General features: G+C 66.7%; 217 protein-coding genes and 1 tRNA gene (2 of these 218 only partly in view). 132 read left to right on the top strand and 86 right to left on the bottom strand.

Annotated features, from left to right (window positions below; all coding sequences use genetic code 11):
* The 6 genes from CRO50_RS03255 to CRO50_RS03230 all read right to left on the bottom strand — a co-directional run.
* Window positions 1-56 carry the 5' end (the start) of a DUF1217 domain-containing protein gene (locus tag CRO50_RS03255; RefSeq protein WP_097144424.1) on the bottom strand. Its footprint begins 760 nt before the window's first position, so the window shows 56 of its 816 coding nt (coding positions 1-56); it begins with the start codon at window positions 54-56; its stop codon lies off the left edge, out of view.
* A complete protein-coding gene (gene flbT, locus CRO50_RS03250; RefSeq protein WP_097144423.1) occupies window positions 56-460 on the bottom strand; it encodes a flagellar biosynthesis repressor FlbT in 405 nt (134 codons plus the stop codon). Before flbT ends, CRO50_RS03255 begins: the two co-directional genes overlap by 1 nt.
* The gene (gene flaF / locus CRO50_RS03245) at window positions 457-837 is read right to left on the bottom strand and encodes a flagellar biosynthesis regulator FlaF (RefSeq protein ID WP_097144422.1); all 381 of its coding nucleotides are present in this window, start codon (window positions 835-837) and stop codon (window positions 457-459) included. The genes flbT and flaF overlap by 4 nt, the downstream gene beginning before the upstream one ends.
* Before the next feature lie 81 nt (window positions 838-918).
* Window positions 919-2202, bottom strand: a complete 1284-nt coding sequence (locus CRO50_RS03240) for a flagellin N-terminal helical domain-containing protein (protein WP_097144421.1) — start codon at window positions 2200-2202, stop codon at window positions 919-921.
* A gap of 242 nt (window positions 2203-2444) precedes the next feature.
* A complete protein-coding gene (locus tag CRO50_RS03235) occupies window positions 2445-2804 on the bottom strand; it encodes a flagellar protein FlgN (protein WP_097144420.1) in 360 nt (119 codons plus the stop codon).
* Window positions 2801-3073: a rod-binding protein gene (locus CRO50_RS03230; protein WP_097144698.1), complete on the bottom strand. Its 273-nt coding sequence runs from the start codon at window positions 3071-3073 to the stop codon at window positions 2801-2803. Before CRO50_RS03230 ends, CRO50_RS03235 begins: the two co-directional genes overlap by 4 nt.
* Window positions 3074-4357: 1284 nt before the next feature.
* Here CRO50_RS03230 and CRO50_RS20055 point away from each other — a divergent pair.
* The 3 genes from CRO50_RS20055 (at window position 4358) to CRO50_RS03215 (ending at window position 7183) form a co-directional block, all read left to right on the top strand.
* Window positions 4358-5497 (top strand): flagellar hook-length control protein FliK, encoded by a 1140-nt coding sequence (locus CRO50_RS20055; protein WP_157791742.1) that lies wholly within the window; start codon window positions 4358-4360, stop codon window positions 5495-5497.
* A gap of 20 nt (window positions 5498-5517) precedes the next feature.
* Window positions 5518-6186 (top strand): flagellar hook capping FlgD N-terminal domain-containing protein, encoded by a 669-nt coding sequence (locus CRO50_RS03220; RefSeq protein WP_097144418.1) that lies wholly within the window; start codon window positions 5518-5520, stop codon window positions 6184-6186.
* A 79-nt stretch (window positions 6187-6265) separates the two neighbouring features.
* Window positions 6266-7183 (top strand): phosphotransferase family protein, encoded by a 918-nt coding sequence (locus CRO50_RS03215; RefSeq protein WP_097144417.1) that lies wholly within the window; start codon window positions 6266-6268, stop codon window positions 7181-7183.
* Between the two features lie 101 nt (window positions 7184-7284).
* On the opposite strand, the gene ubiB is transcribed toward CRO50_RS03215, so the two are convergent.
* A complete protein-coding gene (ubiB, locus tag CRO50_RS03210; protein WP_097144416.1) occupies window positions 7285-8817 on the bottom strand; it encodes a 2-polyprenylphenol 6-hydroxylase in 1533 nt (510 codons plus the stop codon).
* Window positions 8818-8820: 3 nt separating this feature from the next.
* Window positions 8821-9564 carry a bifunctional demethylmenaquinone methyltransferase/2-methoxy-6-polyprenyl-1,4-benzoquinol methylase UbiE gene (gene ubiE, locus CRO50_RS03205; RefSeq protein WP_097144697.1) on the bottom strand — a complete coding sequence of 248 codons (744 nt, stop codon included), beginning with the start codon at window positions 9562-9564 and terminating at the stop codon, window positions 8821-8823.
* A 130-nt stretch (window positions 9565-9694) separates the two neighbouring features.
* Between ubiE and mutM the strand changes: the two genes are divergently transcribed.
* Window positions 9695-10546 (top strand): bifunctional DNA-formamidopyrimidine glycosylase/DNA-(apurinic or apyrimidinic site) lyase, encoded by an 852-nt coding sequence (mutM, locus tag CRO50_RS03200; RefSeq protein ID WP_097144415.1) that lies wholly within the window; start codon window positions 9695-9697, stop codon window positions 10544-10546.
* Between the two features lie 66 nt (window positions 10547-10612).
* Window positions 10613-11389 carry an enoyl-CoA hydratase gene (locus tag CRO50_RS03195; protein WP_097144414.1) on the top strand — a complete coding sequence of 259 codons (777 nt, stop codon included), beginning with the start codon at window positions 10613-10615 and terminating at the stop codon, window positions 11387-11389.
* Between the two features lie 70 nt (window positions 11390-11459).
* Here CRO50_RS03195 and CRO50_RS03190 read toward each other — a convergent pair whose 3' ends face one another.
* On the bottom strand, window positions 11460-12590 hold the full coding sequence (locus CRO50_RS03190; RefSeq protein ID WP_097144413.1) for an NAD(P)/FAD-dependent oxidoreductase: 1131 nt from the start codon (window positions 12588-12590) through the stop codon (window positions 11460-11462).
* Between the two features lie 358 nt (window positions 12591-12948).
* Here CRO50_RS03190 and rpsT point away from each other — a divergent pair, with 358 nt between their 5' ends.
* Together rpsT and dnaA are read left to right on the top strand one after the other, a co-directional pair.
* The gene (gene rpsT / locus CRO50_RS03185; RefSeq protein WP_097144412.1) at window positions 12949-13212 is read left to right on the top strand and encodes a 30S ribosomal protein S20; all 264 of its coding nucleotides are present in this window, start codon (window positions 12949-12951) and stop codon (window positions 13210-13212) included.
* 547 nt (window positions 13213-13759) lie between these two features.
* On the top strand, window positions 13760-15184 hold the full coding sequence (gene dnaA / locus CRO50_RS03180; RefSeq protein ID WP_097144411.1) for a chromosomal replication initiator protein DnaA: 1425 nt from the start codon (window positions 13760-13762) through the stop codon (window positions 15182-15184).
* A gap of 102 nt (window positions 15185-15286) precedes the next feature.
* Here dnaA and CRO50_RS03175 read toward each other — a convergent pair whose 3' ends face one another.
* Window positions 15287-16243 carry a glycosyltransferase family protein gene (locus tag CRO50_RS03175; protein WP_143516842.1) on the bottom strand — a complete coding sequence of 319 codons (957 nt, stop codon included), beginning with the start codon at window positions 16241-16243 and terminating at the stop codon, window positions 15287-15289.
* A gap of 447 nt (window positions 16244-16690) precedes the next feature.
* Here CRO50_RS03175 and dnaN point away from each other — a divergent pair, with 447 nt between their 5' ends.
* The 13 genes from dnaN (at window position 16691) to CRO50_RS03110 (ending at window position 29507) form a co-directional block, all read left to right on the top strand.
* On the top strand, window positions 16691-17809 hold the full coding sequence (dnaN, locus tag CRO50_RS03170; RefSeq protein ID WP_097144409.1) for a DNA polymerase III subunit beta: 1119 nt from the start codon (window positions 16691-16693) through the stop codon (window positions 17807-17809).
* Between the two features lie 67 nt (window positions 17810-17876).
* Window positions 17877-18989: a DNA replication/repair protein RecF gene (gene recF, locus CRO50_RS03165; RefSeq protein ID WP_097144408.1), complete on the top strand. Its 1113-nt coding sequence runs from the start codon at window positions 17877-17879 to the stop codon at window positions 18987-18989.
* Window positions 18990-19003: 14 nt separating this feature from the next.
* A complete protein-coding gene (locus CRO50_RS03160; protein WP_097144696.1) occupies window positions 19004-19432 on the top strand; it encodes a VOC family protein in 429 nt (142 codons plus the stop codon).
* A 225-nt stretch (window positions 19433-19657) separates the two neighbouring features.
* A complete protein-coding gene (gyrB, locus tag CRO50_RS03155) occupies window positions 19658-22075 on the top strand; it encodes a DNA topoisomerase (ATP-hydrolyzing) subunit B (protein ID WP_097144407.1) in 2418 nt (805 codons plus the stop codon).
* Window positions 22076-22309: 234 nt separating this feature from the next.
* Window positions 22310-23020, top strand: a complete 711-nt coding sequence (gene phnF, locus CRO50_RS03150) for a phosphonate metabolism transcriptional regulator PhnF (protein ID WP_097144406.1) — start codon at window positions 22310-22312, stop codon at window positions 23018-23020.
* A 3-nt stretch (window positions 23021-23023) separates the two neighbouring features.
* Window positions 23024-23461, top strand: a complete 438-nt coding sequence (gene phnG, locus CRO50_RS03145) for a phosphonate C-P lyase system protein PhnG (protein WP_097144405.1) — start codon at window positions 23024-23026, stop codon at window positions 23459-23461.
* Window positions 23461-24003: a phosphonate C-P lyase system protein PhnH gene (gene phnH, locus CRO50_RS03140; protein ID WP_097144404.1), complete on the top strand. Its 543-nt coding sequence runs from the start codon at window positions 23461-23463 to the stop codon at window positions 24001-24003. The genes phnG and phnH overlap by 1 nt, the downstream gene beginning before the upstream one ends.
* A 3-nt stretch (window positions 24004-24006) precedes the next feature.
* Entirely contained in the window at window positions 24007-25083 is a 1077-nt protein-coding gene (locus CRO50_RS03135; RefSeq protein WP_097144403.1) for a carbon-phosphorus lyase complex subunit PhnI, read from the top strand.
* Window positions 25080-25991 carry an alpha-D-ribose 1-methylphosphonate 5-phosphate C-P-lyase PhnJ gene (locus CRO50_RS03130; protein ID WP_097144402.1) on the top strand — a complete coding sequence of 304 codons (912 nt, stop codon included), beginning with the start codon at window positions 25080-25082 and terminating at the stop codon, window positions 25989-25991. Before CRO50_RS03135 ends, CRO50_RS03130 begins: the two co-directional genes overlap by 4 nt.
* The gene (locus CRO50_RS03125; protein ID WP_097144401.1) at window positions 25988-26788 is read left to right on the top strand and encodes an ATP-binding cassette domain-containing protein; all 801 of its coding nucleotides are present in this window, start codon (window positions 25988-25990) and stop codon (window positions 26786-26788) included. The genes CRO50_RS03130 and CRO50_RS03125 overlap by 4 nt, the downstream gene beginning before the upstream one ends.
* 8 nt (window positions 26789-26796) lie before the next feature.
* Window positions 26797-27513, top strand: coding sequence for a phosphonate C-P lyase system protein PhnL (locus CRO50_RS03120; protein WP_097144400.1), 717 nt, complete (start codon window positions 26797-26799; stop codon window positions 27511-27513).
* Window positions 27500-28678 carry an alpha-D-ribose 1-methylphosphonate 5-triphosphate diphosphatase gene (locus CRO50_RS03115; RefSeq protein ID WP_097144399.1) on the top strand — a complete coding sequence of 393 codons (1179 nt, stop codon included), beginning with the start codon at window positions 27500-27502 and terminating at the stop codon, window positions 28676-28678. The genes CRO50_RS03120 and CRO50_RS03115 overlap by 14 nt, the downstream gene beginning before the upstream one ends.
* A 10-nt stretch (window positions 28679-28688) precedes the next feature.
* A complete protein-coding gene (locus CRO50_RS03110) occupies window positions 28689-29507 on the top strand; it encodes a sugar phosphate isomerase/epimerase family protein (RefSeq protein ID WP_097144398.1) in 819 nt (272 codons plus the stop codon).
* A 20-nt stretch (window positions 29508-29527) separates the two neighbouring features.
* Here the strand turns inward: CRO50_RS03110 and CRO50_RS03105 are convergent, their stop codons facing one another.
* Window positions 29528-30307, bottom strand: coding sequence for a class I SAM-dependent methyltransferase (locus CRO50_RS03105; protein ID WP_157791743.1), 780 nt, complete (start codon window positions 30305-30307; stop codon window positions 29528-29530).
* 284 nt (window positions 30308-30591) lie between these two features.
* On the opposite strand from CRO50_RS03105, the gene phnC reads away from it, so the two are divergent.
* The 8 genes from phnC (at window position 30592) to CRO50_RS03065 (ending at window position 36718) form a co-directional block, all read left to right on the top strand.
* The gene (gene phnC, locus CRO50_RS03100) at window positions 30592-31410 is read left to right on the top strand and encodes a phosphonate ABC transporter ATP-binding protein (protein WP_097144396.1); all 819 of its coding nucleotides are present in this window, start codon (window positions 30592-30594) and stop codon (window positions 31408-31410) included.
* A gap of 32 nt (window positions 31411-31442) precedes the next feature.
* Complete coding sequence (gene phnD / locus CRO50_RS03095) at window positions 31443-32360, top strand: phosphonate ABC transporter substrate-binding protein (RefSeq protein WP_097144395.1); 918 nt, start codon at window positions 31443-31445, stop codon at window positions 32358-32360.
* A gap of 70 nt (window positions 32361-32430) precedes the next feature.
* On the top strand, window positions 32431-33378 hold the full coding sequence (gene phnE / locus CRO50_RS03090) for a phosphonate ABC transporter, permease protein PhnE (RefSeq protein WP_097144394.1): 948 nt from the start codon (window positions 32431-32433) through the stop codon (window positions 33376-33378).
* Window positions 33375-34241, top strand: coding sequence for a phosphonate ABC transporter, permease protein PhnE (gene phnE / locus CRO50_RS03085; protein WP_097144393.1), 867 nt, complete (start codon window positions 33375-33377; stop codon window positions 34239-34241). The genes phnE (CRO50_RS03090) and phnE (CRO50_RS03085) overlap by 4 nt, the downstream gene beginning before the upstream one ends.
* A complete protein-coding gene (locus CRO50_RS03080; protein ID WP_097144392.1) occupies window positions 34238-35083 on the top strand; it encodes a transglutaminase-like domain-containing protein in 846 nt (281 codons plus the stop codon). The genes phnE (CRO50_RS03085) and CRO50_RS03080 overlap by 4 nt, the downstream gene beginning before the upstream one ends.
* Window positions 35080-35688, top strand: coding sequence for a DapH/DapD/GlmU-related protein (locus tag CRO50_RS03075; protein ID WP_097144391.1), 609 nt, complete (start codon window positions 35080-35082; stop codon window positions 35686-35688). Before CRO50_RS03080 ends, CRO50_RS03075 begins: the two co-directional genes overlap by 4 nt.
* Window positions 35685-36230, top strand: a complete 546-nt coding sequence (locus CRO50_RS03070; RefSeq protein WP_143516841.1) for a hypothetical protein — start codon at window positions 35685-35687, stop codon at window positions 36228-36230. Before CRO50_RS03075 ends, CRO50_RS03070 begins: the two co-directional genes overlap by 4 nt.
* Window positions 36227-36718: a permease gene (locus tag CRO50_RS03065; protein WP_097144389.1), complete on the top strand. Its 492-nt coding sequence runs from the start codon at window positions 36227-36229 to the stop codon at window positions 36716-36718. Before CRO50_RS03070 ends, CRO50_RS03065 begins: the two co-directional genes overlap by 4 nt.
* Before the next feature lie 171 nt (window positions 36719-36889).
* On the opposite strand, the gene CRO50_RS03060 is transcribed toward CRO50_RS03065, so the two are convergent.
* The 6 genes from CRO50_RS03060 to CRO50_RS03035 all read right to left on the bottom strand — a co-directional run bounded on the left by CRO50_RS03060 (window position 36890) and on the right by CRO50_RS03035 (window position 43279).
* Window positions 36890-37804, bottom strand: coding sequence for a methylenetetrahydrofolate reductase (locus tag CRO50_RS03060; protein WP_097144695.1), 915 nt, complete (start codon window positions 37802-37804; stop codon window positions 36890-36892).
* Window positions 37805-37982: 178 nt separating this feature from the next.
* The gene (locus tag CRO50_RS03055; RefSeq protein ID WP_097144388.1) at window positions 37983-39287 is read right to left on the bottom strand and encodes a TRAP transporter large permease; all 1305 of its coding nucleotides are present in this window, start codon (window positions 39285-39287) and stop codon (window positions 37983-37985) included.
* A complete protein-coding gene (locus CRO50_RS03050) occupies window positions 39284-39796 on the bottom strand; it encodes a TRAP transporter small permease (RefSeq protein WP_097144387.1) in 513 nt (170 codons plus the stop codon). Before CRO50_RS03050 ends, CRO50_RS03055 begins: the two co-directional genes overlap by 4 nt.
* Window positions 39797-39805: 9 nt before the next feature.
* Window positions 39806-40786 (bottom strand): TRAP transporter substrate-binding protein, encoded by a 981-nt coding sequence (locus CRO50_RS03045; protein WP_097144386.1) that lies wholly within the window; start codon window positions 40784-40786, stop codon window positions 39806-39808.
* 196 nt (window positions 40787-40982) lie between these two features.
* Window positions 40983-42389: a vanillate/3-O-methylgallate O-demethylase gene (gene ligM, locus CRO50_RS03040; RefSeq protein WP_097144385.1), complete on the bottom strand. Its 1407-nt coding sequence runs from the start codon at window positions 42387-42389 to the stop codon at window positions 40983-40985.
* Between the two features lie 143 nt (window positions 42390-42532).
* Window positions 42533-43279: a GntR family transcriptional regulator gene (locus CRO50_RS03035; protein WP_097144384.1), complete on the bottom strand. Its 747-nt coding sequence runs from the start codon at window positions 43277-43279 to the stop codon at window positions 42533-42535.
* Window positions 43280-43460: 181 nt separating this feature from the next.
* Here CRO50_RS03035 and CRO50_RS03030 point away from each other — a divergent pair, with 181 nt between their 5' ends.
* The 5 genes from CRO50_RS03030 to CRO50_RS03010 all read left to right on the top strand — a co-directional run bounded on the left by CRO50_RS03030 (window position 43461) and on the right by CRO50_RS03010 (window position 47401).
* The gene (locus CRO50_RS03030) at window positions 43461-44171 is read left to right on the top strand and encodes an alpha/beta fold hydrolase (RefSeq protein ID WP_097144383.1); all 711 of its coding nucleotides are present in this window, start codon (window positions 43461-43463) and stop codon (window positions 44169-44171) included.
* Window positions 44171-44509, top strand: a complete 339-nt coding sequence (locus tag CRO50_RS03025) for an extradiol ring-cleavage dioxygenase (protein ID WP_097144382.1) — start codon at window positions 44171-44173, stop codon at window positions 44507-44509. The genes CRO50_RS03030 and CRO50_RS03025 overlap by 1 nt, the downstream gene beginning before the upstream one ends.
* Window positions 44509-45348, top strand: coding sequence for a class III extradiol dioxygenase family protein (locus CRO50_RS03020; protein WP_097144381.1), 840 nt, complete (start codon window positions 44509-44511; stop codon window positions 45346-45348). Before CRO50_RS03025 ends, CRO50_RS03020 begins: the two co-directional genes overlap by 1 nt.
* The gene (locus tag CRO50_RS03015; protein ID WP_097144380.1) at window positions 45348-45677 is read left to right on the top strand and encodes a YciI family protein; all 330 of its coding nucleotides are present in this window, start codon (window positions 45348-45350) and stop codon (window positions 45675-45677) included. The genes CRO50_RS03020 and CRO50_RS03015 overlap by 1 nt, the downstream gene beginning before the upstream one ends.
* Window positions 45678-45967: 290 nt before the next feature.
* Window positions 45968-47401 carry an NAD-dependent succinate-semialdehyde dehydrogenase gene (locus CRO50_RS03010; protein WP_097144379.1) on the top strand — a complete coding sequence of 478 codons (1434 nt, stop codon included), beginning with the start codon at window positions 45968-45970 and terminating at the stop codon, window positions 47399-47401.
* A 114-nt stretch (window positions 47402-47515) separates the two neighbouring features.
* Here the strand turns inward: CRO50_RS03010 and CRO50_RS03005 are convergent, their stop codons facing one another.
* Together CRO50_RS03005 and CRO50_RS03000 are read right to left on the bottom strand one after the other, a co-directional pair.
* Window positions 47516-47986, bottom strand: a complete 471-nt coding sequence (locus CRO50_RS03005; RefSeq protein WP_157791744.1) for a MarR family winged helix-turn-helix transcriptional regulator — start codon at window positions 47984-47986, stop codon at window positions 47516-47518.
* A gap of 143 nt (window positions 47987-48129) precedes the next feature.
* The gene (locus CRO50_RS03000; protein WP_097144377.1) at window positions 48130-49302 is read right to left on the bottom strand and encodes a LysR family transcriptional regulator; all 1173 of its coding nucleotides are present in this window, start codon (window positions 49300-49302) and stop codon (window positions 48130-48132) included.
* Between the two features lie 240 nt (window positions 49303-49542).
* On the opposite strand from CRO50_RS03000, the gene CRO50_RS02995 reads away from it, so the two are divergent.
* The 5 genes from CRO50_RS02995 (at window position 49543) to CRO50_RS02975 (ending at window position 53929) form a co-directional block, all read left to right on the top strand.
* Window positions 49543-50274, top strand: a complete 732-nt coding sequence (locus tag CRO50_RS02995) for a PIG-L deacetylase family protein (RefSeq protein ID WP_097144376.1) — start codon at window positions 49543-49545, stop codon at window positions 50272-50274.
* Window positions 50275-50288: 14 nt separating this feature from the next.
* Window positions 50289-51263: a VOC family protein gene (locus tag CRO50_RS02990; RefSeq protein WP_097144375.1), complete on the top strand. Its 975-nt coding sequence runs from the start codon at window positions 50289-50291 to the stop codon at window positions 51261-51263.
* A 3-nt stretch (window positions 51264-51266) separates the two neighbouring features.
* Window positions 51267-51938 carry a 4-carboxy-4-hydroxy-2-oxoadipate aldolase/oxaloacetate decarboxylase gene (locus CRO50_RS02985; RefSeq protein ID WP_097144374.1) on the top strand — a complete coding sequence of 224 codons (672 nt, stop codon included), beginning with the start codon at window positions 51267-51269 and terminating at the stop codon, window positions 51936-51938.
* Window positions 51939-52064: 126 nt separating this feature from the next.
* On the top strand, window positions 52065-53126 hold the full coding sequence (locus tag CRO50_RS02980) for a 4-oxalomesaconate tautomerase (protein WP_097144373.1): 1062 nt from the start codon (window positions 52065-52067) through the stop codon (window positions 53124-53126).
* A gap of 35 nt (window positions 53127-53161) precedes the next feature.
* Window positions 53162-53929, top strand: a complete 768-nt coding sequence (locus CRO50_RS02975; protein ID WP_097144372.1) for a sulfite exporter TauE/SafE family protein — start codon at window positions 53162-53164, stop codon at window positions 53927-53929.
* Here the strand turns inward: CRO50_RS02975 and CRO50_RS02970 are convergent.
* Window positions 53926-54927, bottom strand: a complete 1002-nt coding sequence (locus CRO50_RS02970) for an Ldh family oxidoreductase (protein WP_097144371.1) — start codon at window positions 54925-54927, stop codon at window positions 53926-53928. The genes CRO50_RS02975 and CRO50_RS02970 overlap by 4 nt on opposite strands.
* Window positions 54928-55139: 212 nt before the next feature.
* Here CRO50_RS02970 and CRO50_RS02965 point away from each other — a divergent pair, with 212 nt between their 5' ends.
* The 8 genes from CRO50_RS02965 to glnT all read left to right on the top strand — a co-directional run bounded on the left by CRO50_RS02965 (window position 55140) and on the right by glnT (window position 64254).
* On the top strand, window positions 55140-56291 hold the full coding sequence (locus CRO50_RS02965) for a CaiB/BaiF CoA transferase family protein (protein WP_097144370.1): 1152 nt from the start codon (window positions 55140-55142) through the stop codon (window positions 56289-56291).
* Window positions 56292-56751: 460 nt separating this feature from the next.
* Window positions 56752-57654: a bifunctional methylenetetrahydrofolate dehydrogenase/methenyltetrahydrofolate cyclohydrolase FolD gene (folD, locus tag CRO50_RS02960; protein ID WP_097144369.1), complete on the top strand. Its 903-nt coding sequence runs from the start codon at window positions 56752-56754 to the stop codon at window positions 57652-57654.
* Window positions 57655-57702: 48 nt separating this feature from the next.
* On the top strand, window positions 57703-58587 hold the full coding sequence (gene purU / locus CRO50_RS02955; protein WP_097144368.1) for a formyltetrahydrofolate deformylase: 885 nt from the start codon (window positions 57703-57705) through the stop codon (window positions 58585-58587).
* Between the two features lie 487 nt (window positions 58588-59074).
* A complete protein-coding gene (locus tag CRO50_RS02950) occupies window positions 59075-59719 on the top strand; it encodes a helix-turn-helix domain-containing protein (protein WP_097144367.1) in 645 nt (214 codons plus the stop codon).
* A 164-nt stretch (window positions 59720-59883) separates the two neighbouring features.
* Window positions 59884-60768 carry a class II glutamine amidotransferase gene (locus tag CRO50_RS02945; protein WP_097144366.1) on the top strand — a complete coding sequence of 295 codons (885 nt, stop codon included), beginning with the start codon at window positions 59884-59886 and terminating at the stop codon, window positions 60766-60768.
* Window positions 60769-60770: 2 nt separating this feature from the next.
* Complete coding sequence (locus tag CRO50_RS02940) at window positions 60771-61454, top strand: GltB/FmdC/FwdC-like GXGXG domain-containing protein (RefSeq protein ID WP_097144365.1); 684 nt, start codon at window positions 60771-60773, stop codon at window positions 61452-61454.
* Between the two features lie 11 nt (window positions 61455-61465).
* Window positions 61466-62788, top strand: a complete 1323-nt coding sequence (locus CRO50_RS02935) for an FMN-binding glutamate synthase family protein (protein ID WP_097144364.1) — start codon at window positions 61466-61468, stop codon at window positions 62786-62788.
* Window positions 62789-62937: 149 nt separating this feature from the next.
* The gene (glnT, locus tag CRO50_RS02930; RefSeq protein ID WP_097144363.1) at window positions 62938-64254 is read left to right on the top strand and encodes a type III glutamate--ammonia ligase; all 1317 of its coding nucleotides are present in this window, start codon (window positions 62938-62940) and stop codon (window positions 64252-64254) included.
* A gap of 71 nt (window positions 64255-64325) precedes the next feature.
* Here the strand turns inward: glnT and CRO50_RS02925 are convergent, their stop codons facing one another.
* Genes CRO50_RS02925 through CRO50_RS02915 form a run of 3 tightly spaced genes read right to left on the bottom strand, consistent with a single transcriptional unit; the run spans window position 64326 to window position 66415 of the window.
* Window positions 64326-65018 (bottom strand): RES family NAD+ phosphorylase, encoded by a 693-nt coding sequence (locus tag CRO50_RS02925; RefSeq protein ID WP_198431798.1) that lies wholly within the window; start codon window positions 65016-65018, stop codon window positions 64326-64328.
* Window positions 65015-65428, bottom strand: coding sequence for an MbcA/ParS/Xre antitoxin family protein (locus CRO50_RS02920; protein WP_097144694.1), 414 nt, complete (start codon window positions 65426-65428; stop codon window positions 65015-65017). Before CRO50_RS02920 ends, CRO50_RS02925 begins: the two co-directional genes overlap by 4 nt.
* A gap of 54 nt (window positions 65429-65482) precedes the next feature.
* Window positions 65483-66415 carry a GlxA family transcriptional regulator gene (locus CRO50_RS02915; RefSeq protein WP_232617769.1) on the bottom strand — a complete coding sequence of 311 codons (933 nt, stop codon included), beginning with the start codon at window positions 66413-66415 and terminating at the stop codon, window positions 65483-65485.
* A gap of 90 nt (window positions 66416-66505) precedes the next feature.
* On the opposite strand from CRO50_RS02915, the gene CRO50_RS02910 reads away from it, so the two are divergent.
* The 5 genes from CRO50_RS02910 to CRO50_RS02890 all read left to right on the top strand — a co-directional run bounded on the left by CRO50_RS02910 (window position 66506) and on the right by CRO50_RS02890 (window position 72657).
* Window positions 66506-67756, top strand: coding sequence for a sarcosine oxidase subunit beta family protein (locus tag CRO50_RS02910; RefSeq protein ID WP_097144360.1), 1251 nt, complete (start codon window positions 66506-66508; stop codon window positions 67754-67756).
* 7 nt (window positions 67757-67763) lie between these two features.
* Complete coding sequence (locus tag CRO50_RS02905) at window positions 67764-68039, top strand: sarcosine oxidase subunit delta (RefSeq protein ID WP_097144359.1); 276 nt, start codon at window positions 67764-67766, stop codon at window positions 68037-68039.
* Window positions 68036-70963, top strand: a complete 2928-nt coding sequence (locus CRO50_RS02900; protein ID WP_097144358.1) for a sarcosine oxidase subunit alpha family protein — start codon at window positions 68036-68038, stop codon at window positions 70961-70963. Before CRO50_RS02905 ends, CRO50_RS02900 begins: the two co-directional genes overlap by 4 nt.
* Window positions 70956-71510 carry an aminomethyltransferase family protein gene (locus tag CRO50_RS02895; RefSeq protein WP_097144357.1) on the top strand — a complete coding sequence of 185 codons (555 nt, stop codon included), beginning with the start codon at window positions 70956-70958 and terminating at the stop codon, window positions 71508-71510. Before CRO50_RS02900 ends, CRO50_RS02895 begins: the two co-directional genes overlap by 8 nt.
* Window positions 71511-71592: 82 nt before the next feature.
* Window positions 71593-72657, top strand: a complete 1065-nt coding sequence (locus CRO50_RS02890; RefSeq protein WP_097144356.1) for a dipeptidase — start codon at window positions 71593-71595, stop codon at window positions 72655-72657.
* A gap of 3 nt (window positions 72658-72660) precedes the next feature.
* On the opposite strand, the gene CRO50_RS02885 is transcribed toward CRO50_RS02890, so the two are convergent.
* The 4 genes from CRO50_RS02885 to CRO50_RS02870 all read right to left on the bottom strand — a co-directional run bounded on the left by CRO50_RS02885 (window position 72661) and on the right by CRO50_RS02870 (window position 76686).
* Complete coding sequence (locus CRO50_RS02885) at window positions 72661-73215, bottom strand: invasion associated locus B family protein (protein WP_157791745.1); 555 nt, start codon at window positions 73213-73215, stop codon at window positions 72661-72663.
* Window positions 73216-73361: 146 nt separating this feature from the next.
* Window positions 73362-75266 carry a polysaccharide biosynthesis protein gene (locus CRO50_RS02880; protein ID WP_097144354.1) on the bottom strand — a complete coding sequence of 635 codons (1905 nt, stop codon included), beginning with the start codon at window positions 75264-75266 and terminating at the stop codon, window positions 73362-73364.
* Window positions 75267-75268: 2 nt separating this feature from the next.
* Window positions 75269-75874 (bottom strand): sugar transferase, encoded by a 606-nt coding sequence (locus CRO50_RS02875; protein WP_097144353.1) that lies wholly within the window; start codon window positions 75872-75874, stop codon window positions 75269-75271.
* On the bottom strand, window positions 75871-76686 hold the full coding sequence (locus tag CRO50_RS02870; protein WP_232617792.1) for an NAD-dependent epimerase/dehydratase family protein: 816 nt from the start codon (window positions 76684-76686) through the stop codon (window positions 75871-75873). The genes CRO50_RS02875 and CRO50_RS02870 overlap by 4 nt, the downstream gene beginning before the upstream one ends.
* Before the next feature lie 221 nt (window positions 76687-76907).
* Between CRO50_RS02870 and CRO50_RS02865 the strand changes: the two genes are divergently transcribed.
* The 5 genes from CRO50_RS02865 (at window position 76908) to CRO50_RS02845 (ending at window position 82792) form a co-directional block, all read left to right on the top strand.
* Window positions 76908-77741: an OmpA/MotB family protein gene (locus CRO50_RS02865; protein ID WP_097144351.1), complete on the top strand. Its 834-nt coding sequence runs from the start codon at window positions 76908-76910 to the stop codon at window positions 77739-77741.
* A 111-nt stretch (window positions 77742-77852) separates the two neighbouring features.
* Window positions 77853-79154 (top strand): flagellar hook protein FlgE, encoded by a 1302-nt coding sequence (locus CRO50_RS02860; RefSeq protein ID WP_097144350.1) that lies wholly within the window; start codon window positions 77853-77855, stop codon window positions 79152-79154.
* A gap of 69 nt (window positions 79155-79223) precedes the next feature.
* The gene (flgK, locus tag CRO50_RS02855) at window positions 79224-80681 is read left to right on the top strand and encodes a flagellar hook-associated protein FlgK (RefSeq protein ID WP_097144349.1); all 1458 of its coding nucleotides are present in this window, start codon (window positions 79224-79226) and stop codon (window positions 80679-80681) included.
* Window positions 80682-80684: 3 nt separating this feature from the next.
* Window positions 80685-81689 (top strand): flagellin, encoded by a 1005-nt coding sequence (locus CRO50_RS02850; protein WP_097144348.1) that lies wholly within the window; start codon window positions 80685-80687, stop codon window positions 81687-81689.
* Window positions 81689-82792: a flagellar basal body P-ring protein FlgI gene (locus CRO50_RS02845; protein WP_097144347.1), complete on the top strand. Its 1104-nt coding sequence runs from the start codon at window positions 81689-81691 to the stop codon at window positions 82790-82792. Before CRO50_RS02850 ends, CRO50_RS02845 begins: the two co-directional genes overlap by 1 nt.
* Before the next feature lie 293 nt (window positions 82793-83085).
* Here CRO50_RS02845 and CRO50_RS02840 read toward each other — a convergent pair whose 3' ends face one another.
* Complete coding sequence (locus CRO50_RS02840) at window positions 83086-84582, bottom strand: phosphomannomutase/phosphoglucomutase (RefSeq protein WP_097144346.1); 1497 nt, start codon at window positions 84580-84582, stop codon at window positions 83086-83088.
* 272 nt (window positions 84583-84854) lie between these two features.
* On the opposite strand from CRO50_RS02840, the gene glmM reads away from it, so the two are divergent.
* Window positions 84855-86198, top strand: coding sequence for a phosphoglucosamine mutase (gene glmM, locus CRO50_RS02835; RefSeq protein ID WP_097144345.1), 1344 nt, complete (start codon window positions 84855-84857; stop codon window positions 86196-86198).
* Here glmM and CRO50_RS02830 read toward each other — a convergent pair.
* The 10 genes from CRO50_RS02830 to CRO50_RS02785 form a co-directional block, all read right to left on the bottom strand.
* On the bottom strand, window positions 86195-87166 hold the full coding sequence (locus CRO50_RS02830) for a glycosyl transferase family protein (RefSeq protein WP_097144344.1): 972 nt from the start codon (window positions 87164-87166) through the stop codon (window positions 86195-86197). The two genes, glmM and CRO50_RS02830, sit on opposite strands and share 4 nt — an antisense overlap.
* Window positions 87163-89796 (bottom strand): nitrate reductase, encoded by a 2634-nt coding sequence (locus tag CRO50_RS02825; RefSeq protein ID WP_097144343.1) that lies wholly within the window; start codon window positions 89794-89796, stop codon window positions 87163-87165. The genes CRO50_RS02830 and CRO50_RS02825 overlap by 4 nt, the downstream gene beginning before the upstream one ends.
* Window positions 89796-90128 (bottom strand): nitrite reductase small subunit NirD, encoded by a 333-nt coding sequence (nirD, locus tag CRO50_RS02820; RefSeq protein WP_097144342.1) that lies wholly within the window; start codon window positions 90126-90128, stop codon window positions 89796-89798. Before nirD ends, CRO50_RS02825 begins: the two co-directional genes overlap by 1 nt.
* Entirely contained in the window at window positions 90125-92563 is a 2439-nt protein-coding gene (gene nirB / locus CRO50_RS02815) for a nitrite reductase large subunit NirB (RefSeq protein WP_097144341.1), read from the bottom strand. The genes nirD and nirB overlap by 4 nt, the downstream gene beginning before the upstream one ends.
* Before the next feature lie 22 nt (window positions 92564-92585).
* Entirely contained in the window at window positions 92586-93026 is a 441-nt protein-coding gene (locus CRO50_RS02810; RefSeq protein WP_097144340.1) for a globin family protein, read from the bottom strand.
* Window positions 93027-93031: 5 nt separating this feature from the next.
* On the bottom strand, window positions 93032-94723 hold the full coding sequence (locus tag CRO50_RS02805; RefSeq protein WP_097144339.1) for an ABC transporter ATP-binding protein: 1692 nt from the start codon (window positions 94721-94723) through the stop codon (window positions 93032-93034).
* 5 nt (window positions 94724-94728) lie between these two features.
* Window positions 94729-95811, bottom strand: a complete 1083-nt coding sequence (locus CRO50_RS02800; protein ID WP_097144338.1) for an ABC transporter permease — start codon at window positions 95809-95811, stop codon at window positions 94729-94731.
* A gap of 237 nt (window positions 95812-96048) precedes the next feature.
* Window positions 96049-97416, bottom strand: coding sequence for a CmpA/NrtA family ABC transporter substrate-binding protein (locus tag CRO50_RS02795; RefSeq protein ID WP_097144337.1), 1368 nt, complete (start codon window positions 97414-97416; stop codon window positions 96049-96051).
* A gap of 279 nt (window positions 97417-97695) precedes the next feature.
* Complete coding sequence (locus CRO50_RS02790) at window positions 97696-98880, bottom strand: CmpA/NrtA family ABC transporter substrate-binding protein (protein WP_097144336.1); 1185 nt, start codon at window positions 98878-98880, stop codon at window positions 97696-97698.
* Window positions 98877-99461, bottom strand: a complete 585-nt coding sequence (locus CRO50_RS02785) for an ANTAR domain-containing response regulator (protein WP_097144335.1) — start codon at window positions 99459-99461, stop codon at window positions 98877-98879. Before CRO50_RS02785 ends, CRO50_RS02790 begins: the two co-directional genes overlap by 4 nt.
* 276 nt (window positions 99462-99737) lie before the next feature.
* Here CRO50_RS02785 and CRO50_RS02780 point away from each other — a divergent pair, with 276 nt between their 5' ends.
* From CRO50_RS02780 to CRO50_RS02770, 3 genes are all read left to right on the top strand, one after another.
* Window positions 99738-100658 (top strand): class I SAM-dependent methyltransferase, encoded by a 921-nt coding sequence (locus CRO50_RS02780; RefSeq protein WP_157791747.1) that lies wholly within the window; start codon window positions 99738-99740, stop codon window positions 100656-100658.
* A gap of 90 nt (window positions 100659-100748) precedes the next feature.
* Window positions 100749-101738, top strand: a complete 990-nt coding sequence (locus tag CRO50_RS02775; protein ID WP_097144333.1) for a pirin family protein — start codon at window positions 100749-100751, stop codon at window positions 101736-101738.
* Window positions 101739-101788: 50 nt separating this feature from the next.
* Window positions 101789-102850 carry a bifunctional transcriptional activator/DNA repair enzyme AdaA gene (locus CRO50_RS02770; RefSeq protein ID WP_097144332.1) on the top strand — a complete coding sequence of 354 codons (1062 nt, stop codon included), beginning with the start codon at window positions 101789-101791 and terminating at the stop codon, window positions 102848-102850.
* On the opposite strand, the gene CRO50_RS02765 is transcribed toward CRO50_RS02770, so the two are convergent.
* The 13 genes from CRO50_RS02765 to CRO50_RS02705 form a co-directional block, all read right to left on the bottom strand.
* On the bottom strand, window positions 102847-103983 hold the full coding sequence (locus CRO50_RS02765; protein WP_097144331.1) for a hypothetical protein: 1137 nt from the start codon (window positions 103981-103983) through the stop codon (window positions 102847-102849). The genes CRO50_RS02770 and CRO50_RS02765 overlap by 4 nt on opposite strands.
* 144 nt (window positions 103984-104127) lie before the next feature.
* The gene (locus tag CRO50_RS02760; RefSeq protein WP_097144693.1) at window positions 104128-105459 is read right to left on the bottom strand and encodes an amidase; all 1332 of its coding nucleotides are present in this window, start codon (window positions 105457-105459) and stop codon (window positions 104128-104130) included.
* A gap of 4 nt (window positions 105460-105463) precedes the next feature.
* Window positions 105464-106522, bottom strand: coding sequence for a cyanuric acid amidohydrolase (gene atzD, locus CRO50_RS02755; RefSeq protein WP_097144330.1), 1059 nt, complete (start codon window positions 106520-106522; stop codon window positions 105464-105466).
* Between the two features lie 5 nt (window positions 106523-106527).
* Window positions 106528-107307, bottom strand: a complete 780-nt coding sequence (locus CRO50_RS02750; RefSeq protein WP_198431801.1) for an ABC transporter permease — start codon at window positions 107305-107307, stop codon at window positions 106528-106530.
* Window positions 107304-108188, bottom strand: a complete 885-nt coding sequence (locus tag CRO50_RS02745; RefSeq protein ID WP_218844974.1) for an ABC transporter ATP-binding protein — start codon at window positions 108186-108188, stop codon at window positions 107304-107306. Before CRO50_RS02745 ends, CRO50_RS02750 begins: the two co-directional genes overlap by 4 nt.
* A gap of 2 nt (window positions 108189-108190) precedes the next feature.
* The gene (locus CRO50_RS02740; RefSeq protein ID WP_097144329.1) at window positions 108191-109174 is read right to left on the bottom strand and encodes an ABC transporter substrate-binding protein; all 984 of its coding nucleotides are present in this window, start codon (window positions 109172-109174) and stop codon (window positions 108191-108193) included.
* Between the two features lie 59 nt (window positions 109175-109233).
* On the bottom strand, window positions 109234-110445 hold the full coding sequence (locus CRO50_RS02735; RefSeq protein WP_097144328.1) for an FAD-dependent oxidoreductase: 1212 nt from the start codon (window positions 110443-110445) through the stop codon (window positions 109234-109236).
* Window positions 110442-111563, bottom strand: coding sequence for a cyanuric acid amidohydrolase (gene atzD / locus CRO50_RS02730; RefSeq protein WP_232617770.1), 1122 nt, complete (start codon window positions 111561-111563; stop codon window positions 110442-110444). Before atzD (CRO50_RS02730) ends, CRO50_RS02735 begins: the two co-directional genes overlap by 4 nt.
* Window positions 111564-111690: 127 nt before the next feature.
* Complete coding sequence (locus CRO50_RS02725) at window positions 111691-112590, bottom strand: LysR family transcriptional regulator (RefSeq protein ID WP_097144327.1); 900 nt, start codon at window positions 112588-112590, stop codon at window positions 111691-111693.
* Between the two features lie 122 nt (window positions 112591-112712).
* Window positions 112713-112788, bottom strand: a tRNA-Thr gene (locus CRO50_RS02720).
* 99 nt (window positions 112789-112887) lie between these two features.
* Complete coding sequence (locus CRO50_RS02715) at window positions 112888-114420, bottom strand: heme biosynthesis protein HemY (protein WP_097144326.1); 1533 nt, start codon at window positions 114418-114420, stop codon at window positions 112888-112890.
* Window positions 114421-114429: 9 nt separating this feature from the next.
* The gene (locus CRO50_RS02710; protein WP_097144325.1) at window positions 114430-115740 is read right to left on the bottom strand and encodes a COG4223 family protein; all 1311 of its coding nucleotides are present in this window, start codon (window positions 115738-115740) and stop codon (window positions 114430-114432) included.
* A 48-nt stretch (window positions 115741-115788) separates the two neighbouring features.
* Window positions 115789-116502, bottom strand: a complete 714-nt coding sequence (locus CRO50_RS02705) for a uroporphyrinogen-III synthase (protein ID WP_157791748.1) — start codon at window positions 116500-116502, stop codon at window positions 115789-115791.
* Window positions 116503-116583: 81 nt separating this feature from the next.
* Between CRO50_RS02705 and tsaD the strand changes: the two genes are divergently transcribed.
* From tsaD to CRO50_RS20445, 5 genes are read left to right on the top strand one after another with little or no spacing between them, the layout of a single operon-like run.
* On the top strand, window positions 116584-117675 hold the full coding sequence (gene tsaD / locus CRO50_RS02700) for a tRNA (adenosine(37)-N6)-threonylcarbamoyltransferase complex transferase subunit TsaD (RefSeq protein WP_097144323.1): 1092 nt from the start codon (window positions 116584-116586) through the stop codon (window positions 117673-117675).
* Window positions 117672-118634, top strand: coding sequence for an NAD(P)H-dependent glycerol-3-phosphate dehydrogenase (locus tag CRO50_RS02695; protein WP_097144322.1), 963 nt, complete (start codon window positions 117672-117674; stop codon window positions 118632-118634). The genes tsaD and CRO50_RS02695 overlap by 4 nt, the downstream gene beginning before the upstream one ends.
* Window positions 118631-118906: a YciI family protein gene (locus tag CRO50_RS02690; RefSeq protein ID WP_097144321.1), complete on the top strand. Its 276-nt coding sequence runs from the start codon at window positions 118631-118633 to the stop codon at window positions 118904-118906. Before CRO50_RS02695 ends, CRO50_RS02690 begins: the two co-directional genes overlap by 4 nt.
* A complete protein-coding gene (locus CRO50_RS02685) occupies window positions 118906-119328 on the top strand; it encodes an EVE domain-containing protein (RefSeq protein WP_097144320.1) in 423 nt (140 codons plus the stop codon). The genes CRO50_RS02690 and CRO50_RS02685 overlap by 1 nt, the downstream gene beginning before the upstream one ends.
* A complete protein-coding gene (locus CRO50_RS20445) occupies window positions 119286-119750 on the top strand; it encodes a DUF1761 domain-containing protein (protein WP_097144319.1) in 465 nt (154 codons plus the stop codon). Before CRO50_RS02685 ends, CRO50_RS20445 begins: the two co-directional genes overlap by 43 nt.
* 231 nt (window positions 119751-119981) lie before the next feature.
* Here CRO50_RS20445 and CRO50_RS02675 read toward each other — a convergent pair whose 3' ends face one another.
* Window positions 119982-120323, bottom strand: coding sequence for a DUF2853 family protein (locus tag CRO50_RS02675; protein ID WP_097144318.1), 342 nt, complete (start codon window positions 120321-120323; stop codon window positions 119982-119984).
* Between the two features lie 253 nt (window positions 120324-120576).
* On the opposite strand from CRO50_RS02675, the gene CRO50_RS02670 reads away from it, so the two are divergent.
* A complete protein-coding gene (locus CRO50_RS02670; RefSeq protein ID WP_097144317.1) occupies window positions 120577-121014 on the top strand; it encodes a universal stress protein in 438 nt (145 codons plus the stop codon).
* A 10-nt stretch (window positions 121015-121024) separates the two neighbouring features.
* Complete coding sequence (locus tag CRO50_RS02665) at window positions 121025-122566, top strand: alanine/glycine:cation symporter family protein (RefSeq protein ID WP_097144316.1); 1542 nt, start codon at window positions 121025-121027, stop codon at window positions 122564-122566.
* Window positions 122567-122784: 218 nt separating this feature from the next.
* Here CRO50_RS02665 and ahcY read toward each other — a convergent pair whose 3' ends face one another.
* Window positions 122785-124173, bottom strand: coding sequence for an adenosylhomocysteinase (gene ahcY, locus CRO50_RS02660; RefSeq protein WP_097144315.1), 1389 nt, complete (start codon window positions 124171-124173; stop codon window positions 122785-122787).
* Between the two features lie 311 nt (window positions 124174-124484).
* Here ahcY and CRO50_RS02655 point away from each other — a divergent pair, with 311 nt between their 5' ends.
* The 4 genes from CRO50_RS02655 to CRO50_RS02640 are packed head-to-tail and all read left to right on the top strand — an operon-like array spanning window position 124485 to window position 126683.
* Window positions 124485-125078 (top strand): HD domain-containing protein, encoded by a 594-nt coding sequence (locus CRO50_RS02655; RefSeq protein WP_097144314.1) that lies wholly within the window; start codon window positions 124485-124487, stop codon window positions 125076-125078.
* Window positions 125075-125563, top strand: a complete 489-nt coding sequence (locus tag CRO50_RS02650) for a GNAT family N-acetyltransferase (RefSeq protein WP_097144313.1) — start codon at window positions 125075-125077, stop codon at window positions 125561-125563. The genes CRO50_RS02655 and CRO50_RS02650 overlap by 4 nt, the downstream gene beginning before the upstream one ends.
* 53 nt (window positions 125564-125616) lie before the next feature.
* Entirely contained in the window at window positions 125617-126060 is a 444-nt protein-coding gene (locus CRO50_RS02645) for an Lrp/AsnC family transcriptional regulator (RefSeq protein WP_097144312.1), read from the top strand.
* Entirely contained in the window at window positions 126057-126683 is a 627-nt protein-coding gene (locus tag CRO50_RS02640) for a LysE family translocator (RefSeq protein ID WP_097144311.1), read from the top strand. Before CRO50_RS02645 ends, CRO50_RS02640 begins: the two co-directional genes overlap by 4 nt.
* A 52-nt stretch (window positions 126684-126735) precedes the next feature.
* Here CRO50_RS02640 and putA read toward each other — a convergent pair whose 3' ends face one another.
* Entirely contained in the window at window positions 126736-130164 is a 3429-nt protein-coding gene (gene putA / locus CRO50_RS02635; protein WP_097144310.1) for a bifunctional proline dehydrogenase/L-glutamate gamma-semialdehyde dehydrogenase PutA, read from the bottom strand.
* 110 nt (window positions 130165-130274) lie between these two features.
* On the opposite strand from putA, the gene CRO50_RS02630 reads away from it, so the two are divergent.
* Window positions 130275-130742: an Lrp/AsnC family transcriptional regulator gene (locus CRO50_RS02630; RefSeq protein ID WP_097144309.1), complete on the top strand. Its 468-nt coding sequence runs from the start codon at window positions 130275-130277 to the stop codon at window positions 130740-130742.
* Window positions 130743-131075: 333 nt separating this feature from the next.
* On the opposite strand, the gene CRO50_RS02625 is transcribed toward CRO50_RS02630, so the two are convergent.
* Window positions 131076-131816, bottom strand: a complete 741-nt coding sequence (locus CRO50_RS02625) for an IclR family transcriptional regulator domain-containing protein (RefSeq protein ID WP_097144308.1) — start codon at window positions 131814-131816, stop codon at window positions 131076-131078.
* A 145-nt stretch (window positions 131817-131961) separates the two neighbouring features.
* On the opposite strand from CRO50_RS02625, the gene CRO50_RS02620 reads away from it, so the two are divergent.
* From CRO50_RS02620 to fghA, 5 genes are all read left to right on the top strand, one after another.
* Window positions 131962-132675 (top strand): 3-oxoacid CoA-transferase subunit A, encoded by a 714-nt coding sequence (locus CRO50_RS02620; protein WP_097144307.1) that lies wholly within the window; start codon window positions 131962-131964, stop codon window positions 132673-132675.
* On the top strand, window positions 132662-133336 hold the full coding sequence (locus CRO50_RS02615) for a 3-oxoacid CoA-transferase subunit B (RefSeq protein WP_097144306.1): 675 nt from the start codon (window positions 132662-132664) through the stop codon (window positions 133334-133336). Before CRO50_RS02620 ends, CRO50_RS02615 begins: the two co-directional genes overlap by 14 nt.
* Window positions 133337-133477: 141 nt before the next feature.
* Complete coding sequence (gene pcaF / locus CRO50_RS02610) at window positions 133478-134674, top strand: 3-oxoadipyl-CoA thiolase (RefSeq protein WP_097144305.1); 1197 nt, start codon at window positions 133478-133480, stop codon at window positions 134672-134674.
* A 399-nt stretch (window positions 134675-135073) separates the two neighbouring features.
* A complete protein-coding gene (locus tag CRO50_RS02605; protein WP_097144304.1) occupies window positions 135074-136183 on the top strand; it encodes an S-(hydroxymethyl)glutathione dehydrogenase/class III alcohol dehydrogenase in 1110 nt (369 codons plus the stop codon).
* The gene (gene fghA / locus CRO50_RS02600) at window positions 136183-137022 is read left to right on the top strand and encodes an S-formylglutathione hydrolase (RefSeq protein ID WP_097144303.1); all 840 of its coding nucleotides are present in this window, start codon (window positions 136183-136185) and stop codon (window positions 137020-137022) included. Before CRO50_RS02605 ends, fghA begins: the two co-directional genes overlap by 1 nt.
* A 4-nt stretch (window positions 137023-137026) precedes the next feature.
* On the opposite strand, the gene CRO50_RS02595 is transcribed toward fghA, so the two are convergent.
* Together CRO50_RS02595 and CRO50_RS02590 are read right to left on the bottom strand one after the other, a co-directional pair.
* Window positions 137027-137689, bottom strand: a complete 663-nt coding sequence (locus CRO50_RS02595; protein WP_097144302.1) for a TetR/AcrR family transcriptional regulator — start codon at window positions 137687-137689, stop codon at window positions 137027-137029.
* A 78-nt stretch (window positions 137690-137767) separates the two neighbouring features.
* Window positions 137768-138316 carry an ActR/PrrA/RegA family redox response regulator transcription factor gene (locus CRO50_RS02590; RefSeq protein WP_097144301.1) on the bottom strand — a complete coding sequence of 183 codons (549 nt, stop codon included), beginning with the start codon at window positions 138314-138316 and terminating at the stop codon, window positions 137768-137770.
* Between the two features lie 212 nt (window positions 138317-138528).
* Here CRO50_RS02590 and regB point away from each other — a divergent pair, with 212 nt between their 5' ends.
* The 7 genes from regB (at window position 138529) to trxA (ending at window position 149633) form a co-directional block, all read left to right on the top strand.
* A complete protein-coding gene (gene regB / locus CRO50_RS02585) occupies window positions 138529-139953 on the top strand; it encodes a sensor histidine kinase RegB (RefSeq protein WP_097144300.1) in 1425 nt (474 codons plus the stop codon).
* Between the two features lie 111 nt (window positions 139954-140064).
* The gene (locus tag CRO50_RS02580) at window positions 140065-141681 is read left to right on the top strand and encodes a PAS-domain containing protein (protein ID WP_232617772.1); all 1617 of its coding nucleotides are present in this window, start codon (window positions 140065-140067) and stop codon (window positions 141679-141681) included.
* Window positions 141682-141754: 73 nt separating this feature from the next.
* Complete coding sequence (gene tsaE / locus CRO50_RS02575; RefSeq protein WP_097144299.1) at window positions 141755-142228, top strand: tRNA (adenosine(37)-N6)-threonylcarbamoyltransferase complex ATPase subunit type 1 TsaE; 474 nt, start codon at window positions 141755-141757, stop codon at window positions 142226-142228.
* Complete coding sequence (locus CRO50_RS02570; protein ID WP_097144298.1) at window positions 142225-142938, top strand: nucleotidyltransferase family protein; 714 nt, start codon at window positions 142225-142227, stop codon at window positions 142936-142938. Before tsaE ends, CRO50_RS02570 begins: the two co-directional genes overlap by 4 nt.
* Window positions 142931-145885 carry a double-strand break repair protein AddB gene (gene addB, locus CRO50_RS02565; protein ID WP_097144297.1) on the top strand — a complete coding sequence of 985 codons (2955 nt, stop codon included), beginning with the start codon at window positions 142931-142933 and terminating at the stop codon, window positions 145883-145885. Before CRO50_RS02570 ends, addB begins: the two co-directional genes overlap by 8 nt.
* Entirely contained in the window at window positions 145875-149255 is a 3381-nt protein-coding gene (addA, locus tag CRO50_RS02560) for a double-strand break repair helicase AddA (protein WP_097144296.1), read from the top strand. Before addB ends, addA begins: the two co-directional genes overlap by 11 nt.
* A gap of 57 nt (window positions 149256-149312) precedes the next feature.
* A complete protein-coding gene (gene trxA, locus CRO50_RS02555) occupies window positions 149313-149633 on the top strand; it encodes a thioredoxin (protein ID WP_097144295.1) in 321 nt (106 codons plus the stop codon).
* 19 nt (window positions 149634-149652) lie between these two features.
* On the opposite strand, the gene CRO50_RS02550 is transcribed toward trxA, so the two are convergent.
* Window positions 149653-150606: a hypothetical protein gene (locus CRO50_RS02550; protein WP_179747190.1), complete on the bottom strand. Its 954-nt coding sequence runs from the start codon at window positions 150604-150606 to the stop codon at window positions 149653-149655.
* 102 nt (window positions 150607-150708) lie between these two features.
* Between CRO50_RS02550 and hslV the strand changes: the two genes are divergently transcribed.
* From hslV to rpiB, 4 genes are all read left to right on the top strand, one after another.
* Window positions 150709-151266: an ATP-dependent protease subunit HslV gene (gene hslV / locus CRO50_RS02545; RefSeq protein ID WP_097144294.1), complete on the top strand. Its 558-nt coding sequence runs from the start codon at window positions 150709-150711 to the stop codon at window positions 151264-151266.
* The gene (locus CRO50_RS02540; protein ID WP_097144293.1) at window positions 151259-152353 is read left to right on the top strand and encodes a hypothetical protein; all 1095 of its coding nucleotides are present in this window, start codon (window positions 151259-151261) and stop codon (window positions 152351-152353) included. Before hslV ends, CRO50_RS02540 begins: the two co-directional genes overlap by 8 nt.
* Window positions 152354-152392: 39 nt before the next feature.
* Window positions 152393-153694 (top strand): ATP-dependent protease ATPase subunit HslU, encoded by a 1302-nt coding sequence (gene hslU / locus CRO50_RS02535; protein ID WP_097144292.1) that lies wholly within the window; start codon window positions 152393-152395, stop codon window positions 153692-153694.
* A gap of 141 nt (window positions 153695-153835) precedes the next feature.
* On the top strand, window positions 153836-154282 hold the full coding sequence (gene rpiB / locus CRO50_RS02530) for a ribose 5-phosphate isomerase B (RefSeq protein WP_097144291.1): 447 nt from the start codon (window positions 153836-153838) through the stop codon (window positions 154280-154282).
* 18 nt (window positions 154283-154300) lie between these two features.
* Here rpiB and CRO50_RS02525 read toward each other — a convergent pair whose 3' ends face one another.
* Window positions 154301-155014, bottom strand: a complete 714-nt coding sequence (locus tag CRO50_RS02525; RefSeq protein WP_232617773.1) for a VIT1/CCC1 transporter family protein — start codon at window positions 155012-155014, stop codon at window positions 154301-154303.
* A gap of 357 nt (window positions 155015-155371) precedes the next feature.
* Here CRO50_RS02525 and CRO50_RS02520 point away from each other — a divergent pair, with 357 nt between their 5' ends.
* Window positions 155372-156850 (top strand): MDR family MFS transporter, encoded by a 1479-nt coding sequence (locus tag CRO50_RS02520; RefSeq protein ID WP_097144290.1) that lies wholly within the window; start codon window positions 155372-155374, stop codon window positions 156848-156850.
* A gap of 3 nt (window positions 156851-156853) precedes the next feature.
* Here the strand turns inward: CRO50_RS02520 and CRO50_RS02515 are convergent, their stop codons facing one another.
* Genes CRO50_RS02515 through CRO50_RS02505 form a run of 3 tightly spaced genes read right to left on the bottom strand, consistent with a single transcriptional unit; the run spans window position 156854 to window position 159185 of the window.
* The gene (locus CRO50_RS02515; RefSeq protein WP_097144289.1) at window positions 156854-157459 is read right to left on the bottom strand and encodes a Smr/MutS family protein; all 606 of its coding nucleotides are present in this window, start codon (window positions 157457-157459) and stop codon (window positions 156854-156856) included.
* Window positions 157456-158520, bottom strand: a complete 1065-nt coding sequence (mltA, locus tag CRO50_RS02510) for a murein transglycosylase A (protein WP_097144288.1) — start codon at window positions 158518-158520, stop codon at window positions 157456-157458. The genes CRO50_RS02515 and mltA overlap by 4 nt, the downstream gene beginning before the upstream one ends.
* A gap of 8 nt (window positions 158521-158528) precedes the next feature.
* The gene (locus CRO50_RS02505) at window positions 158529-159185 is read right to left on the bottom strand and encodes a Tim44/TimA family putative adaptor protein (protein WP_097144287.1); all 657 of its coding nucleotides are present in this window, start codon (window positions 159183-159185) and stop codon (window positions 158529-158531) included.
* A gap of 107 nt (window positions 159186-159292) precedes the next feature.
* On the opposite strand from CRO50_RS02505, the gene CRO50_RS02500 reads away from it, so the two are divergent.
* Window positions 159293-159799 (top strand): FxsA family protein, encoded by a 507-nt coding sequence (locus CRO50_RS02500; protein WP_097144286.1) that lies wholly within the window; start codon window positions 159293-159295, stop codon window positions 159797-159799.
* 78 nt (window positions 159800-159877) lie between these two features.
* A complete protein-coding gene (gene secB / locus CRO50_RS02495) occupies window positions 159878-160381 on the top strand; it encodes a protein-export chaperone SecB (RefSeq protein WP_097144285.1) in 504 nt (167 codons plus the stop codon).
* Window positions 160382-160459: 78 nt separating this feature from the next.
* On the opposite strand, the gene dnaQ is transcribed toward secB, so the two are convergent.
* Genes dnaQ through CRO50_RS02475 form a run of 4 tightly spaced genes read right to left on the bottom strand, consistent with a single transcriptional unit; the run spans window position 160460 to window position 163158 of the window.
* Entirely contained in the window at window positions 160460-161149 is a 690-nt protein-coding gene (gene dnaQ / locus CRO50_RS02490) for a DNA polymerase III subunit epsilon (protein WP_097144284.1), read from the bottom strand.
* The gene (gene coaE, locus CRO50_RS02485; protein ID WP_097144283.1) at window positions 161142-161732 is read right to left on the bottom strand and encodes a dephospho-CoA kinase; all 591 of its coding nucleotides are present in this window, start codon (window positions 161730-161732) and stop codon (window positions 161142-161144) included. Before coaE ends, dnaQ begins: the two co-directional genes overlap by 8 nt.
* Window positions 161729-162562 (bottom strand): shikimate dehydrogenase, encoded by an 834-nt coding sequence (locus tag CRO50_RS02480; protein WP_097144282.1) that lies wholly within the window; start codon window positions 162560-162562, stop codon window positions 161729-161731. The genes coaE and CRO50_RS02480 overlap by 4 nt, the downstream gene beginning before the upstream one ends.
* Window positions 162559-163158 (bottom strand): Maf family protein, encoded by a 600-nt coding sequence (locus CRO50_RS02475; protein WP_097144281.1) that lies wholly within the window; start codon window positions 163156-163158, stop codon window positions 162559-162561. Before CRO50_RS02475 ends, CRO50_RS02480 begins: the two co-directional genes overlap by 4 nt.
* A 434-nt stretch (window positions 163159-163592) precedes the next feature.
* On the opposite strand from CRO50_RS02475, the gene hemJ reads away from it, so the two are divergent.
* The 7 genes from hemJ (at window position 163593) to CRO50_RS02440 (ending at window position 170977) form a co-directional block, all read left to right on the top strand.
* Window positions 163593-164039, top strand: a complete 447-nt coding sequence (gene hemJ / locus CRO50_RS02470) for a protoporphyrinogen oxidase HemJ (RefSeq protein WP_097144280.1) — start codon at window positions 163593-163595, stop codon at window positions 164037-164039.
* Between the two features lie 161 nt (window positions 164040-164200).
* Window positions 164201-165472, top strand: coding sequence for a transcription termination factor Rho (rho, locus tag CRO50_RS02465; RefSeq protein WP_097144279.1), 1272 nt, complete (start codon window positions 164201-164203; stop codon window positions 165470-165472).
* A gap of 7 nt (window positions 165473-165479) precedes the next feature.
* Window positions 165480-166763 carry a tRNA uridine-5-carboxymethylaminomethyl(34) synthesis GTPase MnmE gene (gene mnmE, locus CRO50_RS02460; RefSeq protein WP_097144278.1) on the top strand — a complete coding sequence of 428 codons (1284 nt, stop codon included), beginning with the start codon at window positions 165480-165482 and terminating at the stop codon, window positions 166761-166763.
* Window positions 166764-166766: 3 nt separating this feature from the next.
* Window positions 166767-168644 (top strand): tRNA uridine-5-carboxymethylaminomethyl(34) synthesis enzyme MnmG, encoded by a 1878-nt coding sequence (gene mnmG, locus CRO50_RS02455; RefSeq protein WP_097144277.1) that lies wholly within the window; start codon window positions 166767-166769, stop codon window positions 168642-168644.
* Window positions 168641-169252, top strand: a complete 612-nt coding sequence (gene rsmG, locus CRO50_RS02450) for a 16S rRNA (guanine(527)-N(7))-methyltransferase RsmG (RefSeq protein WP_097144276.1) — start codon at window positions 168641-168643, stop codon at window positions 169250-169252. The genes mnmG and rsmG overlap by 4 nt, the downstream gene beginning before the upstream one ends.
* Window positions 169245-170054 carry a ParA family protein gene (locus tag CRO50_RS02445; protein WP_097144275.1) on the top strand — a complete coding sequence of 270 codons (810 nt, stop codon included), beginning with the start codon at window positions 169245-169247 and terminating at the stop codon, window positions 170052-170054. Before rsmG ends, CRO50_RS02445 begins: the two co-directional genes overlap by 8 nt.
* Before the next feature lie 17 nt (window positions 170055-170071).
* Entirely contained in the window at window positions 170072-170977 is a 906-nt protein-coding gene (locus CRO50_RS02440; RefSeq protein WP_097144274.1) for a ParB/RepB/Spo0J family partition protein, read from the top strand.
* On the opposite strand, the gene CRO50_RS02435 is transcribed toward CRO50_RS02440, so the two are convergent.
* Genes CRO50_RS02435 through rph form a run of 4 tightly spaced genes read right to left on the bottom strand, consistent with a single transcriptional unit; the run spans window position 170974 to window position 173801 of the window.
* Window positions 170974-171324 carry a YbaN family protein gene (locus CRO50_RS02435; RefSeq protein WP_097144273.1) on the bottom strand — a complete coding sequence of 117 codons (351 nt, stop codon included), beginning with the start codon at window positions 171322-171324 and terminating at the stop codon, window positions 170974-170976. The two genes, CRO50_RS02440 and CRO50_RS02435, sit on opposite strands and share 4 nt — an antisense overlap.
* A gap of 3 nt (window positions 171325-171327) precedes the next feature.
* Window positions 171328-172521 carry a radical SAM family heme chaperone HemW gene (gene hemW / locus CRO50_RS02430; protein ID WP_097144272.1) on the bottom strand — a complete coding sequence of 398 codons (1194 nt, stop codon included), beginning with the start codon at window positions 172519-172521 and terminating at the stop codon, window positions 171328-171330.
* On the bottom strand, window positions 172487-173092 hold the full coding sequence (gene rdgB, locus CRO50_RS02425; RefSeq protein WP_097144271.1) for an RdgB/HAM1 family non-canonical purine NTP pyrophosphatase: 606 nt from the start codon (window positions 173090-173092) through the stop codon (window positions 172487-172489). The genes hemW and rdgB overlap by 35 nt, the downstream gene beginning before the upstream one ends.
* Entirely contained in the window at window positions 173085-173801 is a 717-nt protein-coding gene (rph, locus tag CRO50_RS02420; protein ID WP_097144270.1) for a ribonuclease PH, read from the bottom strand. The genes rdgB and rph overlap by 8 nt, the downstream gene beginning before the upstream one ends.
* Window positions 173802-173910: 109 nt before the next feature.
* Between rph and hrcA the strand changes: the two genes are divergently transcribed.
* Window positions 173911-174969 (top strand): heat-inducible transcriptional repressor HrcA, encoded by a 1059-nt coding sequence (gene hrcA, locus CRO50_RS02415; protein WP_097144269.1) that lies wholly within the window; start codon window positions 173911-173913, stop codon window positions 174967-174969.
* Between the two features lie 18 nt (window positions 174970-174987).
* Window positions 174988-175545: a nucleotide exchange factor GrpE gene (locus CRO50_RS02410; protein WP_097144268.1), complete on the top strand. Its 558-nt coding sequence runs from the start codon at window positions 174988-174990 to the stop codon at window positions 175543-175545.
* A 181-nt stretch (window positions 175546-175726) separates the two neighbouring features.
* Here the strand turns inward: CRO50_RS02410 and CRO50_RS02405 are convergent, their stop codons facing one another.
* Both CRO50_RS02405 and mutS read right to left on the bottom strand, forming a co-directional pair.
* A complete protein-coding gene (locus CRO50_RS02405; RefSeq protein WP_097144267.1) occupies window positions 175727-176929 on the bottom strand; it encodes a M20/M25/M40 family metallo-hydrolase in 1203 nt (400 codons plus the stop codon).
* A 19-nt stretch (window positions 176930-176948) separates the two neighbouring features.
* The gene (gene mutS, locus CRO50_RS02400) at window positions 176949-179603 is read right to left on the bottom strand and encodes a DNA mismatch repair protein MutS (RefSeq protein WP_097144266.1); all 2655 of its coding nucleotides are present in this window, start codon (window positions 179601-179603) and stop codon (window positions 176949-176951) included.
* Window positions 179604-179727: 124 nt separating this feature from the next.
* Between mutS and CRO50_RS02395 the strand changes: the two genes are divergently transcribed.
* The 5 genes from CRO50_RS02395 (at window position 179728) to CRO50_RS02375 (ending at window position 185162) form a co-directional block, all read left to right on the top strand.
* Window positions 179728-181983: an NADP-dependent malic enzyme gene (locus tag CRO50_RS02395; RefSeq protein WP_097144265.1), complete on the top strand. Its 2256-nt coding sequence runs from the start codon at window positions 179728-179730 to the stop codon at window positions 181981-181983.
* Complete coding sequence (locus tag CRO50_RS02390; RefSeq protein WP_097144264.1) at window positions 181984-182835, top strand: ribokinase; 852 nt, start codon at window positions 181984-181986, stop codon at window positions 182833-182835.
* Window positions 182836-182964: 129 nt separating this feature from the next.
* Window positions 182965-183375, top strand: coding sequence for a DUF7282 domain-containing protein (locus CRO50_RS02385; RefSeq protein ID WP_097144263.1), 411 nt, complete (start codon window positions 182965-182967; stop codon window positions 183373-183375).
* Between the two features lie 159 nt (window positions 183376-183534).
* Window positions 183535-184452 (top strand): D-amino acid aminotransferase, encoded by a 918-nt coding sequence (locus tag CRO50_RS02380; RefSeq protein WP_097144262.1) that lies wholly within the window; start codon window positions 183535-183537, stop codon window positions 184450-184452.
* Entirely contained in the window at window positions 184449-185162 is a 714-nt protein-coding gene (locus CRO50_RS02375; protein ID WP_097144261.1) for a sulfotransferase-like domain-containing protein, read from the top strand. Before CRO50_RS02380 ends, CRO50_RS02375 begins: the two co-directional genes overlap by 4 nt.
* Before the next feature lie 81 nt (window positions 185163-185243).
* Here CRO50_RS02375 and CRO50_RS02370 read toward each other — a convergent pair whose 3' ends face one another.
* Window positions 185244-185450 carry a cold-shock protein gene (locus CRO50_RS02370; protein ID WP_097144260.1) on the bottom strand — a complete coding sequence of 69 codons (207 nt, stop codon included), beginning with the start codon at window positions 185448-185450 and terminating at the stop codon, window positions 185244-185246.
* A 610-nt stretch (window positions 185451-186060) separates the two neighbouring features.
* A complete protein-coding gene (locus tag CRO50_RS02365) occupies window positions 186061-186345 on the bottom strand; it encodes an SCP2 sterol-binding domain-containing protein (RefSeq protein ID WP_097144259.1) in 285 nt (94 codons plus the stop codon).
* A 167-nt stretch (window positions 186346-186512) separates the two neighbouring features.
* Here CRO50_RS02365 and CRO50_RS20045 point away from each other — a divergent pair, with 167 nt between their 5' ends.
* Window positions 186513-186674 (top strand): hypothetical protein, encoded by a 162-nt coding sequence (locus tag CRO50_RS20045; protein ID WP_179747189.1) that lies wholly within the window; start codon window positions 186513-186515, stop codon window positions 186672-186674.
* 57 nt (window positions 186675-186731) lie between these two features.
* On the opposite strand, the gene CRO50_RS02360 is transcribed toward CRO50_RS20045, so the two are convergent.
* Window positions 186732-187958 (bottom strand): argininosuccinate synthase, encoded by a 1227-nt coding sequence (locus CRO50_RS02360; protein WP_097144258.1) that lies wholly within the window; start codon window positions 187956-187958, stop codon window positions 186732-186734.
* Window positions 187959-188113: 155 nt separating this feature from the next.
* Between CRO50_RS02360 and CRO50_RS02355 the strand changes: the two genes are divergently transcribed.
* From CRO50_RS02355 to ilvA, 3 genes are all read left to right on the top strand, one after another.
* Window positions 188114-188863 carry a hypothetical protein gene (locus tag CRO50_RS02355; RefSeq protein ID WP_143516840.1) on the top strand — a complete coding sequence of 250 codons (750 nt, stop codon included), beginning with the start codon at window positions 188114-188116 and terminating at the stop codon, window positions 188861-188863.
* A 96-nt stretch (window positions 188864-188959) separates the two neighbouring features.
* Window positions 188960-189742 carry a hypothetical protein gene (locus CRO50_RS02350; RefSeq protein WP_100128045.1) on the top strand — a complete coding sequence of 261 codons (783 nt, stop codon included), beginning with the start codon at window positions 188960-188962 and terminating at the stop codon, window positions 189740-189742.
* 38 nt (window positions 189743-189780) lie between these two features.
* Window positions 189781-191016 (top strand): threonine ammonia-lyase IlvA, encoded by a 1236-nt coding sequence (gene ilvA, locus CRO50_RS02345; protein WP_097144255.1) that lies wholly within the window; start codon window positions 189781-189783, stop codon window positions 191014-191016.
* Here the strand turns inward: ilvA and CRO50_RS02340 are convergent.
* Window positions 191013-191336, bottom strand: a complete 324-nt coding sequence (locus CRO50_RS02340; RefSeq protein ID WP_097144687.1) for an Hpt domain-containing protein — start codon at window positions 191334-191336, stop codon at window positions 191013-191015. The genes ilvA and CRO50_RS02340 overlap by 4 nt on opposite strands.
* A gap of 178 nt (window positions 191337-191514) precedes the next feature.
* On the opposite strand from CRO50_RS02340, the gene CRO50_RS02335 reads away from it, so the two are divergent.
* Window positions 191515-192825: a PP2C family protein-serine/threonine phosphatase gene (locus CRO50_RS02335; protein ID WP_332835700.1), complete on the top strand. Its 1311-nt coding sequence runs from the start codon at window positions 191515-191517 to the stop codon at window positions 192823-192825.
* A 135-nt stretch (window positions 192826-192960) separates the two neighbouring features.
* On the opposite strand, the gene CRO50_RS02330 is transcribed toward CRO50_RS02335, so the two are convergent.
* Window positions 192961-193392: an NUDIX hydrolase gene (locus tag CRO50_RS02330; protein ID WP_097144253.1), complete on the bottom strand. Its 432-nt coding sequence runs from the start codon at window positions 193390-193392 to the stop codon at window positions 192961-192963.
* Window positions 193393-193470: 78 nt separating this feature from the next.
* Here CRO50_RS02330 and hslO point away from each other — a divergent pair, with 78 nt between their 5' ends.
* The 6 genes from hslO (at window position 193471) to CRO50_RS02300 (ending at window position 200006) form a co-directional block, all read left to right on the top strand.
* Window positions 193471-194478, top strand: coding sequence for an Hsp33 family molecular chaperone HslO (hslO, locus tag CRO50_RS02325; RefSeq protein ID WP_097144252.1), 1008 nt, complete (start codon window positions 193471-193473; stop codon window positions 194476-194478).
* Window positions 194468-195073 (top strand): CoA pyrophosphatase, encoded by a 606-nt coding sequence (locus CRO50_RS02320; protein ID WP_097144686.1) that lies wholly within the window; start codon window positions 194468-194470, stop codon window positions 195071-195073. Before hslO ends, CRO50_RS02320 begins: the two co-directional genes overlap by 11 nt.
* Complete coding sequence (locus tag CRO50_RS02315) at window positions 195070-196230, top strand: CCA tRNA nucleotidyltransferase (RefSeq protein WP_097144251.1); 1161 nt, start codon at window positions 195070-195072, stop codon at window positions 196228-196230. Before CRO50_RS02320 ends, CRO50_RS02315 begins: the two co-directional genes overlap by 4 nt.
* Window positions 196231-196319: 89 nt before the next feature.
* Window positions 196320-198173, top strand: a complete 1854-nt coding sequence (locus CRO50_RS02310) for an ABC transporter ATP-binding protein (protein ID WP_097144250.1) — start codon at window positions 196320-196322, stop codon at window positions 198171-198173.
* Between the two features lie 38 nt (window positions 198174-198211).
* Window positions 198212-199444: a class I SAM-dependent RNA methyltransferase gene (locus CRO50_RS02305; RefSeq protein WP_097144249.1), complete on the top strand. Its 1233-nt coding sequence runs from the start codon at window positions 198212-198214 to the stop codon at window positions 199442-199444.
* Between the two features lie 73 nt (window positions 199445-199517).
* A complete protein-coding gene (locus CRO50_RS02300; RefSeq protein ID WP_097144248.1) occupies window positions 199518-200006 on the top strand; it encodes a L,D-transpeptidase family protein in 489 nt (162 codons plus the stop codon).
* A 65-nt stretch (window positions 200007-200071) separates the two neighbouring features.
* Here CRO50_RS02300 and dalA read toward each other — a convergent pair whose 3' ends face one another.
* Window positions 200072-200629 carry a divisome-associated lipoprotein DalA gene (gene dalA, locus CRO50_RS02295; RefSeq protein ID WP_097144247.1) on the bottom strand — a complete coding sequence of 186 codons (558 nt, stop codon included), beginning with the start codon at window positions 200627-200629 and terminating at the stop codon, window positions 200072-200074.
* 178 nt (window positions 200630-200807) lie between these two features.
* Between dalA and CRO50_RS02290 the strand changes: the two genes are divergently transcribed.
* The 3 genes from CRO50_RS02290 (at window position 200808) to CRO50_RS02280 (ending at window position 202332) form a co-directional block, all read left to right on the top strand.
* Window positions 200808-201437 carry a L,D-transpeptidase gene (locus tag CRO50_RS02290; protein ID WP_097144246.1) on the top strand — a complete coding sequence of 210 codons (630 nt, stop codon included), beginning with the start codon at window positions 200808-200810 and terminating at the stop codon, window positions 201435-201437.
* 145 nt (window positions 201438-201582) lie between these two features.
* Window positions 201583-201762 (top strand): hypothetical protein, encoded by a 180-nt coding sequence (locus CRO50_RS02285; RefSeq protein WP_097144245.1) that lies wholly within the window; start codon window positions 201583-201585, stop codon window positions 201760-201762.
* 99 nt (window positions 201763-201861) lie between these two features.
* Complete coding sequence (locus CRO50_RS02280; protein ID WP_097144244.1) at window positions 201862-202332, top strand: GNAT family N-acetyltransferase; 471 nt, start codon at window positions 201862-201864, stop codon at window positions 202330-202332.
* Between the two features lie 10 nt (window positions 202333-202342).
* Here CRO50_RS02280 and hemH read toward each other — a convergent pair whose 3' ends face one another.
* The gene (hemH, locus tag CRO50_RS02275; RefSeq protein WP_097144243.1) at window positions 202343-203395 is read right to left on the bottom strand and encodes a ferrochelatase; all 1053 of its coding nucleotides are present in this window, start codon (window positions 203393-203395) and stop codon (window positions 202343-202345) included.
* Between the two features lie 85 nt (window positions 203396-203480).
* Window positions 203481-204320 (bottom strand): methyltransferase domain-containing protein, encoded by an 840-nt coding sequence (locus tag CRO50_RS02270; protein WP_097144242.1) that lies wholly within the window; start codon window positions 204318-204320, stop codon window positions 203481-203483.
* Between CRO50_RS02270 and CRO50_RS02265 the strand changes: the two genes are divergently transcribed.
* Genes CRO50_RS02265 through CRO50_RS02250 form a run of 4 tightly spaced genes read left to right on the top strand, consistent with a single transcriptional unit; the run spans window position 204319 to window position 206676 of the window.
* Window positions 204319-205077: a ComF family protein gene (locus CRO50_RS02265; protein WP_097144241.1), complete on the top strand. Its 759-nt coding sequence runs from the start codon at window positions 204319-204321 to the stop codon at window positions 205075-205077. The two genes, CRO50_RS02270 and CRO50_RS02265, sit on opposite strands and share 2 nt — an antisense overlap.
* A 31-nt stretch (window positions 205078-205108) precedes the next feature.
* Complete coding sequence (gene grxC / locus CRO50_RS02260; RefSeq protein ID WP_097144240.1) at window positions 205109-205369, top strand: glutaredoxin 3; 261 nt, start codon at window positions 205109-205111, stop codon at window positions 205367-205369.
* Window positions 205370-205374: 5 nt separating this feature from the next.
* A complete protein-coding gene (locus CRO50_RS02255) occupies window positions 205375-206229 on the top strand; it encodes a carbon-nitrogen hydrolase family protein (RefSeq protein WP_097144685.1) in 855 nt (284 codons plus the stop codon).
* Between the two features lie 3 nt (window positions 206230-206232).
* Window positions 206233-206676, top strand: a complete 444-nt coding sequence (locus CRO50_RS02250) for a MarR family winged helix-turn-helix transcriptional regulator (protein WP_097144239.1) — start codon at window positions 206233-206235, stop codon at window positions 206674-206676.
* On the opposite strand, the gene CRO50_RS02245 is transcribed toward CRO50_RS02250, so the two are convergent.
* Both CRO50_RS02245 and ubiG read right to left on the bottom strand, forming a co-directional pair.
* On the bottom strand, window positions 206673-207710 hold the full coding sequence (locus tag CRO50_RS02245) for a sodium:calcium antiporter (protein ID WP_097144238.1): 1038 nt from the start codon (window positions 207708-207710) through the stop codon (window positions 206673-206675). The genes CRO50_RS02250 and CRO50_RS02245 overlap by 4 nt on opposite strands.
* A gap of 68 nt (window positions 207711-207778) precedes the next feature.
* Entirely contained in the window at window positions 207779-208525 is a 747-nt protein-coding gene (gene ubiG / locus CRO50_RS02240; RefSeq protein ID WP_097144237.1) for a bifunctional 2-polyprenyl-6-hydroxyphenol methylase/3-demethylubiquinol 3-O-methyltransferase UbiG, read from the bottom strand.
* A gap of 51 nt (window positions 208526-208576) precedes the next feature.
* Between ubiG and pip the strand changes: the two genes are divergently transcribed.
* The 5 genes from pip (at window position 208577) to infB (ending at window position 215194) form a co-directional block, all read left to right on the top strand.
* Window positions 208577-209545 carry a prolyl aminopeptidase gene (gene pip / locus CRO50_RS02235; protein ID WP_097144236.1) on the top strand — a complete coding sequence of 323 codons (969 nt, stop codon included), beginning with the start codon at window positions 208577-208579 and terminating at the stop codon, window positions 209543-209545.
* A gap of 278 nt (window positions 209546-209823) precedes the next feature.
* The gene (gene rimP / locus CRO50_RS02230) at window positions 209824-210408 is read left to right on the top strand and encodes a ribosome maturation factor RimP (RefSeq protein ID WP_097144235.1); all 585 of its coding nucleotides are present in this window, start codon (window positions 209824-209826) and stop codon (window positions 210406-210408) included.
* Between the two features lie 2 nt (window positions 210409-210410).
* The gene (gene nusA / locus CRO50_RS02225) at window positions 210411-212042 is read left to right on the top strand and encodes a transcription termination factor NusA (RefSeq protein WP_097144234.1); all 1632 of its coding nucleotides are present in this window, start codon (window positions 210411-210413) and stop codon (window positions 212040-212042) included.
* A gap of 22 nt (window positions 212043-212064) precedes the next feature.
* Entirely contained in the window at window positions 212065-212655 is a 591-nt protein-coding gene (locus CRO50_RS02220; RefSeq protein ID WP_097144233.1) for an RNA-binding protein, read from the top strand.
* 43 nt (window positions 212656-212698) lie between these two features.
* Window positions 212699-215194, top strand: coding sequence for a translation initiation factor IF-2 (infB, locus tag CRO50_RS02215; RefSeq protein WP_097144232.1), 2496 nt, complete (start codon window positions 212699-212701; stop codon window positions 215192-215194).
* A 177-nt stretch (window positions 215195-215371) separates the two neighbouring features.
* Here the strand turns inward: infB and CRO50_RS20040 are convergent, their stop codons facing one another.
* The 4 genes from CRO50_RS20040 to CRO50_RS02195 form a co-directional block, all read right to left on the bottom strand.
* Window positions 215372-215512: a hypothetical protein gene (locus tag CRO50_RS20040; protein ID WP_010142302.1), complete on the bottom strand. Its 141-nt coding sequence runs from the start codon at window positions 215510-215512 to the stop codon at window positions 215372-215374.
* 294 nt (window positions 215513-215806) lie between these two features.
* Window positions 215807-216211 (bottom strand): 8-oxo-dGTP diphosphatase MutT, encoded by a 405-nt coding sequence (gene mutT, locus CRO50_RS02205; protein WP_097144231.1) that lies wholly within the window; start codon window positions 216209-216211, stop codon window positions 215807-215809.
* On the bottom strand, window positions 216208-217434 hold the full coding sequence (gene argJ / locus CRO50_RS02200; protein WP_097144230.1) for a bifunctional glutamate N-acetyltransferase/amino-acid acetyltransferase ArgJ: 1227 nt from the start codon (window positions 217432-217434) through the stop codon (window positions 216208-216210). Before argJ ends, mutT begins: the two co-directional genes overlap by 4 nt.
* 6 nt (window positions 217435-217440) lie before the next feature.
* Window positions 217441-218346 carry a peptidylprolyl isomerase gene (locus CRO50_RS02195; protein ID WP_157791751.1) on the bottom strand — a complete coding sequence of 302 codons (906 nt, stop codon included), beginning with the start codon at window positions 218344-218346 and terminating at the stop codon, window positions 217441-217443.
* A 174-nt stretch (window positions 218347-218520) separates the two neighbouring features.
* On the opposite strand from CRO50_RS02195, the gene secA reads away from it, so the two are divergent.
* From secA to CRO50_RS02175, 4 genes are all read left to right on the top strand, one after another.
* Window positions 218521-221259: a preprotein translocase subunit SecA gene (gene secA / locus CRO50_RS02190; protein WP_097144228.1), complete on the top strand. Its 2739-nt coding sequence runs from the start codon at window positions 218521-218523 to the stop codon at window positions 221257-221259.
* 130 nt (window positions 221260-221389) lie between these two features.
* On the top strand, window positions 221390-222481 hold the full coding sequence (locus CRO50_RS02185; protein ID WP_097144227.1) for a translocase: 1092 nt from the start codon (window positions 221390-221392) through the stop codon (window positions 222479-222481).
* Between the two features lie 22 nt (window positions 222482-222503).
* Window positions 222504-224063, top strand: coding sequence for a phosphate ABC transporter substrate-binding/OmpA family protein (locus CRO50_RS02180; protein WP_097144226.1), 1560 nt, complete (start codon window positions 222504-222506; stop codon window positions 224061-224063).
* A 118-nt stretch (window positions 224064-224181) separates the two neighbouring features.
* Window positions 224182-224560, top strand: the 5' portion of a protein-coding gene (locus tag CRO50_RS02175; protein WP_097144225.1) for a malate synthase G. Its footprint extends 1781 nt past the window's final position; only the first 379 of its 2160 coding nucleotides appear in the window; the start codon lies at window positions 224182-224184; the stop codon falls past the right edge of the window.

The raw sequence follows: 224560 nt of genomic DNA, 5'->3' as shown, positions 1-224560 counted from the left end.
CGTTCCAGGAAGGCCCAACCGGCATAGCCGGTATAGGGCAGGACGGGGGTGAACATCAGTGCGGCCTCGCGTTCAGCAGGCGTTCCTCGCGCGGCAGAAGGCCGCGCAGCGCCTTGAGACATTGGTAATACTGGTCGTTCAGCACAGCCTCCGTCGCCTGCGAGAGCAACTTGCGACTGTCCGGATCGGTCAGGATCTGGCTCAGCTCCTCGATCCGGCGCAGCAGGGGAAGGCGGGTCTCTTCCGCCGAGGCATCGCCGGTCAGCACCAGCTGGGCGGCGTAGCAGACCCGGCGCACCGGCGTGGTCGCTTCTTCCGGGTGGATCGCGTCGCGCAGACGCAGGATATTGACGTTGGGCGTGACGATGGAGAGGCGCGACCGGCGGTCGCCGTTCTCGATCACCGCGCCGTTGATCAGCACGCGCTCCTTCGGGGAGAGCTTCAGGACAAGACCGCTCATTTCGGGGGCCCTCCGGCGCGCAAGCCGCGCATGATCGCGGTATTGACCTCGATCAGAGGGGTCAGCGCCGCCTTGTCGTTCAACACCTTGCGACTGTGAGAGAAGGTGAATTCCGCAAGATAGAAGATCTGGGCCCGCAGCTGCTGCGGCAGCGTATTGCCCTCTCCGGCGACATCGGCGGCGAGGATGGTCCAGAGTTGGCGGTTGTCATGCACCGCGCGTACGATCTCGGGGAATTGCAGTTTCGGGTCCTTGCGCGCGGCGGCGACTAGCCGGTGCGTGATGCGCGCGAAGACTTCGTACTCGACCCCGCGTGGGGTTCTGGTCGAGGAGGAGGCCTGCCCGTAGGCGCGCAGAGCTTGGGAATGAGCAGTCACTTCGTAACCTTCCAGTCAGAGGGATTTCTTCCGGCGAAGTTGCCCAGGGGCGCGTCAACGCGCCCCTGAACTCGCGTTCCCTTAACGGAAGAGCGACAGCAGGGTCTGCGGTGCCTGGTTGGCGATGGACATCGCCTGAACCGCCAGCTGCTGCTGGACCTGAAGCGCCTGCAGGCGGGCAGACGCCTCTTCCATGTTGGCGTCGACCAGGGTGCCGATACCGGACTTCAGGCTGTCGACCAGGGTCGAGATGAACTCCGACTGGGTTTCGATCCGGCCCTGGACAGAGCCGAAGGAGGCCGCGGCGTCGATCGAGGTCTGGATCAGGTCCTCGATATCCGAAAGCGCGTTCTCGACACCGGTGTCGGTGGTCACGTCGATGTTGGCGACTTCTTCAAGGCCACCACCGATGGTGGTGTCGGCGGCCGCGTATTCGGAAACCGCGACCGAGAAGTTGTTGCCGGTGGTCGTGTCACCGGTGAAGGTGATCGTGCCCGCGGTGGCGTCGAAGGTCGCCGCAACGGTGCCGACATCATCACCCATGGCTTCGGCGACGTACTTGTTGAACGCCTTCGCCAGGCCTTTGACCACGTCACCTTCGGTGTCACCATCGCGTGCGACGTACTTGATGTCGGTGATGGCCGCGGTGTTGACGCCCGTGGCATAGGCTCCGGCACCGGCAGAGACCGCGATGCTGAAGCCTGCGCCCGCCTCGACCGCATCGACGGTCACGGTGGTGGTCGGCGCGGTCGCGGCGCCGGTCAGGGCCGTCGCGGTCGAGTCGGCGGTACCCGTAAGGTTGTTGGACGCCGCAGCGATGGCAGTGCCCGTGATGTCCGAGGCATCGGTGCCGAGGTCCTGCTTGCCGACAGCGATCTGGCTGACGGTCACGCCGGTCGAGGAGCGGTCAAGCGAGGCCAGCACGTTGACGGTGCCGGAGCCCGCTTCGGCTTCCTTGTTCGACAGCAGGTTCAGACCGTTGAACTGCGCGGCGGAAACCGTGGCGCCGATCTGGTCGGAGAGCGCGTCGATATCCGTCTGGATCTTCTCGCGGTCGACGTTCTCTTCCTGGGCCGCGACGATCTTCTGCTTCATCTGGGTCAGCAGGTCGTTCACGGTTTCGGAGGCCGAACGCGCCACGGCGACGGTGGATTCCCCCAGGCCCAGGGATTCCGAGATCCCCTTGAAGCCCGCGACGTCCGATTCCATCACTTTCGAGATGGCCCAGACGGCGGAGTTGTCCTTGGCGCTGGCGACCTTCTTGCCGGTCGAGATATTGCCCTGAACGTCGGTCAGATCCTTGTTGACCATGCTCAGGGTCTGCAGGGCGACCATCGCGCTGGTATTCGTCAGAATGCTGGACATGCATTGTTCCTTTGGTCGTTGGGCGCTTTACGCCCGTTAAACATCCCGCCCCCCACGGGACGGATCGAATGTCGTTCTGACGCGTACAGGCCGCGGGCTTTTCCCGATCCTGTGCCATCCATGCGGATGCGAGGGGAACATTGACCTCCAGGTGCTAATGGAATGCTAAATGACGGGTATCCATTCCCCGGCATTTGAGGCAAATCCGGATGCATGCCGTCCTTGCCCAGATGCGCGAGGGCTCAGGCGCGTTTCTCCAGCTTGTTGTCATGCTGGCGGACCAGCGCGGACTTGCGCCCCTGGCTGTCGTAGGTCTCCAGCGTGCGGCGGATCTTGCGCAGGGTCGAGAAGCGGTTGGCCACGGTCCGGATGCCCCGCAGGGCGCCATCCAGCAGGGCCTGGTTGCGCTGCGCCTTGCCGCGCAGGGGCTGCAGCTCGGCCGTCTCCAGCCCTTCCAGCCCGTTCAGCCGGTCGATCAGCCCCTCCTTCTGCTCGAGCAGTTCCGGCAGCGTCTGCAGCTGCCCGGCCAGCAGCGCATCGCGCTCTTTCTCCAGCAGAAGATCAAGCTCGTCGATCAGCTTCTGATGCGGGTCCTTGGTCATTTCCGTCTCTCCAGTAGTGAGTTGTACAGTGATTCCGCCAAGCCGATTCCCCCCGCATCCACCAAGGCTTCGGCCTGTTCCTGGCGCAGGAACGAGGCAAACTGGTCCTCGCCCGGACCGCCTCCGAACCCCTCCGGCGTCGCCCCCAATCCGGCGGATTTCAGCATTTCCGCCAGGAAGTTGGCCTCCAGCGCGCGGGCAGCGTCCCAGAGCTGGGCATCGCGTTGCGGCGGGGCAGGCAGGGGATGGGAGGGAATCGGATCGGCCATCCGGACAGTCTCCAATTTGAACCAGTTTCCGGAAAAATGGCCGCAGCGGGTAAAGATGCGGTAACCGGCCTTGAGTCAGGATGCGGGCAACGGAAGAAGTCCGGAGAGATTGACATGATCCCGCAGCTGCCCATGGCCAAGCCGCCTGTCCCGACCACCGCCTCCGCGCCGCGCGGGGCAGCGGGAGTGCTGACCCGCACCGCCGAATTGCCCGTCACCGGCAAGCGCGGCGAAGAGCGCGGTCAGCCTGGGTCAGAGGGCTTCGACACGATCTTTGCGCGCCTAGCGACGCCGCGCGGTGGCGGCAATGCGGGTGACGAAGGAAAGACGCCGGGGGCGCAGGCTGCATCGGCGGAGGCAGACCCCGAGGGCGCCATGGAAGCTGGCGAAGGGTCTGGCGACGGCAATGCTCCCGCCGGGCCTGAGGCGGATGCAGAGGCCATGGTGGGCCCCGTGGAAAAGCTGCTACCGGATGAGGCTTCTCTGCCAGAGGATGCCCTGTCGGAGGTTCACCGCCCGGCGGAGCCCCGCACGGTCGAGCCCCGTCCCCGCAGGCCAGTTTCCAGGGCGCCGGAAACTCAGGCCCCGGTGCAGCTCGGGGGTCAACCGATGGCGTCGCAGAGTGCCGATCGACCGCCGCGGGAGGGCAGCGGCAAGGTGCAGGACACCGCCTCTCGAGTGCTTTCAGAGCCAGCTGCGGTCACGCTGCGGGCCGAGAAGGCTCCCGAAGCGCCCACGCCGGTTGCGCCGCCTCTGGCAGGGCGCATGGCGGTGCCAGCCGACAAGCCGCAGGTCATGGCGGCCCCGCGCGATGCGCGGGCGTCGTCGGGGCAGGAGGGGGTGGAACCGATCCCCAAGGAACAGGGTAGACCCGCCTTGCCAGAGGCTGTGTCTGCCCCAGCCGCGCCCAAAGCGGGTCGGAAGGCCGAAGCAGGACCTCTGGACCGGCCCGCCGCGCCGCCGCAAGGCGAAATGGCCAAGGCAGAGACGCCTCCAGCCTCCCCCCGCGTGGTGCAACAGGCCGACAAAGGCGAGCCCGCAGCGCGTATTGGGCGGCAGGGAGCAGAGCCCTCCCAGCAGCCGAAACCTCTCGTGCCCCAGGTGACCGAGCGGCCTCTTGGTGAGCGTGGAATGCCGGTCAGGACACAGCCGGAAGGCAGTCCCGCGCCCCGTGCGCCGGCTGAGCCGAAGCAGCCCTCGGTCGTCCCTGCCGCCACAGCGTCAACGCAGAGGCCCGACGGGGGCGCGCAACCCGTTCCGATGCCGATTCGCAGAAAGGGTTCCTTGGCAGAGACCCGGCCCGAAACCCCGGTCCTCGACAAGGCGGTGCCCGCCAGCAGGGGGGCCGCACCGACGGCTGCCTCGGCGGCGATCTCTCAGGCCAGACCCGCCGGGCAAGAGGCCCCGCCGCGCCCCCTGACAGAGCCCCGTTCTGTCGTGGTCAAAGAGACCACCCGGCAGGTGGCGCCTCCGACCACGACGCAGCCTCAGAAGCCCGCTGCCGCACCGCGCACGGAAGGGCAGCAGATCAGCCCAGCGCCGCGCTCCGACACCGGAATTCCCCAGGCCCAGGACCGCAGCGCGGGGGCCGCGCAGGTCAAGCCGGTCGAGGCACCGCCGCCGCCCGTGCAGGGACCGCCCGCCGCTCTCGATACGCGCACCGAGCCCCGGCTGCGCGACAGGCCCCGCGCCCGCATCGAACTGCCCCGCCGTAGCGAGGGCCCTCCGCGACCGCGCGTCCCTTCCACACCCACCTCTGCCGAACCGCCAAATAGGCCACCCGCCGCGCCCAAACCCGCCGAGACGCCAGCCCTGCTCACCCCCGACAACGGCACAGAGCCGAAAGGCGATGCACCGCTGCCCCCCGCCGGCGACAGCCAGCCTTTCAGCGAGACCTTGCGCAGCAGCGCGCCCCGGACCGAACTGGCGCGCCACGTGGCGACCCAGATCAGCCAGCAGGCCCTGCGCACCGGCGAGGGGGGGACGGAGCTGCAGCTCGACCCGAAGGAGCTGGGCCGTGTCACCCTGCGCATGGCGACCGAGGAACATGGGGTCATGCTTCAGATCACCGCCGAGCGCTCCGAGACCGGAGAGCTGATGCGCCGCCATATCTCTCTGCTGCAAGACAGCTTCCGTGCCCTGGGCTTCGAGCGGGTCGAGATCACCATCAACGGGCGGCAGATCGGCGCGGGCTTCGGCAGCGCGGGCCAGGGGGCGGCCCATTCCGGCGGCCAGGCCCATGGTCAGGCGCAGGACCAGCCGCAAGGTCAATCGCAGGGCCACCCCCAGGAACAAACGTCCGGCCAGCCATCGGGACCGGGCGCCGAGACCCGAACCCCGTACGGGGCCGCCCCTGCCCGACGGGGAACCGCGGGGGGGCCACCTGGCCCGGACCGCCGCGACACCATCGACATCCGTATCTGAGCAAGCGAACAGGACCCGCCATGGACAGCGTCACCTCTGCCACCGCCACAGCCACAGCCACGGCCAATTCCGTCAATGCCTCGGGCCAGCAGATGATCAGCTCGGACTTCGAGACCTTCCTGCAGATGCTCTCGACCCAGTTGCGGAACCAGGACCCGCTGAACCCCGTCGAATCGGCTGATTTCGCCGTGCAACTGGCCACCTTCTCGTCGGTGGAGCAGCAGGTGCTGACCAACAACCTGCTGGAATCGCTGACCGGACAGATGGTCTCGTCCTCGATGTCGGATCTGGCGTCCTGGGTCGGGATGCAGGCGCGCTCGGCCAATGCCGCCAGCTGGCAGGGCGAGGCGATCAGCGTCTCGGCCAACGTGGCCGAAGGGGCGGATACCGCGATCCTCGTGGTGCGCAATGCCGCCGGAAACCCGGTCTTTGAAGGCCAGGTGGCGCTGGACAGCGATACGCTGGACTGGCCCGGCATCGACAGCAATGGTGCCACTCTGCCCCACGGACGATACAGCTTCGAGATGCAGAGCTACGCCGAGGGCGAGCTGATCGCCTCCGAGGCGCTGGAAAGCTATGCCCCGATCACCGAGGCGCGGATCAGCAACGGCGAGGTGCTGCTGGTCACCGCATCAGGAGAGCTGATCGCCAGCGGCGATGTCACGGGCCTGCGCCTGCCGCCCGGCTGAGGGCGGCGGCGAGGCCAAGCTTGCCCCACCTCCGCCCCGCCCCTAGGAAGGGGGACGATCTGGACGGAGGGCGCGACACATGGCGGTTGAGCAGGCAGAGCCCCTGGCGCTGACCCACAGGCTGGCCCGCGAAATCTCCGCCGCGCTGGCCCGACAGGCCCTGGCCTGCGCCCCCGATCCCGCGCCCCCGGCCCTCTGGCAGGCGCTTGGCGGCGGGCGCAGCAATCTCTGCTGGCGCATCCCCGCGCCGGATGGCGACCTGGTGCTGAAGCTCTACCGTGTGCAGAACGCCGGGCCGGTCTTTCCCAACGACCCCGAGGCCGAGGCCGCCTGCCTGCTGCATCTGCAGGATCAGGCGCTGGCGCCGCAGCTGCTGGCCCATTGGCAAGGTGCCGAGGGGCCCTGCCTGCTCTACCGTCATCTGCCCGGCCCGCTCTGGCAAAGCGATGTGACACAGGTGGCAAGGCTGCTGCGGCGGCTACACCGGGTTCCGGTGCCCAAGGCGCTGCACGGGCTGCGGCGCGGGCCCGATGGCTCTGCCGCCTTGCGTCAGGAGATCCGCGCCCAGGCTCGGGGCGTGGCCGGCGAAGAGGCTGACGACTGGCCCGAGAAGCTGATGCAGGAGCTGCCGGCGGCCGAGATCCCGCCGTTGCAGAAAACCTGCCTGATCCATGGTGACCCGGTGCCCGGAAACCTGGTGGCGGGGCCGGAGGGGCTGCGCCTGATCGACTGGCAATGCCCGGCCCTGGGCGATCCCTGCGTCGACCTGGCCACCTTCCTGTCGCCCGCCATGCAGTATCTCTACCGCGGAGAGCCGCTCTCGGCCCCCGAGCGCACCGAATTCCTCGCCGCCTATGACGATCCCCTTGTCACCCGAAGGCTGGAGGCACTGTGGCCCTTCCTATCGGCCCGGATCATCGCCCATTGCCAAAGTCGTGCGGCGCGGGGCTCGGCCGCGGATGCCAGGGCGGCGGAACTGGAACGACACGGGGGGTAACACCCCCCGGTCGCGGTCCGATCATCCGGGACCTCGGGCGGGCCACGCAGGCGCGGGGCCGGCCAGACGCGCGGACCCCGGCCATGTGTGGCTTCAGGCGATCAGGACAGGCCGACGCCAAGGGCAACAAGCCCGCCGCCCATGAGCAGGCCGATCACCCCCGCGAGCAGCAGCATCCGCCGCGAGGTGCGGGGCTTCGGCGCGGGCGCCGTCAGCTGCCGCGACAAGGCCTTGTCGACCAGCTCGGGCAGGCGCGGGCCATAGCGGCTGATCACCTTCATCGTATCGGCCATGTCCGAGAGCACGGCGCGCGGGCCGATGCTCTTTTCGATGTAATCCTGCACGATGGGCTTGGCGATGTCCCAGATGTTGATCTGCGGGTTGAGCGAGCGCGACACCCCTTCGACCACCACCATGGTGCGTTGCAGCAGGATCAGCTCGGTGCGGGTTTCCATGCCGAAACGCTCGGTCACCTCGAAGAGATAGGCCAGCAGGCGGCCCATCGAGATCCGGGTGGCATCCATGCCGAAGATCGGCTCTCCGACGGCGCGCAGGGCGCGGGCGAACTCGTCCACGTCGCGGTCGGCGGGCACATAGCCCGCTTCGAAATGCACCTGGGCCACGCGCTTGTAGTCGCGCTTGATGAAACCGTAGAGGATCTCGGCGTAGACCCGGCGGGTATAGACATCGAGATGCCCCATGATGCCGAAGTCATAGGCCAGCAGCGTGCCGTCCGGAGCGACCTTCAGGTTGCCGTGGTGCATGTCGCCGTGGAAGTAGCCATCGCGCAGCGCGTGGTTGAGGAACAGCGACAGCACCCGTTCTCCGAGCGCCGCGCGGTCGATCCCGGCGGCGTCGATGGCCTCGATATCGCCCAGGGGGATGCCCTCGACCCAGCCCATGGTCATCACCCGGCGGGAGGAATGAAACCAGTCGACCTTGGGCAGGCGGAAGCCCGCGTCACCCTCGGTATTGGCGGCGTACTCGCTGGCGGCAGCGGCCTCCAGGCGCAGGTCGAGCTCGGCCCGGACCACGCCGTCGAAATGCTCGATCACGTCCTTGGGACGCAGCCGGCGCGAGAAGGGCGCCAGCGTGTCGATCAGCCAGGCGGCAAGGTAGAAGGCGTCGACATCCTTGCGGAAGGCCTTCTCGATACCGGGGCGCAGGATCTTTACCGCGACCTCCTCTCCGGTCTCGGCAAGGCGGGCGTGGTGGACCTGGGCGATGGAGGCCGCGGCAATGGGCTCCGAGAACTCGGTGAAGAGCTCTTCTGCCGGATGGCCCAGCTCGACCTCGATGGATTTCATCGCCACGTCGCGCGAGAAGGGCGGCAGCTTGTCCTGCAGCACCCGCAGCTCGGCGGCCAGGTCGGGGCCCACCACGTCGGGCCGGGTCGAGAGGATCTGGCCGAACTTGATATAGGCCGGCCCGAGCGCGGTCAGCGCGCGGGGCAGCGGCGGGGCGGCGGGATCTCCGCGCAGGCCCAGCCACTGGAAGGGCCAGCCCAGCACCCGCGCCGCGACACGCAGCAGCGGCGGCGCGTCATAGGCATCCAACAGCAATTTCATAGCGCCCGAGCGCTCGAAGGTGGCGCCGGTACGGATCAGGCGCCAGATGTTATGGGGACCGCGCATCGCTTAAAGCTTCCAGCCGGAGTGCAGGCAGGCGATGCCCAGGCTCAGGTTGCGGTACTTGGCATTGCCGAAACCGGCCTGGCGGACCATGCCCAGGAAGGTCTCCTGGTCGGGGAACTTGCGGATCGATTCCACCAGGTACTGGTAGCTTTCGCTGTCATTGGCGATCAGCTTGCCCATGGGCGGGATCAGGTTGAAGCTGTAGCGGTCATAGGCCCATTGCAGCGCCGGCGTCGGGATCTGGCTGAACTCCAGCACCATCAGGCGGCCACCGGGTTTCAGCACCCGGTAGGCCTCGTTCAGGGCTTCCTGCGGCCGGGTGACGTTCCGGATGCCGAAGGAGATCGTGTAGGTATCGAAGGTGTTGTCGTCGAAGGGCAGCGCCATGGCGTCGCCCACCACCCAGTCCAGCTGGTCGGCCATGCTGGCCGCCTCGGCGCGTTGGCGACCTGCGACCAGCATCGGCTCTGTCAGGTCCAGCACCGTGGCATGGCCCGAGCCCGCGCGCTTGAGGAACCGGAACGAGATATCCCCGGTGCCGCCCGCCACATCCAGCAGCCGCTGGCCGGGACGCGGCGCCAGCCAGTCCATCATCGCATCCTTCCAGATGCGGTGGATGCCGAGGCTCATGGCATCGTTCATCACGTCGTACTTCGAGGCGACCGATCCGAAGACCCCCTGCACGCGGGTGGCCTTTTCGGATTCCGGGATCTCGGTAAAGCCGAAATGGGTGGTCTTTTCGTTCATCAGCACATGCCTTATTCCTGTCCTTCTCCTTATAGGGCGATGTCGGGGCGCTGCAATGCGACCGAGGCGCATCTGGCGGCAGCCGGCCTGCCGGGGGAGGCCATGAAACAGGAAAGAGGCAGAGTTCGTCATGCCGGAATTGCCAGAGGTCGAAACCGTCCTGCGCGGGCTGGCCCCCTCGATGGAGGGTGCGGTGATCACCCGCGCCGCGGTGAACCGTCCCGATCTGCGCTGGCCCTTCCCCGAGGGCATGGCCGGGCGGCTGACCGGCAAGCGGGTGCTGCAGATGCGGCGGCGCTCGAAATACATCCTGGCCGATCTGGACAGCGGCGAGACCCTGCTGATCCATCTCGGGATGTCCGGGCGGATGACCGTCTCGGGCGATCCGCTGGGCCGTTTCGTCCACAGCCACCCCGCCGCCGAGAAACACGACCACGTGGTGCTGGACATCGACAACGGCGCCCGCGTCACCTTCAACGACCCGCGCCGCTTCGGGGCCATGGACCTGCTGCCCACCGAGGGCGCCGAGGCACACCCGCTGCTGGCGCAGATCGGGCCCGAGCCCCTGGGCAACAGCTTTGACGGTCCTTACCTGGCGGACAGGCTGAAGACGCGCCGGTCACCGATCAAGACGGCGCTGCTGGATCAGCACGTGGTGGCGGGGCTGGGCAACATCTACGTCTGCGAAACCCTGTACCGGGCGCGTATTTCCCCGGCACGTCGCTGTGACCGGATTGCCACATCACGGCTGGTAGCGCTCGCGCCGATCATCCGCCAGGTGCTGCTGGATGCGATTGAGGCCGGGGGCTCCAGCCTGAAGGATTTCCGGCAGGCCAGCGGCGAATTGGGCTATTTCCAGCACTCTTTCGACGTCTATGGCCGCGAGGGCGAACCCTGCCGGAGCGAGGGCTGCGACGCCACGATTCGCCGTCTCGTGCAGTCGGGACGATCCAGCTTCTACTGTCCGCAATGCCAAAGATAACTTGATCCCAGAGGGCAAAATGCTAGGGAATCGGCCCTACATCTCAGCAACAGGGACACTCACCCCATGGCTTACGAGACGATCATCGTCGAGATCGAAGACCACATCGCGCTGGTGAAACTGAACCGGCCGGATGCGATGAACGCCCTCAACGACGTGCTGCTCTCAGAGCTGGCCCAGGCGCTGAAAGCGGCCCAGAAGGACCCCAAGGTGCGCTGCATCGTGGTCACCGGCACCGAGAAGTTCTTCGCCGCCGGCGCCGACATCAAGATGATGGCCGAGAAGGGCTTCGTCGATGTCTACTCCGAGGACCTGTTCAGCGACGCGACCGGCACCATCGCCCGCATCCGCAAGCCGATCATCGCCGCCGTCTCGGGCTACGCGCTTGGCGGTGGCTGCGAGCTGGCGATGATGTGCGATTTCATCATCGCGGGCGACAACGCCAAGTTCGGCCAGCCCGAGATCAACCTGGGCGTCATGGCCGGGATGGGCGGCAGCCAGCGGCTGACCCGCGCCATCGGCAAGGCCAAGGCCATGGACATGAACCTGACCGGGCGCTTCATGGATGCCGAGGAAGCCGAGCGCGCAGGCCTCGTCAGCCGTGTCGTACCCTGCAAGAAGCTGATGGAAAACGCCATGCAGGCCGCCGCCAAGATCGCCGAGAAGAGCATGATCTCGGTCATGGCGGTGAAGGAGGCGGTGAACCGCGCCGAAGAGACCACTCTCACCGAGGGTCTGCTGTATGAAAAGCGCCTCTTCTTCTCTCTCTTCGCCACCGAAGACCAGAAAGAGGGCATGACCGCCTTCCTCGAGAAGCGCGAACCGCAGTTCCGCGACCGCTGAAGCCGGGCGCATCCGACAAGAAGGGCCGGCCCGAGGGGCTGGCCCTTTTGCCTTCCGGGCAGGCGGTCTTTCAAAGGGCGGCTTCGGCGAAGCGGGCCGGAGAGACCCGCCGTTCCAGCTGCTGCAGGTCGGCACCGGGAAGGACCGCCGCGCTGCCGGTGATCTGGGCGGCGGCGAAACGGGCCACCGCCGGGGCGGTCTGGATACCGGAAGAGCCCTGCGCCGCCAGCCAGTAGAATCCCGGCCGCCCGGCATCGAATCCCAGCACCGGCATGCGGTCCGGCGCGTAGCTGCGCAGCCCGGCCCAGATCCGCTTCACGTCCAGGATCTCGAGATCGAAACAGGCCCTGATCCGGTCGAGGCAGAGGGTAACGTCTAGATCCTCATGAACCACGTCTCCGGGCTTGGCGCTGGTCTCGTCCGCCGGAGAGAGCAGCACCATCCCGCCCTCGGGCTTCAGGTAGAAATGCATGTCCATGTCGACGATCATCGGCAATTCGGCCAGGCGCTCTGCCTCGCGCACCTCGACCTCGAGCACGGTGCGGCGCATGGCGTCGATCCCGATGGGGGCCACCCCGGCCATCCGGGCCAGGCCATCGGCCCAGGCCCCGGCGGCATTGACCACCACCGGCGCGGAAAAGGGCCCGGCGGCGCTCTGCACCCGCCACAGCCCGTCCTGTCGCCACATGTCAGAGACCTCGGCGCTGCAATAAAGGTCGCCACCATGGGCCGCGAAACGGCGCCGGAAGACCTCCATCAGGCGCGGCACGTCGATATCGCGGGCCCCCTCCTCGATCAGCGCGCCGCCCGCATAGCCATAGCGCAGCTGCGGCACCAGGGTCAGCAGGTCCTGCCGATCGAGCCGGCGCAGCAACCCGCGGGCGCGGGTCTCGACATGGGACATCAGCGGCAGCTGGTCCTCGCGCGCCAGCAGCAGCAGGCCACGCGATTTCAGCAGGGGCGCACCGTCGATCTCGGGATGGCGATCCATCAGGAAGGGCAGAGAGGCCTCGGTCAGGCCGCGCAGCTCGTCATGGCTGTGCAGCAACCGCAGCAGCGCCGCCGCGCGCCCCGAGGCATGACGGCCGGGGCCGGCCTCGCGCTCGAGCACGGCGACGCGGGCGGTCTCGGACAGGGCAGCAGCCAGCGACAGCCCCGCGATTCCCGCCCCAACGACGAGAACGTCGTATGACTTCTGCATGTCCAAGAGCCGCTGCCCCTTCCCGCATTGGCCAACGTCTGAAGCAGAGCCTAGAGCCACCCTTCCCCTACGTAAACACTACAGAGGTCGCCCCCCCCAGGGGCCTGCCTGCAGGTGATCTGTTGACTCTCTTGCCCACAGGGCTTAGAGCGCGGGCAGAAATTCAACGTACCTCTTCGAGGTCGTACAGTGTCGTGAGGCCGCATTGCGCCGGAGAACGTGGAAGAGAACGCTTCCACAACCTGCCACGGGACTGTTTCTGCCTTGGCAGTTTTTTCGTTTAGGGCCCCGGTTCCGAACGAAGCTGTGGCGGCGGCATCGAAGCGAAACCTGAACCGTAGATCGGAAAGACAGAACCATGGCAAATACGGCACAGTCCAAGAAGCGCGCCCGTCAGATCGAAACCCGCACCGCCGTCAACAAGGCACGTCGCTCGCGCATCCGTACCCACCTGCGCAAGGTCGAGGAAGCCATCGCTTCCGGCGACAAGGCCGCCGCGGCAGCAGCCCTGAAGGCCGCCCAGCCCGAGCTGATGCGTGGTGTGACCAAGGGCGTTTACCACAAGAACACCGCCTCGCGCAAAATCTCGCGCCTGGCTGCACGGGTCAAGGCAATCGCCTGATCGCTGCACGGGAACGGGCCCCTGGCCCGGCCCGACCAGCCCCGAAGCTGGTAACTATTTGATGCAAAAGGGCGCGGTTTCGACCGCGCCTTTTTCTTGTCTGACGGGCGCCGCAGGGGAAGCCGGTCAGCAGATTGGCAGCTTTGTCACGCTGGCTCGATTCCTTTCGGATTCGATCTGAGTCAAGCGCGTTGTGCTGTTGCGGCGGTCGCGCGGAAGTTGCTAGCTTGAGCCTGCGAGTCATCGCCTTGGGGGGGACTAATAGTCCCGGTAACAGGGGCTAATGGCTGACAAAGGTTTGAAACGGCTGCCGTTTTCACCCAACAGATTGTCAGCCTTGTCCATGTCATAGAACCTGAATTGCCTTTCGCGGCGGGAATCATTTCTGTCGCCTGGGTGTCTTTTGGTTTTCGCCGGTCCATCCGGAGCCGTTTCGTACAGGCCACGAAACGTGCGGATGGGTTTTCCTCCTACGATCCGCTGACGCGCCAAATCCGGTCAAATCCGGGTGTGTAGAGAAGTATGTTGATTGGGGAAGAAGGATAAAATGGTGAACACGAGCTGGGGCGAGCTTAAGGAAACTCTTCGGACATCCGTCAGCGAGCATAACTACACGAACTGGATTGCGCCGCTGGAGCTGGTCTCGCTGAGCGAAGGGGTTGCGACCATGGCAGCGCCGTCCGGCTATGCCGGCACCTATGTGCAACGCCACTTTGAAGACGACATCCTGCGTGCCCTGACCGCGATCGACCCGGCCGTCCGCCGCATCGACTTCACCGTCGCCGCCGCCCGCGAAGCCGCCGCCCGTGCCGCCGCCTCGGTCACCGCCCGCGCCAGCGCCGCGGCCTCCGGTGGTCCGGTCATCGCTCAACCCAAGGTTGCCACGCGATCCGCCTCCGCCGGCGGCTCCCACTCCATGCAGGACCGCATGTTGCAGCCGGCGCCGCTGGACCCCCATTCCACCTTCGACAGCTTCGTCGTCGGCAAGCCCAACGAGCTGGCCCATGCCGCCGCGCGCCGTGTCGCCTCGGGTGGCGAGGTCGAGTTCAACCCGCTCTTCCTTTATGGTGGCGTCGGCCTCGGCAAGACCCACCTCATGCATGCCATCGCCCACGAGCTGAAGGCCAGCCAGCCGCATCTGAACGTGGTCTATCTTTCCGCCGAGCAGTTCATGTACCGCTTCGTCCAGGCGCTGCGCGACAAGAAGATGATGGATTTCAAATCCCTCTTCCGTACCGTCGACGTGCTGATGGTCGATGACGTGCAGTTCATCGCCGGCAAGGATTCGACCCAGGAAGAGTTCTTCCACACCTTCAACGCGCTGGTGGATCACAACAAGCAGATCATCATCTCGGGCGATTGCGCCCCGAACGAGATCAAGAACCTGCCGGTCCGCATCTCCTCCCGTCTGAGCTCGGGCCTGGTCGTCGACCTGCACCCGACGGACTACGAGCTGCGCCTGGGCATCCTGCAATCCAAGGTCGCCAGCTTCCGTCTGAAGCACCCCGACCTGCAGGTCGCCGACGGCGTTATGGAATTCCTCGCGCATCGGATCTCGACCAACGTGCGGGTGCTGGAAGGCGCGCTGACCCGGCTCTTCGCCTTTGCCTCGCTGGTCGGCCGCGAGATCACGCTGGAGCTGACACAGGATTGTCTGTCGGACGTGCTGCGCGCCTCTGATCGCAAGATCACCATCGAAGAGATCCAGCGCCGCGTGGCCGAGCATTACAACATCCGCCTCAGCGACATGATCGGGCCGAAGCGCGTGCGCTCCTTCGCCCGTCCGCGCCAGATCGCCATGTATCTGTGCAAGAAGCTGACCTCGCGCTCGCTGCCCGAGATCGGCCGCCGCTTCGGAGGCCGCGACCACACCACCGTGATGCACGGCGTGAAGCGGATCGAAGAGCTGATGATCCAGGACGCCCAGATCGCCGACGACCTGGAAATGCTGCGCCGCTCGCTGGAAGCGTAAGCCACGCCCCCTTTCAACGAAAAGAGCCCGGCCAGGTGCCGGGCTTTTTCACGTCTGAAGGGCCTGGCCCGAGGGCGTGGGTTGCCGGCCACCCCACCTTCCCTAGTCAGACCCGGAGAGTACCGGCTTTGAACGCCGCCCCTGCAACAGCGACATGTAGACCGCCTCGAAGTCGCTGACGCCGGTCGTGGCCATGTCGGCCATCTCCCGCAGCGCCTGGCTGGCCATGGTTGCCGACACCGCATCGTAGCTGCGCAGGCGGCGCACCAGAACGCCCAGTTTCAGGGGCGCATCGAAAGTGCTCTGAGAGAAATTGCCGCTCCGGTAGCGCTCCAGGTTCTCCGGCGTCACCAGCTCTCCCAGCCCCTTGGGATCGCCGGGCAGCAGCGCACAGCCCGCCGCAAGGCATTCCAGCGCGGACCGCCCCGAGGCGATGGCGATGTCGAAGTCCCGCGCCACGGCGGGCAGGTTCTCGACCCGCCGGAAGTAGCGCGGCCCGACGGCGGTCAGCTTCAGGCCCAGGATGCGCGCCGCGAGGGTCGCCAGGACCAGCAGCCTGCGACCGCGTTTCTGCTGCCCCACCAGCAACAGACGCCGCGGGCGGTCGGGCAGGGGCGCGGACCGCGGGGCAAAGCGCGACAGATCGACGTAATTGCCCAGCACCTGCTCGGGCTCGACACCCAGGCGCCGGGCTATCTTGCGGTTCATCCGCGGGGTCACCCCGCAGGTCCGGGCAATCTGCGGCACCGGCAATGCGAAGTCTTCGGGCACGAACCGATGCCATTGCAGCAGCATGGGCACATCTGGAAAGCGCGCGGCAAGGTCCTGCGCGAGGCACAGATCGTTCAGGTGAATCACATCCGGGCGCGGCCCCAGTTGGTCCGGTTCCACCACCTGCAACCCTTCGTCCAGACGCAATTCCTCTGCCAGCGGGCCAAGGCTGGGCGCGGTCAGGATGACATCGTGTCCCCGCGCCTTCAGCGCGCGCCCCAGGTCCCTGGCGGCCAGCTCGGTGCCGGTTCGCTTTGCCAACCTCTCGTTGGCAATGACAATTCTCATGGATGGTGGTCTCCGGGTACTTGCGGCCAGAGTATGGGCCGTTCAGGTCTGAAAAAAATGAATGGAGCAAATCACTTCTGTTTCCGCAGCCAGCCACCGCAAGCGGCGCCTGCATACAGGCACGGCCGCCAGGCCTTCAAGATCCAGTTCGCCTTTCGCTGCCGCTCTGCCCGGCCTGCGCTGATTCGCGGCAGGGCTCCCTTCATCTGTCCGCACCTCTGCAGGGCGCGGGCACGGCCTTGGCCGACCTGCGGGTGCACAGCGGCAAGTGATGACGATTGTCCGCAGGTGACACGCGCAGGCCGCACCGCTGCCTTTCTCCACCGCTGCCTGCTTGACCTCCCGTTCCGCAGCACCGAAAACGTGGAAAACCGTTGTACTGCCGGTAGAAACGGGTAGCTTATCGGTCCCGGAGGGGCTCCGGTACCAGCACAGGGAATGAGGGCCATGAAATTCAGCATCGAACGTGCCGCGCTTCTGAAGGCCGTCGCCCAGGCGCAATCCGTCGTCGAGCGGCGCAACACGATCCCGATCCTTGCCAACGTGCTGATCGAGGCCGAAGGCAGCGACGTCCACTTCCGCGCCACCGACCTTGATATCGAGGTCGTCGACAAGGCGCCCTGCATGGTCGAGCGCGCCGGGTCCACCACGGTTTCCGCCGTCACCCTGCACGAGATCGTCCGCAAGCTGCCCGACGGTGCCATGGTCACCCTGTCGGATGACGGCGCAGCGGGCCGCCTGACGGTTCAAGCCGGCCGGTCGAACTTCAACCTGGCGACCCTGCCCAAGGAAGACTTCCCGGTCATGGCCTCGTCGGAATATGCCTCGAACTTCTCGGCCCCCGCGCCGGTGCTGCGGCGGCTCTTCGACAAGTCGAAGTTCGCCATCTCGACCGAGGAAACCCGCTATTACCTGACCGGCGTCTACATGCATGTGGCCGAAGGCGACGAGGGTCGTGCCCTGCGCTGCGTGGCCACCGATGGCCACCGCCTGGCCCGTATCGACGCCGCCCTGCCAGAGGGCGCCGAAGAGATGCCCGGCGTCATCGTGCCCCGCAAGACCGTGGGCGAGCTGCGCAAGCTGCTGGACGACGACGAGATGCAGATCGCCGTTTCGGTCTCCGAGACCAAGATCCGCTTCGCCACCCCGCAGATCACCCTGACCTCCAAGGTCATCGACGGCACCTTCCCGGATTACTCGCGCGTGATTCCCGCCGGCAACACCCGCCGCCTGGAAGTGGACGCCGCCGAATTCGCCAAGGCCGTGGACCGTGTGGCCACCGTCAGCTCCGAGCGCTCGCGTGCCGTGAAGCTGTCGCTGGACGAGGACCGCCTGATCCTGTCGGTCAACGCACCTGACAGCGGCGCCGCCGAGGAAGAGCTGGCCGTGGCCTATGCCGACGAGCGTCTGGAAATCGGCTTCAACGCCAAGTACCTGCTCGAGATCGCCTCTCAGGTCGACCGCGAGAACGCCGTCTTCATGTTCAACTCTTCCGGTGACCCGACCCTGATGCGCGAAGGCAATGACCTGAGCGCGGTCTATGTCGTCATGCCGATGCGCGTCTAAGCGCGATCGCTGCCGCGATTGCCTTCGGCGAGAGTATTTTTAGCCATCGAATAGAGGGGTTCGGCCAATGGGACGGCTCTGTCTGACCCGGCTGGACCTGTCGCATTTCCGCTCCTGGCGGCGCGGCAGCCTGTCCACCGACGGGCGGCCCGTGGCCATCTGGGGGCCGAACGGCGCCGGCAAGACCAACATCCTTGAAGCGGTGTCCATGTTCTCTCCCGGGCGCGGTCTGCGCCGGGCGGCGGCAGAGGACATGGTGCGCCGTCCCGAGGCCATCGGCTGGAAGCTCTCTGGCGTGCTGCGCAGCCTGCACCAGGTCCACGAGGTCGAGATGCAGCTGGAGCCGGGCCAGTCCCGCGCCCTGCGAATCGACGACAAGGCGGCGGCACAGCTGGCGCTTGGCCGGATCGCGCGGGTGCTCTGGCTGGTGCCCTCGATGGACCGGCTCTGGACCGAGGGTGCCGAGGGGCGGCGGCGGTTCCTGGACCGCATGGTGCTGTCCTTCTTCCCCACCCATGCCGATGCCAGCCTCGCCTACGAGAAGGCCATGCGAGAGCGCAACCGCCTGCTGAAGGACATGGTGCGCGACGCCCATTGGTACACCGCCCTGGAGCGCCAGATGGCCGAGGCGGGGGAAGAGATCACCCTGAACCGCCTGAAGGCGCTGCACCTGGTCGCCCAGGCCACCGAGGAGGCCGAGACCGCCTTCCCCGCGCCGCAGCTGTCGCTGTCGCACCCCGAAGGGCCGATGCCCCAGAGCGCGGCGGAACTGCAGTCGGGCTTCGAGGAAAGCCGCCGCCGCGATATGGCTGCCGGGCGCACCCTGCTGGGGCCGCACCGGGTCGACATGGAGGCCTTCTGGGCGGTGAAGGGCATTCCCGCGCGGGATGCCTCGACCGGCGAACAGAAGGCGCTGCTGGTCAGCCTGATCCTGGCCAATGCACGCGGCCTGGCGCGGGATTTCGGCGCCCCGCCGATCCTGCTGCTGGACGAGGTTGCCGCCCACCTCGACGCCAACCGCCGCGCCGCCCTCTACGACGAGATCTGCGCGCTTGGGGCGCAGGCCTGGATGACCGGCACCGGGCCGGAACTGTTTGAAGGGCTGGGCGAAAGGGCGCAGTATCTGGAGGTGACGGAGGAGGCCGGCGAAAGCCGCGCCGAAGAAAGGACAGCCCCATGACCGAGACACCCGCCCTGCCCGTGCAACGGGTCACCCTGATCACCCTCGGCGTCGAGGATCTGGGCCGCGCCCGCGCCTTCTATGCCGCCCTGGGCTGGCAGCCCGCCGAGGAACAGGAGGGCGTCTCGTTCTACCAGATGGACGGGTTGCTGCTGGGTCTCTTCGGACGCGAGGCCCTGGCCAAGGACCAGGGCCGCCCCGGAGCGCCCCTTGGCACCGGCGCCATGACCCTGGCGCAGAATTTCCACGACCGGGCCGGAGTGGACGCCGCCTATGCTCAGGCCCTCGCCGCGGGTGCCGAGGCGCTGAAGGCCCCCGAGGAAGTCTTCTGGGGCGGCTACTCTGGCTATTACGCCGACCCCGACGGCCATGTGTGGGAACTGGCGCACAACCCCTTCTGGCCGCTTGGCGAGACGGGCCGGCTGGACCTGCCCAAGACCTGATCCGGGGCCCGATCCTGTACCTGATCGGGGGCCCCGTCGCCCCAGCGGCGCCACATCGGAACCGGGCAATCCCCACCCCCGAGAGCCGGCCCGCGCCGGGCGCCGATCCGCCGCCGCGACGGAGCGGCGGATAGCCCCGCGCAGGCCCTTTAATGCATGTCATCCGCGTGACATTCCCCCTCGCTCCGGCTATAAAATCGGGACAGAGAAGAGGACGCCAGACGCATGTCGGACACCCCCGAGCAAACTCCCAGTTACGACGCCGGATCTATCAAGGTTCTCAAAGGCTTGGACGCGGTGCGCAAACGTCCCGGCATGTATATCGGTGATACCGATGACGGCTCGGGTCTGCACCACATGATCTACGAGGCCGTGGACAACGGCATCGACGAGGCGCTTGGCGGATATGCCGACTTCGTGAAGGTCGTGATCCACGCTGACAACTCGGTCTCCGTGCGCGACAACGGGCGCGGCATTCCGGTCTCGATCCACCCCGAGGAGGGCGTCTCGGCGGCCGAGGTCATCATGACCCAGCTGCACGCGGGCGGTAAGTTCGACCAGAACTCCTACAAGGTCTCGGGCGGTCTGCACGGCGTCGGCATCTCGGTGGTGAACGCGCTGTCCGACTGGCTCGAGCTGCGCATCTGGCGCGACGGCAAGGAACACTACGTCCGCTTCGAGAACTCCGAGACGGTGAAGCCGCTGGAGGTCGTCGGCGACGCGAACGGCGAGAAGGGCACCGAGGTGCGCTTCCTCAGCTCGACGCAGACCTTCTCGAACCTGGAATACAATTACGCCACGCTGGAGAAGCGCCTGCGCGAGCTGGCCTTCCTGAACTCCGGCGTGCGCATCGTGCTGGAAGACCACCGCCCCGCCGAGGCCCTGAAGACAGAGCTCTTCTACGAAGGCGGCGTGAAGGAATTCGTCAAGTATCTCGACCGCTCGAAGCAGTCGATGATGACCGATCCGATCTTCATCACCGGCGAGCGCGACGGCATCGGCGTCGAGGTGGCGATGTGGTGGAACGACAGCTACCACGAGACCGTGCTGCCCTTCACCAACAACATCCCGCAGCGCGACGGCGGCACCCACATGGCGGGCTTCCGCGGCGCGCTGACCCGGACCCTGACCCGCTACGCGCAGGAAAGCGGCGTGGCCAAGCGCGAGAAGGTCACCTTCTCGGGCGATGACGCGCGCGAGGGCCTGACCTGCGTGCTCTCGGTCAAGGTGCCGGACCCTAAGTTCAGCTCCCAGACCAAGGACAAGCTGGTCTCCTCCGAGGTGCGGCCGGTGGTCGAGAACCTGGTGGGCGAGAAGCTGTCGGAGTGGTTCGAGGAGAACCCCAACGAAGCCAAGATGATCGTCGGCAAGATCGTCGAGGCGGCGCTGGCCCGTGAAGCTGCCCGCAAGGCGCGCGAGCTGACCCGGCGCAAGACGGCGATGGATGTGAACTTCCTTGCCGGCAAGCTGAAGGATTGCTCCTCCAAGGATGCGACCGAGACCGAAATCTTCATCGTCGAGGGTGACTCGGCCGGTGGTTCCGCCCAAACGGGCCGCGACCGGCGGACCCAGGCGATCCTGCCGCTGAAGGGCAAGATCCTGAACGTCGAGCGGGCGCGTTTCGACCGCATGCTGGGCAGCCAGGAGATCGGCAACCTCGTCATGGCGCTCGGCACCGGGATCGGCCGCGACGAGTTCAACATCGACAAGCTGCGCTATCACAAGATCGTCCTGATGACCGACGCCGACGTCGACGGCGCGCACATCCGCACCCTGCTGCTGACCTTCTTCTATCGCCAGATGCCCGAGCTGATCGAGAAGGGCTATCTCTACATCGCGCAGCCGCCGCTTTACAAAGCCAGCCGTGGCAAGTCCGAGGTCTACCTGAAGGACCAGGCGGCGATGGACGATTACCTGATCGAACAGGGCACCGACGCCGCGCTGCTGCGTCTCGGCGACGGCACCGAGCTGGCCGCCGAAGACCTGAAGCGCGTTGTGCAGGAAGCCCGACAGCTGAAGCGCGTGCTGGATGCCTTCCCCACCCATTACCCGCGCCACATCCTGGAACAGGCCGCCATCGCCGGGGCCTTCGTGCCCGGCGCGGTGGATGCCGACCTGCAGGGCGTGGCCGACAAGGTGGCGACCCGTCTCGACCTGATCGCGCTGGAATACGAGCGCGGCTGGCAGGGCCGGATCACCCAGGATCACGGCATCCGCCTGGCCCGTATCCTGCGCGGCGTGGAAGAGGTGCGCACCCTGGACGGCCCGATGCTGCGCTCGGGCGAGGCCCGCAAGACCGGCAGCTTCACCCTTTCGCTGCAAGAGATCTACAACGTCCCGGCCCAGCTGGTGCGCAAGGACCGCAGCCAGATGATCTATGGCCCCCTGGGCCTGCTCTCGGCCATCCTGACCGAGGGCGAGAAGGGCCTGGCGATCCAGCGCTACAAGGGCCTGGGCGAGATGAACCCCGACCAGCTGTGGGAAACCACGCTGGACCCGGATGCGCGCACCCTGCTGCGGGTCACCGTGGACGACATGGCCGAGGCCGATGATCTCTTCACCAAGCTCATGGGCGACGTGGTCGAGCCGCGCCGCGAGTTCATCCAGAAGAACGCCCTGAGCGTCGAGAACCTCGACTTCTGATCCCCTCCGCCCGGAGGGACAGCAACGACGGCCCGGACCACGCCTGAGAGATCGGCGGTCCGGGCTTTTTCATGCCCGGCATCCGTGGCATGGTCCGCGACATCGCCGCTGCCATCGCCCCCGCCAGCGTCCCGGCGCGGCATGTCGCATTTGTTTTACAGCCGCGTCATTGCGATGAGATCATCGCCCCCTATCCCCAAAACATCCGAATGAATGTGACGATGGGGAAGCGGAATGAGCGGCAACTGGCAGATCGCCCGCGACTGGATCATGGACAGTATCGCCACGCGCGATCTGGCCCAGGGCGACAAGCTGCCGACCGAGCAGGAGCTCTCGCGGCAGATCGGCGTCGGGCGGCACTCGCTGCGCCGCGCCGTGGCCTCTCTGGCCGCCGAGGGGGTGCTTTCGGTCGAACAGGGGCGGGGCACCTTCGTGCGTGGCCAGCCCCGGATCAACTACCGCATCGGCCGCCGCACCCGCTTCCGCGAGAACCTGGAAAGCCAGGGCGTGAAGCCGGGCGGAGAGACGATCACCGCCGATATCACCCCCGCCGAACCCGACGTGGCGCAAGAGCTCTCGCTGCCGCCCGGCACGCCGGTGCACCGCATCCTCGGCCGCTCGCGCGCCGATGACCATCCGCTTGGCCTGAACCGCAGCTTCCACCCCGCCGAGCGTTTCCCCGACCTCGGCGTGAAGCGCCGCAGCCGCATGTCGGTCACCGACATCTACGCCAGCTACGGCGTGACGGACTACCGCCGCCGCACCACCACCATCTACGCCCGCCTGCCCGAGAAATGGGAAGCCAAGCTGCTGGAGCAGCCCGCCGACCAGCCCGTCATCGTCATGTGCAAGACCGACGAAGACCTCTCGGGTCAACCCATCGGCTGGTCCGAGGCGATCTACGCCGCGGGCCGCATCCGTTTCACCCTCGATTTCCCGGAATAAGCCATGTTCGACAGACACGGGGGCGAGATGCCCTCTGACGACCTGACCACCCTGGCCCGCGCCGATGCCGCGCGCCTCAAGCACCTGGCCGAAGAGATCCTGCCCCGGCTCGGGGACATGCAGGTGCTGAAAAGCGGCACCGGCCTCGTGATGCTGCCCATGCGCGACACGGTGCAGGGGGTGGAGTTCCACCTCGGCGAAGTGCTGGTGGCCGAAGCCCATGTCCGCCTGCCCTCGGGCACCGAGGGCTACGGCATGGTCACGGGCCGCGACATCGAACGCGCCATGGCCATGGCCCTGCTGGATGCCGCGCTCAGCGACGGCACCGCCGCCGACCGCATCCGCGCCTTCATCGAGGCAGAGGCCCAGGCGCAGCAGGCCGCGGACACCGAAACCCTGCGCCGGATCGAAGCCACCCGCGTCGACATGGAGACCTTCTGATGCTTGCCACCCCCCTGCCCGACGCCGAGGAAATCCGCGACAACGCGACATTCGAGGCCGTCCTTGGCGCCCTCTCGCGCCCCGGCACTGTCCGCGACCTGCCAGACCCCGGCCCCCTCTGCATCGCGCTGGCGCTGCTGGACCGCGAATGCAAGGTGCATAGCCAGGACGAGACGCTCTTGGCCCGGATCCCCGCCACCGGCGCGGCCCTGGTGCCCGCGCATGAGGCCGATCACGTCTTCATGGCCGCCGACAGCGCCGAGGCGCTGGAGGTGATCGCCGGGCTCGACACCGGCTCTCACCTCTACCCCGACGAGGGCGCGACCCTGATCGTGCCGGCAAGGATCGGCGCAGGCCAGGCGCTGCAACTCACCGGCCCCGGCATCAAGTCGGTCGAGCGCATCTGCCTTGATGGCATCCACCCCGTCTTCTGGGACCTGCGCGCCCGGCTCTGCGCCTACCCGCGCGGCCTCGAGGTGCTGATCCACGACGGGGCCCGCCTGCTGGCCCTGCCCCGCTCTTCCCAAGTGACGGAGGTCTGAGACATGGCATATGTGGCAACCCGCGGTGGCGAACGCGCCATCGAACAGAGCGAAAGGCTCTACCGTGCCCAGATGGGCCAGATCGACGCCGCCCGCGTGGCCGAGATCGAAAAGGCCCTGCCGGCCCTTGTCGACCGGGTGATGGGCGAGGCCTCTCTCTACGCCCCCGACCTTGCGGCGCTGGCCCTGGCCCAATCGGGCGGGGACCTCTACGAGGCGCTGCTGCTGCTGCGCGCCTGGCGCACCACCCAGCCCCGGTTGCAGATCGCCGAGGTGGTCGCCCCGGACGCCGGTTTCACCCATCGCCGCATCTCTGCCGCCTTCAAGGACATCCCCGGCGGCCAGATCCTGGGACCGACGCTGGACTACGCGCACCGCCTGCTGGCGACCGAGGTGCTTGAGGACCAGCCCTATGCCCCGCCCGCAGTCGAGCCCGCTGCGAAACCCGCCCCCGCCACGCATCCCTCGCTGGCCGAATGGCAGCGCGCGCAGGGTCTGGTGACCACGCCCGAGGCCGCCCCGGTGCCGCGCGACGAGATCCCCGACCTGACCCGCGAGCCGCTGCTCTTCCCCGCCAAGCGCGCCCATACGCTGCAAAGCCTGGCCCGAGCCGATACTGGCGGCACGCTGGCGCTCGGCTACTCGGCCATGCGCGGCTACGGCAACAGCCACCCGACAGTGAACGAGCTGCGCCTTTCGGAGGTCGAGGTCATGGTCGCCCACCCAGACGGGCGGCGCTTCTCGGCAGGTCGGGTCAAGACATCCCAGGCCGAGGTGGTGACCACCAAGGGCAAGGGGGAACTGCGCCTCGGCTTCACCGCCACGCTGGGCTGGAACGAGGTCAAATGCATCTCTGCCGCCACGCTGGACCTGAACGCGCCGGGGGCCGAGAAGAACTCGCCCGTCGAAGAGGAATTCTTCCTCTACCATACCGAGCCCGTCGAAAGCTCGGGCTTCTGCATTCACTTCAAGCTGCCCCACTACGTCACCTTCCAGTCCTCGCTGGACAACCTGCGCGCGGCGAAGACCGCCAAGGCGGAACAGGCGCAACCCACTGACAAGAAAGAGGAAACCGCATGAGCCTTTCAGATCTCACAGGCCGCTGGAAGGCGTTTTCCTATGGCTTCCTCGATCCTTCCGCCAAGCGCGAGCTGCGCCGCAAGATGATCAAGGCCGTCTCGGTGCCCGGCTGCCAGATGCCCTATGCCTCGCGCGAGGTGCCGATTGCACGGGGCTGGGGCACCGGCGGGCTTCAGGTGACCCTGACGCTGGTCAAGCCGTCCTCCACCGTGAAGGTGATCGACCAGGGCGCTGATGACAGCGTCAACGCCGCCTCGATCCGCCGCTTCCTGTCGCGCGTCTCGGGTGCCTCGGAAACCTGGGACACGCTGGACGCCACGCTGATCCAGTCGCGCCACCGCATCCCGGAAGAGAAACTGAGCCGCGACCAGATCCTGATCCTGCAGGTCCCCAACCCCGAACCCCTGCGCGGGGTCGAGCCCAACATGTCCACCGCCCGCCAGATGCATGCGGATGCCGACTACGGGCGGATGTGGCTGCAGCTTTACGAGCAGATGGTCCGCTCGGGCCGGGTGATGCTGGGGGCCTCCTACCCGGCGATGGTGAATGGTCGCCACGTGATGACCCCCTCCCCGATCCCCCGCTGGGACGTGAAGAAGCTGCACATGGCCGAACACCTGACGATCCTGTCGGCCGGCCGCGAAAAGCGCATCTTCGCCGTGCCGCCCTACACGCGGGTCGAGCCGCTGGTCTTCGACGACGTGCCTTACAAGGTCGAGGACCACGCCCATCTGACCTGCGCCCGCTCCGGCGTCACCGGCTACTTCATGAACGAGATCCCGCAAGAGGACGGCTCTGCGGGCTATGAGGTCTCGGACAGCCACTTCGGCATCAAGGCCATCGACGCCCGCGACGGCGGCACACCGACCGTCGGACAGACCTGGTACAGAAACGGAGAGCTGGCATGAGCGCCCTGATGAAAGAGGCCCCGCGCCTCGTCCGCACCCAGCCGCTGATGGAGCTGTCGGGCCTGTCGAAGACCTATGGCAACGTCCGCGCGCTGGATGACGTTTCCGCCCGCGTCTACCCGGGCGAAGTGCTTGGCATCGTGGGGGAATCCGGCTCCGGTAAGTCGACGCTGCTGCGCATGATGAACCTCGAGGAAAGCCCGGACGCTGGCCGCTACCGGCTGGACCTGCCCGAGCTGCCCGAGGACCTGTTTACGCTCGACCGTTTCGAACGGCGGATGCTGCGCGCCCGCCGTATTGGCATCGTCTACCAGAACCCGCACCTTGGGCTGCTGATGAAGCATTCGTCCTCCGGCAACGTCGCCGAGCGGCTGCTGGTCGCGGGCGAACGCCGTTTCGCCGTGCTGCGCGAGAAGGCGCAGGTGGCGCTTGAGGCCTCCGAATTCCCGATCCCCCGCATGGATGCCCCGCCGATCGAACTGTCGGGCGGGATGCAGCAGCGGGTGCAGCTGGCCAAGGCCATCGCGCTGGAACCCGCCGTTCTGCTGCTGGACGAACCGACCACGGGGCTGGATGTCTCCGTTCAGGCGCTGGTGCTGGATACGCTGAAGCGGCTGCAACAGGAACGTCGCATCACCATGGTACTGGTCAGCCACGATCTGGGCGTGATCCGCACCATGGCCGACCGGGTGATGGTGATGCGCCATGGCCGGGTGGTTGAGGAAGGGCTTGCCGACCAGGTCTTCCAGGACCCGCAGCACGCCTACACCCAGCAACTTGTCCACGCGAAACTCTGAGGCACCTCATGACAACGATCCTGGATGTTCAAGGTCTGACCAAGACCTTCGAGATGCACCACCTGGGCCAGTCCCTTCCGGCCTTCGAGGACCTCTCCTTCACCCTGCACGCGGGCGAATTCCTGCTGCTGTCGGGACCGAACGGCGTCGGCAAGTCCACCCTTCTTCGCACCCTCTACCGCAGCTACCTGCCCGTCGCCGGGCACCTTTGGTTCCATTCCCGCGAGGGGGTGATCGACATGGCCAATGCCGCCGATATCGACGTGGCGCACCTGCGCCGGACCGAGATCGGCTTCGTCACCCAGTTCCTCAACGCCCGCCCCCGTGTCGCGGCCGAGGATATCGTCGCCGAGCCGATGCGCCTTGCGGGATACGGCAGGGACGAGGCGCTGGAGCAGGCGCGGCACTGGCTGGCGGCCTTCGGCGTGAAACCCGACCTCTGGCGCGCCTACCCGACGACCTTCTCGGGCGGTGAGCAGCAGAAGGTGAACTTGGCCCGCGCGCTGATCCTGCCGCAGCGGATGCTGCTGCTGGACGAACCGACGGCCTCTCTCGACAAGGGCGCCCGCGCGGCGCTGGTCGCCCGCCTGGCCGAGCTGAAAGCGCAGGGCGTCGCCATGATCGGCGTCTTCCACCATCCGGGCGACGTGGCGGCGCTGATCGACCGCGAGATCCCCCTGAAACCCAAGACCCCTATCGAGGAGACTGCCGATGTGGCTCTCTGACTTCCGCGTCGTCCTGTCCGACACCGTGCTGCCCCAGGGCTCTGTCCGTGTCGAAGACGGCAAGATCGCCGAGGTGCGCGACACCCCCGTCCCCCATGCCGAGATCGACGGGCGCGGGTTGCTGCTGATGCCCGGCTTCATCGACATGCATGGCGACATGATCGAGCGCGAGATCGAGCCGCGCCCCAATGTGACCATGCCGCTCGAGCTGGGCCTGCGCGACCTGGACCGCCGCCTGAAGGTCGCCGGGATAACCACGGGCTATGCCGCAGTCTCGTTCACGCCTAAGTCGGTGCATGGGCACATGCGCAGCCATGCGCATTCCTCGCAGATGCTGCGGGCGCTGAAGACCATGCGCGGCGCGCTGAAGGTCGACCACCGCGTCCACACCCGCTTCGAGGTCAACTTCCCCGACGCGCTGGAGGTGATCGAAGAGCTGATCGCCAATGGCACCGCAGACCTCGTGTCCCTGATGGATCACACGCCGGGGCAGGGGCAGTACCGGAATCTCGAGAAGATCCGCGCCAATGCGATCCGCGCCGGGGCCACACCCGAAGAGGCGGACGAGAACATCCAGCGCCGCATCGACTTGCGGCTGGAAGCCCAGGGCGACGTGGGTGCGACGCTCGAGGCGATCTCGAAGACCTGTGCGGCGCATGGCATCGCCGTCGCCTCTCATGACGACGACACGGTCGAGAAGGTCGCGCTGATGGATGCGCTCGGGGCCACGATCTCGGAGTTCCCGGTCACGCTGGAAGCCGCCGCCGAGGCCAAGGCGCGGGGGTTGCTCACCGCCATGGGCGCGCCCAATGCGCTGCGCGGCGAGAGCTACTCGGGCAACCTTTCCGCCCGCGAGGCCTACGCCAACGGCCTGCTGGATATCCTGGCGGCCGACTACCACCCCTCGGCCATCCTGCCCGCCATCCTTGCCCTTGCGCCGATGCGGCCCGGCGGGCTGGCCGAGTCGACCCGTCTGGCGACCCTGACCCCAGCCCGCGCGCTGCACCTGGAGGATCGCGGAGAGATCGCGCCGGGCAAGCTGGCCGACCTGGTCATCGCCGACGACGAGGGCGTCGGCCATGTCCGCGCCACCCTGCGCCACGGTGCCTTCATCTTCTCGGACGGCAGCGTCAACCAACGCCTGACCGCCGTCGCCGCCCAGTAAGGAATATCCCATGACCCTTCCCGTGATCGGCGCCGCCCTCGGCGTCTCTGAACTGGCCAGCTACCGCGACTGGCTTTTCGACAAGGACCGCGATCTGGAAATCCAGAGCTTCTCGAACCCCGCGCTGCTGGTCTCGGGCGACTGGCAGGCTCTGGTGGACGAGGCGAAGACGCAGCTGGACGGTTTCGGCGGGCGCTACGGCATCCACGGGCCCTTCTGGGGGCTGAACTTCGCCAACCCCGACCCCGAGATCCGCGCCCTGGTGGCCCGCCGCATGGCGCAGGGGCTGGAGATCTGCGAGGCGCTTGGCGCGACGCATATGGTCATCCATTCGCCCTTCACTACCTGGGACCACCACAACCTGGCCACCTATCCCGGCGCCATGGAGCGGCTGACGGATTGGGTCCACGAAAGCCTGGGCGATGCGGTGAAACGGGCCGAAAGTGCCGGCGTCACGCTGATGCTCGAGAACATCGAGGACATCGACCCCGCCTGGCGCAAGGTGCTGGCCGAAAGCTTCGGCTCCGAGGCGATCAAGCTGTCGATCGACACCGGGCATGCGCATTACGCCCATGGCTCGACCGGCGCGCAGCCGGTGGACTTCTTCGTCCGCTCGGCAGGCGAGATGCTGGGCCATGTCCACCTGCAGGACGCTGACGGCTATGCCGACCGGCACTGGCAGATCGGCCACGGCTCGATCCGCTGGCACGAGGTCTTCAAGGCGCTCGGAGAGCTGGAAGCCAAGCCCCGCCTGATCCTCGAGTTGCGCGACAAGGCCGGTATCCTGCCCTCGATGGACTGGCTGGAACGCGAGGGGCTGGGCCAGTAGTCGCGGCCAGACGCCGGAACCTAGCGCCGCTGAGTCCATTTCACCGTCGTCTCCCACTCCAGGGGGGCGGCGGTGTCCTTTTCGATATGCCGGGCGCAGATTTCTTCCAGGTCGCGCATCACCGGCCCCAGCCCGACCCGGCGCACCAGCGACCAGACCGAAGAGCGCGTCAGGTAGAAGTCCACCACCCCGCGCCGGTCGCGGGTCTCGGACCAGCGGTAGGTGCGCGACCGGGCGGTCTTGAAGCCCTCGACGGAAGAGAGCTCGCGCACCGTCGGCTCCCGGTGGCCCGAGATGTCCCAGAGCGCCCCGGCCTGGCGCGCCGCACGGGTGACATGGGCCATGATCTCTTCGCTGAGCGGGGTCGGCACCATGCGGTTGCGCAGAAGCGCCAGTACGCCGCCCGGTGCCGTCACCCGCCGCGCCTCGGCAAAGAAGCCCTGCGCGTCGAAGCAGTGGAAGGCGGAACAGGCGACCACCAGCCCGGCGGACCCCCTGGGCAGCGGCAGCGCCTCGGCCGTGCCATCTGTGACCTGCACCCGAGGGTCCTCGCGGAAGCTGCGCGCCAGCACCCGGCGCATGTCGCGGCCGGGTTCCACTGCCGTGACCAGCCAGCTTGCGGGCAGGGCCGCGCGCATGGGCCGGGTCGAGGTGCCGGGGCCGGCCCCCACGTCCACCGCCAGCGCCCGGTCCGAGGTCGAGAGCGGCAGCAGCTCACGGAAGGCACGAGCCGGGTAATCCGGGCGATAGAGGGCATAGGCCTCGGCCAGGCCTTCAAAGCGTTCCGCGTGTTCCTGCATCATCCCGTCCTGTTCCCGGAAAGCGCCAGTTGTCCGAATGAATCAGTAAACCGCCCGCGTAACGGTTCCGCTGCGGTTTGATGACCGCTCCTTGACGGTGGGATTCGGGGTCATCCGGACAAATTCCTGCGCCCCGCGCGGGCCCTGCGACAGGGCGCGCCCCGGCAAGTCACTGGAATCCCGAGAGATACATGGGCGCCTTTCACAAAACTGCAGCATCCCCTCAGTGCAATATTCATTCGGACGATGCCGGGACGTCACGGAACTGGGCGACGGTCCGGCTCATGGAAAACGCAACCCTGACCCTCTCTTCCGTCACCCGCCGCTTCGGGGAAACCCGCGCCGTGGACAATGTGACCCTGCAAGTCGAGCCCGGCCAGTTCGTCGGTGTCATCGGCCGCTCGGGCGCCGGCAAGTCGACGCTGCTGCGCCTGATCAACCGCCTGATCGATCCCAGCGAGGGGCAGATCACCTTCGGAAACCGCGAGATCACCGCCATGAAGGGCCGCGAGCTGCGCGCCTGGCGCCGCGACTGCGCGATGATCTTCCAACAGTTCAACCTGGTCGACCGGCTGGACGTGCTGACCAACGTGCTGGTCGGCCAGCTGGCGGGCCACGGGTTCCTCAACTCGATGACCCTGCGCTTCTCGGATGCCGAGCGCACCCGAGCCATCCAGGCGCTGGACCGGCTGGACATGGCGCCCAAGGCGCTGCAACGGGCCGGCACGCTTTCGGGCGGCCAGCAACAGCGCGTCGCCATCGCCCGTGCCCTGGTGCAGGACCCGCGCATCATGCTGGCCGATGAACCCATCGCCTCGCTCGATCCGGGCAATGCCACCCGCGTCATGGAAGCCCTGCGCAGCATCAACCGCGAGGACGGCCTGACCGTGCTGGTCAACCTGCACACCCTCGACACCGCCCGCGCCTATTGCGACCGCATCATCGCCATGCGCGAAGGCCGGGTCTTCTTCGACGGCACCGCCGCCCAACTCACCGATGACGTCGTCCGCGACATCTACGGTTCGGAAGGGCTGGCCGAGTTCAACGAGGCCGTCACCTCCACCTCCGTTTCCACCGGTCACGTCGCCAAGATCCCGGCCTGACCCTCACCCGCTGAAACTCCAGGGAGATCCCCATGAAACTGCTCAGCACTGCTGCCCTCGTCGCACTGATCGCCGCCCCCGCCATGGCCGACGGCTGGAAGGACGACTACCAGGTCGTCAAATTCGGCATCCTCTCTGGCGAGAACGAGAAAGACCGCCTGATGCGCAACGAACCGCTGCGCGCCTACCTGGAAAAGACGCTTGGCGTCGAGGTCGAGATGTTCACTGCCGGTAACTACGACGGCGTGATCCAGGCCATGGCCGCCGACCAGATCGAGGTCGCCTCCTTCGGCTCGTCGTCCTATGCCGCGGCCTACACCCTGACCGAGGGCGGCGTGCGCCCGACCCTGACCACCATCAAGAAGGACGGCAACACCGGCTACCGCTCCATCGTCGTCACCCGTTGCGACAGCGGCATCAAGAGCCTGGAAGACGCCAAGGGCAAGGTCCATGCCTTCGCCGATCCCGACAGCACCTCGGGCTTCGCCGTGCCCTACTTCAACATGAAGGAACGTCTGGGCATCGACCCGGCCACCTACTTCTCGGCCATCCCCTTCGGCGGCAGCCACGAAGCCGACGTCCAGGGTGTCGTCAACGGCACCTTCGACACCGCCTCGACCTACGAGAACAACGAAACGCAGGGCATCTACCAGCGCATGGAAGACAAGGGCATGATCGAGGCCGGCGTCATCTGCAAGATCTGGGAAAGCCCCGAGATCACCTCCGGCCCCGTCACCTTCCGCACCAACCTGCCCGACGAGATGGTGGAAGACATCACCGAGGCCTATCTTTCCTTCCCCGAGGAAGATCCCGAGGGCTATGCGCTCTATTCCTCCTTCGATCCCGAGAACCCCAACCCCTCGGTTGGCTGGACCCGCGTCGATCACGACCGCTACCAGTGGATCGTCGACATGCGCAACTGGCTGAAGCGCGAGCGTCGCGGCTCCTGATCGCCTGACATCGGGGCGGGTCCATTTGGGCCCGCCCCTTTCCTTTCCGCCCCTTTCGACGGATCTTTCCATGACAGCCACCGCCGGGTTCACCGCCGCCCCACCCCTGTCGGGGCCCTCCGCCATCGCCGCCTTCGAGCGCGACTTCGCGCTGAAACGCCGCCGCGCGCGGGTGAACTGGGCCATCGGCGCCGTTCTCTTCTTCGCCGCCTTCCTGCTGACCGCCTGGCTTGGAGACTTCTTCAAGGTCACCCAGGTCACCCTGCGCGACGGCTCGCGGGAATGGCGCTGGATCATCGGCGCGGGCCTGCCGCGCCTCGGTGAATTCATCACCAAGACCTTCCCCGTCCTGCGATGGGACAGCCTGGGCGCCGACCTGGCCGAATGGTTCTGGCGCTGGCAGACCTGGCTGCGGCTGCTGGTCGAGACCATCCTGATCGCCTTCATGGCCACGGTCTTCGGCGTCATCGGCGGCTTCCTGATCTCGTTCCCCGCCTCGCGGAACCTGTCGCCCAATCGCTACGTGCTGTGGGCCGCCCGCCGCTTCCTCGAGTTCGCCCGCACGGTGCCCGAGCTCGTCTGGGCGTTGATCTTCGTCTTCTGCTTCTCGGTCGGTCCCATGGCAGGCGTCATGGCCGTCGGGCTGCATGCCTGCGGCGCGCTCGGCAAGCTCTACTCGGAAGTGAATGAAAACATCGACATGCGCCCGCTCGAGGGCGTGAAGGCCGCCGGTGGCACCTGGTTCGACCAGATCCGCTACGCCGTGGTGCCGCAGGTGCTGCCGAACATCATCAGCTACACGCTGCTGCGCTTCGAGATCAACGTTCGGTCCTCGTCGATCATCGGCTACGTCGGTGCAGGCGGCCTGGGGCAGGAGATCCGCACCGCCATGTCCTTCCAGGAATACACCGACCTCTCGGCGCTCTTCCTGATCATCCTTGTCACCGTGGTCGTCATCGACTTCGGCTCGGAAAAACTCCGCCATCGCATCATCGGCCTGGGAGAGCGTGACGCATGACCCCCGACATGACACCCGAACAGATCGCCGCCGCCAAGGCCGCCTATCCGACCGCCTTCCGCGCGCCCCTGTCCATCCGCCTGCGCCGCGCGGCGCTCTGGGCCGGCTTCACCCTGCTCTTCTGCTACTGCCTCTGGGCCTTCGACTTCTCGCCCGCCCGCATCTGGACCGGCCTTCAGCGCTTCGGCGACGTGCTGGGCTTCATGCTGCCGCCCTACATCTGGAAGAGCTGGGCCGAGTTCCTGCCCATCCTCGAAGGGCTGGGAGAGACCCTGTCGATGGCCTTCATGGGCACGCTCATCGGCGCGGTCTTCGCCTTCCCGCTCTCGTTCCTGGGCGCCAAGAACATCACCCGCTTCTGGCCCCTGCGCATGGGCGTGCGGCGCGGTTACGACGTGATCCGCGCGTTTGAAACCCTGGTGCTGGCCCTGATCTTCATCCGCGCTTTCGGCCTCGGCCCTCTGGCCGGTATCCTGGCCATCGCGGTTTCCGAGATCGGCACCTTCGCCAAGCTCTTCTCAGAGGCCATCGAGAACACATCGGAAAAGCCGGTCGAGGGCATCAGGGCCTCGGGCGGGGCGCGGTTGCAGCAGATCCGCTTCGCCGTGATGCCGCAGGTGATGCCGGTGATCTGGTCGATCCTGCTCTACAATTTCGAATCCAACGTCCGTTCCGGCACCATCCTGGGCATCGTCGGCGCGGGCGGCATCGGCTTCCTGCTGTCGGACCGCATCGCCGCCTACAAGTGGGACGAGGCCTGGTCGATCATCTTCCTGATCATCGCCATGGTCTATGTCATCGACTACCTCTCGGGCCTGATCCGCTCCCGGATCATCGGCCTCAACGAAGGCGCGGCGAAATGAGCGCCTACCACGTCGAGATTGCGCTTGGCACGGATGCTCCGCTGCTGCTGGCCCCAGCCGGGGTCGGCACGCCCCATGCCAGCTGCCAGGGCTGCGAGGTCACGGGCGGCAAGGTCGAGGTCCTGACCGAGGCCAATAGCGGCCAGCAGGTGCTGGCGATCACCCCCGAGGCACCGCGCCTGACCCTGCGCTACAGCTACAGCGATACGCCGGGGCTTTATCCCGAGGCGCTCTACCGCCCGGCCTCCTCGCGGTTCACCCGCGCCGCCGAGGCGCTGGTGGCCGAGGTGGCCGATATCGCGGGGGAGGGCAGCCAGGCCGAGAAATGCCTGCGCATCGCCCGCCACACCGCCGAGCGGTTCACCTATGGCCATCCCGAAGAACGCTTCAACGACGGGCTCGACCATGTGCCCGCGCTTGGTTGCGGACTGGCCGAGGGCTCCTGCGTCGACATCAACACCTATTTCATCGCCGCCCTGCGCAGCCAGGGTATCGAGGCTGGCTACCTGGTGGGCTACTTCTTCCCCGCCGAGAAGGGCGATTGGTGCGAGGATGCCCATTGCTGGGTCGTCACCCGGACCGAGGCCGGGGTGCAGGAATGGGACATCGCCCATCACCTGAAGCTGGGCACCCGCAAGATCGCGCCGGGGCTGAACCCCAAGCCGGGCTTCCGCGCCGCCGTGGGACATTCCATGGGGCTCAGCCTGCCGGGGCTGGGCCTTCACGACCAGAAGCTGCTGTCCGAACCCGTTGCCGTGATCGGCGGCCGGATGGCCCGCCTGGAAGACCGCAGCTTCCGCCTGCACCACCCCTCCCTTCTCCTGACCGAAGACACCGCATGAAAACCCTGACCGAAGCCCCGAACGTCCATGAAACCGCCACCGTCGTGAACTGCGAGCTTGGCCGCTGGACCGAGATCCACGCCAATGTCACGATGAAGGAGGTCGACTTCGGCGATTACTCCTACATCGTGAAGGACAGCTCTGCCGTCTGGTCCTCCATCGGCAAGTTCTGCTCGATCGCCCAGGGGGCCCGGATCAACCCCGGCAACCACGCGACCTGGCGGGCCTCGCAGCATCATTTCACCTACCGGGCCGAGATGTTCGGACTGGGCGAGGACGACCATGAATTCTTCCAGTGGCGCAAGGATCACTGGGTGACCATCGGCCATGATGTCTGGATCGGCCACGGGGTGACCGTGCTGGCGGGGGTCACCATCGGCACCGGCGCGGTGATCGGCGCGGGGGCCGTGGTCTCTAAGGATGTCGCCCCCTACGAGATCGTCGGCGGCGTGCCCGCGAAACATATCAAGCGCCGGTTTACACCGGAGCAGGCAGAGGCGATGATGGCCATAGCCTGGTGGGACTGGAGCCACGATCAGCTTCGGGACCGCCTGCCCGACATCCGGGCGCTCTCTATCGACGACTTCATCGAGAAATATACGTGACACCTCCCGGCCAGCCTTCGCACCGAAAGATGATCGACGGCGGCCTGATCACTCTTTTCATCATCCTGCTGCTCAGTGGCGGCGCGGTCTGGATCAAGTTCGGGCCCGATGTCTTCTGGCAGACCCTGCTGGCCGATCTGGGCTTCGTCGCCGTGCTGCTGCCCAAGGTGGCCGGCGGCGTGGTGCTGGCGGTGGCGCTTGGCTACGTCCTGCCGCGAGAGCGGATCATGGCGCTGGCCGGACCCGAGAGCGGCGTCACCGGGCTGGCCGTCGCCATGCTGGCCGGGGCGATCTTTCCGGGCGGGCCGGCGGTGACCTTCTCGCTGACCGCGGGGCTGCTGGCCTCCGGGGCGGACCTGGCGGCGGGGGTGGCGATGGTCTCGGGCTGGGTGCTGCTTTCCGCCAATCGCACCCTGATCTGGGAGCTGTCGTTCCTGCCGGCGCATTTCGTGCTGGTCCGGGTGCTGCTGACCCTGCCCATCCCGATCCTGCTGGGGCTGGCGGTGCGCCACCTGGCGCGGCGCGGGGTGGCGGCGGAATGAACATCCTCATCGGCACGATCCTGATCTGGGCCGGCGCCGTTTGGGCCCTGGCGCGGGTGAACCGCGACCACCGCTCCGAGCTGCGCACGATCTGGCAGATCAGCCTGGATACCTTCCTCTTCATGCTGCCGCGTCTCTTGCTGGGGATGCTGTCGGCCGGCTTCCTGGCCCTGCTGCTGCCCGAAGACTACGTGCAGCGCTTCCTTGGCGAAAGCTCGGGTCTGACGGGGCTGCTGATCGCCTCGCTCTTCGGTGCGCTGACGCCGGGCGGGCCCTTCGTAGCCTTCGCCATCGGCGCCTCTGCGATCAAGGCGGGCGCCACCCTGGGGGCGATCACCGCCTATGTCACCGCCTGGTGCATCTATTCGATCCTGCGCATCATCAGCTACGAGCTGCCCATGCTGGGGGCCGCCTTCACCCGCACCCGTCTGCTGGTCTCCCTGCCGGTGCCGATCCTGCTGGGGCTGCTGGCCCCCGTGGTGATGTAGGAAGACCTGGCGATGTAAAAAGACCCCGCCTCCGTTGCCGGAAGGCGGGGCCGGAAGACCCGTCAGTGGAGGAAGTCTTGTGGTGTCGCCTCGGGGCGTATCGCGCCGCGAGGGACCTTGGCGCAGGGTGGGAGAGATCCCACCTTGCGCCCTCTTGGATCATCTCTGGCGTCAGACCGCCGCGCGCTGCGGCGTCGCGCCGTGCTCGGCCGCCCAGTTGGCGCAGGCCTTGATGCCGCCGAGCGGGAAGAAGTGGATCTGCTCGGGCACCGCGTTGGCGGTCACCGCCGCTTCGGCGAAATCGGTCAGCACTTCGGTGGGCTCGTAGGGCATCATCAGCTTGGTCACATCCTTGGCGCGCTTCTGCAGCACGCGGATGGAGGGGCCGACACCGCAGGCCACGGCGAACTTGATCATCGTCTGCAGCTTGGCGGGACCGGCGATGCCCACATGCACCGGCAGCTCGACGCCTTCGGCGCGCAGGCGGGCGATCCAGTCCAGCACCGGCTGGGCCTCGAAGGCGAACTGCGTGGCGATGGCCATCTGCGCATCGGTCCGCTCGGAGAAGGCCTGCTTCCAGCGCATCGCCTCGTCGACCATCTTGGTCGAGCCATCGGGGTCGATGTCCTTGTTGCCCTCGGGGTGACCGCCCACGTGCAGCCGCTTGAAGCCATGGGCGTCGAAAAGCCCGGTCTCCATCAGCTGCATCGAGGAATGGAAATCGCCATGGGGCTTGTCCACGCCACCGGCCAACAGCAGCGCCTGGTCGACGCCGGCTTCGTTCTGGTAGCGCTTGATCCAGTCTTCCAGCGTCGCGCGATCCTTGATGATCCGCGCCGGGAAGTGCGGCATGACCGGGAAGCCATCCTCGGAGAGGCGCTTGGCGGTCGCCACCATGTCCTCGATCGGGGTGCCCTCTATATGGGCGATGTATACGCGGGTGCCTTCGGGCAGGAGGCTGCGGAAGTCTTCCACCTTGGCGGCGGTGCGGGGCATGACCTCGATGGAATAGCCCTGCAGCAGCTCATGCAGACCGGCACCCGAGGGGGCGCTCCCTTTGTCACGACGACCGATGAAAGAAATCATGTTCTGCATCCTCCTCCAAAACACTGAGGTCAATGTATACATTGATCGGGGCTCCTTTCAAGGGTGATGCGTGTTTGTAAGGTAATTCGGCGGAGGCCCGCAGGAAACCCCTATCGGATGTATTCACGAAAACGGGGGCCCAGAGGCCCCCGTTTGCCACTCAGAGGTTTCCCAATCCCTATTGCATCATCGTATTCGGCAGAATCAGCGAAATCTGCGGGAAGGCCACCAGCAGTGCCAGGGTCACGAACATGGCCAGCCAGAAGGGCGTGACGCCGGCGAAGATACGGCCAAGCGGCACGTCGCGGGCCACCGACTTCACGATGAAGACGTTGACGCCCACGGGCGGAGAGATCAGGCCCATCTCGAGCGTCAGCACCACCAGCACGCCGAACCAGATCGGATCCATGCCCAGCTGGGTGATCACCGGGAAGTAGATCGGCATGGTCAGCACCAGCATGGCGAAGCCTTCCAGGAAGCAGCCCAGAACCAGGTAGGTCAGCAGGATCAGACCCAGGATCACCAGCGGGCCCACGTCGAGCGCGGCCAGGAAGTCGCCGACCATCGTGGGGATATGGGTCAGCGCCAGGAAGGGGTTGATCATATGCGCCGCGATCAGGATCAGCATCACCGTGGCGGTGGTCACCACCGAATCCTTGGCCGCCTCCCAGAACCGCGCGAAGGTCAGCTTGCGTTGCAGCAGGCCGATCAGCACCACCAGCCCGGCACCGACGGCCGAGGCCTCGGTGGGAGAGAAGATGCCGGTGTAGATGCCGCCGATGGTCAGCACCACCACGCCCAGCACCGGCAGGGCGCCGACCATGGCCTGAGCCTTTTCGGACAGCGTGGTGCGCGGGCCTTCGGGGCCGAACTTCGGCCAGATCCAGCACATCAGCGAAATGGTGGCGACGAACATCGTCAGCAGCAGCAGACCCGGCAGCACGCCCGCAAGGAAGAGGCGCCCGATGCTCTGCTGCGTCAGGATGGCGTAGATCACGAAGCCGGTCGAGGGCGGGATCAGGATGCCCAGGGTGCCCCCCGCCGCGACGACGCCCGTCGACAGCCGGTTGTCGTAGCCGAAGCGGTCCATCTGGTCGAGCGACACCTTGCCCATGGTCAGGGCAGAGGCCACCGAGCTGCCCGAGAGCGCGGCGAAGCCCGCGCAGCCCAGCACCGTGGCCGAGGCCAGGCCGCCGCGCAGCCGCCCGATGATGGCGTAGGCCGCATCATAGAGCCGTGCCGACATGCCGGTGACCGAGGCCACGTTGCCCATCAGGATGAACAGCGGCACCACGACCAGCTCGGCCGAGGAGGCGAGGGTGAAGCTTTCCGAGGCCATGAGGCTCATGGCCGAGTTGAGGTCCCGCAGGGCCCAGATGCCCACGAAACCCACGGCGAACATCGCAAGGGCGACGGGGATGCGCAGCACCAGCAGCACCAGCAGGATCAGCATCCCGACAAGGCCGATCATTTCTCCGCTCATTCACGGATCTCCTTTGCCGCGCGCGCCGAGGACCCCGAAAGTGTGAGGTCGATCCCGCGCAGCACCATGCCGAGGGCGGTGATCAGCGCCAGCACCGAGAGGGCCCACTGGAAGTACCACTTCGGCAGGTTGACGATATTTGTGGTCAGGTTGAGCATCTGGGACAGTTTCGAGCTGTCATAGACCGTGTAGGCGATCCCCACGAAGATCACCGCGCCCAGCAGGGCGGCCAGGATGTCCATCAGGTGGTTCAGCCAATCGGGGAAGCTGCGCTCGAAGATGTCGACCGAGACATGTCCGCCCAGCTTGTCGCAAAGCGCCATGCCGCCGAAGACGATGATGACCATGCCCATCTGGGTGAAGTCCTGTCCGCCATTGAGCGGCGTACCGAAGCTGCGGCCGATCACATCGACCAGCACCACCAGCACCACGAAGACGAGGCCAAGCGTTCCAACGAAAGCGGACAGGCCAATGAGCCCGTCCGCAATCTTCCTGAGATATCCCAGCATTCCGGGGCCTTATTCGCCGCTCATCGCGGCAAAGACATCCTCGGCACCGAGGTCTGCCACCAGCTTGGCGGTCAGCGGCTCGGTCACCGCGCCGAAGGCTGCGACTTCCTCGTCGGAGAGGTTGATCACGGTCTTCGCCGGGTCGGCTTCCAGCATGGCGATGGTCTTGTCCGCCAGGGCGTTCCATGCCTTCTCGGCGCTTTCCGACAGGGGCGCACCGGCAACGGCGTCGATGGCGGCCTTCTGCTCGTCGGTCAGACCGTCATAGCGACCCTGGTTCATCACCACGTAGAAGGTCAGACGGCCGAGCGGCGCGCCGATGGTGTAGGAGTTTGCGACTTCGTTCAGCTTGAAGTCGGCAATCGCGGAAGAGCCGGTGACCACGCCGTCGATCAGGCCGGTCTGCAGCGCGTTGTAGATCTCGCCCGCGGGCATCTGCACCGGGGTCGCGCCCAGGGCTTCGATCATCAGCGCCGAGGTGGAACCCGCAACACGCATCTTCAGGCCGGCCAGGTCTTCCGGCGAGCGGATTTCCTTGTCCTTCATGATGAAGACGTTGGGTTCCGAGGTCCAGACGGCCAGCGGCTTGGTGGCCGGGAACTCGCTCTCGATCAGCTCCATGGCGTTCCAGATGGCCGGATAGCCCGGCTCGCCATCGGCGATGACACCCGGCATTTCGGCGATCATGGTCTTCTGGAACTGCGACGAGGTGTAGCCCGGCAGGCCCCAGACGATGTCGGCCACGCCCTGCACCACGCGGACGTACTGCTCGAGCGGGCCCTTGCCCAGCTCGCCGCCCGGATAGACTCGGATGGTCAGGTCGGAGGATTCACCGACGCTCTCGGCCAGGGGCTCGATCACGGCTGCGGTCAGCGTGTGGCCCGGCGGCACGAAGTGGGCGAAGGACAGCTCTTCGGCCTGGGCGGAAAGGCCGCCGGCCAGAGAAAGGGCGCCGGCAAAGGCCAGCGAGGCGAATTTGGTACGGATCATGGTCTACCTCCCAGTGTCTACCGTCGGCGGCTGCTTCACTCCCAAGCAGGCGGCCACGGTCCATGTGTACACAGAATATTCAATTCAGTGCGGAACGCGAATGAAATCAGCGCGAGCACCTAGATTCAAGGGCAGATCCGCGCCGGGCCGAACCCGGCGCGGATACACGCCCCCGGAAAACCGGGGGCGCTGGCGATTAGCCCTTGGTGCGCCAGCTGTCCGCGTAGTTTTCGCGGGCTTCGCGGGCGTAGGGGGTGTCGGAGACACGCACCCGGATGTCCGCCTGGCGGTGCTTCTCGGTCGAGGTCTTCTGGGTCTCGTCCGACTCGCCCCACTTCAGGGTCAGCACGTCGCCGACCTGCACGTCCTGGGAAACCACACCCAGCGAGAGCACGCGGCGCTCGTTGTAGGAGTAGCCGTTGAACATGGACATACCGACCATCTTGTCGCCGTTCATGACCATGTCGGCCGAGGACGAGGCGTAGTTCGGCTGCGGGAAGTCGATCCACTTGTAGGGAACGCCATCCTCGAAGTTGGACTGGATGACCTTCATCACGTCTTCCGGGTTCCACTCGAAGGTGACCTTCTTGCGGTTGGAGGGCGCGTCCTTCAGCTTGGTCAGGGCGTCCTTGCCGATGAAGTCGTCCTTCTTCCAGCCGATGTAGAAGCCGTAGCCCAGTTCGAACGGGTTGGTGTAGTAGTCCTCGATGTTCGGGGACACGTAGGAACCACCGATCGAGCCGACGGCTTCGTAGGCGTCAGCGCCCAGCCAGTCACGGTACTCGGCCATCATGCCGTCGCCGGTGTAGATGCCGGGCAGCGGCGAGGGGATCCAGCCGGATTCCAGGGTGTTGGTGGAATAGGCACGCGAACCGACGCGACGCAGGTCGACGCCGACCTTCTCGGCGGCTTCCAGGATGGTGGACAGGATGTAGTCCTTGTCCTTGTAGGGACCCCAGATTTCCAGGCCCGGTGCGCCGGCCATGCCGTGACGCAGCGCCTGCACCTTGCGGGAGCCGATGTTGATCCAGTCGACGCAGAAGAACTTGATCTCGGGAACCGGGCCGCCGTTCAGCTCGGTGAAGATCTTGTCGGCGTCGGGGCCCTGGATCTGGAAGCGGTAGTGGGTGCGCAGCACGCGCTCGCCTTCGGGGCGCGAATCAGAGCGCGGATCGTGGTGCAGGCGGACGTTCCACTTGCCGATCGAGGCCTGGAACTTGGTCCAGTTGGCGGTCGGCTGGCGGCCGACGAGGACGAATTTGTCCTCACGCTCGCGGAAGATGATCATGTCGCCGATGACGTGGCCGGCCGGGGTGACGGGCACGAAGTGCTTGGCGCGGTTCAGGTCGAAGTTCTTGAAGCCGTTGATGCCGACATAGGCCAGGAAGGCTTCGGCGTCAGGGCCTTCGACGATCAGCTCGTCCATGTGGTGCGACTGGTCGAAGAGCACGGCGGTGTCGCGCCAGGCCTTCTGTTCGCTGCGCCAGTTGGAGAATTCCGGAGCAACGACCGGATAGACATAGATGCCGCTACGGGAATTGCGCAGCAGGTCGACAGCATTGCCGGCGCCCGCGATTGCCGAGGTGAGATTCTGGTTTGCCATGTGAGGCTCCTCCCAAAACACATGTGAATGTATACATGGGATCGCCAGTTGCGCGGCAAAAAGCAAGAGAAAATTCTTCGCGCCCCCACCTTCGGTCGCGGATTTCTGCGCATTTTCGCCTTTTTTAAAGGGTCAGCCCCAAGTCACTTTTCTGCAGGGGCGACCAGCTCGAGGCCGGGAACCGTGGTGACTTCGCTGTGCTCGGTCGAGAAAATGTATTCAAGATTGCGCCGGGCCGCGAGCGCGTGTTCGCGCGCCAGGGCCTCGGCCCGCGCGCCCTCTCGGGCGGCGATGGCGGCGACCAGCTCCCGGTGCTGTTCCTGGCCGATGGCCAGCGAGCGGCGGAAGGCCGACAGGCGCCCCTCGTTGGGCAGGAACGCCGAGGGAGAGGCGAAGGGCAGGCTTTTGACCCGCGCCAGCTCGCGCTCGAAGGTGGCGGAACCGGGCAGCGCGGCCAGGGCATCGTGGAACTGGCCGTTGAGGTCGGAATAGGCTTCAAAATCAACCTCGCCGGGCTCGTCGCCAAAGACCTCGTCCAGCTTGCGCACGATCTCGGTGATCTCGCGCAGCTTGGCGTCCGACACGCCGCGCTCGGCGGCCAGACGCGCCACGGTGCCTTCCAGCAGCCCGCGCAGCTCCAGCGTATCCAGCACATCCGCATAGGCGAAGCTGCGGACCATGAAGCCACCATTGGGCGCGCGCTCCAGCAGACCTTCCTCGGCCAGCCGCGACATGGCCTCGCGCACGGGGGTACGAGAGATCTGCAGATCCTCGGCCATGGCAACCTCGAAGAGGCGCGTGCCGCCGGGCAGCTCACCCTTGGTGATCCGCTGCCGCAGCTCCATCAGCGCGCGCATGGTATGGGTTTTTGCACTTGTCCGCGATGCCATGAGCCTCTCCTGTCGGTTGAACTTTCTGTATACACGGCCTTCCGCGCAGGCCAACCCCCCGCGCGAATCCGCGCTGCGGCCCAGCCCAATGTATACATTATCAGTGATCATCCCTTGTCCGGAGCCGAATTTCGGGCTATCTTGGCCGCCAATGTATGCGCAAGGGCAGGGGAGGGCCTCCATGACGACATTGCTTCTGATACCTGGACTGGTGTCCGATGCCCGCGTCTGGCGTGCGCTCGCCGAAGCCTCGCCCTTTCCCGTCGCCAATGCCGATGTCTCCCGCGATACGCGGATCGAGTCGATGGCCGCGCGCCTGCTCTCCGAACATCCCGGAGAATTGCTGCTGGCCGGCCACTCCATGGGCGGTCGCGTGGCGATGGAGATGGCGCGCCAGGCACCCGGCCGCGTCCGCGGCATGATCCTTGCCAACACCGGCCACGATGGCCGCAAGCCGGGCGAAGAGCCCAAGCGGCTGGCGAAGATCGCCCTTGGCCACGAGGACATGGAAGGCCTGGCTGCCGAATGGCTGCCGCCGATGCTGGACCCGGCCCGCGTGAACGACGCGGCGCTGGTCGCCGACCTGACCGACATGGTGCTGAAGATGGGCGCCGATGTGCACGAGCGCCAGATCATGGCCCTGCTGCACCGCCCCGACGCCAAGCCCGGCCTGATGCAGGTGCGCTGCCCCGTGCTGCTGATCACCGGCGCGCAGGACGGCTGGTCCCCGGCACCGCAACACCACGAAATCGCGGCCCTGCTGCCGCATGCAGAGGTTCACGTCATTGACGGCGCGGGCCATTTCCTGCCCGTCGAACGCCCCGAGAAGATGATGCAGGTCATCAAGGGCTGGTTCGACGCGCAGTTCACCGCAGGACAGGAGGACGCCTGATGACTGGCTCAGCCATTCCCGAAACGCCGCTCTATGATCGTCAGGGTTCGATCCGCGGCTACAAGCTGAACAAGATGGCCATGTCCCTTGGCCGTCCCGAGAACCGCGAAGCCTTCAAGGCCGACGAGGAAGCCTTCCTCGACAGCTACGGGCTGAGCGCGGAAGAAAAGGCCGCCGTGATGTCGCGCAACTGGCACGACATGGTGGCGCTTGGCGGCAACCTCTTCTTCATCCTGAAGATCGCCGCCATCGACCCTGCCGTGATGACCGAGATCGGCGCCGCCCAGGCGCAGATGGATCACGCCGACTTCCTGAAACAACGACTGGGGAAAGAATAATGGCCGAGATCATTGGCGGCGTGGGCACCAGCCACGTACCCTCCATCGGGATTGCGATCGACAAGGGTCTGACCGAGACCCCCGACTGGAAACCCTTCTTCGACGGATACATCCCCGGCAAGCAGTGGATGGCCGACAAGAAGCCCGACATCGCCGTGGTGGTCTTCAACGACCACGGCAACACCTTCTTCCTGGACCGCGTGCCGACCTTCGCCGTCGGCGTGGCCGAGAGCTACAAGCCCGTCGACGAAGGCTGGGGCCCGCGCGCCGTGCCCGATTTCCAGGGTGCCACCGACCTCTCCTGGCATTTCGTCGACAAGCTGGTCGAGAACCACTTCGACCCGCTGGTCTGCCGCGAGATCGAGGTCGACCACGGGCTGCAGGTGCCGATGGAGCTGTTCTTCGGCCGCCCCGAGGACTGGCCGGTGAAAGTCGTGCCGATCTGGGTCAACACCATCCAGTATCCGATCCCCACCCCGCAGCGCTGCTGGGAAATGGGCAAGGTGCTGCGCGAAGCCATCGAGAGCTTCCCCACCGACGAGAAAGTCGTCGTCATGGGCACCGGCGGCCTGTCGCACCAGCTGCAGGGCAGCCGCGCGGGCTTCCTCAACCGCGAGGCCGACGAGGCCTGGCTGGACGGTATCGCCAATGACTTCGAGAAGTACCGCGACATGTCCCGCGAGGACTACGTCGAGCAGTTCGGCTCGGAAGGCGCAGAGCTGATCATGTGGCTGGTCATGCGTGCCGCGATGAACCCGAAGGTCGAGCTCAAGCATCGCCATTACTATGCCCCCGCCTCGATGACCGGCGCCGGCATGGTGGTGCTGGAGAACGCCTGATGGCCTATTTCCTGATGCGCTGCCTGCATCACCCCGGCGTGGATGCCAAGCGGGACGAACATCGTCCCGCGCACCGCGCCTGGGTGCAATCTGGCGGAGAGGGCCTGGCCCGCGTCCTGATCGGCTCGGCCATCCTCGGTGACGAAGGCGGGATCGGCAATTTCGGCGTGCTGGAGGCCGCAAGCCTCGCCGATGCCCGCGCCTTTGCCGAAGGCGACCCCTTCAACCGCGAAGGCCTGGTGTCAAAGATCGAGATGACCCCCCTGCCCGACACCTTCCAGGCGCATCGGATCTCTGATCCGATGACCCCGCTCCGGGGAGAGGGCTGAGCACCAACGCACGGCCGGGGCCCGCGATTGCGCAGGCCCCGGCCCTCTCCGGCTCGAAGATTCGAGCCTTCGGGGCGTCGAAACCCGGCAAAATCTTCCCCGTTTGATGCCAAAGACGCTCAGTATTCGCCGCAGATGTCACCCGTGCACCGGCGTCAATCGTCAAGAAAGCTTCATAATCACGCGAAACCCTCTGGGTGGCCCCGGTGGGCGCGGATCTCTGCCTTGCAACTGTGCTCAAAATATTTGACAGATTGGCCAAGTCTTGGCGCACAGGAAAGGACAGGGCCATGAGCTATCCAGACACGCTTCTTCTGATCGACGGCGAATGGTGCCCCGCCGCCTCCGGCCGGACGCTGCCGGTGGTGAACCCGGCGACGGGGACCGAGATCGGCACCGTCGCCCATGCGGGCATCGAGGACCTGGACCGGGCGCTCGCCGCCGTCGACCGCACCTTCCAGGACTGGAAGCGCACAGGCCCCTTCGAGCGCTCGAAGATCATGCGCCGCGCCGCCGACATCCTGCGGGGCCGCGCCGATGAGGTTGCCGCGATCATGACCGCCGAACAGGGCAAGCCGCTGGCCGAGGCCCGGGTCGAGGTCATGGGCGCCTGCGACACCATCGACTGGTTCGCCGAGGAAGCCCGCCGCGCCTATGGCCAGGTCATCCCGGCCCGCAAGCCCGGCGTCACCCAGATCACGGTGAAAGAGGCCGTCGGACCCGTCGCCGCCTTCACGCCCTGGAACTTCCCGATCAACCAGGTGGTGCGCAAGGTCAGTGCCGCGCTGGCCACCGGCTGCACGATCATCGTCAAGGCGCCCGAGGAAACCCCCGCCTCGCCCGCCGAGCTGATCCGCGCCTTCGTCGAGGCCGGTGTGCCCGCCGGCGTGCTGAACCTGGTCTACGGCGATCCGGCAGAAATCTCGGGCTACCTGATCCCGCATCCGTTGATCAAGAAGGTCTCGTTCACCGGCTCCACGCCCGTGGGCAAGATGCTGATGGGTCTGGCCGGCCAGCACATGAAGCGCGCCACGATGGAGCTGGGCGGCCATGCGCCGGTGCTAATCTTCGATGACGCCGATGTGGATGCGGCGATCGAGGGCATGTTGGGCGCCAAGCAGCGCAACGCCGGGCAGGTCTGCGTCTCTCCGACCCGCTTCCTGGTGCAGGAAGGCGTGGCCGATGCCTTCACCGAGGGCTTCGCGCAGGCCTATTCCCAGCTGAAGGTCGGCGATCCGACCGCCGAGGGCACCCAGATGGGCCCTCTGGCCAATGACCGGCGCATCCCGGCGATCACCGCGATGATCGAGGACGCCGTGGCCAAGGGTGCCAAGCTGAAGTGCGGCGGCAAGCGGATCGGCAATGCCGGCAACTTCTTCGAGCCCACGGTTATCACCGATGTGCCCACCGATGCGCTGATGATGAACGACGAGCCCTTCGGCCCGCTGGCCATCGTCAACCGCTACGAGACCGAGGACGAGATCTTCGCCGAAGCCAACCGCCTGCCCTTCGGCCTGGCCTCCTACGCATGGTCCGGCTCCTCGCGCCGCGTGCAGCGGCTGCAGGACGAGGTGCGCGCGGGCATGCTGACCATCAACCACCTGGGCCTGTCGATGCCCGAGCTGCCCTTCGGCGGCATCGGTGACAGCGGCATGGGAACCGAGGGCGGATCGGAAGCCATCGAAAGCTACCTGGAAACGCGGCTGGTCACCCGGATGGGCTGAGGGACAAGGGTGGGATGTCTCCTACCCTGCGCCGCTTCACCCCCTACAAAAAGACCCACCCTGCGCCACTGGCGTAGGGTGGGTGCCAACCCGGCTCTCGCGGCGGGTCGGAGTTCAGAGAGAGATGTTCATCATCTTGCGCAGCAGATCCTTCAACTGCTGCTCCTCCCCGGCATCAAGGTTGCTCACCACGCGCCGCTCCAGGCGCTGCAGGTCCTCGTCCGCGCCTTCCAGCAGCTGGAACCCCTTGCTGGTCAGCGAAACACAGATCGACCGCGCATCGGTCAGCGAGGCGGCGCGGCGCACTAGCCCCTTGCGCTCCATCCGGCGCAGGGTATCGCTGACGGTATTCACATCCAGCGCCACCATTTCCCCGATCGCCTTCTGGGACGAATTGGGCCGTTGCCCGATCACCAGCAGCAGCGCCAGCTGCCGCGAGGTAATGTCGTAATCCGAAAAGACCTCCGGGAATTGGCTTTCGCAATTGAAATGCGCCCGCCGCAGGAGATGCACGAGAACATCCAGAAGCATGTACTTCTGCGCTACGCTGGAGGTCCCCAGCTCGATATCCGCTCTTTCATTCACCGTTCTGATCCACTCATACATGCGGGCGACCAACGCGCCGGTTCATGGGAAACTGGCTGCAAGAGGCAGGACGCTGCCTATTTGCTTTGGTTTCCCCAATAGACAATGATCAGGCTCAATTATCTATTCTCGCTTGCAAAAATCTAATAGGACCTTTGTCGTACCGCCTTTTCCAATTCACCAATCATGGCCTGCTGAGCAGCGGTCGGAATCCAGCCAACCCTTGATGTCAGACCAATTAATCGCTGACCGTCGGGTGGCTGAAATGGAAGCGGCACCAATAGACCAAGGTCTATTTCCGAGGCGACCTGCAACCCAGAGACAATGCCGATGTGATCCGATTCCCTCAGCAGTTGTCTCATCAGGATAAGGGACCCGGTTTCAACCACGCTTTCGGGCCGGTCACGCCCCTCGAAAAGCTGGTCGAAGATCTGCCGGGTGGGGGTCGCGCGCCGCGCCACGACCCAGGGCAGGGCCGCCAGTTCCCCGAGCGTCAGGTCCTCCCGGTCCAGCATCGGATGGTCGGGTCCGACGACCAGGATGACCTCGTCCTCGAAGAGCGCCTGCTGCACCACGTCGCCGATCGGCAGCGGGTCCCGCAGCGCGCCAAGCAGGAAGTCGATGTCCCCCATCCGCAGCCCGCGCAACAGGTCGTCGTAGCGCCCCTCGGCGATGCGTATCGAGATCCGGGGCCGGGTCCGGCGGAAGGCGATGATCGCCCGCGCCAGGATCGAGCTGCGTGACAGCGGCAGGGCGCCGATGACGATCTCGCCGGCCTCGCGCCCCTCCAGTTCGGCCAATTCCATCACCGCCTGGTCGAGTTCGGCGAAGGCCAGCCGCGCCGCATCCGCCAGGGCGCGGGCCGCACGGCTGCTTCGCAGGCCCATGGCGCTGCGCTCGAAGAGCGGGCGCCGGGCCTCGGATTCCAGGGCGCTGACGGCGCGGTGAACGGTGGGCTGCGCCAGCCCCAGCTGCCGCGCCGCCAGGGTGAAGTTCTCGAGCTCGCGCAGGGCGATCAGCGCCTCCAGCTGGGCCCGCGTCGCGGTCTGGCTGAGGCGCGGAGAGATCGGCGCCGCGGCCTCGTCGATCCGATCCAGCGCCCGCCTGACACGGGCGGCCAGAAGCTCCCCCGCCGGGGTGGCGAAAAGACCCTGGGACTGGTGGCGGAACAGCGGCTGACCCAGCATCCGCTCAAGCTTTGCCATGGCCTGGGTGACCGCCGGTTGCGACAGGTTGCACTCCTCCGCGGCGCGCGAGACCGAGCTCAGCCGGGCCACCGCCAGGAAGACCCTCAGATGTCGCAGATTCCACTTCATCGCCCCGGCCCCTCCGCCAAGATCATGCGCCGGCGCGTCCAATCTGCGCTGCAGCAAATTCCTATCGCCCGGCGCACCGCAATTGATGGATCACAGCCACATCATTCCCCCGGCGACCGGAATAGCTATAGCATGATCTTATAGCCTGTCACCGCCTTCAAATTTGGCTTTTCCGGGCATTTGCCCGATGGTCCACGCAAACCCCATCGTGCCCCGAGGGGCGCCCGGAAGGAGGCTCTCATGTCCGACAAACCCACCGTTCTCGTGATTTCCGCCCATGCCGCCGATTTCGTCTGGCGCTGCGGTGGCGCCATCGCGCTGCATGCCGAGAAGGGCTATGACGTGACCGTGGCCTGCCTGTCCTTCGGGGAGCGCGGCGAAAGCGCCCGCCTGTGGAAGGAGGGCAAGAGCCTGGACGAGGTGAAGGCGATCCGCCGCGCCGAGGCCGAGGCCGCCGCCGATGCCCTGGGTGCCGCCCACCTGGAATGCTTCGATCTGGGGGACTACCCGCTGCACATGGAGAAGGAGGACAAGTTCGCCCTCGTCGACCTGATCCGCAAGGTGCAGCCGAAGTTCATGCTGAGCCACAGCCAGTATGACCCCTACAACACCGACCACATGTACATGACCCAGATCGCCTTGGAATGCCGGATGATCGCCCAGGCCTGGGGCCATAACCCCGGTGAGAAGGTGCTGGGCGCGCCGCAGCTTTATCTCTTCGAGCCGCATCAGACCGAACAGATGGGCTGGAAGCCCGACACCTTCCTCGACATCACCCCGGTCTGGGACAAGAAGCGCGCCGCCATGGAATGCATGAACGGCCAGGTGCACCTGTGGGATTACTACACCCGCGTCGCACAGCAGCGCGCCAACCACTTCAAGCGCAACTCGGGCGGCATGTCCGGCGGGCGCGATTGCCTTTACGCGGAAGGCTTCCAGTCGATCTTCCCGCGCACCGTGGACGAGCTTTGAGGGAGGAGGACCCGATGGCACAGATACCCACCATGCCGCAGCCCGACCTGGCCCACCTGGGCCACGTGGAGGTGCTGACCGACAAGTTCGAGGAAAGCCTCGACTTCTTCACCCGCGTCTTCGGGCTGAAGCTCTCGGCGCAGGAGGGCGACAGCGCCTATCTGCGCGCCTGGGAGGACTACGAGTTCTGCTCGCTCAAGCTGACGAAGTCCGACACCACCGGCATCGCCCACGTGGGCTATCGGGTTGCCTCTCCGGAAGCGCTGGAGCGGCGGGTGGCGGCCATCGAGGCCAGCGATTACATCAAGCACGGCTGGGTCGACGGCGACCTGTCGCACGGCCGCGCCTATCGCTTTGAAGACCCCTTCGGCCATGTCTTCGAGCTGTATTGGGACACGGTGAAATACCAGGCCCCGCCCGAGGATGCCTCGGCGCTGAAGAACCTCGCGTCGCGCTACCACCACACCGGCATCAGCCCGCGCCGCATCGACCACGTGAACCTGCTGGGCGAGGACGTGCGGGCCTTCAAGACCTGGGTGGACACCTGCCTTGGCTCCCGCGTGACCGAGTATATCCAGCTGGACAATGGCCGCATGGGGGGCTGCTGGTTCTCCTGCAACAACAAGACCTATGATCTGGTGTGTTCCGAAGAGCGGGGCGGCGGCAATGGTCGTTTGCACCATGTCACCTTCGCCACCGACACCCGCGAAGACATCCTGCGCGCCGCCGATATCTATCTTGAGAACGGCGTCCATATCGAGACCGGGCCGCACAAGCACGCGATCCAGGGCTCGTTCTTCCTCTATGCCTGGGAGCCCGCGGGCAACCGCATCGAGCTGGCCAATGCCGGCGCGCGGCTGATCCTCGATCCCTCCTGGGAGCCCGTGGTCTGGACCGAGGCCGACCGCAAGAAGGGCCAGGCCTGGGGCCTGAAGACCATCGAGACCTTCCACACACACGGCACTCCGCCGGTCAAGAAAGAGGACTGACCCATGGGTGTCGTCGTTCAGAACATTGCACGCGCCGATCAGGCGATCATCGACGAACTGGGAGCCGCGGGCGTGGCCACCGTGCATGAGGCCGCCGGGCGCACCGGCTGTCTCGCCGCCTACATGCGCCCGATCCAGCAGGGGGTGAAGGTCGCCGGTTCCGCCGTGACGATTTCGGCCCCGCCCGGTGACAACTGGATGCTGCACGTGGCGATCGAGCAGCTGAAGGAGGGCGACCTGCTGGTGCTGGCGCCGACCTCGCCCTGCGACAACGGCTATTTCGGCGACCTTCTGGCGACCTCTGCCCAGGCGCGGGGCTGCCGGGGGCTGATCATCGACGCCGGAGTGCGCGACACCGCCGACCTGCGCGAGATGAACTTCCCCGTCTGGTCCAAGGCCGTGTCCTCGCAAGGAACGGTGAAAGAGACGCTGGGATCGGTGAACGTGGATATCGTCTGCGCCGGTCAGACCATCCGCGCCGGCGATATCGTGGTGGCCGATGACGACGGTGTCTGCGTCGTGCGCCGCGAGGATGCCGAGACCGTGCTGGCGGCCACGCGCAAGCGGCTGGAGGCCGAAGAGGCCAAGCGGGTGCGGCTGGCCGCCGGCGAGCTGGGGCTCGACATCTACGACATGCGGCCGCGTCTCGAGGCCAAGGGTCTGAAGTATATCTGACCGGGGATCGCCTTCCTGTCGGAAGGCGGCACGTAGACGGGGGGAGGGGGCGCTGCCCCCTCTTGAGCCCGTGCCGGGCTCAATTCACCCCCGGAGTATTTTCAGCCTGGTGATGGGAGTTTTGCGATGAGCTATGAGGCCGATGGCATTCCCTGCCTGTGGATGCGGGGCGGGACCTCGAAGGGGGCCTATTTCCTGGCCTCGGATCTGCCTGCCGATGTGGCGGAGCGGGATGAACTGCTGCTGCGGGTGATGGGCTCACCCGATGCACGGCAGATCGACGGGATCGGCGGAGCGGATCCGCTGTGCTCGAAGGTCGCGGTTCTGTCGCCGTCCTCGCGCGCGGATGCGGATGTGGATTACCTCTTCCTGCAGGTCTTCGTCGATCAGCCCATCGTCACCGATGCCCAGGGCTGCGGCAATATCCTGGCTGGGGTCGGCCCGGCCGCCATCGAGCGCGGGCTGGTCGCGGCCTCGGGCGAGGAGACCCGCGTGCGCATCCACATGCTGAACACCGGAGAGGTGGCCGTGGCCAGGGTGCGGACACCGGGCGGACGGGTGAGCTACCGGGGCGATGCCGCGATCGACGGTGTGCCCGGCACCCATGCGCCGATCCCGCTGATGTTCACCGGGATTGCGGGCTCGATGACCGGCGGGGGCGTGATGCTGCCGACCGGACGGGGCGTCGACGTGATCGACGGCGTGGAATGCACCCTGATCGACAACGGCATGCCCTGCGTGATCATGGCCGCTTCGGATTTCGGCCTGACCGGCCGGGAAAGCCGCGAAGATCTTGAGGCGAACAGCGCCCTGAAGGAGCGGATCGAGGCGATCCGGCTCAAGGCCGGGCCGCTGATGAACCTTGGGGATGTCGCCGAGAAGTCGGTGCCGAAGATGACGCTGGTTTCAGCGCCTCTGGCCGGTGGCGCGATCAACACCCGCAGCTTCATCCCGCATCGCTGCCATGCTTCCATCGGGGTCTTTGCCGCCGTCACCGTGGCCTCGGCCTGCCTGGTCGAGGGCTCTCCTGCCGCGAAGCTGGCGGTGCTGCCCGAAGACGGGCGCTTTGCCATCGAGCATCCGACCGGCGCCGCCGAAGTGGTGATCGAGACGGAGGCGGGCGAGATCACCGGCGCCGGGACGATCCGCACCGCGCGCAAGCTTTTCGACGGGCGCGTCTTTCCGTGAATTGCGCCGCGCCAAGGCCCGGCGCATAAGGCGGCATGGACGCATTTCTCGACTTCATCCAGAACGGGGCCCTGAACGGGCTGTCTCCCGGCGCGGGCGCGCTGCTGCTGGCGATGAGCCTGCTGGGCAGCTTCATCACCGCCAGCCTCGGGCTGGGCGGCGGGGTGCTGTTGCTGGCGGTGCTGGCCAGCTTCATGCCCGCCGCCGCGCTGATCCCGGTGCATGGGGTCATCCAGCTGGGGTCGAACTTCTTCCGCGCCGCCGTGCTGCTGGGACGGGTCCACTGGAAACCCGTCGGCGCCTTCCTGGCAGGCAGCCTCGTGGGCGTCGCCATCGGGGGCTCGGTCGCCGTGCAGCTGCCACCGGGGCTGGTGAAGATCGCCGTCGGCACCTTCGTGCTCTGGTCGGTGTTCCGCAAGCCGCCCGCCTGGCTTGCCCGCGCGGCGCTGCCGACCGGGCTGGTCTCGTCGGTGCTGACCATGTTCTTCGGTGCCACCGGGCCCTTCGTGGCCAGCTACACCCGCTCGCTCGCCCTGCCCCGGCAGGAGCACGTGGCCACCAATGCCGTGCTGATGACCGTGCAGCACCTGCTGAAGACCGGGATGTTCGCCGCCCTCGGCTTCGCCTTCGGCCCCTGGGCGCTGTTCATCGCGGCGATGATCGCCATGGGCTTCCTCGGCACGCTTCTGGGCAAGCAGGTGCTGACCCGCTTCAGCGACCGCGGCTTCAAGCGGGCGCTGGACATCCTGCTGGTGCTGATCTCGCTCAGGCTGATCGTGACCGGAGCCCTGACCTTCTTCTAGCGCCCGATGGCGTCGATCTCGGCCAGCAGTTTGTCGTCGACGGTGATGCCCTCGCGGGTCAGCTCTTCCCGGATCTTCTGGCGGCGGCGGCCGGGCAGGCGGGCACCCTCCATCCCCTCGATCTGGCCGGCCAGCGTGGCGAAGCGGGTGATGGCATCGGGTGACATGGCACTGGCGTCGATGGCCAGGATCGACTGGCCGATATTGAGTGGCGCGCCCTCGAGATCGAAGAAGCTGGGGGCCTCGTAGGCGAAATGCGCCCCGGTGAGGCCGGCACAGAGCATCTCGACCATGATCGCCAGGGCGGTGCCCTTCGCCTCTCCCATCGGGACCATGGTGCCCTGCATCGCGGCCCTGGCGTCGGTGGTGGGGTTGCCCTGGGCGTCCAGCGCCCAGCCCTCGGGGATGTCCTCTCCGCGCTGGACGGCGGCCATGATCTTGCCCTTGGCGACCTTCGACAGCGAGATATCGACGACCACCGGCTCCGCGTCGCCGAGCGGGGCGGCGAAGGCGACGGGATCGGTGCCGAAGAGCGGCTTGCGGCCCCCCCAGGGCGCCATGGCAGCGGGGGCATTGGCCATGAAGATGCCGATGCAGCCCTGCTTCGCCAGCGCCTCGACCGGCAGGCCGGCAACACCGCAATGGTGCGAGCGCCCGATGCCGGCCATGGCGATGCCGTTCTCGCGGGCCATCTTCGGCAGCTCTTCCAGCGCCAGGTCCAGCGCCGGATAGGCGAAACCGTTCATCGCGTCGATCAGCAGGGTGCCGGGACGGGTGCGCTCGGCGCGCGGGGTGGCCTGGCCGTCGACCCGGCCGGAAAGCGCATGGGCCGCGTAGATCGGCAGGCGGCGCAGCCCGTGGCCGTACTGGCCGGTCAGCTCGGCCCCGACCAGGGCCTCGGCGACAGAGGCCGCATTGCCGGGCATGGTGCCGCAGCGGATCAGCGTATCGGTGACAAGAGAGCGGGCGTCGGCGACGGAAAGGGTCTGGGTCTGCATGATCTGTCCGGGGGAGAGTGTCTTTTGCCAGCAAAGGGACAGAGCCGGACAGGAAGGTCAAGGCGGCACGGGGCCCCTGCCCCCTGCTGCCGCCGCTTTGCGCGGCTGCGCGCCGCTTCATGCGCCCCACGCATGAAGCCATGAGCGGAACTCGTTTCAAATCGGCCCCTTGGCCCGCTAGGAAGGGGCGGAACATGAGACGAGGGAATGACATGGCAGAGGCTCCGCTGAAGGGTCTGAAGGTGGTCGAGCTGGCACGCATCCTGGCGGGCCCCTGGATCGGCCAGAGCCTGGCCGACCTGGGCGCCGAGGTGATCAAGGTGGAAAGCCCCGAGGGCGATGACACCCGTCGCTGGGGACCTCCCTTCATCACCCGTCCCGACGGGCAGGGCGGAGAGGAAGAGGTCGCCGCCTACTTCCACGCCGCCAACCGGGGCAAGACCTCTGTCACCTGCGATTTCTCGGACGCGGGCGACCTGGCGAAGCTGAAGGCGCTGATCGGCGAGGCCGATGTGCTGCTCGAGAACTTCAAGGTCGGCGGGCTGAAGAAATTCGGCCTGGACTACGAGAGCCTGAAAGAGGCCAACCCGCGGCTGATCTATGCCAGTGTCACCGGCTTCGGCCAGGACGGACCACGCGCCAGCCAGCCGGGTTATGACTTCCTGATCCAGGGCATGAGCGGCATCATGGACCTGACCGGCGATCCCGATGGCGAGCCGCAGAAGATCGGCGTCGCCTGGATCGACATCTTCACCGGGCTCTACGGGGTCATCGGCGTGCAGGCGGCGCTGGCCGAACGGGCGCGCTCGGGCCTGGGCCAGCAGGTGGACCTGAGCCTGCTGGACAGCGGCGTCGGCGTGCTGGCCAACCAGGCGATGAACCAGCTTCTGGGCGGCACCAACCCGACCCGTCTCGGCAATGCCCACCCCTCGATCGTGCCCTACCAGGTCTTTCCGGCCGCCGACGGGCATTTCATCGTCGCCTGCGGCAATGACCGCCAGTTCCGCGCGCTTTGCGCCATCCTCGAGCTGCCGCTGGCCGATGATCCCGCCTTTGCAACAAACCCGGCTCGTGTGCAGAACCGCGACAGGCTGGCCGCGCTGATCTCGGAGAAGACCGGCGCCCGGCCCAAGGCCGAGCTGATCGCGGCCATGGAGGCTTCGGGCGTGCCCGGCGGGCCGATCAACACCGTGGCCGAAGCGCTGGCCGATCCGCAGATCACCGCCCGCGGCATGCAGATCGCGCCCGAGGGAATCGCCGGGCTGCGCAGCCCGCTGAAGTTCTCGCGCTCGCCGCTGGTGACAGAGAAGGCCGCCCCGGCGCTTGGGGTCGGCGGCTGGACCTTCCGCTCTGGCGAAAGCTGAGACAGGGGCCTTTTGCATACATTTTGACGAAAGTCCGGGGTGAGGGTGGGCTACTTCCCACCTCACTCCTCCGACAGAGGCTGGCATAGGGCGGGAGATATCCCACCCTTTTCCAACGCCTGATGCCTCTCTGCGCGCTTTCCCGCAGTTCACGCCGAAAAATGCGTGACCTCCGCATCCGAGTCTGTGTATACATTCCGTCGGAGAGGAGAGGGCGCCCCGCGCGCCCGAGGAGGACTAACTTGCTGGCAGCCCCTGCAGCCTGGCCCTGTACGCCCCGTGGCGTTCGCTTTTGGCCCCGCGCGTTCCCGAAAGGAAACAAGCGACCGCATTTCGCCGTCTTTTCGCGCGGAAGTGTCGCCCTCGGCGCTGCGGATGGCTGTTTCTTCTCCAGAACTTCCGGTACGGCGAGGACCATCCCGTGCCACCCAGGTGGCGGACACAACAGGAGCCTGAACGGATGAGTGCTAAGATCATTGATGGCAAGGCCTTCGCTGCCGACGTGCGGGGCCGCGTGGCCGAACAAGTTGCCCAGCTCAAGGCCCGGCACGGGCTGACCCCCGGCCTGGCGGTGGTGCTGGTCGGCGAGGACCCTGCCTCTCAGGTCTATGTCCGCAACAAGGGCAAGCAGACCATCGAAGCCGGCATGAACTCCTTCGAGCACAAGCTGGACGCCTCGACCCCCGAGGCCGAGCTGCTGGCGCTGGTCGAAAAGCTCAACGCCGATCCCGCCGTCCACGGCATCCTGGTGCAGCTGCCCCTGCCCGATCACATCGACGAGGCCAAGGTGCTGGCCGCCATCGACCCTGCCAAGGACGTGGACGGTTTCCACATCTCGAACGTAGGCCTGCTGGCGACCGGGCAGAAGGCGCTGGTGCCCTGCACCCCGCTTGGCTGCCTGATGATGCTGCGCGATCACCATGGCTCGCTCTCGGGACTGAACGCCGTGGTGGTGGGCCGCTCAAACATCGTCGGCAAGCCGATGGCACAGCTGCTGCTGCGCGACAGCTGCACGGTGACCATTGCCCACAGCCGCACCAAGGACCTGGCCGAGGTCTGCCGCGGCGCAGATATCCTGGTGGCCGCCGTCGGCCGTCCGCAGATGATCCCCGGTGACTGGGTCAAGCCCGGCGCAACGGTGATCGACGTGGGCATCAACCGCATTCCCGCGCCCGAGAAGGGCGAGGGCAAGACCCGCCTGGTCGGCGACGTGGAGTTCGACAGCGCCGCCGCCGTGGCCGGCGCGATCACCCCCGTGCCCGGCGGTGTCGGCCCGATGACCATCGCCTGCCTGCTGGCCAACACCCTGACCGCCTGCGCCCGCGCCGCCGGGCTGCCTGAACCCGAGGGCCTGACGGCCTGAGCCATAAAGGGCCCCGCAAAGGGGCCCGCTTCCAACAAGGATCAACCCATGAGCGAATATACCCTCACCGTGACCTGCGCGACGCAGCGCGGCATCGTCGCCAAGATCTCGGGCTACCTGGCCGGGAAAGGCTGCAACATCACCGACCTGGCGCAGTTTGACGACACGATCACCGGGCGCTTCTTCAGCCGCGTGACCTTCGTCAGCGAAGAGGGCGCGGGGATCGACGAGCTGCGGGACGGCTTCGGTGAGGTCGCGGGTGAATTCGACATGGAGTGGAAGTTCCACGATCCCTCCGAGCGGATGAAGGTGATCATCATGGTCTCGCGCTTCGGGCATTGCCTGAACGACCTGCTCTACCGCGCCCGCATCGGGGCGCTGCCGATCGACGTGGTGGCGGTGATCTCGAACCACATGGATTACCAGAAGGTCGTGGTGAACCAGGACATCCCCTTCCACTGCATCAAGGTCACGAAAGAGAACAAGCCCGAGGCCGAGTCCGCGATCATGGACGTGGTGCGCGACACCGGCGCCGAGCTGATCGTGCTGGCGCGCTACATGCAGATCCTCTCGGACGAGATGTGCCAGAAGATGTCGGGCCGGATCATCAACATCCACCACTCGTTCCTGCCCTCCTTCAAGGGGGCCAACCCCTACAAGCAGGCGTATGAGCGCGGCGTGAAGCTGATTGGCGCGACCTCGCACTACGTGACCGCCGATCTCGACGAAGGTCCGATCATCGAGCAGGACACCGTGCGCGTGACCCACGCCCAGTCGCCCTCGGATTACGTGTCGCTGGGCCGTGACGTGGAAAGCCAGGTGCTGGCCCGCGCGATCCACGCGCATATCCACCACCGCGTCTTCCTGAACGGCAACAAGACTGTGGTCTTCCCGGCCTCGCCCGGCTCCTACGCCTCGGAGCGCATGGGGTAAGCAGCGGTCCATGCCGCCCTGGCGGCATGGATGAAACGCTCCGGGGGAGCGTTTCAAGCTGCGCACGCGGCGGGCGCAAGCCCGTCGCCGGGGTGCATCTACCACACGCACCGCCCGCATCATGCACGGGTTCGGTCAATTCACGGGCGGAGCCCCGGGGTGCAAACCCGTAGGGTGGATGCCAATCCACCATTGGCCACCGGAAGGTGGGATATCTCCCACCCTACGCTCGGAGGGCCGCGCCCGACCCTGGGTGGGCGCCTCCAGACCCATGGCCAGCGCAAGCTCCCCGAAGCTCCCACGCCGAGCCCCGATCTTCCGACATCGCCAATGCGCCCTCCCGGGGGGAGGGTCGGGCGCGGCCCGGTGCTGCGCACCGCGCCAAGGGTCACGTAAGCGCAGGGTGGGCGCCAGCCCACAATGACGACACCTTCCCTCTGCCGCCGCAACATGCTCTCTTTGTTCCGACCAACAGAGAGAGCCCCTCGTGACCGACACCCCCGAGAAACCGGCCAAGCTGCGCCAGAACCCCCATGCCCTGCGCGAACACCGCGAGAAGAACCTGGAAGCCGCCATCGGCCGCCAGGTGCGCGAGCTGCGCAAGCGGCAGCGGATGACCGGCACCGACCTGGCGCAGGCGGCGGGACTGTCGGTCGGCATGTTGTCGAAGATCGAGAACGGGGTGATCTCGCCCTCCCTCTCGACCATCCAGACCCTGGCCCATGCGCTGCGGGTCCCGCTGGTGCAGCTCTTCTCGGGCTATGAAGAGGCGCGCGGCTGCGTCCATACCAAGGCCGGCGAAGGCGCCGAGGTCGACCGCGAAGGCACCCGCGCCGGGCATCAGTACAACCTGCTGGGCCATATCGGCTCGAACAACTCGGGCGTGGTGGTCGAGCCCTACCTGATCTCGCTGACCTCGGACAGCGACCGCTTCCCGGTCTTCCAGCACGAGGGGATCGAGATGCTCTACATGATCGAGGGCCTGCTGGATTACCGCCACGGAGATCAGCTTTACCGGCTCGAGCCGGGCGATACGCTGCTCTTCGACTCGGATGCGCCGCACGGGCCGGAAGGCCTGGTGGCCTTCCCCATCCGCTACCTTTCGATCATCACCTACCCCCAGCAGAAATAGCCCTGCCCGAATTTTCAGCAGAAATTTCCCCGGCGGCAGAAGGGCTTCCGGAAAGCCCCTGCTGATTTTCCCCAGAAGCTATTTCTTTTCTTGATGGGAAACACTCTTTCCAGCTAGGAAAGGTCCAACGGGGCGCCTGGCCCCCTGGACTATGGAGAGAGAACATGTGTGGCATCGTTGGCCTCTTCCTCAAGAAGGATGAGCTGCGCCCGCGCCTGGGCGACATGCTGACCGATATGCTGATCACCATGACGGATCGCGGCCCCGACTCGGCCGGGATCGCGATCTATGGCGATGCGGCAGAGGGTCTGAAATTCACCGTGCAGTCGGACGACCCGGCTGCCTTTGACGGCCTGGCCGAGGCGCTGGAAGACGCGCTTGGCGTCAGCGTCCCGGTGACGTTGAAGGACACCCACGCGGTGCTGCTCGTCCCCGCCGACAAGCAGGCCGGCGCGGTAGAGCTGCTGGAGACCCGAGGCCTGCGCATCATGGGCATCGGCGAGGCGATGGAGATCTTCAAGGAAGTGGGCCTGCCGAAGGACGTGGCCGAGCGCTTCGGCCTGCGCCAGATGGGCGGCAGCCACGGCATCGGCCATACCCGCATGGCCACCGAATCCGCCGTGACCACCCTTGGCGCGCATCCCTTCTCGACCGCCGAGGACCAGTGCCTTGTCCACAATGGCAGCCTGTCGAACCACAACGACATGCGCCGCAAGCTGGCCAAGAAGGGCGTCTTCACCAAGACCGAGAACGATACCGAGGTGGGCGCGGCCTATATCTCCTCCCGCATCGCCGAGGGCGCGAGCCTGGGCGAGGCGCTGGAAGGCACGCTGGAAGACCTGGACGGCTTCTTCACCTTCGTCACCGGTACCAAGAACGGCTTCGGCGTCGTGCGCGATCCGATCGCCTGCAAGCCCGCCGTCATGGCCGAGACCGAGGACTACGTGGCCTTCGCCTCTGAATACCGCGCCTTCGCCGACCTGCCGGGCATCGAGACCGCCCGCGTCTGGGAACCGGAACCCGCCACCGTCTACTTCTGGGAGCGCTGATCATGCCGACCATCGACATGTCCAAGACCGAGCTGCGCGAGGTCAATGCGACGCTGCAATCCGCCGCCGGCACCCAGGCAACCGAGGCCTATGTGCTTGAGAACCCGCGCGGCTCCCACGCCGTGGCCGTGGGTCTGAACGGCCCGCTGGATGTCACCGTGAAGGGCTCCACCGGCTATTACTGCGCCGGGATGAACAAGGATGCGACGATCCACGTGGAAGGCTCCGCCGGTCCCGGCGTGGCCGAGAACATGATGTCCGGCACCGTGGTCATCGACGGCGATGCCAGCCAGTACGCCGGGGCCACTGGCCATGGCGGGTTGCTGGTGATCAAGGGCAATGCCTCCTCGCGCTGCGGGATCTCGATGAAGGGCATCGACATCGTGGTGCATGGCTCCATCGGGCACATGTCCGCCTTCATGGCGCAGAAGGGCAACCTTGTGGTGCTGGGGGACGCGGGCGATGCGCTTGGCGACAGCCTCTACGAGGCACGGCTCTTCGTGCGCGGCTCGGTCAAATCCCTCGGCGCCGATTGCGTCGAGAAGGAGATGCGCCCCGAACACCTGGAAATCCTTGCCGATCTGCTGGCCAGGGCCGGGGCCGACGCCAAGCCCGAAGAGTTCAAGCGCTACGGCTCTGCCCGCACGCTTTACAATTTCAACATCGACAACGCCGACGCGTATTGAGGGGACCGGCCATGAGCACTCCTACCACCGAACCGCGCCAGTCCTGGACCTTCTCGAAAGAGACGAACTCGGAAATCCGCCGCGCGGCGGCCACCGGCATCTACGACATCCGTGGCGGCGGGGCGAAGCGGCGCGTGCCGCATTTCGACGACCTGCTGTTCCTTGGCGCCTCGATCTCGCGCTATCCGCTGGAAGGCTACCGCGAGAAATGTGACACCTCCGTCACCCTCGGCACCCGCTTCGCCAAGAAGCCGATCGAGCTGAAGATTCCGATCACCATCGCGGGCATGTCCTTCGGCTCTCTCTCCGGTCGCGCCAAGGAGGCCCTGGGCCGTGGCGCCACCATGGCGGGCACCTCGACCACCACCGGCGACGGCGGCATGACCGAGGAAGAGCGCGGCCATTCCGAGAAGCTGGTCTACCAGTATCTGCCCTCGCGCTACGGGATGAACCCCGACGACCTGCGCCGTGCCGATGCCATCGAGGTGGTGGTCGGCCAGGGTGCCAAGCCCGGCGGCGGCGGCATGCTGCTGGGTCAGAAGATCACCGAGCGGGTCGCCGGCATGCGCGACCTGCCCCAGGGGATCGACCAGCGCTCGGCCTGCCGCCACCCGGACTGGACCGGCCCCGACGATCTGGAAATCAAGATCCTCGAGCTGCGCGAGATCACCAACTGGGAAAAGCCGATCTACATCAAGGTCGGCGGCGCGCGGCCCTACTACGACACGGCGCTGGCCGCCAAGGCGGGCGCGGATGTGATCGTGCTGGACGGCATGCAGGGCGGCACCGCCGCAACGCAGGATGTCTTCATCGAACACGTCGGCCAGCCGACCCTGGCCTGCATCCGCCCCGCCGTGCAGGCGCTGCAGGACCTCGGGCTTCACCGCGAGGTGCAGCTTGTCGTCTCGGGCGGCATCCGCACCGGGGCCGACGTGGCCAAGGCGCTGGCGCTTGGCGCCGACGCGGTCTCAATCGGCACCGCCGCGCTGGTGGCGCTTGGGGACAATGACCCGAAGTGGGAAGAGGAATACCAGAAGCTGGGCACCACCGCTGGCGCCTATGACGACTGGCACGAGGGCCGCGACCCCGCGGGCATCACCACCCAGGACCCCGAGCTGATGAAGCGCCTCGACCCCGAGGCCGCCGGACGCCGGCTGCGCAACTACCTCAACGTGCTGACGCTGGAATGCCAGACCCTGGCACGGGCCTGCGGCAAGAGCCATGTGCACAATCTTGAGCCGGAAGACCTCTGCGCGCTGACGATGGAGGCCGCGGCCATGGCGCAGGTGCCTCTGGCTGGCACAAACTGGTGGCCGGGCAAGCCGGGGTTCTGAGACGAAGGGTAGCGGCGGGGCAAACCCCCGCCCTACGCCTTTCGGCACCCCGCCAGGCGCCACGGTAAACAACGGCGGGTGCCACTCCACCTTCCGACAAGACGACAGGGGGGACACACCCCCGCGACACGACAGGGAAAGGACACGCTATGACGGATCTCGCAGCCTTCGCGAAAGAGAAGGGCGTCAAGTACTTCATGATCTCCTACACCGACCTCTTCGGCGGCCAGCGGGCGAAACTCGTCCCCGCCCAGGCCATCGGAGACATGGTCGAGGATGGTGCGGGCTTTGCAGGCTTTGCCACCTGGCTGGACATGACCCCCGCCCATCCCGACATGCTGGCGGTGCCGGACCCCTCGACCGTGATCCAGCTGCCCTGGCGGCCCGAGGTCGCCTGGGTTGCCGCCAACTGCGTGATGGAGGGCGAAGACGTCGCCCAGGCTCCGCGCAACGTGCTGCGCAAGCTGGTTGACGAGGCCGCCAAGGAGGGCCTGCGCGTCAAGACCGGCATCGAGGCCGAGTTCTTCCTGCTGACCCCCGAAGGCGACGTGATCAGCGACCCCTTCGATACCGCCGAGAAGCCCTGCTACGACCAGCAGGCCGTGATGCGCCGCTACGACGTGATCAGCGAGATCTGCGACTACATGCTGGACCTGGGCTGGGGCCCCTACCAGAACGACCACGAGGACGCCAACGGCCAGTTCGAGATGAACTGGGAATTCGACGACGCCCTGGTCACCGCCGACCGTCACAGCTTCTTCAAGTTCATGGTCAAATCGGTGGCCGAAAAGCACGGCTTCCGCGCCACCTTCATGCCGAAGCCCATCGAGGGGCTGACCGGAAACGGCTGCCACGCCCATATCTCGGTCTGGGATCTCGATGGCAAGGTCAACGCCTTCGCCGGAGACGCCGGGGGCCAGATCGGCGAAGTGGGTCTTTCCGAGCGCGGTGGCTACTTCCTGGGCGGCATCATGAAGCACGCCGAGGCCCTGGCCGCGCTGACCAATCCCACGGTGAACAGCTACAAGCGCATCAACGCGCCGCGCACGATGTCGGGCGCCACCTGGGCGCCGAACACTGTCACCTGGACCGGCAACAACCGCACCCACATGGTGCGCGTCCCCGGCCCCGGACGCTTCGAGCTGCGCCTGCCCGACGGTGCCGCCAACCCCTTCCTGCTGCAATCGGTGATCATCGCCGCCGGCCTCTCGGGCATCCGCTCCAAGGCCGATCCGGGCCAGCGCCACGACATCGACATGTATGCCGAGGGCCACAAGATCACCGACGCCCCCCGCCTGCCGCTGAACCTGCTGGACGCGATCCGCAACTTCGAGGCGGATGCCGAGCTGCAGGCCATGCTGGGCAAGGAGTTCTCGACCTCCTACGCCAAGATGAAGCACCAGGAATGGAACAGCTTCGTGTCCCACTTCTCCCGCTGGGAGAAGGACAACACGCTGGACATCTGACGGAACCTCTCCCCGTTGGCCGCAAGGCCAGCGACTTGGCCCGGACATCTGTCCGGGCCTTTTTTGTTGGGTCAGCCGACCTCCAGCACCTCTCCGGTGTCGTGCTTTTTCACCAGGTCCACGCGGCTGCCATCCCAGTGGTAGCAGTAGTGCCCGGCCTGGACGGGGATCGGCAGGACATCCGGCCAGAAGAGCCCCACGCATTCCCCCGCAGGATAGCGGACCGAGCGCCAGACCACCCCGTCACTGCCCGCAGCCCTCAGCGCTCCGCCCTCGACCTGGGAGGCCTGGTAATCGTCGGGATCCAGCACCCCCTCGACGGCATTCACGTCATGCAATGCGCGATCCAGGGGCGCGACCAGGGCTCGGAAATCCGAGGTCCAGCCGGGCGCCTCATCCGTCGCGGCCATGGTGCGGGCGTGGTGGTGGATCGTCTCGGTCAGCGCCACCTCCTCGCGGTCGCCGGCATAGTAGATCCCGTAGCTTCCATCGCTGAATCGCCCCGGTCGCGCGGGCGAGCAATGCACGAAAGGCGCCATGACGAGGCTCGCGCCCGGACCAGAGACCCGACGGGCAGCGGGGACCTTGCCCAGATCGCCCACCTCGTCGCGGACACGGGGGTTGGTCTTGGCCTCGACCGAGACCAGGGCCTCCCAGTCGCGGGGGTGGGCGATGTCCTCGAAGAGGTCGATGGGCGGGTAGATCGAGCGGATGATGCGCCAGCTTCGGGGCCATTGCACCGCGCGCAGGCTGGCCGAGGTCACCAGGCACCCCGCTCGGCGTTCAGCCAGTCGCGCATCGCGGCCAGGTCCGACATCTCTCCGCGCAGCATCAGCTCGAGCGCCGACATGCCGCCGAAGGCCGCGTTCGGCTTGCGGATCCAGGCATAGCCCCGCGCAGGATCGCGGAAGAGGTAGCGCAGGCCCTTGTGGATGCCCATCAGGTGCGCCATCCGCATCCGCAGGTCGCGGTCGATCCGCCCGATGTTGCCCTCTTTCCAGCGCGCCCAGGTCCGGGCCGCCATGTCGCCCAGCAGGATGCGGGCCTCGGCATCACTCAGCTGCCAGGCCGCGAAAAGATTGATCGTGGTGCGCGCCAGGGCACCCGCTTCCGCATCGGTGATCTGCGGATCGTGGGCCTGGGCCGGTGTCCCCGAAAGGGTCTGCAGTTCCATCATGACCTCCGCCATATGGCATACATATAGCGCAATATCGCCAAATGGCAACTATTACCCCCGCACCCCGCTCGGCGCTTGCCCGTAGGCCTTCCCGAAGGCCTCGGCGAAATGCGCCTGGCTGGTGAAGCCGGTCATCTGGGCCACCTCGCCCACCGAGAGACCGGGCCGTGACAGCAGCTCGCGCGCCGTGGCAAGCCGGATGCCCCGGTAAAGCGCCATCACCGACAGCCCCGTCGCCGCGCGGGTCTGGCGTTGCAGCTGGCGCGATGACAGCCCCGAGAGATCGGCCAGCTGGCCCAGGTCCAGCGGATCGGCGATGTGGCTTTCCATCAGCGTCACGGCGGCTTCGACGGCGGCGGGCAGGTCTCCGTAGCGGGCCGCCAGAGAGCCCTGCTGCGGGGCTTCGGCGGGGCGGATCTCGGTCTGGATGAACCAGTCCGCGATGCGCTGCGCAAACCGTGTCCCGTGATCGCGGGCAATCAGCGCATGCATCATGTCCAGTGGAGAGGTGCCGCCGGCGCAGGTGTAGCGGTCGCGGTCGATCAGGAAGAGACGGCGTTCCAGCAGCAGCGCGGGCCAGGTGGCGCGGATCTCGGCCTCGTGGTGCCAATGGGCGGTGAAGCGGTAGCCCTCGAGCAGACCGGCGGCGGCCAACACAACCGCCCCGCCCGAGATCCCGCCAAGCGCCACGCCCGCCCGCGCCTGCCGCGCCAGCCAGGAAAACAGCGCCGGATCGCGCAGCGCCATCGGGTCGCCCCCCGCCACGACGAAGAGAATATCCAGATCCGCCGGGGCCTGGGCGTAGGGCACAGAGGGGAAGGCCGCGCCGACCGAAGAACGCCCCTCGCCACCCGGCCGGTGCAGAGTCTGCATCTCGTAGAGCGGGCTGGGCGAGAACAGGTTGGCGGCGCGGAAGGGCTCCATCGCGGCGGCGGTGGACATCAGCCCGTAGCCGTCCAGCAGCAGGAACCCCAGCCGGCGCACCTGTCCCTTTTTTGAAATCATATGTCCCATACGCGAAAGATATGCCGCAGGCCGCGGGCTATCACAAGGCAACTGTCAAAGGATGCGACCATGCGGTTTTCCGGCTTCAAGGTGGTGAAAGAGGCTCTGACCGGGCACAGGGGGTGGAAGCCCCTGTGGCGCGATCCCGAACCGCAAGGCCACTACGATATCGTCATCGTCGGTGGCGGCGGCCACGGGCTGGCCACGGCCTACCACCTGGCTGCCACCTTCGGGCAGGCCCGCATCGCGGTGCTGGAGAAGGGCTGGCTGGGCGGCGGCAACATCGGACGCAACACCACGATCATCCGCTCGAACTACATGCTGCCGGACAATGAACCCTTCTACGAGTTCTCCATGAAGCTCTGGGAGAGCATGGAGCAGGATCTGAACTTCAACGCCATGGTCAGCCAGCGAGGCATTCTCAACCTGTGCCATACGGATGCGCAGCGCGATGCCTTCCGGCGGCGTGGCAACGCCATGCTGCTGGCCGGAGCCGATGCCGAGCTGCTGGACCAGGACGGCGTGCGCGCCATGGCGCCCTTCCTGAACTTCGACAACGCCCGCTTCCCGATCAAGGGCGGGCTCTTGCAGCGGCGCGCCGGCACCGCGCGGCACGACGGCGTGGCCTGGGGCTATGCCCGTGCCGCCGACCAGCGCGGCGTCGACATCATCCAGAACTGCGAGGTGACCGGCTTCCGCATCGAGAACGGCGCGGTGAAAGGCGTCGAGACCTCGCGCGGGTTCATCGGTGCAGGCAAGGTGGGCGTCGCCGTCGCCGGGTCGTCCGGGCGGGTGATGCAGATGGCGGGCATGCGCCTGCCGATCGAAAGCCACGTTCTGCAGGCCTTCGTCAGCGAGGGGCTGAAGCCGGTGATCCCCGGCGTCATCACCTTCGGCGCGGGGCATTTCTACGTCAGCCAGTCCGACAAGGGCGGGCTGGTCTTCGGCGGCGATATCGACGGATACAATTCCTACGCGCAGCGCGGCAACCTGCCGGTGGTCGAGGACGTGGCCGAGGGCGGCATGGCGCTGATGCCGATGCTGGGCCGGGCCCGGCTGCTGCGGATGTGGGGCGGCGTCATGGACATGTCCATGGACGGCTCGCCCATCATCGACCGTACGGATATCGACGGGCTCTTCTTCAACGGCGGCTGGTGCTACGGCGGTTTCAAGGCCACCCCGGCCTCTGGCTACTGCTTCGCGCATCTGCTGGCCACCGGACGCCCGCATGAGACCGCCGCCGCCTACCGCCTGGACCGCTTCGCCCGCGGCCATGTCATCGACGAAAAGGGCGTTGGCGCCCAGCCCAACCTGCACTGAGGTCCCCATGCTGATCCCGCACCCGCTTCTTGGCCCGCGCGACGCGCAGGAGTTCACCTACCTCGGCGATGCCGCCCTGATGCAGCGTCCCGACCCGCAGGCGGGTGAGGCCGCCTTCGCCGATTACGTCTTCCAGCGCGACAACCCCGCGGGGGTGCATCGCGAGCTCTGGTATCATGAATACGGTGACCGCTCGTGGCTGGTGGTCACCCGCGACACCACCACGCACGAGATCCTGGGCGCCAAGCTGGCGCGCAACGTGAAGATGGGGCTGCCGGAATGAATGCGCGTCTCTCCGGCGGTCTGATCGACCGCAGCAAGCCCCTGTCCTTCACCTTCAACGGGCGGACGCTGCAAGGTTTCGAGGGCGATACCCTGGCCTCGGCACTGATGGCCAACGGCATCCGCCTGGTGGCGCGCAGCTTCAAGTACCACCGCCCGCGCGGCATCTTCAGCGCCGGTTCGGAAGAGCCCAATGCGCTGGTCACCCTCGGGACCGGCGCGCGGGCAGAGCCCAACACCCGCGCCACCATGATCCGCCTGCCCGAGGGCCTTGTCGCGCGCAGCCAGAACCATGCGGGCCCGCTCGGCTTCGACCTCTGGTCGGTCAACGACCTTGCCGCGCCCTTCTTCGCCGCGGGCTTCTACTACAAGACCTTCATGTGGCCGCGCGCCTTCTGGGAAAAGCTCTACGAGCCCGCGATCCGCAATGCCGCCGGCCTGGGCAGGCTGTCGATGCAGCCCGACCCGGACAGCTACGACAAGGGCTTCCTGCATTGCGACCTGCTGGTCATCGGGGGCGGTGCCGCCGGGCTGGCCGCCGCGCTGACCGCCGGGCGCTCGGGCGCAGAGGTGGTGCTGGCGGATGAGGACTTCCGCCTGGGCGGCCGCCTGCTGGCCGAAAGCGATCCACTGGACGCAGCCACGGCTGCCGACTGGGTGGCAAAGGCCGAGGCAGAGCTGCGCGCCCTGCCCAACGTCCGCGTGATGCCCCGCACCACCGTCTTCGGCGTCTATGACCACGGCGTCTACGGCGCGGTCGAAGAGGTCTCGGACCTGCCCGGCGCGCCCCTGCGCCAGACGCTCTGGCGGATCACCGCGAAGCGCGCCGTCATGGCCACCGGCGCCACCGAGCGCCACATCCCCTTCCGCGACAACGACCGCCCCGGCATCCTGCTGGCCGGCGCCATGCGCGCCTATGCCAACCGCTGGGCCGTGACGCCGGGCGCGGGCAAGGTGGCGATCTTCACCAACAATGACGACGGCCACCGCACCGCGCTGGACCTTCAGGCCAAGGGCGTCAACCTGCTGGGCGTCATCGACAGCCGCGCCGGGGCCACGCCCTTCGGTGACTACCCGATCTTCGCCGGGGGCCGCGTGACCGGCACCTCGGGCCGCAAGGGGCTGCGCGCCATCCGGCTGTCCTGGAACGGGCGCGAGGAAGAGCTGAGCTGCTCTGCCCTTGGCGTCTCGGGCGGCTGGAACCCCAATGTACAGCTGGCCTCTCACCACCGGGGCCGTCCGAAGTGGGACGAAAGCCGGCTGGCGTTCCTGTCCCATGGCGGGCCCGAGGGGCTGCTGCCCGCAGGGGCGGCGGCGGGCGAGGGCTCGACCGCGCAGGCGCTGGCCTCGGGTCAGGCCGCGGCCCGCGCGGCTCTGGAACAGCTCGGCACCCCCGCCGCCGACACCCCGCTGCCCCAGGGCGAAGACCGCCAGATCCGCACCGAGGCCTTCTGGCATGTGCCCGGCAAGGGCCGCGCCTGGGTGGATTTCCAGAACGATGTCACCGTCAAGGACATCAAACTGGCCCATCAAGAGAACATGCGTTCCGTCGAGCACCTGAAACGCTGGACCACGCTGGGGATGGCGACGGACCAGGGCAAGACCTCGAACGTGACCGCGCTGGCGGTGATGGCCGAACTGACCGGCCGCAGCATCCCGGAAACCGGCACCACGATCTTCCGCCCGCCCTATACGCCTGTCAGCCTTGCCGTGCTGGGTGGCGGCGACACTGGGAAGGACTTCCGCCCCACCCGCCTGACCCCGACGCATCACTGGGCCAAGGCCCAGGGGGCCGTCTTCACCGAGGTCGGCCAGTGGATGCGGGCGCAATACTACCCCCAACCGGGCGAGACCCACTGGCGCCAGAGCGCCGACCGCGAAGCCATGGCGGTGCGCAGCGCCGTCGGCCTCTGCGATGTGACCACGCTGGGCAAGGTGGATGTGCAGGGGCCCGACGCGGCGGAATTCCTCAACCGCATCTATTGCAACATGATGGGCACCGTGAAGGTCGGCAAGGCACGCTATGGCCTGATGCTGCGCGAGGACGGTTTCGCCTATGACGACGGCACCTGCGCCCGCATGGGCGAAGAGCATTTCGTCGTCACAACCACCACCGCCAACGCGGGCCTGGTGCTGCGCAACATGGAGTTCGCCCGCCAGTGCCTCTGGCCGGAGCTGGACGTGACGCTGATCTCGACCACGGATGCCTGGGCACAGATCGCCGTGGCGGGGCCGAGGTCGCGCGAGTTGCTGTCCCGCGTGGTCGATGATTTCGACCTCTCGACCGAGGCCTTCCCCTTCATGGGCTGCGCCGAGCTGACCGTCTGCAACGGTTGCCCGGCGCGCCTCTTCCGCATCTCCTTCTCGGGCGAACTGGCCTATGAGCTGGCCGTCCCCGCCCGCTACGGTCATGCGCTCATGCAGCGGCTGATGGAGAAGGGCGCCGACCTTGGCGTCACCCCCTATGGCACCGAAGCGCTGTCGATCCTGCGCATCGAGAAGGGCCATGCGGCGGGGGCAGAGCTGAACGGCCAGACCACGGCGCAGATGATGGGGCTGGGGCGGATGGTCTCGGTCAAGAAGGACTCCATCGGGGCCGTCATGTCGCGCCGCGAGGGGCTGGCCCAGGACGGCCGCCGCCTGGTCGGCCTGCAAGCCGTCGATCCGCAGCAGGCGATCCCCGCCGGGGCGCATCTGCTGGCGACGGGCGCCGCGCAGACCATGGCGAACGATCAGGGCTGGGTCACCTCGGCCTGCTATTCACCCCATGTCGGCGGCCATATCGCGCTTGGCTACCTTGAACAGGGCGAGGCCCGGATGGGCGAGACCCTGGTCGCCGCCAACCCCTTGCAGGACCAGCAGATCCCGGTCCGCATCGTGCCCGCCCATTTCGTCGACCCGGAAGGAGACCGCCTGCGTGACTGACCTGACCCCCATGGGTGCGCTCGGCACCGCCGGACCCGCCGCAGCCCGCCACGGCGCCCTGACCCTGACCGAGGATTGCGCGATCACCCTGCTCTCGCTGGCGCTGCGGGACGAGACCAGCGCGCTGGCCGATCTGCCGCTGCCCGGCCCCGGAGCCTATGCGCGCTCCGGCGACCTGGCCGCCTTCTGGACCGGCCCCGGCCAGTGGATGGTGGAAAGCCGCGACGCGGCCGCGGCCCGTGCCGCCATCGCCGCCCTGCCCGGTGCCCGAATGACCGAACAGAGCGACGGCTGGGTGGTGATCCGCATCTGCTCGGAGGCCGGTGCGCCGCCCCTGCGGGCACTGACCGAGAAGCTGGTGAACCTGCCCGCCGAAACCCTGGCCCCCGGCCGGGCCACGCGCTGCCAGTTGCATCACCTGAACTGCCTGGTGACCCGCCCCGCCGAGACCGAGCTCTGCGTTATGACCCTGCGCTCTGCTGCCCTGTCGCTCTGGCATGCGCTCGAGGCAACCGCCCGGCGGTTGCCCGCCGCTGCCGCGACATAGCGACAGGGCGGCACATTTGCGAACTGGACAGCGCCCTCGCGGGCTGCTTCTCTGCCCTCTGTGAGGGAAGCGGGAATTTGACATGACGGACGCGGCGCGGCGGAGCCCGGTGATTTTCGACGGGCACAACGACCTGATTCTGCGGCTGATCAACGGCGACATCACCGCCGAGAGGGTGCGCGATGGCTGTGCTGACGGCCATATCGACCTGCCGCGCGCGAAGCACGGCGGCCTGGCCGGCGGTTTCTTCGCCATCTTCGTGCCCAGCCCGGCTGAAAGCGCCTTCTCGATGGAGGAGTTCTCCAAGCCCGCCTACGACCTGCCGCTGCCGCCGCCGGTCGACCATGCCACCGCGCGGGTGATCACCGAACAGGGCTTTGCCGCCGCACGGGCGCTGGAAGAGGCGGGCGTGATCCGCATCTGCACCGATGTCGATGCGCTGGAAGCGGCGATGCAGGGCCCCTCCATGGCAGCGGTGCTGCATATCGAGGGCGCCGAAGCGATCGGCCCCGATATCGCCGAGCTCGAGGGCTTCCACGCCCGCGGGCTGCGCTCTCTCGGCCCGGTCTGGAGCCGTCCGACGATCTTCGGCGAGGGCGTGCCCTTCCGCTTCCCATCGGGCCCGGATATCGGCCCCGGCCTGACCGAGGCGGGCAAGCGGCTGGTGCGCGAATGCAACCGGCTGAAGATCATGATCGACCTGTCGCATCTGAACGCCAAGGGTTTCGACGACGTGGCCCGCCTCAGCGATGCGCCGCTGGTGGCCACCCACTCCAATGCGCTGGCGGTCTGCGAACACGCCCGCAACCTCTCGGACCGGCAGCTGTCGATGATCGCCGAGACCGACGGCATGGTGGGGATCAACCTGGCCACCGGCTTCCTGCGGCCCGACGGCCAGATGCGGGCCGATACCGGGCTGGACGACCTGCTACGCCACCTCGACCACCTGCTGCAGATGCTGGGAGAGGACCGGGTCGGCTTCGGATCCGATTTCGACGGCGCGATCGTGCCCGAGGTCATCGGCGATTGCAGCGGTCTGCCCAACCTGCGCCAGGCCCTGCGCCAGCGCGGCTATAACGAGGCGCTGATGCAGAAATTGTGCCACGGCAACTGGATGCGCGTGTTGCGCAAGACCTGGGAGGGCTAGGTCTCAGCCCTCGCCCGGTCGCAGGGCCTGCATGCCCTCGATCAGCCCCGACACCGAGAAATTGAAGACCCGCGCCTCGGCGCCCAGCCTCGGGCGATAGGTGGCGACCACCTTGCCCGTGCCCTGGGAAAGCTCCTGCATCAGCGCGTCGTCGAGGTCGATCAGCGCCTCGCAGAGCTCGGGCGAGCAGCTTTGCCATGTCAGCGGATGCACGGTCTCGGCACCCTCGGCGCGCAGGGCGATCCCCGAGGGCAGATAGGCGCCGACCGGCACCTGCAATGCAAGGAAACCGCGGCTGCCATCGTCGGACCAGACCGCGAGGCTGCGCGCCAGGAACACCCGGTCGGTATCGCGCAACAGGGTCTGCTCGAGATGGCAACGGGTCTTGTTCACCGCCAGGGCCTGGCAGGCGACGCCCCAGGCACCGAGCTTCTGGCCATTCACCACCTGCTCCGCCTCTTGCGCCAGGCCGGGACGCAGAGAGAAACCACCCAGCACCAGCGCCACCACCAGCATCCCCCGAGCCAGGAAGCGCCCTGCGAAAATCCTTGCGGCCATGGTGTTTTCTCCTCGCTGGGTCATCCCCGGCCTCTTGCCGGGGCGGTTGCCGGTGCCACGCGGCCCCGTGCATCAAGCACGGCCCGCGCCAGGGGTCGCTTTGCGAAATGCCCCAGGGCAACCTTCCATCGCGGCGCCGCGGCCTGTCAATGGCGGGGCCCGGCCTGCCCCTGCATCAGCCTGCGCGGCGAAACGGCATAAGGCGGCGGCAAGCCCCCCGGCACCTGCCAGCCCGTCCCCGACTGCTGCACCGCGCCCCCGGCCCAATGCAGCGCCGCCGCCCGCGCCGCAGCGGCATCCCGGTTTTCCAACGCGCGCTTCAGGTCCGAAAGCGCCGCGGCGACCTTGATCTGAGACAGATGCGCCTCCTGCGCGCGCAGGATACGCGGGTGGGGGGTTGGCAACATGTCATCGCCGATCAACAGCTCTTCTTCCAGCTTCTCGCCGGGCCGCAGGCCGGTAAAGCGGATCTCGATCTCTCCGTCCGGGTGGTCGGCATCGCGCGGGGTCAGCCCCGCACCGAGGATCATCTGCCGCGCCAGGTGCAGGATCTTCTGCGGCGCGCCCATATCGAGCACGAAGACCTCGCCGCCGCAGGCATAGGCGCCGGCCAGCAGGGTCAGGCGCACCGCCTCTTCCGCCGTCATGAAGTAGCGCGTGACCTCGGGGTGGGTCACCGTCACCGGGCCGCCGCGCGCGATCTGCTCGGCAAAGAGCGGCACGACGGACCCGCTGGAGCCCATGACATTGCCGAAGCGCACCATGGCGAAACGGGTCGTCGTGCTGCGGCCTGCAAGGTCCTGCACGACCTCCTCGGCCAGGCGCTTGCTGGCCCCCATGAGTGAGGTCGGGCGCACCGCCTTGTCGGTCGAGATGAGGATCATCCGACCCACACCCGACCGCGCCGCCGCCTCGGCCAGGACCCTGGTGCCGATGACGTTGTTCTCGAGCCCCGACAGCGGGTTATCCTCGACCAGGGGCACATGTTTGTAGGCCGCCGCGTGGAAGATCACCTCGACCCTGCGGCCCTGCAGCAGCTCTGTGACGAGGGCCGCGTCGCAGACCGAGCCGAGCACCGCAGAGACCTCGGGCGCGATACCTTCGAGCTCTCGCGCGATGTCATAGAGCGCGAGTTCCGAGTGATCGAGCAGGATCAGCCGCGCAGGACCCAGCCGGGCCAGTTGCCGCGACAGCTCTGCCCCGATGGAGCCGCCCGCGCCGGTGACCAGCACCACCTGGCCAGCGTAGCTTTCACGCACCTCGGGCAGCACCCGGTCCAGCCCGGCGCGGCCCAGCAGGCGCGTGACATCCGGCGGCGCGCGCTCGGCGCCCCAGAGCCGCGCGGCGAATCCGGGCAGGGTCATCACCTCGCAGCCGGCTCCGGCCAGAGCCTGCCGGGCGCGGCCATGCGCGTGACGCGGCAGGGCAAGGATCACCCGGTCGACCTGCTGGCGCGCCACCAGTGAGCCCGCGCGCGAGGGCGCGTGAACCGGCAGGCCGACCAGCCGCCGCCCCTGCTTGCGCGCGTCATCGTCAAGAAAACCCACCACCCGCTGCGCCTCGTCCCCGGCGAGGGCGGCGGCCAGTTGCTGCCCGGCGCGACCGGCGCCCCAGATCAGCAGCTGTTGCGGCCTTCGGGCCAGCGCATGGGCGATCAGCGCCAACCGAAGAAGGGCAATGCGACCACTGAGAGACAGCGCCACCGACAGGCCGACCAGGAGCAGAAGCTGCGCCATCCGGGGCTGTCCACCCAGCATCGGCAGCAAGCCCACCAGCAGGCCCAGCCCCTGCGCAAGGCTGCGCGGCAGCCCCTGTCGCTGGTAGTCCCTGAGCTTCATCCTGTGCAGCGACAGCACGGCGCCCAGCCCGATGAAAAGCAGTCCCGCCCAGAGGGCAACCGGACCCGGCAGCCCTCCCGGCAGCACCAGGTCGAGGATCACCACCGCCCCGGCCACCGCCAGACCGTCAAGGGCCAGCAAGGTCAGCGCCTTGTGACCCGGGGCCAACCCGGTCAGCCAGCGCGCGAGGGTCCGAAGGTTGCTGCCCTGCATGCTCACTCCCGCCAGAAGGTGCGCAGGATCAGCGCCAGGTCCAACCAGAGGCTTTGCCGCGCCGCATAGAGAAGATCCAGCCGGGCCTTGGTCGGGATGCAACGGCGGCAATAGACCGCCTCGGTCTCTTCCGCGGTGCAACAGGGGGCGAGCAACCTTGCCTCCCGTCGTCGGAAGGCCACCGTCGCAAGGCCGGTCAGCCCCGGACGGCAGCGCAGCACCTCGGCGTAGAGCGCCGGATAGGCCTCGACATAGCGGCGCAGGGGCGGGCGGGGGCCGACGATCGAGATATCACCGCGCAGCAGGTTCCAGAGTTGAGGCAGCTCATCCAGACGGGCCCGTCGCAGCCGGCGGCCAAGCGGCGTCACACGGTTGGTCTTGTCGCCACCCGTGACGCCAAGATCCCCCTCCTCCGGCACCATTGTGCGGAACTTCCACAGGGTGAAGGCCCGCGTGGGGCTTTGCATCCGCTCTCCGCCATGGAAGACCGGCCGGCCGTCGCAGAGCCAGACTGCCAGGCCGACCCCCAGCAACAATGGCCACAGGACCACGCATGCCAGGAGGGTCAGCACCAGGTCAAAGATCCGCTTGCGTCGGGAAAAGCTCATGCCACCTCCCGCGTGCGGTGCCATTGCGCGACGAGTCCGCGCGCGGTGCCGCTGCCTGTCAACTCACCCGTCAGAGCCTCCATCCGCCTCGGGTCCAGCGCCATGACCGGCAAGGCCGACGGAGGCGCAGGACGCCAGCGCAGGTTGCGGCCCGCCGCACGCACGAGGTCGGCCATGGCAACGGGTCGCGGCCCCGTCACGTTGACGCATGCGGGCAACCGGGACAGCGGACAGGTGGCGAGGCAAGCCAGCAGCCGCGCCAGATCCTCTGGCCCGATGTAGGAGCGGCGCGGCCCGCCGCCATCGGGGAAGCGATCCAGAACAACGGGCCCGCCGCGATCCAGCGCCACCGAAAGCGCATCCGCCCCGGCGACATTGCCCATCCTCAGGATCACGCTGCGCGGTGTGGTGCCCGGCTGGGCCCCGTGCCAGGCGGCAATCTCTTCCTCCATCCGCAGCTTGGCCTCGCCATAGGCGGTCAGCGGCGCGGGCGGCAGATCCTCTGCTGCCGGAGCGCCCTGCAGCCCCGCCTGCACCGCCGCGCTGGACAGATGCAGCACCCTTTCCGCGCCGACCCGTCGCGCCAGGTGCAGGGCCGCGCGCGCCAGCATCGCGTTCTGGGCCAGCGCCTCTGGCGGGCCCGAGGTCACGCCCCAGAGCGCCACCACCACCCGCGCCGAAAAGCCCCGGGGCAGCGGTCGGCCCGGCTGCCATTTCAGCACATCCGCCCCGTCGCCCGAGCGGTACTGCCAGACGATCCGGGGCGCGCCTTCCGCGAATCCGGCCCGCAGCCACGACGAGCCGGAGAGCACGCCGCGCAACAGCCTGCCAACCCTTCCGGAACTGCCCAATACCAGTAGATCCGCCGCGACCATCGTCCTTCCCGTGCTGCCTTTCGACTCACACTGACTGCAAGTCCTTAAAGTTCCCCTTACGTTCCTCCTGCCGAAAATCCCTAAAATCGCAGCCGTTAAGCTTCCTGCAAGACACCGTCGCTAAACCTGAGATCGGGTGAGTTACCGAGGTGGTGGAGATGAGCGGGCAGAGCAATGCTGCGCCAATCATCATCAAGAAGGTGAAGAAGGGGGGCGGCGACGGGCACCATGGTGGGGCCTGGAAAGTCGCCTATGCCGACTTCGTGACGGCCATGATGGCCTTCTTCCTTCTGATGTGGTTGTTGAACGCGACGACAGAGAAGCAACGCAAGGGGATCGCGGATTACTTCTCTCCGACGATCCCGCTGAACCGGGTTTCCGGCGGCGGCGACGGGGCTTTCGGGGGCGAAAGCACCTTCTCGGAGATCGCCCTGCCGCAGGTCGGCACCGGCGCGACCTCTCTCAATCCGACGCCGCAGGACAAGTCTTCCGGCCGCGAGGCGCAGCAGGCCGAGGACGCCGAGCAGCGCCAGCTGGAAGAGATCGAGAAGATCCTGCGCGGCCAGTCCGGCGAAAGCGATGTCCACCCAGAGATGCTGCGCCATATCGTGACCCGCGTCACCGACGAGGGCCTGGTGATCGAGCTCTTCGAGACCGAAGAGGCCTCTCTCTACATGGGCGAGACCGCCGAGCCGACCGCGTTGCTGGAGCAGCTGGCGGCGATGCTGGTGCGAGTGACCTCGCTGGTCACCAACGAGATGGCGATCGAGGGCCATGTTCATGCCCGCCCCGTGGTGCTGAACAACAATCCGGTCTGGGACCTGTCGACTCAGCGCGCCGAAGGCATGCGCAAGCTGATGGAGCAGCAGGGCCTGCCCGGCGCGCGCGTGGCGCGGATCACCGGCCATGCGGACCGCGAGCTGGCAGACCGCAACCCCATGTCAGCGCGGAACAATCGGCTTGAGCTGATCCTGCTGCGGAAGAACCGCTAGCCCCGCATCCGGGCCGGAAGTGCCAAGGATTTTAGATGTTAGCGGCATTTTAAGCCCGCGCCTTTAGCTGTTGCAGGGACGAAAAGGTCGATGCAGCAGAAAGGCGTATTCATGACTATTTCCTCGTCCCTCAATGCGGGCGTGGCGGGTCTACAGACCAATGCCACGCGGCTTGCGGCGATTGCCGACAATATCGCGAACTCCTCCACTTTCGGCTACAAGAAGGTCTCGACCGACTTCAGCTCGCTCGTGCTCAGCGAAAGCGGGGCGGGTTATACGGCGGGCGGTGTGCGGGCGACCACCATGCGCCAGATCGACCAGCGGCGCTCGATCGTGCCGACGGACAATCCCACCGACCTTGCGGTGCGCGAACGCGGCATGCTGCCGGTCGCCTATGGCGCCGAGGTCGCGGCGACCGGCACTTTCGAGCAAATGTTGCTGACCAGTACCGGCTCGTTCCGCACCGATGAAGACGGCTACCTGCGCACCGACACCGGGCTGATCCTGCTGGGGTGGGAAGCCAATAGCGACGGCTCGATCCCCGCCGTGGCGCGAGAGACCTCGACCGGCCTCGTGCCGGTGCAGATCGACCCCTCGGCCTATGCGGGCAATCCGACGACCGAGGTCAGCATGGGCGTCAACCTGCCCGCGACCGAGACCGAGGACACCGCCTCTGGCGATCCGCTGTCTGTGACGATCGAGTATTACGACAACCTCGGCAAGCCCGAGACGCTGACGGTGACCTTCACGCCGGACGTGGCCGGGCCGGGGGCCTCCAACTCCTGGCAGATGGTCATCGACGACAGCGCGCTTGGCACGACCGTCGGGGATTATACCCTTGATTTCAATGACACACGGACCGAGGGCGGTACGCTTGACGCGGTGACCCTGGGCGCCGCGGGCACCGCCTATGACGCGGTGACCGGCAAGGTGACCGTCACCGTCGCATCAGGCCCGATCGAGATCGACCTGGGGCTCCTGGATGAAAGCGGCGGCCTCTCGCAACTTGGCGACAAGTTCGCGCCGACGGGCATCACCAAGGATGGCTCCGCGGTGTCGAACATCACCGGGGTAGAGGTCGACGGCAACGGCTATGTCCGCGCCTTCTTCGAAAGCGGCGCGGCCCAGGTGCTCTACCAGGTGCCACTGGCCGATGTGGTCAACGTCAACGGCATGAAGTCGATGGACTACCAGACCTACATGCCCACCCCGGAGAGCGGCGGCTTCTACCTATGGAATGCAGGCGACGGACCCACCGGCGACATCGTCTCTTACGCGCGCGAGGAATCCGGCACCGATGTCGCCGGAGAGCTGACCGACATGATCCGCACCCAGCGCGCCTATTCGTCGAATGCCAAGGTCTTCCAGACCGTCGACGAGATGCTGCAGGAAACCACGAATATCAAGCGCTGACAAAGGCTTGCCCCCGGCGGCGCAGGACGCGCCGCCGCATGATCCCCGCTGTCCAGAAAGGTCCGCCACATGAGCCTGTCCGGAGCCTTGTCCAATGCCCTCTCGGGCCTGACCGCCACGGCGCGCAATTCCTCCGTGGTCGCCTCCAATATCTCCAACGCCATGACCGAGGGCTACGCCCGCCGGACGCTGGAGACCTCGGCCCGCAGCTCGGGCACCTGGGGCGGCGTGCAGATCGGCGGCGTGGTGCGCCATGTCGACCAGGGGCTGGTCGCAGACCGGCGCGACGCCAATGCCTCGATGCAACAGACACAGGCGCAGGCGGTGTTCTTTCGCCGGATGGAAGACCTGCTGGGCACGCCCGAGGATGGCACCTCGCTGTCCGGGCGCCTGACGACCCTTGAAAGCAGTCTCATTGCCGCCGCCTCTCGCCCCGACCTGACCGAACGGCTCACCACCGTGCTCTACGCGGCCCAGGACGTGGCCAAGTCGATCAAGGACATCGGCGACGGCATTCAGACGATCCGCCAGGATGCGGATACCGAGATCGCCACCGCGGTCACACGCATGAACGACCTGCTGCAGGAGGTCAGAAGCCTCAACGAGGGGATCAACCGCGCCCGGCTGACCGGGGGCAATTCCGCGCCGCTCGAGGATCACCGACAGGCCGCGCTGGACGAGCTCTCGAACTACGTGCCGATCATCGAGGTGGCGCGCGACAACGGCCAGGTGGCGCTGTTCACCCTCGGCGGCGCAATCCTGCTGGATGGCAATTCCGCGGTCGAGTTCGGTTTTTCCCGCACCACGACCATCACCGCCAACATGACCCAGGGCGCGGGGCTGCTCTCGGGCCTGACGATCAACGGCGTCGATATCGACACCGCCGATGATCGCAGCCCCGTCGCCGGAGGGCGCCTGGCCGCGCTCTTTGCCGTGCGCGACGAACTGGCGGAAGAGGCCCAGGCGCGGATCGACTCGGTGGCCCGCGACCTGGTCGAACGCTTCCAGGACCCGACGCTCGACACCACGCTGCTGGCCGGGGACGCCGGCCTCTTCACCGACAACGCCGCGGCCTTCACCGCCGCGAACGAGGTCGGCCTGGCCTCGCGACTTGCGGTCAATGCCGCGGTCGACCCCGACCAGGGCGGTGCCACCTGGCGGCTGCGCGACGGCATCAATGCCACGGTCCAGGGGCCGGTCTCAGATGCCACCCTGCTGCAGGACACGCTGGCCGCGCTGAACGAGAAACGCACCCCCGCCTCGGGGCCCTTCACCACCTCGGGCATCTCTGCCCCCAACCTCGCCTCGTCGATCATGTCCCTCACCGGGACAGAAAGAAACCTTTCGGAGCAAAGCCTTGCCTTCGCCACCACCCGAGAGGGAGAGCTGAAGTCGCGGCTTCTGTCCGACGGGGTGGACACCGATGAAGAGATGCAGCGCCTGCTGCTGATCGAACAGACCTACGCCGCCAATGCCCGCCTCGTGCAAACCGTCGAGGATCTTCTCGACATCCTGATGAGGATCTGAGCCATGCCTGCCATCACCATCGGCGACCTCGCCCAAAGCTTCATGCTGCGCCAGCAGAACACCGACCTGAAGAGCCGGATGAACCAGCTCAGCCAGGAGCTCGCCTCGGGGCGCACCGCCGACGTGGCGCGGCACCTGTCGGGCAGCTATTCCTACCTCGCGGACGTGGAGCGTAACCTGACCCTGCTCGACAGCTACGACGCGGCCACGGGCGAGGCGATCCTCTTCACCCAGACCATGCAGGACGTGCTTGAGCGCTTCCAGACCCTCTCGACCGACCTGGGGTCAGCGGCGCTAACGGCGGCGGGCTCCTTCCTGGACGAGGCGGTGATCAGCGCCTCGACACGCGCGACCGAGGACCTCGAGAGCATGGTCAACGCGGTCAATTCCACCGTCGCCGGTCGGGCGCTCTTCTCGGGGATCGACAGCGATACGGTGCCGCTGGTCTCGCACGAGGACATCCTGGCCGACCTGCGCACGGCGCTGGCAGGCCAGACCACACTGGCGGGCGTCCAGGGTGTGCTCGACACCTGGTTCGACACCGGCGGCGGTTTCGACACGGTGGCCTACCAGGGCTCGGCCACCTCGCTGCAACCCTTCGTCCTGGGCGAGGGCGAAACCGTCGACCTCGACCTGCGCGGCGATGACGAGGCCTTCCGCACCATGCTGAAGTTCGCCTCCATGGCTGCGCTGACGGCCGACCAGGCCCTTGGCTTCGACAGCGACCTGCAGGCCCAGATGATGAAGGCCGCGGGCGAGGGGCTGTCATTCCAGCAGGAACGTCTCGTGCAGATCCGCGCCGACCTCGGCTATGCCCAGACCCGCGCGCAGGAAAGCTCTGCCCGGATCGTGTCAGAGCGCGCCGGCTACCTGATCGCCCAGTCAGAGCTCCTGGCCGTCGATCCCTACGAGACCGCAACCCAGTTGGAGGACGTGCAATTCCAGCTCGAAGCGCTCTACGCCATGACGGTGAAACTGGCCCGGCTCTCGCTCACGGACTACCTGTGATGTGGGTCTCTCGCCTCCTGCTCTGCCTGGCGCTGCTGATGCCGCAGCTGGCGCTCGCCGGGCCGATCCGCATCAAGGACCTGGTGGAATTCGACGGCGTGCGCGGCAACGACCTGGTGGGCTATGGCCTGGTGGTCGGGCTGAACGGCACCGGCGACGGCATCCGCAACGCGCCCTTCACCGAAGAGATCATGTCGAACATCCTGGAACGGCTCGGCGTGAACATCACCGGAGAGCAGTTCCGCCCGAAGAACGTGGCCGCGGTCTTCGTCACCGCCGCCCTGCCGCCCTTCGCGCGCACCGGCGGGACGATCGACGTGACGGTCTCGGCCATCGGCGACGCCTCTTCCCTGCTGGGTGGCACGCTGATCATGACCCCGCTCAACGCCGCCGACGGCCAGATCTACGCGGTGGCCCAGGGCACGGTGATCGCGGGCGGGGCAGCGGCCCAGGGCGATGCGGCGCAGGTGGTGCAGGGGGTGCCGACCTCGGGCGTGATCCCCTCCGGCGCGCGGGTGGAACGCGAGGTCGACTTCGAGCTCTCGGCCCTGTCCTCGCTTCGGCTGGCCCTGCGGGAACCCGATTTCACCACCGCCGCCCGTATCGAGCAGGCGATCAACGAAAGTTTCGCCACCCCCGTGGCGAGGATGCTCGATTCCGGGACCGTGCGGCTGGATATCACCGCGACCGGCATGGCTTCTCCGGCCCATGCCCTGGGCCGGGTCGAGAACATCCTGGTCGAACCCGAGCAGAAGGCGCGGGTGGTGGTGGACCAGCGCTCGGGCACCATCGTGATGGGAGAGGACGTGCGGATCAGCCGGGTGGCGGTCAGCCAGGGCAACCTGACCCTGCGCATAGAAGAGGATCCGGCGGTGGTGCAGCCCAACCCCTTCGCCGAGGGCGAGACGGTGGTGGTGCCGCGCACCAATGCCGAGATCGTCGAGGAGCCCGGCATCGGCCTGGCCGAGATCCGCGAGGGGACCTCGCTGTCAGAGGTCGTCGCCGGGCTGAACGCCCTGGGCGTGGCGCCGCGCGACATGATCGACATCCTGAAAAGCATCAAGGCCGCCGGGGCGCTGCACGCGGAGTTCATCGTGCGCTAGCGCGTCGCAAATCATTTTGCGCTAGCGCGTCGCAATTCATCCTGCGCTGGCGCGTCACGGGCGGGCCGGGGATGATGGGTTGGCACCCGCGCTACACCTGGGCCGCCGCCCGCCATTACGCTACCGGTGCCACCCAAGATCCAGATGCCCGCGCGACGAAAGCGCAGCACCCGCAGAGAGCCCGCCACGGACCCCGGCAGGCGCGGCCCTACCCTGGCGCGCGAAAGAGAAGAGGCCGGGCGTCGGGTGGGTTCGCACCCACCTTCCCCCGGCCTCTCATATCGTTGAAACGATCAGAAGGTCTGGTCGTAATCGCCCACACCCGGCTCGGTGCGGATCACGTCGTCAAGCTCTTTGAAGATCGCGCGCAGCTCGGCCTCGCTGTCCGAGCTTTCGCAGACCACCACCAGGTTCGGCGTATTCGACGAGGCGCGCACCAGACCCCAGGAGCCATTGTCCAGGATCACGCGGGCACCGTTCACCGTGACCACTTCCTTCACCGCGCGACCGGCGAAGGTCTCTCCGGCGTCGGCCTTGGCGGCCAGCTTCTCGACGATGCGCGCGAGGATGTCGTATTTCTCTTCATCCGCGGCATAGGGCGACATGGTGGGCGTCGAGTAGGTGACGGGCAGGTCCTTGCGCAGGTCCGACATGGACTTGTCGGGGTTGCGGTCCATCAGCTTGCAGATCTCGACCGCGACACGCATGCCATCGTCGTAGCCGCGTCCGATATCGCCGGACAGGAAGTAGTGGCCCGACTTCTCGAAGCCCGCCAGGGCGCCCAGCTCATGCACGCGGCGCTTCATGTGGCTGTGGCCGGTCTTCCAGTAGTCGGCCACGGCACCGCCCGCGATCAGCTCGGGGTCCGAGGCAAAGAGGCCAGTGGATTTCACATCCGCCACGAAGGTCGAGCCGGGGTAGAGCTTGATCAGGTCGCGGGCCATGATGACCCCCACCTTGTCGGCGAAGATCTCTTCGCCCTCGTCGTCCACCACGCCGCAACGGTCACCGTCGCCGTCGAAGCCAAGGGCGAAATCGGCGCCGGATTCCTTCACCGTGTCGGCCATGTCATGGAGCATCTCCATGGCCTCGGGGTTGGGGTTGTAGTGGGGGAAGGTGTAATCCAGCTCGTTGTGCGAGGGCACGATCTCGACACCCAGGCGCTCGAAGACCGCCGGACCGAAGGCCGCCGCGGTGCCGTTGCCGGTGGCACAGACCACCTTCAGCTTGCGGCTCATCCTGAAGTCGCCCACGAGGTCGTCGAGGTAGGCCTCGAAGACACCGTCGACACGCTCGACCTTGCCGCCGTCACGTTCCACACCCTCGCCATTCAGCACGATATCGCGCAGCTCGGCCATCTCGTCGGGGCCGTGGGTCAGGGGCATCTCGAAGCCCATCTTCACCCCGGTCCAGCCATTGGGGTTATGCGAGGCGGTGACCATGGCCACCGCGCAGCCCCCCAGGTGGAAAGAGCTGAAATAAGCCATGGGGGTGATGCAGGGGCCGATGTCCTTGACGGTAATACCCGCCTGCACCAGCCCGAGGATCAGCGCGTTCTTGATCGCCAGCGAGTAATCCCGGTAGTCATTGCCGACCGCGATCACCGGATCGACGCCGCGCTTGATCATCTGGGTGCCAAGCCCCAGGCCAAGCGCCGTCATGCCGGGCAGGTTGATCTCTTCGGGATACTTCCAGCGCGCATCGTATTCCCGGAAGCCCGTGGGCTTGATCATGGGCTCGCGCAGGAAGTCCCAGGTATTCGGGGTGACGGTGGAAAGCGGTTTGGTCATGCCAAGTCATCCGTTTGAAAAGATCGAAACAAGAGGTTCTGGATTTTGTTACCGCCAGCACCGGACAGTATCAACGGCGATCGACAGGCCGACCCGCTTTGTTACTGAAACGTAAAATCTCAGGCAAAAGACCGCCGGGAATACAGGCGACTGGCCGGGCTTTCGGCTCTGCGCGGGTTGGACAGCCGCCATGGGCTTGCCTATAGCTGGAAGCGCAAAACGAAAGGCACGGGGCAAATCCCGCGCTACCGGGCAGAGACAGGACTATAGGCATGGCAGGCAAGCTTTTCGGCACGGACGGGGTGCGCGGACAGGCGAACAAGTGGCCGATGACGGCGGATGTGGCGCTTCAGCTCGCCGCTGCCGCGGGGCGCTACTTCCGCACCGACAAGCAGGAACACCGGGTGGTCATCGGCAAGGACACGCGGCTGTCGGGCTACATGCTGGAAAACGCGCTGACCGCCGGCTTCACCTCTACCGGCATGAACGTCTTCCTGCTGGGTCCGGTGCCCACCCCTGCCATCGGCTACCTGACGCGAAGCTTGCGGGCGGATGTGGGCGTGATGATCTCGGCCAGCCACAACCCCGCCGCCGACAACGGGATCAAGTTCTTCGGCCCCGACGGCTTCAAGCTGAGCGACGAGGCCGAGGCCGCCATCGAGGCGCTGATGGAAGAGGGCGTGCCCCCGGCGCAGCCGCAGAACATCGGCCGTGCCAAGCGCTACGAGGACGCGCGCGGCCGCTACGTGGAATACGCCAAGGCCACCCTGCCCCGCCGCACCCGGCTGGACGGGCTGCGGGTGGTGCTGGATTGCGCCAATGGTGCCGCCTATCGCACCGCCCCCGCCGTCCTGTGGGAGCTGGGCGCCGAGGTGATCTCGATGGGGGTCGAGCCCAACGGCTTCAACATCAACGAGGATTGCGGATCGACCCACCCCTGGCAGGCGGCCCGCCGCGTGCGCGAGACCCGCGCCGACCTGGGCATCTGCCTGGACGGCGATGCCGACCGGGTGATCCTGATCGACGAGACAGGGCGCGTGGCCGATGGCGACCAGATCATGGGGCTGATCGCCTCGCGCTGGAAGGATCAGGGCCTGCTGGCAGGGGATAGCCTGGTGGCAACGGTAATGTCGAACCTCGGGCTCGAGCGCTTCCTGGAAAGCAGGGGCATCGGGCTGGAACGCACCGCCGTCGGCGACCGCTACGTGGTCGAGCGCATGCAGCAGGGCGGCTTCAACCTGGGCGGAGAGCAATCCGGCCATATCGTCATGACCGACCATTCGACCACCGGCGACGGGTTGCTGGCGGCGCTGCAGTTCCTCTCGGCCATGGTCGAGACCGGCAAGCCCGCAAGCGAGCTCGCCTCGGTCTTCGAGCCGGTGCCGCAGAAGCTGGTCAATGTCCGCTACGCCGAGGGCAAGGCCCCACTCGAGGCCCCCGAGGTGCAGGAGGCCATCGCTGCGGGCGAAAAGGCCCTGGGCAAGGCCGGGCGCCTTCTGATCCGCAAGTCGGGCACCGAACCGCTGATCCGCGTCATGGGCGAGGCCGAGGACATGGATCTGCTAGAGCAGGTGCTCACAAGCATCGTCGACAAGGTGCGCGCGGTCGCGGGCTAGGCCTCTACCGCAGCCTTCCGACACTCCCAGAGCCGCTCGGCCTCGGCCTGCGGCTCTGACACGCCCAGGGTTTCCAGCGCCAGCGCGGCGGTGCCCAGCACCACGGCCTCGGCGAAGGGATCGCTCCAGTCACCGGACCAGAGCCGCGCCAGCAGGGTCTGGTCGGTCCAGCCCTGGTTCAGCTTCTGGGTCTCGGGCAGGATCTCGGGCGCCATGGCCTCGTGGGCGGTGCCATCGCGCAGGCCGAAGAGGGCCGTGGCCTTGGTCGGGTTGCGCTCGAACTCGCCGCCGCCACCCTTGATCACGGTCAGCGACTTCTGACCCAGCAGCTTGCCGGCATCGGCCTGAAGCTCTCGGTACGGCGGATGGAAGACACCCTGCACCGAGGCGGGGGCCTTCGCCGGGTTCAGCACCCGCAGCACCGTGTTGACGCAGCTGCGCACCCCGAGCCGGTCGCGCAGGCGCAGCAGGTCCAGCATGACGGGCTGGAAGCACTCCAGCGGCAGGTAGGCGATGCCGGTGCTGTCCAGCAGTGCGCCCGCCTCTTCGACGGAAGTAGCCTGCGGGATGCCGACCAGCGACAGGGCAGAGCGCACGGAGGCCGAGGCATCCATGTGGCGTTCGGAATTCCACCCGTGCATCAGCACCTTGTGGCCCCCAGAGGCGACCAGCCGGGCCGAGAGCAGGAAGAAAGGCAGCCCGCGCGTGCGCCCGGCGGCATAGCTGGGCCAATCCAGCGCGGGGCGGGAGATCTGCGGCAGGGTCTCGCGCGCGGCCTCGGCGAAACCGGCGATTTCCTCGGCCACTTCGCCCTTCATGCGCAAAAGCGTCAGGATGGCACCGATGGCCTCGGGGTCGCCTTCACCGTCGAGGATGATGCGCATGGCCTCGCGCGCTTCCTCCTGGGTGAAAGAGCGCGACCGCCCCTGCCCTCGCGCCAGGATGCGGCAATAGGGGGCGAGTTTCATTCCGCCGCCTCGCGCGGGGCCAGCCGCGCCAGAAGGTCGGCCAGCTCGGGCCGGCAGGAGCCGCAGTTGGTGCCCGCGCCCAGGGCCTCGCCGATGGCCTCGACCGAGACCAGGCGCTGGTCCCCGATGGCGTTCAGGATGGTGTTCACCCCGATGCCGAAGCAGGAGCACAGCACCGGGCCGGGATCCGGCTGATCGGCACCGGCGCGGCCCGACAGCACCATGGGCGCATCGGTCCCCGGCAGGGCCGAAAGGTAGTCGCGCATCACGGCAACGGGTTCGGGGGCGGCGAAGAAGGCGGCGCGCAGCCGGCCCTCTTCGACAAAGGCGGCGCGGAAGGTGCCACGGGCGGGATCGCTGACGATCTGCATGTTGCCTCCGTCGATCTGGAACAGGTCTCTAGCGTAGACCTCCCAGTCTTCGGGGCAAGAGGCATGGGCGATTTCCGCCCGCCAGCCCTGCGCCGTCCTGGCCCGCGCCCAGTAGTCGGCTTCGGGCGTGAAGCTACTGTCGCTGATGGCAAACCCGTAGAACCCGGCCTGCCAGCGCGCCACCTGGGCCACCGCCGCCTTGCTTTCGGGCTGGCCCGAGACCGGGTCCACCACCGGCGCCACCAGCGCGTCGATCCGGCCCGAGGGCGCGGTCTCTCCGGTCCAGTGCATGGGGGCGAAGATGTCGCCGGGGCGGATCTTCTCGGTCAGGAATGCCCGCAGGATGGCGCGGCCATGGGGCGAGGTGACCTCGACCAGATCGGACGGGGAGATGCCCTTGGCGGCAGCATCGGAAGGGTGGATCTCAAGGAAGGGCTCCGCGAGATGCGCGGAGAGTTTCGCCGAGCGCCCCGAGCGGGTCATCGTGTGCCACTGGTCGCGGATGCGCCCGGTGTTCAGGCGGAAGGGATGTTCCGCCGTTGTCTGCGCCACCGGGCCGCGCGGGGTCACCGGCAGCATGCGTCCCTTGCCCGAGGGGGTGAAGAAACGCCCGTCACCGAAGAAGCGCCCGCCCTGCCGGGCGCCGGCGACGGGCCAGCGGGTGGGAGACAGGGACTCGTAGCCGGCATCCGAGATGTCGGAGAGACCGGAAATGTCGAAATCCAGCCCGAAGCCCCCGGCGATGCCCGAGAGGGCGGCGTATTCGCGGAAGATCTCGGCCGGGCTGGCGTAGTCGAAGGCCGTGCCCCAGCCCATGCGGGCGGCGAAGCCGGTCAGGTGCTGCCAGTCAGGGCGGGCCTCTCCCGGCGCCTCCAGCACCTTGCGCTGACGGCTGATGGTACGGTCGGAATTGGTGACGGTGCCCGATTTCTCGGCCCAGCCGGTGGCGGGCAGCAGCAGGTCAGCGAGGCGTGCGGTATCCGTGGCGCCAGTGATGTCCGAGACGACAACGAAGTCGCAACCCGCGATGGCCTCGCGCACGCGGTCCGCATCGGGAAGCGTCACCGCCGGGTTGGTGTGCATGATCCACAGCGCCTTGATACGGCCCTCGCCCACGGCGCGGAACATGTCGACGGCCTTCAGGCCGGGCGTGTCGGCAACGGCGGAGCTGTCCCAGAAGCCACGCACGGCGCTGCGGTGGTCGGCGTTCTCAAGATCCATGTGGCTGGCCAGCATGTTGGCCAGCCCGCCGACCTCCCGCCCGCCCATGGCATTGGGCTGGCCGGTGACGGAAAACGGCCCCATGCCAGGCTGCCCGATACGCCCCGTGGCGAGATGGCAATTGAGGATCGCATTGACCTTGTCGGCCCCGGCAGAGCTTTGATTGACGCCTTGCGAGTAGACGGTGACGACCTTCCCGGTGCCGATCCAGAGATCGTAGAAGGCGCGCAGGTCGGCGGGGCTGATCCCGGTAGCGCTCAGGTCAGAGGCGCGGGCCTCGGCCACAGCGGCCTCGACCCCGTCTACGTGAGAGAGGAACTCGGCATTCATCGCGCCCGCGTCGTCGATGGCCGCCAGCAGCCCGTTGAACAGCGCCACGTCGCCGCCGGGGGCCACGGGCAGGTGCAGGTCTGCGATATCGCAGGTGGCGGTGCGGCGCGGGTCGATGACCACGACGCGCATGTGGGGGCGGGCCGCCTTGGCGGCGACAAGGCGCTGGTAAAGCACCGGGTGGCACCAGGCCAGGTTCGACCCCGTAAGCACCACCAGGTCGGCCTCTTCCAGGTCCTCATAGGTGCCGGGCACGGTGTCGGTGCCGAAGGCGCGCTTGTGGCCAGCCACGGAGGACGCCATGCAAAGCCTTGAATTGGTGTCAATATTCGCCGAACCGATGAAGCCCTTCATCAGCTTGTTGGCGACGTAGTAATCCTCGGTCAGCAGCTGCCCCGAGACGTAGAAGGCCACCGCATCGGGGCCGTGTTCCTCGATCACGGCGCGGAACTTCTCCGCCGCCAGATCCAGCGCCGCATCCCAGCTGACGGGCTTGCCGTGCAGCATCGGGTGAAGCAGCCGGTCTTCCATCCCCAGCGTCTCGCCCAGGTTGGTGCCCTTCGAGCAGAGGCGCCCGAAATTCGCCGGGTGCTCGCTGTCTCCGCGCACCGAAAGTCCGCCCTGCCCGTCCGGGCCAAGCAGCACGCCGCAACCGACACCGCAATAGGCGCAGGTCGAGCGGATCTCGGAGGCGGAGACATCCTTCATCAGGCGGCGCTCCTCTTGCCGACGGCGACGGCGTCCAGCATCAGCCGGCCCTCTTCCAGGCGGATCGGGTAGGTGGCAATGCGGCCCTCGTCGGCGCCCTGCGCCTCGCCCGTCTCAAGCGAGAACACCCAGTTGTGCAGCGGGCAGGTGACCTTGCGGCCATGCACGATACCATCCGACAGCGGCCCACCCTTGTGCGGGCAGCTGTTGGAGGCGGCAAAGACCTCGGCCTCGGCGGTGCGGAAGATCGCAACGCAGCCGACGGGTGTCTTGACCATGCGCGCGCCCCGCAGGGGCACGTCGTCGATATGTCCGATGTCGATCCAGCTCATTCCGCGGCCTCCAGGGTGATATCGGCAAGGGGCTGGTACTGATCGGCGCGGCTTTCGGCGTGATCGGCCCAGGGGTCCTTGCGGTAGACGGATTGCGAGATTTCAAAGCGCTCGTTCAGGGCCGCGCGCTCGGCGTCATCCGACAGGCGCTCCTTCACCCAGTCGAGCCCCACCTTGGCGACCCACTTGTAGGGCCGGTCCAGGTACTTGGCGTGCTCGCGGTAAAGCTGGACGAAGGCGGCGGTCCATTCGATGGCCTCCTCTTCGGTCTTCACGTCGACGAGGCGCTCGGTTTCCTTCACGTCCATGCCGGCGGCACCGGCGACGCCCACCTGGAAGCCGCTGTCGACGCAGACGATGCCCACGTCCTTGCAGGTCGCCTCGGCGCAGTTGCGCGGGCAGCCCGAGACACCCAGCTTCACCTTGTGCGGCGTCCACGACCCCCAGAGCTTCTTTTCCAGCTTGATGCCAAGCCCGGTGCTGTCCTGCGTGCCGAAGCGGCAGTGGTCCTTGCCGACGCAGGTCTTCACCGTGCGCAGCCCCTTGGAATAGGCATGGCCCGAGACCATGCCCGCCTGGTTCAGATCGTACCAGATCGCCGGCAAATCCTCCTTCTTCACACCCAGAAGGTCGATACGTTGGCCGCCGGTCACCTTTACCGTGGGTACCCTGTACTTGTCGGCGGCGTCCGCAATGGCGCGCAGCTCATCGGGGGTGGTGATCCCACCCCACATGCGCGGCATCACCGAGAAGGTCCCGTCCTTCTGGATGTTGGCGTGGTTGCGCTCGTTGACGAAGCGCGACTGCAGGTCGTCCTGGTACTCCAGCGGCCAGTCGGCCAGCAGGTAGTAGTTCACCGCCGGGCGGCAAACATGGCAGCCGTTCGGGGTGGTCCAGCCCAACTCCTGCCAGACGGCGGGCTGGGATTTCAGCTCTTGTGCCTTGATCAGGCGGCGCACGTCCTCGTGCGTCAGGTCGGTGCAGCCGCAGACCGATTGCGCGGCGGGCAGGACGAAATCATCGCCCAGCGTCGCGGCCATGACCTGTTCCACCAGGCCCGTGCAGGTCCCGCAGGAGGCGCTGGCCTTGGTCGTCGCCTTGATATCGGCGAGGCTGCCTGCCCCGTCCTTGATGGCCTGAACGATCTGTCCCTTGCATACGCCGTTGCAGCCGCAGATCTCCGCGTCATCCGGTAAGGCTGCAACGGCTGCCAAAGGGTCCCCTGCGGCCCCCCCCTGGAAAGCCGGTCCGAAGATCAGGGTGTCGCGCATCTCGGCGACGCTCTCGCCGTCCTTCATCAGGCTGAAGAACCAGCTGCCGTCGGCGGTATCGCCGTACATCACGGCGCCGATCAGCTTGTTGTCCTTCAGCACGAGGCGCTTGTAGACGCCGCGCGCGGGATCGCGGAAGACGATGTCCTCGCGGTCCTCGCCCTCGGCGAAGTCCCCGGCACTGAAGAGATCACAGCCGGTGACCTTCAGCTTGGTCGAGACCTCTTTTTGCACGAAGCGGGCCGGTTTGCCCGACAGCGTCGCGGCGGCCACCTTGGCCTGGTCGTAAAGCGGCGCGACGAGGCCGAAGATGGCGCCATTGTGCTCGACGCATTCGCCGACCGACAGGATATGCTCATCCGAGGTGACCATCTGGTCGTCCACGTGGATGCCCTTGCCGACCGCCAGCCCGGCCTGCTGGCCAAGCGCCACGTTGGGGCGGATGCCGACGGCCATGACCAGCAGGTCGCAGGGCAGCACGGTGCCATTGTCGAGCTCGAGCCCGGTGACATGGCCGTCCTGCCCAAGGATCTGCTTCGAGTTGGTCGAGCAGAGCACCTTGATACCCCGGCCGACCAGTTCCTTGCGCAGCAGGTAGCCCGCCGCCTCGTCCAGCTGGCGCTCCATCAGGTGACCCATCAGGTGCACGACGGTCACATCGACGCCGCGCGCATGAAGGCCGGCGGCAGCTTCCAGTCCAAGGAGGCCGCCGCCGATCACCACCGCCTTCGCGGCCTGTTGCTCTCCCAGGGCGATCATGCGGTTGGTGTCTTCCAGATCGCGGTAGGCGATCACGCCTTCCAGGTCATGGCCGGGAAGCGGAATGATGAAGGGGTTGGAGCCGGTGGCGATGACCAGCTTGTCATACTCCAGCACCTCGCCCGCCTCGGTCATCACCCGGCGGCTGGCGCGGTCGATCTCGGCCACCTTCTCGCCGAAGCGGCAGGTGACGCCGCGCTCTTCGTACCAGGCGGCATCATGGGTGACGATTTCCTCGTAGGTCTTCTCGCCCGAGAGGACGGGGGACAGCATGAGGCGGTTGTAATTGCCGCGCGGCTCGGCGTTGAACAGGGTGACATTCCAGTCGTCCCCCTGGTCGAAGAGATGCTCCAGCATCCGGCCCGAGGCCATGCCGGCACCGATGACGATCAGTTTGCGGGTCATTGGATCCTCCTTCGGATCGGGGTCAGCTTGTCCCTGCCGAGGCAGGGGGTTCGGTCGGGTAGGCGGCGTCGATCATGGCGCCCGAGAGGGTCGTGTAGGCCTTGGTCCAGGCCGTCTTCACCTCGGGCGTGAAAGCCTCGCCCAGGCCGGTTTCCAGGGTCCGCAGCAGCGAGGCGCCGACGGCGTCGTAATGGGCCGGCTGCACTCCGTAGGCGCTGTGGCGCAGGGCCAGGTCGGCCGCCACCGGCAGCAGCGCGGGGATGTCGTTCAGCCCCTTCACCACTGCGCTCAGCATCTGCATCAGCTTGTCGCCCTGCTTCTGCATGTCGGCGCGGGCGAAGAGAGGTTTCACCTCGGGCGCGGTCTCGAAGAGATCGGCGTAGAAGAGCTCTGCCGCCTTGCCCTTGATCGGCCAGACCTTGGCGAAGCTGCCCTGGACCAGGGCGATGTCGCTGGTGTCCATGGCCGCTACTCCGCCGCGATCTTCGCCGAGGCCCGCGCGTCGGGCTTCGGCTTGGGTTTTGCGCCGTGTTCGTACTCCTCGAGGAAATCGAGCACTTCCTGGCGGTAGTGGTAGTAATCGGGGTGCTCCAGCAGCGCCTTGCGGGTGCGCGGGCGCGGCAGGTCGACATTGGTGATCTTGCCGATGGTGGCGCGGGGGCCGTTGGTCATCATGACCACCCGGTCGGCCAGCAGGATCGCCTCGTCGACGTCATGGGTGACGCAGACGGCGGTGACCTTGGTGCGCGACCAGACCTCCATCAGCACCTCCTGCAGCTCCCAGCGGGTGAGGCTGTCGAGCATGCCGAAGGGCTCATCCAGCAGCAGCAGCTTGGGGGAAAGGGCGAAGGCGCGGGCGATGCCGACGCGTTGCTTCATGCCGTTGGACATGGAATGCGCCGGGCGGTCCATGGCATCGGCCAGGCCCACACGTTCGAGGTAATATTCCACCACGTCCTGCTTTTCCGCCTGGCTGGCGCGGGGATAGACCTTGTCCACGCCGATGGCGCAGTTCTCGCGCGCCGAGAGCCAGGGGAAGAGGTTGGGCGACTGGAAGACCACCGCGCGTTCGGGGTCCGCACCGCGCACCTCGTAGCCGTCCAGCTTGATGACCCCTTCCGAGATGTCATTGAGACCGGCGGTCATGGTCAGCACGGTGGACTTGCCGCAACCCGAGTGGCCGATGAGAGAGACGAACTCGCCCCGGTCCAGCTTCAGGTTGAAGTCCTCGACCACGGTCAGCGGACCCTTGGGCGTCGGATAGACCTTGTGCAGGTTGTCGAAGCTGAGGAAGCGGTCGTCGATCATGCCCTTCTGCGCCTCGGTGACGGCCTTGGGCAGGTTGTGGATCGCCTCGACGCTGGGAAGGGTGCGGGTTTCCTCGGCCTTGGCCTCGATACCCACATCCATCAGGTAGGTGGTGACGCGGGCGCGCAGGGCCTTGAAGGTCTCGTCATTGTTCATCGCAGAGCGGTCGCGGGGCCGCGCCATGTCCACGATGAATTCCTCGCCCAGGGTCCCGTCGGGGTTCAGGGCAATGATGCGGTCGGCCAGCAGGATGGCTTCGTCCACGTCATTGGTGATCAGCACGCAGGTCTGCTTTTCCTCGTTCCAGATCGCCTCGATCTCGTCGCCGAGGTTGGCGCGGGTCAGGGCGTCGAGCGCCGAAAGCGGCTCGTCCAGCAGCAGAACCTCGGGGTTCATCGCCAGGGCACGGGCCACGTTGACCCGCTGACGCATGCCGCCGGAAAGCTCTGCCGGGCGGCGGCTGGTTGCATGGGACAGGCCGACCATCTGGATGTACTTGTCGGCCTTGGCGGTCTTCTCGGCCTTCGACAGGCCGGGGAAGATCGTGTCCACCGCCAGCATGACGTTGCCGTGCACCGTCAGCCAGGGCATCAGCGAGTAGTTCTGGAAGATCACGCCGCGCTCAGGCCCGGGGCCCGTCACGGGCTTGCCCTTGCACAGTACCTCGCCCTTGGTGGGCATCTCCAGCCCGGCCAGCAGGTTGATCAGGGTGGTCTTGCCGGTGCCGGAGAAGCCCAGCAGGACCAGGAACTCGCCTTCCGCGACGCTCAGGTCGATGTCCTTGAGCACGCGGGTGGCATGCAGGCCCTCGCCGAAGCTTTTCGAGACGTTCTTGAGATCCAGGATGCTCATGGCGCTCACCGGTTGTTCGAGAAGGTGAAGAGGGACTGCAGGGCAAACATCACGCGATCCAGCAGGAAGCCGATGATGCCGATGGTCAGCACCGCAACCATGATCTTGGCGAGGCTGCTGGAGCTGCCGTTCTGGAACTCGTCCCAGACGAATTTGCCAAGGCCGGGGTTCTGGGCCAGCATTTCCGCCGCGATCAGGACCATCCAGCCGACACCGAGGCTCAGGCGCAGGCCGGTGAATATCAGCGGCAGGGCCGAGGGCAGCACCAGCTTGGTGATCTTTGACCAGGTGCCCATCTTCAGCACCTTGGACACGCTGATCAGGTCCTTGTCGATCGAGGCCACTCCGAGCGCGGTGTTGATCAGGGTGGGCCAGAGAGAGCAGAGCGTCACGGTGATCGCCGAGACCAGGAAGCTCTTCGCAAACAGCCCGTCATTGGTGGTGTAGACCGCCGAGACGACCATGGTGACGATGGGCAGCCAGGCCAGCGGAGAGACCGGCTTGAAGATCTGGATGATCGGGTTCAGCGCCGCATTGGCGGTGATCGACAGACCGGCGGCGATCCCCAGCGGGATGGCCACGGCCGAGGCGATCAGGAAGCCGAAGAACACCGTCTTGATCGAGGTCCAGATCTGCGCGTAGTAGCTGGGCGCGCCGGTGTAGGGGATCTCTTTCACCTTTTCCGGCTGGCCGTTGTCGATGAAACGCTGGTTGCGGGCGTCGACGCGCTCCTGGAAGGCGCGGCGGTCGGCGGCGGTCTGGATGGCGCTTTCGTGCAGCTGCACGGCCTCGGTCCAGACCTGCGCCGGGCCGGGAACGGCGCCGAGAGAGGTCTGCACGCGCGGCGCCAGGGTGCCCCAGAGGGTCAGGAAGACCGCGATGGCCAGCAGCGGCACACCCAGAAGACGCCAGATATCCTTGGCTTGGGCCCTGGGGTTGTCGCCGGCGGCGGCCTTCAGGATCGGCGTGATCCAGGCCAGGCCCAGCACCTGCAGCCATTTGTCGACGGCATTGATGCGGGTGAAAAGCTTGGCGCGACGGGCCTCGCGGGCCTCTTTGCGCGCAAAATCGGGATCGACAGTGGTCATGCGTCTTCTCCTTGATCTGCGGGAGGGCCCGCGTCGTTCTTGAGGTTTGCGGCTGGCGGGCGGGCACCCATGGGCACAAGATCCCGCCAAGCCTTTCATTTCATTGGGTAGTTCGGGAATTCAGGCGAAGCCGGGGGGTGATTTTCGCTGGCCCCGGCAGGACGCCCGTGAGTGGCCCGAAAGGTCCATCGGACCTTGCGCCTGTCCCCCGAAGTCTCGGGGGACAGATGCGGCCAATCACCCCTGAACTTCGTTGCCTACGACGATTTGCTCCCCCTTCAGCCCGATCGGCAGGCTTTCCAGGTAGGCGTTCGGGGCGCGGCCGTCGTAGCCGATACCGTCGATCACGTCGGAGGCGGGGGTCGGCGCCTTGTAGCCGTCGCTGTCCCAGGGGAAATCGGCCTCGTTGGCCAGACCTTCCTCGACCAGCAGGCGGGCGGCCTCCAGGTAGATCTCGGGCTTGTAGACGGACTTGGCGACCTCGTCGTACCAGCTGTCCGGCTTGGCCTCGGGGATCTGGCCCCAGCGACGCATCTGGGTCAGGTACCAGACCGCGTCCGAGTAGAAGGGATAGGTGGCGTTGTAGCGGAAGAAGACGTTGAAGTCGGGGACCTCGCGCTTGTCGCCCTTCTCGTACTCGAAGGTGCCGGTCATCGAATTGGCGATGACCTCGTAGTCGGCACCGACGTATTCGGGACGCGAGAGGATCTCGACCGCCTCGGGACGGTTGGCATTGTCGTTCTCGTCCAGCCACTGAGCGGCGCGGATCAGGGCCTTGGTCACGGCCAGGGTGGTGTTCGGGTACTGCTCGGCGAACTCGGCGTTGATGCCGAAGACCTTCTCCGGGTTGTTCTTCCACAGCTCGTAATCGGTGATCACCGGCACGCCGATGCCCTTGAAGACCGCCTGCTGGTTCCAGGGCTCACCGACGCAGTAGCCAGAGATGGTGCCGGCTTCCAGCGTGGCGGGCATCTGCGGCGGCGGGGTGACCGACAGGAAGGCCTCGGCACCGATCTGGCCGGTGACGTTTTCGGGCGAGTAATAGCCGGGCTCGATGCCACCGGCGGCCAGCCAGTAGCGCAGCTCGTAGTTGTGGGTCGAAACGGGGAAGACCATGCCCATGTTGAAGGGCTTGCCCTCGGAATTGTACTTCTCGATCACCGGCTTCAAGTGAGAGGCAGAGATCGGATGCGCGACCTTGCCGTCGGCGTCGGTCTCGAGGTTGGGCTTCATCATCTCCCAGACATCATTGGAAACGGTGATGCCGTTGCCGTTCAGGTCCATCGAGAAGGGGGTGATGATATGCGCCTCGGTGCCATAGCCGATGGTGGCGGCCAGGGGCTGGCCGGCCAGCATGTGGGCGCCGTCCAGGGTGCCCGAGATCACGCCGTCCAGCAGCACCTTCCAGTTGGCCTGGGCTTCCAGCGTGACGAAGAGGCCCTCGTCGTCGAAGAAGCCCTGCTCGTAGGCCACGGCCAGCGGCGCCATGTCGGTCAGCTTGATGAAACCGAAGGTCAGCACGTCCTTTTCCAGGTCGAGCATCTCGGCGGAGGCAGGCGCGACCATGGCGGTCGTGGCGGCCAGAGAGAGAAGAATACGCTTCATGATTTACTACCCCGTCTTTGTTTCTGGCCCAGGGGTGTCTGAAATCTCCTGGGCGAACACGAAAAGCCACTCTGACAGACCGGATGATGTCATCCGGATGTCGAGCGGCTTTGCTCAGTCGAACCCAATCAGTGGGAGAAATTCGTTAGGTGGGCGCCATTGCCTACCTGAGTTCAGATAAATGACGGAATTGCTGCGTTTGCACAAAGATTTCGTCTCGGTCAGCGCAAGATTCCGTCTGCCAGACAAGAAATGCCGAAAAATTCGCCGGTTTTTCGCTCAATTGTCGCGCGAAGGATCAAATACGCGGCCATCGAAGAAGGAATCAGGCAGCAGCGAGAGCTGCCCATGGGCCGAGGCGATGGAGGTTTCGGCGTGGACCGCGCCCTCTAGCTTCGACGAGGCGCCGGGCAGATCCGCCTCCGAGCCGTCCAGGGCGGCGCGGTGCAGGTCGCTGCGGAAGGCCTTGGCCCCGGCGCGCAGGGCGGCGTCACGGTCCAGCCCGGTGCGGGCGGCCAGCTGATGCGCGATCCATTCCGCCTGGCTGCGCCAGGGGAAGGTGGCACAGCCCTTGTGGAAGCCGACGAAACCGAAGGTCTCGCGCGTGTCTCCGCGCCCGTTGATCACCATCCGCCCCGAAAGAGAGCGCTCAAGCACCTCGACCGGCAGGTTCAGGTATTCGGGCCGCGACAGCAGCTCGGCGGCCAGCCCGCGCGAGTCGGGCTCGGCCAGCCAGCGTCCGGCACGCCAGCAGGCGCGGATCAGGCGGCCCAGCAGGGCCTCTTCGCGCTCGGCCCAGTCGGTGCGCACGGCCAGCACCTTCTCGGGTGCGAAATTCCAGATCGCCTTGCCGGGCAGCAGCAGCTCTCCGGCGCCGTTCTCGACGGTGATGCTGCCCCAGGGCTCGCCCACGCAGAAGGCGTCGATCTCTCCGGCGGCCATGGCATCGGCCATCAGCGGCGGCGGCACGGTGCGGATGGAAACACTCTGCGGCGCCGGCAGGCCGAGGGCGGACAGCCAGTAGTAAAGAAGCTCGGCATGCATCGAGAAGGGGAAGGGCACCCCGATCCGCAGCGGCGCATCGGCGGGTTTGGCCTTGATCAGCGCCTCGCCCGAGGCGCGGGCGTCGTTGAAGGCGAAGTCGTGCCCCACCTCGCGCAGCCGCTCGGCCAGCGCGTTCGAGACCCCGATGACATTGCCGTTGACCGACAGGACCGAGGCCGCCGACAGCGCCGCGCCGGTGCCGCCGAGGCCAAGCGCCGAGGCCACGGGCACCGGCGACAGCATATGCGCCGCCTCGACCCGGCCGAAGACCAGCATGTCGCGCAAGCTGGACCAGGAGGGCGCCTTCACCAGCTCCAGCGCGATGCCTTCTTCGGCGGCAAAGCCCATCTCCTGCGCGGCGATCAGCGGCGCGGCATCGACCAGGGGAATGAACCCCACGTTCAGCGAAACGGCCTTCATCCCAGAAGCCCCGCCGTGGTCACCAGCGCCTGGGCCACATCGGCCACCCGGCGGTTCTGATCCATCGCGGCCTTGCGCAGCAGGGCATAGGCCTCGTCCTCGCCCAGCCCGCGGGCCTTCATCAGCAGACCCTTGGCGCGGTCGATCACCTTGCGCTCTTCCAGGGCCCGCTTGGTGGTCGCAAGCTCGGTGCGCATGCGCTGGAACATGTTGAAACGCGCCACGGCGGCATCCATCACCGGCTTCACCCGCTCGGACTTCAGACCGGCAACCACATAGGCCGAGACCCCGGCCTCGATCGCGGCACGGGTCAGCCCGTCGTCGCTCTGGTCCACGAACATGGCCACCGGACGCTCCAGCGGGCCAGAGGCCAGCGTCAGCTCTTCCAGCATGTCGCGCGAGGGGTTGGCGATATCCACCAGCACCATGTCGGGGTTATGGGCCTTCACCCGGCGGGCCAGGCCGGTGACCTCCGAGATCACGTGGATGTCGTAATCGCCGGCCTCGGCCAGGCTATCCACGATCAGCATGGCGCGGTCGCGGTCCGGCTCGACGACGATGATAGAAAGCTTGTCCGTCATGCCCCCGACATGGGGCCAGAGCGCATCCTTTGTAAACAGAAAGCATGTGGCAGCGCGGCGAGGGTCGCAGGCCGTGCCCGAAGACGCGCTGAAAAATGCGGCGCAGCCGGCAGCCCGAGGCGGCGGGGCGGGCAAACACTTAATGGTTGATTAATTTTGATGCGACGATTTGGGGACGTTGTGTGCAGGGGCCTTTGTCCTAGCCTTTCCGCACGCCCTGAAGGGGCGGTTAGCGTGTGAAAGGGTTCCCCGATGCAGACGATTGACGATGTTCAGATGACCACTCCCCCGATGACCTGGCGCGAAGATCAGCGCGTCGCCTGGCCGATGAAGAAGCTGGGCCATGCCCAGCTTGGCGCGCGCGAGGGGGCGATGCTCTACTACCTGGCGCGCGACTGGGCCTCGGGCGCGCGCCCCATGGTCGAGCTGGGCTCCTTCCTGGGCGGTTCGGCCTCGCTGACCGGGGCGGGGCTGAAGGACAATCCGCTGTGGGACGGCAAGGCGAAGCTGCATTGCTTCGATATCTTCGAGGCCAAGTTCGGCAACATGGCCGAGTTCATCCGCAGCCGTGTCGATCCCGATTTCCAGGAGGGGCAGAACTTCCAGTACCTCTTCGATGCCCAGACCGCCGAAGTCGCCGATGCGATCGAGGTACATCGCGGCGACCTGATGGAGGCCAGCTGGGGTGGTGGAGAGATCGACCTGCTCTTCGTCGATATCGCCAAGACGCCGGATCTGAACCGGATCACCCTGACCCGCTTCCTGCCCGCGCTGTCGGTCGGCACCGGGCTGCTGGTGAACCAGGATTTCCACAATCCCGACAACCCGTGGATTCACACCTCCCTTGGCTTCCTCTCGGGCTACTTCGAGCTGGTCGAGCCGCGCGCCGATGATTCCATCCTGCTGCGCCTCGTTCGACCCATCCCTCCCGAAGCCCTGCGCGAGGCCGGGCGCTTCGAGGATCTGCCGGATGACGAGGCGATGAACCGGGTGAACCGGCTGATGTCGCTGCTGCGCCAGAACGATGCCGACACCCGCTATGTCGAGCTGGTCCGCGCCCGGCTGCAGATCAAGGCAGGCAATGCCGCCGCAGGCCGCGCCACGGTGGACGCCGCCCTGGCCCGCTATGGCGAGGGCGACCCGAAGACCGATTTCTTCTGGAAGCGCCGCTGCGACTCGGTGCAGGCGCTGGCCTGATCCCCCGGTCATGCGCGCAGAGCCATTGTGCGCGCGTCGCCAGTTCCCCCTCGGGCTTTCCGGGCTATCTTTTCGTCAGGAGGGCCCGATATGAGCTGGAATCCCGATCAACTGCTGACCGACCCCGACCTGGTCGCCGCATCGTCCATCGAGACGCTGCTGGTGCCGCGTGCCCGCGACATCGGCGGCTTCGAGGTGCGCCGCGCCCTGCCCGCGCCGAAGCGGCAGATGGTCGGCCCCTTCATCTTCTTCGACCAGATGGGCCCGGCAGAGCTGCTGACCGGCGAGAGGATCGACGTGCGCCCGCACCCCCATATCGGGCTGGGCACCGTCACCTATCTCTATGAAGGTGCTTTCCATCACCGCGATTCCATCGGCTCTGACCAGGTGATCCGGCCCGGCGACGTGAACTGGATGGTGGCGGGGCGCGGGGTCAGCCACTCGGAACGCTCGCCCTCGGCCGAGGCGGGCGGGCCACTGCACGGCATCCAGACCTGGATCGCCCTGCCCGCCGGCAACGAGGACACCACCCCCGCCTTCCAGCACTTCCCCAAGGACGGGCTGCCGGTACTCGAGGCCCATGGCATCACCGCCCGGCTGATCCTCGGCACCGCCTTCGGAGAGACCGCCCCCGCCGCGATCTTCTCTGAAACCTTCTATCTTGATGTCAGCCTCGCCCCCGGCGCCGCCTTCCCCCTGCCCGACAATCACGAGGACCGCGGGCTGCACGTGACCCATGGCAGCCTGGAAGTGGCCGGAGAGACCTATGAGGCCGGGCGCATGATGGTCTTCCGTCCCGGCGACCGGATCTCGGTCCGGGCCGGTGAGCAGGGCGCGCGTTTCCTGGCCCTCGGCGGCGCCACCCTGCCCGAGCCGCGCTATATCTGGTGGAACTTCGTCTCTTCCTCGCCCGAGAAGATCGAGGCCGCCAAGCTGGACTGGCGGCGCGGAGACTGGGGCAAGGGCCTGTTCGAGCTGCCCACGGGCGATGCCGCCGAACATATCCCCGCCCCCGAGGATGGCACGGGCCGGATGACCCCGATGCGCGCCGGTCCGCGCGAAGGCCGGAAATCGCAATAGCTGCCCGATTTCCGGCGCCAGCTCGTGGCGGGATCGGCTAATCTGCCGTCATGATGTTCGACCTGCCCCCCGACGACACCCTCTATGACGCGCTGCTGGCGCGTGACTCAGGCTATGACGACCGCGCCTTCGTCTGCGTCACCTCCACCGGCATATTCTGCCGCCTGACCTGCCCGGCCCGCAAACCCAAGCGCGAGAACTGCCTGTTCCGCGCCAGCCCCGGCGAATGCCTGTCCGAGGGCTTCCGGCCCTGCAAGCGCTGCCACCCCCTGGGCGAGACCCCGGACCCCGCGGTCACCCGCCTGCTGGCGGCGCTGGAAGAGCGCCCGGAACACCGCTGGACCGAGGGCTGCGTGCAGGGGCTGGGGCTGGACCCCTCCACCGTGCGCCGCGCCTTCAAGCGGCAGTTCGGCATGACCTTCCTTGAAATGGCCCGCCAAAGGCGCTTGCGCGACGGTTTCCTGACGCTCGGCCAGGGCGGCAAGGTGATCGAGGCGCAGCTGGAAGCAGGCTTCAGCTCTGCCTCGGCCTTCCGCGCCGCCTTCGCCCGGCTTCTGGGCTGCGCACCGGGCAGCCTGCGCGGCGATGCGCTGCTGCTGGCCGATTGGATCGCCACCCCGCTTGGCGACATGATCGCCATCTCCTCGGCGCATCACCTGCACCTGCTGGAATTCACCGAACGCCGCGCGCTGCCCGGCGAGGTGCGCAGGCTCTCGGAACACGCGAAGGGCTCTCTGGGCATCGGGGTCCACCCGCCGACCGAGCAGATCCGGGCAGAGCTTTCCGCCTATTTCACCGGCCGCTCCGCCCGTTTCGAGACCCCGCTGGCGCTGCATGGCTCGGCCTTCACCCGCGAGGTCTGGGAAGCCCTGCGCGAAATCCCGGCGGGCGAGACGCGATCCTACGGCGACCTGGCCCGCGCCCTGGGGCGGCCCGGATCACATCGCGCCGTGGCGCGGGCCAATGGCGCCAACCAGATCGCGCTGGTCATCCCCTGCCACCGGGTCATCGGCGCCGATGGCGCGCTGACGGGCTATGGCGGCGGGCTGTGGCGCAAGCAGCGCCTGTTGCAGATCGAGGCCGCCTTCCGCCCCGCCCGCGCCGCAGGCTAGGCCGGGGCCGCATCGCCTTCGGGCCTCGACATGACCCGCAGCACCGGGTTGGTCCCGGCGATGCGGAAGAGGCTGCGCAGGGTCTGGTTGCGCGTCAGCACCGACTGCCCCGCGCCACCGGCCTGCCCGGCCACGGTCTCGGCCTGGCCATCGGACAGGTTGCCGCCGAAGATGCGCGCCTGGGACAGCTGCTTGGTGACGCGATACCAGAACGGCCCGCCCAGCCCGATCAGCACCCCCGAAAGCAGCACGTTCATCTGCCAGAGCACCCAGGCCCCGACATTGCCCATGTGGCAGCTCAGCCGCTCGGCCTTGCCGCTTACCGGGGCGCAATCGGCCCCCTCGCCCAACCGCGCGCCGATCGGCAGCTGGTACTTGGCCCGCAGGGTCTTCAGATCCTCCACGCTGGCGGCCAGCGCGGCCTTGGCGGCGTCCAGGTGGCTCTGGACCGTGCCGTCCTCAAGCTCGACCTCCAGCGCGATATCTCCCTCCTGCGCCGCGACATAGCCGGCAAGGATCTGGTCCTGGGAGGCGATCAGCGCCTCGATGGTCGCCGGGTTGCTTTCCAGCCCCTGCACCAGCCTGGTGAAATGCACCTGCGCGCCGAAGGCAAAGGCGATGGAGACCAGGAAGACCATCAGGTTGGAGTTGCGCCGGAAGCGTTCAGAGGACAGCGCCATGTAGCGGTCGAAGCCCAGAAGCAGCGCGTCGAACCTGTCCTGCGAGGTCTCGACGATGCCGGTGCGGATGGCCTGGCCCACGTCGGTCTCGGCCAGCCGCTGCACCATGGCCTCGGGCGAGAGGGTCTCGATCCAGGGCCGCGAAAAGAGCTTGGCCAGGGTCTCGATGGGGCCGGACCGGCGGCTGAGCCCGTCGGGCACCGCCAGGTTGCGGGTCAGGTGGTCGCGCAGCTCCGCCAGCGTCGCCTTGCGGCTCAGGGCCTCGTCTTTGGCGCCGGTCGCCTCGATGAGGTTGGGCCAGAGCACGTTCTCGAGGTAGCCGTCGAGAGAGTTGCGCAGATTGCGCGAGCGCAGGTTCAGCAGGCGGGTCAGGACCTCGACCAGCCCCGAGACGACGGTCGAGAAAGCCACCATCAGGATGGCGAACGCCAGCAGGAAATCCAGAATCAACATTGCCGCAATCCCGAGATCAAAAGGAAATTTGAAATGCGGGAAGTCTGGCACAGCGCGCCCGGCTTGTATACCGGCGCGCTTTGGCGTCACCCCCGCGCAAGCGGCGGGGGCCGTACGAGCGGCACCTGGGCCGCCCGCCTGCGCTCAGCGCGCCTCGGGCCAGCTGCGGGCGATCTGCAACAGCAGCTCATCGGCGCCCTGCATGCCCACCAGCTGCACCCCGCAGGGCAGACCGCCCGGCGGCGCGGCAAGGGGCAGGGTCATGGCGGGCAGACCCAGGGCATTGGCAAAGGCGGTAAAGACCGCATGGCCGCGCGGCCCGACCGGCTGGCCGTCGATGACCTCGGGGTGGGTCTTCTCCCTGGGCCAGGAGAAGGCCGCGATGGCCGGGGTCATCAGCAGGTCGAAGCCCGCCATGGCGCGCTGGTAGTCCAGCCGCAGGGCCTCGATGGCGACCAGGGCACCGGCATAGTCGCGGGCGCTCAGCGCGCGGCCGGCGCGGGCCATGGCCTGGACGGCCTCGCCCGCGGTCTCGTTGATGCGCGCATCGCTGTCGCAGAGCCAGGCCACCCCGGCGGTGCTGATCACCGGCCAGATCGCGTCGATCCCGGCCAGCACGTCGAATGTGTCGCGCGCCACCACCTCGTGACCGAGGCGGCGCAGCTCCTCTGCCGCGCCGTCGCTGGCGCGCAGGATCTTGGGGTCGACCGGCTGGCCTGCGAAGTGCCGCGCATAAAGGATACGGCGCGGCGCGGTGGTGGCCGTCTCGACAGAGCTGCCGAGCCAGCGAAACATGGTCTCCACATCGCGGGCATCACGGCCGATGGGGCCGGCCACCTCGAAGGCACCGAGGATCGCGGGAAAGCCCGCGCCACGGGGGATGCGGCCCGCGCCCGGCTTCAGCCCGAAGAGCCCCGCATGGGCCGCCGGTCGCCGGATGGAGCCGCCGCCATCGGTGCAGAGCGCCAGCGGTCCGATCCCCGCCGCCACCGCCGCCACCGCCCCGCCGCTGGAGCCTCCGGGCGTCAGTTCCGGCGCGAAGGGCAGGCCCGTCGGGCCATGCAACAGGTTGTCGGTATAGCCCTGCACGGTCAGCTCGGGCACATTGGTCTTGGCAAAGAGCACCGCTCCGCCGGCCCGCAGCCGGGCCACGGGCAGCTCGTCATGCGCGGGCACATTGTCCCGCAAGCCGCGATTGCCCCAGGTGGCGGGCAGCCCGGCCATCAGCAGGTTGTCCTTGATGCTGACAGGCACCCCGTCCAGATCCGACAGCGGCTTCCCCGCGCCCCAGCGGGCATCGCTGGCACGGGCCATCCGGCGCGCCGCCGCATCGTCGCGGGCGATCACCGCGTTAATGCTTGGATTGATCGCGTCACACCGGCCCAGCACGCTTTCCAGCACCTCGGAGGGCGTGAACTCCCGCGCGGCATAGCCTGCGACAAGCGCATGGGCAGGCAGGCTCCAGAGCTCGGCCATCATGTCACTCCACCTTGGCGATCACGGCTATGGGCGCGGCGCCCGGCGGGCACTGGTGCTCTGTCCCGCCAGAGAGGAAGATCGCCGGGTCGCCGGTGACCGAGGCGATGACCCCGCCGACCGCCGCACGGGCGTGACGTTCGTAGTTGATATCGGCATCCGACAGCATGGTGGTCCGGCGTCCGCGCAGGGTGGCAGAGGCCTCGGCCTTGGCGAAGACCGCCTCGGGCACGCCGCCCGCATCGGCGATGGCCGCCCGGACGGCATCGGCATCCAGCGCATCCGACAGGATGGCATGGCCGATACGGAACGCCCCGGCGGCATCGGGCGAATTGCCGAAGAGAAGCACCTCGCACTTCGTCAGCTCACCCCCCGCCGAGGTCGAGGCCACGGAAGAGAAGAGATCGAGACGGCTGGCGATGGCCGCTTCGCTGACGTCGGCGTCCCCGACCTCGCCCAAGGCCAGCGCGACACCCAGTGCCATGGCACCCCGCGCATAGGGTTTCGAGCCGTTCGGGTCCTGGGTCACCACCTCTGCGCCGCGCGCCGCGGCCTCCGAGATCCGCGCCGGTGTCAGCAGCGGGCCCTTGACCTGGACGTAGTGGACATCGGCGGGATCGCTGATGCCCGCGTCGGCCAGCGCCTGCAGGGTGGCCTGGTGGACAGCCTCGACATGGGCCATGCGGCCGATCTCTTCCGGTGCCAGGTCCGGGGACATGGCCAGGCCGAGCGCCAGCCGCCCGCCCGTCTTCCCGGCCTCGCCGGCTGAGCGGGTGAAGACCGTGGCATGGGGCGAAAGCACGCCCTCGGTGCCACCGGACCAGACGAAGGCCACCTGCTCCTGCACCTCTTCCGGGGTCTGGCCGCGCGCCGAGGCCAGGACCTCTGCGAAGCACTTGGTTGCCAGGGCGCGGGTAAAGTCATTGGCACCGCCGTTGCCCTCGGTCTTGCCGATCACGGCGACCACCTGGGCGGGATCGAGCCCGCCGCCCGCGATCAGCTCCTGCAACTCCGACACATCGGCAGGCGAGGCCATGCCGAGCTTGAACACACCGATTTCCATGATCTCTACTTTCCGCCCCAGTGGACAAACCGCGCCTCGATCAGGGTGAAGAGCATGTTCATCACATAGCCCAGGGCCCCCGCCGCGAAGATCGAGGCATACATCTCGGGCATGTTGAAGATCATCTGCGCGTCGATGATCCGCTTGCCCAGACCGTCGGACGAGCCGATGAACATCTCGGCCACGATGACGATGACCAGCGCCATGGAGACCCCCGAGCGCAGCCCGATGAAGGTCTGCGGCAGGCTCTCCCAGATCGTCACATCCCAGAGGATACGTGTCCGGGAAGCCCCCATCACCCGCGCCGCGAGCTGGCGCAGCTGCCGGGCGTTCATCACCCCATAGGCGGTGTTGAACAGGATGATCAGCGCCGCACCGAAGGCCGCCACGGCGATCTTCGCCTCTTCACCGATGCCGAAGAAGACCAGGAACAGCGGGAACATGGCCGAGGCCGGGGTCGAGCGGAAGAAGTCGATCAGGAACTCGACCGAACGATAGAGCTTGTTGGAAGATCCAAGCGCCACCCCGAGAGGCACGGCGATCAGCGTCGCGATGGCGAAGGACAGCATGGTGCGCACGATGGTGCGCCAGAAGTCATGGCCCAGCGTGCCCTCGGTCATGCCCTCGACGAAGGCGTTCCAGGACTCCAACGGAGAGGGCAACAGCACCGGGTCCACCAGCTGGGCGACATGGGCGAAGGCCCAGAGCAGGATCAGGGCGAGCGCGCCCAGCACCGGCTGAATCCACCCCATGCGGGGCAGGTACTTGGTCAGTTTGTCACTCATGTCTTGCGCACTTCTCTCTGGAAGATCTCCAGCGACCGGGCCTTCACGTCGATGAACTCCGGGGTGACGGTGATCTCGGCGTTGCGCGGACGCGGCGCGGTGAAGGGGATACGGGCGGCGACGGACGTCGGCTTGCGGGTCAGCAACAGCACCTCGTCGGCCAGCTCCACCGCCTCGTCGAGGTCATGGGACACCAGCAGCGTGGTGATCTGCATCTCGGTCAGCACCGACTGCAGCTTGTCGCGCAGGAAGAGGGTCATCTCGTAGTCGAGCGCCGAGAAGGGCTCGTCGAGGAACAGCACCTCGGGTTCGATGACCAGCGCCCGCATGATCGAGACCAGCTGCTGCTGGCCGCCCGACAGCTCGTAGGGGTAGCGGTTCAGGTCGATCGAGACATTGAAGCTGGCCAGCAGCTTTTCGACGCGGGCGTCCTTTTCGGCCTGCGACAGCTTCAGGAACTTCAGCGGGTAGCGGATATTGTCGATGGCCCGCAGCCAGGGAAAGCCGGCTTCGCGGTAGTTCTGGAAGACATAGCCGATCTTGGTCTCGCGCGCCGTCTTGCCGTCGAACAGGATCTGCCCCGAATCGTAATCCAGGATGCCCGAGATCATGTTGATCAGCGTGGACTTGCCGCAGCCATTGGGGCCGAAGATCGACACCACCTTGCCGCGCGGCAGGTCGAGGTCGAAATCGCGGTAAAGCACGGTGCCGTCGGCGAAGGTCTTGTTCAGGCCGCGAATGGTGATGTGGGTGCCGGGCGCGAACCAGCGCAGGCGATCGGCAAGATCACCCGATGCGGCGGGCGCATCCCCCCCCGCGGAGATCTCCGCAGGGGGGGACAGGTCGGCGCCATCGGCCTTGGGGGGAATGGGCCGGGTCAAGTTCACATCGCCTCCGCGACATCGGCCACGGCGATGGGCTTGGCGACGACGCCCAGGTCGACGCCGATATCGAGGAAGGTCTGGAAGTCGGCCAGCTCGTCTTCGCTCATGTCCGAGACCATGTTGTAATGCGCCAGCGGCACGGTTTCGGTGAGGTTCTCGGGCACCTTCATCTCGACCAGCAGCTCACGGGCGGTCGGGTCCTCGTTGGCGTCCTTGACGGCCTTGGCCCAGGCCGCGGCAAAGCGCTTGGCCACGTCGGGGCGCTCTTCCATCAGCTTGCCCGAGATCGCGGCACCGGCGGCATAGGCCTCGGCGGTTTCGTCCTTCATCAGGTACTTGGCGATCACGCCGGTCTCCAGCCGCTTGGCGATGCCGCGGTCGACCATGATCGAAGCCAGCGCTTCAAGCGTGAAGCCACCGTCGAAATTGCCGCTCTGCATGGCGCCGATATGGTTGCCCATGCCCTGCTCCTGGATGGCGAACTCATCCTCGCCGAGGCCCGAAGCGATCAGGCTGGCCTTGGCCGCGCCAAGGTTGGCCGGGCCGGGAGCCGAGAACAGGTTGGCGCCCTTCAGATCGGCGATGGTGGTGGCGGTGCTGTCGGGCTTCACCACGAACTGCTCCATCACGTATTCGCTGTTCTGGCCGTAGAGGGCGATGAACTTCATCGTGCCGGGGCGCAGCGCGTTGATATTGGCACCTTCCAGCGTGACCAGGTTCGAGGCGGCGTCGATGTCGCCGCTCACCATGGCCTGCACGATCAGGGGGTGGGTGCCGATGAAGACGGGCTCGACCTCAAGGTCGGCTTCGGCGAAGTAGCCGCGCTTCTCGGCGACGTAATAGGGCAGGCCGGAACCTGCGACGAAGACGCCGATGGTCACCTTGTCGGCAGCGGCGGCAGAGAAGGCAAGGCCGGTCGACAGCGCCAGGCCGAGGCCCAGCTGGCCGAGGCCCGAGAGGATCTTGCGACGAATGTCAGTCATTGGGGATACTCCTGTTGGTGAGTGTTTCTTGGTTTTATTGGGGGAGGAATGAGGGGCTGTCAGACGGTCTCCAGAAGCCCCTCGGGAACACCGTAGTCGTTGTAGAGCCGCGCCAGGCTGGCCTGGAACGGGGCCTCGGTCTTCTTCGCCGTGCCGGCCACCGGATCGGCGCCCGCAAGCAGCGTGTCGCTGGCCTCCATCGAGAAATCCATCACGAAACGCAGCCGGTCCTGGCGGGCACGGGTGATCGCCTGCAGCCAGAGCGCCGGGTCATGCTGCCCCGCTGCGGCCAGGGCGCGGATGATCTCGACCGCGGCACAGGTGCTTTCCACCGCCTGGGTCGCGCCCTGGCCCAGGGTCGGCACCATGCCGTTGGAGCTGTCGCCCAGGTAGAGGAGGTTCACCCCCTCTTCACGGAGGCAGAGCGGGCTTTCCTGCAGCCGGGCCCAGTGCAGCTCGACCGCCGGGTGAGAGACCAGGTCGACCAGCCAGCGACCCTGATCGCTGAGCTGGCCATCGGCGGGGGTGAAGGCGTGGCGCAGGGCCTCGGGGGTCTTCATCTCTTCGGGGATCTCGCCGCCGACGGGGATCGGGAAGGTGCCGGACATGTAGATGCTGTTCTCGGGCACGCGGTAGCCCAGCAGGCGGTTGGGACCGTTGAACCATTGCTCGTAGTCGTCGATCAGGCCGCCGGTGGTGTCGGGCACCAGCAGCCGGAAGATGGCGACCCCCACCTGCCGTGCATTGACCGGGCCACGGAACTGCGTCCGCACCTGCGAGAAACGCCCGTCCGCCGCGACCAGCAGATCCACATCGGTCAGCGCCTTGCGGCGGCCGCCCTCGGTGAAAGCGATATCGAGACGCCCCGACCCGTCGAGCTTCGGCGTGACCGCGTCGATGGTGCAGCTGTAGCGGATGCTGTCGCCGGCCGCCTCGCGCAGCACGCGATAGAGCTCGGCCCAACGCAGACGCCAGCCGTCCACCGGGGCGATGTCCTTCAGCTTCAGGTTCATCAGCTCCTGCCCGCCCATGGTCGAGACCCGCCAGCTGCGCCAGCCGAAGGAGGTCTCGGCGACGCGCTGCGCCAGCTCGGGATCGGTCTGCTGCAGCGCCTGCACGGCGTTCGGCCCGATGTTCAGGCCGGTGCCGGATTCCGCGTGTTCGCCAGGCGCGATCCGTTCCAGGCAATGCACCTCGAGCCCCGGCACATCCGCCAGGCCGCGCGCCATGATGCTGCCGGCCACGCCGGCGCCGATGATGGCAATCTTCATCTGTCCTGTCCTTCCGTCTGCCGCGTCGCGGTCTCTGCGATCACGGCGATCAGCCCTCCGCCGAAGGGCCCCTGGTGTTCGGCCCCGCCCGAGACGAAGATCCGCGTCTCGCCCGCCACCCCGGCGACCAGCCCGCCGACCGCGCCGCGGATATGCCGCTGCGGGTCGATATCCGTGTCGTTCAGCATGGTATGCCGCGCGCCGTGGATCTGCCCGCTCTGATCCGGTTCGCATTTCACGAAGATCGCCCTGAGACGCGCCCGCTCGGCCTCGGCGACCTGTGCGCCCTCGGCAAAGCCCAGATCGCTGAAGACCCCGCGCACCGAAGGCAGGTCGATGGCATCCTGCATCGCCCGATGGGCAATGCGCAGCGGGCCGGACCACGCGGGGCTCATGCCCAGCACCACCACCTCGTTGCACAGCACCTCGACGCCGGAAGAGATGCTGGCGCAGGTGCTGTAGAGGTTGAAATCGGCAAGGAAGCTGTCGTCGCAGACCTGCTCGGAGGGGATCTCTCCGGTCGCCATGGCAACGCCCAGGGCCCCAGCCGCCCGAGCGCGGGCCATCGAGACAGAGGCATTGGGCGCGGGCACGGTCTTGCCTTCGGCGCGCAGGGCCTCGATCCGGTCCGAGGTCAGGCAGGGCGCCTTGACCTGAACGAAGTGCAGATCGGCGGGGTCCGTGATCCCGGCATCCTCCATTGCGGCGCGCACGGTCTCGGCCACCATCTGCGCATGGCCACGGGTGCCGACCAGCTCGAACGGCATGTCGATCGAGCAGGAGGCACCGATGGCCAGTGCGGGTTTGCTCTCGCTCGTAGCGGCCTTCGCGGCACTGCGGCAAAGCACGGTGTAATGCGGCGACAGCACGCCCTCGGTGCCGCCCGACAGAATGCAGGGCACCTTGCGGGCGATCTCTTCCGGCGCCTCGTTCAGGTAGCTTGCCAACAAATTCATCAGCCGGTCGGTGAAATACCCACGGGTGAAGTCATTCACGCCGCCGTTTCCCTCGGTCTTGCCGATGACGGCGACCACCTCCTGCGCCTGCACCTCTCCTGCGGCAAGCAGGGTTGCGAGCGCCGAAAGGTCTCCGGGATGCGCCATCGAAAGTCTGTACACCTTGGCCTGCACGGCAGCCTCACTCCTGGTCAGTTGCCGCCAGACTGGCGCAGAATGCTGCAGTGCGAATAGAACCAATTTCCTCCATGGGTGAGAGCAAAATGTGTGCACTCGAACTGCGAGCGCCTCAGATCTGGGACATCGACTGCTTCACCGTTTCGATGAAGCTCATGGTCGGCAGCGGCAGGTTGCGGTCCTTGCGGGCGGCAAAGACCAGCCGGCCGCCGCGCAGCTCGGGGTCGACCAGCGGGATCGCCTTCAGCGCGCCCGTCACGGCCTCTTCCCGCGTGCCCACCTCGAACTGGAAGCAGATCGCATCGGTGCGCTGCGCATAGGCTTTCAGCGCCCGCATCGTATTGGCCTCGAGCACCACGTTCAGCGCCAGCCGGTGCCGCGCGATCACCGCCTCCAGCAGCGCCCGCCCACCGAAGGAGCGCGGCCCCATGGCCAGCGGATAGGGCTGGCAATCGCTGAGCCGCAACTTGCTGCGGTTGGCCAGCGGATGATCGGGGCGCATCATCGCAAAGAGCGGCTGCGGCACCACGGCGATCTCGTCCAGCTCCTTGCCGGGCGCCGGATCATGGGCCAGCAGCAGGTCGGTCTCATCGCTCATCAGGGCGCGGACGAGGTCGCTGGTGGCCCCGACCAGCAGCTTGAAATGCACGCCGGGGTGATGCTCCTGGAAGCTGGTGATCGCGTCCTGGATGAAGTCGTTGGCCACCGAATGCGCCACCGCGATCGAGACATTGCCCCGCACCAGCCCGCGCAGCTGGCGGATCTGGGCATTGGCGGTCTCCACGTCCGAGATATTGCGCCGGATCGCGGTCAGGATGACCTCTCCGGCCGAGGTCAGCCGTACCCCGCGCGGCAGGCGCTCGAACAGGGGCATGCCCAGTTCTTCCTCGATTTCCAGGATCTTGCGGTTCAGAGAGGTCGAGGCCACATGCAGCCGCGCGGCCGCCTTGCGGATCGACCCGGCAGAGGCCACCGCATCGAGATAGACGTAATCCTTGGGGGCTCGGAACATGCGGCAGGCCTGGCGAGATCATCGGGGTCGTATGCCGAAGGCTATCCACAACCCATGCGGAATGACCAGAGTACACGGGTACCTGGGACTGACGCTGCCTGCTGAATGTGCGGAGAAGGAAGTGGTGCCGCTGAAGGGACTCGAACCCCCGACCCCATCATTACGAATGACGTGCTCTACCAGCTGAGCTACAGCGGCACTTCCTGGGGAGGCACCCGGAGGGGGCCTCGTGGGCCGGGGCTATAGCACCCCGGCGCGGCTTGGAAAAGCGCTAAATGGCAGCGCCTGGACCGAAGATCAGCTGCTGCGACCGGGGGTTTCCTCGGGCGGCAGGACCTCGGCCTCGGGGATCTCGGATGCGGCGCCCTCCGGGGTGTCGACCCCGGCGTCCGGGGCCATGTCGCCGGTCTCTGCCGGTGTCGTGGCCATGGGCAGGTTCGAGCCCCCCTCGTCGACCCGGCCGACGATCAGCGGCAGCATCTGCTGCGACATCGGCGTCTGGTAGTCGCCTGCCGGCGCATCGCGCCAGGCGAGGGTGTCGAAGGCCTGGCAGTGGTCGCAGACCGGGGTCCATTCCGAGTGGATGTGGTGGCAGTTCTCGCAGGTCCACTGCGGGCCGCGCGGCGCCGAGACGGCGCGTGTCAGCCAGCCCTTCACGATGGCATCGGGCGCGCCCTCTCCGCGTTCCACGGCGGCCATGATGGTCAGCGCGCGGGCATCGGGGGCAGTCACCGCCAGGTCGCCCAGGGCGCGGCGGGCGGCGGGGTAATCCTCGGCGCCGATCAGCAGCTCGGCCAGCAGCAGGCGGGTCTCGCGGTGCTCGGGGTGGATGCGGGTCAGAACCTTGAAGCGCTTCAGCCGCTCTTCGGGGGTTTCATCGGGCTCCAGCGCGGCGAAGGCGGCGGCAAGGTCCGGATGCGGAGAGGCCTCCCAGGCCTTCTTCAGCACGCGGGTGGCATACTTGGGCTTGCCCTGCTCGGCATAGGCGCGGGCGGCGAAGACCGCGGCGGGGATCAGGTCGGGCGACAGGCGGTTGGCCTCGATGGCCGCTTCGCGCATCTCGATCGAGCTGTCCTCGGCCAGCACGGTCTTGGCTTCCGACAGGGCCAGCACCGCATCGCGGCGCTTGTGGACATCACGCGGCAGGGCGCCATGGCGCAGCTTGGCCTTCAGCGTGCCGCGCGCGCCTTTCCAGTCGGCATTGGCGGCCTGCAGTTTCAGCAGCGTATCCTGCACCTCGACATGCTGCGGCTTCAGCGCAAAGGCCTTCTCGGCCAGCTTCATCGCCTTGTCGGTGTCGCCCTCGGCCAGCTTCTGCTTCATCAGCCCGCGGACGCCGACGAAGCGGGTGCGCTCGTCGGTGACCAGCTTCTTGTAGGCCTCTTCGGCGCGGCGCTTGTCGCCAGCGACCTCGGCGGCCTGGGCGATGACCAGGGTGGTCAGGTCGGTGCGATCCAGGAACTTCTCGGCCTTCTGCGCCTTCGACATCGCCAGCCGCCCCTCGCCCGAGGCCAGGGCCATCAGGCTGTCGCTGAGCGCGTTGAAGCCCTTGCGTTCGCGGTTGCGGTCGAAATAGCGGCTGAGCGCGGTCTCATCGCCGTTGATGAAGCGCAGCACCGCGATCAGCAGACCGGCCAGCTTCATCAGCAGCCAGATCACCAGCACCAGCAGGATCAGGCCGATGACGGCGCGGATCGGGGTCAGGTTGAACTCGGTCGCGCCGAGGGCGATGCGGACGCCGCCCTCGAGCTCCAGCAGGTAGGAGGCGCCGAAGGTAGCGGCCCCGATGAGGGTAACGAAGACGAGGATCTTAACAAGCGACCAGAGCATGGGTGTTCCTTACTTCGTCTGCGCCGAGAGGGTCTCGGCGGCGTCCAGCGTTTCGGCACGGGTCCGGGCGAGGGTCATCCAGTCGTCCATCGCGGCCAGGGCCGCTTCGGGCAGCCCGTCGAGCTCGACCAGCACCTGGCCGAGATCGCCGTCGTTCAGGCTGGCCTCGGCGCGGGACAGGATGGCGTCGGGATCGTCCCCTTCCTGCGGTGTCAGCGAGCGCGCGCCCAGCTGGTTCTTCAGGAAGTCCCCGAAAGAGCCACCAAGGCTGCCATCGCGCGTCGCCGAGAGCGCGGCGCGGGCGGCTTCGGGGAAATCGTTGCGCAGCCGGGCCAGGGTCGGCACCCCGGCGGCGGCATTGGCCTCGAGCGCGGCGGGGATCTCGAGCCCCAGTTCCGACAGCGTCTTCAGCGGCGCCTCGAAGGACGAGCCATCCGAGAGCGACCCGTTCAGACGCACCTGCGCGGCGCGGACCTGGGTGTCGCGGGCGGTGGCGGCGGCATCGGCGCGCAGGGACTGGCTGTCCTCCACCATCTGCTCGATCTCGGCGCGCTGGTCCTGCATGGCCTGTTGCAGCGCGGCCAGCTCGTCTTCGTAGGCGGCAATCGCCGCATCCGAGACGTTTTCGGCCAGCGGCTGTTTCTCAAGCTCCTCGACACGGGCAGAGAGGCCGTCCAGCTGCTCGGTCAGGGTGCCAAGGCTGGTCTGCAGGGCGCCAAGATCGCCCTGGACGCCCGAAAGACCGTCTTCCAGCTGCGAAAGATCCGGGCCGTCCTCGAGCTGCGCGGAGAGGTCCTGAAGCTGTGCCTGCTGCGCGTCCTGGGTCTCTTCCAGGGCGGTGCTGTCGACAGGTGGGAAGGCGATCATCGCCGCGCCGAAGCCCAGGCCGGCGGCAACCACACCGCCCAGAAGCGCGGGCAGGAAGGTATTGCGGCGGGCCGGTGCGGGATTGACGGCATCATGGCTGGCCGTCGGGGCCGCTGCGGGCTCTTCGGCCTCGAGCACGTCGTCGCCGGCGGCCATCGGGCTTTCCTCGTCCGGGTCCAGCAGGCTGTCCTCGTCCCCTGACGGGTCATGTTCGGGCACCGCCAGAACCTCCTCGGGGGCCTCGTCGCGCGGATCATGCTCGGGTGCGGTCAGCGGTGCCTCCGAGGGCCCTGCCCCGGCGCTCGATTCTGGGATCGAATCGGGGCTCAGATCGGCCTCCGCGGTCGGTCCGGCATCGCTTCCGGCCTGCGTCAGGCTTTCCTCTGCGTCCACCTCTGGCGTGGTCTCGGTCCGGGTGAGCTCCGTCTTGTCGTCATCTTTGGTCCTGGCCAATGCTCAACCCCTTCGATTCTGCCGCAACACGCGGCGTTCCAGTTCAACTTAGTCGCCGCCCCTCTCTGCCTCAAGCTGATGCGCTGCGGCGATAAGTCCAGAGAGAAGCATCAGCATGGATTCGCCGTCTGGCTGTGCGGCATGAGAGCGATGAAAGGTTTCCATATGCTCCACAGGGGCCAGGGCAGCCTGGCTGATCGCCCCCAGCAGCAGCGGCGCGGTGCCGTGCCATTGCTCGGCGAAGCGACGGGCGGCACCGGGGGAATAGAGCGGCACGATGACAGGCGCATGACCCTGCCCGGCTGCCAGCGCCTCTGCATTCAGCGGCACAGGCACCTGGGCATAGGCCTCGAGCGCTTTGATTTTCAGCCCCTCGGCCCGCAGCCTCTCGGCCAGACTGCCCCGGTGCTGGGCGCCACGCAGATGCACCAGAGGGCCCTCGGGGCGCAGCTCCAGCAGCATCCGCACCAGCGCCTCTGCATCGCCCCCGGCCGAGATCGCCTCCAACCCCGCCGCGCGGGCTAGCTGCGCGGTGGCATCGCCCACGCAATAGGCCCGCCCCCCGGCTCCGCCCGCCCGCTGCCAGGCCCGCACCCCGTTGCGAGAGGTGAAGACCGGCTCTGCCTCGGGCAGGTTCAGCTGGTGAAACCGGATCTCCTGCAGGGGCGACAGCAGGCAGCGCACGCCCGGAAAGCGCTCGGCCACGGCCACGGCCATGGCGCTGCCCTCGGGTTCGGGGCGGGTGATCAGGACGATGGGCATGGGCGCTCCTGACGCGGGCGGCATTGTTTGCGCGCCTCCCCGGTGTTACCTGCGGCAGAACGACATTTCAACGGAGCGGGCATGGGCACACCCCTTACCCTACTTGGCATCGAAAGCAGCTGCGACGACACCGGCGCGGCAGTGGTGCGCGGCACGCCCGGTGCGGCGCAGGTCCTGTCCTCCGAGGTCCAGGGCCAGGCCGATCTGCACGCGGCCTTCGGCGGCGTCGTCCCCGAGATCGCCGCCCGCGCCCATGCCGAGCAGCTGGACCAGGTGGTCGCCCGCGCGCTGGACAGCGCCGGTGTCACCCTGCAGGAGATCGACGCCATCGCCGTCACCGCCGGACCCGGCCTGATCGGCGGCGTGCTGTCGGGTGTCATGTGCGCCAAGGGGCTTTCGGTGGCCACCGGCAAGCCGCTGGTCGGGGTGAACCACCTCGCGGGCCACGCGCTGACGCCCCGGCTGACCGATGGCACCGCCTTCCCCTACCTGATGCTGCTGGTCTCGGGCGGGCATTGCCAGTTCCTGCTGGTGCATGGACCCGAGCAATTCACCCGCCTCGGCGGCACCATCGACGACGCCCCCGGAGAGGCCTTCGACAAGGCCGCCCGCCTGCTCGCCCTGCCCCAGCCCGGCGGCCCGGCGGTCGAGGCCTGCGCCCGCGACGGCGATGCCAAACGCTTCCGCCTGCCCCGCCCGCTGCTGGATCGTCCCGGCTGCGACATGTCCTTCTCGGGGCTGAAGACCGCCCTGCTGCGCGAACGCGACGGGCTGCTGCAGGACAATGCGCTGCGCGCCACCGAGCGTGCCGACCTCTGCGCCGCCTTCCAGCAGGCCGTGGTCGACGTGCTGCGCGAGAAGACCGCCCGCGCGCTGGATCTCTACCTGGCCGAGGCCCCCGCCACGCCGACCATCGCCGTCGCCGGCGGTGTCGCCGCCAATACCCCGATCCGCAACGCCCTGACCGCGCTCTGCGCCGAACGCGGCGTGCAGTTCACCGCGCCGCCGCTAGCCCTTTGCACCGACAATGGCGCGATGATCGCCTATGCGGGGCTGGAGCGGTTCGCCGCCGGGCAACGTGACGACATGACCCTCTCGGCCCGCCCACGCTGGCCGCTCGACAAGACGGCCCCCGCCCTGCTGGGCTCGGGCAAGAAAGGGGCCAAGGCATGATCTCTGTTCTCGGCGCAGGCGCCTTCGGCACCGCCCTGGCCACCTCCTTCGCGGCCAATGCGCCGGTCTGGCTCTGGGGCCGCAACGCCGAGGTCATGGCCGGGATGCAGATCGAGCGCAGCTGCCCCCGCCTGCCCGGCGCGACCCTGGCCCCTGCCCTGACATGTTCCAGCGATATCAATGATCTGCCCGCCGAGGGCCCGGTGCTTCTGGCGGTCCCCATGCAGACCCTGCGCGCCGTGACCACCTCCTTCGCCGCGCAGCTCGCCCACCGAACCCTGGTGCTCTGCTGCAAGGGGATCGAGCTCTCCACCGGGCTGCGCCCCTCGCAGGTGCTGGCGCAGACGCTGCCCGACGCGCGGATCGCCGTGCTCACCGGGCCCAGCTTCGCCGCCGATATCGCCCGTGGGCTGCCGACCGCCCTGACGCTCGCCTGCGCGGATGAGGGTGAGGCGAAGCGCCTGCAACAACAGCTGATCGCGCCGCACCTGCGCCTCTACCGCTCGACCGATGTCACCGGGGCAGAGCTTGGCGGCGCGCTGAAGAACGTCATGGCCATCGCCTGCGGGGCCGCTATCGGCGCCGGGCTGGGCGACAGCGCCCGCGCCGCGCTGATGACCCGTGGCTATGCCGAGATGTCGCGCATGGCCGCCGCCCTCGGCGCCCGCCCCGAGACCCTGGCCGGGCTTTCCGGCTTCGGAGACCTGGCGCTCACCTGCACCTCGGAAGGCTCGCGCAACTTCCGCCTCGGCCTCGCCATCGGGCGCGGCGAGCCATTCGACCCCGCCGTCACCGTCGAAGGCGCCGCCACTGCCCGCGCCACCCATGCGCTGGCACAGGCGGAAGGCTGGGACCTGCCGATCACCGCCGTCGTCGCGGGACTTGTCGACGCCCGCCTTGATGTGAAAACTGCCATGGCGCAACTTCTTGCGCGCCCCCTGAAGGAGGAAACCCCGTGACATTCATCCTGATCGCCCATGACAAGCCCGGCGCGCTCGAGATCCGCAAGGCCAACCGCGACGCCCACCTGGCCTACCTGAAAGAAACCGACGTCGGCACCTTCGGTGGCCCGATGCTGGACGCCGAGGGCAACATGTGCGGCTCGATGCTGGTGCTCGATGTGCCCGACATGGCCGCCGCCGAGGCCTGGGCCGCGAATGACCCCTACGCCAAGGCCGGTCTCTTCGCCTCGGTCGAGATCAAGGGCTTCAAGCAGGTGGTGGGGCTCTGATGCGCTACTGGCTGTTCAAATCCGAACCCGCGACCTGGGGCTGGGATGCCCAGGTCGCCAAGGGTGACGCGGGCGAGGAATGGGACGGCGTGCGCAACTACCAGGCCCGCAACTTCATGCGCGAGATGGCCCTGGGCGACCGGGGCTTCTTCTACCACTCGGTGAACGAGAAACAGGTGGTGGGCATTGTCGAGGTCATCGCCGAGGCCCACCCCGACAGCAAGACCGACGACCCCCGCTGGGAATGCGTCGACATCAAGGCCGTGCGCCCCTTCACCCGGCCCGTCACGCTCGACCAGATCAAGGCCGACGAGAGCCTGTCCGAGATGGTGCTGGTGAAGAACTCCCGCCTCTCGGTGCAGCCTGTCACCGAAGCCGAATGGCGCCGCGTCTGCGCCCTGGGCGAGACCGACCCGGACTGAGCCCATATCATCACCAGGCTGAAAGTACTCCGGGGGGAGCCCGCAGGGCGGGGGGCAGCGCCCCCCTACTTCTTTTGTTTGTCGCTTGCCGCGACGGCTGGGCAGAGCCCCCCGCTTCCTTTCCATTGTCGCCTCCGGCGACGGGCAGACGGCCCGGGCACACCCCCCCCCTGCCCTTCGTCATCGCCTTCATCGCCATGCTGCTGGTCGCCGGGATGATGCGTCACATCCTGTCCATGGCCGGGATCGAGAGCGCCGGGAAAAGCCTGCTGGTCGGCCTAGGCGTGGGCTGTTTCCTCATCACCCCCTGGGTGACGAGGACCAACACCTATGCGCAGCGGCCGATGAAACTGGCGCTGCTGGTAGGTGGCTATTCCGTGCTGGGATGCGGCGTGATCGGGCTGGTGCTGGGGCGCTTCTGAATTGGCGGCACGAAACAATATTATCGGCCAATTCCCCAATCTCTATTACCGAAATAATAAAACAAAAACGGAGGGTTGGCCAAGACCGAACCCTCCGTTACCCCACGTGCTCCCTAAGCACCACACGTGATCTTTGAAAGGTCCGGGCCTTACTGGCCTTGCCCGGGGAATAGCATTTCTCGCGGGAGAAGGGAAATCCCGAATAGATCAAATGCGTTCCATACCGCCCGTTCAGCTGTAAACGCTTTCCTTCCCGAAATGGGTTACCAAAAGGTAATAGATCACGACCCGATACTTGTTGCGCTCGGAGCTGCCGTAGGTCTCGATTGCCTTGGCAATGGCGGCGTCCAGCTCGGGGCTGTCGGCCAGACCCAGCTTCTTCATCAGGAAGTTGGTCTTCACCGTCTCAAGCTCCGCAGGCTGGCTGGCCGCCACGGTCGAGGCATCGGCGTTGTAGATCGCCGGCCCACATCCGATGGTGACCTTGGTCAGCAGGTCCATGTCCGGCGTGACGCCGCATTTCTCTTTCAGATCGGCAGCATACTTGGCGATCAGATCGTCTCTCTTACCCATTGAACTCTCCATATGTTGCGGCTGGTGCCCTCGTGGCACCCTCTCAGCCTAACCCCAATTTCGGAAAGTGCAGGAACTTATTCTCCGAATACGCGGAATTGCTCCAATCCGTCCGGGAATGCAGAGAAACAATGTAAAAAATGAAATGACTTTCGGGTCAGCCTTGGTCAGGCTGATCCCAGCGGCCATTGACCGCGCAGAAAGTGGCCCCGCAGCAATCACCAACGACGGGGCTGGAACAGGGAGATGAAAGATGTCACAGGAACTCTTCGTCGTGGCCTATGAAGGTGATGACGACTCCGGCAGCCTGCTCGACTACGCGATCGCGCGGGCCACGAAGGAAGGGGCCGCGCTGCACATCGTGCATGTGCTCGAGTGGTCCCCCTACTCCTTCCTCACCCCCCAGGAAGTGGAAGAGCGCCACGCCCGCCGCAAGGAGGAACTGGCCCGCGCCAAGAGCGCCATCATCGACCCCGCGATCGACAAGGCCTCGGCCGCCGGTGTCACCGCCAGCGGCGAGATGCGCTATGGCCAGGTGGTCGAGCTGATCGCCGAGATCGCCACGGCGAAATCCGCCGCGATGATCTTCGTCGGCCGCTCGGGCAGCAATTCCATGGCTGCAAGGGTCTTCGGCTCGGTCCCGCTGGGACTGGCGCAGATCGCCCCCGTGCCCACCGTCATCGTGCCCTGAGGAGAGCTTCATGAAACGCGTAACGACTTCTGCCGCCGCCCTGGCGGGCATGGCTCTTACCGCGGCCCCCGCCGCGGCGCAGGGCATCGACGAGACGATCAACCAGGTCTTCTCGGATTACACCGGATGGTATGTCGGCCTGATCTTCGCCAACCTTCCGGGGACCAACTTCTCGTGGATCGCGCTCTGGCTGGTGGTCGCGGCGGTAATCTTCACCGTCTACTTCTCGGCCATCCAGCTGCGCGGCTTTGGCCATTCCATCGCGCTGGTGAAGGGCGATTACTCCGATCCCGAGGACGCGGGCGAGGTCAGCCACTTCCAGGCGCTGGCCACGGCGCTCTCGGGCACGGTGGGCCTCGGCAACATCGCCGGCGTGGCGGTGGCCGTCGGCATCGGCGGCCCCGGCGCGACCTTCTGGATGATCATCGCGGGCCTCTTCGGGATGGCGACCAAGTTCACCGAATGCACCCTTGGCGTGAAGTACCGCAACGAATACGCCGATGGTCACGTCTCGGGCGGCCCGATGTACTACATCACCAAGGGCTTCAAGGAGCGCGGCCTGCCGGGCGGCAAGGTGCTGGCGGTGATCTTCTGCATCTTCACCATCCTCGGCGCACTTGGCGGCGGCAACATGTTCCAGGCCAACCAGGCCCATGCGCAGCTGGCCGGTGTGGTCGGTGACTATCCCGGCTGGATCACCGGCGTGATCCTGGCGGTCGTCACCTTCGTGGTCATCGTCGGCGGCATCAAGTCCATCGCCCGGGTCACCGAGAAGGTCGTGCCCTTCATGGGGATCTTCTACGTGCTGGTCTCGCTGGTGATCCTGATCATGAACTACGACATGATCCTCTGGGCCTTCGGCCAGATCTTCGCCGGCGCCTTCACCGGGCTGGGGGTCGCGGGTGGCTTTACCGGCGCCCTGATCCAGGGCTTCCGCCGCGCCGCCTTCTCGAACGAGGCCGGTATCGGCTCCGCCGCCATCGCCCACTCGGCGGTGAAGACCAAGGAGCCGATCACCGAGGGCTACGTCGCCCTGCTGGAGCCCTTCATCGACACCGTGGTGATCTGCACCATGACCGCGCTGGTCATCGTCATCACCGGGGTGCTGAACGTCGACCCCGATACCGGGCTCTACGTCTGGGACGAGGCCGCGGGCCGCATCACCACGGCCGACGGCAGCTCGGGCGTGCAGCTGACCTCGGCTGCCTTTGCCTCGGTCTTCTCGTGGTTCCCCTACATGCTGGCCATCGCCGTGGTGCTCTTCGCCTTCTCGACGATGATCTCCTGGAGCTACTACGGGCTGAAGGCCTGGACCTACCTCTTCGGCGAGAGCAGGGGCAGCGAGGTGACCTTCAAGGTGATCTTCTGCCTGTTCATCGTGATCGGCGCAGCGGCCAGCCTGGGGCCGGTGATCGACTTCAGCGACGCCATGCTGTTCTCGATGGCGATCGTGAACATCATCGCGCTCTACCTGCTGATGCCCATCGTGAAGGCCGAGCTGGCGCATTACATCTCCCGGCTGAAATCGGGCGAGATCCGCAAGTTCCGCTAAGGCGCGACAGGCGACACGGAAAGGGCCCCGGTGCAGACCGGGGCCCTTTTCACGTGTCCCTCAGGCCCCCGAGCAGGGCCCAGTACCCGGGCCACGACCCGCCCCAGAGCCCCCGCCCGTACCAGCTAGTCGCCTCCGCCGTGAACCGCGGACCGAAAGAAGAAGGCGCGGGAAAAATCCCCGCGCCTGCATGCGTTTCAACGACCGGTACCGGGAGATCAGTAGCGGTAGTGTTCCGGCTTGTAGGGGCCTTCCGGCGCGACGCCGATATAGGCGGCCTGTTCCGCGGTCAGCTTGGTCAGCTTGGCGCCGACCTTCTCCAGGTGCAGGGCCGCGACCTTCTCGTCGAGATGCTTGGGCAGGATGTAGACCTGGTTCTCGTAGTTGTCGCCACGGGTCCAGAGCTCGATCTGCGCCAGAACCTGGTTGGTGAACGACGCCGACATCACGAAGGAGGGGTGGCCGGTGGCATTGCCGAGGTTCAGCAGGCGACCTTCCGAGAGCAGGATGATGCGGTTGCCCGAGGGCATCTCGATCATGTCCACCTGGTCCTTGATGTTGGTCCACTTGTGGTTCTTCAGCGCGGCAACCTGGATCTCGTTGTCGAAGTGGCCGATGTTGCCGAGGATCGCCATGTCCTTCATCGCGCGCATGTGCTCGATCCGGACGATGTCCTTGTTGCCGGTGGTGGTGATGACGATATCCACGTCGGAAATCACGTCTTCCAGCAGCACGACCTCGAAGCCGTCCATGGCGGCCTGCAGGGCGCAGATCGGGTCGGCCTCGGTCACCTTCACGCGGGCGCCGGCACCGGCCAGCGAGGCGGCAGAGCCCTTGCCCACGTCACCATAGCCGCAGACCACGGCGACCTTGCCGGCCATCATCACGTCGGTGGCACGGCGGATACCGTCGACCAGCGATTCCTTGCAGCCATACTTGTTGTCGAACTTCGACTTGGTGACGGAGTCATTGACGTTGATCGCCGGGAAGGGCAGCTGGCCCTGCTTGTGCAGCTCGTAGAGACGATGCACGCCGGTGGTGGTCTCTTCCGAGACGCCGACGATCTGGTCGCGCATCTTGGTGAACCAGCCGGGGCTCGCTTCCATGCGCTTGGCGATCTGCGCCTTGATCACGGCCTCTTCCTCGGAGGTCGGCACGGGGATGATGTCTTCACCGGCCTCGGCACGGGCGCCCAGCAGGATGTAGAGCGTCGCGTCGCCGCCATCGTCCAGGATCATGTTCGGGCCTTCGTCGAAGAGGAAGGACTTGTCCAGGTAATCCCAGTGCTCTTCCAGGCTCTGGCCCTTGATGGCGAAGACCGGCACACCGGCGGCGGCGATGGCCGCGGCAGCGTGGTCCTGGGTCGAGAAGATGTTGCACGACGCCCAGCGGACATCGGCGCCCAGGGCGACCAGGGTCTCGATCAGGCAGGCGGTCTGGATCGTCATGTGCAGGGAGCCGACGATACGCGCGCCCTTCAGGGGCTTGCTCTCGCCGAATTCGGCGCGCAGGGCCATCAGGCCGGGCATCTCGGTTTCCGCGATATCCAGCTCCTTGCGGCCGTAGTCAGCCAGCGAGATATCCTTGACGATGTAGTCCTGAGTCATCCGTTTCGCTCCTTGCAGCTTGGCGGGATCTTTTAGGTACAAAGGTTGTGACGTGCTTAACAGCGCCCGTGTAAAGGAACAATGGCAGGACCCGAGTGACCTTGTGGAGCGTTGAAAATCAGCGTTCCGCGATGGAAGACTTGGCACCTCCCGGTGAGAAATTAACCTTGATCGGCAAAGCGGCCAGAGCGCGTCGGGCAAGCCCTTGGATTTGCAGAAGCTTCCTTCCGCCCAGCCGAACCCCGGCGGCGCTTGCCGGTTTACAGGCCCCGCGGCGCGGCCTAGGGCATCAGACGAAAGGAGCCCCGCCGATGAAACAACCGCGCGCCTGGCAAAGGATGCTTTCGGGTCGCAGGCTGGACCTGCTGGACCCCACGCCGATGGATATCGAGGTCGAGGACATCGCCCATGGCCTGGCCTTCGTGGCGCGCTGGAACGGGCAGACGCGGGGCGACTACGCCTATTCCGTGGCCGAGCATTCGCTGCTGGTCGAGGCGCTCTTCCGCCGCATGTATCCCTCGGCCAAGCCTGCCGAACTGCTGGCCGCGCTGCTGCATGATGCCCCCGAATACGTGATCGGAGACATGATCAGCCCGGTGAAAGCCGCCGTCGGCCCGGACTACGGCGCCCTTGATGAACGCCTGACCGCCGCCATCCACATCCGCTTCGGCCTGCCCGCCAAGACGCCGGTGCGCCTGAAGCAGCGGATCAAGAGGGCCGACAAGGTCTCGGCCTGGATGGAGGCCACCCAGATCGCCGGCTTCTCCGAGACCGAGGCCACCCGCTTCTTCGGCCGCCCCGCGCCCGAGCTGATCGAGGGCCTGGACATCGTGTTGCGCCCGCCGGTCGAAGCCCGCAACGAGTTCACCGCGCGCCACGCGGAGCTGCTGAGGGCGCTGCCATGAGCCTCCATATCCGCCGCGCCGGGCGGCTTGATTGCGCGCAGATGGCCGAATTGCTGAACGAGATCATCGAGATCGGCGGCACCACCGCCATGACCCGGCCCGTCACCGGCGACGAGCTGGCGGATTGGCTGCAAGGCGATCCGCGCGCCATCTGGCATGTGGCCGAGGATGACGGCGGGCAGATCCTGGGGTTCCAGTATGTCGAGCCGCATCGGCAACATGGCCCTGAGGTTGCGAATATCGCCACCTTCGCCAGGGTCGGGCGGACCGGGCTGGGGATCGGATCGAAGCTCTTCGAGGCGACGAAGCGGGCGGCAAGGGACGGGGGCTACGCCTGGATCAATGCCGAGATCCGGGCGGACAACGGCTCTGGCCTGACCTATTACCAGTCGCGTGGCTTCGAGGATTACGGGCGGATCGACGGCAAGGTGCTGGCCGATGGCAGCGTCTTCGACAAGGTCCTGAAGCGCTACGATCTGGATTAGGGCAGGGGGCATATCCCTTGTCGAATCCCTATCTGCCCGCATAATCTGCGGCCATGGATAGTACAGACCGCAAAATCATCAGCCTTCTGGCCAAGGACGCCCGCCGGGCGCTTTCCGATATCGGCACCCGCGTCGGCCTTTCGCCCTCTGCGGTGAACGAACGTATCCGGCGGCTCACCGCCTCGGGGGCGATCCGGCGCTTCACGGTCGAGGCCGCACCCGAGGCGCTGGACCTGCCGGTGCTGGTCTTTCTCTGGATCGGCTTGCGCGAAGACGCGGACGAGGCCGCCTTCCGCGCCTTCGCCAGTGCCCATCCCGCCATTGAGGAATGTCATCACGTGACCGGCCAGTGGTCCTACCTGGCCAGGGTCCGCCTGCCCGATATCGGCGCCATCGAGCCGCTGCTGGACGAGATCAAGGCGCAGCGCTTCCTGGGGCGCAGCGAGACGGTGATCGCGCTTTCGGCGGCCAAGGACAGCGGGATGATCCCGCGATGAGCCTCGTCCTGCTCCTGAAGGCCATGGGCCTGGGGCTGGCCGTCGCCGCGCCGCTCGGCCCCATCGGAGCGCTCTGCATCACGCGCACCCTGGAGCGCGGCTTTGCCGCCGGGCTGGCCGGAGGGCTGGGCACCGCGCTGGCCGATGCCAGCTACGCGGCCATGGCGGCGGCGGGCTTTGCGGCCTTTGCCTCGGTGCTGGGGCTGGTCGACCTGCCGCTGCGGGTGCTGGGCGGGGCCTTCATGCTCTGGCTGGCCTGGAAGGGCCTGCACGCCGGACCGCCACGCCGGGCGGCGCAGATCGGGGCGCGGGACCTGGCGGGCACGGTGGCGGCAACCTTCCTGCTGACCATGGCCAACCCCTCGACCATCCTCAGTTTCGCGGCGCTCTTCGCCGGTCTGGGGCTGGCGGCAGAGACCAGCCTGGCCGAAGCGGCGCTGGTCACGGCGGGGGTTTTCGCCGGCTCGATGCTGTGGTGGTGCCTGCTGTCGGGCGGCGTGGCGCTGTGCCGCCATCGCCTGCCGCAGGGCTTTGCGACCTGGGTGTCGCGGCTTTCAGCGCTGATGCTGGCGGGGTTCGGGCTCTGGGCCCTGGCCTCGGCGCTCAGGCTGATGATGGGATAGGAGTCACCCGGAGCCGCGGGGATTGAGGCTCCGGGTGCTCGGGGAATTCTGGCTATTCCCCTGCGCCGGCCAACAGGGCGGCATTGCCCCCCGCGGCCGTCGTGTCGACGCACAGATGGCGTTCATGCAGCGCATGTCCGCGGTCGGGCAGGCCGGTGACCAGCGGCAGGATCGGCCCGTCGCGTTCGGCCAGCGCCTGGGCAAAGCCCCGCGCGGCCTCGGCATCGCCCCACCAGAGCGCGCCAGAGATCCCGGCAAGCCCGGTCAGCACCTGCGCCTCGGGCACTCCGCCCGCGGCCAGGCCCTGACCACCCAGGGCCTCGATCGCGGCAAGCTGCGCCGCCTCGGCCTCGGAACCGGGGCCCATGCAGAGAAGCGGCGCGCGCTGGTAGGCGGCGAGACGGTTCAGCTCTCCGGTCGGGCCGGGCAGCAGGTCCTCGCTGACCGGGGCCCCCTCGGAGAAGCCCTTCAGCTTTTCCGCCAGGCGGTCGGCCGACACCGGCCCGTCGACCTCGCCGGTCATCGGCGCGGGCGCGGCGCGGAAGCGGTCGAGGTAGTTCGGGCCACCCGCCTTCGGGCCGGTGCCCGACAGCCCCTCGCCGCCGAAGGGCTGAGAGCCGACGATGGCGCCGATCTGGTTGCGGTTGACGTAGAGGTTGCCGGCGTGGATCGCCTCGGTCACCTCCTGCACGCGGGTGTCGATGCGGGTGTGCAGCCCGAAGGTCAGCCCGTAGCCGGTGGCATTGATCGCCCCGATTACCCGGTGCAGGTCGCGACCCTTGAAGGTGGCCACGTGCAGCACCGGGCCGAAGACCTCGCGCTCCATCGCCTCGATGCCCGGCACCTCGAGCAGGGTGGGGGCGATGAAGGTGCCCGCCTCGGGCGCGGCAAGCTCATGCAGCAACCGCCCCTCGCGGCGCGCCTCGGCGATGTAATCGGCGATGCCCGCGCGCGCCTCTTCGTCGATCACCGGGCCCACGTCGGTGGACAGCAGCCAGGGGTCACCGACGTGCAGCTCGTCCATGGCGCCCTTGATCATCTCGATCATATGCGGGGCGATGTCCTCTTGCAGGTAGAGGCAGCGCAGCGCCGAGCAGCGCTGGCCCGCCGACTGGAAGGACGAGGCGACGATATCGCGGACCGCCTGTTCGGGCAGGGCGGTGCTGTCGACGATCATCGCGTTCAGGCCGCCGGTCTCGGCGATCAGCGGCGCGCCGGGGTCCATGCTCTGCGACATGGCACGACGGATGATGCGGGCGGTTTCGGTCGAGCCGGTGAAGGCCACGCCCTGCACCTTGTCCGATGCGGTCAGCATGGCACCGACCTTGCCGTCCCCCGGCAGCAACTGCAGCGCGGTGACCGGAACGCCGGCCTCGTGCAGCAGGCGCACGGCGATGGCGGCGGTCAGGCAGGTCTGCTCGGCGGGCTTGGCCAGCACCCCATTGCCCGCCGCCAGCGCGGCGGCAATCTGGCCGGTGAAGATGGCCAGCGGGAAGTTCCAGGGGCTGATGGCGGTGAAGATCCCGCGGGCGGCATCCTCGCGCCGGGCGCCCTCGTCGGCATAGAAGCGCAGGAAGTCGACGGCCTCGCGCAGCTCGCCCACGCAATCGTTCAGCGTCTTGCCCGCCTCGCGCGACAGCACGGCGAAGAAGAGGCCGAAGTTGGCCTCGTAAAGATCGGCGACACGGCGCAGCACCTCGGCCCGCTCTTGCGGAGAGGCCTGCCAGGGGGCGGCGGCGGCGATGGCACCTTCCACACAGGCCTGGTCGGCCTCGACCACGCGGGCGATGACCGTACGATGGGCGGGGTTCATCACCTCGCGCGAGCGGCCCGAGACCGCACCCGCGACCAGCGGCCCGGCATCGGGGATCTCAACATCGCGCGCCGCCTCGATGGTGGCCAGCATGCGCGTATCGGTCAGGTCGAACCCGCGCGAGTTCAGACGACCCGCGCCGAAGATCTCGGCGGGTTTGACCAGCCCGGCGGGGGCATGGGCCTCGGCCAGCGCCGCGAAGGGATCGCGGGCGATTTCCTCGGGCGAGACATCCTCGTCGACGATCTGGTTGACGAAGGAGCTGTTGGCCCCGTTCTCCAGCAGGCGGCGCACCAGGTAGGCCAGCAGGTCCTTGTGGGCGCCGACGGGGGCGTAGATGCGGCAGCGGCCGCTGCCCTCCTTGATCACGATGTCATGCAGGCGCTCGCCCATGCCATGCAGGCGCTGGAATTCGTACTCGATCCCCCCGGCCATCTCGAGAATGGCGGCGACGGTATGGGCGTTGTGGGTGGCGAACTGCGGATAGATACGGTCGGCATAGCCGATCAGCTTCCTGGCATTGGCGATGTAGGAGACATCGGTGGCGATCTTCGAGGTGAAGAGCGGGAAGTCCGCCAGGCCTTCGACCTGCGCCAGCTTCATCTCGGTATCCCAGTAGGCGCCCTTCACCAGGCGCACCATGATGCGGCGGTCATGAGCCTCGGCGGTCCGGTAGAGCCAGTCGATGGTGGCGCCCGCGCGCTTGCCATAGGCCTGCACGACGACCCCGAACCCGTCCCAGCCCGCCAGCTGCGGATCGGCGATCACCGCCTCGATCACCTTCAGCGAGAGGACCAGCCGGTCCTGCTCCTCGGCGTCGATGTTCAGCCCCATGCCGGCGGCACGGGCGGCGCGGGCCAGCCTGGTGACCACGGGCACCAGCTCGGCCATGACGCGCTCTTCCTTGGCGACCTCGTAACGGGGGTGCAGGGCAGAGAGCTTGATCGAGATGCCGGGGTTGTCCTTGACGCTGCCCTTGGTGCAGCCCTTGGCGATGGCCTCGATGGCCTGGGCATAGTCGCGGGCATAGCGGGCGGCGTCACCGGCGGTCATCGCGGCTTCGCCCAGCATGTCGTAGCTGTAGGAATAGCCCTCGGCCTCGCGCGAGCGGGCGCGGTCCATGGCCTTCTCGATGGTCTCGCCCAGCACGAACTGGCGGCCCATCTCCTTCATGGCGCGACCGACGGCGGTGCGGATCACCGGCTCGCCCAGCCGCTTGACGGCGCCGCGCAGGGTGGCGGCGATGCGGGGGCCTTCGTCGTCCAGCACGCGCCCGGTCAGCATCAGCGCCCAGGTCGAGGCATTGACCAGCGGAGAGGAAGCCCGGCCGACATGGCTGGACCAGTCCGACGGCGCGATCTTGTCCTCGATCAGCGCGTCGATGGTCAGCTTGTCGGGTACCCGCAACATGGCCTCGGCCAGGCACATCAGCGCCACGCCCTCGCGGGTCGAGAGGCCATATTCCCCCAGGAAATGCTCCATCAGGGTGGGCTTCTGCGAGCCACGGATGCGGCGCACCAGGTCCGCGGCCCGATGCGAGATCATCGCCCGCGCCGCATCACCGAGACCGGCCTGCTCAACCAGGGTGGCGCTCAGCGCGGCCTCGTCAGCGTGCTTGGCATGGCCTTCCAGCGCATCGAAACGGCGGGGGGTGGTCTGGTCCTGCATTCTGGTCTCCCTCTGGGTTGGCACCTTCTATCAAATCGGATCTGGCCGGTTTTCCCAAACAGGCCTATTAATGAGGGCGTTCAGACTTAATTGAGCCAGGATGATAGACGATGAGCACAGAAGAACTGGATTCCGTGGACCGAAAGATCTTGGCCGAGCTTACCGGAAACGCCCGGATTCCGGTGACCGAGCTGGCCCGCAAGGTCGGCTTGTCGAAAACCCCGGTCGCGGCGCGTCTGAAGGCGCTGGAGGAAAGCGGGGTGATCACCGGCTACCGCGCCAGCCTCTCGCCGATAAAGCTGGGGCTGACCCATGTCAGCTTCGTCGAGGTGCGTCTGTCCGACACCCGCCAGAAGGCGCTGGAAGAGTTCAACGCGGCCGTGCGCCGGGTCTCGGAGATAGAGGAATGCTACATGATCGCCGGGGGATTCGACTACCTGATCAAGGTGCGCTCGCGCGACATGACCCATTACCGGCAAATCATGGCCGACGTGATCTCGGCCCTGCCTTACATGGCATCAACCTCGACCTACGTGGCGATGGAAGCGGTGGTGGAAGCCTCGGCGCTGACCCCGTAACGGGGCAGGGGGTCCGTTCAACGGTTGTGACAATGCCCTCGACGCGAGACGCAGCGGTCAGGTGTGACCTCGCTCCGCCTATCCGGGGAAAGCGCATCTGACGACGGTGGAAGGGGGCGCTGCCCCCATCTCCTGCGGAGATTCCCCCGGAGTACTTTCAGCCTGGTGATGATGCAGTGGGACAGCGCCTTTATGGCGGCCTCCGTCTCGACCGGGAGCGTGCCACGCCCCTGCAAGGGAAGTGGGCCAATTCATCGGCGATGACCCATCTCATCACCAGGCTGAAAGTACTCCGGGGGGAGGGCGTCGCACACGTCCGGGGGGCAGCGCCCCCTACCTGAGCACCCGTTTCAGCTCTGCCTGCAGGCGTTCCAGCGCGGGAAGGTATCGGGCGGGGATCTCTTCCAGCGGGGTATCGCGCACCGGCAGGCCCAGGTTGAGTGCCGCGATGGTGCGGCCATGGGCATCCAGGAGCGGCACCGCGATGGAGCGCAGGCCCATTTCCACCTCCTGGTCGATCACCTCGTAGCCCTGCGCCCGCACCACGGAAAGCCGTGCCATCAGTGCCTCCGGGTCGGTGACCGTCAGGGGGGTGCGCGCCTCCAGCGCCATGGCCGCGAGGCGGGCGCGGGCCTGGTCTTCGGGCAGGGCGGCCAGCAGGACGCGGCCCATCGAGGTGCAATAGGCCGGCAGGCGCGATCCGGGCATCAGCGCGATGGACATCACCTTGCGCTGCGCGGCGCGGGCGACATAGACGACCTCTCCCTCGTCCAGCACCGAGACGGAGGAGCTTTCGCCCAGCTCTTCCGACAGCTGATCCAGCCAGGGTTGCACCATCTGCGCCAGCGGCAGGGTGGCCAGGCAGGCGGTGCCCAGGCGCAGGACACGGGGGGTCAGGGTGAAGTACTTGCCGTCATGGGCAGCATAGCCCAGCTCGGCCAGGGTCAGCAGGCAGCGCCGCGCGGTGGCGCGATCGAGCCCGGTCGCCTCGGCCACGTCGCTGATCGACTGGCGGGGATGGTCCGCCGTGAAACCCTCGATCACCCTCAGCCCCTTGGCCAGGCCCGCGATCATGTCCTTCTGGTTCACTGCTTCCCCCGCCGGTTCTCTGCCGCGCCGTATTTGTGCGATATCCGTACAAATGGAGCATAGCGCACAAACCTGATAGACGTCGATCCCCCTCGCCGCGTAAGACTCCGGCCAGCAAAGGAGGATCCGCATGGACAAGAGACTCCCCGGCCTTGCAGAGGCCGTTTCCGGGATCAAGGACGGCGCCACGGTGATGATCGGTGGCTTCGGAGGCTCGGGTAACCCGATCGAGCTGGTACACGCGCTGATCGACGCAGGCCCCAAGGACCTGACCGTGATCAACAACAATGCCGGCAACGGCAAGATCGGCATCGCCGCGATGATCGACGCCGGCATGGTGAAGAAGATGATCTGCTCCTTCCCCAAGTCGAGCGATCCGCGCGCCTTCACCGACCGCTACATGGCCGGCGAGATCGAGCTGGAGCTGGTGCCCCAGGGCACCCTGGCCGAGCGTATCCGCGCCGGTGGCGCCGGCATCCCCGCCTTCTACACGCCCGCGAGCTACGGCACAGAGCTGGCGGAGGGCAAGCCGGTCGCCGAGTTCGACGGCAAGCACTACGTCCAGGAACGCTGGCTGAAGGCCGATTTCGCCCTGGTGAAGGCCGAGCTGGCCGATACCCATGGCAACCTGACCTATCGCATGGCGGGGCGGAACTTCTCTCCGCTGATGGCCATGGCGGCCGAGACCACCATCGTCCAGGCCACCAAGGTGCTGGAGCCCGGCGGTATCGACCCCGAGCAGGTCCACACCCCCGGCATCTTCGTCAATCACATCGTCGAGGTTGCCGAGCCGCAGCAGGAAGAGGCCCTTATCCGTGCAGGAGCAGTCTATGAGCGAGCTTAAGCTTTCCAACGCCCAGATCGCCTGGCGCGCGGCGCAGGACATCGAAGACGGCGCCTATGTGAACCTCGGCATCGGCTTCCCCGAGATGGTGGCCCAATACACCGTCGAGGGACGCACGCCGGTCTTCCACACCGAGAACGGCATCCTGAACTTCGGCCCGGCGCCCGCGCCCGGCGACGAGGACTGGGACCTGATCAACGCCGGCAAGAAGGCCGTGACGCTGAAGCCCGGTGCCTCGTTCTTCCACCAGGCCGACAGCTTCGGCATCGTGCGCGGTGGTCACCTGGACGTGGCCATCCTGGGCGCGCTGCAGGTGGCGCAGAACGGTGACCTGGCCAACTGGCGCGTCGGCAACAAGGGTGTTCCGGCCGTCGGCGGTGCCATGGACCTGGTGCATGGCGCCAAGCGCGTCGCCGTGCTGACCGACCACGTGGCCAAGAACGGGGCGCCTAAGCTGGTCGAGGAATGCTCTTTCCCGCTGACCGGCGTGGGCTGCGTGACCCGTGTCTATACCTCGCTGGCGGTGGTCGACATCGAGGATGGCCGCTTCGTGCTGCGCGAGAAGCTGGCGGGCATGTCGATGGAAGAGCTGCAGTCGCTGACCGGCGCGCCGCTGCATGTCGAGGGCTCTGTCGGCGAGCTGTCGGTACCCGAGCTCTGAGCCCATCCCGAGGGCCTGCGGGCACTCGGGGAAGGTGGATCGGCATCCACCCTACGATATCTGCCCCGGCTGCGCCCTGACCCAGGGGCAGCCGGGCGGGACATCACAATCGGACGCTTGATCGTCCGACAGGAGGATCTCATGACCGAAGTCTATATCTGCGACTACATCCGCACCCCGATCGGCCGTTTCGGCGGCACCCTCTCCAGCGTCCGCGCCGACGACCTGGGCGCCATCCCCCTGAAGGCGCTGATGGAGCGCAATGCCTCCGTCGACTGGGAAGCCGTCGATGACGTGATCTTCGGCTGCGCCAACCAGGCCGGCGAGGACAACCGCAACGTCGCGCGCATGTCGGCGCTGCTGGCGGGCCTGCCGGTCAGCGTGCCCGGCACCACGATGAACCGCCTCTGCGGCTCGGGCATGGATGCGGTGATCACCGCCGCCCGCGCCATCAAGGCAGGCGAGGCCGATCTGATGATCGCCGGCGGCGTGGAAAGCATGTCCCGCGCGCCCTTCGTCATGCCCAAGGCCGAAAGCGCCTTCTCGCGCAACAACGCCGTCTATGACACCACCATCGGCTGGCGCTTCGTCAACCCGCTGATGAAGAAGCAATACGGCGTCGAGAGCATGCCCGAGACCGGCGAGAACGTCGCCGAGGACTTCAAGATCTCGCGCGAGGACCAGGACAAGTTTGCCCTGAACTCCCAGGAGAAGGCCGCGGCGGCCATCGCCAATGGCCGCCTGGCGAAAGAGATTACCCCGGTAACCATCAAGCGCCGCAAGCAGGACGACCTGGTCTTCGACACCGACGAGCATCCGCGTGCCTCGACGCTGGAGAAACTGGCAAAGCTGCCGACCCCCTTCCGCGAGGGTGGCACGGTGACGGCGGGCAATGCCTCGGGCGTCAACGATGGCGCTGCGGCGCTGATCGTGGCCTCTGCCGAGGCGGCGAAGAAATACGGGCTGACCCCGATCGCCCGCGTACTGGGCGGGGCCACCGCCGGTGTCGCGCCGCGCATCATGGGCTTCGGCCCGGCGCCGGCCTCGAAGAAGCTGATGGCCCGCCTCGGGCTGGGCCAGGAAGACTTCTCGGTCATCGAGCTGAACGAGGCCTTCGCCAGCCAGGGCCTTGCCACCCTGCGCGACCTGGGCATCGCCGATGACGACCCGCGCGTGAACCCCAATGGCGGCGCCATCGCGCTTGGCCACCCGCTGGGCATGTCCGGCGCCCGCATCACCGGCACCGCGGCACTTGAACTGAAGTCGGGTCAGAAGTCGCTCTCGACCATGTGCATAGGCGTCGGCCAGGGGATTGCCGTGGCGCTGGAAGCGGTCTGAGCCAGGGCTTCACATCAATGTGAACGGGCGCCCTCGTGGCGCCCTTTCCGCTTTGGGCGAGCCGGGCGGGGGCGCTGCCCCCGTCTCCGTACCGGAGACTCCCCCGGAGTATTTTCAGCCTGGTGATGATGCAGTGGGACCGCGACTTGGAGGCGGCCTCCTTCCCAGCCAGGAGCGTGCCACGCCCCTGCTGCAGAAGTAGGTCAAGCAACGGACAGACCCCATGCGCGCATCACAAGGCTGAAAATACTCTGGGGGTGAGGGCGCCGCAGGCGGCCGAGGGGGCAAGGCCCCCTTCTGCCCGAGGTCGCGACAAGGGCAATTTTCGCCGCAATATGTCTTCCGCCATGGCCTCTGCTATGGTTAGTCAGGGACAAAGTGACCAGTGAGGACTTCCCCATGAAAACCCGTGCAGCCGTCGCCTTCGAGGCGAAGAAACCCCTGGAAATCGTCGAGCTTGACCTGGAAGGCCCGAAGGAGGGCGAGGTCCTGGTCGAGATCATGGCCACCGGCATCTGCCACACCGACGCCTACACCCTGGACGGGCTGGACAGCGAAGGGATCTTCCCCTCGGTGCTGGGCCACGAGGGCGCCGGCATCATCCGGGCCGTGGGTCCGGGCGTGAAATCCGTGAAGCAGGACGACCATGTGATCCCGCTCTACACGCCGGAATGCCGCCAGTGTAAGTCGTGCCTCTCGGGCAAGACCAACCTCTGCACCGCGATCCGCGCCACGCAGGGCAAGGGCGTCATGCCCGACGGGACCACGCGCATGTCCTACAAGGGCGAGGCGATCTACCACTACATGGGCTGCTCGACCTTCTCGAACTTCATCGTGGTGCCCGAGATCGCCGTGGCGAAGATCCGCGAGGATGCGCCCTTCGACAAGGCCTGCTACTGCGGCTGCGGCGTGACCACCGGCGTCGGCGCGGTGACCAACACCGCCAAGGTGACGCCCGGTTCCAACGTCATCGTCTTCGGCCTGGGCGGCATCGGCCTGAACGTGATCCAGGGCGCCCGCATGGTCGGTGCGGACAAGATCATCGGTGTCGACCTCAATGACGCCAAGGCCGAGTGGGGCCGCAAGTTCGGCATGACCGACTTCGTGAACCCCAGCAAGATCGACGGCGACATCGTGCAGCACCTGATCGAGCTGACCGACGGCGGCGGCGACTACACCTTCGACTGCACCGGCAACACCCTGGTGATGCGCCAGGCGCTGGAAGCCTGCCACCGCGGCTGGGGTGTCTCGACCGTGATCGGCGTCGCCGAGGCCGGCAAGGAAATCTCGACCCGTCCGTTCCAGCTGGTCACCGGCCGTGTCTGGCAGGGGTCTGCCTTCGGCGGCATGAAGGGCCGCACCGAGGTGCCGAAGATCGTCGACTGGTACATGAACGGCAAGATCGAGATCGACCCGATGATCACCCACGTGCTGAAGCTGGAAGAGATCAACAAGGGCTTCGACCTGATGCACGCCGGCGAATCCATCCGGAGCGTGGTGGTCTTCTGATGGAGACCGTCAGCACCAGCCGGGCCTTCGGGGGCACCCAGGGCGTCTACAAGCATGTCTCGACGGAGACGGGGACCGAGATGACATTCTCGGTCTTCGTGCCCGAACACGCGGAGGGGGAAACCCTGCCGGTGGTCTGGTATCTTTCGGGCCTGACCTGCACCCATGCCAATGTCACCGACAAGGGCGAGTTCCGCGCCCATTGCGCCCGGCATGGCCTGATCTTCGTCGCCCCCGATACCAGCCCCCGTGGCGAGGGTGTCGCGGATGACGCGGAAGGAGCCTATGACTTCGGCCTCGGCGCCGGCTTCTACGTCAATGCCACCCAAGAGCCCTTCGCCGCCCATTACCGCATGCGCGCCTATATCGAAGAGGAGCTGCCGGCGCTGATCGGCGCCGAGTTCCCCGCCGACATGTCGCGCCAGGGCATCATGGGCCACTCCATGGGCGGCCATGGCGCCCTGACCATCGGGCTGCGCAATGCCGATCGCTTCAAGGCGGTGTCGGCCTTCGCCCCGATCGTCAGCCCGCTGAACTGCCCCTGGGGCGAGAAGGCGCTGAGCGGCTACATCGGCTCGGACCGCGCGAGCTGGCGCGAGTACGATGCCTGTGCGCTGATCGAGGATGGTGCCCGCGTCGCCGACCTGCTGGTCGACCAGGGCGATGCGGATGGCTTCCTGGAAGGTCAGCTGAAGCCGGAACTGCTGGTGAAGACCTGCGAGGCGGCGGGCCAGCCCCTGACCCTGCGCATGCAGGAGGGCTATGACCACTCCTATTACTTCATCTCGACCTTCATGGGTGACCACCTGGACTGGCACGCGGCCCGTCTGAAGGGCTGAGACCTCAGCGCGGGCGGGCGGCTTCCCTGACCCCGGCCGCGCAGAACGGCAGGAGGCGCGCATAGACCGCTTCCAGATCATCATTGGCGCCGGGCTCACCCAGCAGGATCGGAGTCCGGCCCTCCTTCACCAGGGCGCGCAGCATCAGCAGGATGACGAAACTCATGCCATGGGCCAGGTCCGCCGGATCGGCCTCGGGCAGCGCATCCCTGAGCGCGGCGAAGAAGACCTTGGCGGTCGGATCGAAGAGCTCGGCCATGAGACCGTCGAACCGCTCGTCCGTGCCCATGAAGCCCAGGATTCGCAGGTAGCAATACCAGGCCGGATCGCCGGACAGCACCTTGTCCAGCAGCGGGCGCATGAAGGCGTTCAGCACCTCTTCCACCTTCGGCGGCCGGTCCCCCGGCAGCGCCTCCAGCATCTCCAGCCGGCGGACACGCAGCTCGGTCGCGCGGCGCGTCACCACGGCGGTGTAGAGGTTTTCCTTCGAGTTGAAATAGTACTTCACCAGCGCCAGGTTGACGTCGGCCTCGCTGGTGATCTTGCGCAGGGAAATCGCATCATAGGGCGCCGTCGAAAAGGCATACTCGGCCGAAGTCAGAATTCGTGCCTGGGTCACCTTGCCATCGGCGCGGCGGGCTTTCCTGATGCTCTCTAACGCTGCCATGCACTGGATACTGCGGCGCGCCCCCCTATTTGTCACGCCTGTTTACCCAGACTGCGACGAAAGCCGTATAGACCCCGATCAGCGCGGAGAGCGTTTGGCCAGAATGCGCTGCAGGGTGCGCCGGTGCATGTTCAGACGCCGCGCGGTCTCGCTGACATTGCGGTCGCACAGCTCGTAGACGCGCTGGATATGTTCCCAGCGGACGCGGTCGGCGCTCATCGGGTTCTCGGGCGGCGGGGGCAGGGTGTCGTCATGGGCCAGCAGGGCGTTGACGATATCCGTCGCATCGGCGGGCTTGGCCAGGTAGTCGGTGGCGCCCACCTTCACCGCGGCCACGGCGGTGGCGATGGCCCCATAGCCGGTCAGCACGACGATGCGGCAATCCGGGCGCTTCTCGCGCAGCACCTCGACCACGTCCAGCCCGTTGCCGTCCTCGAGCCGCAGGTCGCAGACCGCGTAGGCCGGCGGGCGGGCGGTGGCGATGGCGGTGCCGGCGGCGACGCTCTCGGCGGTTTCCACCTCGAAGCCGCGTTTCTCCATCGCCTTGGCAAGCCGCTTCAGGAAGGGCTCGTCATCGTCGAGCAGAAGCAGCGTCCGGTCCGGGCCGATCTCGCGGAGTTCCGTCATGCCTGCTTCTCCAATCCTGTAACCCAAATGCTATGTCTCGGGGGCACCATTTGCGGGCCTCGGTAAGTATTAGTGTGGACCATGTAGGTCGTCAAACCGGGCGGAACACTATGCCGCATGCGACCACAGGCCCCGCGGGGCGCCATGGCCGGCACGATTGCCTTGCCGCGGGCAGGGACCTATCAATCGGAAAGACCACCGCGCGAGGCCTCATGGTGCAACAGGACAAAGCCGTTCCCGAGACCGACTTTCCGGTCAACCAGGGCCAGTACCGTGGCAACTGGATCCGGCTGCGCACGCTGATCCTGCTGCGCTGGTTCGCCATCACCGGCCAGCTTTCGGCGCTGATCGTGGCGGCGCAGGTCTACGGGCTGCAACTGGAATACGCCCCCTGCCTCTTCGTGGTCGGCCTCTCGGTGATCGCCAATCTGATCGCCAGCTTCATCTTCCCCGAAAGCAAGCGCCTGAACGAGGTCGAGAACCTCGCCATGGTGCTCTTCGACCTGCTGCAACTGGGCGCGCTGCTCTATCTGACGGGCGGGCTGCACAATCCCTTCTCGATCCTCATCGTCGGCCCCGCCACGGTCTCGGCCCTGGCGCTTTCGTCGCGGATCACGCTTTTCGTCGGCTCTACCGCCATCGTGCTGGTCACCCTGCTGGCCGAGTTCCACCTGCCGCTGCGCACCGCCGAAGGCCAGGTGCTGGAGGTGGCAGAGGTCTTTCTCTTCGGCAATTGGCTGGCCATCGTCATCGCGGTGCTCTTCCTGGGCATCTACTCGCGCTGGATCGTCAACGAGATGCATTCGATGTCCGATGCGCTGCAGGCCACGCAAATGGCGCTGGCACGGGAACAGCGGCTGTCGGACCTGGGCGGCGTGGTCGCCGCCGCCGCCCATGAGCTGGGCACGCCCCTGGCCACCATCAAGCTCACCTCGTCAGAGCTGATCGAGGACCTGGGCGATCACCCCGAGCTCGACCCCGACCTGGTCGAGGACGCCCGGCTGATCCGTGACCAGGCCGACCGCTGCCGCGATATCCTGCGCTCGATGGGGCGGGCCGGGAAGGACGACCTGCACCTGCACCAGGCACCGCTGTCGGCGGTGCTGGAAGAGGCCGCCGAACCCCATGGCCAGCGCGGCGTGGCGCTGCATTTCCAGCATGGCGACGGCAGCTCGGCCCCGCCCTCGATCCTGCGCCGGCCCGAGCTGATCCACGGGCTGCGCAACCTGGTGCAGAACGCCGTCGATTTCGCCAAGAGCGAGGTCCGCGTGGAAAGCCGATGGGACGACGAGAGGATCTCGATCCGCATCATGGACGACGGCCGTGGCTTCAGCCCCGCCGACCTGGGCCGCATCGGTGACCCCTTCATGCACCGCCGCTGGTCCTTCTCGGAAGGCAGCGAGCGGCCGGGCTACGAGGGCATGGGCCTGGGGCTCTTCATCGCCAAGACCCTGCTGGAGCGCAGCGGGGCCGAGCTGATCTTCGCCAATGGTAACGACATCGAGGGTGCCGAGGGCTGGTCCGGTCATCCCGGTGTCACCGGCGCCATCGTCGAGGTCACATGGCCGCGCAGCACCATCGACGCGCGCCAGGGCCGCAACGCGCTGCAGCCCGGTCAGAACCTGCCCTTCACCTGATCCCGAGGCCGGCATCGGGGCGGCGGAAAAAACCTGTCCGCATGCCCACGACTTAAAGGTTTATTTACCCATGGTTCACCATCCTTCCGCCGTGCCGGAAGGAGTAGTGTCGTGACGCTGATTAACGCCATCCCCTTGAAAGAGTTAACGATTTACGAGTTGTCCCTGGCGCTGCTGCTCAGCATCGCGCTGACCGGCACCTGCCTGCTCCTCCTGCTGGTGCCCCGCCTGCCGGAGCGGCTGGTGCGGCCCCGGACGCGGCGCGGACGATCGGCCCTGGAGGCCCGCTTTGTCTTTGTCGGCGAAGAGCTTGTCGAGGCGCCCGAGGGCTGGCGCGACCTGCTGCGGCAACAGGGAGAGGCCAGCGACTGGCAGTGCTTCCGCGAGGTGCTCTCGACCCGGTTCCAGGGGGTGCCACCGGCGGTGACACAGATCTCGGGACCGCCCATGCGCCTGGCCGCGGCCTCGACGACCGACCCCGCGCTGCTGCATCTGCGCCGCCGCCGCGACCAGCTGACGGTCACCCTGACCGAAACCCGCCCCGCCGGGCTGACAGACCGCTACGCCGCGCTGCATGCACGCCAGGCCCAGGGCGTCCTGGAAGACCGGCTGGAGCATCTGCCGATCCCGGTCTGGACCATGGGCAACGGCGGGGTGGTGACCTCGGGCAACGCGGCCTTCCGCAGTATCGGCGACCGTTTCGCCGCCTCGGACGAGGCCGTGGCGCCGCTACTGCGCAGCGATGACCAATCCGAGGGGCGGCCCGGCTTCACCTATCGCGCCCTGCTGCCGGCCATGGACCGGCAGGCGGAAACCTGGGTCGATGTCTCGGCGCGGCGGGCCGGGGGTGCCTGGGATTGCGCGGCGCTGGATGTCTCGGACCTGGTCAAGGCAGAGCTGGCCCAGCGCAACTTCGTGCAGACCCTGACCAAGACCTTCGCCCAGCTGTCCACCGGGCTGGCGATCTTCGACCGCGACCGGCAGCTGATCCTCTTCAACCCGGCGCTGCTGGACCTGACCCAGCTCAGCCCGGAGTTCCTGGCCTCGCGGCCCGCGCTGTCGCATTTCTTCGACCACCTGCGCGACCGCCAGATCATGCCAGAGCCCAAGGACTATACCTCCTGGCGCGAACAGTTGAACGCCCTGGTCAGCGCCGCCGCCGATGGCCGCTACCAGGAGACATGGAGCCTTGCCAGCGGGGCCACCTACCGGGTCACGGGACGGCCCCATCCCAATGGCGCCGTGGCCTTCCTCTTCGAGGATATCACCGACCATATCGCCATGACCCGGCGCTTCCGCCAGCAGCTTTCACTCAGCCAGTCGGTGCTGGATGCCTTCACCGATGCCATCGCGATCTTCGACAGGGACGGGGTGATGAGCCATTGCAACCAGACCTACCGGGAGCTCTTCCACGCCGATATCCCCGACCAGGAAGCCGCCGACCTGCAAGAGCTGACCGCGCGCGAGGCCCATGAAAGCTGGACCCGCCAGGCGCTTTCGCCGCTCGGGCTGGACGAGGTGCTGGCGCAGCTGGTCTCGACCCGTCCGGGCCGCGAGGCCACGCGCCACGTGCTGCAACTGCACCGCATGGGCGAGGTCACCTGCAGCGTGCTGCCCCTGATCGGCGGCGCGCGGATGGTCACCTTCGGCGGCCAGCGCGCCTCCCTGCCGATCCCCCTCGAGACCCGGCCAAGGCTGCCGAGACATCGCATCGCCAGCTCTGGCTGAGACGCCGGCGGAGCGGCGCGCGCTCTGGCCAGATCACCCTTGCGGGCGGGCCATGGGACGGTAATGTCCTGCCATGACCCAGCCTTTCCAGACAGAGACCACGCTTGCCTCGGCAGAGCACACCTCGGCCCTTGCGGTGCGCCTCGGCGCCTTGCTGCGCCCCGGTGACGTGCTGCTGCTCTCGGGCGGGATCGGCGCCGGCAAGACCCATTTCGCCCGCGCCCTGATCCAGTCCCTGCTGGCCGAACCCGAGGACGTGCCCTCTCCGACCTTCACGCTGGTGCAGGAATACGACACCACGGCGGGCCCGCTCTGGCATGCGGATCTCTACCGACTGTCGGACCCGCTGGAGGTGGTCGAACTGGGGCTGGAAGAGGCCTTCTCGGAGGCCATCTGCCTTGTCGAGTGGCCCGACCGGCTGGCCGATCTGACCCCGCCCGGCGCGCTCTCGCTCGAGCTGACGCCCGAGGGTGCGGGCGATACCCGCCTGCTGCGGATCAGCGGCTCGGGGGCCTGGGGCGAAAGGCTGTCCGGGGTGCTGGCATGAGCGCTGTGGCCGCCACGGCCCCGGCGCAACCCTCTGCCCTGATGCTCTTCGCCGCCGGGCTGGGCACAAGGATGCGCCCGCTCAGCGACAGCCGGCCGAAACCGCTGATCAAGGTGGCGGGCCGGGCCCTGATCGACCATGCGCTGGACCAGCGCGGCACGCTGCCGCTGCGCTGCGTTGCCAATGCCCACTACCGCGCCGATCAACTGGCCGCGCATCTGCAGGGCGGTGATGTCACCCTCAGCCGCGAAGAGCAGCTGCTGGACACCGGAGGCGGCCTGCGCGCCGCGCTGCCCCTGCTGGGCCCCGGCCCGGTCTTCACCCTGAACACGGATGCGGTCTGGCAGGGACCCGCTGCCCTGCCGCTGCTGGCCCGCCACTGGGACCCGGCGCGCATGGAGGCGCTGTTGCTCTGCATCCCGCCGGAGCGCGCGCTTGGCCATGCGGGGCAGGGGGATTTCCTCTCTGACGCGCAGGGCCGCGGCAGGCCCGGCCCCGGCGCGATCTACACAGGCGCGCAGATCCTGAAGCCAGAAACCCTGGGCGAGATCGACGCCCCGGCCTTTTCGCTGACCGAGGCCTGGCGGCGGATGATCGACCGCGGCACGCTCTACCTTGCCGCCTATCCCGGCCTCTGGTGCGATGTCGGCCAGCCCGACAGCATCACCCTTGCCGAAGACATGCTGGCCGAGAAGGTGCCCCATGACTGACCTGCGCCTCTTCGACACCCCCGGCCCGCGCCTTTTCGGCCTGCCGCCGGGCTCGGACTTCCCCGCCGACCTGCTGGCCGGGCTGGAGGCACGGCTTGGCGATGCCCCGCCGCACCAGCGCGCGCGGGTGCAGATCATCGTCAACACCCAGCGGATGCGCCGCCGCATCCGGCGGATCTTCGACACCGGCCCGGCGGGCCTCCTGCCCCGCGTCGACCTGCTGACCGACCTGGATTGCCGCGCCCCCATACCGCCCTCGGTCTCTGCGATCCGCAGGCGGCTGGAGCTCATCCGCCTGATCTCGGCCCTGCTGGATGCCGAGCCCGACCTGGCGCCGCGCGCCGCGCTCTATGACCTGGCCGACAGCCTCGCCCGGCTGCTGGACGAGATGCAGGGCGAGCGGGTGACGCTGGAAGATATCGCGGCGCTCGATGTCTCGGACCTCTCCGGCCACTGGGCGCGGGCACAACGCTTCCTCGAGATCGTCGGCCAGGTGCCGCGCGCCGATGACCTGCCCGACCCCGAGGAACGCCAGCGCCGCGTGGTGGAAACGCTCATCGCCGAATGGGACGCCGCGCCGCCGCAGCACCCGGTGATCCTTGCGGGCTCCACCGGCTCTCGTGGGGCCACGCACCTGCTGATGCAGGCCGTGGCGCGGCTGCCGCAAGGCGCGGTGCTGCTGCCCGGTTTCGACTTCGACCTGCCGCAGGCGATCTGGGAACAGCTGGACGATCCGCTGACCGGCGAGGACCACCCCCAGTTCCGCTTCCGCAAGCTGATGCTGGGCCTGGGGCTTGAGCCCTCTGACGTGCGGCCCTGGGCCGAGGCCGCCTGCCACCCGGCGCGCAACCGCCTGGTCTCGCTGGCGATGCGCCCGGCGCCGGTGACCCACCAATGGCTCGAGGAAGGCCCCGGCCTCGGTGCGCTGGAGCCGCCGCTTGAAGGGGTCACGCTGATCAAGGCGCCCGGCCCGCGGGCCGAGGCCATGGCCATCGCCCTGCGCCTGCGCCATGCCGCCGAAAGCGGCGAGGTCGCCGCGCTGATCACCCCGGACCGCAGCCTGACCCGGCAGGTCTCGGCCGCGCTGACCCGCTGGGGGATCCTGCCCGATGACTCCGCCGGGACGCCCTTGCAGACCACGCCCCCGGGGCGGTTGCTGCGGCAAGTGGCGGATCTGTTCGACGCGCCCCCGACAGCGGTCAAGATGTTGGCATTGCTGAAACATCCGCTGACCCATACCGGCCAGGATCGCGGCCCCCACCTGGAACTGACCCGGCGGCTGGAGCTTTACCTGCGCCGCGAGGCCCGCCCCCATCCCGGCCCAGAGGACATCCGCGCCTTCGTCGAAAGGCAGCATCTGCCGCTGGCCGAACCCTGGGCCGACTGGCTGTGCCAATGGGCCTTCACCACGGCCGAGCCCGGCCCGGTGGCGCTGGAAACCCGCGTGGCCCAGCACCGCGCCCTGGCCGAGACCCTGTCACGCGGTACCGCGCCCGAGGGCACAGGCGCGCTCTGGGACAAGGACGAAGGCACCGCCGCCCTCAGGGTGATGGAGAAACTGGCCCAGGACGCCCCCCATGGCGATGTCTTCACCGCCCGCGACTACGGCGACCTGGCCAGCGCGATCCTGGGCACCGAAGAGGTGCGCAACCCCGATGAGCCCCACCCCCGCGTGCTGATCTGGGGCACGCTGGAGGCCCGCGTGCAGGGCGCCGACGTGGTGATCCTGGGTGGCCTGAACGAGGGCTCCTGGCCCGAGGCGACCCAGCCCGACCCCTGGCTGAACCGGCAGATGCGCAAGGATGCGGGCCTGCTTCTGCCCGAGCGCAAGATCGGCCTCTCGGCGCATGACTTCCAGCAGGCGGTCGCGGCGAAAGAGGTCTGGCTGACCCGCGCCCTGCGCAACCAGGATGCCGAGACGGTGCCCTCGCGCTGGCTGAACCGCCTGACCAACCTGCTTTCGGGCCTGCCGGGGCAGGGCGGGCCAGGGGCCCTGGCCGCCATGGAGGCGCGCGGGGCCCATTGGCTGGGGCTGGTGCGTGGCGTCGAGGCGCCGGTCTCCGCCCCCCGTGCGCCAAGGCCCAGCCCCGCGCCGCCCGTCGCCGCGCGCCCGCGCGAGCTTTGGGTGACCGATATCCGCACCCTGATCCGCGACCCTTACGCGATCTACGCCAAGCGCATCCTGCGGCTGCGGCGGCTCAACCCGCTGATGCGCGACCCGGATGCGATGATGCGGGGCATCGTCTCGCATACCGCCATCGAAACCTTCGTGCAGGGCGTCAACGAGGGCAGGATCAGCCTGACTCGTGCGGCGCTGCTGTCCACGGTCTCGGAGGTGCTGGACCGCGATGTACCCTGGGGCGAGGCCCGCGCGCTCTGGCGGGCGCGGCTGGATCGCAACGCCGACTGGTTCCTGCGCGGCGAAGAGGCACGGCAGGCCGAGGCGCTTCAGGTCTTCACCGAGAAGACCGGCAAGGCCGAGATCCGCGAGCTGGGCTTCACCCTGTCCGCCAAGGCCGACCGGGTCGACCTCGACACCCATGGCCGCGTGCATCTGTTCGACTACAAGACCGGCACGCCGCCCAGCGAGGCGCAGCAAAAGACCTTCGACAAGCAGCTGCTGCTGGAAGCCGCCATCGCCGAGCGCGCGGGTTTCGGCGACCTCGGCCCCCGTCCCGTGGCGCAGGCGGTCTACATCGGCCTTGGCACCAACCCCAAGGAGGTGCCCGCCCCCCTCGGCGACGAGCCCCCCGGCACCGTCTGGGAAAACTTCACCGAGCTCGCCCGCGCCTGGCTTGAGCCTGAACGCGGCTACACCGCGCGCCGCGCCATGGAAGAGATGAACCGCGCCGGCGATTACGACCAGCTGTCGCGCCATGGCGAATGGGAAGACAGCGATGCGCCGGACCTACGGCCCCTGAGCATGGAGTTTGGCCATGAAGCGTGATCCGGCCTCCGACCGGCAGATCCGCGCGGCGGAACCGCTGCGCTCGACCTGGCTGTCGGCCAATGCGGGCTCGGGCAAGACCCGCGTGCTGACCGACCGCGTGGCGCGGCTTCTGCTGGGCGGGGTCTCGCCGCAGAACATCCTGTGCCTGACCTATACCAAGGCAGCGGCCTCCGAGATGCAGAACCGGCTGTTCCAGCGCCTCGGCGAATGGGCGATGCTGGACGATGCCGCCCTGCGCGAGGCCTTGCAGCGGCTTGGCGTCGAGGATGTCATCGACGGTGCGCGCCTGGCCCAGGCGCGCACGCTCTTTGCCAGCGCCATCGAGACGCCGGGCGGGCTGAAGATCCAGACCATCCACTCGTTCTGCGCCGCGCTGCTGCGGCGCTTCCCGCTGGAAGCCGGGGTGTCTCCGCAGTTCCAGGAGGTCGACGACCGCAACGCCCTGATCCTGCGCGACGCCGTGGTCGAGCAGATCTCGGACAGCGCAGAGGCGCAGGTGCTGGAACGCGCCGCGCTGATGATGACGGATGAGAACTTCCGCGACCTTTCCGCCGAGATCGCCAAGCACCGTGACCTCTTCGATGCGCCCTTCGATGCCTCCGCGCTTGAGGCCCAGCTAGGCCTGCCCGCGGGCCTGACCGCCGAGGACCTGCTGGCCCAGGCCTTCACCCCGCAGGACATGGACCTGCTGCCCCGGCTTCTTGAGGCCCTGCGCTCTGGCACCACCAAGGGCGACGAGACCGCGCGGCAGAAGTTGCAGGGGATCGACGGGCCGGGTCTTGCTGCGCTGGCGGTGCTGGAAGATGTCTTCCTCACCGGATCGGGCGCGAAAGAGCCCTACAGCCCCTCGTCCCGCTTCCCCGGTGCGGCGGTGAAGAAGGCCCATGCCCACCTGATGCCCGAGCTCGAGGATTGGCAGACCCGTGTCGCCGAGGTGCGCGCCCTGCGGGTCGGCCTGCTGGCCCGTGACCGCGCCGTGGTGCTGCATGATTTCGCCCGCGCCTTCCTGCCACGCTACGCGGCGGCGAAGGAGGCGCGCGGCTGGCTGGATTTCGACGACCTGATCCTGAAGACCCGCGACCTGCTGACCGACACCATGGTCTCGCAATGGGTGCTCTGGCGGCTGGATGGCGGCATCGACCACATCCTGGTGGACGAGGCCCAGGACACCAGCCCGGTGCAATGGCAGGTGATTTCCGCCCTGGCGCGCGAGTTCACCTCGGGCTCCGGCGCGCGGGATGACGTGACGCGGACGATCTTCGTGGTGGGCGACAAGAAGCAGTCGATCTACTCGTTCCAGGGGGCCGACCCCTCGGGCTTCGACCGCATGCGCGACGGCTTCGGGGCGCAGCTGGCCGAGACGGGGCAACCGCTGCAGGTGCTGGAGCTGGAATATTCCTTCCGCTCTGCCCATTCGATCCTGACGTTGGTCGACCGCGTCTTCGACGGGCGCGAGGCGGCGGGCTTCACCACCGACCAGCGCCACAAGGCCTTCAAGGACCGGATGCCGGGGCGGGTGGATCTCTGGCCGCTGGTCGAGAAGCCCGGCAAGGAAGAGAAAGAGGATTGGTGGGACCCGGTCGACAAGCCCGGCCAGAACAACCACAACGTCCTGCTGGCCCGCCAGATCGCCAGTGAAATCAAGCGGATGCTGGACGAGGGCACGCCGATCCCGCAGGAAATCGGCCATAGCGGCAGCTACAACGCCCGCCCCCTGCGGCCCGGCGATATCATGATCCTGGTGCGCCGACGTTCGGGCGCCTTCCCCCATATCATCGCCGCCTGCAAGGAGCTGGGCCTGCCGATCGCCGGGGCCGACCGCCTGAAGGTCGCCGCCGAACTGGCGGTGCGCGATGTCACCGCGCTGCTCAACTTCCTCGCCCTGCCGCAGGATGATCTGAGCCTTGCCGCCGTGCTGAAATCGCCGCTCTTCGGCTGGGACGAGCAGCGGCTCTTCGACCTGGCGCAGGGCAGGGGGCGTAGTACCCTCTGGGAGGCGATGGAGGCCGCGCCCCAGCGCTACGCGACCGAGATCGCCCTGCTGCGCGACATGCGCGACAATGCCGACTTCCTGCGCCCCTACGACCTGATCGAACGGCTGCTGACCCGCCACGAGGGACGGCGCCGCCTGTTGGGACGGCTGGGGAGCGAGGCCGAGGATGGTCTGGACGCCCTGCTGGACCAGGCGCTGATTTACGAGCAGACCGAGATCCCCAGCCTGACCGGCTTCCTGGTGTGGATGGAGGCGGACGAGCTGCAGATCAAGCGGCAGGCCGACAGCGCGTCGGACCAGATCCGGGTGATGACGGTGCATGGCGCCAAGGGCCTGGAAAGCCCGGTGGTGATCCTGCCCGACAGCCTGAACTCGCCTGCGCAGGACCGCACCAAGGTCGTGCCGACCGATGACCAACCGCTTTGGGCCATGTCGAAGGACGAGGAGCCGCAGGCCCTGCGCGACGCCCGCGACATCCGCGCCGAACGCCGGGCCGAAGAGCTGGACCGGCTGCTCTACGTCGCCATGACGCGGGCCGAGAAATGGCTGATCGTCTGTGGCGCCGGCAAGATCGCCAAGGACAACAGCGACTGGTACGCCCGCATCGCCGAGCAGATGCAGGAGATGGGCGCAGAGGTCGCGCCGATGCCCGGCGGCGATGGCCTGCGGCTGGAGAACGGCGATTGGGCGGGCCTCGAGATGACCGGCAACCTGCCCCCGGCGGAGAGCCTGCCCGCGCTGCCCGGCTGGGCCGAGGCCCATGCGCCCCATGCCGAGGGGCCGGAACAGACGCTTTCGCCCTCTCAGTTGGAAGGCGCCAAGGCACTGCCCGGCGAAGAGGGGCTGGACGAAGACGCCGCCAAGCGGCGCGGGCGGCAGGTCCACCTGCTGCTGGAACACCTGGCCGATCTGGCCGAGACCGACCGCCCCGCCATAGCCGAGGCCCTGCTGTCGCAGGGGCCCGACCGGGCCGAACCGGCCGAGATCGCCCTGCTGCTGGCCGAGGCCCAGAACGTGCTGACCGGCCCAGCCACCGCGCGGTTCTTCACCGGAGAGGCCCTGGCCGAGGTCAGCATCTCGGCCCCGCTGGAAGAGCTGGGCGGCCGACGCATCCACGGCATCATCGACCGGCTGATCGTCACCCCGGAGGAAATCTGGGCGGTGGACTTCAAGACCAACGTCACCATCCCCGCGACGCCCGAAGAGGTGCCGGAAGGGCTGAAACGGCAGATGGGCGCCTATCTGGCAGCGCTCAGGCAGATCTATCCTGACCATCGCATCCGCACCGGGCTGCTGTGGACGCGGAACGCTTCCCTGACGTCACTGCCTGACGATCTCGTCATGGCTGCCTTGCGTCGCACGCCCCCCGCTTGACCCGGCCTCGGGGGATACCTAGTTTCGGTTCAACATTCCCTCGATGGAGACGAGATTATGGCTACCGTTGCCGTTACCGATGAGACTTTTGAAGCCGAAGTGAAGAACGCCGAAGGCCCTGTGCTGGTGGATATCTGGGCCGAATGGTGCGGCCCCTGCAAGCAGATCGGGCCGGCGCTCGAAGAGATCTCGGAAGAGATGGCGGGCAAGCTGAAGGTCGTGAAAGTCGACGCCGACAGCAACCCGAACTCCGTGATGTCCATGGGCGTGCGCGGCATTCCCGCGCTGTTCATCTTCAAGGATGGCGAGATCGTTTCCAACCGCACCGGCGCCGCCCCCAAGGCCGCGCTGCAGAGCTGGATCGACGAGTCGATCTGAGCCTGACGGTTTCCGGACTTTAGGCAGAGGGCGTCCCATGCGGGGCGCCCTTTTGCTTTGCCGCCTCTGGCAGGGACATCTCGACACCGCAGCGCGCCAGCCGCGCCGCAATCTGCTGCTCGGCATCGGGAGCGCCCGTATTTATGCAGTTCTGCTGCCAGAACCACCAGATGTAGCGGTCATAAGCGGGGGCATATTCCGCCGCCCAGTCAAAGGCCCAGGGGCCGAGGCAGATGTGGTGGAAGTCGATCTGCGCGAAGGTGACCGCCGGCTTCCCGAAGAAGAAACCAAAGAACGCGGCCGAGCTGTTCTGCGTCACCACGTAGTCGCAGCGCTGCAACATCTGCTCCATCGGGCGCTCGACCAGCTGCAGGCGGGGAAAGCGGCGGCAGAGATCCTCGAGCGCGGTCAGCTCTTCGGGGGTGTAGCTTTCCTTCGGATGCAGGGTGGCCAGCAGGGGGCGGGTTTTCTCACGCTCCAGCGTCCATTCCAGCATCTCGATCGGAGAGCGGTCCTGGAAGCTGCGGTGATCCAGCAGGCGGCCCTGCAGGGGGATATATACAAAGCCCTCGCGGCTGGCCTGCTGCGGCAGCTTTCCGAAGAGCTTGCGTTGCCAGCGCGCGTAGAAGCGGGCGGCCTCCCTGGCGTCCACCTTGCGGCGCGGGAAGCGGGCATCGGCGACGGGCCAGCGCCAGCGCTCGGCGACGCGCTCGATGGCCCAGAAGGGCGCGTGGTAGACCTTGCGGAAGACCAGCGCCTGCTGGTGGGTCGGGTGTTCCATGTGAAACATCGCCCAGCCCGGATGCTCATGGGCATGGGCCCGCGCCTCGGGGCCGGTGCGCAGCAACTCCACCCGGTGCCCATGCGCCTCGAGCACGCGGCAGAGACGGGTCAGGAAGCCATGGGTCCCGGCCTCGGTGCCCCGGATCAGCGGATGGGAAAGGTAAAGACGAAAGTCACGGGACGGCTCCATTCCGCCACGCTAGGCTGGCGGGGAAACGCGGGCAAGGGGCGGCCCGCCTTGCCCCGAAGGGCCATGGCCCTCATATAGCCTGTCAGACCAAAGGAGTGAGACATGGCAGAAAGCGACTTTCCCGGCTGGCACGGCACCACGATCATCGGCGTTCGCAAGGGCGGGCGCGTGGTGGTGGCGGGCGACGGCCAGGTCTCTCTTGGGCAGACGGTGATCAAGGGCACGGCGAAGAAGGTACGCCGTCTCAGCCCCGGCGGCTACGACGTGGTTTGCGGCTTCGCGGGCTCGACCGCCGATGCCTTCACCCTGCTGGAGCGGCTGGAAACAAAGCTGGAGGCCACGCCCGGCCAGCTGGCCCGCGCAAGCGTCGAGCTGGCCAAGGACTGGCGCACCGACAAGTACCTGCAAAAGCTGGAAGCGATGCTGATCGTCACCGACGGCAAGGACCTGTTCGTGATCACCGGCGCCGGTGACGTGCTGGAGCCCGAGAATGACATCGCCGCCATCGGCTCGGGCGGGAACTTTGCCCTGGCCGCCGCGCGCGGCCTCTACGATCACGTGGACGACGCCGAGCAGATCGCCCGCCGCGCGATGGATATCGCCAGCGACATCTGCGTCTATACCAACGGCAAGCTGACGGTCGAGGTCATAGATGGCTGATATCACCGCCGAGGACCTGCGCGCCGCCGTGGCCGCCGGTCAGCTGACCGAGGCGCAGGCCGCCGGGCTGAAGACCCTGGCCGAGACGCGCGCAGGCATGCGCCAGGCCGAGGACGAGCCCTTCGAGCTCTTCCGTGGCTTTTCGGAAATCTTCGTGACCGTGGGTCTGGGCATCCTGCTGACGGGTGCCTTCGGGCTGGCCATTGCGACCTCCATCCCCGTGGTGATGGGGGTGGCGATTGTCGCGCTCTATTTCCTGGCGCGCTATTTCACCCTGACCCGGCGGATGATGCTGCCCTCGATCCTGCTTGTCACCGCCTTCGGCACCGCCGTGCTGATGGTCGCGGCGGATCTGCTGAGCGTCGAATGGTACCAGGAGAGCACGATCGCAGGCTACAGCTACTCGCGTTTCGATCCGGTCTTCGACGTGGTCCATGCGGTGGCCATTGCCGCCATCACGGCGGCGGCTCTTGGCCTGTGGTTCCGTACCTTCCGCGTGCCCTTCACCATGTTCCTGATCGGCCTGACCGGCTTCGGACTGGTGATCGCCCTGACCATGAGCGCAGGCTACGACGGCGACAATCCCTTCAACCTGATCGAAGGCTCGGCCATGGCCTGGGGCACCCTGGTGCTTGGCCTCGCGGCGCTGGCCGGGGGCATCTGGTTCGACATGCGCGACCCGCACCGGCTGGGGCGTCTCAGCTCCTCGGGCTTCTGGCTGCATCTGGTGGCCGCGCCTGCGCTGGTCAACACCATCGCCCAGACCTTCCTGGTGATGGGGCCGGGGCTTGGCTACGGGCTGATGGCCCTGGCGCTTGTCCTGGTCACCCTGCTGGCCGTGGTGCTGGACCGCCGCAGCTTCCTGACGGCGGGCATAGGCTACCTGATCTTCCTGCTGATCTACCTCACCGACCGCTCGGGCGAGGGCAAGAGCTGGATCTTCGTCCTTCTCGGCACCGGCCTGCTGCTGACCCTTCTGGGCAGCTTCTGGATCGAAGCCCGCGGCCGCATCATGCGCGCCCTGCCGGACTTCCCCGGCAAGGACCGCCTGCCGCCTTACAAGAACACCACCGAAGTGCCCGCCTGACCGGGCCCGCCCGGCAGATCCGGGCGCAAGGAGACCAATATGACCGACCTGACCCCCCGCGAGATCGTCTCGGAGCTGGACCGTTTCATCATCGGCCAGAAGGACGCCAAGCGCGCCGTCGCCGTGGCCCTGCGCAACCGCTGGCGGCGCAAGCAGCTGCCCGATGACCTGCGCGAAGAGGTATATCCCAAGAACATCCTGATGATCGGCCCGACCGGCGTCGGCAAGACCGAGATCTCGCGCCGCCTGGCCAAGCTGGCCCGTGCGCCCTTCATCAAGGTCGAGGCGACCAAGTTCACCGAGGTGGGCTATGTGGGCCGCGACGTGGAACAGATCGTCCGCGACCTGGTGGATGCCGCCATCGCCCAGACCCGCGACTACATGCGCGAAGAGGTGAAGGCCAAGGCGCACCAGGCCGCCGAGGACCGCGTGATCGAGGCCATCGCCGGCACCGACGCCCGCGACGGCACCCGCGAGATGTTCCGCAAGAAGCTGCGTGACGGGCTGCTGGACGACACGGTGATCACGCTCGAGCTGACCGATACCTCGAACCCCATGGGCGCGATGGAGATCCCCGGCCAGCCCAACATGGGCATGATGAACCTGGGCGATCTCTTCGGGAAGGCCTTCGGGGGCCGCAAGGTGACCAAGCGGCTCTCGGTGGCCGAAAGCTACGAGCTGCTGATCAGCGAAGAGGCCGACAAGCTGCTTGACGACGAAGCGGTGAAGCTGGCCGCCCTCAGCGCGGTCGAAGAGAACGGCATCGTCTTCCTCGACGAGATCGACAAGGTCTGCGCCAAGTCCGACACGCGCGGCGGCGATGTCAGCCGCGAAGGCGTGCAGCGCGACCTGCTGCCGCTGATCGAAGGCACCACCGTCTCGACCAAGCATGGCCCGGTGAAGACCGACCACATCCTGTTCATCGCAAGCGGCGCCTTCCACATCGCCAAGCCCAGCGACCTGCTGCCCGAACTGCAGGGCCGCCTGCCGATCCGGGTCGAGCTTCAGGCGCTGACCGAGGGCGATTTCACCCGCATCCTGACCGAGACCGACAACGCCCTGACCCGGCAATACGCCGAGATGCTGGGCACCGAAGCGGTCAAGGTCAGCTTCACCGAGGACGGCATCGCCGCCATCGCCCGCATCGCCGCCGAGGTGAACCGCTCGGTCGAGAACATCGGCGCACGCAGGCTTTACACCGTCATCGAGCGGGTCTTCGAGGAGCTTTCCTTCCATGCCCCGGACCGGGGCGGAGAGGAAATCGTGGTGGATGAAGCCTTCGTGCAGAAGAACGTCGGAGAGCTGGCCGCCAGCGCGGATCTCTCGCGTTACGTGCTCTAGGCACCGCATTCCGTCCTGGAACAGGGCCCCTGCAGGCGACTGCGGGGGCCCTTTCCATTGCCGCCGCCGTGGGGATCACCTTGACGGCCCGGCCCATTGCGGGGACATGGGGGCAAGTTTCCCTGCTTCCGGACCGCTCCAATGACCAGCAAACGCATCGCCCTGTCTTCCGACCACGCCGCCATCGAGCTGCGCCAGAAGGTGGCCGCCCATATCGCCTCGCTTGGCTGGGAGGCCGTCGATGTCGGCCCCACCACCCCCGAAAGCACGCCCTATCCCGAGCGCGGCGCCGAGGCGGCGCAGCTGGTGGCCTCGGGCGATTGCCGTTTCGGCATCGTGCTCTGCGGCACCGGGCAGGGGATCATGATGGCCGCCAACAAGGTGAAGGGCATTCGCTGCGGCGTCTGCTCCGAGGGCTTCTCGGCCCGGATGATCCGCCAGCACAACGACGCCAACATGCTGTCCATCGGTGCCCGCGTGGTGGGCGAGAGCCTGGCGCTGGAGATCGTCGAGGCCTTCCTGGGCGCAGAGTTCGAGGGCGGCCGTCACGCCACCCGCGTCGACATGATCAAGGCGCTGGAAGCCTGATCCCCTGCGCCGTGGCGGTCAGACCGCCACGCCGAAGAGCTTGCCGACGCCCGCGGTGACCGCCATGGCGAAGGCGCCCCAGAGCACGACACGCAACACGGCGGGGCCCTTCGGGGCGCCGCCCGCCCAGGCGCCAAGCGCGCCCAGCACCGCCAGCGCGATCAGCGTCACCACCAGCACCGCCGGGATTACCGTGCCCGCCGGCGCCAGCAGCGCCGCCGCGACCGGCACCGCCGCCGCGATCGAGAAGGTCAGCCCGGAGGCCCCCGCCGCCTGCAGGGGATTGGCCGAAGAGACCTCGGTGACGCCGATCTCGTCCCGCATATGGGCGCCGAGCGCATCGTGGTCGTGCAGCTCCTGCGCCACCTGCGCGGCGGTTTCAGCTGTCAGGCCGCGCGCCTCCCAGATCTCGGCCAGTTCGGCCATCTCGCCGTCGGGATCGGCCTTCAGGGCGGCGGCCTCGCGGGCCATGTCGGCGCGCTCGGTATCGGATTGCGAAGAGACCGAGACATATTCCCCCGCCGCCATCGACATCGCCCCGGCGGCAAGGCCCGCCACCCCGGCAATGGCAACGGCGCGCGGGTCGGGATCTGCGGCGGCGACACCGACGATGATCGCCGAGACCGAGACGATACCGTCATTGGCCCCCAGAACCGCGGCGCGCAGCCAGTTCGAGCGGGTCATGAAATGCGGGTCGTCCATATGGGCAGAGGGCTGGGGCTGGGCGGTCATGGGATCTCTCGCTTTGGAATGGTTCTAACCTAGGCAGATCGCCACGGCTTGGGAAGCATTTTCGCGGCCCCCTCCGCAACCTTCCCTTCACCTTTCTGACGCCCCCCCGGAACAGGGGTTTGCCGGATCGGCACAGGCTGGCCTATCTGGCTGCCTTCGGCCTATTGTTCATCCGTGCGCAACCACTTCGTGCAAGGTGAACGGATCAACAGGCGCTTTGGCAGGCGCTGTCCCTTGACTTTGCACCCGCAGAAAGCTTGATTGCCGCACGTATTGGATCGGCGCATGTATTGACGCTCTTTCCCGGATTTTTCCCGCCGCCGCTTGACGCCGCCGCCTTTCGACAAGGACTTCGTGATGCACGCAGACGACAGCCAGATGGCCCCCGGGGCCAGCCCGGCGCCCGACGCCGCAACCGCAACCCGCAACCGCCTGGTCATCGGCCTGCTGATGATCTCGACCTTCACGGTGATCCTGAACGAGACGCTGATGTCGGTGGCCCTGCCCCGGCTGATGAGCGACCTGGGCGTCACCGCCAATGCCGCGCAATGGCTGACCACCGCCTTCCTGCTGACCATGGCCGTGGTGATCCCGATCACCGGCTTCCTGCTGCAGCGGCTGCCGACGCGGCGGGTCTTCCTGATGGCGATGAGCTTCTTCACCCTGGGCACCTTCGTCTGCGCCATCTCGCCGACGCTGCCGCCGCTGATCGCGGGGCGGGTGATCCAGGCCGTTGGCACGGCGATCATGATGCCGCTGCTGATGACCACCGTCATGGCGCTGGTGCCGCCGCAGAGCCGTGGCAAGACCATGGGCAATATCTCGATCGTGATCTCGGTGGCGCCGGCCATCGGGCCGACCCTGTCGGGCTTCATCCTGCAATACTTCGAGTGGCGCTGGATGTTCGTCATGATGCTGCCGATTGCCATCGGCTCTCTCACCATCGGCTACTTCCGCCTGGTCAATGTCAGCGAGCTGTCCGAGCGCAAGCTGGACGTGATCTCGGTGCCGCTGGCCGCGGTCGCCTTCGGCGGGCTGGTCTACGGGTTCTCGGCCATCGGCGAAGGCCATGGCGAGGGCGGCCCGATGCCGCTGTGGCTGCCGATCGCCATCGGCGCGGTGGTGCTTGTGGCCTTCGTCTGGCGTCAGCTGAAGCTGGGCCCGCAGGAACGCGCGCTGCTGGATCTGCGGACGCTGGGCGTGCGGGTCTTCACCGTCTCGGTTATCATGATGGGCCTGGCGATGATGGCGCTCTTCGGGATGATCATGCTGCTGCCGCTCTTCGTGCAGAACGTGCTGGGCTATTCCACACTGCATGCGGGCCTGCTGATGCTGCCCGGCGGGCTGCTGATGGGGATATCCTCTCCCATCGTGGGGCGGCTCTTCGACCGGGTCGGCGCGCGCAAGCTGGTCATTCCCGGCGGCACCATCGTCAGCGCCGGCCTCTGGTGCATGACGCTGCTGACGCCCGAGTCGACCATGTTCCTCGTCCTCGGCTCGCACATGCTGCTGAGCGTCGGGCTGGCCATGCTCTTTACCCCGCTCTTCACCTCGTCCCTGGGGTCGCTGCCGCCGCATCTCTACTCGCACGGCTCGGCCGTGATCGGCACCGTGCAGCAGGTGGCCGGCGCCGCCGGTATCGCGATCTTCGTCTCGGTCATGTCGCTGCGCATCGGCCGCGAGACCGCGGCCGGAGCCGAGATGGTCCCCGCCATGGCCGCAGGCCTGCACCAGGCCTTCACCCTGGCAGCGACGATTTCGCTTCTGCTGATTGTTGCGGGCTTCTTCGTGCGCCGCCCCCCGGATGCTCCGGGCGCGGCACCGCAGGGGCACTGAGCCCTAGCCGGTTCGCCTGAGGTAGACGTAATAGGCCCCGGTCCCGCCATGTTTCTGGTGGGCCGAGGTCACCTGAAGCACCACCTGGCTGAGCGGCGGCATCGACAGCCAATGCGGCAGCTGGTGGCGCAGGATACCGTGACGCACCGGAATGGGGCCGTCGTCTTCCGGGCGGCGGCCCTTTCCCGTGATCACCAGCACCAGCCGCAGATCTTCGGAAACACAGCGCAGGATGAAGCCGGTCAGGGCGCGATGCGCGCGCTCGACGGTCATGCCGTGCAGGTCGATGCGGGCCTCGGGGCTCATCTTGCCGCGGGTCATCTTGCCGTGGGTCTTCTTGTCCATGCGCAGCGGCGCCTGGTGCAGCCGCTCGTGGATCGGCGCCAGCACATCGCGCGAGATGCCACTGTCCCTGCCCTTGGCCTTCTCGCCCAGCCGGAAGGTGGGAATGGGGGCGGGCTCGGGGTCGCGCTGAGCAATCGGCTTCTTCTCGACCTTCTTGGCGGGCCGGGCCAGGACGCGCTTTTCCGGGTGCATCCGGTCGGTGCTGCCGGCGACCTTCTCCCAGAGCTCCATCTCTTCGGGGCGCAGCTTGCGACGGCGGCTCATGTGTCGTCCTCGATCAGCATCGCATAGGCGCGCTGGATCGGCAGCAGCACGACCAGCCGCCCGCCATCCTTGATCTTCGCCGCTTCCTTGCCGGCGCCGGGGCCGGACCCCATGAAGACATCCGCCCGCTGCGGCCCCTTGATGGCCGAGCCGGTATCCTGCCCGACCATCAGCCGCCGCATGCCGCGAAAGCCCGTCTTCTCGATCCAGACGGGGGCACCAAGGGGCACATAGGCGGGGTCGATGGCAACCGAACGGGTCGGGGTCAGAGAGCGGTTCATCGCTCCCTTCGGCCCGGCTTCGGGCGAGACATCGCGGAGTTCACGGAAGAAGACATAGGAGGGGTTATGCCGCAGCAGCGCAGCCCCTTCCACCGGATTGCGCCGGACCCAGTTCGAGATCACCTTGGCCGAGACCTGGTGCGCCTTGTAGATGCCGCGCCTGACCATTTCCTGACCGATCGAGCGATACTCATGGCCGTTGTCGCCGCGATAGCCGATGCGGATATGGCTGCCGTCGGGCAGCAGGATACGGCCCGAGCCCTGGATCTGCAGGAACATCAGCGCCACCGGATCATCCACCCAGGCGATCTCGAGACCGCGCCCGGCAATGCCGGTGCCCTGTTCGATCTGGGCGCGGGTCAGCCAGGGGCGGTTGACCTCGGCCTCCTTCGGCATCCGGTAGACCGGGTAGCGATAGGTCTCGGTCCGGGTGAGAGAGCCCTTGAGCTCGGGCTCGTAATAGCCGGTGAAGAGGGTGGGGGTGCCGTCCTGGATCAGCACGGGGGTGAAGAAGAGCTCGAAGAAGGTGCGGGCGTTTTCAAGCGGTTGCGCCTTGGCGAGCGCGCAGATGGCGCGCCAGTCGGGGTCGCGCATGTCGCCGCATGTGTTGCGGAACGTGGCAAGGGCCGCGGCATGATCATCCGCGGCCCAGCCATTCAGATCGTCGAAATCCAGGACCGAGATCACTGGCCCCTCGGCCGGGATCTCCTGCGCCGTTCCGGGCGGGGCGAGCGACAGGAGCGCCAGCGTCAGATATGCCGCGATCCCACGCCCTGCCATCGGCCCGATTACTCTCCGGTTGCGACCAGCTGCCAGTTCAGGTCGTCCGAGCCCATGCGGCGCTCGAAGGTCCAGCTGTCCTTCTGGGTTTTCACCTTGCCGGGCTCGCCCTCGACCACGTCGCCGGAGCGGTCGTAGACCACCTGGGTCAGCTGGCCGACGTAGCGCACGGTCAGCTCGGCAATGCCGGTGTCGGGGTCATAGGTGGCGTCGGCCAGCGAAAGCTCACGCAGGCCGATGAACTCGGCCTCGATGGTCAGCCCCTGCGCGTCGCGGTCCGAGACCACCTGCGCGAAGCTGTCGTAGACATCTTCCGACAGGAAGGGCTTGATCTCGGCCAGCTCGCCGCGCTCGAAACCCATCAGGATCATCTCGTAGGCCTGGCGCGCCCCGCCGAGGAACTCGGAAACCGAGAAGCTGGGTTCGGCGCGCTTCATGCCCGCCAGCGCCTGGGCTGCAGGGCTGTCTTCGGCAACATGATCGGTAATGTCGGGATCGGGACCGCCCTCGATCACCTCGAAACCGGAGCGCTCAAGCGCATCGGGACGGGGCTGTCCGGTCACGGGCGGCTTCTCGAACCCCTCTCGTGTTCCCAGCACGTTCTTCAGGCGCAGGATCAGGAAAAGGGCGATGCCAGCAAGGACCAAAAGCTGGATTAGGGGCAAGTTCGGAACTCCTCTTGGGCCTCGGGGCTTGGTATCCACCGGGTCTGGTCCCTATGTAGGTGCTAGGCAGGGCCAAGTCTACCTTGCCACGAAAGGAGATGACGGACATGTGGTTGCTTCTGGCGTTCATCGCGGTGCCGATGATCGAGATCGCGCTATTCATCAAGGTCGGCGGGCTGATCGGCCTGGGCTGGACCCTTGCCGTGGTGCTGCTGACGGCGGTGCTGGGCACCTACCTGGTGAAAATGCAGGGCCGTCAGGCGCTTGCAAATATCCAACGCAGCTTCTCGGAGCTGTCGGACCCGTCGGGGCCGCTGGCGGACGGGGCGATGATCCTGTTTTCCGGCGCGCTGCTGCTGACACCGGGCTTCTTCACCGATGCGCTCGGCTTCGCCCTGCTGACCCCGGCCTTCCGCCGCATGGCCTTCCTCTGGCTGCGCAAGCGGGTGAAGGTGCAGAGCTTCTCGGCCTCGTCCGGCTTCGATGGCCGCCACGGCAGGCCCGGTCCCGACCGCGGCCGTGATGCCGGTGACGGAGAGGTGATCGACGGAGACTTCCAGGAGCTGGAGCCCGGAAAACGACCGACCCACCCCTCGGGCTGGACCCGCCACTGAGGCTTGGCAGGCTTGCCCGTTGAGACCCCTCGGCCAAGCTGCTAGGACGTTCGACAAAGATTGACCGAGGAGGGCCCGATGGCCGAGGAAACCAATGGCGCTGCCCCGCAGCAACAGCCGCAAGTGAAGATGAACGTCCTGTCCCAGTACATCCGGGACATGTCCTTCGAGAACATCCTGGCCCGCAAGCCCGCGTCGGGCAACGTGCAGCCGGACATGAAGGTCCAGGTGGCGCTGGACGCCAAGAAGCGTGAAGCGGCCAACCAGTACGAAGTGCTGCTGAAGCTGACCATCACCTCGAACAACAAGGAAAGCGGCGACGCCCTGTTCCTGATGGAGCTGGAATACGTCGGCCTGTTCAACATCGAAGGTGTGCCGGACGACCAGATCCACCCCTTCCTGCTGATCGAATGCCCCCGCATGCTGTTCCCCTTCGCCCGTCGCATCGTGTCGGACGTGACCCGCGACGGTGGCTTCCCGCCGCTGAACCTGGAGACCATCGACTTCGTGCAGCTCTACCGCGCCGAGATCCAGCGTCGCGCCGCGGCCCAGGCCGCTCCGGCGGATACGCTGACCAACTGAGCGCAGGTGGCGGGGTGAAATCCCGCCCTGCCAGGCTTCAAGGGAAAGGCGCGTGCTGCGGTACGCGCCTTTTCCGTGTCAGAACCGCTTCCAGAGCGCGCTTTCCCCCATCTTCTCGACGAAGGCCTCATGCGCCGCGCGCTCCTCGTCGGTGATCCGCGAGGGCAGGGGGTTGGGACGCGGCCGGGGGCGCCAGTCCTCGTCCTCTTGCGCCGTACCGCCGCCACGGCGGCCCGAGGCCAGCACCAGGCCCGGCTGCCGACCGCCGATGAGCTCGAGGTAGACCTCGGCCAGGATCTCGGAGTCGAGCAGCGCGCCGTGCAGCGTCCGGGCCGAGTTGTCGATGCCGAAGCGTCGGCAAAGCGCATCCAGCGACGCCGGCGAGCCGGGGAATTTCTTCCGCGCGATGGCCAGCGTATCCAGCGCCTGTTCCCAGGGCAGCTGCGGCAGACCCAGCCAGCCCAGCTCGGCGTTGAGGAATTTCATGTCGAAGGCGGCGTTGTGGATCACCAGCTTCGCATCACCGACGAAATCCAGGAAGCCCTGCGCCACGTCGCGGAACACCGGCTTGTCGCGCAGGAATTCGTAGTTCAGCCCGTGCACCTTGAAGGCCTCTTCGGGCACTTCGCGTTCGGGGTTGATATAGACGTGGTAGGTCTCGCCCGTGGGGACGTGGTTATAAAGCTCGACCCCGCCGATCTCGACCAGGCGGTCGCCCTGTTCGGGCTCGAAGCCGGTGGTCTCGGTATCAAGAACAATCTCACGCATTTTCGATCTTACCCCTGATATCCTTAACGATTTCATGCACTTGCTGCCGCGCGTTCTCCAGCGTGTCGCTCGAAACGATGTAATCCGCGCGGGCCCGCTTTTCGGCGTCGGGCATCTGCTTGGCAAGGATCATCTCGAACTGCGCCTCGCTCATGGTGCCGCGCGCCAGCACGCGGGCGCGCTGGACCTCGGCGGGGGCCGAAACCACCACCGTGGCATCGACGCCCTTCGCCCCGCCCTCGAAGAGCAGCGGGATGTCCAGCACCACGATATCAGCGGTGGTCGCCGCGATGAAGGCGGCACGATCTTCGGCCACCAGCGGATGCACCACGGCTTCGATCTGCCGCAGCGCGCCGGGATCGGCGGCGATGATCGCCTTCAGTGCTTCACGTGAAACATGGCCCTCGGCAACGGCCTCGGGGAAGAGCGCACCAAGCGGGGCCACCGCCGCGCCGCCCGGCCCGTAAAGGCGGTGCACCGCCGCATCGGCATCCCAGAGCGCGCAGCCTTCCTCGGCGAACATCTGCGCCGTGGTCGACTTGCCCATGCCGATAGAGCCGGTGAGGCCGAGAATGAAGCTCATGCCAGGGCTGCCGCGCGGGCCTCTTCGGTGACTTCGGGGCGTTTGCCGAACCAGCGCTCGAAACCGGGCACGGCCTGGTGCAGCAACATGCCCAGTCCGTCGACCGTCGTCGCCCCCGCGGCTTCGGCGGCGGCGAGAAGGGGGGTCTGCAGGGGATTGTAGACCAGATCGGTCACCACCTGGCCACGCCGCAGACCGTCCAGCGGCACCCGCAGCTCGGGCTTGCCCAGCATGCCGAGAGAGGTGGTGTTCACCACGGTCGCCGCGTCCTCGATCATGTTGCCGGCCTGGACCCATTCGACGACGGTCAGGCGGCGGCCGAATTCATTGTGCAGCGCCTCGGCGCGGGACCGGGTGCGGTTCGAGATGAAGATCTCGGGCACGCCGGCCTCGAGCAGCGAGGTGATGACGGCCCGCGCCGCACCACCCGCGCCCAGAAGCGCGGCGGGGCCGGACTTCGGGTCCCAGCCGGGCGCATTCTGGCGCAGGTTCTCGATGAAGCCGTAACCATCTGTATTGTCGGCATGAATCTTGCCGTCGGCGCGGAAGATCAGGGTATTGGCAGCCCCGATCAGCGTCGCGCGATCGGTCACGAGGTCGGCGATCTCAAGCACCGCTTCCTTGTGCGGAATGGTGATGTTGACGCCGACGAAACCGGCCTTGGGCAGGGCGCGCAGCACCTGTTCCAGATCCTCGGGCGCCACTTCCATGGGGATATAGCGCCCCGGCAGACCCATGGTCTTCAGCCAGTGGCCATGCAGTTGCGGCGACTTGGAATGAACGATGGGGCGACCGATGACACCGGCCAGGGGGATATTGTCGAGGCTCATGAGGCAATGGCTCCTCTCAGCGCCAGGTAGTCCAGGATTTCCAGCAGCGGCAGACCCAGGACGGCGAAGTAATCGCCCTCGACCCTGGTCATCAGCCGCGCGCCCTCGGCTTCCAGCTGGTAGGCGCCGCAGGACCAGCCGATTTCGGGCCAGTTCCGGGTGATGTAATCGTCAAGATATTCGGGCGAGGGGATGCGCATGGTCAGCTTCACGGTCGAGAGCTTGCGCCAGACCGGCTTGCCCTTGTGAAAGATGACCGCGGCCGAGTGCAGCTTGTGGCTGCGCCCGGCCAGCAACATGATCTGTTCCCGCGCGGCGTCGGGGCTTTCGGGCTTTCCCAGGAGCTGGCCTTCGATATCACAGGTCTGATCGCAGCCGATGACGAAGCTCTCGGGATGCTTGCGACCCACCTTCGCGGCCTTCGCCTCTGCCAGGGCATCGGCGATGTCGCGCGGGCTTTCCCCCTCGGCCAGAAGGGCCTGCTGGATCGCCTCTTCATCGACGCGCGCTTTCTGCACCTCGAAGGGCACGGCGGCGCGCCGCAGGAGCTCTGCCCGGATTTCGGAACCGGAGGCAAGGAGGATGGAAGCGGGCATGTGGATAAATCAGTGCAGAACAGGATGATGACTTGCCGATACTTCTGGGAAAAATCACGGCTTGACGCAAGTCCCCGGCAAGGGCTGTGCGTATCCCCCCGAGTCCCGCACAGCAGTTAGAAAGACTCCCACCGAGGGATAAGGAAAACCGGGAAAACGCGGACCCACCGGATTCCCCGGATTCGATCCCCACAGGGCGGAGTCACTTACACACAGGATTTTCCCGGACCAAACCGCTGGAATCGAAGAACTTTCGGAATCTGGCGCGAAGTTATCACCGATTCGCTCCCGATTCGTCCCAGAGATATTCACATGGGGATAAGTCGGTGGAGGATTCGATAATCCACAGGGAGAGAGCTGCCTACATCAAACAACAATCTTTCTATTTCTTTTATTTAATTGATAGAGGGGTAGGGTCTCAGCGGAGTTCCCGGATGTTCGACCTACTTGCCCTCGCCTATCCCTGGACACTGGTCCTGCACATCGTCTCGGTGATCTCCTGGATGGCCGGAATCTTCTATCTGCCCCGTCTCTTCGTCTATCACGCAGAGCAGGTGACCGATCCGAAGACGGACGAGATGTTCCAGACCATGGAAAGGCGGCTGCTGAGGGGCATCATGAACCCGGCCATGATCGCCACCTGGGTTTTCGGCATCATGCTTCTCCTGACGCCTGGAATCGTGGTCTGGAGCGATGTCTGGCCCTGGACCAAGGGGGCCTCTGTCATCGCCATGACGGTTTTCCATCAATGGCTGGCGAAACGGCGCAAGGATTTCGCCGCCGGGCAGAACACCAGGACCGGCCGCACCTACCGGATGATGAACGAGGTGCCGACCCTGCTGATGGTCGTCATCGTCGCCTCGGTGGTGGTGAAGTTCTGAGGCCGAAACGACGCTCAGGGGCAGAGAAAGCGTGATTTCGTTGACTCGCGTGAAACGAGTCCCTATCTAGCGAGCCAAGCCGCCCGTCCGGGTGAGTCCATTCTCCAGACAGATACCGTACCGCGTGCCCCCCGAGGGGCCGGACGAAGGACCCTATTTTCATGACAGAGAACCGTCTGAACCTTTCCGATCTCAAGGCCAAGAGCCCGAAGGATCTGCTGGCCATGGCAGAGGAGCTCGAGATCGAGAACGCCTCGACCATGCGCAAGGGCGAGATGATGTTCCAGATCCTGCGCGAACTGGCCGATGACGATTGGCAGGTCGGCGGCGATGGCGTGCTGGAAGTGCTTCAGGACGGCTTTGGCTTCCTGCGCTCGCCGGAAGCCAACTACCTGCCGGGTCCCGATGACATCTACGTCTCGCCCGACATGATCCGCCAGTTCTCGCTGCGCACCGGCGACACGGTCGAAGGCCTGATGAAGGCGCCCGACGACAACGAGCGTTACTTCGCCCTGACCACCGTCAGCTCGATCAACTTCCAGGAACCCGAGAAGGCGAAGCACAAGATCGCCTTCGACAACCTGACCCCGCTCTATCCCGATGAGCGCCTGAAGATGGAGGTCGAGGACCCCACCATCAAGGACCGCTCGGCCCGGATCATCGACCTGGTCTCTCCGATCGGCAAGGGCCAGCGTTCGCTGATCGTCGCGCCGCCGCGGACGGGTAAGACGGTGCTGCTGCAGAACATCGCCGCCTCGATCGAGAAGAACCACCCCGAGTGCTACCTGATCGTCCTGCTGATCGACGAACGCCCGGAAGAAGTGACCGACATGCAGCGTTCGGTGAAGGGCGAGGTGATCTCCTCGACCTTCGACGAACCCGCGACGCGCCACGTGGCCGTGTCGGAAATGGTCATCGAAAAGGCCAAGCGCCTGGTCGAGCACAAACGAGATGTGGTGATCCTTCTCGATTCGATCACAAGACTTGGTCGTGCCTTCAACACCGTCGTGCCCTCTTCGGGCAAGGTGCTGACCGGCGGTGTCGACGCCAACGCCCTGCAGCGTCCGAAGCGCTTCTTCGGCGCAGCGCGGAACATCGAAGAGGGTGGCTCGCTCACCATCATCGCCACCGCGCTGATCGACACCGGCTCGCGCATGGACGAAGTGATCTTCGAAGAATTCAAGGGCACGGGTAACAGCGAAATCGTCCTGGATCGCAAGATCGCGGACAAGCGCGTCTACCCGGCGATGGACATCCTCAAGTCCGGCACCCGGAAAGAGGATCTGCTGGTCGACAAGGTGGACCTGCAGAAGACCTTCGTGCTGCGCCGCATCCTGAACCCGATGGGCACCACCGATGCCATCGAGTTCCTGATCTCGAAGCTGAAGCAGACCAAGACCAACTCCGAATTCTTCGATTCGATGAACACCTGAGGGTCCAATGGACACGATCTTTGCGCTTGCTTCGGCCCCCGGCCGGGCAGGCGTCTCCGTCATCAGGATCTCAGGGCCGGGAGCATTCCCGGCCCTTGCGCGTTTCGGCCTGACAGCGCCCGAACCGCGCGCGGCGGCCCTGCGCCTGCTGCGCGACGGGGACGAGGTGCTGGACCAGGCGCTGCTGCTGGCCTTCGCCGGTCCTGCCAGTTTCACCGGCGAGGACGTGGTGGAGCTGCATCTGCACGGCTCGCCCGCCATCGTCGCCTCGACGCTGCGTATCCTGGGCGAGGTCGACGGGCTGCGCATGGCCGAGCCGGGGGAGTTCACCCGCCGCGCTCTCGAGAACTCCAAGATGGACCTGGCGCAGGTGGAAGGGCTTGCCGACCTCATCGATTCCGAGACCGAGGCACAGCGCCGCCAGGCGCAGCGGGTCTTCTCGGGCAAGCTGGGCGAGGTGGTGCAGGGCTGGCGCCGTGACCTGATCCGCGCCGCGGCGCTGCTGGAAGCTGTGATCGACTTCGCCGATGAAGAGGTGCCCATCGATGTGCGCCCCGAGGTGATCGAGCTGCTGGACGGGGTTTCGACGTCACTCGAGGCCCAGGCCAGGGGGGCAGAGGTCGCCGAGCGGGTTCGCCAGGGTTTCGAGGTTGCCATCCTTGGCGCGCCCAATGCCGGGAAATCCACTCTGCTGAACTTCCTCGCCGGGCGCGAGGCGGCCATCACCTCGAATGTCGCCGGCACCACCCGCGACGTGATCGAGGTGCGCATGGACCTGCGCGGCCTGCCGGTGACGCTGCTGGACACCGCCGGGCTGCGCGAAACCGAAGACGAGGTCGAAGCCATCGGCATCGCTCGCGCCCGTGAACGGGCCGAGCTGTCGGACCTGCGCATCTACCTGCTGGAACCCGGAGAGGAAGCACCACGGATCGAGCTGCGCCCCGAGGATATCGTGCTGCGCGGCAAGGCCGATGAGACCGGCGATCCGCAGGGAATCAGCGGCGCCACGGGGCAGGGGGTCGATCAGCTGATCTCTCGCCTCAGCACCTATTTCGCCGAACGCACCAGCCTGGTCGCCACCGCCACCCGCGAACGCCACCGCCTTGCCATCCTGCGCGCCCTTGGTGACCTTTCACAGGCGCGCGAGATGCTGGCGAATCCCGTTTACACCGAGGACCTGATCGCCGAAGAACTGCGCTCGGCTATTCGGGCGCTCGATTCTCTGGTAGGCATCGTGGACGTCGAAAACCTGCTGGACGAGATCTTCTCGTCCTTCTGCATCGGCAAGTGAGGGATGTTTCACGTGAAACAATCTGAGTTTGATGTTGTCGTCGTTGGCGGTGGTCATGCCGGTTGCGATGCCGCACATGCGGCGGCGCGGGCAGGGGCCCGCACTGCGCTGGTCACCCTGAAGATGGAGGGCATCGGCGTGATGTCCTGCAATCCGGCGATCGGGGGCCTTGGCAAAGGCCACCTGGTGCGCGAGATCGATGCGCTGGATGGGGTCATGGGCCGCGTTGCCGACCTGGCCGGCATCCAGTTCCGCCTGCTGAACCGCCGCAAGGGCCCTGCCGTGCAAGGCCCGCGCGCCCAGGCCGACCGCGCCGTCTACCGTGCCGAGATGCTGCGCGAGATGACCAGCTGCCCCGGCCTTGAGGTGCTGACCGGAGAAGTCACCGATTTCATCATGCAGGGCGACCGCGTGGCCGGGATCGTGCTGGCCGATGGCTCTGAAGTGCATGCGAAGGCCGTGGTGCTGACCACCGGCACCTTCCTGCGCGGCTTGATCCATATCGGAGATGTCTCTTACGCGGGCGGTCGCATGGGCGACAATGCCGCCAACAAGCTGGGCGAGCGGATGGATGGCTTCGGCCTGCCCCTTGGCCGGCTGAAGACGGGCACCCCGCCGCGGCTGAACGGCAAGACAATCAACTGGGATATCCTGGAAGAGCAACCGGGCGACGATGAGCCTGTGCTGTTCTCGTTCCTGTCCAAGGGGCTGAACCTGCGCCAGGTGAGCTGCGGTATCACCCATACCAACACAAAGACCCACGACATTATCCGCGAGAATCTCTCTCGCTCCGCCATGTATGGTGGCCATATCGACGGGGTAGGGCCGCGCTATTGCCCCTCGATCGAGGACAAGGTGGTGCGTTTCGCCGACAAGGAGAGCCATCAGGTATTCCTCGAGCCTGAGGGGCTGGGGGATGACACGGTCTATCCCAACGGAATCTCAACCTCTCTGCCCGAGGATGTGCAGCACGACTACGTGCGCTCGATGAAAGGGTTGGAACAGGTCGAGATCCTGCAGCCCGGCTATGCCATCGAGTACGATTACGTCGATCCGCGTGCGCTGGACATGCGCCTTGCGCTGCGCGACGTGCCGGGGCTGTACCTGGCGGGCCAGATCAACGGTACGACGGGCTATGAAGAGGCCGCCGCCCAGGGTCTGGTTGCCGGTCTGAACGCCGCGAAAGAGGCCATGGGCCAGGATCCGGTGATCTTCAGCCGCACAGACAGCTATATCGGCGTCATGGTCGACGACCTGACGACCCGTGGCGTGTCGGAACCCTACCGCATGTTCACCTCGCGCGCCGAATACCGGCTGTCGCTGCGCGCCGACAACGCGGACCAGCGCCTGACCCCCAAGGGGATCGAAGCGGGCCTCGTTGGCGACACCCGCCGCGCCGCCTTCGACGCTAAGATGGAGCGGATCGGGGCAGGGCGGGCGATCCTCGACGCCACAACGGTGACCCCGAAGCAGCTGAACACCGCCGGTATCCGCGTCGGTGAAGACGGCAAGCAGCGCACGCTCTACCAGGTCTTGGCGTTCCCCGAGACTTCAGTGGCAGATCTTGTGCCCCTGGCGCCTGCTCTGGCGGATCTCGACGATGAAACACAGGTCCAGCTGCGCCGCGATGCGCTCTACGCCACCTATATCCAGCGCCAGCAGAACGATGCCCAGGCGCTGCAGAAGGACGAGGCGCGCGGCATTCCCGGTGATTTCGACTACGACCGGCTCGACGGGCTGTCAAACGAGCTTAAGTCGAAGCTGCTGCGCATCCGGCCGTCGAACCTGGCCCAGGCCGGGCGGATCGAAGGCATGACCCCCGCGGCTCTGGCGCTGATCCTGTCGCGTATCAACCGCGATCAAAAGGAAAAATCCGCGTGAGCCGGGAAATACTCGCCGCCAATGTTTCACGTGAAACATTCGAGCGGCTGGAGACCTACGCCGCGCTGCTTGAGAAGTGGAATCCGAAGATCAACCTGGTCTCGAAGTCCACGATTCCAGAGCTTTGGACGCGTCATCTGCTGGATTCCACCCAGGTTCTGGACCAGGCGCCGGCTTTTGCCCATTGGGTCGACCTGGGCAGCGGCGGGGGTTTCCCCGGCCTGGTGGTGGCGATCCTCGCGGCGGAAACCCGCCCTGAGGCACGCTTTACGTTGATCGAATCGGATCAGCGCAAATGCGCTTTCTTGCGCCAGGTGGCGCGGGAATGCGGGATGAAACCGGCGATTCTGGCCCAGAGGATCGAATCCGCAGAGCCCCAGGGGGCGGATGTGCTCTCTGCGCGGGCGCTGGCCAGCCTGGATCTGCTGCTTGGATTTGCAGAACGGCACCTGAAGCCCGAAGGCGTTGCCCTTTTGCCAAAGGGCGCGCGGTGGAAACAGGAAGTTACCGCCGCCGAGGCCCATTGGCGCTTTCACTGCGAACCCGTGCCGAGTACAACCGAGTCAGAGGCTGTGATCCTGAAAATCGGAGGAATCGAACGTGTCTAACCTGCTCTCGGCACAGGGGCCGCGGATCGTCGCCATTGCGAACCAGAAGGGCGGTGTGGGCAAGACCACCACCGCGATCAACCTTGGTGCCGCGCTGGTCGAGCAGGGCTGCCGTGTGCTGCTGATCGACTTCGACCCGCAGGGCAATGCCTCTACCGGGCTTGGGATCGAGCCCGAGGACCGCGAAAACACCACTTACGAGCTGATGCTGGACGATGCACCGCTCGACCAGATCATCATGCGCAGCCAGATCGAGAACCTGGACATCGTGCCCGCCACGGTCGACCTGTCCTCGGCGGATATCGAGCTGATTTCCAACGAAAAACGCTCTTTCCTGCTGCATGACGCGCTGCGCCAGCCCGCTATGGACAAATTCGAGTATGATTTCGTCCTGATCGACTGCCCGCCGTCGCTGAACCTGCTGACCGTCAACGCCATGGTGGCCTCGCATTCCGTGCTGGTGCCGCTGCAGAGCGAATTTTTCGCCCTGGAAGGCCTGTCGCAGCTGATGCTGACCATCCGCGAGGTCCGCCAGAGCGCCAATCCGGATCTGCGGATCGAGGGCATCGTGCTGACCATGTACGACAGCCGCAACAACCTCTCTCAGCAGGTCGAGGATGATGCGCGCGAGAACCTGGGCGAGCTGGTCTTCAACACGATCATTCCGCGAAACGTCCGCGTTTCCGAGGCGCCGTCCTTCTCGGTTCCGGTGCTGGAGTTCGATACGGCCTCGAAAGGGGCCAAGGCCTATCGTGACCTGGCCATCGAAATCCTGAAGAAATACGAAGCACTCGCCGCCTGAGGCGACAGGAGAGCAGCATGGACAAGAAGAAAACCCGTGGTCTTGGCCGCGGATTGTCGGCCCTCATGGCAGATGTTCAGGAACAGCCCGCAGCCGCCACCGGCGGGTCGGGGCGCCGTCCCGACATGATGGTGCCGATCGAGAACGTGGTCCCGAACCCCGATCAGCCGCGCCGCACCTTCACCGAGGGCCAGCTGGACGAGCTGACAGCCTCGATCCGTGAAAAGGGCGTGATTCAGCCGCTGATCGTGCGTCCGAAGCCCGGTGTGGAGGGCAAGTTCGAGATCGTCGCCGGTGAACGCCGCTGGCGCGCCTCGCAGCGGGCGCAACTGCACGAACTGCCTGTAATCGTTCGAGATTTCAACGATACAGAGGTTCTGGAAGTCGCCATCGTCGAGAATATCCAGCGCGCCGATCTGAACCCGATCGAAGAGGCCGCCGGTTTCCGTCAGCTGATGGACAAGTTCGGCCATACCCAGGAAAAGCTGGCCCAGGCGCTTGGCAAAAGCCGCTCTCACATCGCCAATCTGATGCGTTTGCTGCAGCTGCCGGACGAGGTGCGCGAGCTGCTGCAAGAGGGCAAGCTGTCGGCCGGCCATGCACGGGCGCTGATTACCTCGGATGAGCCGGTGACCCTGGCGAAGAAGGTCGTGGCCGAGGGGCTTTCGGTGCGTGCCACCGAAGCGCTGGCGAAGAAGCCGAAAGCCACCGCCGCCGCGCCGAAAACCACCCGGTCCGCACCGAAAAGCCTGGGCGAGAAGGATGCCGATACTAAGGCGCTGGAGGCCGATCTCTCTGCCGCGCTTGGCTACAAGGTCACGATCGAGCATGTGCCGGGGCAGGATACGGGCAAGATCACGATCAATTATCCCTCGCTCGACGCGCTGGATGACCTCTGCCAGATCCTTGGTGGGGCCCGTTAAGAGGGTCTTGTCCAGAGGAAGAGCATGACGCAGCAGAGCGTTGTGCCCTGGATCAGCAGCAGTGTCGGGCGCAGGCCCATGAGCACCGAGAGACAGAAAACGCCTCCGACCATGACGGTCGCGAGGCGTTTTGCCTTGAGGGAGATGGCGCCGCGCTCGTGCCAGTCACGAATTCCGGGTCCGAATTGCGGGTGATGCACCAGCCAGTCGTGCAGAGGCTCGGAGGAGCGGGCGAAACAGAAGACCGCCAGCAGCATGAAGGGCACCGTGGGCAAAAGAGGCAGGACAACGCCCAGAAGTCCGAGGCTGACGCTCGCAAGTCCGAAAATCAGCCAAATTACCCGCATTTTCTACGAATCCAGCAGTTTGTTTATCACGGCGTTGAGAAGCATACGTCCTTGATCTGTAACGAAAATCCGTCGATTTTCCAGTTTCAGAAGCTCTCTCTCGCAAAGTTCATCGACCTGGGACCCGTTGATCGGCGCTGAGCTCAATCTCTCGAACCGGTTCAGATCGATGCCTTCGCGCAGTCGGAGCCCCATCAGAAGGTATTCCTCAGCCTGTTCCTGTCCAGTTAATGCCTCGACGAGCGAGTCGGCATTTCCGGCCTCGGCGCGCTCAAGCCACTTGCCGGGGGCGCGGGGTTGCTCGGTGGCGTGGCGGTGACCGTCCAGGGTGACGCGGCCATGGGCACCGGGGCCGACACCGATGTAATCGCCGTAGCGCCAGTAAAGGACATTGTGCCGCGAGCGGGCGCCGTCGCGGGCGTGGTTGCTGACTTCGTAGTTCTCGAACCCGTGGGCGGCGGTGACCTCTTGGGTCAGCTCCCACATGTCGGCGGCCAGGTCTTCCTCGGGCAGGTCCCTGAGGCCGCCGCGCTTGTAGCGGTCGCCGAAGGCGGTGCCGTCTTCAATCGTCAGCTGGTAGAGCGACAGGTGGTCGATGGCCAGGGACAGGGCGCGGTCCAGCTCGGCCTCCCAGGCGGCCAGGGTCTGCTTCTGGCGGGCATAGATCAGGTCGAAGGAGACGCGCTCGAACTGGTTGCGGGCGATGTCGAAGGCGCGCAGGGCCTCGTCGACCGAGTGCAGCCGGCCGAGGCGGCGCAGATCCTCGTCGTTCATCGCCTGGAAGCCCATCGAGACGCGGTTGACGCCGGCCATGGCGTAGCCCTGGAAACGGCCCGCGTCGATGGAGGTCGGGTTGGCTTCCAGCGTCACCTCGACCTCGTTCGCCTGGGGCCAAAGCCTTCTGATCGTTGACAGAATCCCGTCCACCGTGGCGGGCTCCATCAGTGAGGGCGTGCCACCGCCGAAGAAGACCGATTGCACCACGCGGCCCGGCGTCAGGGCGGCATAGCGTTCAAGCTCGGAAATGTAGGATTTCAGCCAGCGGCCCTGGTCGACGCGTTCCCAGACGTGGGAGTTGAAGTCGCAGTAGGGGCATTTGGATTGGCAGAACGGCCAGTGGACGTAGATCCCGAAGCCGGCGTTCCGCCAATCCTCCTGATGCTCACTCAAAGCAGGCCTTGAGCTTGGCAAAGGCATCGGCGCGGTGGCTGATGCGGTTCTTTTCGGCGGCATCCATTTCACCGAAGGTCTGGTCGTAGCCCTCGGGGACGAAGATCGGGTCATAGCCATGACCTTCTTCGCCGCGCATGGGCCATTCGACCTTGCCTTTGCAGATGCCCGCAAAGATCTCGTCATGGCCATCGGGCCAGGCGAGACAGAAGGTGCAGTTGAAGGCCGCGGTGCGCGGGTAGGGGGCGTTCTTGGCCTCCAGCGCGTCCCATGTTTTCTTCATCGCCATCGGGAAATCACGGCCATTGGGCGTTTCGGCCCAATCGGCGGTGTAGACCCCCGGCGCGCCGTCCAGGGCGTCGACGGTAATGCCGCTGTCATCGCTCAGCGCCGGCAGGCCGGTGGCCTTGGCGGCGTAATGCGCCTTGATGCGGGCATTGCCGACGAAGGTATCCTGGTCTTCGACCGGCTCTTCCAGCCCGTGATCGGCGGCCGAGCTGACCTCGATCCCGTAGGGGGCCAGAAGCTCCGCGATCTCGCGGAGCTTGCCCTTGTTGTGGCTGGCCAGGACCAGTTTCTGCCCGTCGAACTTACGCATCGACCGCGGCTTTCTGGGCGGCGACCAGCTCTGCCACGCCCTTCTCGGCGAGGTCCATCAGCTGGTTCATCTGGTCGCGCGAGAAGACCGAACCCTCGGCCGACATCTGCACTTCGATCAGCTTGCCCGAGCCGGTGAGGATGAAGTTGCCATCCACGCCCGCTTCGCTGTCCTCGGGATAATCGAGGTCCAGGACCGGCTGACCGGCGTAGATGCCGCAAGAGACAGCGGCCACCGGATCGACCAGCGGATCGCTGGTGATGGCGCCGGTCTTCAGCAGCTTGTTGACGGCCAGTTTCAGCGCCACCCAGCCGCCGGTGATCGAGGCACAGCGGGTGCCGCCATCGGCCTGGATGACATCGCAATCGACGGTGATCTGGCGTTCGCCCAAGGCAACGCGATCCACGCCCGCCCGCAGGGATCGACCAATAAGGCGTTGAATTTCAACGGTTCTTCCGCCCTGCTTGCCGGCGGCGGCTTCGCGGCGCATGCGCGAGGTCGTGGACCGCGGCAGCATGCCGTATTCCGCCGTTACCCAGCCCAGGCCCGATCCCTTGACGAAGGGCGGCACGCGCTCTTCCAGGGTGGCTGTACACAGCACATGGGTGTCGCCCACCTTGATCAGGCAAGAGCCCTCTGCGTGTTTCGTGACCCCGGTCTCGATTGAAACCGGACGCATTTCGCTTAAATCTCTTCCAGACGGTCGCATGATAACCCCTTTCGCTTGCCGCCGTGATAGGCAGGCATGACCCGGTAAGGCAAGCCCCGTTGACCTTTGCGCGGGTCCGACTTTAATGGCTGTCTGCAAGAGAGACCTGATGCCAGACAAGAATTCGATCCTCGAAGAGATGAACGACCGCTCGCGGGAGGTCTTCCGGCGGGTTGTCGAAGGGTATCTCGAGAACGGCGAGCCCGTCGGCTCACGCACGCTGACCCGCGTGATGAGCGAGAAGGTCTCGGCCGCCACCATCCGCAACGTCATGCAGGACCTCGAGTACCTCGGGCTGCTGGACAGCCCCCATGTCAGCGCCGGGCGCATCCCGACGCAGCAGGGGCTGCGCATGTTCGTCGACGGGTTGCTGGAGGTGGGCGACCTCGACCCCAGCGAGCGCCAGAAGATCGACGCCACGGTGGGCAATGGCGGAGACATGGGCGGCCTGCTGGACCGCATCGGCTCGGCGCTGAGCCTGGCGACCCATGGCGCCTCGCTGGTGCTGACGCCCAAGCACGAGGCGCCGATCAAGCATATCGAATTCGTCAGCCTGGGCCCCGAGCGCGCGCTGGTGGTGCTGGTCTTCGGCGATGGCCATGTCGAGAACCGTCTTTTCACCCCGCCGCCGGGACAGACCCCCAGCTCGATGCGCGAGGCGGCGAATTTCCTCAACGCCGCGCTCGAGGGCAAGACGCTCTCTGAGGCGAAGTCGGCTGTTTCACGTGAAATAGAGGCGCGGCGTCAGCAGATCGACGGGCTGGCCCGCGAGCTGGTGGAAAGCGGTGCCGCCATGTGGGAGGGAGAGGGCGATTTCGGCGAACGGCTGATCGTCCGCGGCCGCTCGAATCTGCTGAACGCGCAGGAGTCCGAGGACCTGGATCGCATCCGGTCGCTCTTTGACGACCTCGAGCGCAAGCGCGACATCGCCGAATTCCTGGAACTGACCGAAGAGGGCGAGGGAGTCCGAATTTTTATTGGGTCCGAGAACAAACTTTTCTCACTTTCGGGTTCCTCTCTGGTGGTCTCTCCATATATGAACGCTGACCGGAAGATCATCGGTGCGGTCGGTGTGATTGGGCCCACGCGGCTCAACTACGGGCGCATCGTTCCGATTGTTGATTACACGGCGCAGCTGGTCGGGCGGATGCTGACCGACCGGCGCTAGGCCGATAAGAGGTGAGAGATGGCAGAGCCGAAGGACGAAGAGTTCCTGGACGATATCGAACAGGCCGAAGCCGAGGCCTATGAGGTCGAGGTCGAAGAGATCGACGACGACGAGGCCGAGATCGAGGCCCTGCGCGCCGAGCGCGACGAGATGAAGGACAAGTGGATGCGGGCTCTGGCGGATGCCGAGAACGCCCGCAAGCGTGCCGACAAGCAGCGCAAGGAAGCCGAGAACTACGGCGGCACCAAGCTGTCGCGCGACATGCTGCCGGTCTACGACAACCTCAAGCGCGCGGTCGAAGCCATGGGCGAGAAGACCGAAGAGAACGCGCCGCTGTTCGAGGGCATCGAGCTGACCATGCGCGAGCTGCTGAACACCTTCCGCAAGCACGGCATCGAGCCGATCGCGCCTGAGGTTGGCGACAAGTTCGACCCGAACGTCCACGAAGCCATGTTCGAGGCCCCGGTGCCCGGCACCAAGGCCGGAGAGATCATCCAGGTCTCTGCCGAAGGCTTCATGCTGCACGACCGCCTTCTGCGCCCCGCGCAGGTGGGCGTCTCCAGCTTCACCGGCTGATTTCGCCCCCTGCAGGGGCGAAGCCTCCGGCGGCAGTATTTTCAGCCATCGGATAGATGAAAGAGGCTCTTCCTTCTATCCGATGGCCACAAATACTGCGGGGGAATCCGCAGAGCGGATGGGGGCAGAGCCCCCCTCACCAGATCCCAGAAGGCGCCCCGGTTTCCCGGAGGCGCCTTTTTCAGGCCTCCAGCCCCGCCATGGAGAGGATCGCGGCCATAACGGCGTAGATCCCGCGCAGGCTCAGCTCGGGCTCGGTGTCGATCCATTCATCCAGCGTATGGGCCCGGCCACCGGTGCCGCCGGAACCGATGCAGATCGCCGGCACACCCAGCGACATGGGGATATTGGCATCGGTCGAGCTGACGCGGAAGGCCGGCTCGAAGCCGAAGGCGCGGACGGCGTCGGCGCTGGCCTTGTGGATCGCCTCTTCCGGTGCGGTACGACCTGCGGGGCGGTTGCCCAGCACATCAAAGCGCGCGGTGACCTCGCCCTTGGCGGTGTCGTTGCGGCTGTTCTCCAGAGCCAGTGCGCCCTCGACCAGTTCGCGCATCTGCGCATCCAGTGCATCCAGCGCCTGCGGATCGACCGAGCGCATGTCGATATCCACGTAGACCTGTTCCGGGATCGCGTTGATCGAGGTGCCGCCGCCGAGGATCGACAGGTTCAGCGTGGTCTTCGGCTCTTCCGGCACGTCGATACGGGCGAAACCTGCGGCGAACTCGGCCAGGGCATTGGCCGGGTTCACGATGCCGAAATCGCCGAAGCTGTGCCCGCCCGGACCCTCGAAGGTGACCCGGTAGCGGTAGGAGCCGACGCCGCGATCCACCAGCTCGGGCGTCTCCAGCCCGTCGACGGTGAAGAAGCTGCCGATCTGCGGCCCCAGCGGGTTCTCGTTGAAGAGGTAGCGGATGCCGCGCAGGTCGCCCACGCCTTCCTCACCGACGTTGCCGACGAAGAGGATATCGTTCTGCGGCGTGATCCCGGCGGCCTTCATGGCGCGGATGATCGACAGGTTCACCGCCAGCGCACGGGTGTCATCCCCGACGCCCGGCGCGAACAGCTTGGTGCCCTCGCGGCGCACGGTGACATCGGTGCCCTCGGGAAAGACCGTATCCAGATGCGCGGCGACGGCCACCATGGCGCCATTGCCCGAGCCCCGGTAGATGCCATGGGCATTGCCGATGCCGTCGATCTGCACGTCTTCCAGACCGGCCTCGCGCAGCATCTCGGCATAGGCCATGGCCTTTTCCTCTTCCATGAAGGGGGGCGCGGGGATCTCGGTCAGGGTGACGATCTCTTCCACCATGCGGTCATGGTCGGCCCGCAGCAGATCCTGCGCGCGCTGTACCCCGGGATGGGAGAGAATATCTTTTATTTCCATGACCTTATCCTTTCCTGCCTCACCCGCGTGAGGCGTCCTTCAGCCGATACAGCACCTCCAGCGCCTCGCGGGGCGAGAGGTCGTCGGGCGTCACGCCCTCAAGCAGCTCGGCCACGGCGCGGATGTGTTCGGGCACTTTCGCCTGGGCGGGGGCAGGGGCGGGTGCTGCGGCAAAGAGCGGCAGATCGTCGATCACCGCCTTGGGGCCCGCGCCCTTGCGGTCGCTGTCCTCGAGCGAGGCCAGCACCTCGCGCGCACGGTTGACCACGCTCTCGGGCAGGCCCGCCAGCTTGGCCACCTGCACCCCGTAAGAGCGATCCGCCGCACCCATTCGGACCTCGTGCATGAAGATCACCTCGCCCTCGTGTTCGCGCACGGTGACGGTGGCGTTTTCCACCCCGTCGAGGCGTTTCGAGAGCTCGGTCATCTCGTGGTAATGGGTGGCGAAGAGGGCGCGGGCGCGGTTGACCTCGTGCAGGTGTTCCATGGTGGCCCAGGCGATCGAGAGGCCGTCATAGGTGGCGGTGCCGCGGCCGATCTCGTCCAGGATCACCAGCGCGCGGTCGTCGGCCTGGTTGAGGATGGCGGCGGTTTCCACCATCTCGACCATGAAGGTCGAGCGGCCACGGGCAAGGTCGTCGCTGGCACCGACGCGGCTGAAGATCTGGCTGACCAGGCCGATATGGGCGGTGGTCGCGGGCACATGGCTGCCCATCTGGGCCAGCAGGGCGATCAGCGCGTTCTGGCGCAGGAAGGTCGACTTACCGGCCATGTTGGGGCCGGTCAGCAACCAGATCGCGGCGGCCTCGCCGGCGGGCAGCAGGGCGCAGTCATTGGCGATGAAGGGCGCGCCTTCCCGCTTCAGCGCCTGTTCCACGACGGGGTGGCGGCCGCCCTCGATCTCCAGCCGGCGGGACATGTCGACGCGCGGGCGCACCCAGTCCTCGGCGCGGGACAGGTCGGCCAGCGCGGTCGCCAGGTCGAACTCGGCCAGCGCGCGGGAAAGGCGGGTGATCTCGGGCGCGGCGTCAAGGATGGCCTCGCGCAGCTGGCCGTAGAGCCGCAGCTCGATGCTTTGGGCCTGACCGGCGGCATTCAGGATGCGCGTCTCGAGCGAGGTCAGCTCGGGCGTGGTGAAACGCACCTGGTTGGCGGTGGTCTGGCGATGCTTGAAGGCGTCCGAATGGGGCGGGTTCAGCATCTTGTCCGCATGGGTCGCGGTGACCTCGATGAAGTAGCCCAACACGTTGTTATGCTTGATCTTCAGCGAGGAGATACCGGTCTCTTCGGCGTATTGGCTCTGCATCGAGGCGATGACGCCGCGGCCTTCGTCGCGCAGGCGGCGCACCTCGTCCAGCTCCTGATCGTAGCCCGGCGCAATGAAGCCGCCGTCGCGGGCCAGCAGGGGCGGTTCGGCGACGAGGGCGGCGTCGAGAAGGGCCAGCAGCTCTTCCTGGCCAGAGAGGCCCTGCGCGCTTTCCGCCAGTAGGGAGGGCAGTTGCGCATCCGACAGGCGCGCCGCCAGAACCTCGGCCTGGCCCAGGGCGTTGCGGATCGCGGCTAGGTCACGCGGGCCGCCCCGGTCCAGCGACAGGCGCGAGAGCGCGCGGTCGAGGTCGGGCACCTTGCGCAGGCTGTCGCGCAGATCCTCTGAGAGGCGGGTGTGGTCGCAGGCGAAATCCACCGCATCCAGCCGCGCGGTGATCACCGGCAGCGCACGGGACGGAGACGAGATGCGCCGTTCCAGCAGCCGGGCACCGACGGCGGTCACCGTGCGGTCGATCGAGGACAGCAGCGATCCGGCGCGGGCGCCGTTCATCGCATGGGTGATTTCCAGGTTGCGGCGGGTGGCGGCGTCGATCTGCACATTGCCATCCAGCGCCTCGCGCTGCGGCGGGCGCAGCAGGGGCAGCTTGCCCTTCTGGGTGATCTCCAGGTAGTCGACCACGGCCCCCATGGCCGAGACCTCGGCGCGCGAGAAGCTGCCGAAGCTTTCCAGCGTGCCCACCTTGAAGAGATCGGTCAGCCGGGTCTGCGCGCCGGAGCTGTCGAAGCTGCCACGCGACAGGGGGGTCAGAGAGATGCCGAAGTCATCGACCAGCTCGCGCGCCTCGGCCTCGTCGGCCTCGCTGACCAGCAACTCGGAGGGGCTGAGCCGGGCCAGCTCGGGCCCCAGCTTCACCGCCGCCATGGGCATCACGTGAAACGCCCCGGTCGAGATATCGACCCAGGCCAGGGCGCTTTCGCCACGCACGGTGGCAAAGGCCGCCAGGAAGTTGTGGCGACGGGCCTCCAGCAGGGAATCCTCGGTCAGCGTGCCCGGCGTGACCAGCCGCACCACGTCGCGGCGCACCACCGACTTGCTGCCGCGCTTCTTGGCCTCGGCGGGGTCCTCCATCTGCTCGCAGACGGCGACGCGAAAGCCCTTGCGGATCAGCGTCAGAAGGTAGTTCTCGGCGGCATGAACCGGCACGCCGCACATCGGGATGTCCTCGCCCAGGTGCTTGCCGCGTTTGGTCAGGGCGATGTCCAGCGCACTTGCGGCGGCTTCGGCATCGGCAAAGAACATCTCGTAGAAATCACCCATGCGGTAGAACAGCAGGGCGTGCGGATATTGTTCTTTTATCTCAAGAAATTGCGCCATCATCGGCGTGACGCTGGCTGCTGTGCTCATGGGGCCCCTCAGGTCTTTGGGGCAATCTACAAGTGGCAGCCGCCGGGTGAAAGGTGAAACCTGGACCTGTTGTCGGGTTGGCTGACGTTGTGTAAGACGCTTGAGCCGTTAAGGGAGAGCACCCATGTCCAAGAGCCGGATCAGCCGCGAAGACGCACTGGCGTTTCACCTCGAGCCCACACCGGGCAAGTTCGAGATCAAGGCCTCGGTACCGATGACCACGCAGCGGGATCTTTCCCTGGCCTACAGCCCCGGCGTGGCGGTGCCCTGCGAAGAGATCTTCGAGAACCCCGAGACCGCCTATGACTATACCAACAAGGGCAACCTTGTGGCGGTCGTGTCGAACGGGACCGCCGTTCTGGGCCTCGGCAACCTCGGCGCGCTGGCCTCGAAGCCGGTGATGGAGGGCAAGTCGGTGCTCTTCAAGCGTTTCGCCGACGTGAACTCGATCGACATCGAGCTGGACACCGAGGACCCCGAAGAGATCATCAAGGCCGTGCGGCTGATGGCGCCGACCTTCGGCGGCATCAACCTGGAAGACATCAAGGCGCCCGAGTGTTTCATCATCGAGCAGCGCCTGAAGGAAGAATGCGATATCCCCGTCTTCCACGACGACCAGCACGGCACCGCCGTGATCTGTGCCGCCGGCCTGATCAACGCGCTGCATATCAGCGGCAAGAAGATCGAAGAGGTGAAGATCGTGCTCAACGGGGCAGGGGCCGCCGGCATCGCCTGTCTCGAACTGCTGAAGTCCATGGGCGCGCGTCATGACAATTGCATCATGTGCGACACCAAGGGCGTGATCTACCAGGGCCGCAAGGAAGGCATGAACCAGTGGAAATCGGCCCATGCCGCCAATACCAGCGCCCGCACGCTGGCCGAGGCGATGGAGGGGGCCGATGTCTTCCTGGGGGTGTCCGTGAAGGGTGCCGTGACCCAGGAGATGGTGAAATCCATGGGGGCCAATGCGGTGATCTTCGCCATGGCCAACCCCGACCCCGAGATCACCCCGGAAGAGGTGCACGAGGTGCGCGAGGACGTGATCGTCGCCACCGGCCGTTCGGATTACCCGAACCAGGTCAACAACGTGCTGGGCTTCCCGTACCTGTTCCGTGGCGCGCTGGATATCCACGCTCGCGCCATCAATGACGAGATGAAGATCGCCTGCGCTGAAGCGCTGGCCAAGCTGGCCCGTCAGGATGTGCCCGACGAGGTCGCCATGGCCTATGGCAAGGCGCTGTCCTTCGGCCGCGATTACATCATCCCCACGCCCTTCGACCCGCGCCTGATCTACGTGATCCCGCCCGCCGTCGCCCAGGCGGGGATGGAGACCGGCGCCGCGCGGCGTCCCATCGTCGACATGGACGGCTATGAACAGCAGCTGAAGGCGCGCCTGGACCCGACCGCCTCGATGCTGCGCGCCCTGCATGCCCGCGCACGTCATGCCCAGGCCCGGATGCTGTTCGCCGAGGGTGACGACCCGCGCGTGCTGCGCGCCGCCGTCAGCTACCAGCGCAACGGGCTGGGCGAGGCACTGGTGGTGGGCCGCGAGGCCGACGTGGAAGAGAAGCTGCGCGCCGCAGGCCTGGGCGATGCGGTGGGCGAGCTGAAGGTCGTCAACGCGGCCAACACGGAATACCTGCAGGACTACAAGGATTTCCTCTACGAGCGCCTGCAGCGCAAGGGGATGGACCAGCAAGACGTGCACCGCCTTGCAGCGCGTGACCGGCATGTCTTCTCGGCGCTGATGCTGGCCCATGGCCATGTCGACGCCATGGTCACCGGCGCGACCCGCAAGTCGGCCCATGTGATGGAGCTGATCAACCACGTCTTCGATGCCGGGCCCTCGGATGGGGCTGTCGGCACCACCGCCGTGCTGCTGAACGGGCGCATCGTGCTGATCTCGGACACGCTGGTGCATGAATGGCCGGACGAGAACGACCTGGCCGATATCGCCGAGCGCTCTGCCGAGGTCGCCCGCGACCTGGGGCTGGAACCGCGCGTGGCCTTCGTCAGCTTCTCGACCTTCGGCTACCCGGTCTCGGAGCGGGCCGAGAAGATGCACCTGGCACCGAAGGTGCTGGAGAAGCGCGGCGTCGATTTCGAGTTTGAAGGCGAGATGACCGTGGACGTGGCGCTCAACGCCAAGTCGCGGGCCCATTACCCCTTCGCGCGGCTCAGCGACAACGCCAATATCCTGGTGGTCCCGGCGCGGCACTCGGCCTCGATTTCGGTGAAGATGATGCAGGAGATGGCGGGCGCCACGGTGATCGGTCCGATCCTCTCGGGCGTCGACAAGCCGGTGCAGATCTGCTCGACCGGCTCGACCGTCAACGACATCCTCAACATGGCCATCATGGCCGCCTGCAAGGTCAAGTAGATGCCGGTCTGGAATCTTGGCTCGGTCAATGCGGACCTGGTTTTCCAGGTGCCGCATTTGCCGGCCCCCGGTGAGACCCTGGCCGCCACGGACTTCAAGCGGGGCCTGGGTGGCAAGGGTGCCAACATGTCCGTCGCCGTGGCGCGGGCGGGGTCCTCTGTGCATCATATCGGTGCCGTGGGCGAAGACGGGCTGTGGATGAAGGAACGGCTGTCGGGCTACGGCGTGTCGGTCGATCATGTCGCCGAACTCGCGGGCCCCTCTGGCCAGGCGGTGATCGAGCTGGACGCCGAGGGCGAGAACCGCATCATCATCCTTTCCGGGGCCAATGCCCGCATCGACGTCTTCGGGCTGGACGAGATCCTGTCAGAGGCGCAGCCGGGCGACTGGGCGATCTTCCAGAACGAAACCAACGGTCTGCTGGATTTCGCCCGCGCGGTGAAGGCGCGGGGCCTGCCGCTGGCCCATGCCGCCGCCCCCTTCGACGCCGAGGCCGTGGCGCCGCTGCTGGAGCATCTCGACCTGCTGGTGATGAACGAGGTCGAGGCGGCGCAGCTTGAAGCCGCGACCGGCATGACCCCCGCCGCGCTGCCCGTGGCCGACGTGGTGATCACGCTGGGTGCCAAGGGCGCGCTCTGGGTCGGTGCCGGCGGAGAGCAGCGCTTCGAGGCGCCGAAGGTCACCCCCGTCGATACCACCGGCGCCGGGGATACCTTCACCGGCTACCTGGTGGCCGCGCTGGAACAGGGGCTGGACATGGCCGATGCCATCACGCTGGCGCAGAAGGCGGCCTCGGTCATGGTGACCCGGCTGGGCACGGCGGATGTGATCCCCCTGCGGGATGAGCTCTAGTCTCACGAATTCGTCAGAGAAGGTGAAGAGATCCGGCGCCGGGGCGTGAAACCCCGGCGCTTTCCTTTCGTGACTCGAGGGACCGCGCCGCCTGGCGTGGCTTTCAACGAGTTAACGGGAGGTTCCCCAATGAAGACCATCACCCTTGCCACCGGCCTGATCCTGAGCGCAACCGCGGCTTTCGCCGATGACCACGCCATGCCCATGGTCGAAGCCATGGACCAGAGCGTCGCCAATGGCGTCGTCAGCGCCAGCGCCATCATGGCCCCCGAGAACGGCTGGCTGGTCGTCCACCGCACCGATGCCGACATGGCGCCGGGCCCGGTCGTCGGCTACGCGCCGCTGCGCGCCGGTGAGAACGCCGACGTTGCCGCGATCCTGCAGGAAGAGGTCATGCCCGGCGATATGCTGATGCTCATGGTCCACTCGGAAGAGGGCGGCATGCAGACCGGCGTCTTTGAATACACCCTCGGCGCCAAGGAAGACGGGCCGATCCGTGTCGACGGCAACCTCGTCATGACCGTGGTCACCGCCGAGTAACATCCGGTTCCGGGCCCGTGCAGAGGCTCTCTCTGCCAACATCCGGGGCTCGGTTGTCGCGCAGCTCCCACCCCCCTTGCGCTGCGTGACTAAAAAGAGGGAAGGCCGCTTGGCTTTCCCTCTTTTGCCTCCTAGCGTCTGCCGCGAATGGAGGTGCCTATGAGCGACACTCGGGAACAGACGGCCCATGATGCCGAACACGATGCCCGCAACGACAATCTGAAATTCTGGCTGAACGGCCGCGTGGTCGAGAAGGCCGAGGCCGTGGTCTCGATCTACGACTCCGGCTTCATGCTGGGCGACGGGATCTGGGAGGGGCTGCGCCTCTACGATGGTCACTGGGCCTTCCTGGGCGAGCACCTGGACCGGCTGTTCGAGGCCGCCCTGGCCATTGACCTGGACATCGGGCTGAGCAAGGCGGACCTGGTGCAGGCGCTGGACGACCTGCGCGCCGCCAATGACATGCACACCGATGCCCACGCCCGCCTGATGGTGACCCGTGGCGTGAAGGACCGGCCCTTCCAGCACCCCTCGCTGTCGCGTTCCGGGCCCACCGTGGCGATCATCATGGAGCATTCCAGGCCCGCCCTCGGTCGCCCGATCCGCCTGGCCACGGTGCCGCATCTGCGCGGGCTGCCGATGACCCAGGACCCGAAGCTGAATTCCCATTCCAAGCTGAACTGCATCCTGGCCTGTATCGCCGCCGAGAAGGCCGGCGCGGACGAGGGGCTGATGCTGGACGTGCATGGTTTCGTGAACACCACCAACTCCTGCAACTTCTTCATCGTGCGGAAGGGCGAGGTTTGGACCTCGACCGGCGACTATTGCATGAACGGGATCACCCGCCAGAAGGTCATCGACCTGTGCCGGGCCAATGACATTCCCGTCTCTGAGCGCAATTTCTCTCTGGTCGATACCTATGGTGCGGATGAGGCCTTCCTGACCGGCACCTTCGGTGCCCAGACCCCGGTCAGCGAGATCGACGGCCGCCGGATCGGCACCGGAGAGCTGGGCCCGGTCACCGAGCGCCTGCGTGGCCTCTACAAGGCGCTGGTCGCGGCGGAGGCAGGCGCATGAAAATCGCCTGCTGGTCCGGCCCCCGCAATATATCGACCGCGATGATGTATGCCTTCGGAAACCGCGCCGATTTCTCGGCGGTGGATGAACCCTTCTACGCTGCCTATCTGGCGCTGACGGGGCGCGAGCACCCGATGGGTGACCAGATCCTGGCCTCTCAGCCGCAGGACCCGGCCGAGGTGGTGGCGGCGATCAAGGGCCCCGATGCGACGCCGCACATCTACCACAAGCACATGGCGCAGCACATGATCCCGGAGGTGCCGCGCGACTGGTTCGCGGACATGAAGCATGTCTTCCTGATCCGTCATCCGGCCCGTGTGGTCGCCAGCTTCTCGGCCAAGTACGACAATCCCGAGCTTTCCGAGATCGGTTTCGTCCAGCAGGCGGAGCTCTACGAGCAGCTTCTGACCGAGGGCCACAGCCCCGTGGTCATCGACAGCGTCGATATCCGCGCCGATCCCGAGGGCATGCTGCGCGCGCTCTGCGACAGGCTTGGCCTCGACTGGGATCCGGCGATGCTGAGCTGGGAGGCCGGGCCGAAGCCCCATGACGGTGTCTGGGCCGCGCATTGGTACAATGCCGTGCATGGCTCGACCGGCTTTGCCGGGGCCGAGGGCGAGATGCCCGAGCTTGAGGGAGAGATGAAGGCGCTGGCCGAGGCGGCGCTGCCGTCCTACGCCCTGCTACAGGCGGTGCGCCTGCGCGCCTGATCTGTCCAACTGACTGTCAGACATGAAAAAACGCGGCCTCCGAAGGGAGGCCGCGTTTCCAGATCCCGAAGGATCTCTGACTTATGCCAGAGCGATGTTCGAAGCGGACTCACGGCCATCACGGCCGGATTCCACGTCGAAGGTCACTTTCTGGTTGTCGGCCAGACCGGTCAGACCGGCGCGCTCGACAGCAGAGATATGCACGAAGATATCCTTGCCACCGGATTCCGGTGCGATGAAGCCGAAGCCTTTAGTGGTGTTGAACCATTTTACGACGCCATTAGCCATGTCGTAGTCTCCTGTAAAAGTCTGCCCGCGGAATGCGGCAGTGCGGCGTGGTCGGTCTGGATCGAGACTGAGCGCCGGATTAGAGGAGACAGTGGTCGAAATAGAAAAACGTAAGCCCTTGCGCCCTACGCTGGTTAGCTGAGTCGTACAAGGAAAATCTTCTGACTAGCCGTTCTATCTCGGCTGGATCGAAGTGACTGGTTGATAACCCTTTTATAGGAATCGATTCTGACACATTCCGTTAACCATCTGAATTTAATGGTTGAATCTATGTCGTTGTCATGTGAAGCTAAGAAACAGGGCAGCCACCCCGCCAAGAGTAGACTGCCCTGAACCTTACTTGCCCTTGCGGGGCTTTGGTTTTTTCACGGTCTCGACAACATGCGTACTTGGCTTGTTGCGAGCCGTGGAGACCGGAGTAAAGCGGCCTGTGACCGCGCTCCGACCTATTTTGCGGGTCGATTTCGCCATAGAGTTCACCTCCTTTCCCGGGCAGCAGCCCAAGCCTGAGAAGGCTAGGTGTTGTAGCGGGAGCGATTCCCGCCCGCCTATATAGTATATGGCAAGCCGTGTTGCTGAGTCGAGTCAGAGTGTTCTCTGGCTGTTCTGCTCAGCCAAGCACCTTCCCCAGCTTCATCGCCAGCGACATGTCCCCCGAGACCTTGATCTTGCCGAAGGCGAAGGCGGCCATGGGGTTCAGATCTCCGGCCATCAGCTTTTCCAGGTTCTTGCGGCTGATGTGGATGGTGCAATCGGCCTCTTCATCCGCCAGGCGGGCGGCGCCGTCGCGGATGGTGATGGCGCCTTCGTCGCCACAGTCGAACTTGAAACTGTCTTCGACCGGACGTTTCTCCAGCCCGCGCGAAATCTTCGCGGCGATCTCTTCGATGGTCATTGCGGCTCCCCCTCGCATGGATGCGTCAGGGGTGACCCTCATGGGGCCTCTTGCCAAGCGTGACGTTGCTGCAAATCGCGTAAAGGTCGAGAAAGCCCGCCCCAGGGCAGAGGCTTGCCGAATGGCTGCCCCAGGGTCATCCTGAGCTGACAACAGGGGAGGATCACATGGATCCGGTCAACATGGCGTATTACGCGGTGGTCTGCGCGGGGCTTGCCGGGCTGTCACCCCGGTTCCGCACACTGCCGCTGCGGCTGGTCATCGGCGCGGTGGTGGGGCTGGTGGCAGCGGGGCTCTTGCCCTCTCTCAGCGCCGCGCTCGGGTTCTAGCGGCAACGAAAAAGGCCGGACCCTGGGGCCCGGCCTGATCATTCGGTCGGTGAAGGCTTACTTCACGCGCTTGTTGCGCGCCGCCAGCAGCTTCAGACGCAGGGCGTTGAGCTGGATGAAGCCCGCCGCGTCCTTCTGATCGTAGGCGCCAGCGTCGTCCTCGAAGGTGACGTGGGCTTCGGAATAGAGCGAGTAGTCCGACCAGCGGCCCACGGTGCGCGCCGAGCCCTTGAAGAGCATCAGGCGGACGGTGCCCGAGACGAATTCCTGGGACTTGTCGATCAGCGCCTGCAGCATCTCGCGCTCGGGGCTGAACCAGAAGCCGTTATAGATCAGCTCGGCGTAGCGCGGCATGATCGAATCCTTCAGGTGACCTGCGCCGCTGTCCATGGTGATCTGCTCGATGCCGCGGTGGGCTTCCAGCAGGATGTCACCGCCCGGCGTCTCGTAGATGCCGCGGGACTTCATGCCGACGAAACGGTTTTCCACGAAGTCGAGACGGCCGATGCCGTGCTTCTTGCCCAGCTCGTTGAGCTTGGTGAGGATCGTCGCGGGCGACATCGCCTCGCCGTTGATCGCCACGGCGTCGCCCTTCTCGAAGGTGATCTCGATATACTCGGGCTCGTTCGGGGCCGAGAGCACGGGATCGTCGGTGCGCTGGTAGACGTAATCGGGCGCTTCGACGGCCGGATCTTCCAGCACGCGGCCTTCCGAGGAGGTGTGCAGCAGGTTGGCATCGACCGAGAAGGGGGCCTCGCCGCGCTTGTCCTTGGCGATCGGGATCTGGTGCTGTTCGGCGAAGTTCAGCAGCGCGGTCCGCGAGGAGAGGTTCCATTCGCGCCAGGGGGCGATGACCTTGATCTCGGGGTTCAGCGCATAGGCCGAAAGCTCGAAGCGCACCTGGTCGTTGCCCTTGCCGGTGGCGCCATGGGCCACGGCATCGGCGCCGGTCTCGGCGGCGATCTCGACCAGCCGCTTGGAGATCAGCGGGCGGGCAATCGAGGTGCCCAGCAGGTAGAGGCCTTCATAGACCGCGTTGGCGCGGAACATCGGGAAGACGAAGTCGCGCACGAATTCTTCTCGGACATCCTCGATGTAGATGTTCTCGGGCTTGATCCCCAGCATCTCGGCCTTGGCACGGGCGGGCTCAAGCTCTTCGCCCTGACCGAGGTCAGCGGTGAAGGTGACGACTTCGCAACCATATTCGGTCTGAAGCCACTTCAGGATGATCGAGGTGTCGAGGCCGCCGGAATAGGCCAGGACGACTTTCTTGGGCGCGGACATAGGTATTCCCTCATTCGGATGCAGGGGGGCGATAGCGCCTTTCGGTCACAAGGGCAAGCGAGAGGGGGGCCTTGGGCCATGTGTGCTTGACCATCCGGGCATTCGCGGAAAAGGATCGGCGCAATTTCAAACAGGTCTTCATCGGGGGTACATTCATGAAAGGCTGGAAGATTTTCACCCAGAGCCTGAGGCTCGTCTTCGCCAATCTCAAGGAGGCGCTGCGGATCTCTCTGGTGCCCTACCTGGTTGCCTCGGCGGCGATGGCCTGGTTCCTGACCACGAATGCCGACTTCCTGGCGTCGGAGGGCGGCGACAGCCTTGCGGGCTTCAACGGGCTGTCACTGCTGGTTTTCGTGATCGTCGGCATGGTGTGCTACCTGTGGATCGCCGTCGCCTGGCACCGCTACGTGCTGCTGCGCGAAGAGGGCGAGGGCTGGGTGGCGCAGTTCCGCAGTGATCGCATCCTGGGCTACCTGGGGCGGGGCATCCTGCTGGGCCTGGTCTTGATCCTCCCTGCCATTTTCATGGCGTTCGTCGTCGGCGCTCTCTCCGTAGCGGGTGGTCTGGTAGTGATGATCGCAAGTGGCCTCATATTCACCTTTGCCTTCACAGTGATCGTTTACCGGCTGTCACCCATCCTGCCGGCCGCGGCCCTGGGTGAACCGCTGAAGATGAACGAGGCTTGGGAAAAGACCAAGGGCGCGGGCTGGGACATCGCCCTGCTGGCGCTGATCACGGCGGTGATCAACGTGATCATCCAGTCGGTGGGCGAGATCGGCGGCAACCCCGGCGCGCCGCTGGCGGTGATCTACATGGTCGTCACCGGCTGGCTGCAGTTCATGGTCGGCCTGTCGATCCTGACCACGATCTACGGCCATTACGTCGAAGGGCGGTCGATCGACTGATTTCAGGCAATTGCAGCAGGGAAGACACCGTATGGCGTCTTTCCTGTTGTGCCATACGGGAGCGTCTGTGAAGTGACCTGACTTGGGAGGATTGCATTGGCCTGGACGATTATGAAGACGACCTGTCGGCTCATGCTGAGCAATCTCACGGTTGCTCTGCACCTTTTCTGGGTCCCCATCGTGATCGCCTGCCTTCTGGTCTGTCAGCAGACCTATCTTCGCGAACTAATTCGATCTGGCGCTAGAGAGGCCGTGTCCACTGAGCACACTATGGCCGCTCTGCTGCTGATTGTCCTCGGTATCCTTCTATTCATGAGGGCGGCCGTGGCCTGGCATCGGTGGCTGATGCTCGGAGAACGCAATCGCTGGCTCTGGCCCCGTTACCCGGAAAATGAGGCCGCGAAGTACTTTGCGAGGGCACTGTTGCTGTTGCTGCTTTCCTTGTGCGTCTTTGTGGCGGTGTCGTTTGTCATGTGGCTCGCCTTCATCCTGCTTACCTTGATTTTCGGCCAGACATTCCTCGCCTCTCTATTGCTGCTCATCCCAAGCTTCTTCCTTCTCTTCCTGTTCTTGATCTACATGGTCCGCGTCAATGTTTCCCTCATCGCGGTTGCGCTCGGAAAAAACGTGCCGCTCCAGGAGGTCATCTCGCGACTGTCGTCCGCGAACGGGGTGATCTTCCTGACCTGTCTGCCGCTGCTTCTGCTGATGACACGGATCACCACGACCTCAGACCAAGCCCCTGCCGAGCCAGTCGTCCTCGGTGTTGCGGCGTTGCCCTTGCCCGCGCAGTTGGTGATCGGCGTCCTGGCCTGTCTCTATTGGCTGACCCTTCTGACCACGCTCTACGCCCGCTACGTCGAGGGCCGCGCGCTCTGAGGCTTGCCAAAGCCCGCGCCTTGGGTCACCTCTGGCCCATGAACCCATTCGTCGACGCCGCCCGGAATGCCGCAGAGGCCATGCGCGAGGTCTTCCCCGCGACGCCCCTGCTGCGCAATGATCACCTCTCGGCCAAGTACGGCGCCGAGATCTGGCTGAAGCGCGAGGACCTGAGCCCGGTGCGCAGCTACAAGCTGCGCGGGGCCTTCAACGCCATGCGCAAGGTGCTGGCCGAGCGGAAGGTTTCGGCCTTCGTCTGCGCCAGCGCCGGCAACCATGCGCAGGGCATGGCCTTCATGTGCCGTCATTTCCAGGTGCCCGGCGTGGTCTTCATGCCGGTGACGACACCGCAGCAGAAGATCGACAAGACGCGCATCTTCGGTGGCGCGTTCATCGAGATCCGGCTGACCGGCGACTATTTCGACGACACCCTGGCCGAAGCGCAGCGCCATTGCGCCGAGGTGGGCGGGCACTTCCTGGCGCCCTTCGACGACGTGGACGTGATCGAGGGACAGGCCTCGGTCGCCGCCGAGATCGAAGAGCAGATGCCCGAGCCCGCCGACATGATCGTGCTGCCCGTGGGGGGCGGGGGCCTTTCTGCCGGTATCCGCAGCTACTTCGGCGATGCCATGGACCTGCGCCTGGTCGAGCCCGAGGGCGGCATGTCGCTGGCCGCGGCCCTGCAGGCCGGAGAGCCCGTGACGCTGGCCCATGTGGACAATTTCGTCGATGGTGCCGCCGTGGCGCGGATCGGGGCGGCGCCCTTCGCACGGCTGAAGGGCATGGCGCCCGAGCATGTGCTGGGCGTGCCCGAGGATCGCATCTGCATCACCATGCTGGAAATGCTGAACGTCGAGGGCATCGTGTTGGAACCCGCGGGCGCGCTTTCCGTGAATGCCCTGGAGGATCTGAAGGACCAGATTGCCGGCAAGCGGGTGATCTGCGTGACGTCGGGGGGCAATTTCGACTTCGAGCGCCTGCCCGAGGTCAAGGAGCGCGCGCAGCGCTATGCCGGGGTGAAGAAGTATTTCATCCTGCGCATGCCGCAGCGCCCCGGTGCCCTGCGGGACTTCCTGGAAATGCTGGGCCCCGAGGATGATATCAGCCGCTTTGAATACCTGAAGAAATCGGCGCGCAACTTCGGCTCCGTGCTGATCGGGATCGAAACGAGGCGGGCCGAGAACCTGGATGCGCTGACCGCGCGGATGGAGGCGGCGGGCTTCACCTACCGCGACATCACCGAGGATCCGGTGCTGGCCGAGTTCCTGATCTAGGCTGCCAGCCGCTGCGGCAGTTCCGACAGGAAGATCTGGCGGCTTTCGGCGTAGCTGGTGCGGATCGCGCCCAGGTCGACGGCATCGCCTTCGCCACGGGCCGCCATGACCTCGCCCTCCGCGCAGAGGCCCGAGAAATGGGTGAAACCGAGGTTCAGTGCCGAGCCCTTCAGGGCATGCAGCACCTGTTCCAGCTGCCCGTCATGGGCCAGCGTGGTCAGCGTTTCCTCGACCTCTTCCAGGAAGATCTCGACCACCTCGTCGAAATCGTCATGGCCGACATCTTCGCGCAGCTCGATGACCTGGGTCCAGCTGATCATGGGCGCCTCCTGCATATGGGCGCATCCTGCGGCAACGCCGTTAACCCGGTCTGAAATCCGGGGCAGGGGATAGGGAAAACTTGACCTTTAAGTACCCCTTAAACCGGCGCCCCTAGGCTGAGGCCCGTGGCTGGGAACATCCGGACACCTTGCAGGATGGACAGGATCGGATCGCCGCGTGCAACTCGACACCTTTCAGACGGGCCGGCGTGACAGTACGGCAGATCCCGGCGGGGTGCCGCGTGACATGGCCCGGACGGGGGCCCTGCGCCGGTTGCTGGTGGTGGACGACAGCCGCTTGCAGCGGCGCATCCTGGTCTCGTCGCTGTCGGGCTGGGGCTACGAGCTGCGCGAGGCGGAAAGCGGCGACGAGGCGCTGCAGATCTGCCGCGACTGGGCCCCGGACCTGGTGATCAGCGACTGGATGATGCCCGGCATGGACGGGCTGGATTTCTGCAAGGAATTCCGCGCCCTGGAGCGCGAGCAATACGGCTACTTCATCCTGCTCACCTCGAAGAACGAGAAATTCCATGCCGCCGAGGGGCTGGATGCGGGGGCCGATGACTTTCTCACCAAGCCGGTCAACACGGCCGAGCTGCGCGCGCGGCTGAACGCCGGGGAACGCATCCTCGACATGCAGGCCGAGCTGACCGAGAAGAACCGCATCATCCGCCAGACCCTGACCCGGTTGCAGGCCGCCCATGACGTGATCGACAGCGACCTGATCGAGGCGCGCAAGCTGCAACAGAGCCTGGTGCGCGAACGGCACCGGACCTTCGGGCCGATGCAGATCTCGCTGCTGCTGCGCCCGGCGGGGCGGGTCGGCGGCGACCTTGTGGGCTTCTACCCGATCAATGCGGGCACCTTCGGCTGCTTTTCGATCGACGTTTCGGGCCATGGCATCAGCTCGGCGCTGATGACGGCGCGGCTGGCGGGCTATCTCTCGTCCGCGGTGCCCGAGCAGAACGTGGCGATCCGTCCGCTGGCGGAGGGGGGATATGCGCCGCGCCCCCCGGCAGAGGTCGTGTCCCATCTCAATGACCTGGTGCTGGGCGAGATCACGACGGAGCATTACTTCACCATGGTCCTCGCCCATGTGGAAATGGCGACGGGGCAGGTCACCCTGGTGCAGGCGGGGCATCCCCATCCCATGGTGCAGCGTGCCGATGGCAGGATCGAGGAGGTGGGCCTTCCCGGCGTGCCCGTGGGCCTGCTGCCCGATGTCAGCTTCGACGAGACGGTGATCACCCTGGCACCCGGCGACCGGCTGCTGGTGCAATCCGACGGGATCACAGAATGCCCCGACCAGAGCGGCGAGATGCTGGACTCGGACGGCCTGCGCCGGATGTTGGGCGATCTGCGCGGCATCTCGGGCACCGCCTTGCTGGAAAGCATGGTCTGGCGGCTGGGCGAATACGCCGGGATGGAGGAATTCCCCGACGATATCTCGGCGGTGCTGCTGGAATACCCCGGACCCGGCGCGCTGTGAGCAGGGGCCTTTGTCCCTCGGGTTTGGCCGGCAGCCTGAGCTTGGCAGTCTGAGCGCGGGCCTCAGCTTGGGCGCGAGCCTGCGCGCCTCTCGCCAGAGCGCTGTGACCGGGAAGCCGTGATCCGCCGCGCGCGCCTAGAGGAACTGGCGCAGCAGATCCGCATCGCCTTCGCTGCCCAGAAGCTCGACCGCGACCTCGGGCGCCATCCAGAGCGCGCTGTGGTAGGGCTCTGCCGGTTCCGACAGCTGCATGACCGGCCGCGCCAGGTACACGTGGCAAAGCTTCTCGGCATACATGTCGTAATCGGGCATCCAGACGAAGCGCCGGTAGACGCCGATGCGCCGGGGCGCGGCGATGGACCAGCCGGTTTCTTCCCAGACCTCGCGGTGCAGGGCCTGGATCGGGCCCTCTCCGGGGTCGATGCCACCGCCGGGCAATTGCACCTCGGGTTCGGGCTGGGACTGGTAGGTCAGCAGCAGCTGACCCCCTTTCGGCAGGATCACATAGGCGCCGGGGCGCAGCGTGTATTGCACGTGGGACAGGGGAGGATTGCCGTAACGGCGCATGGATCATCCTTGAAGCTGGCTTGCTTGCCCCTTAGGTGGCACCGGGTTATGCCAAGAGCAAGCTATTAGGACGCAGCCATGACCCTCAGCACCAAGATTGCCTGGGACGACACAGTTTTGCCGTTTCAGCTGGACAATGCCGACATCCGCGGCCGCGTGGCGCGGCTGGACGGGGTGCTGGATGGAATCCTCAAGCAACACGACTATCCCCGTCAGGTCGAGGCCCTCGTGGCCGAGATGGCCCTGCTGACCGCGCTGATCGGTCAGACCATCAAGCTGCGCTGGAAGCTCTCGCTGCAGGTGCAGTCGAAAGGCGGCGCGGTGCGGATGATCGCCACCGATTACTACGGCCCCACCGAAGAGGGCGAGCCGGCCCGCATCCGGGCCTATGCCTCCTACGACCCCGAGAAGATCTCGGGCGATGACCCCTGGTCGCAACTGGGCGACGAGGGCTATTTCGCCATCCTGATCGACCAGGGGGCGGGCATGCAGCCCTACCAGGGGATCTCTCCGCTGACCGGCGGCAGCCTGCGCGCCTGCGCCGAGGCCTATTTCGCCCAGTCCGAGCAGATCCCGACCCGGTTCAGCCTGTCCTACGGCCTGTCGACCGAAGCCGGCGGTATCGAGCATTGGCGCGCCGGTGGCGTGATGGTGCAGATGATGCCGGAAGCCGGGATGCATGTCTCCGAGGGCTCCGGCGACAAGGGCCTGCTGCAAGCCAGGGACCTGGTCGAGGGTGACGCGGAAGAGAACTGGAACCGGGTGAACCTGCATCTGGATACCGTCGACCAGCTCGAGCTGATCGGCCCCTCCATCGCGCCGACCGACCTGCTGGTGCGGCTGTTCCACGAGGAACAGCCCCGTGTCTTCGACGCCCAGCCGGTGAAATTCGGCTGCTCCTGCTCGGAAGACAAGGTGCGGCAGTCGCTGTCGATCTACTCGTCCAAGGACATCGAGAAGATGACCACCGACGAGGGCACCGTGACCGCCGACTGCCAGTTCTGCGGCGCCCATTACGTGCTGGACCCCAAGACCGTGGGCTTCGAGGCCGAGGGCAAGGATGCCCTGGGCAGAGATGAAGGCTGAGGCTGACCTCTATGACAGGATCTCCGCGGCGCTGACCCGTGCCGCGGAGCCGTCGTCGGATTTCGATCTGAACGGCGATGCCCATCTTCTGGCCAATGCCAAGACCCGCCCCGCCGGCGTGCTCTGCGCGCTGCAGGAGGTGGACGGCACCCCCCAGGTGATCCTCACCAAGCGGTCGTCCCGGCTGAAGCATCATCCGGGGCAGATCGCCTTTCCGGGCGGCAAGGTCGATCCCGGCGACGCCGATGCGGTGGCCGCCGCCCTGCGCGAGGCGCATGAAGAGATTGGCCTGCCCCCCGAGGCGGTCGAGGTGCTGGGCTGCCTGCCCAGCCATCGCACCGTCACCGCCTTCCAGGTCACCCCGGTGGTCGCCCGCATCACCCGTCCCTTCACCGTCGTGCCCGAACCCGGCGAGGTCGAAGAGGTCTTCCGGGTGCCGCTCTCGCATCTGCTTGAGACCGCGAACTACTCGATCCAGTCGCGGCGTTGGCAGAAGCAGCGGCGGCATTATTTCACCGTTCCCTATGGCCCCTATTACATCTGGGGCGCCACGGCGCGGATGCTGCGGGTGCTGGCCGAGGTGCTGGAGCCATGACGCGGATCGCCGGAGACTGGCTCTCTGACCCCCGGACGCAGGCTGTCTGCGCGATGCTGACCGAGGCGGGCCACCAGGCCTGGCTCGTTGGCGGCTGCGTGCGCGATGCGCTGATGGGGCAGGTGGTCGGCGATATCGACATCTCGACCGATGCGCGACCCGAAGAGGTGCGGCGCCTGGCGCTTTCGGCCGGGTTGAAGCCGGTGCCGACGGGGATCGAGCATGGCACGATCACCGTGGTCTCGGGCGGTCTGCCCCATGAGGTGACGACCTTCCGCCGCGACGTGGAAACCGACGGACGCCGCGCCGTCGTGGCCTTTGCCGAGAGCATGGAAGAGGATGCGCATCGCCGCGACTTCACCATGAACGCGCTTTATGCCGATGCCTCGGGGCAGGTGGTCGATCCGCTGGGGCAGGGTCTGGCGGACCTCGCCGCCCGCCGGTTGCGCTTCATCGACGACCCTGAAGAGCGTATCCGCGAGGATTACCTGCGCATCCTGCGCTATTTCCGCTTCCACGCCCGTTTCGGCGACCCCGCCCAGGGCCTCGACCCCGAGGCGCTGGCCGCCATCGCCGGCAATACCGAGGGGCTGGATACGCTTTCCCGCGAGAGGGTGGGGGCCGAGGTGACGAAACTGCTCGCCGTGGCCGACCCGCTGCCCTCCGTCGCCGCGATGGAGCAGACCGGGGTGCTGCTGCATGTGCTGCCCGGTGCCGGTATCCGTGCGCTGGGTCCGCTGGTGCATCTGGAAGCCGAGGCAGGCCGCGCCCCCGATGCCGGTCTGCGGCTGGCGGCCCTGGGCGGAGAGGACCCCGCCGGCGCCCTGCGCCTGTCCAGGAAGGCCGCCGCCCGCCACCAGCTTCTGCGTGACGAGGCCGCGGGTCCGCGCGCCGCCGCAGAGCTGGGCTATCGCCATGGCGCGGCCGAGGCCCAGGCCATCCTGCTTTTGCGCGCCGCGCTGATGGAGACGCCGCTGGACCCCGGTGATTTCGACCGGGCCAGCCATGGGGCCGTGCAGGAATTTCCCATCACTGCCAAGGATTTGCAGCCTCGCTTCCAGGGGCCCGCTCTGGGTGAGGCCCTGCGCCGCGCCGAGGCCATCTGGATCGCCGAGGGCTTCTCTCTAGGGCGGGATGCGCTGTTGTCGCGGCTCTGATCCGCGCAACCGGGTCTGCAGGATTGTCGACAAGGGGCCGCTTGCAACCCCCGTCCCGCACAGGGATAAGAGGGTGAAAGGCGGTCTCCATGTTCGATCCCAGAAAGCTCATTGATCCCTACAAGCCAGCTGACGGCCCGCCTCCGGAAACCCTGTTGAAATTCATGGCCTGGGGCCTTGGCGGTGCCTGGCCGGGGCTGATGCTGGGCGTGGTGGTGGCGGCGCTTTCGGGCGTGGCCGATGCCTCGACCGCCTGGATTCTCGGCGCCGTGGTGGATGGCGCCGAGGCGACCGGGCCCGAGGGGTTCTTCGATCCCTCCAATATCGCGCTGATCATCGGCGCGTTGGCCTTCTTCCTGCTGGCGCGGCCGCTGTTCATGGGTCTGTCGACGGCGACGACCTCGATGATCCTGCAGCCGAACATCTTCACGCTGGTCCTGAGCCGCGTGCACCGCTGGACCATGGGGCAGTCGGTGGTCTACTTCGACAACGATTTCGCCGGGCGGATCAGCCAGAAGCAGATGCAGACCTCGCGGGCGCTGACCGACGTCGCCTTCGAGGTGATCAACGTGGTCGCCTTCGCCCTGGCCTCCTTCATCGGCAGCCTGGCGCTGATCGTCACCATCAACCCCGTGCTGGGCCTCGGCTTCCTGGTCTGGCTGGTGGCCTATCTCTCGCTGATCAGCGTCTTCATGCCGCGCATCCGGGCGCGCTCCAAGGCGCGGGCCTCGGCGCGGGCGATGGTTTCGGGCGTGGTGGTGGACACGATCACCAACATCAAGACGGTGAAGCTCTTTGCCCATGCCGATCACGAGGACCGCGCGGCGCTGAACGCGCTCGAGAAGTTCCGCCAGACCGCGCTGGCCTTCGGGCGGATCTCGACCACCTTCCGGGTGATCCTGACCGTCATGGGGGGCGTGCTGCCCGTGATGCTGGTCGGCGGCGCGCTGATCTTCTGGTCGAACGGCAAGGCCTCGATGGGCGATATCGTCGCTGCCGGGGCGGTGGCGGTGCGGGTGGCGCAGATGACCGGCTGGGTCAGCTTCGCGCTGATGGGGATCTACGCCAACGTGGGCGAGGTCGAGGACGGCATGCGCACCCTGGGCCGCCCGGTGCGGCTGCAGGACAAGCCCGATGCCACCGATCTCGAGGTGCCCGAGGGCGCCATCACCCTGGACAGGGTGCAATTCGCCTATGGCCAGAAGGCGGGCGGTGTCACCGACCTGTCGCTGCAGATCAAGCCGGGCGAGAAGCTGGGCATCGTCGGCGCTTCGGGGGCGGGCAAGTCGACGCTGGTCTCGCTGCTGCTGCGGCTCTACGACCCCGAGGAAGGGCGCATCCTGATCGACGGCCAGGACATCGGCCATGTCACCCAGAACAGCCTGCGCCGCAATATCGCGCTGGTCACCCAGGATACCTCGATGTTCAACCGCTCGGCCCGAGAGAACATCCTCTACGGTCGGCCCGAGGCCAGCGATGACGAGCTCTTCGACGCCACCGACAAGGCCGAGGCACATGAGTTCATCGAGAAGCTGACCGATTTCGAGGGCCGCTCGGGCTATGACGCCCGGCTGGGCGAACGCGGGGTGAAGCTGTCAGGCGGGCAGCGCCAGCGCATCGCCCTGGCCCGTGCCATCCTCAAGGACGCTCCGATCCTGGTGCTGGACGAGGCGACAAGTGCCCTGGACAGCGAGGTCGAGGCGCAGATCCAGACCGCGCTGGAAAACGTGATGGAGGGCAAGACCGTGCTGGCCATCGCGCACCGCCTGTCCACGATCAGCCACATGGACCGTATCGTCGTGTTGCACGAGGGCCGTATCGCCGAACTGGGCAGCCACGCTGAGCTTCTGGCGCAGGAGGGGCTATATGCCCGCTACTGGGCGCGGCAGTCGGGCGGATTCCTCGTCACCGACGACGAGGACGAGAGCGCCGCCGCCGAATAGGCTTTGCGTGGCGCGTGACCTGCGATAGGAGGCGCGCCATGCAAGATTTCCAGATCCAGCGACTTGGCCATCATGGCGATGGCATTGCCGAGGGCCCCGATGGCGCCCTCTATGTCCCGATGACCCTGCCGGGTGAGCGTGTCAGCGGCACCATTGCCGGCGACCGCCTGGAGGGGGTCAAGATCCTCGAGCCCTCGCCCGAGCGCGTTGCCGCGCCCTGCCGCCACTTCCGCAGCTGCGGTGGCTGTGCCGTGCAGCACGCGGGCGAAGACTACGTGGCGGCGTGGAAACGCGGCATCGTCGAGGTGGCGCTGAAGGGGCAGGGGCTGGAGGCCGCGATCTCGGGCGTGGCGACCTCTCCGGCGCAGTCGCGGCGGCGGGCTTCGCTGTCGGCGCGCAAGACCAAGGGCGGTGCGCTGGCGGGCTTCCATGGCCGTGCCTCGGGCGCGATCGTCGAGGTGCCGGACTGCCAGCTGCTGCACCCCGACCTGATGCGCGCCCTGCCGGTGGCAGAGGGGCTGGCCCGCGTCGGCGGTGCCCGCAAGGGCGAGATTTCCGTGCTGGCGACGCTTTCGGAGGCCGGGCTGGATATCGCGGTGACCGGCGGCAAGCCGCTGGATGAACCGCTGCGGATGGAGCTGACAACCGCCGCGCAAGAGCTGGACCTGGCGCGGCTGTCCTGGGAGGGCGAGCTGATCGTCACCCGCAACCCGCCGTTCCAGCGCTTCGGCCGCGCGCAGGTCGTGCCGCCCCCCGGTGCCTTCCTGCAGGCCACCCACCATGGCGAGCAGACCCTGCTGAGCGAGGTGCTGCGCATCACCAAGGGCGCCAAGCGCGTCGCCGATCTGTTTGCCGGTTGCGGCACCTTCGCCCTGCCGATCACGGAACGGGCCGAGGTGCTGGCCATCGAGGGCGACCGCGCGATGACCGCCGCCCTGCAAGAGGGCTGGCGCCGTGCCGGGGGCCTGCATGCGCTGAAGGCCGCGCAGCGCGATCTCTTCCGCAACCCGTTGGAAGGCGAGGATTTCAAGGGCATCGACGCCGCGGTGATCGACCCTCCGCGGGCGGGTGCCGAGGCGCAGACGCGGGCTCTGGCCGAGGCGCGGGTGCCGGTGATCGCCGCCGTTTCCTGCAACCCGGTGACCTTCGCGCGGGATGCGCGCCTGTTGCTGGAAGCGGGCTACGAGATGGGCGAGCTGCTGGTCGTGGACCAGTTCCGCTGGTCTCCGCATGTGGAAGTGGTTGCCGGATTTACGCTCAAGAAAGCGTGAGGCGCGCCTTGCCGCTTTCCGGGACCCCCGGCGGGCTGGTAGAAGGGCGCAAAACGCCAATCAGAGCAGTTTCATGAAAAGACGGGCAGTGCTTTCCCTGGTCCTGGCGGCTGTCGCCTCGGCCTGTTCCAAATTTCAAAGCTACCGTGGCCCCGAGGTCACGCGCATCCACGTGCTGAAGGGTCAGCGCCAGATGTACCTGATGCACCATGACCAGGTGCTGAAGGCCTATGGCATCGGGCTGGGCTTCGCGCCGGTGGGTCACAAGCAGTTCCGGGGCGACGGCAAGACGCCCGAGGGCGCCTATCTGATCGACCGGCGCAACCCGAACTCGGAATTCCACCTGTCCATCGGGATCTCCTACCCGAACGCCGAGGATCGCGCCTTTGCCGCGTCGCAGGGCAAGAGCGCCGGCGGGGATATCTTCATCCACGGCAAGCCGCGCAAGTATCGCAACGCGCCGCAGGACTGGACCGCGGGCTGTATTGCCGTGTCGGATGAAGAGGTGGAAGAGATCTACGCCATGGTGCGCAACGGGACCCCGATCTACATCCACCCCTGAAGGGCCCCCAGGGGGGCGGGGCAGCGCTCCGGACCCCCCGCAGGGACCCGGAACGCGAAGGCCGCTTACTGTAGCAGGCTGTCAGGCCGGGCGGGGATCGTGTTGCGGTCGCCCATGATCAGCGTCCACCAGATCTTGCCGTTGGTCTCCTGGTGCCAGGCAAAGCCCATGTCGGTGGCATCCTTGGACAGCAGCACCCGGCGGGTGTCGTCCTGGTCCATCCAGGCCCCCAGGGTCTGCACCTCGGTCTCGTAGGTTTCAGAGATGTTCTCTCCGATCAGGGTGCCGGGGTAGCCGACGCGGGCGATCCGGTCGATCGGCGAAGAGCCGTCGGAGCCGAAGTGCCAGGGGCGGTTCTGGTTGGCCATGTCGCGCGAATGGGTGGCGGCGGCGGCGGTCAGCTGGCTGTCCAGCACCACGGGCGCCGCACCGGAGGCGGCGCGCAGGGTGTTCACCGCATCCAGCACGTCATAGGGAATCCGCCCGCGGTCGGAGTTGCTGATCCGATAGAGCCGCGGCAGGGGCAGCCCGTCGGCGCCAAGCTGTTGCGGCGCGGGGGTCGTGGTCGCCACGCAGCCCGAAAGGGCAAGCGTGAACGAAAGCATAAGAAGGAGGAAACGCATTCGGGGTCTACCGAGTTGATTTTCGTTACAACCGCTTAGCGCGGCTGGCGTGCAATATCAAACGCACATGGCCGTGAAGGGGTTCAATGACACTTGTTTGAATTGCGACTGCTACCCTGCGGCCATATGGTACCAAGCGAAATCCGGTGCCCAAGGCCCTTCGGATACGGAGAGACCCATGACCATCCTCAAAGCCCCCACGCGGCGCGCCTTCCTTGCCGGGAGCGCCGCTGCGCTTGCCAGCCCCGCGCTGGCTCAGGACGCTGCCGAAGAGAGCGAAGCAAGCTACGCAACCCCCTTCGGCGATTCCACCGAAGTCGAACGCGACCCGAACGAGACCGCGCGCCGGAACATCTCGTCCTTCCGCTCGCTCAACTGGGAGCCCTACTTCTCGAACACCCGCAACGGTGCCATCCTGGTGGATATCGACAGCCGGGCGCTGCATTTCTGGTCCGAGGACCAGACGATCTACAAGCTGTACCCCACCTCGGTGCCGCTGACCGAGGATCTGACCCGTCGCGGTCGGACTTCGGTGGTGCAGAAGGTCGAGAATCCGACCTGGCGGCCCACCCCTGCCATGCAGAAGCGCAACCCCGAATGGCCCGCCGTGGTCGAGGGCGGCGCGCCGGACAACCCGCTGGGCGTGCGGGCGCTCTACCTCAGCTGGACCTACTACCGGATCCACGGCACCCATGACACGCGAAAGATCGGTCGCAGGTCTTCCAATGGCTGCATCGGGCTCTACAATGAGCATATCCTCGAGCTTTACGAGCTGACGAAGGTCGGCACGCAAGTGTTGCTTATTTGACGACATTTCCCTTTGGGGACTGGGTTTAGGGCATGTTGCCAATTGCTTTTTGAGCCCCTCCCCGCGTATGACGGAATCACGAGGTAAGTCTTGGGTGCCGGGCGTAATATGTCCAAAATCGGCCGGCCTTTATCTGGAGGATAAAATGAAAAAACTCGTTCTCGCCGCCGCTCTGGCCGCTGCCGCCACCACCGCTTCCGCCGGTGCATACTCCGAGCCGATGATCGAAGCTCCGGTCGTCGTCGAAGAAACCACCAGCTCGTCCGCCGGCATCATCCTGCCGCTGATCCTGCTGGCCGTGGTTGCTGCTGCTGTCGCCGACTAATTCGGCAAGCGCAAATGCTTAGGAAGAAGGCGGTGGGTTTCCACCGCCTTTTTTCGTGTCCGGTCGATGGACAGGGGGCGGACAATCAGGCCATGACCCATGACAACTGACCTTTCGCCCTTGATCCGGGCGTTGACGCGGGACGAGGCCGACCTGGCCGCGCAGGTCCACCGACAGGCGCTGGACGCGCGTCTGCCCTGGCTGGCCGGCCTGCACACCCCAGAGGAGGACCGGGGCTTCTACCGCGATCACCTGCACCCCCGTTGCCGGATGGCGGGCCTCTTCGAGGCGGGGCGCCTGCAGGGTGTGATCGTCTTCGCGGATGGCTGGATTGAACAGCTTCACGTTCTGCCAGACGCCCAGGGGCGCGGATTCGGTTCGGCCCTGCTGGAGGTGGCGCAACGCCAGTGCGACGTGCTGCAGCTCTGGACCTTCCAGCGCAACCTTCCCGCCCGCCGCTTCTACGAAAACCGGGGATTCGTCGCTCTGCGCGAAACCGACGGGGCAGAGAACGAAGAGCGCGAGCCCGACGTCCTCTACCAGTGGCGCCGTCAGTCGGGCGCCGGGTAATCCCTGTCGATCAGTCCAGCCAGCCCTGCAGGTTCTTCTCGATCTCGAAGGCCAGAGCCGCGATGTGTTCTTCATCGTCGTTGAGGCAGGGCACATAGGTGAAGCTTTCGCCACCGGCGTGCTCGAAGCTTTCGCGGATCTCTTCGTTGATCTCTTCCAGCGTCTCGATGCAATCGGCGCTGAAGGCAGGCGCGATCACGGCGATCTTCTTCTTGCCCGCCTCGGCCAGCCGCGCGACCTCTTCGACGGTATAGGGCTGCAGCCATTCCTCGGGGCCGAACTTCGACTGGAAGGTCGTGGTGATGCGGCTGTCATCCCAGCCCAGGCGCTCTTTCAGCAGCCGCGTCGTCTTCACGCACTGGCAATGGTAGGGGTCGCCCTCGGTCAGGTAGCGGAACGGCAGCCCGTGGTAGCTGCAGACGAGGATGTCGGGCTCTTCGTCCATCTCGGCGTACTTGCGTTCGACCGAGGCGGCCAGGGCCTCGATATAGGCGGGGCTGTCGAAATAGGGGGGCAGGGTGCGGGTGGCGGGCTGCCACTTCTCGTCCATCAGGGCGCGGAAGAACTGGTCGTTGGCCGTGGCGGTCGTGGCACCTGCATATTGCGGGTAGAGCGGGCAGAAGAGGATCTTCGTGCAGCCCGCCTCGACCATCTTGCGCACCTTCGACTTGGTCGAGGGATTGCCGTAGCGCATGCAGTAATCGACCATGATCACCTCGTCGCCAAAGCGCTCTTCCAGCGCGGCGGTCAGGGCGGCGGTCTGCTGCTTGGTGATCGTCGCCAGGGGCGATTCGTCGGCCTCGGTGTTCCAGATCGTCCGGTAGGCGGCGCCGGACTTGAAGGGCCGGATGCTGAGCACGATGCCCTGCAGGATCGGCTGCCACTTCCACGCCGGGTAGTCGATCACCCGTTTGTCCGAGAGGAATTCGGACAGGTAGCGCCGCATCGACCAATAGCCGGTGTCGTCGGGGGTGCCGAGATTGGCCAGCAGCACGCCGACTTTCTGGCGCGGCAGGGCGGGGTGATCGGCGGGGCCGTGCTCGGGCCGGATGGCATCGGTCATGGGCTCTCTCCTGAAAGGGTCGCCTTCGGAGATAGAGGCTTGGCTCTCAGGGTCAATCCGTCACGCACCGGGGCGCGACGAGATGTCAGGATTTGAGCGGCTTTTCCGCGGTGCCGAGCGCATCGGCCAGCGACGAGAGGGCCGAACCGGGGCGCAGCGGCTGTTGCTGGCTCTCATGCGGGGCCCAGCCGGTCAGGGTGACGAGCTCGAAGGTGGCGGGGGTGCGGCCCTCGGCATTGGCGTGGGTTTCCATGTAGAGCTCGACCGCGCGCAGCATCACCGCGCGGCGGGTCGGCTGGCGCAGGCGCTGGTTCAGCGCATTGCCTTCGCCCATGGCGCGCAGGTCGGCCATCAGCTTGAGCGGGCTTGCGTAGTCCACCTTAACCGTATCGCTGTCGACCACCGGCAGGGCGAAGCCGGCCCGTTGCAGCAGCCCGCCCAGGTCGCGCACCTCGCCCATGGGGGCGATGCGGGGCGACAGGCCGCCTGTCACCTCGATCTCGGCCTGGCCGAGGCAGGCGCGCAGCTCGGTCAGCGTCTGGCCACCGAAGAAGACCGCCAGCAGCAGCCCGTCGGGGCGCAGCGCGCGGCGGCACTGGATGAGCTGGCCCACGGGATCGTTCGACCAGTGCAGGTCGAAGACATGCATGACCAGGTCGGCCGAGCCGGGCTCGATATCCAGCACCTCGGCGGCCCCGACGATACGCGGTACGACGGGGAAGCCCGCCACCAGCCCCTGCCAATGGTCGGGGTAGGGGGTGACGAGCACCGGATCTGTAAACTCCCGCTTAACCATATCCAGCCGATCCTGGAGGTCGAAGGCCGCGCGTTCATGCAGGAACAGCGCCTGGGCTTCGGCGCGGGCGCGGTTGCGCGCGAGGGCTGCGGTATCGGTGAGGGCGGCGGGGGCGGGGTACTGGCTCATGGGACGGATAGATAGGCACTTCGCCGGGGTAGTTCAAACCGCCTTGCGCCTGGTCTACCCGCCGCGCTGCCTGGCCTGTGGCGGGCTGGTGGAAAGCGACTTCGGCCTTTGCGCCGCGTGCTGGCGCGACACGCCCTTCATCGAGGGGCTGGCCTGCGATCTTTGCGGCCTGCCGCTGCCCGGCGGAGAGGCGGGCGAGAGGGCGCATTGCGACCAATGTCTTGCGGACCCGCCGCCCTGGAGCCGGGGCCGGGCGGTGATGCTCTACCATGGCACCGGGCGGCGGCTGGTCATGCAGCTGAAACACGGCGACCGGCAGGATATCGCGGCACCGGGGGGGCAATGGATGGCGCAGGTCATCGCGCCGCTGCTGCCCGAGGGCACGCTGGTGGCACCGATCCCGCTGCACCGCTGGCGGCGCATAAGGCGCAGCTACAACCAGTCGGCGCTGCTTGGCCGCCACATGCTGCGGCATCTGACGGGGCAGGGGGCGCAGCATGTGCCCGACCTGCTGCAACGCATCCGCGCCACCCCCTCGCTGGACGGCAAGTCCCGAAGCGAGCGGCATCGGCTGCTGTCGGGCGCGCTGCGGCTGAACCCCCGCCATGGCGGGCTGGTCGCGGGCCGCCCGCTTCTGCTGATCGACGACGTGATGACCTCAGGGGCGACCTTTCGCGCGGCAACCGGGGTCTGCCGGGCGGCCGGCGCCGGGCCTGTCCTTGTTCTGGCACTGGCGCGGGTCGGCAAAGCATCTTAGGTTAAGCGCTGCAACCAGACCCGGAGAGACCATGCCCGCGATCGAGCTTTACACCCGTCCCACCTGCGGCTTCTGCCATGCCGCCAAGCGCCTGCTGCGCGACAAGGGCGTGAGCTTCACGGATATCGACATCAACGTCGAGCCCGAGCGCCGTGCCGAGATGATCCAGCGCGCCAACGGTGGCTCCACCGTGCCGCAGATCTTCATCGGCGATGTCCACGTCGGTGGCTGCGATGAGCTTTATGCCCTTGAAAACGCAGGTAAGCTGGACGCCCTGCTGGCGATGGAGTGAATCAGGTGAGCACCCCGGTCAAAGCCGCTCTGCTGCAGATCACCTCGGGTGATGACCCCGAGGCGAACCTTGCGATGATCCAGCCCATGGTCACCGAGGCCGCCGCCAATGGCGCCGGTTTCGTGCTGATGCCCGAGGTCTCGAACTGCCTCAGCAACTCGCGCGCGCGCCAGAACGAGGTGCTGCGCCCAGAGGATGAGGACCAGACCCTGAAGGCCCTGCGCGCCCAGGCGGCGGATCTGGGGATCTGGCTGCTGATCGGGTCGCTGGGGATCAAGACCGGGGATGCGGACGGGCGCTTTGCCAACCGCTCCTTCCTGGTGTCGCCCGAGGGCGAGGTCGCCGCCTGGTACGACAAGATCCACATGTTCGACGTGCAGGTCAGCGCCCATGAGACCTACCGCGAGTCCGATGGCTACCGGCCCGGCGATCGCGCCGTGGTGGCGCAGACCCCCTTCGGTACGATCGGCATGACCGTCTGCTACGACGTGCGCTTTGCCTATCTGCACCGCATGCTCGCCAAGGCCGGCGCCACGATCCTGACGGTGCCCGCGGCCTTCAGCCCGGTCACCGGCGCGGCCCATTGGGAGCCCCTGCTGCGCGCCCGCGCCATCGAGACCGGCTGCTACGTGCTGGCGCCCGCGCAATGCGGGCTGCACACGAAGCCCGGCGAGAAGGAGCGCCGCACCCATGGTCACGGCATGGTCGTGGCCCCCTGGGGCGAGGTGCTGCTGGACATGGGGACCGAGCCGGGCATCGGCTATGTCACCCTTGATCCCGCCGAGGTCGAAAGCGCCCGTCGCCGCGTGCCCGCCCTGACCCATGACCGGCCCGTGACGCTTGACGACAGCGCGCTCTAAGACATGAACTCTCCGCGGAATTCCCTGGCGATCACGCTCTTTTCCGAGATCCTCGCGGCGGATCAGATGATCCGCAACCGGCTGTCCAAGGTGCTGCCGAAGGGGATGGAGCTTTCGCATTTTTCGGTGCTGAACCACCTGGCGCGGGTCGGCACCGAGAAGAGCCCGGCGCAGCTGGCGCAGACGTTTCACGTGACGCGCGGGGCGATGACCAACACGCTGAGCAAGCTGGAATGGGCCGGTTACGTGCATATCCGTCCCGATTGGGACGATGCGCGGCGCAAGATGGTGGCGATCAGCCCCGCCGGGCGCCAGGCGCGGGATGCGGCGCTTTCGGCCGTGGCGCCGCTCTTTGCCAGCATGCTGGACGAGATCCCCGAAGAGAAGGTGCGCTCGGTCCTGCCGGTGCTGCGCGAGCTGCGCGGCAAGCTGGACGAGGACCGCTAGGAGGCGAAGATCTGCAGCGCGATGGCGCCGCCGTAGATCACCAGCAGCAGGGTCGATTCCACGCCGATCCGTCCGGGCCCGCTGCGTTCGCGCACCACCAGCCCGCCGATCAGCACCGTGCTCATCAGAAGCGCGGTGACCACCCAGAAGTAATCCTGTTGCCCGACCGCGTGATAGAGCGAGCCATCCCGGTAAGCCGCATCCGACAGCGGCAGGAAGAGCGTGTCGAAGGTATTGCCGCCGATGATCCCGCCGACCGCCAGTTGCAACGCGCCCCGGCGCACGGCGGCCAGCGTGGTGACGAGCTCGGGCAGCGAGGTGGCAACGGCGGTCATCAGCGCCCCCACGAGGGAGGCCGAAAGCCCCGCCCGGTCGGTGATCGCGCTGCCTGCCTGGCCCAGCAGGTAGCCCACGATCCCCATCACCAGCATCAGCCCGGCAAACTCGCCGAACAGCCGCGCGGTCGAGCGGCGCGCGGTGGCCGCGTCTTCCTCTTCTGGGGCATCTTCGCGGGTCTGTCGGGTGCGGACGGGTTTCCACATGGGCTTTTCCTGCACCGCGCGGCTGACCAGCAGCCCGCCGGCATAGGCCACGGGGATCACGTATGAGATCGGGTGCAGGCCCAGCAGGGTCACCTCGGGCGTCACCATCGCGCCGAGGGGCAGCAGCAGCAGGAAGATCAGCAGCACGCCCTGGAAGACATTGGTCAGCTCGGCGGCGGCATGTTCCAGGTTGGCGCGGCGGAAGGCCATGTCGGCCAGCGCCAGGAAGGCGGTCTGCGCGGCGATCCCGCCGACCGAGTTCGAGAAGGCCAGAGAGGCCCGGCCCTCGAGCGCGGTCGAGATCGACACCACGGTGCCTGAAAGAGAGGTCGCGGCGCCGAGGATCACGGCGCCGACGATGGCCTCGCCCAGCCCGGTGCGGTCGGCCAGACGGTCGGCGTAGCCGGTCATCAGCACGCCCGAGACCGCGATGATCCCCGCCAGCGCGACAAAGAGCCCCGCGAGGGGCAGCAGCGACAGGTCAGCGAACATGGGCGGCGGGGCGTTGTCTCATCCCTGCCTCAACGCCCGGCCGCGCTGCCGGTTCCCTGTTCCGGCCCCTATTCCGGGCGCAGCGCGGCGGTGACGTAGTTCACCGAAAGATCGCGGGACGAGATCGACCACTGCCAGGAAATCGGGTTGAAGACATAGCCCTTGCGGTCGACCGGGGTCATGCCGGCCTCGCGGATCAGGGCATAGAGCTCATCCGGGGTGATGAACTTGTCCCATTCATGGGTGCCCTTGGGTAGCCAGCGCATCACCCATTCGGCGCCCACGATGGCCATGGCAAAGCTCTTGGCATTGCGGTTGATGGTCGAGCAGAGGTGCAGCCCGCCGGGCTTCAGGAGATCATGGCAGGCCGAGAGGTAGGCCAGCGGATCGGCCACGTGCTCTACCACCTCCATGTTCAGCACCACGTCGAATTGTTCGCCCGCTTCGGCCATGGCCTCGGCGGTGGTGTGGCGATAGTCGATCTCCAGGCCGGATTGCTCGGCATGGGTGCGGGCGACGGGGATGTTGCGCTCGGCGGCATCGGCGCCGACGACCTCGGCCCCGAGGCGGGCCATCGGTTCGCACAGAAGCCCGCCACCGCAGCCGATATCGAGGATACGCAGCCCCTCGAAGGGGCGCTCATTGCCCAGATCGCGGGCATATTCGGCGGCGATCTGGCTGGTGATGTACTCCAGCCTTACCGGGTTCATCATGTGCAGCGGCTTGAATTTGCCCGTGGGGTCCCACCATTCGGCGGCCATGGCCTCGAACTTGGCAACTTCGGCGGCGTCTACCGTGGTTCTGTCGGTTTGCATTCCGGACTCCTTGCGGTCATGCTGGCGTGACCCTTCTTATATGGGACAGATATGGATAGAAACTCGGGTCATAAGAGCGCAAGCCAAGTGCTCTATCCGCCGCTCGATCCCTTCGACCAGCGGATGCTGGCCGTGGGCGAGGGGCACGAGCTGTATGTCGAGCAATCGGGCAACCCCGAGGGAGAGCCCGTGGTGGTGCTGCATGGCGGACCGGGGGGCGGCTGTTCGCCCGCGATGCGGCGCTATTTCGACCCCGAGCATTACCGGATCATCCTCTTCGACCAGCGCGGTTGCGGCCGCTCGCGGCCCTATGCCAGCGTCGAGGACAACACCACCTGGCACCTGATCCGCGATATCGAGAAGATCCGCGAAACGCTGATGATCGACACCTGGTGCGTCTTCGGCGGGTCCTGGGGCGCGACGCTGTCGCTGCTCTATGCCCAGACCCATCCCGATTGTGTGCGTCACCTGGCCCTGCGCGGCGTCTTCCTGATGACGCAGAGCGAGCTCGACTGGTTCTATGGCGGCGGCGCCGGCAAGTTCTGGCCCGAGGCCTGGGCGCGGTTCACCGATCCGATCCCGGAAGACGAACACGATGATTTCATCGCCGCCTATGCGCGGCGGCTCTTCACCGGCAACCAGGTGGAGGAAGTGAAATACGCCCGCGCCTGGTCGGTCTGGGAGAACGGCCTGGCCTCGATGGCCAGCAACGGCATGGGCGGAGAGCCTCCGGGCCAGTACGCCCGCGCCTTTGCGCGGCTGGAGAATCACTATTTCCAGCACCTGGGCTGGATCGAGGAGGGCCAGATCCTGCGCGACCTGGGCAAGATCGCCCGCATCCCCGGAGATATCGTCCAGGGGCGTTTCGACATGATCTGCCCGCCCGCCAAGGCCTGGGAACTGGCGCGCGGCTGGGCGGCCAGCGAGCTGCACATGATCCCCCATGCGGGCCATGCGCTGTCCGAGCCCGGTATCACCGCCAAGCTGGTGCAGGTCATGGACCAGCGGGCGAGAGGCTAGGGGCTCGCCCGCCCGTCGCCGGAGGCGACAAACAGATGGCGGAGGGGGGCTCTGCCCCCCGCCCTGCGGGCTCCCCCCGGAGTACTTGCAGCCTGGTGATGATATTGGAGCTGATGGGGCGCGGCGCTTTCCCGCAGGGGTTTCGGCGCATCCCCCTTGCGATTCGCTGAAACCGGGCGTATATCCCGCTCAACAGCGGCGCGTCGAACCCTCTGGGAACGAAGCTCCACCGGGAATTCGACGGGCCGCGTGCCCGTTTTTTTGTGCCCGGATCCGATATGACCGACCTTATCGCCAAGACCGCCATCGACCGCCGCCTGGCCGAGATCGTGGGTCCCGTTATCGAGGACCTCGGCTTCGAGCTGGTGCGCATCCGCCTGATGGGCGGCAATACCAAGACCCTGCAGATCATGGCCGAGCGGCCGGATGGCGGGATCGAGGTGGACGAATGTGCCGCGATCTCCAATGCCGTTTCCGCGGTGCTGGATGTCGAGGACCCGATCACCGAGAACTACAGCCTCGAGGTCTCCTCTCCGGGGATCGACCGGCCGCTGACCCGGCTGAAGGACTTCGACACCTACGAAGGCTACGAGGCCAAGATCGAAACCGCCGAGCTGGTCGGCGGCCGCAAGCGCTTCAAGGGCGTTCTGGCGGGGATCGAGGACCAGGACGTTCTGGTCAATATCGAGGACCAGGGCGAAGAGGTCACCGTGGGTCTGAACTTTGACTGGCTGGCAGATGCCAAGCTGGTGCTGACCGACGATCTGATCAAGGAAATGCTGAAGGCGCGCAAGAAAGCGGGCGTTCTGGACGAAGAGACTTTCGACGAAATCGAGACCGACAACGGTTCCCAGGAGGACTGACCATGGCAATCACCTCTGCCAACCAGCTTGAACTGCTGCAAACCGCCGAGGCCGTGGCCCGCGAGAAGATGATCGACCCCGGTCTCGTGGTCGAGGCGATGGAAGAATCGCTCGCCCGCGCCGCAAAGAGCCGCTACGGCGCCGAGATGGACATCCGTGTCTCGATCGACCGCAAGACCGGCCGCGCCACCTTCACCCGCGTCCGCACCGTGGTCGAGGATGAAGAGCTGGAGAACTACCAGGCCGAGATGACCGTCCAGCAGGCCAAGCAGTACATGGCCGATCCCCAGATCGGCGACACCTACGTCGAGGAAGTGCCCCCGGTCGAAATGGGCCGGATCGCCGCGCAGTCGGCCAAGCAGGTCATCCTGCAGAAGGTCCGCGAAGCCGAACGGGATCGCCAGTACGACGAATTCAAGGACCGCGCCGGCACCATCATCAACGGCGTCGTCAAGCGCGAGGAATACGGCAACGTCATCGTCGACGTGGGCCGTGGCGAAGCCATCCTGCGCCGCAACGAGAAGATCGGCCGCGAGGCCTACCGTCCGAACGACCGTATCCGCTGCTACATCAAGGATGTGCGCCGCGAGACCCGCGGTCCGCAGATCTTCCTCAGCCGTACCGATCCGCAGTTCATGGCCGAGCTGTTCAAGATGGAAGTGCCCGAGATCTACGACGGCATCATCGAGATCAAGGCCGTGGCCCGTGATCCGGGCTCGCGCGCCAAGATCGCCGTGATCTCCTACGATGGCTCCATCGACCCCGTCGGCGCCTGTGTCGGTATGCGCGGTTCGCGCGTGCAGGCCGTGGTGAACGAGCTGCAGGGCGAGAAGATCGACATCATCCCGTGGTCGGAAGACATGCCGACCTTCCTCGTGAACGCACTGCAGCCGGCCGAAGTGTCGAAGGTGGTTCTGGACGAGGAAGCCGAGCGTATCGAGGTCGTGGTGCCCGAAGAGCAGCTGTCGCTGGCCATCGGCCGTCGCGGTCAGAACGTGCGCCTGGCGTCGCAGCTGACCGGTCTCGACATCGACATCATGACCGAGGAAGAGGAATCCGCCCGCCGTCAGAAGGAGTTCGAGGACCGCACCAAGCTGTTCATGGACACCCTGGACCTGGACGAGTTCTTCGCTCAGCTGCTGGTTTCGGAGGGCTTCACCAACCTGGAAGAAGTCGCCTATGTCGAGCAGGACGAATTGCTGGTCATCGACGGTGTCGACGAGGACACCGCCCAGGAGCTGCAGACCCGTGCCCGCGAATTCCTGGAAGCCCAGGCCGAAGCCGCACTCAAGCACGCCCGCGAGATGGGTGCAGAGGACAGCCTCATTGAATTCGACGGCCTGACCCCCCAGATGGTAGAGGCCCTGGCCGAAGACGGCGTGAAGACGCTGGAAGACTTCGCCACCTGCGCCGACTGGGAACTGGCCGGCGGCTGGACCACGGTGAACGGCGAGCGGATCAAGGACGAAGGCCTGCTCGAAAAGTTCGACGTTTCGCTGGAAGAAGCCCAGCAACTGGTGATGACCGCCCGCGTTCTGCTGGGCTGGGTCGATCCCTCCGAGCTGGAGCCCGACGTGGAAGAGCTGGAAGTGACCGAAGGCGAAGAGGGCGATGCCCCTGAGGCCGAGGTCTGAGACCGGGATCGGAGGCGCGCCAATGAGCCGGGGCGGCAAGGACAAGGATCGGGCCGATGGGCCCGATCGCAAGTGCATCGTCACGGGTGAGGTCGCACCGAAGAGCGGCCTGATCCGCTTCGTCGTCGGGCCCGAGGGCCAGGTGTTCCCGGATCTGGCAGGCAAGCTGCCCGGTCGCGGCATCTGGGTCTCGTCCACCCGCGAGGCGATCGAGACGGCGGCGAAGAAGAAGCTGTTTTCGCGCTCTGCGAAGACGCAGGTCACGGTGCCGGAAGGCCTGGCCGACATGGTCGAGGGCCTTCAGGCCAAACGGGTCTGCGAGCTTCTGGCTCTGGCGCGCAAGTCCGGCGATGCGGTCGCCGGGTACGAGAAAGTGAAAGATATGTTGGCCAAGGAAGAGGCTTCGACCCTCATCCAGGCCAGCGACGGGTCCGAGCGCGGCAAGTCCAAGCTCTCGACCCCCTACCGGGGCAATTTCATCGGCTGGCTCACCGCGAATGAGCTGGGCTTGGCCTTCGGCAGGGAAACTGTCATACACGCCGCCTTAGGAACTGGCGGTTTGAGCAAACGTGTTGTAGAGGAGGCCGCAAGGCTTAAAGGCCTGCGTGCCTGACGCATGAGGCGGGAGGGTCCCGTCTGAAAGGAAGATTAGCCATATGAGCGACAACGACGGTAAGAAGACTCTGGGTGTTCGAGGCGGCGGTCCCCGTGCTGGGAACGTGAAGCAGAGCTTCAGCCACGGCCGCACCAAGAACGTCGAAGTGGTGACGAAGCGCAAACGCGTTGTCGTGCCCAAGCCGGGCTCGGGCAAATCTGGTGGCAATGCGGCGCTGGGTGATCCCAACAAGCGCCCCAAGGGCATCACCGATGCCGAGATGGAACGTCGCCTGAAGGCCGTTGCAGCTGCCAAGGCGCGCGAGTCTGAAGAGGCCGAACGCCGCGCCCGCGAAGAGAAAGAGCGCGAAGAAGAGCGCCAGCGTCGTCGCGAAGCGGCGGAGCTGAAAGAGCGTGAGCAGCGCGAGGCCGAGGAAAAGGCCAAGGCGAAGGCCGAAGAGGAAGAGCGCAAGCGCCGCGAGGAGGCCGAGGCCGCCAAGCGTGCCGCGACTGCCGCTGCTGCCCCTGCCGCCGCCCCCGGCGACGACGCCGGCCGCGCCGCCAAGGGTCCGGCTCGTGCCAAGCCCGCCGGTGGTGCCGTGCCCGAGCGCAAGGAACGTGACGACCGCGGTGGTCGTGGCAAGGGCCGCGACGATGGCCGTCGCTCCGGCAAGCTGACGCTGAACCAGGCTCTGTCCGGTGGCGAAGGCGGCCGTCAGAAGTCCCTGGCCGCGATGAAGCGGAAGCAGGAGCGTGCCCGTCAGAAAGCCATGGGCGGCCCCGTCAACCGCGAGAAGGTCGTGCGCGACGTTCAGCTGCCCGAGACCATCGTGGTCTCCGAGCTGGCCAACCGTATGGCCGAGCGTGTCGCCGATGTGGTCAAGGCCCTCATGCAGAACGGCATGATGGTGACCCAGAACCAGACCATCGACGCCGATACCGCCGAACTCATCATCGAGGAATTCGGCCACAAGGTGCAGCGTGTCTCGGATGCCGACGTCGAAGACGTCATCAAGGCGGAAGAGGACAAGCCCGAAGATCTGAAGAGCCGCCCGCCGGTCATCACGATCATGGGTCACGTCGACCACGGCAAGACCTCGCTGCTGGATGCGATCCGCGATGCCAAGGTGGTTGCCGGCGAAGCCGGTGGCATCACCCAGCATATCGGCGCCTACCAGGTCACCACCGAGAGCGGCGCCGTCCTGTCGTTCCTCGACACCCCCGGCCACGCGGCCTTCACCTCGATGCGCTCCCGTGGTGCCCAGGTGACGGATATCGTGGTGCTGGTGGTGGCGGCGGATGACTCGGTCATGCCGCAGACCATCGAAGCCATCAACCACGCCAAGGCTGCCGGTGTTCCGATGATCGTGGCGATCAACAAGTGCGACAAGCCTGCCGCCGACCCGGACAAGGTCCGTGCGGAGCTGCTGCAGCACGAGGTGATCGTCGAGAAGATGTCGGGCGACGTACAGGACGTCGAGGTTTCTGCCCTGACCGGCAAGGGCCTGGACGAGCTGCTGGAAGCCATCGCGCTGCAGTCCGAGATCCTGGAACTGAAGGCCAACCCCGATCGTGCCGCCCAGGGCGCCGTGATCGAGGCTCAGCTGGACGTGGGCCGTGGCCCCGTCGCCACCGTGCTGGTCCAGACCGGTACGCTGCGCCAGGGTGACATCTTCGTCGTCGGCGAGCAGTACGGCAAGGTCCGTGCGCTGGTGAACGACAAGGGTGAACGCGTCAAGGAAGCCGGTCCGTCGGTGCCCGTCGAGGTGCTGGGTCTGAACGGCACGCCCGAGGCCGGTGACGTGCTCAACGTGACCGAGACCGAAGCCCAGGCCCGCGAGATCGCCGAGTACCGCCACAACGTCGCCAAGGAGAAATCCGCGGCGGTCGGCGCCGGCACCTCGCTGGAACAGCTGATGGCCAAGGCCAAGGCCGACGAGAACGTCGCCGAGCTGCCGGTCATCGTGAAGGCCGACGTGCAGGGTTCTGCCGAAGCCATCGTGCAGGCCCTGGAAAAGGTCGGCAACGACGAGGTCCGCGTGCGGGTCATCCACTACGGCGTCGGTGCCATCACCGAAACCGACGTGGGCCTGGCCGAAGCCTCGGGTTGCCCGGTCATCGGCTTCAACGTGCGTGCCAATGCTCCGGCCCGTAACAGCGCCAACCAGAAGGGCGTCGAGATCCGCTACTACAGCGTGATCTACGACCTCGTGGACGACGTGAAGGCAGCGGCCTCCGGCCTGCTCAGCAACGAGATCCGCGAGAACTTCATCGGCTACGCCGCGATCAAGGATGTCTTCAAGGTGTCCAACGTCGGCAAGGTCGCAGGCTGTCTGGTCACCGAAGGTGTGGCCCGCCGCTCTGCCGGTGTCCGCCTGCTGCGCGACGACGTGGTGATCCACGAAGGTACGCTGAAGACCCTGAAGCGCTTCAAGGACGAGGTGTCGGAAGTCATCTCGGGCCAGGAATGCGGCATGGCCTTCGAGAACTACGAAGACATCCGCCCCGGCGATGTCATCGAGATCTTCGAGCGCGAAGAGGTCGAGCGGAAGCTCTGACCCCCGCGCCAAGCGACAAGCGAAAGGCCGGTCCCCCTGGGGCCGGCCTTTTTCGTTGTGCCCTGGTCGGGCGGCGGGCCCACTCTGGGCCCGATCTGCCAAGGTGCCGGTGTTGACCGGACAAAGAAAAAGCGGCCCCGGGGGACCGCTCCTTCAACTTGGTCGTCTGATCGCAGCTCAGGCGGCGGCGGTCTGCGACACCGGCGAGCCGGTGAAGAGTTGCTGGCCGACACGGACTTCGACTTTGCCGTTCGGAAGAGCGCGGACGAAGGTGCCCTGCACGGAAACGCAGGTACCGAGAGTGATGGTCTTCAGCATGGTAGTCCCCTTCCCATTCCAGAAATTTACATCTGACTCATTTATACCCCACGATTTGTTAGTAGAGCATCCAAAAATTACGCAAGCTTCAGGCTTTTGACACAAAAAACGCACAATTCGTCGCCGCAGCGCGGAAAACTCGCTGCGTCGCGGCAAAATGACTTGGTGGTCACCGGGGGAATCTGCCTATCGCGCCCGCAGTATCTCTCTGACATGTCTATTAAATGGGCTGACCTACCGGCAGCTTCGCGGGCGGTGAGGAACCATCCGCAGCCGTCTGGAAAGGTGATTCGCCTAGAGCCAGTCGCGCAGCAAGGGGATCAGAGGGATATCTGCCGGGGGCATCGGGTAGTTGCGCAGCTCATTGCCGCGCGCCCAGGCCAGGGTCTGGCCTTCCTTCGGCTGCGGCACCCCCTGCCACTTGCGGCAGGCAAAGAGCGGCATGAGCAGGTGGAAGTCATCGTAGCTGTGGCTGGCGAAGGTCAGCGGCGCCAGGCAAGAGGCCCAGGTGTCGATGCCCAGCTCTTCCTGAAGCTCGCGGATCAGGGCCGCTTCCGGCGTCTCTCCGGCCTCGACCTTGCCTCCGGGAAACTCCCAGAGGCCGGCCATGGATTTGCCCTCGGGGCGCTGTGCGAGCAGCACGCGCCCGTCGACGTCGATCAGGGCGACGGCAGAGACGAGGATGATCTTCTTGCTCACGAGCGGTAATCCGCGTTGATCGAGATGTAGCCGTGGGTCAGGTCGCAGGTCCAGACCGTGGCGGTGCCGCCACCAAGGCCCAGATCGACCGAGATGGTGATCTCCTGCTGCTTCATCAGCGCGGCGCCCTGCTCTTCGCGGTAATCCGGGCTGACCCAGCCGTTCTCGGCGACCAGCACGTCGCCGAAGCGGATCGACAGCAGATCGCGGTCGGCGGCGGCGCCGCTCTTGCCGATGGCCATGACGACGCGGCCCCAGTTGGGGTCCTCACCGGCGATGGCGGTCTTGATCAGGGGAGAATTGGCGATGGCCATGGCATGGGTCTTGGCGTCGGCGTCCGAGGCCGCGCCCGAGACATGGACCTCGACGAACTTGGTGGCCCCCTCGCCGTCCTTCACCACCTGGTGCGCCAGGTCCAGCATCACGCCGCGCAGGGCGTCGATGAAGGCGGTGCTCTCGGCGGTGACGCGGGCACCCGAGGTGCCGGTGGCGCCCATCAGGAGCGTGTCCGACGTCGAGGTGTCGCTGTCCACGGTGATGCAGTTGAAGGTCACATCGGTCAGCGTGCTGAGCATGTCCTGCAGCACCGAGCGTTCGACCACGGCATCGGTGAAGACATAGACCAGCATCGTCGCCATATCCGGCGCGATCATGCCCGATCCCTTGGCGATCCCGGCGATCTTCACCGTCTTGCCATCCACCATCACCTCGGCAGAGGCGCCCTTGGGGAAGGTGTCGGTGGTCATGATGGCGCGGGCGGCTTCCTCGATTTTGCCGGGGTCCAGCGCCTCCTTCAGCTCTCCGAGCTTGGCGGTGACGCGCTCATGCGGCAGCGGCTCGCCGATGACGCCGGTGGACGAGGTGAAGACCCGCCCCTCATCGAGGCCCAGGGCCTCTGCGGCGGCCCGGGTCACGGCCTTGGTGGCAGTGACGCCGTTCTTGCCGGTGAAGGCATTGGCGTTGCCCGAGTTGACGACGATGGCAGCGGGGCCGCTGCCATCAAGGCCGATCTTGGCCTGGCAATCCAGCACGGGGGCGGCACGGGTGGCGGAGCGCGTGAAAACGCCCGCCATCACGCTGCCCTCGTCCAGCAGGGCAAGCATCACGTCCCGGCGTCCCTTGTATCGGACGCCGGCCTCTACCGTTGCGAAGCGCACGCCGTCGATGACGGGCAGCGCGGGAAAGGCGGCAGGCGCCAGTGGAGAGGTCGGATACTTGCCCACGGGGGATTACTCCTGAAGTTCCTGATAAAGCGGCATGACCGACGCTTGGCTCAGGTCGAGGGACCCGAAGTCGGCAACCGAGGAATCGGAGTTTGCGGTGAGTTCGTCAAGATAGGCCGTGCTTTCGCTTTCCTGCAGCGCGGCGACGATCTCGTCACGGACCTCGGCCAGCTCGGGCTTGCGCTCGCGGGTTTCGTTCAGCTGGATGACATGCCAGCCGAATTGCGTCTGCACCGGCGCAGAGACGGTGCCCGGCTCCATCTCGATCAGCGCATCGCCGAAGGGCTTCACCATGCGGTCGGGGGTGAACCAGCCCAGCTGGCCGCCGTTGGGACCCGAGGGACCGGTGGATTCGTCACGCGCCAGCTTGGCGAAATCCTCGCCGTCCTCGAGACGCTCGAGGAGCGCCTTGGCCTCTTCCTCGGTCTCGACCAGGATATGCGAGGCATTGTATTCGGTCGGGCCGGAGGCATCCTCGGGGTAGCGCTCTTCGAACTCGGCCTGGATGCGCTCTTCGGTGATCGTCGCATTGAGGTGTTGCAGCATGGCATCGGTTGCCATCAGCCTGCGCTCGGTATTGTCCAGCAGCAGGGCCGAGGCCTTGGCCATTTCGCCTTCGTACTGCTGGCGCAGGGTCTCTTGCTGCACCAGCTGCTGCAGCAGCGGAGCGCCGATCTGGCCCAGGGGCATCTGGTTGTAGGGATCGGGCGCCTCGATCTGCGCGGCGATCACATGGCCCATGGTAATCTCGGTTTCGCCGACCTTGGCCAGCACCGTGGAGAGCGTGATGGGCCCCTCGACGACCAGCGCATCGCCTGCCGGGGCGGGTGCCGTGGCCTGACCTTCTTCTGCCATGAGTTGAGCAGGAAGGCCGAGCGCCAGCGCGGCAGCAAGGGTGAGACGATGCAACATGGAATTTCCTCCGGTTTTCCACGCGGGTGCGTGGCGTTGACACTGCTGGGTCCGCCTACTACATCGCCTTATGGCAAAGGGCTCGGCGGCCTTTCCGGCTCTGTGTAAGGGTCGTAAGGGCAGCATACAACAGGCCCCTGCCACACGATGGCGTCAGGAAGCGGAAAGTAGATCATGCTGGGTATCGGAACATTCGCCAAGAAGGTCTTCGGCACGCCGAACGACCGAAAGATCAAGGCGACGCGCCCGCTGATCGCAAAGATCAATGCCCTGGAAGAAGAGTTCCAGGCACTCTCGGACGAGGCGCTGAAAGCCAAGACGAACGAGTTTCGCCAGAGACTCGAGCAGGGCGAAACGCTGGACGACCTGCTGCCCGAAGCCTTTGCCAACTGCCGCGAAGGGGCCCGCCGTGCCATTGGCCTGCGGGCTTTCGACGTGCAGCTCATGGGCGGGATCTTCCTGCACCAGGGTAACATCTCCGAGATGAAGACCGGCGAGGGCAAAACCCTCGTGGCCACCTTCCCCGCCTATCTGAACGCCCTCACGGGTCAGGGCGTGCACGTGGTGACCGTGAACGACTACCTGGCGAAACGTGACGCCGAGTGGATGTCGAAGGTTTACGGTTTCCTCGGGCTCACCACCGGCGTGGTCCATCCCGGACAGGGCGAAGAGGCGAAGCGGCAGGCCTATCTCTGCGACATCACCTATGCCACCAACAACGAGCTGGGCTTCGACTACCTGCGCGACAACATGAAGTCCGAGCTCAAGGACATCTACCAGCGCGTCCACAACTTCGCCATCGTCGACGAGGTGGACAGCATCCTGATCGACGAGGCCCGCACCCCGCTGATCATCTCGGGTCCGGCGCAGGACCGCAGCGATCTCTATACCGCCATCGACAAGCTGATCCCCTCGCTCGGTGATGAAGATTTCACCAGCGACGAGAAGCAGCGCAGCGTCACCTTCACCGAGGAAGGCAACGAGAAGCTCGAGCAGCTGCTGCACGAGAACGGCCTGCTGGAAGAGGGCGCGACGCTCTACGACCCCGAGTCGACCTCCATCGTCCACCACGTCAACCAGGCCCTGCGCGCCCACAAGCTGTTCATCCGTGACCAGCATTACATCGTGCGCGACGGCAGCGTGGTGCTGATCGACGAATTTACCGGCCGCATGATGGCCGGCCGCCGCCTCTCCGAGGGTCTGCACCAGGCCATCGAGGCCAAGGAAGGCGTCGACATCCAGCCCGAGAACGTGACCCTGGCCCAGGTCACCTTCCAGAACTACTTCCGCCTCTACAACAAGCTCTCGGGCATGACCGGCACGGCGATGACCGAAGCCGAGGAATTCTCCGAGATCTACGGGCTCGGCGTGGTCGAAGTGCCGACCAACCGTCCGATTGCGCGGCAGGATGACGACGACCGCATCTACCGGACCCAGCAGGAAAAGTACCAGGCGATCATCGAAGAGATCAAAGTGGCGCATGAGAAGGGCCAGCCGGTCCTCGTGGGCACCACCTCGATCGAGAAGTCCGAACTGCTGTCTCAGCTGCTGACCCAGGCCGAGCTGCCGCACAACGTGCTGAACGCCCGCCACCACGAGCAGGAAGCGCAGATCGTCGCCGAGGCCGGCAAGCTGGGTGCGGTGACCATCGCGACCAACATGGCGGGCCGCGGCACCGACATCAAACTGGGTGGCAACGTCGAGATGAAGGTCATGGAGGCGCTGGAAGCCCAGCCCGAGGCCGATCCCGACGCCATCCGCCAGCAGATCGAGGCCGAGCATGTCGCGGCCGAGGAAGAGGTGAAAGCCGCCGGCGGTCTCTACGTCCTCGCCACCGAGCGTCACGAGAGCCGCCGCATCGACAACCAGCTGCGCGGCCGTTCCGGCCGTCAGGGCGATCCGGGTCGGTCCTGCTTCTTCCTGTCGCTGGAAGACGACCTGATGCGCATCTTCGGCTCCGAGCGCCTGGACAAGGTGCTGTCCGGTCTCGGCATGAAGGAAGGCGAGGCGATCATTCACCCCTGGGTGAACAAGTCGCTGGAACGCGCCCAGGCCAAGGTCGAGGGCCGCAACTTCGACATGCGCAAGAACGTGCTGAAGTTCGACGACGTGATGAACGACCAGCGGAAGCTGATCTTCGGCCAGCGCCGCGAGATCATGGAAGCCAAGGATCTTTCCGAGATCGTTCAGGACATGCGCTTCGAGGTGATCGAGGATCTGGTCACCCAGTACATGCCGCCCAAGACCTATGCCGACCAGTGGGATACCGAGGGCCTGAAAGAGGCCTGCCGCGAGAAGCTGGGCCTTGATGTGCCGGTCGATGACTGGGCCGCCGAGGAAGGCGTCGATGACGAGCAGATCATCGAGCGCCTGGAAAGCGCCAGCAACGAGGTCATGGCCAGGAAGGCCGCCGATTTCGGCCCCGAGAACATGCGCATGATCGAAAAGCAGATCCTGCTTCAGGCCATCGACGGCAAGTGGCGCGAGCACCTGCTGCGCATGGAGCATCTGCGTTCGGTGGTCGGCTTCCGCGGCTACGCGCAGCGCGACCCGCTGAACGAGTACAAGAACGAGGCCTTCGCGCTCTTTGAATCGCTGCTGGATTCGCTGCGTGAGGATGTCACCCAGACCCTCGCCCGCGTCCGCCCGATGACCGAGGAGGAGCGCCAGGCCCAGATCGCCGCCCTGCAACAGCAGATGGCTGCGCAGCAGGCCCAGGTCGATGCCGCCGTGCGCCAGGCCGAGGCCCAGGCCTCGGGCGAGCCGGTGGCTGGTGTGAACCCCGAGGGCGAAGGCTACGTGCCGGGCTTCGACGAGAACGACCCCGCCACCTGGGGCAACCCGTCGCGCAACGCGCCCTGCCCCTGTGGCTCGGGCAAGAAGTTCAAGCATTGCCACGGCGCGCTGGCCTGAGCGCGCTCTGACAGGCTCTAACGCCTTCCGGGGGAGTTGATCCGGGCCTCGCGCCTGATTGACTCCCCCAAGGCGCCACACCTGTGACAGAATCCGCCGCAATGCTTGTGCAAGCGCAGGAGGGTTCAGAATGCCGATCGCCAAGGCTGCATTGATCAAGATGGTCGCCTATTCGGGGGCCGGTCTCGCCGTGGCGGGATCTGCCGGCTTCGTGATGCAGCAACAGCGGCAGCCTTCCCCCGCCCCGGTCGCCATCGCAACGCCCGCCGTCGCCGCGCCCGCAGCCCCCGCAGTGACCGAGCTGACCGCCGAGGCCCCCGTGGCCTCCGCCCTTCCCGAAGCGCCCGAGACCCAGGCCGCGCTCGATACCTCCCCGCTTGCCCTGCGCGAGATCGAGCTCACCTCTTCTCCGGTCACCCTGCCGGAAAACGATCCCGCCTCTGCGGACTTCGGTGGCCAGGCGCAGCTGTTGCAGGCCCAGGCCGAGCTGCCCGTCGCCGAGGGCGACACACCCGAGGGCACCGCCGAAACGGCCTCGGACGAATGCGCCATCAGCCTCACCGCCGAATCCCAGGCCGCCGCCATGGTGGACCTCAGCCTTTCCGCCCCCTGCTACGCCGGAGAGCGCGTCGCCATCCATCACGAAGGCATGGTCTTTTCTGAGCTGACCGATGACGAGGGCCAGCTCTCGGTCGCCGTACCGGCGCTGGCCGAGTTCGCCATCTTCGTTGCCGTCTTCCAGGACGGCGAAGGCGCCAGCGCCGATACCGAGGTCAGCTCTCTTGCCTTCTATGACCGGTCTGTCCTTCAATGGCAGGGCGCGACGGGGCTCGAGCTGCATGCGCTGGAATATGGCGCGGCCTACGAAGAGCCGGGCCACGTCTGGTCCGGCGCGCCGCAGGACATCACCGTCGCCGCCACCGGCGAAGGCGGCTTCCTGACCCAGTTGGGCAATCCCGAGCTGCCGCAGGCGCGGATGGTGCAGGTCTATTCCTTCCCGCTGGGGATCGCGCGCAAGGCCGGCGACATCGACCTTTCGGTCGAGGTGCAGGTCACCGAGGACAATTGCGGCGGCGATGTCACCGGCCAGGTGATCCACGTGGCCGAGGCGCAATTCGGCAGCTTCCATGACCTGAATGTCACGATGCCCGCCTGCGACGCCACCGGGGACTATCTGCTGTTGAAAAACCTCCTGGACGACCTGAAAATCGCGGCCAACTAGGTTCCGGACACCGGGGTGCCAGATGCGAGTTATCCGTGCGGCGTTCTGCGCCGCACTTTTCCTTTTATGCCCGGCACTTGCCGTCAAGGCGCAGGATGTCACCCTGACCTCGCGCGACGGGGCGGTCGAGCTGTCCGGCGATCTGTTGGGATTCGACGGCGAATTCTACCGGCTGCAGACCGAGTTCGGCGTGCTGACGCTGGATGGCTCGGGCGTGCTCTGCGCGGGGCCGGGCTGCCCCGACCTGACCGATTTCGTCGCCCGCATCACCATCTCGGGCGCGGAGACCGTCGGAGAGATCCTGATGCCCGCCCTGGTCGAGGGGTTCGCCCTGCGCGCGGGCCTTGGCGTCACCCGTGAGCAGGTCGCGGCGGGACAGGTGCTTTATACCCTCAGCGAGCGCGACACGGGCCGGGTGGCCGGAGAGTTCACTATCCACAGCCACACCACGGACCGCGGCTTTGAAGAGCTGATCGCGGATGGGGCCGACCTGGTCATGGCCCTGCGCGAAGTGCGCGAGGCCGAGCTGACCGCGGCGCGCGAGGCGGGGCTAGGCGATCTGACCCAGCGGGGCCGCGCGCGGGTGCTGGCGCTGGATGCGCTGGTGCCCATCGTGGCGCCGGGCAACCCGGTGCAGAGCATCACCATGCCCGAGCTGGCCAAGGTCTATGCCGGAGAGATCGACAACTGGCAGGACCTGGGCGGTGCGGATGCGCCCATCGTGCCGCATCTGCGGCGGATGAGCTCTGGTCTGGGCCAGGTGGTGCAGGACCGGCTGCTGGCCCCGGTCGAGGTGACGCTGGCCGAAACCGCGGTCGAGCATGACAGCGATGAAGCGCTCTTGCAGGCGGTGCTGTCCGACCCCTTCGCCATCGGGCTCTCTTCGGCCTCCGAGGTCGGCTCTGCCGCCGGGCTGGCGCTCTCGGGCGAGTGCGGCTTCACACTGCAGGCCACCCGCCGCAACGCCAAGACAGAGGATTACCCGATGACCGCGCCGGTTTTCCTTTACCAGCCCGCCGTGCGGCTCCCCAAGCTGGCACGCGACTTCCTGGCCTATACCCGCGATCCCCAGGCGCAATACGTCATCCGACGCGCCGGTTTCGTCGACCAGCTGCCCGAGGAGGTGGCCATCGACGACCAGGGCGACCGCTTCGCCAATGCCATCGCCCAGGCCGGAGAGGAAACGCCCCTGGCCGAGCTGCAGCGCATGATCGGCACGCTCACGGGGATGAAGCGCCTGACCACCTCGTTCCGCTTCCGCGCCGGCTCGACCCGGCTGGATGCGCAATCGCTGTCCAACGTGCGGCTGCTCGCCGGTGCGCTGGAAAGCGGCCAGTACGACGGGCGGCAGATCCTGCTGGTCGGCTTCTCGGATGGTGAGGGCGGTGCCGAGGCCAACCGCGCCATTTCGGCCCGCCGTGCCGAGACCGTGCGCCGCGCCATCCTCGCCGCCGCCGAGACCGCCGACCTGTCGCGCATCGAGCTGGGCACCGACGCCTTCGGAGAGGCCATGCCCATGGCCTGCGACGACAGCGAATGGGGGCGCAGGGTCAACCGCCGGGTCGAGGTCTGGCTGCGCTGACGGCGTCTGCTTTCCATTTTCGCAGCCCACCTTTCCACATCGTGGAAAGGTTCAGTTTTTCCATCGCCAGCCGGGGCAAAGCGGATATCTTGCGGCGGAGATTTGACAGGAGACCAGCATGACCCGTTACGTGACCCGCGCCGGATTGTCCGTGGCAGAAGAGCTCGCCACCCTCGTGGAAGAGCAGGTGCTGCCCGGAACCGGGGTGAAGCCCGAGGGCTTCTGGGGTGGCTACGACCGCCTTCTGCGCAAGCTGGTGCCGCAGAACCTGGCCCTGCTGGAGAAGCGCGAGACCCTGCAGGCGCAGATCGACGACTGGCTTGTCGCCCGCAAGGGCCAGCCCTGGGACGGCGAGGCCTATCGCGCCTTCCTGAAGCAGATCGGCTACCTGGTGCCCGAGGGCCCCGATTTCACCATCGGCACGAAGAACGTCGATGACGAGATCGCCGTGACCGCAGGCCCGCAGCTGGTGGTTCCGGTGATGAACGCCCGCTTCG

This window comes from Pseudooceanicola antarcticus (assembly GCF_900215355.1).
Lineage (GTDB): Bacteria > Pseudomonadota > Alphaproteobacteria > Rhodobacterales > Rhodobacteraceae > Pseudooceanicola > Pseudooceanicola antarcticus.
This window is presented reverse-complemented; position numbering and strand designations above follow the sequence as displayed.

Coding starts and splice junctions, on each gene's coding strand:
- flbT (WP_097144423.1), bottom strand. CDS start 460: ATGAGCGGTCTTGTCCTGAAGCTCTCCCCGAAGGAGCGCGTGCTGATC.
- CRO50_RS03240 (WP_097144421.1), bottom strand. CDS start 2,202: ATGTCCAGCATTCTGACGAATACCAGCGCGATGGTCGCCCTGCAGACC.
- CRO50_RS03235 (WP_097144420.1), bottom strand. CDS start 2,804: ATGACCAAGGACCCGCATCAGAAGCTGATCGACGAGCTTGATCTTCTG.
- CRO50_RS03230 (WP_097144698.1), bottom strand. CDS start 3,073: ATGGCCGATCCGATTCCCTCCCATCCCCTGCCTGCCCCGCCGCAACGC.
- CRO50_RS03220 (WP_097144418.1), top strand. CDS start 5,518: ATGGACAGCGTCACCTCTGCCACCGCCACAGCCACAGCCACGGCCAAT.
- CRO50_RS03215 (WP_097144417.1), top strand. CDS start 6,266: ATGGCGGTTGAGCAGGCAGAGCCCCTGGCGCTGACCCACAGGCTGGCC.
- ubiB (WP_097144416.1), bottom strand. CDS start 8,817: ATGCGCGGTCCCCATAACATCTGGCGCCTGATCCGTACCGGCGCCACC.
- ubiE (WP_097144697.1), bottom strand. CDS start 9,564: ATGAACGAAAAGACCACCCATTTCGGCTTTACCGAGATCCCGGAATCC.
- mutM (WP_097144415.1), top strand. CDS start 9,695: ATGCCGGAATTGCCAGAGGTCGAAACCGTCCTGCGCGGGCTGGCCCCC.
- CRO50_RS03195 (WP_097144414.1), top strand. CDS start 10,613: ATGGCTTACGAGACGATCATCGTCGAGATCGAAGACCACATCGCGCTG.
- CRO50_RS03190 (WP_097144413.1), bottom strand. CDS start 12,590: ATGCAGAAGTCATACGACGTTCTCGTCGTTGGGGCGGGAATCGCGGGG.
- rpsT (WP_097144412.1), top strand. CDS start 12,949: ATGGCAAATACGGCACAGTCCAAGAAGCGCGCCCGTCAGATCGAAACC.
- dnaA (WP_097144411.1), top strand. CDS start 13,760: ATGGTGAACACGAGCTGGGGCGAGCTTAAGGAAACTCTTCGGACATCC.
- CRO50_RS03175 (WP_143516842.1), bottom strand. CDS start 16,243: ATGAGAATTGTCATTGCCAACGAGAGGTTGGCAAAGCGAACCGGCACC.
- dnaN (WP_097144409.1), top strand. CDS start 16,691: ATGAAATTCAGCATCGAACGTGCCGCGCTTCTGAAGGCCGTCGCCCAG.
- recF (WP_097144408.1), top strand. CDS start 17,877: ATGGGACGGCTCTGTCTGACCCGGCTGGACCTGTCGCATTTCCGCTCC.
- gyrB (WP_097144407.1), top strand. CDS start 19,658: ATGTCGGACACCCCCGAGCAAACTCCCAGTTACGACGCCGGATCTATC.
- phnF (WP_097144406.1), top strand. CDS start 22,310: ATGAGCGGCAACTGGCAGATCGCCCGCGACTGGATCATGGACAGTATC.
- phnG (WP_097144405.1), top strand. CDS start 23,024: ATGTTCGACAGACACGGGGGCGAGATGCCCTCTGACGACCTGACCACC.
- phnH (WP_097144404.1), top strand. CDS start 23,461: ATGCTTGCCACCCCCCTGCCCGACGCCGAGGAAATCCGCGACAACGCG.
- CRO50_RS03135 (WP_097144403.1), top strand. CDS start 24,007: ATGGCATATGTGGCAACCCGCGGTGGCGAACGCGCCATCGAACAGAGC.
- CRO50_RS03130 (WP_097144402.1), top strand. CDS start 25,080: ATGAGCCTTTCAGATCTCACAGGCCGCTGGAAGGCGTTTTCCTATGGC.
- CRO50_RS03125 (WP_097144401.1), top strand. CDS start 25,988: ATGAGCGCCCTGATGAAAGAGGCCCCGCGCCTCGTCCGCACCCAGCCG.
- CRO50_RS03120 (WP_097144400.1), top strand. CDS start 26,797: ATGACAACGATCCTGGATGTTCAAGGTCTGACCAAGACCTTCGAGATG.
- CRO50_RS03115 (WP_097144399.1), top strand. CDS start 27,500: ATGTGGCTCTCTGACTTCCGCGTCGTCCTGTCCGACACCGTGCTGCCC.
- CRO50_RS03110 (WP_097144398.1), top strand. CDS start 28,689: ATGACCCTTCCCGTGATCGGCGCCGCCCTCGGCGTCTCTGAACTGGCC.
- CRO50_RS03105 (WP_157791743.1), bottom strand. CDS start 30,307: ATGCAGGAACACGCGGAACGCTTTGAAGGCCTGGCCGAGGCCTATGCC.
- phnC (WP_097144396.1), top strand. CDS start 30,592: ATGGAAAACGCAACCCTGACCCTCTCTTCCGTCACCCGCCGCTTCGGG.
- phnD (WP_097144395.1), top strand. CDS start 31,443: ATGAAACTGCTCAGCACTGCTGCCCTCGTCGCACTGATCGCCGCCCCC.
- phnE (WP_097144394.1), top strand. CDS start 32,431: ATGACAGCCACCGCCGGGTTCACCGCCGCCCCACCCCTGTCGGGGCCC.
- phnE (WP_097144393.1), top strand. CDS start 33,375: ATGACCCCCGACATGACACCCGAACAGATCGCCGCCGCCAAGGCCGCC.
- CRO50_RS03080 (WP_097144392.1), top strand. CDS start 34,238: ATGAGCGCCTACCACGTCGAGATTGCGCTTGGCACGGATGCTCCGCTG.
- CRO50_RS03075 (WP_097144391.1), top strand. CDS start 35,080: ATGAAAACCCTGACCGAAGCCCCGAACGTCCATGAAACCGCCACCGTC.
- CRO50_RS03065 (WP_097144389.1), top strand. CDS start 36,227: ATGAACATCCTCATCGGCACGATCCTGATCTGGGCCGGCGCCGTTTGG.
- CRO50_RS03060 (WP_097144695.1), bottom strand. CDS start 37,804: ATGATTTCTTTCATCGGTCGTCGTGACAAAGGGAGCGCCCCCTCGGGT.
- CRO50_RS03055 (WP_097144388.1), bottom strand. CDS start 39,287: ATGAGCGGAGAAATGATCGGCCTTGTCGGGATGCTGATCCTGCTGGTG.
- CRO50_RS03050 (WP_097144387.1), bottom strand. CDS start 39,796: ATGCTGGGATATCTCAGGAAGATTGCGGACGGGCTCATTGGCCTGTCC.
- CRO50_RS03045 (WP_097144386.1), bottom strand. CDS start 40,786: ATGATCCGTACCAAATTCGCCTCGCTGGCCTTTGCCGGCGCCCTTTCT.
- ligM (WP_097144385.1), bottom strand. CDS start 42,389: ATGGCAAACCAGAATCTCACCTCGGCAATCGCGGGCGCCGGCAATGCT.
- CRO50_RS03035 (WP_097144384.1), bottom strand. CDS start 43,279: ATGGCATCGCGGACAAGTGCAAAAACCCATACCATGCGCGCGCTGATG.
- CRO50_RS03030 (WP_097144383.1), top strand. CDS start 43,461: ATGACGACATTGCTTCTGATACCTGGACTGGTGTCCGATGCCCGCGTC.
- CRO50_RS03025 (WP_097144382.1), top strand. CDS start 44,171: ATGACTGGCTCAGCCATTCCCGAAACGCCGCTCTATGATCGTCAGGGT.
- CRO50_RS03020 (WP_097144381.1), top strand. CDS start 44,509: ATGGCCGAGATCATTGGCGGCGTGGGCACCAGCCACGTACCCTCCATC.
- CRO50_RS03015 (WP_097144380.1), top strand. CDS start 45,348: ATGGCCTATTTCCTGATGCGCTGCCTGCATCACCCCGGCGTGGATGCC.
- CRO50_RS03010 (WP_097144379.1), top strand. CDS start 45,968: ATGAGCTATCCAGACACGCTTCTTCTGATCGACGGCGAATGGTGCCCC.
- CRO50_RS03000 (WP_097144377.1), bottom strand. CDS start 49,302: ATGAAGTGGAATCTGCGACATCTGAGGGTCTTCCTGGCGGTGGCCCGG.
- CRO50_RS02995 (WP_097144376.1), top strand. CDS start 49,543: ATGTCCGACAAACCCACCGTTCTCGTGATTTCCGCCCATGCCGCCGAT.
- CRO50_RS02990 (WP_097144375.1), top strand. CDS start 50,289: ATGGCACAGATACCCACCATGCCGCAGCCCGACCTGGCCCACCTGGGC.
- CRO50_RS02985 (WP_097144374.1), top strand. CDS start 51,267: ATGGGTGTCGTCGTTCAGAACATTGCACGCGCCGATCAGGCGATCATC.
- CRO50_RS02980 (WP_097144373.1), top strand. CDS start 52,065: ATGAGCTATGAGGCCGATGGCATTCCCTGCCTGTGGATGCGGGGCGGG.
- CRO50_RS02975 (WP_097144372.1), top strand. CDS start 53,162: ATGGACGCATTTCTCGACTTCATCCAGAACGGGGCCCTGAACGGGCTG.
- CRO50_RS02970 (WP_097144371.1), bottom strand. CDS start 54,927: ATGCAGACCCAGACCCTTTCCGTCGCCGACGCCCGCTCTCTTGTCACC.
- CRO50_RS02965 (WP_097144370.1), top strand. CDS start 55,140: ATGGCAGAGGCTCCGCTGAAGGGTCTGAAGGTGGTCGAGCTGGCACGC.
- folD (WP_097144369.1), top strand. CDS start 56,752: ATGAGTGCTAAGATCATTGATGGCAAGGCCTTCGCTGCCGACGTGCGG.
- purU (WP_097144368.1), top strand. CDS start 57,703: ATGAGCGAATATACCCTCACCGTGACCTGCGCGACGCAGCGCGGCATC.
- CRO50_RS02945 (WP_097144366.1), top strand. CDS start 59,884: ATGTGTGGCATCGTTGGCCTCTTCCTCAAGAAGGATGAGCTGCGCCCG.
- CRO50_RS02940 (WP_097144365.1), top strand. CDS start 60,771: ATGCCGACCATCGACATGTCCAAGACCGAGCTGCGCGAGGTCAATGCG.
- CRO50_RS02935 (WP_097144364.1), top strand. CDS start 61,466: ATGAGCACTCCTACCACCGAACCGCGCCAGTCCTGGACCTTCTCGAAA.
- glnT (WP_097144363.1), top strand. CDS start 62,938: ATGACGGATCTCGCAGCCTTCGCGAAAGAGAAGGGCGTCAAGTACTTC.
- CRO50_RS02920 (WP_097144694.1), bottom strand. CDS start 65,428: ATGGAACTGCAGACCCTTTCGGGGACACCGGCCCAGGCCCACGATCCG.
- CRO50_RS02910 (WP_097144360.1), top strand. CDS start 66,506: ATGCGGTTTTCCGGCTTCAAGGTGGTGAAAGAGGCTCTGACCGGGCAC.
- CRO50_RS02905 (WP_097144359.1), top strand. CDS start 67,764: ATGCTGATCCCGCACCCGCTTCTTGGCCCGCGCGACGCGCAGGAGTTC.
- CRO50_RS02900 (WP_097144358.1), top strand. CDS start 68,036: ATGAATGCGCGTCTCTCCGGCGGTCTGATCGACCGCAGCAAGCCCCTG.
- CRO50_RS02890 (WP_097144356.1), top strand. CDS start 71,593: ATGACGGACGCGGCGCGGCGGAGCCCGGTGATTTTCGACGGGCACAAC.
- CRO50_RS02885 (WP_157791745.1), bottom strand. CDS start 73,215: ATGGCCGCAAGGATTTTCGCAGGGCGCTTCCTGGCTCGGGGGATGCTG.
- CRO50_RS02880 (WP_097144354.1), bottom strand. CDS start 75,266: ATGCAGGGCAGCAACCTTCGGACCCTCGCGCGCTGGCTGACCGGGTTG.
- CRO50_RS02875 (WP_097144353.1), bottom strand. CDS start 75,874: ATGAGCTTTTCCCGACGCAAGCGGATCTTTGACCTGGTGCTGACCCTC.
- CRO50_RS02865 (WP_097144351.1), top strand. CDS start 76,908: ATGAGCGGGCAGAGCAATGCTGCGCCAATCATCATCAAGAAGGTGAAG.
- CRO50_RS02860 (WP_097144350.1), top strand. CDS start 77,853: ATGACTATTTCCTCGTCCCTCAATGCGGGCGTGGCGGGTCTACAGACC.
- flgK (WP_097144349.1), top strand. CDS start 79,224: ATGAGCCTGTCCGGAGCCTTGTCCAATGCCCTCTCGGGCCTGACCGCC.
- CRO50_RS02850 (WP_097144348.1), top strand. CDS start 80,685: ATGCCTGCCATCACCATCGGCGACCTCGCCCAAAGCTTCATGCTGCGC.
- CRO50_RS02845 (WP_097144347.1), top strand. CDS start 81,689: ATGTGGGTCTCTCGCCTCCTGCTCTGCCTGGCGCTGCTGATGCCGCAG.
- CRO50_RS02840 (WP_097144346.1), bottom strand. CDS start 84,582: ATGACCAAACCGCTTTCCACCGTCACCCCGAATACCTGGGACTTCCTG.
- glmM (WP_097144345.1), top strand. CDS start 84,855: ATGGCAGGCAAGCTTTTCGGCACGGACGGGGTGCGCGGACAGGCGAAC.
- CRO50_RS02830 (WP_097144344.1), bottom strand. CDS start 87,166: ATGAAACTCGCCCCCTATTGCCGCATCCTGGCGCGAGGGCAGGGGCGG.
- CRO50_RS02825 (WP_097144343.1), bottom strand. CDS start 89,796: ATGAAGGATGTCTCCGCCTCCGAGATCCGCTCGACCTGCGCCTATTGC.
- nirD (WP_097144342.1), bottom strand. CDS start 90,128: ATGAGCTGGATCGACATCGGACATATCGACGACGTGCCCCTGCGGGGC.
- nirB (WP_097144341.1), bottom strand. CDS start 92,563: ATGACCCGCAAACTGATCGTCATCGGTGCCGGCATGGCCTCGGGCCGG.
- CRO50_RS02810 (WP_097144340.1), bottom strand. CDS start 93,026: ATGGACACCAGCGACATCGCCCTGGTCCAGGGCAGCTTCGCCAAGGTC.
- CRO50_RS02805 (WP_097144339.1), bottom strand. CDS start 94,723: ATGAGCATCCTGGATCTCAAGAACGTCTCGAAAAGCTTCGGCGAGGGC.
- CRO50_RS02800 (WP_097144338.1), bottom strand. CDS start 95,811: ATGACCACTGTCGATCCCGATTTTGCGCGCAAAGAGGCCCGCGAGGCC.
- CRO50_RS02795 (WP_097144337.1), bottom strand. CDS start 97,416: ATGAAGCGTATTCTTCTCTCTCTGGCCGCCACGACCGCCATGGTCGCG.
- CRO50_RS02790 (WP_097144336.1), bottom strand. CDS start 98,880: ATGAAGGCCGTTTCGCTGAACGTGGGGTTCATTCCCCTGGTCGATGCC.
- CRO50_RS02785 (WP_097144335.1), bottom strand. CDS start 99,461: ATGACGGACAAGCTTTCTATCATCGTCGTCGAGCCGGACCGCGACCGC.
- CRO50_RS02780 (WP_157791747.1), top strand. CDS start 99,738: ATGACCACTCCCCCGATGACCTGGCGCGAAGATCAGCGCGTCGCCTGG.
- CRO50_RS02775 (WP_097144333.1), top strand. CDS start 100,749: ATGAGCTGGAATCCCGATCAACTGCTGACCGACCCCGACCTGGTCGCC.
- CRO50_RS02770 (WP_097144332.1), top strand. CDS start 101,789: ATGATGTTCGACCTGCCCCCCGACGACACCCTCTATGACGCGCTGCTG.
- CRO50_RS02765 (WP_097144331.1), bottom strand. CDS start 103,983: ATGTTGATTCTGGATTTCCTGCTGGCGTTCGCCATCCTGATGGTGGCT.
- CRO50_RS02760 (WP_097144693.1), bottom strand. CDS start 105,459: ATGGCCGAGCTCTGGAGCCTGCCTGCCCATGCGCTTGTCGCAGGCTAT.
- atzD (WP_097144330.1), bottom strand. CDS start 106,522: ATGGAAATCGGTGTGTTCAAGCTCGGCATGGCCTCGCCTGCCGATGTG.
- CRO50_RS02750 (WP_198431801.1), bottom strand. CDS start 107,307: ATGAGTGACAAACTGACCAAGTACCTGCCCCGCATGGGGTGGATTCAG.
- CRO50_RS02740 (WP_097144329.1), bottom strand. CDS start 109,174: ATGACTGACATTCGTCGCAAGATCCTCTCGGGCCTCGGCCAGCTGGGC.
- CRO50_RS02735 (WP_097144328.1), bottom strand. CDS start 110,445: ATGAAGATTGCCATCATCGGCGCCGGCGTGGCCGGCAGCATCATGGCG.
- CRO50_RS02725 (WP_097144327.1), bottom strand. CDS start 112,590: ATGTTCCGAGCCCCCAAGGATTACGTCTATCTCGATGCGGTGGCCTCT.
- CRO50_RS02715 (WP_097144326.1), bottom strand. CDS start 114,420: ATGCTCTGGTCGCTTGTTAAGATCCTCGTCTTCGTTACCCTCATCGGG.
- CRO50_RS02705 (WP_157791748.1), bottom strand. CDS start 116,502: ATGCCCATCGTCCTGATCACCCGCCCCGAACCCGAGGGCAGCGCCATG.
- tsaD (WP_097144323.1), top strand. CDS start 116,584: ATGGGCACACCCCTTACCCTACTTGGCATCGAAAGCAGCTGCGACGAC.
- CRO50_RS02695 (WP_097144322.1), top strand. CDS start 117,672: ATGATCTCTGTTCTCGGCGCAGGCGCCTTCGGCACCGCCCTGGCCACC.
- CRO50_RS02685 (WP_097144320.1), top strand. CDS start 118,906: ATGCGCTACTGGCTGTTCAAATCCGAACCCGCGACCTGGGGCTGGGAT.
- CRO50_RS20445 (WP_097144319.1), top strand. CDS start 119,286: ATGGCGCCGCGTCTGCGCCCTGGGCGAGACCGACCCGGACTGAGCCCA.
- CRO50_RS02675 (WP_097144318.1), bottom strand. CDS start 120,323: ATGGGTAAGAGAGACGATCTGATCGCCAAGTATGCTGCCGATCTGAAA.
- CRO50_RS02670 (WP_097144317.1), top strand. CDS start 120,577: ATGTCACAGGAACTCTTCGTCGTGGCCTATGAAGGTGATGACGACTCC.
- CRO50_RS02665 (WP_097144316.1), top strand. CDS start 121,025: ATGAAACGCGTAACGACTTCTGCCGCCGCCCTGGCGGGCATGGCTCTT.
- ahcY (WP_097144315.1), bottom strand. CDS start 124,173: ATGACTCAGGACTACATCGTCAAGGATATCTCGCTGGCTGACTACGGC.
- CRO50_RS02655 (WP_097144314.1), top strand. CDS start 124,485: ATGAAACAACCGCGCGCCTGGCAAAGGATGCTTTCGGGTCGCAGGCTG.
- CRO50_RS02650 (WP_097144313.1), top strand. CDS start 125,075: ATGAGCCTCCATATCCGCCGCGCCGGGCGGCTTGATTGCGCGCAGATG.
- CRO50_RS02645 (WP_097144312.1), top strand. CDS start 125,617: ATGGATAGTACAGACCGCAAAATCATCAGCCTTCTGGCCAAGGACGCC.
- CRO50_RS02640 (WP_097144311.1), top strand. CDS start 126,057: ATGAGCCTCGTCCTGCTCCTGAAGGCCATGGGCCTGGGGCTGGCCGTC.
- putA (WP_097144310.1), bottom strand. CDS start 130,164: ATGCAGGACCAGACCACCCCCCGCCGTTTCGATGCGCTGGAAGGCCAT.
- CRO50_RS02630 (WP_097144309.1), top strand. CDS start 130,275: ATGAGCACAGAAGAACTGGATTCCGTGGACCGAAAGATCTTGGCCGAG.
- CRO50_RS02625 (WP_097144308.1), bottom strand. CDS start 131,816: ATGATCGCGGGCCTGGCCAAGGGGCTGAGGGTGATCGAGGGTTTCACG.
- CRO50_RS02620 (WP_097144307.1), top strand. CDS start 131,962: ATGGACAAGAGACTCCCCGGCCTTGCAGAGGCCGTTTCCGGGATCAAG.
- CRO50_RS02615 (WP_097144306.1), top strand. CDS start 132,662: ATGAGCGAGCTTAAGCTTTCCAACGCCCAGATCGCCTGGCGCGCGGCG.
- pcaF (WP_097144305.1), top strand. CDS start 133,478: ATGACCGAAGTCTATATCTGCGACTACATCCGCACCCCGATCGGCCGT.
- CRO50_RS02605 (WP_097144304.1), top strand. CDS start 135,074: ATGAAAACCCGTGCAGCCGTCGCCTTCGAGGCGAAGAAACCCCTGGAA.
- fghA (WP_097144303.1), top strand. CDS start 136,183: ATGGAGACCGTCAGCACCAGCCGGGCCTTCGGGGGCACCCAGGGCGTC.
- CRO50_RS02595 (WP_097144302.1), bottom strand. CDS start 137,689: ATGGCAGCGTTAGAGAGCATCAGGAAAGCCCGCCGCGCCGATGGCAAG.
- CRO50_RS02590 (WP_097144301.1), bottom strand. CDS start 138,316: ATGACGGAACTCCGCGAGATCGGCCCGGACCGGACGCTGCTTCTGCTC.
- regB (WP_097144300.1), top strand. CDS start 138,529: ATGGTGCAACAGGACAAAGCCGTTCCCGAGACCGACTTTCCGGTCAAC.
- tsaE (WP_097144299.1), top strand. CDS start 141,755: ATGACCCAGCCTTTCCAGACAGAGACCACGCTTGCCTCGGCAGAGCAC.
- CRO50_RS02570 (WP_097144298.1), top strand. CDS start 142,225: ATGAGCGCTGTGGCCGCCACGGCCCCGGCGCAACCCTCTGCCCTGATG.
- addB (WP_097144297.1), top strand. CDS start 142,931: ATGACTGACCTGCGCCTCTTCGACACCCCCGGCCCGCGCCTTTTCGGC.
- addA (WP_097144296.1), top strand. CDS start 145,875: ATGAAGCGTGATCCGGCCTCCGACCGGCAGATCCGCGCGGCGGAACCG.
- trxA (WP_097144295.1), top strand. CDS start 149,313: ATGGCTACCGTTGCCGTTACCGATGAGACTTTTGAAGCCGAAGTGAAG.
- CRO50_RS02550 (WP_179747190.1), bottom strand. CDS start 150,606: ATGGAGCCGTCCCGTGACTTTCGTCTTTACCTTTCCCATCCGCTGATC.
- hslV (WP_097144294.1), top strand. CDS start 150,709: ATGGCAGAAAGCGACTTTCCCGGCTGGCACGGCACCACGATCATCGGC.
- CRO50_RS02540 (WP_097144293.1), top strand. CDS start 151,259: ATGGCTGATATCACCGCCGAGGACCTGCGCGCCGCCGTGGCCGCCGGT.
- hslU (WP_097144292.1), top strand. CDS start 152,393: ATGACCGACCTGACCCCCCGCGAGATCGTCTCGGAGCTGGACCGTTTC.
- rpiB (WP_097144291.1), top strand. CDS start 153,836: ATGACCAGCAAACGCATCGCCCTGTCTTCCGACCACGCCGCCATCGAG.
- CRO50_RS02525 (WP_232617773.1), bottom strand. CDS start 155,014: ATGACCGCCCAGCCCCAGCCCTCTGCCCATATGGACGACCCGCATTTC.
- CRO50_RS02520 (WP_097144290.1), top strand. CDS start 155,372: ATGCACGCAGACGACAGCCAGATGGCCCCCGGGGCCAGCCCGGCGCCC.
- CRO50_RS02515 (WP_097144289.1), bottom strand. CDS start 157,459: ATGAGCCGCCGTCGCAAGCTGCGCCCCGAAGAGATGGAGCTCTGGGAG.
- mltA (WP_097144288.1), bottom strand. CDS start 158,520: ATGGCAGGGCGTGGGATCGCGGCATATCTGACGCTGGCGCTCCTGTCG.
- CRO50_RS02500 (WP_097144286.1), top strand. CDS start 159,293: ATGTGGTTGCTTCTGGCGTTCATCGCGGTGCCGATGATCGAGATCGCG.
- secB (WP_097144285.1), top strand. CDS start 159,878: ATGGCCGAGGAAACCAATGGCGCTGCCCCGCAGCAACAGCCGCAAGTG.
- dnaQ (WP_097144284.1), bottom strand. CDS start 161,149: ATGCGTGAGATTGTTCTTGATACCGAGACCACCGGCTTCGAGCCCGAA.
- coaE (WP_097144283.1), bottom strand. CDS start 161,732: ATGAGCTTCATTCTCGGCCTCACCGGCTCTATCGGCATGGGCAAGTCG.
- CRO50_RS02480 (WP_097144282.1), bottom strand. CDS start 162,562: ATGAGCCTCGACAATATCCCCCTGGCCGGTGTCATCGGTCGCCCCATC.
- CRO50_RS02475 (WP_097144281.1), bottom strand. CDS start 163,158: ATGCCCGCTTCCATCCTCCTTGCCTCCGGTTCCGAAATCCGGGCAGAG.
- hemJ (WP_097144280.1), top strand. CDS start 163,593: ATGTTCGACCTACTTGCCCTCGCCTATCCCTGGACACTGGTCCTGCAC.
- rho (WP_097144279.1), top strand. CDS start 164,201: ATGACAGAGAACCGTCTGAACCTTTCCGATCTCAAGGCCAAGAGCCCG.
- mnmE (WP_097144278.1), top strand. CDS start 165,480: ATGGACACGATCTTTGCGCTTGCTTCGGCCCCCGGCCGGGCAGGCGTC.
- mnmG (WP_097144277.1), top strand. CDS start 166,767: ATGTTTCACGTGAAACAATCTGAGTTTGATGTTGTCGTCGTTGGCGGT.
- CRO50_RS02440 (WP_097144274.1), top strand. CDS start 170,072: ATGGACAAGAAGAAAACCCGTGGTCTTGGCCGCGGATTGTCGGCCCTC.
- CRO50_RS02435 (WP_097144273.1), bottom strand. CDS start 171,324: ATGCGGGTAATTTGGCTGATTTTCGGACTTGCGAGCGTCAGCCTCGGA.
- hemW (WP_097144272.1), bottom strand. CDS start 172,521: ATGCCTTTGCCAAGCTCAAGGCCTGCTTTGAGTGAGCATCAGGAGGAT.
- rdgB (WP_097144271.1), bottom strand. CDS start 173,092: ATGCGTAAGTTCGACGGGCAGAAACTGGTCCTGGCCAGCCACAACAAG.
- rph (WP_097144270.1), bottom strand. CDS start 173,801: ATGCGACCGTCTGGAAGAGATTTAAGCGAAATGCGTCCGGTTTCAATC.
- hrcA (WP_097144269.1), top strand. CDS start 173,911: ATGCCAGACAAGAATTCGATCCTCGAAGAGATGAACGACCGCTCGCGG.
- CRO50_RS02410 (WP_097144268.1), top strand. CDS start 174,988: ATGGCAGAGCCGAAGGACGAAGAGTTCCTGGACGATATCGAACAGGCC.
- CRO50_RS02405 (WP_097144267.1), bottom strand. CDS start 176,929: ATGGAAATAAAAGATATTCTCTCCCATCCCGGGGTACAGCGCGCGCAG.
- mutS (WP_097144266.1), bottom strand. CDS start 179,603: ATGAGCACAGCAGCCAGCGTCACGCCGATGATGGCGCAATTTCTTGAG.
- CRO50_RS02395 (WP_097144265.1), top strand. CDS start 179,728: ATGTCCAAGAGCCGGATCAGCCGCGAAGACGCACTGGCGTTTCACCTC.
- CRO50_RS02390 (WP_097144264.1), top strand. CDS start 181,984: ATGCCGGTCTGGAATCTTGGCTCGGTCAATGCGGACCTGGTTTTCCAG.
- CRO50_RS02385 (WP_097144263.1), top strand. CDS start 182,965: ATGAAGACCATCACCCTTGCCACCGGCCTGATCCTGAGCGCAACCGCG.
- CRO50_RS02380 (WP_097144262.1), top strand. CDS start 183,535: ATGAGCGACACTCGGGAACAGACGGCCCATGATGCCGAACACGATGCC.
- CRO50_RS02375 (WP_097144261.1), top strand. CDS start 184,449: ATGAAAATCGCCTGCTGGTCCGGCCCCCGCAATATATCGACCGCGATG.
- CRO50_RS02370 (WP_097144260.1), bottom strand. CDS start 185,450: ATGGCTAATGGCGTCGTAAAATGGTTCAACACCACTAAAGGCTTCGGC.
- CRO50_RS02365 (WP_097144259.1), bottom strand. CDS start 186,345: ATGACCATCGAAGAGATCGCCGCGAAGATTTCGCGCGGGCTGGAGAAA.
- CRO50_RS20045 (WP_179747189.1), top strand. CDS start 186,513: ATGGATCCGGTCAACATGGCGTATTACGCGGTGGTCTGCGCGGGGCTT.
- CRO50_RS02360 (WP_097144258.1), bottom strand. CDS start 187,958: ATGTCCGCGCCCAAGAAAGTCGTCCTGGCCTATTCCGGCGGCCTCGAC.
- CRO50_RS02355 (WP_143516840.1), top strand. CDS start 188,114: ATGAAAGGCTGGAAGATTTTCACCCAGAGCCTGAGGCTCGTCTTCGCC.
- ilvA (WP_097144255.1), top strand. CDS start 189,781: ATGAACCCATTCGTCGACGCCGCCCGGAATGCCGCAGAGGCCATGCGC.
- CRO50_RS02340 (WP_097144687.1), bottom strand. CDS start 191,336: ATGATCAGCTGGACCCAGGTCATCGAGCTGCGCGAAGATGTCGGCCAT.
- CRO50_RS02330 (WP_097144253.1), bottom strand. CDS start 193,392: ATGCGCCGTTACGGCAATCCTCCCCTGTCCCACGTGCAATACACGCTG.
- hslO (WP_097144252.1), top strand. CDS start 193,471: ATGACCCTCAGCACCAAGATTGCCTGGGACGACACAGTTTTGCCGTTT.
- CRO50_RS02320 (WP_097144686.1), top strand. CDS start 194,468: ATGAAGGCTGAGGCTGACCTCTATGACAGGATCTCCGCGGCGCTGACC.
- CRO50_RS02315 (WP_097144251.1), top strand. CDS start 195,070: ATGACGCGGATCGCCGGAGACTGGCTCTCTGACCCCCGGACGCAGGCT.
- CRO50_RS02310 (WP_097144250.1), top strand. CDS start 196,320: ATGTTCGATCCCAGAAAGCTCATTGATCCCTACAAGCCAGCTGACGGC.
- CRO50_RS02305 (WP_097144249.1), top strand. CDS start 198,212: ATGCAAGATTTCCAGATCCAGCGACTTGGCCATCATGGCGATGGCATT.
- CRO50_RS02300 (WP_097144248.1), top strand. CDS start 199,518: ATGAAAAGACGGGCAGTGCTTTCCCTGGTCCTGGCGGCTGTCGCCTCG.
- dalA (WP_097144247.1), bottom strand. CDS start 200,629: ATGCGTTTCCTCCTTCTTATGCTTTCGTTCACGCTTGCCCTTTCGGGC.
- CRO50_RS02290 (WP_097144246.1), top strand. CDS start 200,808: ATGACCATCCTCAAAGCCCCCACGCGGCGCGCCTTCCTTGCCGGGAGC.
- CRO50_RS02285 (WP_097144245.1), top strand. CDS start 201,583: ATGAAAAAACTCGTTCTCGCCGCCGCTCTGGCCGCTGCCGCCACCACC.
- CRO50_RS02280 (WP_097144244.1), top strand. CDS start 201,862: ATGACAACTGACCTTTCGCCCTTGATCCGGGCGTTGACGCGGGACGAG.
- hemH (WP_097144243.1), bottom strand. CDS start 203,395: ATGACCGATGCCATCCGGCCCGAGCACGGCCCCGCCGATCACCCCGCC.
- CRO50_RS02265 (WP_097144241.1), top strand. CDS start 204,319: ATGGGACGGATAGATAGGCACTTCGCCGGGGTAGTTCAAACCGCCTTG.
- CRO50_RS02270 (WP_097144242.1), bottom strand. CDS start 204,320: ATGAGCCAGTACCCCGCCCCCGCCGCCCTCACCGATACCGCAGCCCTC.
- grxC (WP_097144240.1), top strand. CDS start 205,109: ATGCCCGCGATCGAGCTTTACACCCGTCCCACCTGCGGCTTCTGCCAT.
- CRO50_RS02250 (WP_097144239.1), top strand. CDS start 206,233: ATGAACTCTCCGCGGAATTCCCTGGCGATCACGCTCTTTTCCGAGATC.
- CRO50_RS02245 (WP_097144238.1), bottom strand. CDS start 207,710: ATGTTCGCTGACCTGTCGCTGCTGCCCCTCGCGGGGCTCTTTGTCGCG.
- ubiG (WP_097144237.1), bottom strand. CDS start 208,525: ATGCAAACCGACAGAACCACGGTAGACGCCGCCGAAGTTGCCAAGTTC.
- pip (WP_097144236.1), top strand. CDS start 208,577: ATGGATAGAAACTCGGGTCATAAGAGCGCAAGCCAAGTGCTCTATCCG.
- rimP (WP_097144235.1), top strand. CDS start 209,824: ATGACCGACCTTATCGCCAAGACCGCCATCGACCGCCGCCTGGCCGAG.
- nusA (WP_097144234.1), top strand. CDS start 210,411: ATGGCAATCACCTCTGCCAACCAGCTTGAACTGCTGCAAACCGCCGAG.
- CRO50_RS02220 (WP_097144233.1), top strand. CDS start 212,065: ATGAGCCGGGGCGGCAAGGACAAGGATCGGGCCGATGGGCCCGATCGC.
- infB (WP_097144232.1), top strand. CDS start 212,699: ATGAGCGACAACGACGGTAAGAAGACTCTGGGTGTTCGAGGCGGCGGT.
- CRO50_RS20040 (WP_010142302.1), bottom strand. CDS start 215,512: ATGCTGAAGACCATCACTCTCGGTACCTGCGTTTCCGTGCAGGGCACC.
- CRO50_RS02195 (WP_157791751.1), bottom strand. CDS start 218,346: ATGTTGCATCGTCTCACCCTTGCTGCCGCGCTGGCGCTCGGCCTTCCT.
- secA (WP_097144228.1), top strand. CDS start 218,521: ATGCTGGGTATCGGAACATTCGCCAAGAAGGTCTTCGGCACGCCGAAC.
- CRO50_RS02185 (WP_097144227.1), top strand. CDS start 221,390: ATGCCGATCGCCAAGGCTGCATTGATCAAGATGGTCGCCTATTCGGGG.
- CRO50_RS02180 (WP_097144226.1), top strand. CDS start 222,504: ATGCGAGTTATCCGTGCGGCGTTCTGCGCCGCACTTTTCCTTTTATGC.